The organism is Planococcus maritimus, from assembly GCF_001687625.2.
Lineage (GTDB): Bacteria > Bacillota > Bacilli > Bacillales_A > Planococcaceae > Planococcus > Planococcus maritimus.
Genome location: NZ_CP016538.2, coordinates 2,230,842 through 2,461,527 on the forward strand (window position 1 = coordinate 2,230,842; position 230,686 = coordinate 2,461,527).

At 45.4% G+C, this 230,686-nt stretch carries 226 protein-coding genes, 1 pseudogene and 1 riboswitch (2 of these 228 only partly in view); of the genes and pseudogenes, 56 read left to right on the forward strand and 171 right to left on the reverse strand.

Annotation, left to right across the window (positions count from 1 at the left end):
- From BBI11_RS11190 to BBI11_RS11210, 5 genes are all read right to left on the reverse strand, one after another.
- Positions 1–872: the 5' portion of an aminotransferase class I/II-fold pyridoxal phosphate-dependent enzyme gene (locus BBI11_RS11190; protein WP_068463336.1), read on the reverse strand. Its footprint begins 292 nt before the window's first position; only the first 872 of its 1,164 coding nucleotides appear in the window; it begins with the start codon at positions 870–872; its stop codon lies beyond the left edge, outside the window.
- A 34-nt stretch (positions 873–906) separates the two neighbouring features.
- A complete protein-coding gene (locus tag BBI11_RS11195) occupies positions 907–2,196 on the reverse strand; it encodes a TRAP transporter large permease (protein ID WP_068463338.1) in 1,290 nt (429 codons plus the stop codon).
- Entirely contained in the window at positions 2,193–2,687 is a 495-nt protein-coding gene (locus BBI11_RS11200) for a TRAP transporter small permease (RefSeq protein WP_068463340.1), read from the reverse strand. Before BBI11_RS11200 ends, BBI11_RS11195 begins: the two co-directional genes overlap by 4 nt.
- Before the next feature lie 65 nt (positions 2,688–2,752).
- Positions 2,753–3,778 (reverse strand): TRAP transporter substrate-binding protein, encoded by a 1,026-nt coding sequence (locus BBI11_RS11205; RefSeq protein ID WP_068463342.1) that lies wholly within the window; start codon positions 3,776–3,778, stop codon positions 2,753–2,755.
- Positions 3,775–4,440, reverse strand: coding sequence for a GntR family transcriptional regulator (locus tag BBI11_RS11210; RefSeq protein WP_068463343.1), 666 nt, complete (start codon positions 4,438–4,440; stop codon positions 3,775–3,777). The genes BBI11_RS11205 and BBI11_RS11210 overlap by 4 nt, the downstream gene beginning before the upstream one ends.
- Positions 4,441–4,654: 214 nt before the next feature.
- On the opposite strand from BBI11_RS11210, the gene BBI11_RS11215 reads away from it, so the two are divergent.
- Positions 4,655–6,031: an FAD-binding oxidoreductase gene (locus BBI11_RS11215; RefSeq protein ID WP_068463345.1), complete on the forward strand. Its 1,377-nt coding sequence runs from the start codon at positions 4,655–4,657 to the stop codon at positions 6,029–6,031.
- Positions 6,032–6,356: 325 nt separating this feature from the next.
- Positions 6,357–7,319 carry a TRM11 family SAM-dependent methyltransferase gene (locus tag BBI11_RS11220; RefSeq protein ID WP_068465742.1) on the forward strand — a complete coding sequence of 321 codons (963 nt, stop codon included), beginning with the start codon at positions 6,357–6,359 and terminating at the stop codon, positions 7,317–7,319.
- Between the two features lie 98 nt (positions 7,320–7,417).
- On the opposite strand, the gene BBI11_RS11225 is transcribed toward BBI11_RS11220, so the two are convergent.
- Entirely contained in the window at positions 7,418–8,263 is an 846-nt protein-coding gene (locus BBI11_RS11225) for a LysM peptidoglycan-binding domain-containing protein (RefSeq protein ID WP_068463347.1), read from the reverse strand.
- Between the two features lie 461 nt (positions 8,264–8,724).
- Between BBI11_RS11225 and BBI11_RS11230 the strand changes: the two genes are divergently transcribed.
- Positions 8,725–9,291 (forward strand): hypothetical protein, encoded by a 567-nt coding sequence (locus BBI11_RS11230; protein ID WP_068463350.1) that lies wholly within the window; start codon positions 8,725–8,727, stop codon positions 9,289–9,291.
- 58 nt (positions 9,292–9,349) lie between these two features.
- Here BBI11_RS11230 and BBI11_RS11235 read toward each other — a convergent pair whose 3' ends face one another.
- Both BBI11_RS11235 and BBI11_RS11240 read right to left on the reverse strand, forming a co-directional pair.
- The gene (locus BBI11_RS11235) at positions 9,350–9,655 is read right to left on the reverse strand and encodes a hypothetical protein (RefSeq protein ID WP_071348627.1); all 306 of its coding nucleotides are present in this window, start codon (positions 9,653–9,655) and stop codon (positions 9,350–9,352) included.
- Between the two features lie 90 nt (positions 9,656–9,745).
- Positions 9,746–10,396, reverse strand: a complete 651-nt coding sequence (locus BBI11_RS11240; RefSeq protein ID WP_068463354.1) for a LytTR family DNA-binding domain-containing protein — start codon at positions 10,394–10,396, stop codon at positions 9,746–9,748.
- A gap of 179 nt (positions 10,397–10,575) precedes the next feature.
- Here BBI11_RS11240 and aceA point away from each other — a divergent pair, with 179 nt between their 5' ends.
- From aceA to BBI11_RS16555, 3 genes are read left to right on the forward strand one after another with little or no spacing between them, the layout of a single operon-like run.
- Positions 10,576–11,868, forward strand: a complete 1,293-nt coding sequence (aceA, locus tag BBI11_RS11245; RefSeq protein WP_068463355.1) for an isocitrate lyase — start codon at positions 10,576–10,578, stop codon at positions 11,866–11,868.
- Positions 11,865–13,466 (forward strand): malate synthase A, encoded by a 1,602-nt coding sequence (gene aceB / locus BBI11_RS11250; RefSeq protein WP_418312503.1) that lies wholly within the window; start codon positions 11,865–11,867, stop codon positions 13,464–13,466. Before aceA ends, aceB begins: the two co-directional genes overlap by 4 nt.
- An 18-nt stretch (positions 13,467–13,484) precedes the next feature.
- Positions 13,485–13,613 (forward strand): YhfH family protein, encoded by a 129-nt coding sequence (locus BBI11_RS16555; RefSeq protein ID WP_208597135.1) that lies wholly within the window; start codon positions 13,485–13,487, stop codon positions 13,611–13,613.
- Positions 13,614–13,654: 41 nt separating this feature from the next.
- Here the strand turns inward: BBI11_RS16555 and BBI11_RS11255 are convergent, their stop codons facing one another.
- Positions 13,655–13,948, reverse strand: a complete 294-nt coding sequence (locus tag BBI11_RS11255) for a hypothetical protein (RefSeq protein ID WP_068463359.1) — start codon at positions 13,946–13,948, stop codon at positions 13,655–13,657.
- 126 nt (positions 13,949–14,074) lie between these two features.
- On the opposite strand from BBI11_RS11255, the gene BBI11_RS11260 reads away from it, so the two are divergent.
- Entirely contained in the window at positions 14,075–14,734 is a 660-nt protein-coding gene (locus BBI11_RS11260; protein ID WP_068463361.1) for an HAD family hydrolase, read from the forward strand.
- Positions 14,735–14,761: 27 nt separating this feature from the next.
- Here BBI11_RS11260 and BBI11_RS11265 read toward each other — a convergent pair whose 3' ends face one another.
- The 4 genes from BBI11_RS11265 to pcp form a co-directional block, all read right to left on the reverse strand.
- A complete protein-coding gene (locus BBI11_RS11265) occupies positions 14,762–15,850 on the reverse strand; it encodes an ABC transporter permease (protein WP_068463364.1) in 1,089 nt (362 codons plus the stop codon).
- Complete coding sequence (locus BBI11_RS11270) at positions 15,847–17,106, reverse strand: ABC transporter permease (RefSeq protein WP_068463366.1); 1,260 nt, start codon at positions 17,104–17,106, stop codon at positions 15,847–15,849. Before BBI11_RS11270 ends, BBI11_RS11265 begins: the two co-directional genes overlap by 4 nt.
- Positions 17,107–17,118: 12 nt before the next feature.
- On the reverse strand, positions 17,119–18,051 hold the full coding sequence (locus tag BBI11_RS11275) for an ABC transporter ATP-binding protein (RefSeq protein WP_068463368.1): 933 nt from the start codon (positions 18,049–18,051) through the stop codon (positions 17,119–17,121).
- A gap of 143 nt (positions 18,052–18,194) precedes the next feature.
- Positions 18,195–18,821 carry a pyroglutamyl-peptidase I gene (gene pcp, locus BBI11_RS11280; protein ID WP_068463370.1) on the reverse strand — a complete coding sequence of 209 codons (627 nt, stop codon included), beginning with the start codon at positions 18,819–18,821 and terminating at the stop codon, positions 18,195–18,197.
- Between the two features lie 133 nt (positions 18,822–18,954).
- On the opposite strand from pcp, the gene BBI11_RS11285 reads away from it, so the two are divergent.
- From BBI11_RS11285 to BBI11_RS11305, 5 genes are all read left to right on the forward strand, one after another.
- Positions 18,955–19,725: an ABC transporter substrate-binding protein gene (locus BBI11_RS11285; RefSeq protein ID WP_068463372.1), complete on the forward strand. Its 771-nt coding sequence runs from the start codon at positions 18,955–18,957 to the stop codon at positions 19,723–19,725.
- A 31-nt stretch (positions 19,726–19,756) separates the two neighbouring features.
- Entirely contained in the window at positions 19,757–20,416 is a 660-nt protein-coding gene (locus tag BBI11_RS11290; RefSeq protein ID WP_068463374.1) for an amino acid ABC transporter permease, read from the forward strand.
- Entirely contained in the window at positions 20,409–21,131 is a 723-nt protein-coding gene (locus BBI11_RS11295) for an amino acid ABC transporter ATP-binding protein (protein WP_068463376.1), read from the forward strand. The genes BBI11_RS11290 and BBI11_RS11295 overlap by 8 nt, the downstream gene beginning before the upstream one ends.
- Positions 21,132–21,253: 122 nt before the next feature.
- The gene (locus BBI11_RS11300; protein ID WP_237150265.1) at positions 21,254–22,102 is read left to right on the forward strand and encodes a hypothetical protein; all 849 of its coding nucleotides are present in this window, start codon (positions 21,254–21,256) and stop codon (positions 22,100–22,102) included.
- A 200-nt stretch (positions 22,103–22,302) separates the two neighbouring features.
- Positions 22,303–22,575: a hypothetical protein gene (locus tag BBI11_RS11305; RefSeq protein WP_083389069.1), complete on the forward strand. Its 273-nt coding sequence runs from the start codon at positions 22,303–22,305 to the stop codon at positions 22,573–22,575.
- 74 nt (positions 22,576–22,649) lie between these two features.
- On the opposite strand, the gene BBI11_RS11310 is transcribed toward BBI11_RS11305, so the two are convergent.
- The 20 genes from BBI11_RS11310 to BBI11_RS11405 form a co-directional block, all read right to left on the reverse strand.
- Entirely contained in the window at positions 22,650–23,657 is a 1,008-nt protein-coding gene (locus BBI11_RS11310; protein ID WP_156889063.1) for an LLM class flavin-dependent oxidoreductase, read from the reverse strand.
- A gap of 111 nt (positions 23,658–23,768) precedes the next feature.
- Positions 23,769–24,962: a chromate efflux transporter gene (gene chrA, locus BBI11_RS11315; protein WP_068463383.1), complete on the reverse strand. Its 1,194-nt coding sequence runs from the start codon at positions 24,960–24,962 to the stop codon at positions 23,769–23,771.
- A gap of 17 nt (positions 24,963–24,979) precedes the next feature.
- Positions 24,980–25,288, reverse strand: a complete 309-nt coding sequence (locus BBI11_RS11320; protein WP_068463384.1) for a PadR family transcriptional regulator — start codon at positions 25,286–25,288, stop codon at positions 24,980–24,982.
- A gap of 164 nt (positions 25,289–25,452) precedes the next feature.
- Complete coding sequence (locus BBI11_RS11325; protein ID WP_068463386.1) at positions 25,453–26,121, reverse strand: HAD family hydrolase; 669 nt, start codon at positions 26,119–26,121, stop codon at positions 25,453–25,455.
- Positions 26,114–26,668, reverse strand: a complete 555-nt coding sequence (locus tag BBI11_RS11330; protein ID WP_068463388.1) for a histidine phosphatase family protein — start codon at positions 26,666–26,668, stop codon at positions 26,114–26,116. Before BBI11_RS11330 ends, BBI11_RS11325 begins: the two co-directional genes overlap by 8 nt.
- Before the next feature lie 6 nt (positions 26,669–26,674).
- Positions 26,675–26,881, reverse strand: coding sequence for a hypothetical protein (locus BBI11_RS11335; protein ID WP_068463390.1), 207 nt, complete (start codon positions 26,879–26,881; stop codon positions 26,675–26,677).
- A gap of 226 nt (positions 26,882–27,107) precedes the next feature.
- On the reverse strand, positions 27,108–27,863 hold the full coding sequence (locus BBI11_RS11340) for an amidohydrolase family protein (protein WP_068463392.1): 756 nt from the start codon (positions 27,861–27,863) through the stop codon (positions 27,108–27,110).
- Positions 27,860–28,345, reverse strand: a complete 486-nt coding sequence (locus BBI11_RS11345) for an HIT family protein (protein ID WP_068463394.1) — start codon at positions 28,343–28,345, stop codon at positions 27,860–27,862. The genes BBI11_RS11340 and BBI11_RS11345 overlap by 4 nt, the downstream gene beginning before the upstream one ends.
- Positions 28,346–28,383: 38 nt before the next feature.
- Positions 28,384–28,920, reverse strand: a complete 537-nt coding sequence (locus BBI11_RS11350) for an NUDIX hydrolase (RefSeq protein WP_068463396.1) — start codon at positions 28,918–28,920, stop codon at positions 28,384–28,386.
- Between the two features lie 327 nt (positions 28,921–29,247).
- Positions 29,248–29,526 (reverse strand): HesB/IscA family protein, encoded by a 279-nt coding sequence (locus BBI11_RS11355; RefSeq protein ID WP_068463399.1) that lies wholly within the window; start codon positions 29,524–29,526, stop codon positions 29,248–29,250.
- Positions 29,527–29,575: 49 nt separating this feature from the next.
- A complete protein-coding gene (locus tag BBI11_RS11360; protein WP_068465745.1) occupies positions 29,576–30,004 on the reverse strand; it encodes a protein-tyrosine phosphatase family protein in 429 nt (142 codons plus the stop codon).
- 39 nt (positions 30,005–30,043) lie between these two features.
- Entirely contained in the window at positions 30,044–31,813 is a 1,770-nt protein-coding gene (gene arsA, locus BBI11_RS11365) for an arsenical pump-driving ATPase (protein ID WP_068463400.1), read from the reverse strand.
- A gap of 12 nt (positions 31,814–31,825) precedes the next feature.
- On the reverse strand, positions 31,826–32,185 hold the full coding sequence (gene arsD / locus BBI11_RS11370) for an arsenite efflux transporter metallochaperone ArsD (protein ID WP_068463402.1): 360 nt from the start codon (positions 32,183–32,185) through the stop codon (positions 31,826–31,828).
- 265 nt (positions 32,186–32,450) lie between these two features.
- Entirely contained in the window at positions 32,451–32,870 is a 420-nt protein-coding gene (gene arsC, locus BBI11_RS11375) for an arsenate reductase (thioredoxin) (protein ID WP_068463404.1), read from the reverse strand.
- 80 nt (positions 32,871–32,950) lie between these two features.
- A complete protein-coding gene (locus BBI11_RS11380) occupies positions 32,951–33,295 on the reverse strand; it encodes an ArsR/SmtB family transcription factor (protein ID WP_416383659.1) in 345 nt (114 codons plus the stop codon).
- A gap of 186 nt (positions 33,296–33,481) precedes the next feature.
- A complete protein-coding gene (locus BBI11_RS11385) occupies positions 33,482–34,423 on the reverse strand; it encodes a cation diffusion facilitator family transporter (RefSeq protein ID WP_068463408.1) in 942 nt (313 codons plus the stop codon).
- 121 nt (positions 34,424–34,544) lie between these two features.
- On the reverse strand, positions 34,545–35,309 hold the full coding sequence (locus tag BBI11_RS11390; RefSeq protein ID WP_068463410.1) for an STAS domain-containing protein: 765 nt from the start codon (positions 35,307–35,309) through the stop codon (positions 34,545–34,547).
- Complete coding sequence (locus BBI11_RS11395; protein ID WP_068463413.1) at positions 35,287–35,937, reverse strand: cobalamin B12-binding domain-containing protein; 651 nt, start codon at positions 35,935–35,937, stop codon at positions 35,287–35,289. Before BBI11_RS11395 ends, BBI11_RS11390 begins: the two co-directional genes overlap by 23 nt.
- A gap of 4 nt (positions 35,938–35,941) precedes the next feature.
- Entirely contained in the window at positions 35,942–36,310 is a 369-nt protein-coding gene (locus BBI11_RS16490; RefSeq protein ID WP_068463415.1) for a hypothetical protein, read from the reverse strand.
- Positions 36,307–36,612: an antibiotic biosynthesis monooxygenase family protein gene (locus tag BBI11_RS11405; RefSeq protein ID WP_068463416.1), complete on the reverse strand. Its 306-nt coding sequence runs from the start codon at positions 36,610–36,612 to the stop codon at positions 36,307–36,309. Before BBI11_RS11405 ends, BBI11_RS16490 begins: the two co-directional genes overlap by 4 nt.
- Before the next feature lie 192 nt (positions 36,613–36,804).
- Positions 36,805–36,905, forward strand: a riboswitch (SAM riboswitch).
- A 79-nt stretch (positions 36,906–36,984) separates the two neighbouring features.
- Between BBI11_RS11405 and BBI11_RS11410 the strand changes: the two genes are divergently transcribed.
- Positions 36,985–38,109 (forward strand): methionine biosynthesis PLP-dependent protein, encoded by a 1,125-nt coding sequence (locus tag BBI11_RS11410; RefSeq protein WP_068463418.1) that lies wholly within the window; start codon positions 36,985–36,987, stop codon positions 38,107–38,109.
- A complete protein-coding gene (locus tag BBI11_RS11415; RefSeq protein WP_068463420.1) occupies positions 38,102–39,274 on the forward strand; it encodes an aminotransferase class I/II-fold pyridoxal phosphate-dependent enzyme in 1,173 nt (390 codons plus the stop codon). The genes BBI11_RS11410 and BBI11_RS11415 overlap by 8 nt, the downstream gene beginning before the upstream one ends.
- A gap of 131 nt (positions 39,275–39,405) precedes the next feature.
- On the opposite strand, the gene ystJ is transcribed toward BBI11_RS11415, so the two are convergent.
- From ystJ to BBI11_RS11465, 10 genes are all read right to left on the reverse strand, one after another.
- Positions 39,406–40,617, reverse strand: a complete 1,212-nt coding sequence (ystJ, locus tag BBI11_RS11420; protein ID WP_068463422.1) for an NADP-dependent malic enzyme — start codon at positions 40,615–40,617, stop codon at positions 39,406–39,408.
- A 499-nt stretch (positions 40,618–41,116) separates the two neighbouring features.
- Positions 41,117–41,446 (reverse strand): hypothetical protein, encoded by a 330-nt coding sequence (locus BBI11_RS11425; RefSeq protein WP_068463424.1) that lies wholly within the window; start codon positions 41,444–41,446, stop codon positions 41,117–41,119.
- Between the two features lie 169 nt (positions 41,447–41,615).
- Positions 41,616–42,728, reverse strand: a complete 1,113-nt coding sequence (locus tag BBI11_RS11430; protein WP_068465747.1) for an aminotransferase class I/II-fold pyridoxal phosphate-dependent enzyme — start codon at positions 42,726–42,728, stop codon at positions 41,616–41,618.
- Positions 42,729–42,857: 129 nt separating this feature from the next.
- The gene (locus tag BBI11_RS11435; protein ID WP_068463426.1) at positions 42,858–44,246 is read right to left on the reverse strand and encodes a phenylacetate--CoA ligase family protein; all 1,389 of its coding nucleotides are present in this window, start codon (positions 44,244–44,246) and stop codon (positions 42,858–42,860) included.
- A gap of 37 nt (positions 44,247–44,283) precedes the next feature.
- Positions 44,284–46,143 carry a polysaccharide biosynthesis protein gene (locus BBI11_RS11440; protein WP_068463429.1) on the reverse strand — a complete coding sequence of 620 codons (1,860 nt, stop codon included), beginning with the start codon at positions 46,141–46,143 and terminating at the stop codon, positions 44,284–44,286.
- Positions 46,144–46,176: 33 nt separating this feature from the next.
- On the reverse strand, positions 46,177–46,872 hold the full coding sequence (locus BBI11_RS11445; protein WP_334223366.1) for a CpsD/CapB family tyrosine-protein kinase: 696 nt from the start codon (positions 46,870–46,872) through the stop codon (positions 46,177–46,179).
- Complete coding sequence (locus tag BBI11_RS11450) at positions 46,814–47,602, reverse strand: YveK family protein (protein WP_068463433.1); 789 nt, start codon at positions 47,600–47,602, stop codon at positions 46,814–46,816. The genes BBI11_RS11445 and BBI11_RS11450 overlap by 59 nt, the downstream gene beginning before the upstream one ends.
- Before the next feature lie 42 nt (positions 47,603–47,644).
- Entirely contained in the window at positions 47,645–48,067 is a 423-nt protein-coding gene (locus BBI11_RS11455; RefSeq protein WP_068486461.1) for a DUF4870 domain-containing protein, read from the reverse strand.
- A 218-nt stretch (positions 48,068–48,285) separates the two neighbouring features.
- Positions 48,286–48,978 (reverse strand): response regulator transcription factor, encoded by a 693-nt coding sequence (locus BBI11_RS11460; RefSeq protein ID WP_068463435.1) that lies wholly within the window; start codon positions 48,976–48,978, stop codon positions 48,286–48,288.
- A gap of 17 nt (positions 48,979–48,995) precedes the next feature.
- Entirely contained in the window at positions 48,996–52,253 is a 3,258-nt protein-coding gene (locus BBI11_RS11465) for an ATP-binding protein (RefSeq protein ID WP_068463437.1), read from the reverse strand.
- Positions 52,254–52,667: 414 nt separating this feature from the next.
- Here BBI11_RS11465 and BBI11_RS11470 point away from each other — a divergent pair, with 414 nt between their 5' ends.
- Complete coding sequence (locus tag BBI11_RS11470) at positions 52,668–53,426, forward strand: NRDE family protein (RefSeq protein ID WP_068463438.1); 759 nt, start codon at positions 52,668–52,670, stop codon at positions 53,424–53,426.
- 136 nt (positions 53,427–53,562) lie between these two features.
- On the opposite strand, the gene BBI11_RS11475 is transcribed toward BBI11_RS11470, so the two are convergent.
- A complete protein-coding gene (locus BBI11_RS11475) occupies positions 53,563–54,048 on the reverse strand; it encodes an SRPBCC domain-containing protein (protein WP_068463440.1) in 486 nt (161 codons plus the stop codon).
- Positions 54,049–54,145: 97 nt separating this feature from the next.
- Here BBI11_RS11475 and uvsE point away from each other — a divergent pair, with 97 nt between their 5' ends.
- Entirely contained in the window at positions 54,146–55,018 is an 873-nt protein-coding gene (gene uvsE / locus BBI11_RS11480) for a UV DNA damage repair endonuclease UvsE (RefSeq protein ID WP_068463442.1), read from the forward strand.
- Positions 55,019–55,061: 43 nt separating this feature from the next.
- Here the strand turns inward: uvsE and BBI11_RS11485 are convergent, their stop codons facing one another.
- The gene (locus BBI11_RS11485; RefSeq protein WP_237150266.1) at positions 55,062–56,348 is read right to left on the reverse strand and encodes a sensor histidine kinase; all 1,287 of its coding nucleotides are present in this window, start codon (positions 56,346–56,348) and stop codon (positions 55,062–55,064) included.
- A gap of 47 nt (positions 56,349–56,395) precedes the next feature.
- Positions 56,396–56,884 carry a sigma-70 family RNA polymerase sigma factor gene (locus tag BBI11_RS11490; RefSeq protein WP_068463444.1) on the reverse strand — a complete coding sequence of 163 codons (489 nt, stop codon included), beginning with the start codon at positions 56,882–56,884 and terminating at the stop codon, positions 56,396–56,398.
- Between the two features lie 239 nt (positions 56,885–57,123).
- Here BBI11_RS11490 and BBI11_RS11495 point away from each other — a divergent pair, with 239 nt between their 5' ends.
- On the forward strand, positions 57,124–57,561 hold the full coding sequence (locus BBI11_RS11495; RefSeq protein ID WP_068463445.1) for a competence protein ComK: 438 nt from the start codon (positions 57,124–57,126) through the stop codon (positions 57,559–57,561).
- Between the two features lie 90 nt (positions 57,562–57,651).
- Here BBI11_RS11495 and BBI11_RS11500 read toward each other — a convergent pair whose 3' ends face one another.
- A complete protein-coding gene (locus BBI11_RS11500) occupies positions 57,652–58,161 on the reverse strand; it encodes a GyrI-like domain-containing protein (protein ID WP_068463447.1) in 510 nt (169 codons plus the stop codon).
- A gap of 308 nt (positions 58,162–58,469) precedes the next feature.
- Between BBI11_RS11500 and BBI11_RS11505 the strand changes: the two genes are divergently transcribed.
- Positions 58,470–59,663, forward strand: a complete 1,194-nt coding sequence (locus BBI11_RS11505; protein WP_068463448.1) for a LysM peptidoglycan-binding domain-containing protein — start codon at positions 58,470–58,472, stop codon at positions 59,661–59,663.
- 338 nt (positions 59,664–60,001) lie between these two features.
- Here the strand turns inward: BBI11_RS11505 and BBI11_RS11510 are convergent, their stop codons facing one another.
- The 12 genes from BBI11_RS11510 to BBI11_RS11565 all read right to left on the reverse strand — a co-directional run bounded on the left by BBI11_RS11510 (position 60,002) and on the right by BBI11_RS11565 (position 73,490).
- Positions 60,002–60,559: a DUF4126 domain-containing protein gene (locus BBI11_RS11510; RefSeq protein WP_068463451.1), complete on the reverse strand. Its 558-nt coding sequence runs from the start codon at positions 60,557–60,559 to the stop codon at positions 60,002–60,004.
- A gap of 147 nt (positions 60,560–60,706) precedes the next feature.
- Positions 60,707–61,609 carry a hypothetical protein gene (locus BBI11_RS11515; protein WP_068463453.1) on the reverse strand — a complete coding sequence of 301 codons (903 nt, stop codon included), beginning with the start codon at positions 61,607–61,609 and terminating at the stop codon, positions 60,707–60,709.
- Between the two features lie 68 nt (positions 61,610–61,677).
- Entirely contained in the window at positions 61,678–62,448 is a 771-nt protein-coding gene (locus BBI11_RS11520) for a hypothetical protein (protein ID WP_156889065.1), read from the reverse strand.
- Positions 62,449–62,530: 82 nt separating this feature from the next.
- Positions 62,531–64,213 carry a DUF2334 domain-containing protein gene (locus tag BBI11_RS11525; RefSeq protein WP_068463457.1) on the reverse strand — a complete coding sequence of 561 codons (1,683 nt, stop codon included), beginning with the start codon at positions 64,211–64,213 and terminating at the stop codon, positions 62,531–62,533.
- Positions 64,214–64,230: 17 nt separating this feature from the next.
- Complete coding sequence (locus tag BBI11_RS11530) at positions 64,231–65,256, reverse strand: hypothetical protein (RefSeq protein WP_068463459.1); 1,026 nt, start codon at positions 65,254–65,256, stop codon at positions 64,231–64,233.
- Entirely contained in the window at positions 65,253–66,485 is a 1,233-nt protein-coding gene (locus BBI11_RS11535) for a glycosyltransferase family 2 protein (protein WP_068463460.1), read from the reverse strand. Before BBI11_RS11535 ends, BBI11_RS11530 begins: the two co-directional genes overlap by 4 nt.
- On the reverse strand, positions 66,482–67,243 hold the full coding sequence (locus BBI11_RS11540) for a hypothetical protein (RefSeq protein ID WP_068463462.1): 762 nt from the start codon (positions 67,241–67,243) through the stop codon (positions 66,482–66,484). Before BBI11_RS11540 ends, BBI11_RS11535 begins: the two co-directional genes overlap by 4 nt.
- Positions 67,244–67,881: 638 nt before the next feature.
- A complete protein-coding gene (locus tag BBI11_RS11545) occupies positions 67,882–68,397 on the reverse strand; it encodes a hypothetical protein (protein ID WP_068463464.1) in 516 nt (171 codons plus the stop codon).
- Positions 68,398–68,482: 85 nt separating this feature from the next.
- A complete protein-coding gene (gene galU, locus BBI11_RS11550) occupies positions 68,483–69,361 on the reverse strand; it encodes a UTP--glucose-1-phosphate uridylyltransferase GalU (protein ID WP_068463466.1) in 879 nt (292 codons plus the stop codon).
- A 95-nt stretch (positions 69,362–69,456) separates the two neighbouring features.
- Positions 69,457–70,821, reverse strand: a complete 1,365-nt coding sequence (locus BBI11_RS11555; RefSeq protein ID WP_068463468.1) for a YjiH family protein — start codon at positions 70,819–70,821, stop codon at positions 69,457–69,459.
- Between the two features lie 36 nt (positions 70,822–70,857).
- Positions 70,858–72,168 (reverse strand): aspartate aminotransferase family protein, encoded by a 1,311-nt coding sequence (locus tag BBI11_RS11560; RefSeq protein ID WP_068463469.1) that lies wholly within the window; start codon positions 72,166–72,168, stop codon positions 70,858–70,860.
- The gene (locus tag BBI11_RS11565) at positions 72,165–73,490 is read right to left on the reverse strand and encodes a sigma 54-interacting transcriptional regulator (protein WP_068463471.1); all 1,326 of its coding nucleotides are present in this window, start codon (positions 73,488–73,490) and stop codon (positions 72,165–72,167) included. The genes BBI11_RS11560 and BBI11_RS11565 overlap by 4 nt, the downstream gene beginning before the upstream one ends.
- Before the next feature lie 219 nt (positions 73,491–73,709).
- Here BBI11_RS11565 and BBI11_RS11570 point away from each other — a divergent pair, with 219 nt between their 5' ends.
- Both BBI11_RS11570 and BBI11_RS11575 read left to right on the forward strand, forming a co-directional pair.
- A complete protein-coding gene (locus BBI11_RS11570; RefSeq protein WP_068463473.1) occupies positions 73,710–74,888 on the forward strand; it encodes a processed acidic surface protein in 1,179 nt (392 codons plus the stop codon).
- Positions 74,885–75,592, forward strand: a complete 708-nt coding sequence (locus BBI11_RS11575) for a class D sortase (RefSeq protein WP_068463474.1) — start codon at positions 74,885–74,887, stop codon at positions 75,590–75,592. The genes BBI11_RS11570 and BBI11_RS11575 overlap by 4 nt, the downstream gene beginning before the upstream one ends.
- Positions 75,593–75,967: 375 nt before the next feature.
- On the opposite strand, the gene BBI11_RS11580 is transcribed toward BBI11_RS11575, so the two are convergent.
- Both BBI11_RS11580 and BBI11_RS11585 read right to left on the reverse strand, forming a co-directional pair.
- On the reverse strand, positions 75,968–77,419 hold the full coding sequence (locus BBI11_RS11580; protein WP_068463476.1) for a trypsin-like peptidase domain-containing protein: 1,452 nt from the start codon (positions 77,417–77,419) through the stop codon (positions 75,968–75,970).
- Between the two features lie 233 nt (positions 77,420–77,652).
- Positions 77,653–77,988, reverse strand: coding sequence for a winged helix-turn-helix transcriptional regulator (locus BBI11_RS11585; protein WP_068463479.1), 336 nt, complete (start codon positions 77,986–77,988; stop codon positions 77,653–77,655).
- Positions 77,989–78,104: 116 nt separating this feature from the next.
- On the opposite strand from BBI11_RS11585, the gene BBI11_RS11590 reads away from it, so the two are divergent.
- Positions 78,105–78,596 (forward strand): lactoylglutathione lyase family protein, encoded by a 492-nt coding sequence (locus tag BBI11_RS11590; protein ID WP_068465753.1) that lies wholly within the window; start codon positions 78,105–78,107, stop codon positions 78,594–78,596.
- 174 nt (positions 78,597–78,770) lie between these two features.
- On the opposite strand, the gene BBI11_RS11595 is transcribed toward BBI11_RS11590, so the two are convergent.
- The 7 genes from BBI11_RS11595 to BBI11_RS11625 form a co-directional block, all read right to left on the reverse strand.
- Positions 78,771–79,139, reverse strand: coding sequence for a hypothetical protein (locus BBI11_RS11595; protein ID WP_068463481.1), 369 nt, complete (start codon positions 79,137–79,139; stop codon positions 78,771–78,773).
- Positions 79,140–79,294: 155 nt separating this feature from the next.
- A complete protein-coding gene (locus BBI11_RS11600) occupies positions 79,295–79,828 on the reverse strand; it encodes a divergent PAP2 family protein (RefSeq protein WP_068463483.1) in 534 nt (177 codons plus the stop codon).
- Positions 79,829–79,963: 135 nt separating this feature from the next.
- Positions 79,964–82,024 carry a cell wall-binding repeat-containing protein gene (locus BBI11_RS11605; RefSeq protein ID WP_208597140.1) on the reverse strand — a complete coding sequence of 687 codons (2,061 nt, stop codon included), beginning with the start codon at positions 82,022–82,024 and terminating at the stop codon, positions 79,964–79,966.
- Positions 82,025–82,251: 227 nt separating this feature from the next.
- Entirely contained in the window at positions 82,252–83,925 is a 1,674-nt protein-coding gene (locus BBI11_RS11610) for a glycerol-3-phosphate dehydrogenase/oxidase (protein WP_068463488.1), read from the reverse strand.
- Positions 83,926–84,062: 137 nt separating this feature from the next.
- Complete coding sequence (gene glpK, locus BBI11_RS11615; protein WP_068463490.1) at positions 84,063–85,565, reverse strand: glycerol kinase GlpK; 1,503 nt, start codon at positions 85,563–85,565, stop codon at positions 84,063–84,065.
- A gap of 19 nt (positions 85,566–85,584) precedes the next feature.
- Complete coding sequence (locus BBI11_RS11620) at positions 85,585–86,418, reverse strand: MIP/aquaporin family protein (protein ID WP_068463492.1); 834 nt, start codon at positions 86,416–86,418, stop codon at positions 85,585–85,587.
- Between the two features lie 305 nt (positions 86,419–86,723).
- Positions 86,724–87,269 (reverse strand): glycerol-3-phosphate responsive antiterminator, encoded by a 546-nt coding sequence (locus BBI11_RS11625; RefSeq protein ID WP_068463495.1) that lies wholly within the window; start codon positions 87,267–87,269, stop codon positions 86,724–86,726.
- A 141-nt stretch (positions 87,270–87,410) separates the two neighbouring features.
- On the opposite strand from BBI11_RS11625, the gene BBI11_RS11630 reads away from it, so the two are divergent.
- Positions 87,411–88,121 (forward strand): MBL fold metallo-hydrolase, encoded by a 711-nt coding sequence (locus tag BBI11_RS11630; RefSeq protein WP_068463497.1) that lies wholly within the window; start codon positions 87,411–87,413, stop codon positions 88,119–88,121.
- A 9-nt stretch (positions 88,122–88,130) separates the two neighbouring features.
- On the opposite strand, the gene BBI11_RS11635 is transcribed toward BBI11_RS11630, so the two are convergent.
- Genes BBI11_RS11635 through BBI11_RS11645 form a run of 3 tightly spaced genes read right to left on the reverse strand, consistent with a single transcriptional unit; the run spans position 88,131 to position 89,660 of the window.
- Positions 88,131–88,688 carry a GNAT family N-acetyltransferase gene (locus tag BBI11_RS11635; protein ID WP_068463499.1) on the reverse strand — a complete coding sequence of 186 codons (558 nt, stop codon included), beginning with the start codon at positions 88,686–88,688 and terminating at the stop codon, positions 88,131–88,133.
- Between the two features lie 25 nt (positions 88,689–88,713).
- Positions 88,714–89,355, reverse strand: a complete 642-nt coding sequence (locus BBI11_RS11640; protein WP_068463500.1) for a flavin reductase family protein — start codon at positions 89,353–89,355, stop codon at positions 88,714–88,716.
- 17 nt (positions 89,356–89,372) lie between these two features.
- Complete coding sequence (locus BBI11_RS11645; RefSeq protein WP_068463502.1) at positions 89,373–89,660, reverse strand: hypothetical protein; 288 nt, start codon at positions 89,658–89,660, stop codon at positions 89,373–89,375.
- Positions 89,661–89,953: 293 nt separating this feature from the next.
- Between BBI11_RS11645 and BBI11_RS11650 the strand changes: the two genes are divergently transcribed.
- Positions 89,954–91,126 (forward strand): DUF2157 domain-containing protein, encoded by a 1,173-nt coding sequence (locus tag BBI11_RS11650; RefSeq protein WP_068463505.1) that lies wholly within the window; start codon positions 89,954–89,956, stop codon positions 91,124–91,126.
- Complete coding sequence (locus BBI11_RS11655) at positions 91,123–91,569, forward strand: GDYXXLXY domain-containing protein (RefSeq protein ID WP_068463507.1); 447 nt, start codon at positions 91,123–91,125, stop codon at positions 91,567–91,569. The genes BBI11_RS11650 and BBI11_RS11655 overlap by 4 nt, the downstream gene beginning before the upstream one ends.
- Positions 91,570–91,639: 70 nt before the next feature.
- On the opposite strand, the gene BBI11_RS11660 is transcribed toward BBI11_RS11655, so the two are convergent.
- The 9 genes from BBI11_RS11660 to BBI11_RS11700 all read right to left on the reverse strand — a co-directional run bounded on the left by BBI11_RS11660 (position 91,640) and on the right by BBI11_RS11700 (position 102,715).
- Complete coding sequence (locus tag BBI11_RS11660; RefSeq protein ID WP_068463509.1) at positions 91,640–92,818, reverse strand: glycosyltransferase family 4 protein; 1,179 nt, start codon at positions 92,816–92,818, stop codon at positions 91,640–91,642.
- 16 nt (positions 92,819–92,834) lie between these two features.
- Positions 92,835–93,917 (reverse strand): hypothetical protein, encoded by a 1,083-nt coding sequence (locus tag BBI11_RS11665; protein WP_068463511.1) that lies wholly within the window; start codon positions 93,915–93,917, stop codon positions 92,835–92,837.
- Positions 93,918–93,963: 46 nt separating this feature from the next.
- Complete coding sequence (locus BBI11_RS11670) at positions 93,964–95,142, reverse strand: glycosyltransferase family 4 protein (RefSeq protein ID WP_068463513.1); 1,179 nt, start codon at positions 95,140–95,142, stop codon at positions 93,964–93,966.
- A 15-nt stretch (positions 95,143–95,157) separates the two neighbouring features.
- On the reverse strand, positions 95,158–95,778 hold the full coding sequence (locus BBI11_RS11675; RefSeq protein ID WP_068463516.1) for a sugar transferase: 621 nt from the start codon (positions 95,776–95,778) through the stop codon (positions 95,158–95,160).
- 13 nt (positions 95,779–95,791) lie between these two features.
- Positions 95,792–96,973: a UDP binding domain-containing protein gene (locus BBI11_RS11680; protein ID WP_167358159.1), complete on the reverse strand. Its 1,182-nt coding sequence runs from the start codon at positions 96,971–96,973 to the stop codon at positions 95,792–95,794.
- Positions 96,970–98,253: a phospholipid carrier-dependent glycosyltransferase gene (locus tag BBI11_RS11685; RefSeq protein WP_068463520.1), complete on the reverse strand. Its 1,284-nt coding sequence runs from the start codon at positions 98,251–98,253 to the stop codon at positions 96,970–96,972. Before BBI11_RS11685 ends, BBI11_RS11680 begins: the two co-directional genes overlap by 4 nt.
- Positions 98,254–98,272: 19 nt before the next feature.
- Positions 98,273–99,787, reverse strand: coding sequence for a murein biosynthesis integral membrane protein MurJ (gene murJ / locus BBI11_RS11690; protein ID WP_068463522.1), 1,515 nt, complete (start codon positions 99,785–99,787; stop codon positions 98,273–98,275).
- A gap of 807 nt (positions 99,788–100,594) precedes the next feature.
- Positions 100,595–101,611: a GNAT family N-acetyltransferase gene (locus BBI11_RS11695; protein ID WP_167358160.1), complete on the reverse strand. Its 1,017-nt coding sequence runs from the start codon at positions 101,609–101,611 to the stop codon at positions 100,595–100,597.
- Between the two features lie 96 nt (positions 101,612–101,707).
- Positions 101,708–102,715, reverse strand: coding sequence for a GNAT family N-acetyltransferase (locus BBI11_RS11700; RefSeq protein WP_068463527.1), 1,008 nt, complete (start codon positions 102,713–102,715; stop codon positions 101,708–101,710).
- A gap of 271 nt (positions 102,716–102,986) precedes the next feature.
- On the opposite strand from BBI11_RS11700, the gene BBI11_RS11705 reads away from it, so the two are divergent.
- A complete protein-coding gene (locus BBI11_RS11705; protein ID WP_068463529.1) occupies positions 102,987–103,469 on the forward strand; it encodes an antibiotic biosynthesis monooxygenase family protein in 483 nt (160 codons plus the stop codon).
- 130 nt (positions 103,470–103,599) lie between these two features.
- Here BBI11_RS11705 and BBI11_RS11710 read toward each other — a convergent pair whose 3' ends face one another.
- The gene (locus BBI11_RS11710) at positions 103,600–104,853 is read right to left on the reverse strand and encodes an ATP-binding protein (RefSeq protein ID WP_068463531.1); all 1,254 of its coding nucleotides are present in this window, start codon (positions 104,851–104,853) and stop codon (positions 103,600–103,602) included.
- A gap of 243 nt (positions 104,854–105,096) precedes the next feature.
- Here BBI11_RS11710 and BBI11_RS11715 point away from each other — a divergent pair, with 243 nt between their 5' ends.
- Positions 105,097–106,086 (forward strand): peptidoglycan bridge formation glycyltransferase FemA/FemB family protein, encoded by a 990-nt coding sequence (locus BBI11_RS11715; RefSeq protein WP_068463533.1) that lies wholly within the window; start codon positions 105,097–105,099, stop codon positions 106,084–106,086.
- Positions 106,087–106,178: 92 nt separating this feature from the next.
- On the opposite strand, the gene BBI11_RS11720 is transcribed toward BBI11_RS11715, so the two are convergent.
- The 8 genes from BBI11_RS11720 to BBI11_RS11755 all read right to left on the reverse strand — a co-directional run bounded on the left by BBI11_RS11720 (position 106,179) and on the right by BBI11_RS11755 (position 115,529).
- The gene (locus BBI11_RS11720; protein WP_068463536.1) at positions 106,179–107,447 is read right to left on the reverse strand and encodes an ATP-binding protein; all 1,269 of its coding nucleotides are present in this window, start codon (positions 107,445–107,447) and stop codon (positions 106,179–106,181) included.
- Positions 107,448–107,593: 146 nt separating this feature from the next.
- On the reverse strand, positions 107,594–109,117 hold the full coding sequence (locus BBI11_RS11725) for a right-handed parallel beta-helix repeat-containing protein (protein ID WP_068463538.1): 1,524 nt from the start codon (positions 109,115–109,117) through the stop codon (positions 107,594–107,596).
- Positions 109,118–109,332: 215 nt separating this feature from the next.
- Positions 109,333–110,106 (reverse strand): SDR family NAD(P)-dependent oxidoreductase, encoded by a 774-nt coding sequence (locus BBI11_RS11730; protein ID WP_068463540.1) that lies wholly within the window; start codon positions 110,104–110,106, stop codon positions 109,333–109,335.
- Between the two features lie 26 nt (positions 110,107–110,132).
- Positions 110,133–110,624, reverse strand: a complete 492-nt coding sequence (locus BBI11_RS11735; protein ID WP_335645554.1) for a GNAT family N-acetyltransferase — start codon at positions 110,622–110,624, stop codon at positions 110,133–110,135.
- 137 nt (positions 110,625–110,761) lie between these two features.
- Entirely contained in the window at positions 110,762–111,019 is a 258-nt protein-coding gene (locus BBI11_RS11740) for a hypothetical protein (protein ID WP_068463542.1), read from the reverse strand.
- 2 nt (positions 111,020–111,021) lie between these two features.
- Positions 111,022–111,813, reverse strand: coding sequence for a hypothetical protein (locus BBI11_RS11745; protein WP_068463544.1), 792 nt, complete (start codon positions 111,811–111,813; stop codon positions 111,022–111,024).
- A gap of 973 nt (positions 111,814–112,786) precedes the next feature.
- The gene (locus BBI11_RS11750) at positions 112,787–114,742 is read right to left on the reverse strand and encodes a putative bifunctional diguanylate cyclase/phosphodiesterase (RefSeq protein ID WP_208597141.1); all 1,956 of its coding nucleotides are present in this window, start codon (positions 114,740–114,742) and stop codon (positions 112,787–112,789) included.
- Positions 114,743–115,193: 451 nt separating this feature from the next.
- Positions 115,194–115,529, reverse strand: a complete 336-nt coding sequence (locus tag BBI11_RS11755) for a hypothetical protein (RefSeq protein ID WP_068463550.1) — start codon at positions 115,527–115,529, stop codon at positions 115,194–115,196.
- 132 nt (positions 115,530–115,661) lie between these two features.
- Between BBI11_RS11755 and BBI11_RS11760 the strand changes: the two genes are divergently transcribed.
- Positions 115,662–117,062 carry an LA2681 family HEPN domain-containing protein gene (locus tag BBI11_RS11760; protein ID WP_068463552.1) on the forward strand — a complete coding sequence of 467 codons (1,401 nt, stop codon included), beginning with the start codon at positions 115,662–115,664 and terminating at the stop codon, positions 117,060–117,062.
- A gap of 112 nt (positions 117,063–117,174) precedes the next feature.
- Here the strand turns inward: BBI11_RS11760 and BBI11_RS11765 are convergent, their stop codons facing one another.
- From BBI11_RS11765 to BBI11_RS11785, 5 genes are all read right to left on the reverse strand, one after another.
- On the reverse strand, positions 117,175–119,262 hold the full coding sequence (locus BBI11_RS11765; protein ID WP_068463554.1) for a GAF domain-containing sensor histidine kinase: 2,088 nt from the start codon (positions 119,260–119,262) through the stop codon (positions 117,175–117,177).
- A gap of 211 nt (positions 119,263–119,473) precedes the next feature.
- On the reverse strand, positions 119,474–119,755 hold the full coding sequence (locus tag BBI11_RS11770; protein ID WP_068463555.1) for a hypothetical protein: 282 nt from the start codon (positions 119,753–119,755) through the stop codon (positions 119,474–119,476).
- Positions 119,756–119,822: 67 nt separating this feature from the next.
- Complete coding sequence (locus BBI11_RS11775) at positions 119,823–120,440, reverse strand: flavodoxin family protein (protein ID WP_068463558.1); 618 nt, start codon at positions 120,438–120,440, stop codon at positions 119,823–119,825.
- Between the two features lie 63 nt (positions 120,441–120,503).
- A complete protein-coding gene (locus BBI11_RS11780; RefSeq protein ID WP_068463560.1) occupies positions 120,504–121,694 on the reverse strand; it encodes a MalY/PatB family protein in 1,191 nt (396 codons plus the stop codon).
- 82 nt (positions 121,695–121,776) lie between these two features.
- Complete coding sequence (locus tag BBI11_RS11785) at positions 121,777–123,732, reverse strand: LTA synthase family protein (RefSeq protein WP_237150351.1); 1,956 nt, start codon at positions 123,730–123,732, stop codon at positions 121,777–121,779.
- Between the two features lie 190 nt (positions 123,733–123,922).
- Here BBI11_RS11785 and BBI11_RS11790 point away from each other — a divergent pair, with 190 nt between their 5' ends.
- Positions 123,923–124,324 (forward strand): DUF2512 family protein, encoded by a 402-nt coding sequence (locus tag BBI11_RS11790; protein ID WP_068463565.1) that lies wholly within the window; start codon positions 123,923–123,925, stop codon positions 124,322–124,324.
- Between the two features lie 74 nt (positions 124,325–124,398).
- Here the strand turns inward: BBI11_RS11790 and BBI11_RS11795 are convergent, their stop codons facing one another.
- The 5 genes from BBI11_RS11795 to BBI11_RS11815 form a co-directional block, all read right to left on the reverse strand.
- Entirely contained in the window at positions 124,399–125,496 is a 1,098-nt protein-coding gene (locus BBI11_RS11795) for a GGDEF domain-containing protein (protein WP_167358162.1), read from the reverse strand.
- 191 nt (positions 125,497–125,687) lie between these two features.
- Complete coding sequence (locus BBI11_RS11800) at positions 125,688–125,918, reverse strand: hypothetical protein (protein WP_068463570.1); 231 nt, start codon at positions 125,916–125,918, stop codon at positions 125,688–125,690.
- Between the two features lie 75 nt (positions 125,919–125,993).
- Complete coding sequence (locus BBI11_RS11805) at positions 125,994–126,455, reverse strand: VanZ family protein (protein WP_068463572.1); 462 nt, start codon at positions 126,453–126,455, stop codon at positions 125,994–125,996.
- A 51-nt stretch (positions 126,456–126,506) separates the two neighbouring features.
- Entirely contained in the window at positions 126,507–128,561 is a 2,055-nt protein-coding gene (locus tag BBI11_RS11810; RefSeq protein WP_068463574.1) for a cell wall-binding repeat-containing protein, read from the reverse strand.
- Positions 128,562–129,072: 511 nt separating this feature from the next.
- A complete protein-coding gene (locus BBI11_RS11815; RefSeq protein ID WP_068463576.1) occupies positions 129,073–129,255 on the reverse strand; it encodes a hypothetical protein in 183 nt (60 codons plus the stop codon).
- A 115-nt stretch (positions 129,256–129,370) separates the two neighbouring features.
- Between BBI11_RS11815 and BBI11_RS11820 the strand changes: the two genes are divergently transcribed.
- Positions 129,371–129,844 (forward strand): PH domain-containing protein, encoded by a 474-nt coding sequence (locus tag BBI11_RS11820; protein ID WP_068463578.1) that lies wholly within the window; start codon positions 129,371–129,373, stop codon positions 129,842–129,844.
- 46 nt (positions 129,845–129,890) lie between these two features.
- Positions 129,891–130,187: a TIGR04104 family putative zinc finger protein gene (locus tag BBI11_RS16755; RefSeq protein ID WP_068463581.1), complete on the forward strand. Its 297-nt coding sequence runs from the start codon at positions 129,891–129,893 to the stop codon at positions 130,185–130,187.
- Positions 130,188–130,474: 287 nt separating this feature from the next.
- On the opposite strand, the gene lexA is transcribed toward BBI11_RS16755, so the two are convergent.
- Entirely contained in the window at positions 130,475–132,901 is a 2,427-nt protein-coding gene (gene lexA / locus BBI11_RS11830; RefSeq protein ID WP_068463583.1) for a transcriptional repressor LexA, read from the reverse strand.
- 256 nt (positions 132,902–133,157) lie between these two features.
- Here lexA and BBI11_RS16760 point away from each other — a divergent pair, with 256 nt between their 5' ends.
- The gene (locus tag BBI11_RS16760) at positions 133,158–133,484 is read left to right on the forward strand and encodes a TIGR04104 family putative zinc finger protein (protein ID WP_068463586.1); all 327 of its coding nucleotides are present in this window, start codon (positions 133,158–133,160) and stop codon (positions 133,482–133,484) included.
- Here BBI11_RS16760 and BBI11_RS16625 read toward each other — a convergent pair.
- Positions 133,420–133,638, reverse strand: coding sequence for a hypothetical protein (locus BBI11_RS16625; RefSeq protein WP_237150267.1), 219 nt, complete (start codon positions 133,636–133,638; stop codon positions 133,420–133,422). The two genes, BBI11_RS16760 and BBI11_RS16625, sit on opposite strands and share 65 nt — an antisense overlap.
- Between BBI11_RS16625 and BBI11_RS16765 the strand changes: the two genes are divergently transcribed.
- Both BBI11_RS16765 and BBI11_RS16770 read left to right on the forward strand, forming a co-directional pair.
- Positions 133,538–133,801, forward strand: a complete 264-nt coding sequence (locus tag BBI11_RS16765; protein WP_416383651.1) for a hypothetical protein — start codon at positions 133,538–133,540, stop codon at positions 133,799–133,801. The genes BBI11_RS16625 and BBI11_RS16765 overlap by 101 nt on opposite strands.
- Positions 133,802–133,862: 61 nt before the next feature.
- Entirely contained in the window at positions 133,863–134,171 is a 309-nt protein-coding gene (locus BBI11_RS16770) for a TIGR04104 family putative zinc finger protein (protein ID WP_068463590.1), read from the forward strand.
- 46 nt (positions 134,172–134,217) lie between these two features.
- Here BBI11_RS16770 and BBI11_RS11845 read toward each other — a convergent pair whose 3' ends face one another.
- The 3 genes from BBI11_RS11845 to BBI11_RS11855 form a co-directional block, all read right to left on the reverse strand.
- On the reverse strand, positions 134,218–134,847 hold the full coding sequence (locus tag BBI11_RS11845) for a hypothetical protein (RefSeq protein ID WP_068463592.1): 630 nt from the start codon (positions 134,845–134,847) through the stop codon (positions 134,218–134,220).
- 306 nt (positions 134,848–135,153) lie between these two features.
- On the reverse strand, positions 135,154–135,837 hold the full coding sequence (locus tag BBI11_RS11850; protein ID WP_068463593.1) for a DUF554 domain-containing protein: 684 nt from the start codon (positions 135,835–135,837) through the stop codon (positions 135,154–135,156).
- 62 nt (positions 135,838–135,899) lie between these two features.
- The gene (locus tag BBI11_RS11855; protein ID WP_068463596.1) at positions 135,900–136,718 is read right to left on the reverse strand and encodes a MerR family transcriptional regulator; all 819 of its coding nucleotides are present in this window, start codon (positions 136,716–136,718) and stop codon (positions 135,900–135,902) included.
- 354 nt (positions 136,719–137,072) lie between these two features.
- Between BBI11_RS11855 and BBI11_RS11860 the strand changes: the two genes are divergently transcribed.
- The gene (locus BBI11_RS11860) at positions 137,073–137,633 is read left to right on the forward strand and encodes a sigma-70 family RNA polymerase sigma factor (RefSeq protein WP_083389088.1); all 561 of its coding nucleotides are present in this window, start codon (positions 137,073–137,075) and stop codon (positions 137,631–137,633) included.
- A complete protein-coding gene (locus tag BBI11_RS11865) occupies positions 137,620–138,720 on the forward strand; it encodes a hypothetical protein (protein WP_068463599.1) in 1,101 nt (366 codons plus the stop codon). The genes BBI11_RS11860 and BBI11_RS11865 overlap by 14 nt, the downstream gene beginning before the upstream one ends.
- 235 nt (positions 138,721–138,955) lie before the next feature.
- On the opposite strand, the gene BBI11_RS11870 is transcribed toward BBI11_RS11865, so the two are convergent.
- Both BBI11_RS11870 and BBI11_RS11875 read right to left on the reverse strand, forming a co-directional pair.
- Positions 138,956–139,444, reverse strand: a complete 489-nt coding sequence (locus BBI11_RS11870; RefSeq protein WP_068463600.1) for a GNAT family N-acetyltransferase — start codon at positions 139,442–139,444, stop codon at positions 138,956–138,958.
- 272 nt (positions 139,445–139,716) lie between these two features.
- Complete coding sequence (locus tag BBI11_RS11875) at positions 139,717–140,235, reverse strand: helix-turn-helix domain-containing protein (RefSeq protein ID WP_068463602.1); 519 nt, start codon at positions 140,233–140,235, stop codon at positions 139,717–139,719.
- A gap of 201 nt (positions 140,236–140,436) precedes the next feature.
- Here BBI11_RS11875 and BBI11_RS11880 point away from each other — a divergent pair, with 201 nt between their 5' ends.
- The 4 genes from BBI11_RS11880 to BBI11_RS11895 all read left to right on the forward strand — a co-directional run bounded on the left by BBI11_RS11880 (position 140,437) and on the right by BBI11_RS11895 (position 143,061).
- The gene (locus tag BBI11_RS11880) at positions 140,437–140,685 is read left to right on the forward strand and encodes a PLDc N-terminal domain-containing protein (protein ID WP_068463604.1); all 249 of its coding nucleotides are present in this window, start codon (positions 140,437–140,439) and stop codon (positions 140,683–140,685) included.
- On the forward strand, positions 140,663–141,553 hold the full coding sequence (locus tag BBI11_RS11885) for an ABC transporter ATP-binding protein (protein WP_068463606.1): 891 nt from the start codon (positions 140,663–140,665) through the stop codon (positions 141,551–141,553). The genes BBI11_RS11880 and BBI11_RS11885 overlap by 23 nt, the downstream gene beginning before the upstream one ends.
- Positions 141,550–142,317 carry an ABC transporter permease gene (locus BBI11_RS11890; protein ID WP_068463608.1) on the forward strand — a complete coding sequence of 256 codons (768 nt, stop codon included), beginning with the start codon at positions 141,550–141,552 and terminating at the stop codon, positions 142,315–142,317. The genes BBI11_RS11885 and BBI11_RS11890 overlap by 4 nt, the downstream gene beginning before the upstream one ends.
- A gap of 384 nt (positions 142,318–142,701) precedes the next feature.
- Positions 142,702–143,061, forward strand: coding sequence for a hypothetical protein (locus tag BBI11_RS11895; RefSeq protein ID WP_068463610.1), 360 nt, complete (start codon positions 142,702–142,704; stop codon positions 143,059–143,061).
- Between the two features lie 186 nt (positions 143,062–143,247).
- On the opposite strand, the gene BBI11_RS11900 is transcribed toward BBI11_RS11895, so the two are convergent.
- Positions 143,248–143,493 carry a hypothetical protein gene (locus BBI11_RS11900; protein WP_068463612.1) on the reverse strand — a complete coding sequence of 82 codons (246 nt, stop codon included), beginning with the start codon at positions 143,491–143,493 and terminating at the stop codon, positions 143,248–143,250.
- A gap of 286 nt (positions 143,494–143,779) precedes the next feature.
- Here BBI11_RS11900 and BBI11_RS16680 point away from each other — a divergent pair, with 286 nt between their 5' ends.
- On the forward strand, positions 143,780–143,914 hold the full coding sequence (locus tag BBI11_RS16680) for a hypothetical protein (RefSeq protein WP_257785550.1): 135 nt from the start codon (positions 143,780–143,782) through the stop codon (positions 143,912–143,914).
- A gap of 400 nt (positions 143,915–144,314) precedes the next feature.
- On the opposite strand, the gene BBI11_RS11910 is transcribed toward BBI11_RS16680, so the two are convergent.
- From BBI11_RS11910 to BBI11_RS11940, 7 genes are all read right to left on the reverse strand, one after another.
- Entirely contained in the window at positions 144,315–144,566 is a 252-nt protein-coding gene (locus tag BBI11_RS11910; protein WP_068463615.1) for a hypothetical protein, read from the reverse strand.
- A 245-nt stretch (positions 144,567–144,811) separates the two neighbouring features.
- Entirely contained in the window at positions 144,812–145,012 is a 201-nt protein-coding gene (locus BBI11_RS11915; RefSeq protein WP_068463616.1) for a hypothetical protein, read from the reverse strand.
- A gap of 369 nt (positions 145,013–145,381) precedes the next feature.
- A complete protein-coding gene (locus BBI11_RS11920; protein WP_083389090.1) occupies positions 145,382–145,741 on the reverse strand; it encodes a rhodanese-like domain-containing protein in 360 nt (119 codons plus the stop codon).
- A 68-nt stretch (positions 145,742–145,809) separates the two neighbouring features.
- Complete coding sequence (locus BBI11_RS11925; RefSeq protein WP_068463618.1) at positions 145,810–146,052, reverse strand: hypothetical protein; 243 nt, start codon at positions 146,050–146,052, stop codon at positions 145,810–145,812.
- A 108-nt stretch (positions 146,053–146,160) separates the two neighbouring features.
- Positions 146,161–150,291 carry a tetratricopeptide repeat protein gene (locus BBI11_RS11930; protein ID WP_083389092.1) on the reverse strand — a complete coding sequence of 1,377 codons (4,131 nt, stop codon included), beginning with the start codon at positions 150,289–150,291 and terminating at the stop codon, positions 146,161–146,163.
- A gap of 60 nt (positions 150,292–150,351) precedes the next feature.
- Complete coding sequence (locus BBI11_RS11935) at positions 150,352–150,558, reverse strand: hypothetical protein (protein WP_068463620.1); 207 nt, start codon at positions 150,556–150,558, stop codon at positions 150,352–150,354.
- A gap of 198 nt (positions 150,559–150,756) precedes the next feature.
- Positions 150,757–151,722 carry a N(5)-(carboxyethyl)ornithine synthase gene (locus tag BBI11_RS11940; RefSeq protein WP_083389150.1) on the reverse strand — a complete coding sequence of 322 codons (966 nt, stop codon included), beginning with the start codon at positions 151,720–151,722 and terminating at the stop codon, positions 150,757–150,759.
- 385 nt (positions 151,723–152,107) lie between these two features.
- Between BBI11_RS11940 and BBI11_RS11945 the strand changes: the two genes are divergently transcribed.
- Complete coding sequence (locus BBI11_RS11945) at positions 152,108–152,725, forward strand: REP-associated tyrosine transposase (protein ID WP_068463622.1); 618 nt, start codon at positions 152,108–152,110, stop codon at positions 152,723–152,725.
- Between the two features lie 230 nt (positions 152,726–152,955).
- Here the strand turns inward: BBI11_RS11945 and BBI11_RS11950 are convergent, their stop codons facing one another.
- Positions 152,956–153,573, reverse strand: coding sequence for a GntR family transcriptional regulator (locus BBI11_RS11950; RefSeq protein ID WP_068463624.1), 618 nt, complete (start codon positions 153,571–153,573; stop codon positions 152,956–152,958).
- Between the two features lie 203 nt (positions 153,574–153,776).
- Here BBI11_RS11950 and garR point away from each other — a divergent pair, with 203 nt between their 5' ends.
- The 4 genes from garR to BBI11_RS11970 all read left to right on the forward strand — a co-directional run bounded on the left by garR (position 153,777) and on the right by BBI11_RS11970 (position 158,491).
- On the forward strand, positions 153,777–154,667 hold the full coding sequence (gene garR / locus BBI11_RS11955; RefSeq protein WP_068463626.1) for a 2-hydroxy-3-oxopropionate reductase: 891 nt from the start codon (positions 153,777–153,779) through the stop codon (positions 154,665–154,667).
- A 3-nt stretch (positions 154,668–154,670) separates the two neighbouring features.
- Positions 154,671–156,110: a four-carbon acid sugar kinase family protein gene (locus BBI11_RS11960; RefSeq protein WP_068463628.1), complete on the forward strand. Its 1,440-nt coding sequence runs from the start codon at positions 154,671–154,673 to the stop codon at positions 156,108–156,110.
- Positions 156,111–156,171: 61 nt separating this feature from the next.
- Positions 156,172–157,011, forward strand: a complete 840-nt coding sequence (locus BBI11_RS11965) for a class II fructose-bisphosphate aldolase (protein WP_068463629.1) — start codon at positions 156,172–156,174, stop codon at positions 157,009–157,011.
- A 136-nt stretch (positions 157,012–157,147) separates the two neighbouring features.
- Complete coding sequence (locus BBI11_RS11970) at positions 157,148–158,491, forward strand: GntP family permease (RefSeq protein WP_068463632.1); 1,344 nt, start codon at positions 157,148–157,150, stop codon at positions 158,489–158,491.
- A gap of 144 nt (positions 158,492–158,635) precedes the next feature.
- On the opposite strand, the gene BBI11_RS11975 is transcribed toward BBI11_RS11970, so the two are convergent.
- The 4 genes from BBI11_RS11975 to BBI11_RS11990 form a co-directional block, all read right to left on the reverse strand.
- Entirely contained in the window at positions 158,636–160,897 is a 2,262-nt protein-coding gene (locus tag BBI11_RS11975) for a cell wall-binding repeat-containing protein (protein WP_068463634.1), read from the reverse strand.
- A 277-nt stretch (positions 160,898–161,174) separates the two neighbouring features.
- Positions 161,175–161,492, reverse strand: a complete 318-nt coding sequence (locus tag BBI11_RS11980; protein WP_068463636.1) for a hypothetical protein — start codon at positions 161,490–161,492, stop codon at positions 161,175–161,177.
- Positions 161,493–161,603: 111 nt separating this feature from the next.
- Positions 161,604–161,828 carry a hypothetical protein gene (locus tag BBI11_RS11985; protein WP_068463638.1) on the reverse strand — a complete coding sequence of 75 codons (225 nt, stop codon included), beginning with the start codon at positions 161,826–161,828 and terminating at the stop codon, positions 161,604–161,606.
- A 198-nt stretch (positions 161,829–162,026) separates the two neighbouring features.
- Entirely contained in the window at positions 162,027–165,059 is a 3,033-nt protein-coding gene (locus tag BBI11_RS11990) for an Ig-like domain-containing protein (protein WP_068463639.1), read from the reverse strand.
- A 568-nt stretch (positions 165,060–165,627) separates the two neighbouring features.
- On the opposite strand from BBI11_RS11990, the gene BBI11_RS11995 reads away from it, so the two are divergent.
- Entirely contained in the window at positions 165,628–166,452 is an 825-nt protein-coding gene (locus BBI11_RS11995) for an aldo/keto reductase (RefSeq protein WP_068463642.1), read from the forward strand.
- A 307-nt stretch (positions 166,453–166,759) separates the two neighbouring features.
- Here the strand turns inward: BBI11_RS11995 and BBI11_RS12000 are convergent, their stop codons facing one another.
- From BBI11_RS12000 to BBI11_RS12025, 6 genes are all read right to left on the reverse strand, one after another.
- Positions 166,760–167,092, reverse strand: coding sequence for a winged helix-turn-helix transcriptional regulator (locus BBI11_RS12000; protein WP_068463644.1), 333 nt, complete (start codon positions 167,090–167,092; stop codon positions 166,760–166,762).
- Positions 167,093–167,148: 56 nt separating this feature from the next.
- On the reverse strand, positions 167,149–167,973 hold the full coding sequence (locus BBI11_RS12005) for a Cof-type HAD-IIB family hydrolase (protein WP_068463646.1): 825 nt from the start codon (positions 167,971–167,973) through the stop codon (positions 167,149–167,151).
- Between the two features lie 206 nt (positions 167,974–168,179).
- A complete protein-coding gene (gene hxlB / locus BBI11_RS12010; protein ID WP_068465761.1) occupies positions 168,180–168,716 on the reverse strand; it encodes a 6-phospho-3-hexuloisomerase in 537 nt (178 codons plus the stop codon).
- Between the two features lie 19 nt (positions 168,717–168,735).
- Complete coding sequence (hxlA, locus tag BBI11_RS12015) at positions 168,736–169,377, reverse strand: 3-hexulose-6-phosphate synthase (protein ID WP_068463648.1); 642 nt, start codon at positions 169,375–169,377, stop codon at positions 168,736–168,738.
- A 332-nt stretch (positions 169,378–169,709) separates the two neighbouring features.
- Positions 169,710–170,921: a mannitol-1-phosphate 5-dehydrogenase gene (locus BBI11_RS12020; protein WP_068463650.1), complete on the reverse strand. Its 1,212-nt coding sequence runs from the start codon at positions 170,919–170,921 to the stop codon at positions 169,710–169,712.
- A gap of 5 nt (positions 170,922–170,926) precedes the next feature.
- Entirely contained in the window at positions 170,927–172,999 is a 2,073-nt protein-coding gene (locus tag BBI11_RS12025; RefSeq protein WP_068463653.1) for a BglG family transcription antiterminator, read from the reverse strand.
- A gap of 316 nt (positions 173,000–173,315) precedes the next feature.
- Here BBI11_RS12025 and BBI11_RS16380 point away from each other — a divergent pair, with 316 nt between their 5' ends.
- Positions 173,316–173,468, forward strand: coding sequence for a hypothetical protein (locus tag BBI11_RS16380; RefSeq protein WP_156889066.1), 153 nt, complete (start codon positions 173,316–173,318; stop codon positions 173,466–173,468).
- Positions 173,469–173,597: 129 nt separating this feature from the next.
- On the opposite strand, the gene BBI11_RS12030 is transcribed toward BBI11_RS16380, so the two are convergent.
- Positions 173,598–175,541, reverse strand: coding sequence for a PTS mannitol transporter subunit IICBA (locus BBI11_RS12030; protein WP_068463654.1), 1,944 nt, complete (start codon positions 175,539–175,541; stop codon positions 173,598–173,600).
- A gap of 340 nt (positions 175,542–175,881) precedes the next feature.
- On the opposite strand from BBI11_RS12030, the gene BBI11_RS12035 reads away from it, so the two are divergent.
- The 4 genes from BBI11_RS12035 to BBI11_RS12050 all read left to right on the forward strand — a co-directional run bounded on the left by BBI11_RS12035 (position 175,882) and on the right by BBI11_RS12050 (position 179,152).
- Entirely contained in the window at positions 175,882–176,151 is a 270-nt protein-coding gene (locus tag BBI11_RS12035; protein ID WP_068463656.1) for a phosphocarrier protein HPr, read from the forward strand.
- On the forward strand, positions 176,148–177,854 hold the full coding sequence (gene ptsP / locus BBI11_RS12040) for a phosphoenolpyruvate--protein phosphotransferase (RefSeq protein ID WP_068463658.1): 1,707 nt from the start codon (positions 176,148–176,150) through the stop codon (positions 177,852–177,854). Before BBI11_RS12035 ends, ptsP begins: the two co-directional genes overlap by 4 nt.
- 214 nt (positions 177,855–178,068) lie before the next feature.
- Positions 178,069–178,722, forward strand: a complete 654-nt coding sequence (locus tag BBI11_RS12045; RefSeq protein WP_068463660.1) for a helix-turn-helix domain-containing protein — start codon at positions 178,069–178,071, stop codon at positions 178,720–178,722.
- On the forward strand, positions 178,706–179,152 hold the full coding sequence (locus tag BBI11_RS12050; RefSeq protein WP_237150268.1) for a PIN domain-containing protein: 447 nt from the start codon (positions 178,706–178,708) through the stop codon (positions 179,150–179,152). Before BBI11_RS12045 ends, BBI11_RS12050 begins: the two co-directional genes overlap by 17 nt.
- 290 nt (positions 179,153–179,442) lie before the next feature.
- On the opposite strand, the gene BBI11_RS16385 is transcribed toward BBI11_RS12050, so the two are convergent.
- The 5 genes from BBI11_RS16385 to BBI11_RS12070 all read right to left on the reverse strand — a co-directional run bounded on the left by BBI11_RS16385 (position 179,443) and on the right by BBI11_RS12070 (position 183,580).
- Positions 179,443–179,601 carry a hypothetical protein gene (locus BBI11_RS16385; protein ID WP_156889067.1) on the reverse strand — a complete coding sequence of 53 codons (159 nt, stop codon included), beginning with the start codon at positions 179,599–179,601 and terminating at the stop codon, positions 179,443–179,445.
- A gap of 136 nt (positions 179,602–179,737) precedes the next feature.
- Positions 179,738–180,145 carry a hypothetical protein gene (locus BBI11_RS12055; protein WP_068463662.1) on the reverse strand — a complete coding sequence of 136 codons (408 nt, stop codon included), beginning with the start codon at positions 180,143–180,145 and terminating at the stop codon, positions 179,738–179,740.
- Positions 180,146–180,901: 756 nt separating this feature from the next.
- A complete protein-coding gene (locus BBI11_RS12060) occupies positions 180,902–182,311 on the reverse strand; it encodes an alanine/glycine:cation symporter family protein (protein ID WP_068463664.1) in 1,410 nt (469 codons plus the stop codon).
- 228 nt (positions 182,312–182,539) lie between these two features.
- Positions 182,540–183,022, reverse strand: coding sequence for a DUF6241 domain-containing protein (locus BBI11_RS12065; RefSeq protein ID WP_068463666.1), 483 nt, complete (start codon positions 183,020–183,022; stop codon positions 182,540–182,542).
- 42 nt (positions 183,023–183,064) lie between these two features.
- Positions 183,065–183,580 (reverse strand): DUF6241 domain-containing protein, encoded by a 516-nt coding sequence (locus BBI11_RS12070; RefSeq protein ID WP_068463671.1) that lies wholly within the window; start codon positions 183,578–183,580, stop codon positions 183,065–183,067.
- 283 nt (positions 183,581–183,863) lie between these two features.
- Here BBI11_RS12070 and BBI11_RS12075 point away from each other — a divergent pair, with 283 nt between their 5' ends.
- From BBI11_RS12075 to BBI11_RS12085, 3 genes are read left to right on the forward strand one after another with little or no spacing between them, the layout of a single operon-like run.
- Positions 183,864–184,649 (forward strand): hypothetical protein, encoded by a 786-nt coding sequence (locus BBI11_RS12075; protein ID WP_068463674.1) that lies wholly within the window; start codon positions 183,864–183,866, stop codon positions 184,647–184,649.
- 30 nt (positions 184,650–184,679) lie between these two features.
- Complete coding sequence (locus BBI11_RS12080) at positions 184,680–185,465, forward strand: hypothetical protein (protein WP_068463677.1); 786 nt, start codon at positions 184,680–184,682, stop codon at positions 185,463–185,465.
- 22 nt (positions 185,466–185,487) lie between these two features.
- Entirely contained in the window at positions 185,488–185,961 is a 474-nt protein-coding gene (locus tag BBI11_RS12085) for a VanZ family protein (RefSeq protein ID WP_068463680.1), read from the forward strand.
- 38 nt (positions 185,962–185,999) lie between these two features.
- Here BBI11_RS12085 and BBI11_RS16500 read toward each other — a convergent pair whose 3' ends face one another.
- Positions 186,000–186,158 carry a hypothetical protein gene (locus tag BBI11_RS16500; RefSeq protein ID WP_167358163.1) on the reverse strand — a complete coding sequence of 53 codons (159 nt, stop codon included), beginning with the start codon at positions 186,156–186,158 and terminating at the stop codon, positions 186,000–186,002.
- Between the two features lie 106 nt (positions 186,159–186,264).
- On the opposite strand from BBI11_RS16500, the gene BBI11_RS12090 reads away from it, so the two are divergent.
- The gene (locus BBI11_RS12090; RefSeq protein ID WP_068463682.1) at positions 186,265–186,501 is read left to right on the forward strand and encodes a hypothetical protein; all 237 of its coding nucleotides are present in this window, start codon (positions 186,265–186,267) and stop codon (positions 186,499–186,501) included.
- Positions 186,502–186,559: 58 nt separating this feature from the next.
- Positions 186,560–187,234, forward strand: a complete 675-nt coding sequence (locus BBI11_RS12095; RefSeq protein WP_208597144.1) for a hypothetical protein — start codon at positions 186,560–186,562, stop codon at positions 187,232–187,234.
- A 57-nt stretch (positions 187,235–187,291) separates the two neighbouring features.
- On the opposite strand, the gene BBI11_RS12100 is transcribed toward BBI11_RS12095, so the two are convergent.
- The 39 genes and pseudogenes from BBI11_RS12100 to BBI11_RS12255 all read right to left on the reverse strand — a co-directional run.
- The gene (locus BBI11_RS12100; RefSeq protein WP_068463690.1) at positions 187,292–187,909 is read right to left on the reverse strand and encodes an HAD family hydrolase; all 618 of its coding nucleotides are present in this window, start codon (positions 187,907–187,909) and stop codon (positions 187,292–187,294) included.
- Positions 187,910–188,092: 183 nt separating this feature from the next.
- Positions 188,093–188,644, reverse strand: coding sequence for a competence protein ComK (locus BBI11_RS12105; RefSeq protein ID WP_208597146.1), 552 nt, complete (start codon positions 188,642–188,644; stop codon positions 188,093–188,095).
- Between the two features lie 482 nt (positions 188,645–189,126).
- On the reverse strand, positions 189,127–189,279 hold the full coding sequence (locus BBI11_RS16505) for a hypothetical protein (RefSeq protein WP_167358165.1): 153 nt from the start codon (positions 189,277–189,279) through the stop codon (positions 189,127–189,129).
- Between the two features lie 37 nt (positions 189,280–189,316).
- Positions 189,317–189,898: a DUF7686 domain-containing protein gene (locus BBI11_RS12110; RefSeq protein WP_418312504.1), complete on the reverse strand. Its 582-nt coding sequence runs from the start codon at positions 189,896–189,898 to the stop codon at positions 189,317–189,319.
- Between the two features lie 255 nt (positions 189,899–190,153).
- Positions 190,154–192,031: a TcaA NTF2-like domain-containing protein gene (locus BBI11_RS12115; protein WP_156889068.1), complete on the reverse strand. Its 1,878-nt coding sequence runs from the start codon at positions 192,029–192,031 to the stop codon at positions 190,154–190,156.
- Between the two features lie 28 nt (positions 192,032–192,059).
- Positions 192,060–192,893, reverse strand: a complete 834-nt coding sequence (locus BBI11_RS12120; RefSeq protein ID WP_068463702.1) for a zinc ribbon domain-containing protein — start codon at positions 192,891–192,893, stop codon at positions 192,060–192,062.
- A 401-nt stretch (positions 192,894–193,294) separates the two neighbouring features.
- Positions 193,295–194,785: a TcaA NTF2-like domain-containing protein gene (locus BBI11_RS12125; protein ID WP_068463705.1), complete on the reverse strand. Its 1,491-nt coding sequence runs from the start codon at positions 194,783–194,785 to the stop codon at positions 193,295–193,297.
- 10 nt (positions 194,786–194,795) lie between these two features.
- A complete protein-coding gene (locus BBI11_RS12130) occupies positions 194,796–196,475 on the reverse strand; it encodes a TcaA NTF2-like domain-containing protein (protein WP_208597147.1) in 1,680 nt (559 codons plus the stop codon).
- Between the two features lie 90 nt (positions 196,476–196,565).
- Positions 196,566–196,637: pseudogene (locus BBI11_RS16775) on the reverse strand (zinc-ribbon domain-containing protein); the annotation flags it as partial.
- Positions 196,638–196,659: 22 nt separating this feature from the next.
- Positions 196,660–197,499 carry a zinc ribbon domain-containing protein gene (locus tag BBI11_RS12135; RefSeq protein ID WP_068463710.1) on the reverse strand — a complete coding sequence of 280 codons (840 nt, stop codon included), beginning with the start codon at positions 197,497–197,499 and terminating at the stop codon, positions 196,660–196,662.
- A gap of 388 nt (positions 197,500–197,887) precedes the next feature.
- On the reverse strand, positions 197,888–198,343 hold the full coding sequence (locus tag BBI11_RS12140) for a hypothetical protein (RefSeq protein ID WP_068463713.1): 456 nt from the start codon (positions 198,341–198,343) through the stop codon (positions 197,888–197,890).
- A gap of 92 nt (positions 198,344–198,435) precedes the next feature.
- Entirely contained in the window at positions 198,436–199,581 is a 1,146-nt protein-coding gene (locus tag BBI11_RS12145; RefSeq protein WP_237150270.1) for an AAA family ATPase, read from the reverse strand.
- The gene (locus BBI11_RS16630) at positions 199,566–199,994 is read right to left on the reverse strand and encodes a hypothetical protein (protein WP_237150271.1); all 429 of its coding nucleotides are present in this window, start codon (positions 199,992–199,994) and stop codon (positions 199,566–199,568) included. The genes BBI11_RS12145 and BBI11_RS16630 overlap by 16 nt, the downstream gene beginning before the upstream one ends.
- Positions 199,991–200,551, reverse strand: a complete 561-nt coding sequence (locus BBI11_RS12150) for a hypothetical protein (RefSeq protein ID WP_068463715.1) — start codon at positions 200,549–200,551, stop codon at positions 199,991–199,993. The genes BBI11_RS16630 and BBI11_RS12150 overlap by 4 nt, the downstream gene beginning before the upstream one ends.
- Positions 200,548–200,739 carry a hypothetical protein gene (locus tag BBI11_RS12155; protein ID WP_068463717.1) on the reverse strand — a complete coding sequence of 64 codons (192 nt, stop codon included), beginning with the start codon at positions 200,737–200,739 and terminating at the stop codon, positions 200,548–200,550. Before BBI11_RS12155 ends, BBI11_RS12150 begins: the two co-directional genes overlap by 4 nt.
- Positions 200,740–200,751: 12 nt before the next feature.
- Entirely contained in the window at positions 200,752–202,449 is a 1,698-nt protein-coding gene (locus BBI11_RS12160) for a hypothetical protein (RefSeq protein ID WP_068463719.1), read from the reverse strand.
- A gap of 4 nt (positions 202,450–202,453) precedes the next feature.
- Positions 202,454–202,936: a hypothetical protein gene (locus BBI11_RS12165; protein WP_068463721.1), complete on the reverse strand. Its 483-nt coding sequence runs from the start codon at positions 202,934–202,936 to the stop codon at positions 202,454–202,456.
- 527 nt (positions 202,937–203,463) lie between these two features.
- Positions 203,464–207,738, reverse strand: a complete 4,275-nt coding sequence (locus BBI11_RS12170) for a cell wall-binding repeat-containing protein (RefSeq protein WP_068463723.1) — start codon at positions 207,736–207,738, stop codon at positions 203,464–203,466.
- Between the two features lie 872 nt (positions 207,739–208,610).
- The gene (locus BBI11_RS16730; protein ID WP_335645555.1) at positions 208,611–208,832 is read right to left on the reverse strand and encodes a glycerophosphodiester phosphodiesterase family protein; all 222 of its coding nucleotides are present in this window, start codon (positions 208,830–208,832) and stop codon (positions 208,611–208,613) included.
- Complete coding sequence (locus BBI11_RS12175) at positions 208,819–209,475, reverse strand: glycerophosphodiester phosphodiesterase family protein (protein ID WP_237150272.1); 657 nt, start codon at positions 209,473–209,475, stop codon at positions 208,819–208,821. Before BBI11_RS12175 ends, BBI11_RS16730 begins: the two co-directional genes overlap by 14 nt.
- Positions 209,476–210,261: 786 nt before the next feature.
- On the reverse strand, positions 210,262–210,849 hold the full coding sequence (locus BBI11_RS12180) for a hypothetical protein (protein ID WP_068463724.1): 588 nt from the start codon (positions 210,847–210,849) through the stop codon (positions 210,262–210,264).
- Between the two features lie 43 nt (positions 210,850–210,892).
- The gene (locus BBI11_RS12185) at positions 210,893–211,261 is read right to left on the reverse strand and encodes a YbjN domain-containing protein (RefSeq protein ID WP_167358167.1); all 369 of its coding nucleotides are present in this window, start codon (positions 211,259–211,261) and stop codon (positions 210,893–210,895) included.
- 608 nt (positions 211,262–211,869) lie between these two features.
- Positions 211,870–212,079: a hypothetical protein gene (locus BBI11_RS16560; protein WP_208597148.1), complete on the reverse strand. Its 210-nt coding sequence runs from the start codon at positions 212,077–212,079 to the stop codon at positions 211,870–211,872.
- 287 nt (positions 212,080–212,366) lie between these two features.
- The gene (locus BBI11_RS16565) at positions 212,367–212,534 is read right to left on the reverse strand and encodes a hypothetical protein (protein ID WP_208597149.1); all 168 of its coding nucleotides are present in this window, start codon (positions 212,532–212,534) and stop codon (positions 212,367–212,369) included.
- Positions 212,535–212,563: 29 nt separating this feature from the next.
- The gene (locus tag BBI11_RS16685; RefSeq protein WP_257785551.1) at positions 212,564–212,692 is read right to left on the reverse strand and encodes a hypothetical protein; all 129 of its coding nucleotides are present in this window, start codon (positions 212,690–212,692) and stop codon (positions 212,564–212,566) included.
- A gap of 92 nt (positions 212,693–212,784) precedes the next feature.
- Positions 212,785–213,096, reverse strand: coding sequence for a GntR family transcriptional regulator (locus BBI11_RS12190; protein WP_068463728.1), 312 nt, complete (start codon positions 213,094–213,096; stop codon positions 212,785–212,787).
- Positions 213,097–213,776: 680 nt separating this feature from the next.
- On the reverse strand, positions 213,777–218,048 hold the full coding sequence (locus BBI11_RS12195) for an Ig-like domain-containing protein (RefSeq protein ID WP_068463730.1): 4,272 nt from the start codon (positions 218,046–218,048) through the stop codon (positions 213,777–213,779).
- 382 nt (positions 218,049–218,430) lie between these two features.
- A complete protein-coding gene (gene galU / locus BBI11_RS12200) occupies positions 218,431–219,312 on the reverse strand; it encodes a UTP--glucose-1-phosphate uridylyltransferase GalU (RefSeq protein WP_068463733.1) in 882 nt (293 codons plus the stop codon).
- Positions 219,313–219,499: 187 nt separating this feature from the next.
- The gene (locus BBI11_RS12205) at positions 219,500–220,543 is read right to left on the reverse strand and encodes a GDP-mannose 4,6-dehydratase (RefSeq protein ID WP_068463737.1); all 1,044 of its coding nucleotides are present in this window, start codon (positions 220,541–220,543) and stop codon (positions 219,500–219,502) included.
- Complete coding sequence (locus BBI11_RS12210; protein WP_068463739.1) at positions 220,515–221,894, reverse strand: UDP-glucose dehydrogenase family protein; 1,380 nt, start codon at positions 221,892–221,894, stop codon at positions 220,515–220,517. Before BBI11_RS12210 ends, BBI11_RS12205 begins: the two co-directional genes overlap by 29 nt.
- A 14-nt stretch (positions 221,895–221,908) precedes the next feature.
- A complete protein-coding gene (locus tag BBI11_RS12215; RefSeq protein ID WP_208597150.1) occupies positions 221,909–223,138 on the reverse strand; it encodes a flippase in 1,230 nt (409 codons plus the stop codon).
- Positions 223,139–223,300: 162 nt separating this feature from the next.
- Positions 223,301–224,440 carry a glycosyltransferase gene (locus tag BBI11_RS12220; RefSeq protein WP_068463745.1) on the reverse strand — a complete coding sequence of 380 codons (1,140 nt, stop codon included), beginning with the start codon at positions 224,438–224,440 and terminating at the stop codon, positions 223,301–223,303.
- Between the two features lie 88 nt (positions 224,441–224,528).
- Positions 224,529–225,614, reverse strand: a complete 1,086-nt coding sequence (locus tag BBI11_RS12225; RefSeq protein ID WP_068463748.1) for an EpsG family protein — start codon at positions 225,612–225,614, stop codon at positions 224,529–224,531.
- Between the two features lie 33 nt (positions 225,615–225,647).
- Entirely contained in the window at positions 225,648–226,538 is an 891-nt protein-coding gene (locus tag BBI11_RS12230; RefSeq protein WP_068463751.1) for a glycosyltransferase family 2 protein, read from the reverse strand.
- Between the two features lie 11 nt (positions 226,539–226,549).
- On the reverse strand, positions 226,550–227,548 hold the full coding sequence (locus BBI11_RS12235) for a glycosyltransferase family 2 protein (protein WP_208597151.1): 999 nt from the start codon (positions 227,546–227,548) through the stop codon (positions 226,550–226,552).
- A gap of 46 nt (positions 227,549–227,594) precedes the next feature.
- Positions 227,595–228,485 (reverse strand): ATP-grasp fold amidoligase family protein, encoded by an 891-nt coding sequence (locus BBI11_RS12240; protein WP_068463757.1) that lies wholly within the window; start codon positions 228,483–228,485, stop codon positions 227,595–227,597.
- Positions 228,460–229,596, reverse strand: a complete 1,137-nt coding sequence (locus BBI11_RS12245; RefSeq protein ID WP_068463759.1) for a glycosyltransferase family 4 protein — start codon at positions 229,594–229,596, stop codon at positions 228,460–228,462. The genes BBI11_RS12240 and BBI11_RS12245 overlap by 26 nt, the downstream gene beginning before the upstream one ends.
- A 19-nt stretch (positions 229,597–229,615) precedes the next feature.
- Positions 229,616–230,476 (reverse strand): NAD-dependent epimerase/dehydratase family protein, encoded by an 861-nt coding sequence (locus BBI11_RS12250; protein WP_068463761.1) that lies wholly within the window; start codon positions 230,474–230,476, stop codon positions 229,616–229,618.
- An 18-nt stretch (positions 230,477–230,494) separates the two neighbouring features.
- Positions 230,495–230,686: the final stretch of a sugar transferase gene (locus BBI11_RS12255; RefSeq protein WP_068463764.1), read on the reverse strand. Its footprint extends 411 nt past the window's final position; 192 of the gene's 603 nt are visible here — the last part of the coding sequence; its start codon lies off the right edge, out of view; its stop codon occupies positions 230,495–230,497.

Below are 230,686 nucleotides of genomic sequence, written 5' to 3' on the forward strand. Positions count from 1 at the left end.
GCCTTGTTCATCTCTGCAGGTACGTGACGCTGATTTGTCAACGCTTCAATCGCAGCATATTGCGCTGGGGCTGAAGCACAGATGGCATTATATTGATGCACTTTCAGGACATGCTCCATCAACTTCGCTGGACCTAAAATATAGCCAATGCGCCACCCTGTCATCGAATGGGATTTCGACAAGCCGTGAATGAGCACCGTTTGATCACGCAGGCTATCGAAGCAGGCAAATGTGCAATGGGCGCCGCCGAATGTATTTTCGCTGTAGATCTCATCTGTCACGATGTACAATTCGTGGCGTTCAAAGACTTCCTTTAAAACGGACAATTCTTCCATCGTCATCGTAATGCCTGTCGGGTTCGACGGAAAATTCATCAATACCGCTTTGGTACGATCGTTGATCAAGCGTTCAAGCGCTTCAGGATCCGGCTTAAAATCACTTTCCGATGTATCCAAGTAGACGACTTTGCCGCCGCATAGTTCCACTAAAGGCGCATAGCCCGAGTAGGTCGGGGCCGGCAGGATGACTTCATCGCCTTCTTCAAGAATCGTACGGAACACCGAGTCCAAGCCCTCACTCGCGCCATTCGTCACAATGATCTCGTCTTCAGTCCGGTACGACAAGCCGTAGCTATCTTTGAAAAAAGATTGGATGGCCTGACGCAACTCCAAGACGCCGGCGTTATGCGTGTAATTGGTTTGGTTATTGCGGATGGCATCGATGCCCGCTTGCTTAACCGCCTCAGGAGTCGGGAAATCTGGCTGTCCGACCGTCAAGTTAACGGCATCCGGGTAATCTATCATTTGATTGGCGAATTGACGGATCCCCGAGAAGACAATCGATTCCGCCCGTTTATTAATTTTCATGCTCATAGGAAAACAACCTTTCTGAAATTAGGAATAGCTCTTATTCATAAAGCCCTGGCAACCACAAGGAAAGCTGCGGGACGAAAGTGATGACCAATAGGCACACAATCATCGTGAACAAGAACGGCAGGACCGCATAAGCGATTCGCTCGAACTTGACTCCCCCAACACTCGAAGCGACAAACAAATTGACGCCGAGCGGAGGGGTGACAAAACCGATAGCCAAGTTCGCGACGAGCACTACACCGAAATGGACAGGATCTACGCCCACTTCCGTGACGATCGGCAGCAGGATTGGCGTCAATACAACGAGTGCTGAAATCGTATCGATAAACATGCCCACTACGAGCAATAATACATTAATTGCGAGCAAAATAACGAATGGATTGGTTGATAACGCCGTTAAATAATCGGAAATCTCTCCCGGAATTTGCTGGATGGTCATAAAATAAGCGAAAGACACTGATAAGCCGATAATGATCATCGTCGTGGCATTGATGACGATCGTTTCGCGGAAACTTTCGTATAGTCCTTTCCAAGTCAGTTCCTTGTAAACGAATTTCCCGATAATAATGGCATAAACTACAGCGACGACTGCCGCTTCTGTCGGAGAGAAGACCCCTCCGTAAATGCCGCCAAGGATGATGACTGGAATGAGCAGCGCCCATTTAGCGTCCCAAAATGCCGTTCCGACATCCTTCAAATGGAATTCCGATTCTTTGCCGGGTTCCGGTCTATAGCCGCGTTTTTTCGAGATCACATAAGCTGTCAGCATGAGTGCTGCACCGACTAATAACCCTGGCAAGATTCCGGCCAGGAACATGCTGCCGACGGACACGCTGCCGATGACGCCATACAAAACGAACGGAATACTTGGCGGAATCATGACGCCAATCGAACCAGCAGAGGCCGCTATGGCAGAAGCAAACCCGCCGCTATATTTGCGCGCAACCATCGCCGGAATCATGAAGCCGCCAATTGCCGCAACTGTTGCTGGGCCAGAACCGGATATCGCGGCGAAGAACATGCAGGCAACAATGGTTACCATACTAAGCCCGCCGGTCATCCAGCCGACCATCGCAGAAGCGAGGTTTAGTAAGCGTTTCGAAACGCCGCCCTTGCCCATTAATACGCCCGCAAGCATGAAAAACGGAATCGCAAGCAGCGGGAAGGAATCAAGCGAAGTGAACGCTTTTTGCGTAATAATGCTCAGCGGCATCGTCGTACCAAAATAAATGGCCGTCAGTGCAGATACTCCGAGCGAGATGGCAATTGGCACACCGATCAATAAACAAATAAATAAGGTACCGAATAACAGGGCAATCGTCATGCCTGGACACCCCCGTCTTTATGCATTTCGTAATCGCCTTTCCAAATTTGGCGCAATTGCACGATCAAGCGGATGCACATGCCGATGCCGCCGATTGGAATCGCCAGGAACGGGATCCACATCGGCAATTGCATAGCCGGCGTGACTTGGCCGTTTGATAAGCTTTGCATGACCAACATGGTCCCGAAATAAGCTAGGAATAACGCCATCGCAAACCAAATCAATAATGAAATGGTTTCCAAGATTTTTCTGGCAAGTCCATGAAAGCGGGTTATGAACGCTTCCACACGGATATGCTCGCGCAGTTTCACTGCGTAACTTGCACCGATCCACACTTGGAAAATGTGGATGTAGCGTGCCATTTCCTCTGTCCAGCTCGGTGCATTGGAAAATACGTAGCGGCCGACCACTTGGCCAAATATCAAGGCGACCATCGCAACCAGCGTCAGCACCAATAATGCTTCTTCTGCTTTCGCGAATTTCTTTATCATCGGAATCTTCCTTTCTAAAAAGAAAAATCAAGGAGCCTGGTCCTTGATTTTTCATCTGTCATTGCTTAGTTATTTGCCTCAAGCGCACGGTCGATCAAGTCCGCGCCGATTTGGCCTTCGTATTTTTCGTAAACCGGTGCTGCTGCTTCGCGGAATGCGTCGCGCTGTTCATCAGTCAAGTCGTTGATCTGCATGCCCTCTGCTTCTAATTGGTCCATGAACTCAGTGTCCTGCTGCTGGGCAAGTTCCCGCTGTTGAGTCCGGAAGTCTTCAGACGCCTCCATCAACAATTCTTGCAGATCTTCCGGCAAGTCATTGTAGAAATCATCGTTCATGAGAAGAGAAGTCGCTGCATAAACATGGCCTGTCAATGTCAGATAATCCTGAACTTCATAAAATTTATTCGTGTAATAAAGCGAAATCGGGCAATCCATTGCATCGTATGTCCCTTGCTGCAAGGCTGTGTATAATTCGCCGAATGCAAATGGCGAGGCGTTGGCACCGAATGCATTGAATGTATCGGTGTGGAGTGGGCTTTCAAGTGTGCGCATCTTCAACCCTTCCATATCTTCCGGTTTTTCAATCGGCCCTTCGTTATTGGACACGTGGCGGAAGCCGTTTTCCCCGAACACTAGCCCTTTCAAGCCATTGCTTTCCAAATCAGCCATCAATTCCTGGCCCAAATCCCCATCAAGCGCTTTATACGCCGCTTCGTTGTTATTGAACAAGAAAGGCAAATCGAAAACTTGGAATTTTTCGTTGAACGACGCCATCGCCGCTACTGCCGGAATGGTCATTTCAATATTGCCGAGCTGTACGGCTTCGATCGCTTCACGATCTGAACCATAAAGCTGACCATTCGGGTATAGTTCCACTTTCAAGCGGCCATCCGATTCGGCTTCTAGCTTTTCTTTGAAATCGACTGCTGCTACGTGTGATGACTGCTCTTCCGGTACTAAATGGGCGAGACGGATTGTATACGTTTCGCCTTCTCCCCCTTCGCCGTCTGACGAACTGCCACTATCCGGGCGTCCGCAAGCGGCAAGGATTAATACAAGCATCAGTAAAATAAGTCCAGTAAGTTTTTTCATAGTTCCTCCTGTGAAATGTATTTCAGCAGCCTGTCCTCGATATTGTCGAGATGGGCAGCCAAGTGTTTTTTCGTCTTCTCTAAATCTCCTTGCTCTAATGCTTCAATGATGGCACCGTGTTCCCCGTGAGCAATCACGGCACTATCGAATACTTTCTTGGATAGCAGTAAAAAGGCGCGGCTGCCTCCTGTATTGACGGTGTGGATCAATTCCCGTAAACGCTGGTTTGGGTGGTTTTCATAAAATTGATCGTGGAACCATTGATCCCAATCCATGAATTCCGCAAAATCATGCGCTTGAATCGCTTCCCATTGACGCTCATGGGCATAGCGTAATTCTTTTAAGACATGCTGTTGATCTGCTTTCGATAACCCTTCAATTCCGTAAATCTCAAGCAATCTCCTGAGCTCCATGATTTCCTTGACGTCCTGGTGGGTAAATCTGGCGACAAGCGCCGGTTTTGTTTTTCTTAACTCGATAAGCGCATCAACAGCGAGTCTTTTCAGTGCCTCCCGCAGTGGCGTTCGGCTGATCCCTAGCTCTGCTGCGAGCTTTTCTTCCGGTAGTTCGTCTCCTGGCTTCAATTCTCCAGTGATGATCATTTTTTTGATAGCTTCATATGCCTGTTCCGCTAATGTCGGCTGCTTGACGATTTTTCTCATGATTCCTCCCTTCCCATCCCAAATTTCCACAGTGTATACTGTATACAGAAAGTATAGAATACTCATTTTTGTTTGTAAACATAAATTTCAGAATAAATTCACATTTTAGACATATCCTTTTTTCGTTAAAGAATCTATACTTTTAAGCTACGGTTCTACCGACCAAACTAACTCGTATGCATATTCTTGTATAAAATAAAAAGGAGTTGTTCACATGCCCATCACCGAAACCACTAAATGGGTCGAAATTCTTTCTGGCCGCTTGAATCCTGGCCAAGTATCCACAAGCGAAGGCGAATGCTATCGCCATAGCCACGATGAATCTGATCACGCACCTGTAGAACCAGACCTGGTATGCTTTCCTGAAAGCACAAAAGATGTCCAGGTAGTGCTTGCCTTTGCAAAAGAGCAACAAATCCCAGTTACCGCTTTCGGTGCAGGATCGGGGCTCGAAGGATCCGCCATCCCGGTTCAAAAAGGCATCTCGCTTAATTTCGAACGGATGAACCAAGTGTTTCATTTTGCTCCGGAAGATTTGCTCGTTACTGTTCAGCCGGGTATCACGCGCCTTGCCCTGAACCGGCGCATCAATCGGCAAGGTTTGCAGTTTCCCATTGATCCCGGAGCCGATGCATCGATCGGCGGCATGGCTGCGACCAACGCAAGCGGCACGACCGCTGTCCGATACGGCGTCATGCGCGACCAAATACTGGACATGGAAGTGGTGCTGGCAAACGGCAGCATCATCCACACCGGCACAAAAGCCAAGAAATCTTCTTCTGGCTATTCGATTGGCGGGTTGTTTGTCGGCTCTGAAGGAACGCTTGGCATCATCACCGAAATCACGTTAAAGCTCCACGCCATCCCGGAGCACGTTATCGCTGCCTCGTGCACCTTCGACACTCCACGTGAATGTGCCGAAGCGGCAAACAATGTGTTATTGATGGGCATTCCGGTTCAACGCATGGAATTCGTCGACGCCCAGAGCATCAAGAAAGTCAACGAATACGGCGGCTACGGCTTGCCCGAAAAGCATTCACTGTTTTTCGAGTTTGCTGGACTGACACAGTCGGCCAGTGAAGACGCGCGAATTGCAGAAGAGTTGATGACCGATCTTGGCGCACAGAATTGGCATGTCGCAGTCGATGCTGAAGAACGCGCGACTATTTGGAAAGCGCGTCACGAAATGGCCTACGCTTACCGCCACCAGCCTGGCGTATCCGTCACGGGCGGTGATGTCTGCGTGCCAATTTCCAAATTGCCGGATCTATTGGAGCACGGGCGCAAACTGATTGAGGCAAGCGGATTAGAAGGCGGTTTGCTCGGCCATATTGGCGATGGCAATTTTCATACATGCATCGTTTACGATCCTGAATCCCTAGAGCAAAAACGAGTGGCTTTTGGCATCAATGACCAACTGGCGTTTCGTGCCATCGAACTCGGTGGCACATGCACCGGTGAACACGGCGTTGGCCTCGGCAAGCAACAGTTTCAAAAAAGTGAACATGGCGAAGCCTTAACTCTTTTCAAAAACGTCAAGCAGATGCTCGACCCGGACAACATCTTGAACCCCGGCAAGATATTCGCTTAACTTTGTTTTTAAAAAGCTTCGTCCATGTAGTTGTGTCGCCTGATACTTGCTCGGGCTTGTGTAAATAAAAAATATCCACGCTCACTTAAACCACAAATAGAACCCCCAGCCAGTTTGCTTACGCATGATGGCTGGGGGTTCTTCGGTCAAAATCACGCCCTTTCATAAGCAAGCGCGACTATTCCAGGTCTTAGAGGCTGGGTACTGTATTTGCACAAAAATCTTCCTTTTGCAGCTCTATTCACTGCTTGGCCTGCAGTTATTGGTATACTTAATAAAAGAAGAACCATTTAAAGGACGGGATGAATTGAAACCATTATCGCCAATGGGCGGATTTTTATACACCTATGCTTATCATCAAGACGAAAAAGATTTATGCCAATTGGAAATGCGCGCATTTTTTGGACAGGATACGGATAGCAAAGTCATCAAAAGCCATCGTGCCATCGCGCCAGGCAGAAGTCCGTTCATCAAAGAGCGAGTCGAGCTATTGTTTGAAGGACCTGATTTTGCCGCTATCGTAAAACAAGCCGCACAACTGGATATGGAACAAGCAACATTCAAAGTGATTTTCCCAAAAATCAACGGTCTGGACGCAACTGAGCAAGTAAGCTTTGAAGACAAGCGCGACATGGAACGCCAAATCGGTTTTGTCATTAAAGGGAAAGCCAATGTCCACAATCCAGATATGATATTTGGCTTGATCCCCTTTGAGGGCTGCTGGCATTTTGGCATCTACCAATTGAGTGAATCGGTATGGTTTAAACACCAGCAAAAACCGCGTGAATATTCAACAGCGCTCAGCACAAAAACCGCACGGGCGATTGCCAATATTGCCGTTCCAGAACCGCTAGGCATCAAAGCAATTGACCCCTGCTGCGGCATCGGAACCGTACTGGTCGAAGCGCTATCTATGGGCATCGATATTGTCGGACGTGACATCAATCCGCTTGTTGTCGACGGCTCGCGGGAAAACATCGCCCATTTTGGCTTGTCCGGTTCGGTCGATTTAGGTGCCATCGCCGACATTCAAGAGCAATACGATGTCGCGATTATCGATATGCCTTATAACCTATACACACATGCCACTCCCGATGAACAACAAGAGATTCTTCGCCATGCCTTGCCGGTCACAGAAAAACTGCTGGTGGTCACCATCGAGCCGATCGACCACATGATAGAAAAAGCGGGATTCACAATTATCGACCGCTGCATTGCCAAAAAATCGCTGTTCTTACGTGAAATTCTCGTTTGCGAGAAAACTAAGCTGCAGCATGCAACTGCATGAGAAGATCAAACCGCATGTAAGAAAAGCCACATAAAAAATCACCCAGGCCACGTTGGTCCGGGTGATTTTTTCTAGCCAGTTAAGCTTCGACTATGGGTCTATTCCAACTCTTGCACGGCGTAAGAAACCATTTCATAGCGCTCTCCAACACGGACTACCGTAAATGTCATCCGCAAATCGTTGCGATCCGCCAAATGCTGAATCGGGCCATTCCCTTGGTAGAGATTGACCGCGTAATAATCGCTGCCCACTTTCACTTCGATGACGCGGCCGTCTGCTAGTCCGAAAGGTTCTTCTGTCGTGAGTTCGAGCACTTTCCCGGTGATTTTAAGTGGCTGAAGTACCTGCAATTCACCACTTGGCAAGGTGACCGTGCTGCCGAATTGGTTTCGGAGCGTGTATTTCGTATCACCGGACTTTACGTAGTAAGTGGCTGAAGTTCGATGAATCACACCAACATCGGGGTATAGCGTCAAAACTTGTCCAATCATGATCAAATCGGATGTTAAATTGTTCATTTTCTTGATACTGTCAATGGAAACGCCGGTCCGTTTAGAAATGGAGTACAAGGTATCCCCTTTGACCACTTGGTAATTGCGGTTGTCCAGATTCTCCTGGTTTCCGGACCACGATTGGTTTTTGTGCGGAATGGCGATTTTTTGACCCGCAATAATTCTGGTGCTTGTGGTAAAGTTCGCCGCCATTAGTTGTTCTACGACCAAACCGTATTTTTTTGCGATGCTGTAATAGGTATCCCCTTTTTGCACCGTGTAATAACTGGCCACTTCAGTTGCTGCACTCGGGGCCAAGCTTGGTCCGGCTGCTGCGGCTGACGATACGAGCGCCAATGATAAGAGAATTTTGGAGATCCGTTTCTTCCGTGTCTGCGATTGCGTCTTTATCTCTTGGGCTGGAGAGACAGGCTTCAAATGAAATTCAGTCATTTTTTCCTCCCCGCTTTCCTGTTTATTTATTCACTACTTAAGTACCCTTAATCGCATTAAAACAACCATTATTTTGTTATTTTAATGATATTTTAACCTAGATAGAATTCGGCGAATTAATGACTCTATCATTTTCTTCATTAAATCGGACGTGAAAACCAGCTATCCTTCACCGGTCTTTTAACCATCAAACTCTGGAATGCACTAGCACTGTCTTTTCTGATACAAGATGGCATGTAGTATTTTTGACTTTAGACATTTCACTAGCTATCATAAAAACATGAGTTGTTCGAAATTAGCAGCAAGCAGCTGGTGTAACTAAATATTCGGGTAGAGTGAGTCAGACAATTGAGCTGGCGTAACGCCAAGAGAGCTCCAGCTTCTTTTTGGCGTTTTTATTTTGCACAATTATTCTTCAATGAACTTATTGTTTTTATCCCAAAGATAGAAAGGAGAGTTTGATGTTCGGCTTATCCGACTTTCTACCACTCGTTATTTCTGCCTTTATTATATTGCCCCTGACGATTTTACTAAGGGAAACCGGCTATTTGATAGCTAGCGCATTGGTCGGGGTTAAAAACCCACGGCTAACGATTGGTTCAGGACCTAGAGCTTTTAAAATCGGCATTGTGGATGTGCGCAGATATTATCAATTGTATAGCTGGTTTTCGTATGATTCCTTAAAACGAGATGGCAAAATCGCCTATATTTTTCTTTATGCCAGCCCAATCTTGATGACGCTTTCGCTCGCCTTGACCATTAATGCCGCTCTTGCGAATGACGTCTTCGATACTTTCATCACTTTCTGGGAACGTTTCGTGTTCTATGCCCTTTTTTATCTATTGTTTGATGTAGTTCCCATGAAGATTCAGGGCGGGATGCCCAATAATGGCATGATAATTTATGAGATGCTTCGTTATGGGAAACGGACAGATTACAACAAAACCCCCTTTCTTCCTGCAACTTCTGACGTTGATAAAGAACAGGAAGAAATGCTTGAGAAAATTAAGCAATATCAAAAGAAATGAAGTAAATCAACAAAAGCCGTTGAGATAATTCTCAACGGCTTTTCTGTATAGAAGAATCTTATATCCACCTACTCCAAGAAACGACGAGCGCTATGACGGAGACCATAATAGAAGCAATAACTGCCATGGAACGTTCCCTGCGGATCAGCATCGAACTGATGCCAGAAACGAGTGCCACGACAAAGGAGGCTAGGGACATTAGGAGAAAAAATGTCAAAAGCCAGTTATCGGACATCTCCCCATCAAACGTCAGCGACAACTCCTGAAATGCGCCGGCAAGGGTTATGATCAACGCCAGCAATAAAGGGACAGCCGTAAAGACTACAGAAATATTGCCAAGCTTGGATTTAGGCCAGATGGTCATATCAGCCTCCACCTTTCTTCTCGTTTTGCATTCTGCGTAAAGTATTCCACTTGCCCACCCCATTTCCTGCCGCCACGATTGTAAAGATTGTTAAAATCCAAGGCGACTGCGCACCTCGGCGGTATGGTTTTGACTGACTGGGATGGTGGAGCCATCACGCAAGGTCAGCACGTAATTTGACGTGACGTCTTTTGCAATTTCTTCTATATAGTGTACGTTGACGATGAACGAACGATGGACGGTTAAGAAATAATCAGGCAATTGCTCTTTCAAGTTCTTCAATGTATGGCTTGAGCAATAGGGCTCTTCGTCTGCATAGAACCAGGTTTTCTTTTGACTGCTCTCAATATGGGAAACTTTGTCGACTGGAATTGGCCGCCAACAGTCCTCTTGCTTACCTGTCAAAAATGCTAGGGGCTTTTTTCTCCCTACCACGTAATCTGGTGGCAAAGTAATTACTAGCACAGCGTTCTGGTCATCGAGGATGATCGGATAGCCAATCCCATAATAAGCGGAACCGAGAACAGCTTCTTCAACATACATTTCCACTTTGCTGCCTTCTTTTGCGACGCGCGCCGCTATGGTACCGGATGACACCGGTTGCCCTTCTCTTATGGAGAGATCATGAACACCAGCTTTATAGTAGATATACTGATTTTCCACCGCCACAGCGATAGATGCCTCTTTTGGAATCCAGTCTCCGATGATGAATCCTACCTGTTCCAGTACAATGTTTGCCATAGCCATTTCCCCTTCCAAGTCCTTTCATCGGAATATTTGGGCTTTCGTCCTTCAATAACAGCTTTTGTCACTTTTTCAGGACAGACCGAATATTCTGTTATATATTAATATACATCAAAAAAACTGTATTAATACAGTTGAAATGAAAAATATTTCTACTCTGGAAAGGGATGGTTGGAATGGTCAATAAACAACAGCAAATCGAGGAATTGAACCGATCATGGCAAGACGATAAACGTTGGGAGAACATCGAACGTCCCTATACAGCAGAAGATGTCGTCAAACTTCGCGGGTCGGTATTGATCGAGCAAACACTCGCACAACGCGGAGCTGAGCGCCTCTATCGTCAAATTAACGAGATGCCATTTGTGAACGCTTTAGGCGCATTAACTGGCAACCAGGCCGTACAACAAGTGAAAGCCGGGCTTCAGGCCATTTACTTGAGCGGATGGCAAGTTGCAGCGGACGCCAACTCTGCAGGCCAAATGTATCCGGACCAAAGCTTGTACCCGGTCAACTCGGTTCCAGATGTGGTACGTAAAATCAACCGCGCCTTGCAGCGCGCAGACCAAATCGACAGCGTCGAAAACACAGAAGGCTTTGACTGGTTCGCACCGATCGTCGCGGATGCAGAAGCCGGATTTGGCGGACCGCTCAATGTATACGAATTGATGAAATCGATGATCGAAGCTGGTGCAGCTGGCGTACACTTTGAAGATCAGCTCGCGTCAGAGAAAAAATGTGGACACCTCGGCGGTAAAGTATTGCTGCCGACTCAAAACGCAGTGAAAAATCTAGTCTCGGCTAGATTGGCAGCTGATGTAATGGGTGTTCCGACACTCATCATCGCCCGTACGGATGCAGATGCAGCGGACTTGATCACGAGCGATATCGATAAGCGCGACCATCCGTTCATCACCGGCGAACGGACACCGGAAGGCTTCTACCGCACAAACCCTGGCATTGACCAAGCCATCGCCCGAGGACTTGCTTACGCACCATATGCTGACTTGATCTGGTGTGAAACGTCCCACCCGAATTTGGAAGAAGCACAGCAATTCGCCGATGCCATTCATGCACAATTCCCAGGCAAAATGCTCGCTTATAACTGCTCTCCTTCATTTAACTGGGCTGCGAAATTGGACGAGGAAACCATCGCGAAATACCAAGTCGAACTTGGCAAGATGGGCTATAAATTCCAATTCGTTACTCTTGCAGGTTTCCATGCACTCAACCACAGCATGTTCGAACTGGCTTACGATTACCGGGACAACGGCATGGCTGCTTACTCAAAATTGCAGCAAGCTGAATTCGCTTCAGAATCGAAAGGCTACACAGCAACTCGCCACCAGCGTGAAGTCGGAACTAGCTATTTCGATGAAATCTCACAAATCGTCTCGGGCGGCACCAGCTCCACAACGGCGATGAAAGGCTCAACTGAAACCGAGCAATTCCAGACAGCGAAAGGGTGATCCGTGTGCTGACAAAATCGAATGTACAGATTACAGGTGAAGCGGTTCCAGGCATAAAGGAGATTTTGACTCCTGAATCGCTGGTATTCATTGAAAAGCTGCATGATCGTTTTGATAGGCGGCGGATCGAATTGCTCGAGAGACGACAAGTGCGCCAACAAGAACTCGATAGCGGCAAGAAGCTCGATTTCCTTCCTGAAACGAAAAATATTCGTGAAGAGGATTGGAAAATCACTCCCCTCCCTGAAGATATGAAAGACCGCCGAGTGGAAATCACCGGTCCGACCAACCGCAAAATGCTCATCAACGCCCTGAACTCCGGGGCGAAGATGTTCATGGCGGATCTTGAAGATGCGACAGCGCCTAACTGGTTTAACGTCATCGATGGCCAAATCAATTTGCGCGACGCAGTACGCCGCCAAATCGATTTTGAAATTCCTGAAACCGGCAAGAAATATGCACTGAATGAACAAACAGCGGTTTTGATGGTCCGCCCCCGCGGTTGGCATTTGCCGGAGAAAAATATTCAAATCAATGGCCAACCGGCTTCCGGCAGCCTCGTTGATTTTGGCCTTTACTTTTTCCATAACGCCAAAGAGTTAATCAAACACGGTACTGGCCCTTACTTCTATTTACCGAAACTCGAAAGCCACCAGGAAGCCCGACTTTGGAACGATGTGTTCATTTTTGCACAAGACGAACTCGGCATTCCGCAAGGCACGATCCGGGCAACGGTATTAATCGAAACCATCATGGCCGCATTCGAAATGGACGAAATCCTCTACGAACTGCGTGATCATTCAGCCGGCCTCAACTGCGGCCGCTGGGATTACATCTTCTCGGTCATCAAGCGGTTGCGCAACAATCCGGAGTACATTTTCCCAGACCGCTCCCAAGTGACAATGACCGTGCCATTCATGAAAGCCTATACCTCACTGTGTATTAAAACCTGCCACCGAAGAGGAGCTCCGGCAATGGGTGGCATGGCTGCACAAATTCCGGTCAAAGGCGATGACGAAGCGAATACAGCTGCTTTCAACAAAGTTGCTGAAGACAAGCGTCGTGAAGTGACAAATGGCCATGACGGCACGTGGGTCGCGCATCCTGGAATGGTCCAGACCGCGATGGAACAATTCGACAAGTATATGCCAACACCGAATCAAATCGACAAACCGCGCGATGAAGTTCACGTGACAGCAGAGCAATTAGTGGAAGTTCCAGAAGGCTCGATCACCGAAGAAGGCCTTCGCTCCAATATCTCGGTCGGCATCCAATACATCGCCTCTTGGCTTTCCGGAAACGGCGCTGCCCCCATCAACAACTTAATGGAAGATGCAGCGACAGCAGAAATTTCCCGCTCCCAAGTGTGGCAATGGATTCGCCATCCAAAAGGCGTCTTAGAAGACGGCCGCAAAGTCGATGTCAGTTTGTTCCACGAAGTCATCGACCAAGAAGATGCTTCGATCAAAAGAGCCGTCGGTGAACAGCGCTATAATACCGGACACTACGCGGAAGCCCGCGAGTTGTTTACAAGTCTCACGTTGCAAAGTGATTTTGCTGAATTCTTGACGCTGCCAGGGTATGAAAAACTAAACTAATAACTGGAGGAGATCACTATGAAAAACATGCAAACATTTGAGACGCGTACACGTAAGGAATGCCGGGAATGCGGTTGTGAAATCAAGGAACGCCGCGAGTCGATTATCTACGAATGCGAACGCTGCATCGGAAACAAAGACGAATAGAGAAAAGGGAGATCCAAAATCGGATCTCCCTTTTTTATCAACTATTCTTGGTTTGACGCTTCGATGCGGTAGCTTTCATCAGCTTCGATGGCGTTGAAGATATTGATATAACGCAAGCCTTGCTGCGCCGGTTCTTCTGGAGCTTCCTCTTCGTCGAGGACTTCCTTGAGCGGCTGTTTGACCGGTTCTTCAACAGTCGAATCGTAGTCTTCCATTAAACTTTGGAGTTCACCGTAAGAGTCGATCCCTCTCGATTTTTTCACTTCTTCAAATAGGCGGTCCGATTCGTCTTGTGTCAATTCTACGTAACCGACCGTGATTCGTTGTTTTGCCATGACTACCCCTCCAACTTCGTTGTTTCCTTTCCATACCCTTGTCAAGAAAACCATTAAACATGCTTGGTGAAGGTTGGGGATTTCCGCTATGATGGAAACAGCAGGAAAATAGAGTGGAGGGATTTTATGCGCGTCGCCATATTTGATTTCGATGGCACTTTATATTCAAAAGAAACGTTTCAGTTAATGATGAACCACCTAAAAAACCATCCCGTCCATAACCGACGGTATCGTAAATTTTATCGAGCGATCATGCCACCGTATATTGGACATAAACTGAAAATCTACCCGGAAGCAAAAATGCGGGCACGTTCTGTCCAGGCATACCTTGCAGCACTCGAGACTTTTTCAAAACAAGAGCTGGAAGAATACTTTGGGGAAATCGCTAATCTCATGCACGATGATTTCAATCAGGAAGTTATCGAGCGTCTGAAGCAGCACGTCTCAAACGAAGATTATTGCATGCTGGTGTCCGGTGCGTTTACTCCGCTCTTGCACGCAGTGACCAAAGAGCTGCCCATCGAAAAAATCATCGGTACGGAAGTGCCCTATGAGGCCAATGTTCTGGCGCACAAGACAGCCGTTATCCATATCCAAGGTTCACTTAAAACCGAGAAAATTTTAGAAGCGCTTGGCGACCAAGCCATCGATTGGAAAAATAGCTTTGCTTATGGCGACAGCTTGTCAGACGTCCCTGTTCTCGAACTGGTTGGCAATCCGGTCGCTGTGCGGCCAGAAGCACGTCTCCGCACACTCGCCACTGAACGCAATTGGGAAATCATTTAAAAAGAACCGCAGTGGCGGTTCTTTTTTTCATGAGATGCTGCGCCATTCCAGTAAGCGGATGCCAATCGCCATGCAAATTCCGCCAAAACCTAGGAGCATTACGAGTGGCATGGCAACCGACGGCAATCCGTTTCCATAAACCGCGACACTCGTTAAAGCTTCGAGACCGTATGTGATGGGCAATACTTTCGATACCGTAAGCAAGACCTCATTGGTCACCAACTCAATCGGCCAGAACGCACCGCCCACCATCGCCATTCCAGTCGCAACGATTGGAATGACGGCACTTAACTGCTGGGGCTTGGAAATAAGCGAGATGATCAATAGCCCCAGCGCTACGATGGCAAAAGTATAGCAAGCCGCAATCACAATCAAAAGCCAGAAACGATCGCCCATCTCAAAATCGAAAGCATACCAGAATAACAGAAAAATAAGGGCGATTTGCGAAAAACCGATTAGAAAACTAAAGCCCAAATGCCCAAAGTACATCTGCCATTTGCGAACCGGCGACATGATCATCCGATTCCAAGTGCCAGTCCGTTTCTCGTCCACAATCCGCACCAGGCTGAACATGATCGTATAGATGACGAAAAACAAAGTCATTCCGAATAATAACTGGAGTTTGTCGCCATCCCCATTCGCTTGAAGTGAGACCGCCGATAATTGCAGCGCTGGGTCTGATAGCGCCGAGTCCATAAGCTCCCGGATTTCCGGCACCTCTTGCGCTGCATTCTCGAGGCGTAATTCCACTGAGTAGACGCGGCGAAGCATTGAGTCCAGCGCTAAGCGTGCAGGATCTTCCCTGCCGACCAACAGGCGGTAATCCGCCTCCATCAACTCGACCGCTTGCGGAACATCACCTTCCGCTACGTAGGAACGTGCTTCAGACGGCTGCATCCACTTAAACGCAAATTGCTTTTCGGCGTTCAAGCGTTCCACCCATTCCAGCGCTTGCTCTTGCTTCAACGATTCAGTATAAACAGGGACGAGAACTGGCTCATCTTCCCCACCCGCAGCTGAAACTGAGACAAAAATAACCGTCAGGCCAAACATCGCCAACACAAGTAGCGGCTGGCGGTAAAATCTTCGCCACTGCAGTAAAAAGACAGCTTTCATGCAGCTCCCCCCTTTCTTGGGAATAGGGCAAGCGCTGCCGCTAAGAACAGTACGCCTACTGCACAGATGCGAGCGAGCGGTCCTGACAATTGGTGAACATCAGGATCCAGCATCCAGGAAAAATAAGCTGACAGCGCTGCCCCGTTCGGTGTCCAGCTGCCGATTGTTCGAATCGACTCAGGCATGCCATCAAGCGGCACAAAACTGCCTCCGACAAATGCCATGAGTGAAATGACGCCGGCAGAGAAAATTGCCGGAACGGCATCGCTTTCAACCCGCAAAGTCAAGGCGACCATAAATGCAGCCAGACAGCCGACCGAAACTGCCAGCACTACCGAAATCAAGGCAATTCCCAGCCAGAAATCCCAAGAGTCTACAGCAAATGTCTGGAACAGCAATGTCGATAATCCAAACAGCAACATCAGCTGTACCGATACGATCGCTGCTGCCGCGATGGCTTTACTGCTTAAATATAATAACGGCGGCCGGTTCGATAGACGGATGCGCTCAAACACCATTTGCCTTTGCTCAAGATTTGCTTGTCTAGCCACGGCCGATCCGACAAATAGTACGAACATGACCGCCATACTGATCGTATAGTATTGAAACGAAGTCATGGATTTTTGTGCAGTAATCGTTTCAATACCACCCGCAACCGCCACCGTCTCAGTATCGCCTGCCAGCCGGGAAATCGATGACTCGAAGTTCACGGTGCGAACAAACTCCTCAAGGACGGAGACAAGGACATCAGATTTTGGTGAAGCCACATCGGCAGCAAGCAATTCCAGCTGCGCCCCGCCACTTGCGCCGAACAGCATATTGTTTAACGCGCTTTGGGTAAATCCATCGGGCACAATGAGGACCGCATCTATCGATTGCGCCTCCAGGTTTTCTTCTGCCTGATCTCGCCCCATTCGTTCGATTCTCACTAAGCCACTAATCTCTTCATTATCCAAAAGCGACGTGAGCATTGTTTGCGGGCGGGCTGATTCGGCTGCCTGCTTGAGCGTTTGTTCAGACTCTTGCGGCAGGCCCATTCCGTCGATGCTGTTTTGTACCATTTCAATTCCCTGTGCTTCATCGTCTTCTACAATAAGCGCTACGTCCATTTCCAACGCTTCCAAATCGCCGGAAAAGATTCCCCGCAACGAAAACCCGAGAATCGCGATCAATAAAAAAGGCATCGCCAGCAATATGATCAATTCGTATCGATCGCGCAATAGCAACATAATGTCCTTAATCAGAAAAGCTCCCATAATGCCCCCTCCTCAATCCCGCAAAGTGCGCCCGGTCAGTCTTAAAAACACATCTTCAAGTGTCGGCGTTTGGACATGGACATTGGTGACTTGCGCCCCGTGCCGCTCGGCCTCATGGAACAACGAGGCAAGCAAGCGCATGCCTTTCGGGATCATCAACTTCAGGCTCCGCTCTTCAATATCCGCATGCTGGACGCCCTCGATTTCGCTGAGCTTCTTGAACAATTCCGGATAACTTTGGTCGAATTCAATCCATACGGTTTCCTGATCCGATAAAATAGCCTTCAGCTCTTCTTTTGTGCCTTCTGCTATGACCTTGCCATGGTCCATGATATACACTCGGTCGCATAACTTCTCCACTTCCTCCATATAATGGCTCGTGTAAAGCACGGTCATGCCCTCTTCGCGGTTCAGCCTGCGAATCGTCTCGAGCAAATGATTGCGCGATTGCGGGTCGATGCCCACGGTCGGTTCGTCCATAATCAGCACTTCCGGTTCGTGCATCATCGCCGCCGCCAAATTAACCCTGCGCTGCATGCCTCCGGAATAATGCTTGACCAGCTCTTTTTTGCGGTCTGCCAAGCCGACAAGATCCAGCACATAGCCAATCCGCTGTTCGAGCTTTTTGCCCGACAAACCATACAGGCGGCCAAAAAACTTCAAGTTCTCATAAGCGCTCAACTCTTCATATAAGGCAATTTTCTGCGGAACTACGCCAAGCACACGACGCATGTCTCCTGGATCTTTTAATACGCTTTTGCCATGTAGCCTGACATCTCCTGAACTTGGTTTCAACAAAGTCGAAATCATGGCGATGGCAGTTGACTTCCCCGCGCCATTCGGTCCAAGAAGGCCAACCGATTCGCCTTTTCTAAGCTCCAGGCTTACATCATCCACTGCTAGGGTATCTTTAAATTTTTTGGTCAGCTTGTCCGTTTCAAGCATAAGGCACCTCCCTAAACTATTCTTTATCCCTATCCTACTGGAATTCAACCGAAGTTCCATCAGAAATTCCAAGAAAATTCACGCTTTATGCGATAAATAATGAAAAATCAAAAAGGCAGAGCTATGATGCCCTGCCTTTTGCCTTATGCTTTGTTTTCACGCCCGTCTTGCCCCATCGTTTCCAGACAAATGCGCACGCCCCTTGCTAAGTCTTCGTGGGACCAGCTCGGTAGCTTCCCGTGCTCGATCGCCAGCTGGTGGTCTGCTGGGATGTGGATAAAGCCTGACAGCATGTCCGGCTTGTTCATTGCTGCATAATGCAGCCCTTCGTACATGATGTTATTGCATAGATATGCACCCGCTGTATTGGAGATTTCTGCCGGAAGTCCTGCCTCTATGAGCGCTTGCGTCATCTCTCGCACCGGCAAAGTCGACAAATAAGCATCCGGTCCTGCTGTTGAAATCGGTTCATCGACCGGTTGGTAGCCTTCATTATCCTGATCGCCATCTTTGACGTTCAATGCGACCCGCTCCGGTGTTATTTTATAGCGTCCAGCCGCAAGTCCTAACGAAACAACTGCATCCGGCTCTAATGCTTCGATCCACTCCAGTATGCGCTGCCCTGACCGGTTGAAATCGACTGGCAAGATCCGGCTGATGATCCGGTATCCCCCTATTTCCTCTCCGTCTAGCCGTTCTACGACTCTCATTGTCGGGTTGATGGTGTAATCCAAAAACGGTTCAAATCCCGTCAAAAGCAAAGTTTTCATTTCTTCACACTCCCATTTCCTGAATTATTAGAATTAATAATTATTCATAAATACGCATAAAAAATCTTTTATTCACCCTGATAACGTGTTAAGATTCATTTTATCGAATAAACATACACAGGAGGAACTTATAATGAAAAAATTATTATTACTTGCAGGCGGTGCTTCCGCATTGCTATTGGCAGCTTGCGGCCAAGAAGATACAGCAACTGGAACTACGGAACAAAAAGAGGTATTGGAAATGGGCACGTCCGCTGAGTTCGCACCATTTGAATCGCGCAACCCACAAGGCGACATCGTTGGTTTTGATATCGACCTTGCCAATTATATCGCAGATGAGCTTGGCGTTGAACTGAAAATCACCGACATGAAATTCGACGGTTTGATCGGTGCTTTGCAAAATGACCGCGTCGATCTCGTCTTGGCTGGCATGTCTGCGACGGATGCCCGTAAAGAAAATGTCGATTTCTCCACGGAATACAACCATTCAGGCGAAATGTTCGTTTCGGCAAAAGACTCAGGACTTGAAACACTGGAAGACTTGGAAGGATTGACGGTCGGCGTTCAGCTCGGCACGATTCAAGAAGAAGGCGCGAAAGGCATTATTGAAGAAGAAGACATCGATTTCGAATTAAAGGCACTCGACGATTCTGGGGCTTTAGTTCAGGAAATTCTTTCCGGCCGTATCGACGCCGCTTATATGGATAAGCAAGTGGCACTTGGCTATATCGAAGCGCAAGGATTGGACGCTTTTGATGACCCGACCACTGCTTCACCGGGTATGGCCGTAGCCTTCCCGAAAGACAGCGATTTAGTCGATGAGGTCAACACCGTGCTCGCTGAAATGGAAGAAAGCGGCAAGTTGGATGAACTGAAAGACAAATGGCTCACAGACGAGCAGTAAAATTCGCCACTAGAAAAGAGTTGGAACTGTTATGAATCTTGATTTTTCGCAAATTATTCCATATATTCCCTTCATGCTTGAAGGCATTTGGGTCACTTTAAAATTCGTCTTTTTCGCGATCATTCTCGGCTCCCTTTTGGGGACTGGGCTGGCATTATTCAAAATTGGTTCAGCCAAGCCGTTAAAATGGTTCGCGGACGCCTATACATCGATTTTCCGGGGGACGCCGCTGATCTTGCAGCTGATGATCATTTATTATTCGATCCCTCAATTGACCGGCTATGATATCTCGCCGTTTCTATCCGCCATTCTGGCATTCGGCTTGAACTCATCCGCTTATATTTCTGAAATCATCCGCGCCGGCATCCAAGCGGTCGATAAAGGCCAACTAGAAGCGGCACAGGCTCTCGGCGTTCCGTACGGCGCGATGATGAAGGACATCATCCTGCCACAAGCCCTTAAGAACATCTTGCCTGCCTTGATGAATGAATTTATCACTTTAACGAAAGAATCCGCCATCGTTTCGACCATCGGCTATTTGGACTTGATGCGTCGTGCCCAAGTGGTCGGAGCAGACTTGTTCCGCAATTTTGAGCCGCTATTATTTGTCGGTGTGATTTACTGGTGTCTCGTTATGGGCTTGACAGTCATCGGGCGCATGATTGAAAGGAGATTGAAGCTTAGTGATTGACGTACAAGCTTTATCGAAAAAGTTCGGGGACAACCTCGTATTGAGCGATATTACAACTAGTATTCAAAAAGGCGAAGTCGTCGCAATCATCGGCCCATCCGGTTCCGGTAAATCGACATTCCTGCGCTGCCTCAACTTACTCGAGACACCCAGCTCGGGAAACATTGAAGTCAACGGCAAGAACTTGACCGCCTCCAAAAAAGACATCCATAAAATCCGCCAGCAAATCGGTATGGTGTTCCAACATTTTCATCTATTTCCGCATATGACTGTACAGGATAATTTGATGTATGCGCCGATGAAAGCGAAAGGCGTCAAAAAACACGAAGCCGAAGAAAAGGCACGGCAATTGCTGGAGCGTGTCGGCTTAGGGCAAAAAGCCAAAGCCTACCCGAATAGCTTGTCCGGCGGCCAGAAACAACGCGTCGCCATTGCCCGTGCACTGGCGATGGAACCCGAACTGATGCTATTTGATGAACCTACTTCAGCACTTGACCCGGAAATGGTCAAAGAAGTGCTCGAAGTGATGAAGGATCTTGCGAAATCCGGCATGACGATGGTCGTCGTTACTCACGAAATGGGCTTCGCCCGCGAAGTCGCCGACCGCGTATTGTTTTTAGATCACGGCGTTCTTGTCGAAGAAGGCGAACCCGAAAGCTTTTTCCAGCAACCGAAAAGTGACCGGGCGCGTGACTTCCTGGATAAAGTACTTTGACGAAAACGTTCATGCGATGCTCAAAACTCCCACCTTCTTTCGGCCTGTCCCCGTGCTATAATCGGGAGTGCAGGAAATAGCCGAAATTTGAGGTGGGAATTTTGTTCAGAAAGATTATCATATTGACCCTTACATTATTTTTCATGGCGCTGATCATCTTTACAGCAGTCATGTTCTTGAAAAATGAAGAAACGCTTTATACCTATGAAGATGTCACGTTAAGTATCGACAAGCCAACCTTCATCACACTCGGTGACGCACAAGAGAAAACAGATGGAAATGTCACAACCAATACTTACCCATTGACTTTCCTTAGTCTATCTATCGGCTCGTTAGCTATTATCGAAGAAACCCTGCCAAACGGGGATGTTCTGTTGTTCGATAAAGCTAAAAACACCAGCTGGATGCCGTTTACGTTTTCGCTGAACCGCGGCAGCTTAGAGGATGCTGCGATTCAGCGCTGGAACGAAGACCCGATGCTGCAGCGAGAGGAAGAAATTTACGGCACCGACGCGACGCGCAACCCATATGGGGTAATCCGAAGTGCAGATACCGAAACGCTGCAAGGCAATGTTTACGTATCCCGCGACCTGCCTCTTGGAAACGGGGAACGCGTACAGGAATTGCGTCATGAGATTTACGATTTCCCTGTTGAAGAAGGCGAGATGACAAAGAGCTTATGGCTTCCGCCAAAGCATCAAAGCGAAAGCTGGATGCTCATTTCTACTGAGGACTTATTCGACTCGCCCGAGACCGAAAGCGAGTGGTTTGAATTTGCCAATGACAACCGCCGAGCTCAGTTCAATTGGCTTACAGCCGATGGACCGCGCCAGAAAATGGAACTGACAAATGATTTGCGAACCGAGCTCGCCTATACGATTCCGGAACAGCCGGATTCGGTTTATCCCGAATGGTTCGAAAAAACTTCTTCTCGCTTTTTTGAATCGATGGAGCAATATTTAAACGAATAAGCCACCCCCCCTCGCCTGAAAATGGCTGAGGGGGTTTTATCTCCTATTGTCACAACGCTATACAAATAAGCCTGTCCTCCATTTAACACCCTAATTCTTAAAGCCAAATAAATACCAAAAAGACAGAATATTTTGTATAATAAGAAGTGAATATAACACATCTGTCATTCTTGCGATTTTAACAGAAGGAGGATACCATCATGGAACGGAAATGGGTAGAACGGAAAGAAGTTGAATCGCGGCTCGACGAAGAGTTCAATGCAATTTTGAACATGATTGGCGAAGGCGGCCCAGATTACGCAAGAACTGACGAAGATAGCGAACCGAAGGAATTGAAGGATTGGCTAGCTGAAGAATTCGATTCAATCTTGAACATGATCGGCGAAGGCGGCCCGGATTATCCAAGAAATGATGAGGATATCGAAATGCAAATCATGAAGCATGATGAAGCCAAATCCAAAGACCTTCACTGACCCCACTCATCATCCAGGGTCTATTGAAAAAGCATCAGCCAAAGGGGAAGTTTCCCCTCAAGCTGATGCTTTTTTTATTCCATCATATCTGAAAGCAATGAATAGGAACGCAGCCGGTCTTCCTGGTGGAAGATCGGGGAACTGACAATCACTTCATTGGCACGGGTTTTTTCGATAAAAGCAGCAAGCTTCTCGCGAACAACTTCCGGTGTGCCAACGATCATCGATTCGGATTTGAGTTTATCGCGGAACATGACAATTTCACGCGGCGTCCAGACCGACCCAAGATCCTCGATCGGCGGTTGGAAGGTTGTCGGTTCGCCTTTCATCAACGCAAACATTTGCTGTTGCGAAGAGGTGGCGAGCCATTCCGCCCGTTCTTGCGTATCGGCGACAATAAGAGAAACACCGACCATCGCATAAGGGCTGTCAAGAGACGCAGACGGCTTAAAGTTCTGATGGTACAATTGCAACGCCTGCATCGTGAAATCCGGTGCGAAATGGCTGGCGAAAGAAAACGGCAAGCCTTTTTGTGCGGCAAGCTGTGCACTGAAGCCACTTGATCCGAGCAGCCATAGCGGGATATCCATGCCTGTTCCCGGATACGCCTTGACCCGTCCGACTGGCTTATCGGAGAAATAATTCTCCAATTCCATTACTTGTTGCGGAAACTCATCTCCTGAGCTGTTAAGCGTACGGCGCAAAGCGTAAGCCGTCGCCTGATCGCTTCCTGGCGCACGGCCAAGCCCTAAGTCGATGCGATCCGGATACAATGACGCAAGTGTCCCGAATTGCTCTGCAATGACGAGCGGCGCATGGTTCGGCAGCATGACGCCACCTGAGCCGACACGGATCGACTCGGTCTTGCCGGCGATATGCCCAATCAATACGGACGTCGCTGAACTGCCGATGCCCGGCATATTATGGTGTTCCGCCAACCAGTAGCGGTTAAAGCCTAGTTTTTCCACGTGCTGCGCAAGTTCTACGCTATTGGCAAATGATTCCGTTGCATTGCTGCCTTCATTGACTGGCGCCAAATCGAGCACAGCTAGAGGAATCTGTTGAAATGTTTTTTGTGTCATATTGATTAGCACTCCTTTACCTCACCTATTGTAACGCTTCAGTTTCAGAAGGCGTACGAAAATGCTCACGCAGACAGAAAAAAACCGCCATCCTATGACAGCGGTTTTCCTTTAGATCCATGCGATTAATGTTCCACCGAGCGCGCCGCACAAAACGATGATCCAAGGCGGAAGTTTCCAGTAGACGAGCAAGCTGAAAAGAATGGCCGCCAATGCAAAATCGGCTGGCTGTGTGATTGAGCTCGTCCAGATAGGTGTGTAAAACGCTGAAATCAAAATGCCGAGCACTGCCGCATTGACTCCCATAATAGCGCCTTTGACTTTTTGGTTCGTCCGCAGCGCATCCCAAAACGGCAATACTCCGACGATCAATAGAAACGCAGGCAAAAAGATGGCCGCTGTCGCGAATAATCCTCCAGTCCAACCGTTCATTACGGTCCCAAGATACGCAGCAAACGTAAACAAGGGACCTGGAACGGCTTGTGTCGCCCCGTACCCGGCAAGAAAGGCTTCTTCCGTTAACCAGCCGGTCGGCACAAATTCTCGTTCTAGAAGCGGCAAGACGACATGCCCTCCTCCAAACACTAAGGAGCCGGCACGGTAGAAACTGTCGAACATCGCCACCCAGTAAGAACCGGTCACTTCACGCAAAATCGGCAGCGAGATAAGAAAGGCAAAGAACAACATCAGGCTCAATGCCCCTATTTTTTTCGTGACGGGAAATTTTATGCGGCCTTCTGTCGTTTCGGCACTGTTTTTATAAAGCATATAGCCGATCAACGCCGCTATTAAAATGACCCCGATCTGCGATAACGATGAGGGCCACAACAAGGTACCGATCAACGCCAATAGCGCCAGCGCCTTGCGCTTGAGGTCCGGCGCCAAATTTTTCGCCATCCCCAAAATGGCGTGGGCGACAACCGCCACTGCGACAATTTTCAATCCCTTGATCCAGCCCGCATCCGAGACATCAAAACTTTGTAAAAGCAACGCGAACAAGATGAGCGCGATCACAGAAGGCAACGTAAAACCGATAAAAGAAACGATTCCCCCGATAAGCCCTCCGCGCATGACCCCGATTCCGATTCCGACTTGGCTGCTGGCGGGACCCGGTAAAAACTGGGCAAGCGCCACTAAATCGGCATAGCTTTTTTCATCCATCCATTTTCTTCTGCGGACATATTCGTTATGAAAATAACCTAAATGTGCAATGGGCCCGCCGAATGAAGTCAGTCCGAGACGTGTCGAGACGAACAAAATTTCCAATAAGAGTTTCAGTCTACTTTCTTTTTGTGGTTGAGCCATAATTCTCTCCTATCCCGTTAATCTTTGATTTCCTTGAACAATTCATACGCTTTCTCTTGCGCATCCTTTAGCACATAACTTCCCTTTTCGGTAATGCTGTAATATTTGCGAATATGGCCTTCTACTTTTCGCTCTTCTCGCAGCAACAAGCCATCTGATTCCATGCCGTGAAGAATCGGATATAAGGTGCCAGGACCGATGGAATAGCCATGTTCGCGCAGCTCCTCAAGCATCCACGTCCCGTAGATGGGGCTTTGTTTCGCATGATGCAGCACATGAATGTGAATAAAACCGAGAAATAACTTCCGCAGCACTTTGTCTTCCATGGACATGCTCCTTTATAAATTTGCTGATTACGAAATCTGATATCGATTTTCGATATCATTACTTTACACGACGAAAAAAACACATTCAACGAAATAAGCGATTCTTTACAAACCTTTAATATACCTGCCAGTTCCCACCAAAAAACCGGCCCTCTGTGGACCGGCTACGCATTTAATATCTCGATGATACGGTTCAATTCGTCCAATTCTTCAATTTGAGCATTGGCTAATGGTGCTTTGTCCAACGTGCTTGAAGGCTTCCATACGCCAAACATTCCAACAGCTTGTGCCGCGTCAATATCATTCACGGGATGATCCCCGACGAATATGCTTTCCGCTGCTTCCACACTCAATCGTCCTAGTGCCCTGTAGAAAATTTCCGGGTCCGGCTTTCTTAGGTTTTCACTTTCAGAGATCAATATCACATCCATATGATGTGCGATACCTAAGGCGTCGATATTGCCCATTTGAAACGGATGTTTGCCGTTTGAAATGATGCCCAGTTTCAAGTCTTGTGCCTTTAAACTCTCCAGCATGCTCTCGAGCCCATCGAACGGGACACAGTGAAAGCGAAAATTGGCGACATAATCTTCCAGTAGAAATTCCATGGCCACCCGTTCAATTTGAAACTCTTGGATCAATTGCGCATAGACTTTATCTTTCCAGACATAGCCCCTCTGGTCCAATTCGATAAACCGTTCCTTATAGAGCGCTTTTGGAATATGCCCCAATGACGGCCGTAAGCGCTCATATTGTTCAGCGATGAAAGAGGCGACTGACGCATCTCTATTGAGTAAGGTCCCATCCAAATCAAAGAGCACCGCTTTAATCATTGATAGAGCCTTCCCACAAAGCTTTGCAGCTCGTTCTGCCGGGTTCAGTCATTAACACGAACACATCCGGATTGCTCAACCCGCGCCACCCTTCAAAACCGAAGCCATCGATATAACGCGACAATAACAACGCCATAATATTGCCGTGAGTTACGATGGCAGTTCGTTCGCAATCACCGTTTTCCAGCTCTCGTACTACTTGATAAATTCGTTCTAGTGCTTGCCGGCTCGACTCTCCGCCTTCTAGAGCGAGCTCGTGATCATCGAATGTGCTTTTCAATTGTTCGAACCAATCCGGGAGATTTCCAGAACTCAGTACCCGTTCTTTCAAGCGTTCGTCAGTTTCCACTTCTACAGCCAAAGCCTCAGCTAATACCTCGATCGATTGAACAGCCCGTGAATAAGGGCTTGAGACAATCCGTTCAATTCCGGCGTCACTCAAAAATCCACCCAGCCTTACTGCTTGTTCTCTTCCCTTTTCTGTCAACTGCGCATCCGGTTCCTGGCCGCTTGCGGCACAATGCCGGATGATGTATATCGTCGCCACTACCTATCACTCCGTTTCCGGTCCCCAGCCAAGCAGCTCCGCTATGATTTCCGCACTGCCAGGCGAGAACATGAACAATGAAAACCCAATGCACGCTGCGCCGCCTACTAACAATCCGATTTTCACACCGGCTGAAAACCCTCTTTTTGGCAAGATCCCTGCAAATAATAAACAAATTCCAATGAATAACAACAGCATATACCAGAAGCCCATGCGCCCACCCCTTTTTCCTTATTACTCTTTGGACGCCTGCTAGATGGAAAGGTTCGGGTATTATCTTCGGGGATTCACCTGTTTTCTCACTTATTCTATAGTCGTAAAATCACACGCTATAAATTTTTCAGCAGCGCATATTGCTAAGACAACTTTGATCTAATTCGCTGCTACCGTTCAAGTTTACTTTTAGCGACTCACCTCAGCTACTTGGCTCCAATAAAAATTATTCAATTCCATACCACGCTAACGCATTGCGATAGAGAACTTTTTCTGCTTCTTGTTCTCCTAACGCTTCTTGGATCATTGTTACATCACTTGCCTGAAATGCCCTTTTGGCGCGGGTTGATGGCAAATCGGTTCCGAATAGCAGCGCTTCGGGGTTGAGCTTATAAATAGTCTTGATCGCTTCAGACGGATCGAGATCAACTCGCCCAAACCCAGTGGCTTTTACCTTCACGCCTTCGTCTACTAGCTTTAAGAGTTCAGGAAAGCCTCGCTTCGATAATCCGAGATGATCGATTGAAACTGCAGGCAACTGGCTGATGGTTTGTTTCAGTTCCCCTAAATCTTGCGAATCGACGTACAACTCAGCGTGCCATCCGGCGAGTTCGTGGATGCGTCTGGCAAAACGGTCAAGTTGAGCAATCGTTTCAGAACCACCGCGCGCTACATTAAAGCGTACGGCACGTACACCTTTGTCGTGTAACCGAAGGATTTCTTCATCAAGCGTATCCGCCGGCAATTGCGTCACCCCAGCAAACCGGCTGCCTAGTGTGTCGAGTGCATCCAATAAATACGATTGGTCAAACCCCTGAAAGGAGCCCGAGACGATGGCGCCGCCGGTTACTTCGAAGTTTTCCACTGACTGGGCATAATCCGCAGCGGTGAAGGCAGGCGGCAAATAGCCTTGATTTGGGGTTACTGGAAATCGCGGGTCGATAATATGTAAATGGGCATCGAAGATTTTTACTTTCTTCATCGTTTCAGTTCTTCCGTCAATGCCGCAATCGCTTGCCTCACATTCCTTACATTCGCTTCATCATTCATCTCGTTTCGCGCATGCAAAAGCACCGGCCTTACCGACTCGACAGAACGCCCAAACTCGTACATCCAGTCATAGCGCGGCACCATCCATGTATGGAAATGATGCGTGGTGTCTTCATTATAGAAATAATAGACCGACTCGATGCCAAGGACATCGCGCTGTGCTTTTCGGATTTCTGACAAGATCGTGATGTAATCGAGCCGTTCCGCTTCCGTCAATTCGTCCAGACTTTTCAAGTGGCGCTTTGATGCAAGAATGATCAACCCAGGAATGGGATAAGCCACATCCTGATGGGCATGAAAATACTCTGTCTCTACAACGACTCCGCCTTCTGGTTCGATCAAGCCGTTTACGAGTGCGCAGCTCAAACATTCCACTTCGACAGTCTCTCCGTTTGCCATGGTGATGGTTCTCATTTCAATCGCCCTCCTCGGTTGTTTTTATTCAATATTTTTTATGACCGGAACGACCCGTCCCACGCATAAGTCGAAAAAGAAGCCAGCTTCTCAAAATAGAATTCCATGCGCTGATATACCGAAGGAACGATCAACCGCTCCCGATTCATTTGCTGGAACTCGATCCAGTTGACCAACTGTGCTGCATGCACTTCACCGGCCTGCAGCTGCAGAGCGTCCATGTCGATGCGCTCTTTGCATCTCCAGACATAGCTATCCAGAAAATAATTCCCGCCTTTCGTTTGCCCTAAAAAGCGCAGCTCTTCGGGCCTTGCGAGCAAGCCGGTTTCTTCTTCCAACTCACGCAGCGCCCCCGTCAAGCTGCTTTCTCCCGCAATGACAGAACCGCCTGTCGTTTCCCATAGCATCGGAAGCGGTTTTACTGGATCTCTTTGCGTCATGAAAATGCGGCCGTCTGCATTGAGTGTAATGACTTCGACGACAATGTGAAATTCGCCCGGCTGCATTTTATTGCCTCTTATGTGTTTTTTCCCGAGCGGATTGCGCTCACTATCGTATAATTCCCAAACTTCCATTCCCACTTGCTCCTATCCCGAATTCGTTAGTTTTGATGCGTTTTTCTACGCTAATTAGCCCTGTATATACTTTAAAGAATATTCCCATTAATTAACAGACTTTTTTCTCATTTCCATAATTAATTTTCACATAAAATACCTCCCTCTGAACGAATACCGAATAGGGGCATATCTATATGAAGATATTAGTTTACCGAACAGAAGCTCTTGGCAAACTTTATTCAAACTTCGGGACTCAGTCTAATAAGAAATACTCTTCTTAAAGCACATTACAAAGGTCAGCGGAGCCAATAAAAAAAGAGCTCACGGATGAGCTCTTTTTTCTATTTAACAGCCAGTCGGCGCGCCGATCATGACCAGTCCGCCCTGCTCGCCTTGCGTGTCGAAATCCAACGCGAGTTCATCTGCCATTTGTTTTGCATCCGGTGCGACCGCAACGCGAATGCCGTTCACATCGATCAGTTCATCCGTTTGTTCCGGTGCATCGAGCGATAAGCCGATTTGCGGCCCGCAGCAGCCAGCGACTGCATACAAGCGCAAGTTTTCCATTTGTTGCTCTTCTAGAATGGACTGGATATAGTTTTTTGCTTCGTCAGTGATTGTCATAAAAATCCATCTCCCCTGCTCGTTTATTCATACTTTACTCTATCACGAGTTAAGCATTCGGAAAAAGACGCTGCAGTGATTCTTTTAATTCCGGTTTGACACTGATGATTGGTCTTATGTTCTTCGCCATCTGTTCGGCTTCTTCTACAGTTTTTGCTTCGCCTAATGCGAGCAAGGTACCGATTGCGACGGTGCCAGCGCGATTACTGCCGCCTGCGCAATGGAAAAAGACTTTCTTGCCTTCCTCGTATGCAGTGACGACTCCGTCTACTGCCTCTTGTATCGACTCATCTTGTTGTTCTTTGGAATCGTCGACAATCGGTGCATGTACGCGTGTATAGCTTTCATCGCTGTCCCCCGCTTCTGCGCGCAAATCAAAGACAAGGTCAATGCCTTCATTCTCCACTGCTGTTTTCGCATCTGCTGCGCCGCCGATGAAAATGCGGCCTTGCACTAATTCTTGGTATGCTTCACTCATCGTTTGCCCCATCCCTTCCATACTGTGATGTCTCCGTTATCATGAAATGAATTCTTTCAATTGGTCATAGCCAATTTTCTCTTCTTCTAACCAAGGAATGATGGCGCATTTCTCGGCCAATTCCCCTTCTACTTTGTGAATCCACTTTTTCTCAGAAATCGCGCGGCCCTTCAGCACGGCATCCGCCGTATCGGTTGCGTAAAGGCTTTGGTTGATAACCCACCATTTCGCCTCAATGCCCGCGCGCTTCAAGTCCTGTTCGAGTCTCGATGCCTCTAATACCGGCGTCGCTTCCGCCAACGTGACAATGACAACACCTGTTTCCTTTGGATTGCGTAGGCGTGGCAATAGCTTTTTGACACTGTCTGGCACATCCCCGGTCGAACGGCTCATTTCCTTATGATAGGCTTCTGTCGAATCAAGCAGCAATAAAGTATGCCCGGTCGGCGCGGTATCGATAACGACGATTTCTTCTTCGGACTTCTCCACCACCTTGGCAAAAGCTTGGAACAAGGCAATTTCTTCGGTGCACGGCGATTCCAGGTCTTCTTTCAAATAAGCGAGTTCTTCTTCAGTCATCCCGCTTCCCGCTTGTTCGATGACGTTTTCTTTATAACGCGCCACTTCGACTTCTGGATTGATGCTGCTGATGGATAAATTATCGCGCAAGTCGCTTATTCCAAAAGTATATGCTAAATGCGCGGCAGGATCGGTTGTCGTCAAGTGGACTTTATGGCCTTTCTCGGATAAGCCGACTGCGATGGCCGATGCGACAGAAGTTTTGCCGACGCCGCCTTTGCCCATCGTGAAAATGACGCGCGTATTGTGTTCAGAAAAATCATCGATGACGCCGTTTAGCCCCGGCAAGTCGAGCGGCTCTCCTGTTTCTTCCGCTTCAGAAGAATGAATCGCGTACGAACTGAATAGATGGCGCAAGTTCTCAACGCCCGTGAGTGAATAAGAAACATATGGCAAGGAATAAGCCATCACTTGCTTCAAGGCTTCAGGTGTCTGTTCAATCGCCGCACGTTGCCGCTCATAAAATGCCACCGAGACTGCGTCTTCCGGCTGATGACTTTGAAGCAGGCCATTGACGATGAGTAATTGATTCTTGATGCCGATTTCTTTTAATTCGAACGAAGCCCGGTCCGCCTCGAGCAAGGAGGAGTTGTCCGGGCGCGCCACCAAGACCAAGGTCGTTTTGTCTCCGTCGGATAGCGAATCCACCGCTTTTTTGTACAACGCCTTTTTGCCTTCCAACCCAGCAAGCGGGCCTAGGCATGATGCGCCGTGCGTGCTATCTTCCAAAAAGCCGCTCCACGCCGTCGGCAATTGCAACAGGCGCAGCGTATGGCCGGTCGGTGCCGTATCGAACAGCACATGGTCATATTGCGCTAAAATCTCTTCATCTGCCAGCAAATGCGAAAACTCATCGAATGCGGCGATTTCTACAGTGCAGGCTCCAGACAATTGCTCTTCCATCGTTGCGAGCACCGCCTCTGGCAATTTGCCGCGGTAAGGGCCGACGACACTTTCTTTATAAGCTTTGGCCGCTTGTTCTGGGTCGATATTGCAGGCGGACAAATTTGCCACAGACGGAATGGATTTCGGATCGTTCGTCAGTTCCACTTCCAGCACGTCTTGCAAATTGGACGCCGGGTCCGTGCTGACGAGCAAAACTTTCTTGCCTTGGTCAGCTAAAGCGACAGCTGTTGCACACGCAGTCGAAGTTTTTCCGACACCACCTTTACCGGTGAAAAACAGAAACGGAGTGACGGCCATTTGATTCGGATTGAACAATGAATACATAGGAACGCTCCTTTAGTTGTTGATGTTCAGTGACACGCGCACGCGCGGCTTTTCCTGTAATTCGGACGGTGTGGCCTCGAACCACTCTGCCAATTCTTCTGTGGTCGGGTATTCGGCAATCTTTACGACTTCTCCGTTGAGCAGCACAACCGGCAACGCGTCCGGCCCTTTTTCGACCAATACTTGATTGACCTTCTTGTTTTCCACAAAAGCTCCAGGATCATCCGTCAAATTATGGCGTGAAATGGCAAAGCCTTTTTTCTCGAGTGAATACACAGCCGACGCAATGCGCGTCAGTTCCGGGTCCACAGTTGGTCCACAAACACCCGTCGAACAGCACATCGCCGGATCGAAAATTTCTACCTTTTTCATATTCAGCTCTCCTTCAACCTGTGTAGTTTGGTTCTATCAAATAACACTAACGGAATTGCACATATGCTTACTCTATTCAAAACTTCGAACAGCTAGGTTTGAAAAATTTAACATTCTAATATTGGAGATGAAGCGGAAGGCCTTGACTCCTGGGGGACCCCGGGCAGCCGATATCGCGACATCCTGTCGCATCGCCTGCATGACCCACATCCTGTGGCCCTAAAGCAAGGCCTGGAGCGCAATCTTCCCCCTCCCTAAACTTCACTTACTCACCAGTTGCAGCAAAATGGCGGATGCGCACTTCGATGTCATCGCGTACCGATTGGAACACTTTCCATTTCTCTTCTTCCGTACCTTGCGCTTTCGCTGGATCCGTAAAGCCCCAGTGATCGCGTTTTACATGAGGCGGCGTCATCGGGCATTTATCTGCTGCATCGCCGCACAGCGTTACGACGAAATCGGCATTGTTCAGAATGTCCGTATCGATGACATCGGAAGTTTGCTGTGAGATGTCGATGTCCACTTCATTCATCGCCTTTACCGCGTTCGGGTTCAAGCCATGCGCTTCGATTCCGGCACTCAATACTTGCCAGTCATCGCCCAGAATTTCTTTCCCCCAGCCTTCCGCCATCTGGCTTCGGCATGAATTGCCTGTGCATAAAAAGTACAATGTTTTTTTCGTCATATGAATTAGCTCCCTTTTTCTATGAATGGTATTTGTTCTAACTATATTTATTTATTATAATACCTTTTCTTTATCGAAAATTATTCGCAACGAATGCGCAGCCCTTGCTTCTCCAATTTCTCGATGCGCTCGTCCTGACTCGGTATGAACGTCAAGATTTGCATAAGCATGTCATACAATTCGCTGTCTGAGTTCAATGAATAAAAAATCCATTGACCCTGTCTTCTTTCCTTCACCAATCCGAGATCTCTCAATTTACGCAAGTGCTGGCTGATCGCCGACTGGCTGATATTAAAGATTTCAACGAATTCACAAACGCAGCAATCATTTTTTTCGAGTAATTTGACCATCGATAACCGCGTCTTATCCCCTACTAGCTTTAACAGCATGCTCGCTTTGTCGATTGCTATTTCTTGCGATGTCATCTTCATCGGATAACTCCCTCCGCTTCGTCGCATATCTAAATATATTCCCTTAATTCCAAATACAGCATATCAGCATATACTTATATATTCAAGAGGATATTGGATAGACAATGTATTTCAAATCGGTATCAAGACAAACGAAAAAGGCATGGAAATATCCCGTGCCTTTTCAATCGTTTTGCATATCTAATGGTGATGACCAACCGTCTCGTGATGTTCCTGACCTTGGCAGCGAATCGAGTCATCGTGTGGATGGTCTTCTGTTTCGAGCTGAACGGTAACATGTCCGATGTGCAGCCTTTCCATCGCCTCTTCAATTTCCCTCAGCACCTGTTGGCTATCCTTGAACGAAATTTCCTTTTGAATAACTACATGGCCAGACATGGCATTTTTTCCGCTCGTAATGCTCCATACATGCAAGTCGTGTATGCTTTTTACCTTAGGAAGCGCTTCGATCGTTTGTGCTACTTGCTCCAAATCGACATTCTTCGGCGTGCCTTCCATCAAGACATGGACCGCATCTTTTGTTACGCGCCACCCGCTAATGAGTACAAGTATAGCGACAATGACGCTTGCCAATGGATCCGCCCATGCCCATCCAAAGAAGATGATTAACAGAGCAGCGGCAATTGCGCCGACCGACCCGAGCAAATCGCTCAAGACATGCAAAAAAGCGGCACGCAAGTTCAAATTATCTTTCGTGTCACCTCCGCGCATTAACAACCAGGCGACGAGTATGTTAACTAGCAAGCCGATGACGGCAATAGCGAGCATACCCGAAGTCGCAATGTCTTGTGGCTCGGAAAACCGGTGATACGCTTCATAGAAAATATAAATAGAAATCAAGACCAGCGTGACGCCATTGAAGACTGCGGCTAAGATTTCAAAGCGTTTATAGCCATAGGTCTTCATTTGATCAGCCGCTTTTTCGCCGATGGAAAAGGCCAAATAGCCAACGCCGAGTGAAATAGAGTCGCTGAGCATGTGGCCGGCATCGGCAAGCAAGGCCAGGCTGTTTGTTAAGTATCCCCCGACTGCTTCTACCACCATATAAATAGTGACAATTGTGAAGGCAATCAATAAGGTTTTCTTGTTCTGATTATGAGAATGGTTGTGTGATTCTGCCATATTCACAGCCTCCTATCCAAAAACCTCTCTGTTTATTTATTCCCCCAATTTCCGAAAAATATTCGAGCCTTCAAAAATCACTACATTTCCCACATATAAAAAACCGGCTCAGATGGCCGGTTTATGATTGATTTGAGGAAGCCTCGCTTAGCACAGCCTCCAATGATGCCGCAAAGCGTAAGTTCAGCTCGCTTTTCAATACGTGCAATTTTTGGGCATGCTCCGGTTTCACACCGGTAATGACAGCATCGATTCCCATGACCCGCAAAGTTTTTACAAGGGACTCTAGGTAGCTGGCGCCTTCTTGCGTCACCGTTCCCATTGCAGTTAAATCGACAATAACAATCTCAGCATCAAATTCATATATGCGGTTGACGATATGAGGGCGGATTGCTTCAACTTTTTGACTGTTTAAATTGCCGAATAACGGAATGAGCACGTAGCCGTTACCGATGGCAATACACGGGGCAGAAAGTTCACGGACTTTTCCCAACAACGCATCCGAACGTTCTTTTTCTTTCAGTAATTCATAATCCGTTTCTTTCAAGCGGCTGCGTAACCGAACCAATTGCGCAGTAATAGCAGCCATTTGACCATCTTTCGGCACCAGCACCAGATTTAGCGAAAAATCGCTGTTCCAGCGATGATACACGTCCGCCAAGAAAAAGCCAGCCGCTGTGATGAAGTTCAATTCGATCGGTTTACGAGTGGCTTGGGTGTTAAGCATTCGCTGTGCTTTTTCCCGGCTGCCTTCATCGAGCAACTCCAGAAATTCTACTGATTTTCCGAAAAGCTGTTCCGCTTCAAAGGAATAATCAATCACCTCGAAGCTATTGTTCAGTTGAAAAGCCGGAAGCGGCCATTCAGCCAGTGGAGAGCGTGCCATCGTTCGACCCCTTTCCTGTGCGGATCCATTCCCGGAGCGCTCCGAGTTCACGAACGATCACGGCACCTTTCACCTGCAGGTCGGCAAAGCTCGACAAAGTAACGGCTCTGCCGCCGATCAAAATGGCAGGCTTGGGGACTACTTGTGAAAATGCTTCCGCGTAAGTTTTTAAAACCGGCAAACGATGTGCCAAAGCACCAGATACAGCCACAACATCCGGCTTCCAGTCTTCAGCTAATTGAAGTGCTGAATCGAGCGGTAAATTCGGCCCCATATAGCGCACCTCATATCCTTCTTCGCGGAACATCGCCGCGACCATCTTGAGTCCGATATAATGTTCTTCGCCTTCTGGGCCGAAAATCATCGCTTTTTGTCGTCCCTCTTTATTTTTATTGCGCAGTTCCGTAGCAGACAAGACAAAATCACACACGGCGGTTGCCAAATGCTCTTCTGCTACCGAAATTTCATTTTGTTCCCATAATTCGCCGATGCGGTACATCGCCGGCGTTAACAGCTCCCCATAAAGCTGTTCATGCGAATGGTTTTCCAGAAAATCCTGGACGTATTTCAAAGCTTCCTCTTCCTGCCCTTGCAAAAAAAGATCCGAAAGCTGTGTTGAGTCGTTCATGTGATCAGCTCCTTTTATGTTGAGGGAGCTCCAATAACCGGACTGCGCGATCGAGGCAGTCCAGCATGAAATCTCCTTGCATCGTTTCTGTATAGCGCGGAACAATTTCGATGAGCCGCTTAAAATTATCAATGATGAGTGCCGTTTCGACATTGCGGCTGACGAGCACCGTCTCGAGCCAGATGGCATAGTCTAGAAAGGATTGTTCGCTTTGCAGCTCCCACGCGGTTTCAAGGCAATCCAAGTGATGATGATTGTCTTTGACGGTATGTTCATATCCCTTATCGCCAAAACGCTCCCATAAATTCGGGTACGCTTCATATATACCGTCTGCTGTGTCGGTTGCGATTTGCTGTTTTTGCTCCTGGTTCATTCGGCCACCACCTCGTATTGGTGGACTTTCGGGACGATGCCCGCAAGCTCCTGATCCGGATAGTTCTTCTCCAAATCGTGGATTTCCTTGAACTCCTGACTCTTGACCCAGTTCATATATGCCTGTTTCGTTTGCCATTCCAGATGAACAGTCAATTCATGACGTTTCTTTGTGTTTTGGATCAACCGAAACGATGTGAAACCGTCCGCTTGATCTACACGGCGTGAACGTTTTTGATAAATTTCGATGACGTCTTGCACTTTGTCTTCCGGTACAATGACCGTTGATGTGACGATGTACATAATTCAGGACCCCCTTGCAACTAGCTTTGTATAAGCTGGGTATGATAAAAGTATACCTCAGCATACCATTTCAACTTCCGGAATAACAGCGAGCGCCATTTATCCGGAATAGTTTTTTCAATATTCTGCTTGTATTTCCTAACAAATTGCCGTATGATGAACAACATTAACCAACGACAACTACATAAATGATTCTTATCTAGAGAGATGGAGGGATTTGGCCCTTTGAAGTCTCAGCAACCGGACATAGTCACGGTGCTAATTCCAATAGGCACAAGCCTAAAAGATGAGGAGATGGCATACATGACAGGGGCTTTCTTCTTGATTAAGAGAAGAAAGCCCCTGCTTTTTTTAGTTGAAAGGATGAGGATCATGAAAGAGCATAGCTTAGAAACACGCTTAGTACAGCTTGGCAACCGCAGCGATCCACGGACTGGGGCGGTCAATCCCCCGATATATCTGTCGACCGCCTACGAGCATGAAGGCATCGGCAAATCCACAGGCTATGATTATACACGGACAAAAAACCCGACGCGCCAGCTGCTTGAAGAAGGCATCGCAAATTTAGAAGGTGGCGATGCGGGCTTTGCCTGCAGCTCCGGCATGGCCGCGATTCAATTGGTCTTATCCTTGTTCCGCCCGAACGACGAAATTTTGCTGCCTGAAGATATTTACGGCGGCACTTATCGCCTGCTCGAACAGTACAACGAAAAATACCACATTCGTCCAGTGTATGACCCTTTTGTCGATCCCCAAACTGCAGAAGCGAAGATCACCGCCAATACCAAAGCCATTTTCATTGAAACACCGACCAATCCTCTCATGCAGGAAATCGACTTGGAAACGTATGCGGAAATCGCCAAACGCCATGACCTGCTACTGATTGTCGACAACACATTCTTGACGCCTTTTTTGCAGCAGCCCCTTTCGCTAGGTGCTGATATCGTGCTTCACAGCGCTACCAAATACATTGGCGGCCATAACGATGTGCTCGCAGGCCTGGTGGCAGCAAAAGGCGATGCGTTATGCGAACAGCTTTTCACTGCCCATAACTCAGCCGGCGCTGTGCTGTCGCCGCTCGATTCCTGGCTGTTGATTCGCGGCTTGAAAACTTTGCCGCTGCGCATGCGCCAGCACGAAGCAAACGCCAAAGAACTTGCCCGCTTCCTTGAAACTCAACAAACCGTGACAGAGGTGCTATACCCCGGCAAAGGCGGCATGTTGTCGTTTCGTCTTCGAAAAGAACAATGGATCGGGGAATTTCTTGAAAGCCTGTCGCTTATCACATTCGCCGAAAGCCTTGGCGGGGTTGAAAGTTTTATCACCTATCCGGCCACACAGACCCACGCCGATATGCCGGTTGCAGAACGCACGGCACGCGGCGTCTGTAACCGCCTGCTCCGCTTCTCGGTTGGCGTTGAGCAGGCTGAAGATTTGATCGCAGATTTGTCACAAGCCCTGGCCAAACTGGAAAAGGAGGTCGTTTCCTATGAGTGAACGACGCGAAACCAAATTGATCCATACAGCAGGCATCGATCCATTAACAGGCGCCGTCAATGTGCCGATTTATTTATCCTCGACTTTTCATCAGGAAAGCATCGATTCGTTCGGCCCTTTTGACTATAGCCGATCCGGCAATCCGACCCGCAAGTCACTCGAGGAAACCATCGCCAAACTCGAAGGCGGCACGCGCGGACTGGCTTTTTCTTCTGGCATGGCGGCTATCTCGTCTGCTTTCATGCTGTTGAAAGCCGGCGACCATGTATTGGTCTCGGAAGACGTTTATGGCGGCACCTACCGTTTCATCACGGAAGTGCTAGAAAAGTTTAAAATCGATTATACTTTCGTCGACATGACCGACCTTGGCGAAGTGGCCGCAGCTTTTTTGCCGAATACAAAAGTCGTTTACATTGAAACGCCGTCCAACCCCGTGATGAAAATTACTGATATCGAAATGGCCGCGAAATTGGCGAAAGCAAACGACGCCCTGACATTTGTCGATAATACCTTCATGACCCCGCTTTACCAGAATCCGCTTGAACTCGGCGCGGACATCGTGCTCCACAGTGCGACAAAGTTCCTCTCCGGCCATAGCGACATCACCGCCGGGCTTGCCGTGACGAAAGACGCGGGACTCGGCGAACAATTAGCGTTTATCCAAAACACGTTCGGCTCGGTGCTCGGGGCGCAGGATTCCTATACATTGATTCAAGGCATCAAGACGCTCGGCGCCCGCACAAAGCAATCCGGCGAAACAACGGCACGTCTTGCAGCGTATTTGCATAAGCACCCGTTAGTCGAAGAAGTCTATTATCCAGGGTTTTCGTTCCATGACGGGAATCCCATCCATAGTCGACAAGCGAGCCACGCAGGCTGCATCTTGTCGTTCCGTTTAGCCGATAAAGACGCTGCACGCATTTTCGTGGAAGCTTTGGAGATTCCAATGTTTGCTGTCAGCCTTGGTGCCGTAGAGTCGATCTTGTCTTATCCGGCTACGATGTCCCATGCCGCTATGCCACCCGCTGAACGCGAGAAACGCGGCATCACCGAAGGGCTCCTGCGCTTTTCTGCAGGGCTTGAGCATCCCGATGATTTGATCGATGACTTCAGCCAGGCCCTCGAAAAAATCGCTAGCGCCAAAGGGCTCAGCGTCGCTGATTGAGGAGACGAATAAAAGAGTGGCCGCTTCGTCAGTTCGCTGACAAGGCGGCCACTCTTTTCGTGATCATGTAACTAATACATTAAGAAAGCCTGAATTCCAGGGGGAGGGGAATTCAGGCTTTCTTCTATTTATCAGAAGACAATCTGCTGGGCAGGCTCTTTGAGCGATACTTTGGCAACGCCCGTTTCTTCGGCAGCCCTAGCGACTGCTTCGGCGACCGCCTGTGCAACGCGCGGGTCGAACGGCTTCGGTATCACATAATCTTCGTGCAGTTCATGGGTCGCGATCAAGGAAGCGATCGCTTCGACTGCGGCAATTTTCATCGCATCGTTGATGTCGCTCGCCTGCACATCGAGCGCACCACGGAACAGTCCTGGAAAGGCCAGTACATTATTGACTTGATTGGCAAAATCAGAACGCCCTGTCCCAATGACCCGTGCACCGGCTGACTTTGCAGCGTGCGGCAAAATTTCCGGATTCGGGTTTGCCATCGCGAAAATGACAGGATCGTCATTCATCGTACGCACCATACTTTCTGTCAATGCGCCTTCCGCCGAAACGCCGACGAACACGTCTGCTCCGGCGATAACGTCCGCCAACTGACCTTGCTCCATTTGGTAATTGCTCATTTCTGCGACTTCTGCTTTAAAAGGATTCATGCCACTCGGGCGTCCTTTGTATATCGCGCCTTTCGTATCGCACATGACGATATGGCTGAACCCGAACTTCGCAAGCAATTTGACGATGGCGATGCCTGCTGCCCCTGCACCATTGACCACTACTTTGACATCTTCAATTTCTTTTTCGACCAGCTTTAGAGAATTAATCAGCCCGGCAAGCGTGACGATCGCGGTGCCGTGCTGGTCATCATGGAACACCGGGATATTCATTTCCTGTTTCAGGCGTTGCTCCACAATAAAGCAAGTCGGGGCAGCAATGTCTTCTAAGTTGACGCCGCCAAAGCCCGGTTCGAGCAATTTGACGGTTCGGATGATTTCTTCGGCATCTGTTGTGTCCAGGCAGATGGGAAATGCATCCACACCGGCAAATTCCTTAAACAATAATGCTTTTCCTTCCATGACTGGCAGTGCTGCTTGAGGGCCGATGTTGCCGAGTCCAAGCACTGCCGTTCCATCTGTAATGACCGCGACCGTATTGCCTTTCATCGTGTAGTCATGCACCTTGCTCGGATCGGCATGGATTTCACGGCATGGTGCTGCAACGCCAGGAGAATAGGCGAGGCTCAAATCCCTCTCATTTTTCACAGCCACTTTTGAACGAATCTCCAATTTCCCTTGATGCCTTTTATGCAAGCTCAGCGAATCGTTTTTCAGATCGGTCATTTGCCTCATCTCCCTTTTGATTATAATTGTTTATTATATCCCCTCTTCGTCAAATTGAAAGACTTTTCTTATAATTCTGATTAATTTCAGACTTTAGGCTGATAGAGAAATGGTGAGTCCTTTTTACTTATGTCTTCATTTTCTGCCTGATAAACCGAATCGATTCTCTCCCTGTTTTCCTTTATACAGGATCTTTTCACGACATGCTGCATACAGTCGCTAAAGTCGTATCGTTTCCTGTCGCTTTTCCCTATTGATTAGATACCTTGTTGCCTTTGCGCGTTACACATAAAAAAACCCGCTCAATTGGCGGGTTTTTCAGCAAATTCTATTTCGTAATTTCGCCAAGTTCGATTGAGGCGAGTGTTGAAGTAATCGCCATGTCTTTGGAGTCGTAGGGATTAGCCAAAAACTCACGTTTCACTTCGCCAAAGCCTTTGACAAAATAATTCCGGCTAATCGAACCGCTTTCTGCTGCCAGGGATTCGCAGAACCGCTTCTACAAATGAAACGAATCGTGGTATATCGGCTTCAAATGAATGTCGTATGTTTTGCGTACTTCTTCTAAATCGTAAATATGGCCAGGAAAATCCGGATCTTCCAACTTTTCGATTTGTTCATGCACCAAGTCAGCGAAATAAACACCCACCGCAACACCTTTAGGATATTTGCGCTTCACTTTCGCTACAAATTCATCCGTCAGCACTTGATTGAATGCATGATAAAGCGCTGCGTTAACAACAGTCAAGGATTCTTTTGTTGCATAGGAAACAACGTAATAATTGCCATATTCATCTTTTAACAGATCTCGTTCAGCCTGAATATCCATTCTCTTCTCCTCCTTATAACGCTATTACTTTTCCATACCCTGAGCCTGCTTTATGAAAACAGTGGCCTTTCCATAAAAAATCACCTGTAAGCTTCGGGAGAGCTCGCAGGCGATGGCTAATGATAGAGCCAGTTGCAACAACTTAACAACTGGTACCTTGTATCAAAATCTAGCTCAATATTTCTTCAAGTAGTTTGATGATGCGTTGCTGCCGTTCAGGTTGCAAGTCAGACCCTGAAGGTAAACAAAGTCCCTCTGCAAACAACTTTTCACTGACCGCGGTCTTGCCGTGAGGATTATGCGAATAGAATTTACACCCGGCAAACAAGGGCTGCAGATGAAGTGGTTTCCAAACGCGGCGTGTTTCAATATTTTCCGATTCCAGCGATTCACGGATGTCATCAGGCGACCGGTCGGTTTTAGCCGGATCGAGCAACATGACGGTCAGCCAACGGTTCGAACGTGTCCCTTCTAGTTCGGGCTGGAATTTCACTGCTTCGTGTTTGCTGAGAACAGCAGAATAGCGCCCAAAAACAGCGCGACGAGCAGAAACGCGCAGTTCAATTGCCTCAAGCTGCGCACGCCCGATCCCTGCCAGCACATTGCTCATTCGGTAATTATAGCCGACACGGCTATGTTCATAAAACGCCGCTTCATCTTTTGCTTGAGAAGCAAGAAATCTCGCTTGTGCGACTCCTTTGCGATCATTTGACACCAGCATGCCGCCACCGGAAGTTGTAATGATTTTATTGCCATTGAATGAATAAATGCCGTATGCCCCAAGACTCCCCGTCTTTTTCCCTTTATAGGTCGACCCAAGTGATTCCGCTGCATCCTCAACTACAGGCACTCCGTAATGATTGCAAAGGGCCAGCAGCTCGTCCATGCGCGCGCTTTGTCCGTAAATATGTACAATGACCACCGCTTTGGGAAGCTTGCCCTCTTGTTCAGCTGCGGCAAATGCTTTTTGCAGCGCCCACGGAGACATATTCCATGTTTCTTCTTCCGAATCTATGAAGACAGGTTCCGCTCCTGCGTAAAGGATAGGATTAGCACTCGCCACGAACGTCAAACTGGAGCAAAACACACGGTCCCCTTTTCCAACTCCTAATAACTGCAATGCCAAATGAATTGCAGCTGTCCCTGAAGACAAAGCAGCCGCCGCTTGGGTCGTGGCATACGCCGCCATTTCTGATTCGAACTGGTTGACGTTTTCCCCCATTGGCGCAATCCAGTTGGACTCGAATGCCTCACGAATATACTTTTGTTCATTGCCTGTCATATGTGGGGCAGAAAGAAAAATCCTGTTTTTCGCTATTTCTTTTACCGGAACCGGAAACGGCACTACCGATGCTCCTGCATTTTGTCGAATGTTCATGTACAACAGCCTCCTCTTCTTTCATCAGTACGTTTATTCTGTACCTCGATCACTTTGCCAAATTCTTGGGAATTGCAGATTATTGATGATCAAACCGGCTGGCCCCGTTTCATGCGGGGGCTTAGCTGAGCGTCCCTTGACAGTAAAACGCATGTCTTCGCCGAATATGCCGACCATTTCCTGAATAATGGCTTGTTCGAGGTGCACAGGGACAATAATGATTCCGCTGATCCAGACTTCGATGGCCTCGATGGAGTTTTGGACAAATTGCATGGAAGGTGCGACTTGCTGGAATTTTTCTTGGATAGTCGCTAAATACAAACTGGTCACCCTGCCCCTGCTTTTCGATTGCAAAAAAGCAGATATAGGTTTCGATGGTTTGCGAACCAATGGATGTACACTGCCGCATGGACATGGGCGATTTACCGGCATCCACTGCTCGTCAATTTTTAAACGGATCAAGGGAGTTCCTTTCGTGTGGAAACGAGTCAACAGAACTTCGCCGTCATCCGTAAACTCCATCACCCCCGTCCGCATATTGAAATGCAGATTTCCTGCTACGCATTCAGAAAGAAAGGGTGAGCGTTCAGTTTTCATGCTCCACTGACGGACAAAACAGCCGAATGCGTTTTCGATTTCCGCACGCTCGCTTTCTACTAAAAACTCCGTTTCCACAAAAATGGTGATCACTTGAAAATTCAATAGAATCCGCTGTTCATTGATATAACGTGCAAGTGCAAGTATTGCTTGAGGCAATCCATCGATGAAGTCAGGGCGAAAACTGTTTAAATTGTTTACTATCTCTGAAAAATATTGATTCGTACAATGGTCGACTGAATACAGGCGCTGATTGAGATAATAAATATCACGCCAGAAGGCCCCTTGTTTTTGGGCAGCAGGAACAAAATTCCCGGAATCGAAAGTCGCGCGCTTCATCTCCAGATTGATGGCACCATGCTGTTTTTTGAAATGGTCTACAGTCGCTGTTTGTTTTTGCCAATCCGCATTAGCCAACCTTAAATGAGGCGGTTGCCCAGTTCTTGCAGTTGCATAGGCGTCTTTTTTCCTGCCGATAGCTTGTGTATAGATGTCGTCGATCCGATTATTGAACAAAGTTTCTTCAAGAATTGGCAACTGCTGCAAATCGCTGGCACATTGAATATCCGCTAAATCACTCCCATACATCCCTTTGTAAAATGAACTATTCTCTGCCGCATGGTGGAGCAGCAAGCGAAGTTCGAAATCCTGGTGTTTTTGCTCGGACTGGCGGTCTGTTTCATCCATACCGGAAAGTTGATGAAGATATCGGTAGTAGCCCATGCCATACCGTTTTCGTGAGTGGGCATATTCCCGGAAACTGAGCAATAAATTTTGGAGGTAAATGGGAGAATTCCCATACAGTTCCGTTGATAGCAGCTTCACTTTGCATCCCCCCTGCGCTTATAGGCAGATACTGTAATCAGGCCAATCCCCCTTCGATTTTCCATTGTTCCTGCCACGCTGTTTCTTTTGCCTTGTCTTCTTTTGGGCGATTCGCGAGCTTCAATAAAGTATCGCGAATTTCCTGTTCTTCCATAACGGGAAGCTTTTTCAAAATCCGGCTGATTTCCACTTGGCTGATTGGCGTCGCTTTTCCAATATGGATTTTCGCAAATACTTTTTCTGATTGAATTTCACTCGGATCAAGCAATTCTTCATATAGTTTTTCACCAGGACGCATGCCTGTATATTTGATTTGAATTTCATCTTCTTCAAAACCAGACAAACGAATCATATTGCGTGCCAAGTCGACGATTTTTACCGGTTCTCCCATATCCAGCACGAACACTTCCCCGCCCGTTGCAAGCATGCCCGCCTGGATGACCAAGCGCGAAGCTTCCGGAATCGTCATAAAATAACGCGTCATTTTAGGATCTGTAATGGTTACAGGCCCACCTTTTTCAATTTGTTCGCGGAACAAGGGCACGACACTTCCTCTAGAGCCGAGGACATTGCCGAAACGAACTGCCGCGAATGTCGTCTTGGATGAAACCGCTAAATTTTGGACGACCATTTCTGCAAAGCGCTTGGAGGCACCCATGATGTTCGGCGGATTGACGGCTTTGTCAGTGGAAATCATGACAAAATTTCCGACTCCATGGCGGTCAGCCGCTTCCGCGACATTTTTCGTGCCAAAAATATTGTTCTTCACGGCTTCGAGCGGATTTGCTTCCATTAATGGAACATGTTTATGGGCTGCCGCATGATAGATGATATCCGGTTTGAATTTTCCGACCATCTCGAATATCCGGTCGCGATCCTGGATATCTGCGATAATCGGCACGATGTCGATTTCTTTCGGCACTTTTGCGCGCAGTTCACGGTCGATTGTGTAAATCGAATTTTCGCCGTGGCCTAGCAATAACAGGCGTGCGGGTTTAAAAGCGCTGATTTGCCTGCAAATTTCCGATCCGATTGACCCACCGGCACCTGTCACCATAATGCTCTTGCCGGCAATTTTTTCCGTTAAGGCTTCCATATCCAAACGAACTTCTTCGCGGCCGAGAAGATCCTCGATTTTCACATCGCGAATATCGCTAACTTTGACTTTCCCTACCATCAAATCTTCAATTCGTGGAATGGTTTGCACTTTAAGACCTGTATCGATGCACAGTTTCGTCACTTCCGCCATTTCTCTTTTCGACAGCGATGGAATCGCGATGACGATCTGGTCGATTTCATTATGTGCAGCCAGTCTCGGAATTTCCGAGATCGGTCCAGCCACTTCTATCCCAAAAATCTCCAATCCCCATTTCGTGCGGTTATCATCGATAAAGAGAATCGGCTTTCGTCCCCATTGCGGATTTTGCTTCATTTGGCGAACAATCATACGCCCAGCTTCCCCGGCCCCGACCACAAGCGTCCGGCTTAATTGTCCTTCACTTCTGCGTGGTTCGCGTTCATGAAAAACGCGGAAAGAAAAACGCGAAGCCCCAAGGAACAAGATGAGGAACATCCAGGTTAGTGCTAAAATCCGAACAAATACCCCGCCTGTCTGGATATACTGCATAACCGTTGCCACGAACATCGTTAAAGTGACCGCTTTGACAATCGATTTCAACTCATGGACTGAGGCGAAAGCCCACACTTTCCGGTAAAGCCCATAATGCCAGGCAAAAGAATGATGGGCGATAAATAAAGTGACCGTCATGAGCAATAGCAGCCGGTTCGACAAAATATTGTCAAAGGGCAATAAAAACAAATAACAGAGATACGTTGCTGAGAGGATGATCAGCGAATCGATCAAGAATAATGAAGTATAGCGTCTAGTTATCGTCATGTCGTCAGCTCCTTCACCTCGCGCAAGTACCGCTTAGTAATTGTATTCATAGCTATAATAGTGGTCTTTGCTGAGTTTGTAGTTATTCATCACGACCCCGACGATATAGGCTTTGGAAGTCGTTAAACTGTCGCGTGCTTTGATGGCGCTTTGCTTTTCCGTCTTGCCTGTATTAACGACAAGCACCGTTCCATCACATTTATTCGCCATGATTTTGGAATCCGATACCGACAAGATTGGCGGCGAGTCGAAAATGATTAAATCGTAACGTTCCTTCATCTTTTCGATTAATCGATCGAGCATCGGTGAATCCAGCAGTTCTGCCGGATTGTGGGGAATCTGCCCAGAAGTCAGCAATTCTAAGCCTTGGATGCCGCTGTCGCGGACACTTTGCTCAAGTTCACCTTTGCCAATTAGCAAATTCGACAACCCCATATGGTTATTCAAGTGGAAGGTATGATGCAAAGTGGGCTTACGCATATCCGCATCGACAAGCAGCACCTTTTTTCCAGATTCGGCGAAGACAATCGCCATATTGGCTGAAGTCGTCGATTTCCCTTCTTCTTTTGAAGCAGAAGTGAACAAAAGCGTCTTCATTTCATTCCCGGGTAAAGAGAAATTAATGGTTGTGCGGATAGTCCGGTACTGTTCGCTGATTACCGAGTTAGGTTTAATACGTGCTACCAACTTTCGGGCGAGCGGCCGTTTTGACGCTGTCTGATTCAACATTCTCATCCAACTCCATTCTGTCAGTGTGTTTCGAAGATTTATCAGTTTTGCCTAAGTCGCCGACCGGGCTCACGATGCCAAGCACTTGCAGGCCAAGCAATTCATCGATATCTTCTTCCGTGCGCACCGTCGTATTCAATTGGTCCAGGACAATCGCAAGGCCGGTCCCAAGCATGAAGCCAATAATCGCACCTACTGCCATATTGAACAGTGGATCCGGCTTGACTGGTTCAGGGCTCGCTGTCATCATCGCTGGCGCCAAAATACTGACATTATCAACACGCATCAGATTGCGGATTTCCTGTTCGAATACTTTAGCGGTCGTATTGGCAATCAGGACAGCCTGCTGCATCGATTCGTCTTCGACTTCTAAAGTCACGACTTGTGAATCCTCTATGCTGGAAACTTCGATTCGTTCGTTCAGTGACTGCACTGTCTCATTCAAGCCGAGTTCATTGATGACTTCTGTCAAAATTGCCGGGCTTTTGATGATTACGTTATAGGTACTAATCAATTGCAGGTTTGTGTCAATATCCTGCATGCTGAATTCCTGTGCATTTGCTGGTGCTTTATTGACGAGAATTTGTGTGGAAGCTTCATAAACTGGCTTCATCCACAAATAGCTGACAGCGGCTGCGAGGGCGACGAAAGCGACAGTCATCGCAATGATGAGTGGAAGGCGCTTTTTCATGTTCTTAAAAAACTCTTTCATATTGAATGTACTTTCCATGTCTTCACCTCATATCCCCATGTACGGGGTGATTTTACTTGTTTAATGAAGCTGTTTTTCTGCAAAGCGGCCGATTATCCACAAACGCATCGATTTTCCGTTATGCGCATTTAACATCAGGATGATCCAGACTACTAACCCGATGGGCATCAGCAACACTTCAGTAACCCATCCTGTCATCGGTATCATGCCAGCTGCTGTAAACAATGTGAAAAAAAGAATCGACACATATACGGACTGGAATGCATGGTAACGGACAAATCGATTTTCCCGCTCGACCATCAGCAGAATAAAACCCGAGAAAAATCCCAGCAAATACGCAAGCGAACCTGCCACATTTTCCGACAAGCCGAGCCCAGTAATGGAAGGCTGTGCACTCGGCGCTTCCCGGCTCTGCTTAAAGATGGTTTGCTGCTCGAAATTGACAGGCGGTTCATTCGTCATTTTGATTTTGTTTTCAATCATCTTCTATTCCTCCTTGAGATCTGTCTTTCTATCACTTACCTTTCATACTAGAGAGAGCAGGTTAAAACAAAGTTAAATAGTTTCAATAGTTTGATTTATCTAAAAAAATATTTCCACTCAGCTCTTTTGTCATACTCGAGTGCACAAAGACCCAGGATTTTTCAATAAAAAAAGCCGATCGTTTTTGCCTTTTGGCAAAAACGATCGACTTTCTATTTTCAATTTGTAAACTTGTAACCAAATCCTCGGACGGTTTGGATATAGCAAGGAGCTGTCGGATCGTTCTCTACTTTCCGGCGAAGATTGCTGATGTGGACCTTGACGGTTTGGACATCTCCTTCTGAATAATAGCCCCACACTTGGTCATATAATTGTTCAGCAGTCCAGACACGATTCGGCGTTTGTGCCATCAACAGCAATAACTGAAATTCTTTGTGATAAAGTTTCACCGGCTTGCCTTTCACGTACAGTTCTCGCGAATCGACATGGATGTGGAGATCTCCAAATTTCAGGATCGACAATTTGTCCTCTTCCCCGCTCTTCCATCCATTGCGGCGTAAAATCGCTTTGACGCGCGCTTCGAGCTCTGTGAAGTCGAATGGTTTGGTGATATAATCGTCTCCCCCGACTTCCAAGCCTTGAATTTTATAAGCGAGTTCTTTCCGGTAACTGACGAACAGGATTGGTGTCTTCGTGCGCACACGGATTTTTTCACACAATTCCAAGCCGCTCATGCCAGGCATTTCAATATCCAGCAAGATCAGGTCCGGATTTTCTTTCGACAGCACGTCCAAGGCTTCAAAGCCATCTTCAGCCTCGAGGATTTCATAACCTTTCTTCACCAAGAACAAGCGCATTAGCTCGCGGATGCCGTCTTCGTCTTCGACAATCAGTACGGTCGCATGGTTCATGAAGATCCCTCCCTATATTAATATCTCAAAGGCAGGGCAATGATGAATGTGCTGCCCTCGCCTTCTTCGCTTTCCGCCCAAATTTCCCCTTTATGCGATTGAATAATTTCTTTGGCAATCGCCAGGCCAAGCCCGCTTCCTTTATAATGAATCGACTCATCGATTTTGAAGAATCGATCGAAAATATGAGGCAAAGCTTCTTTTTGGATGCCGCATCCATTATCTGCGACACGAATGATCAGTTCCCCGTCCGCTTCCGTTTCATCTAATATGTTTGCACTTGAACGGATACTCGCCGACAGGGTGATATGGCCGTCTTCAGGAGATGTGTGCTTAACCGCATTCCATAAAACGTTCGAGAATACTTGGTCGACACGGTCCACATCAACCAACAAGCGCCAATCCCCAGCATGTTCTTTGCCGCTTGGCCCCATAAAACGGAAGCGTCTGCCGCTTTGCGCAAGATCCGCTTCCATAGAAGCAGCGATTCGCTCTAGCCACTCATCCAGCTGTAGTTCTCCAAAACGCAAAGTCATATTCCCCGATTTGTATTTCGACAACTCAACCAGATCCTCTGTCAAACGCTCCAGCAATAGCAACTTTTTATGAATCATATCTAAATAGCGCGGGTTATTCTCTTCGATCAAGCTTTCTTTGACTGCTTGAATATAGCTATGAATCAAAGTAATTGGTGTTCCGAGCTCATGTGAAATTGCTGACAGCATTTCATTGCGGGATTTCTCAACTTCCTGAATTTCGTCGTTCACCGTCAACAAGTTCATATTGGTGATTTCCAACGCCATCGTCCGCTCTTTGACATTGCGCTCAAGGAAGAAATTCAAATTGGTAATTTCCTGCGTCATACTGCGAAGTGTGGCGAGCGTTTCCACCCTCATGAGAAATTCCTCAACATCACATGGCTTTATTAAATAATCGTTAGCTCCTGCACTGAAAGCATTCGTTTTTTCCCTCACACTTTCTTTATCGGATAACATCAAGATCGGCAATTCCGTCAAGGTCGCATTGACACGGATGCGGCGGCATAGTTCATCACCGGCCATATCTGGAAGTTCTGCGTCAAGAATGACCAAGTCGGCAGGCCGGTTCTCCAAATGCACGAGCGCTTCTTCTCCACAGCTAACGCTTTCCGCTTTATATCCTTCCCCTTTCAACTGGTGCACAAGCATCAAGCGATTGACCTCTTCTGCTTCCACGACGAGAATCCGCAAGCCTTTCTTGATGTTTTTTTCTTTAATTAGCGAGTCTGCCAGCTGCGAAGCCGACAGTTCCTTGATTTCAGTGGAAGGGGAAGCTTTCTCCTCCTGCTCTTCTTCAGTAAGCGGCAGCGTAAAAGTGAAAGAAGACCCTTTCCCATAGACAGATTCTGCTTTCAGCCAGCCACCCTGCATTTCGACAAGCCTTTTAGTGATCTTCAGCCCCATCCCGATGCCCAGATGTGGGGCTGCAGAAGTTCCCATTTGTTCGAACAAGCTATCCAATTGCTGTTCTTCCATACCTTTGCCCGTGTCCTTGATCGTGATAGCGACTTGCTTTTTGATAATTTTTGCAGAAATGGTGATCATGCCATTCTCCGTATGCTCCACTGCGTTACCGACGAGATTGTAAAGCACTTGGCGCACTCGTTCCGGATCGGCAACGGCCTCCGGAAAATCAGCAGGAATCGTATGCTTCAAGATGACTTCACCCGATTTCAGTAATGGGGTGCATAAACGGACAACTGAATCCGCAATGACTGGCAGTTTTACCTGCTCCAAATGCAAGGACAGCACATGATTTTTGGAACCTGAAAAATCCAGTGTTTCATTGATCATCCTCGCAAGTTTTTTGCCACTTTCAGAAATAGTTTCCAATTGTTGAATGACAGAATGCGGCATTTTGCTGTGAGCTGATTCTCGAAGAGATTCTGCAATCCCCACCATTCCATAAAGCGGCGTTCGCAAGCCATGGGAAGTAATAGCGAGCAGTTCGTCTTTGCGTTCATTTACTTGGCGGAGCCTTTCAATTTCAATGCGCTGCCGTTCAGCGGAGTTTCGTTCACGCTGGATCCTTTCTTGCTCTCGGATTTTCTCTTTATCCCGAAGCGCTAGTGAAGCAAGCAGAACAGCCAGTATCCCAAGGAAGAAAATCAATCCTCTTACTGGCCAGACAATTGGCAAAACACCTGAAACATATAAGCCATTCAATGTGGCGGCCGCCGAGAAAAAAATCAACGATACCGCATAATAGCGGGCATGCACTAATCCCCTCTTCATGCTATAAGCTGACAATAGTAAACTGACAAGCACCGTAGAACCGAGCGCCAGTACGAGCAATAGCCTGGCCCATTCGAACGATATGAACAAGGTGGTCAGTACTGCTGTGTTTAACACCAAAAGCCCTTTCATCATCCGGTCAGCTTCAGGCACATGGCGCTTTGTATGAAGCAAGCCTTCCGTCAATAGCGTCACCGATATCGCCGCGAGCCCTACCATGAAAAACATGCTATAGCCATTCCACAAATCCAGCTCAGGCCAGATAACATCCAAACTCATTCCGGTGGTAGAAGAAAAAAGAAAAAACGCCGTAATGGCATAAATCGCGAAATATAAATAAGCACGTTGCCGGATGACGATGAAACGATGAACATAATAGATTAAAAGCAGTAAACCAAGCCCGCCGAGCACACCGACAAATGCGATCTCTTGCCTCGTTTGGCTCTCAAAGGCTGATCGGTCCCAGATTGTAACCGGCAATTGAATCGGCGCTGATGACTCAACGCGCATCCAGTAAGCGGTTGTCTTGCCTAAAGGCGGCGTTAAGGCAAAAACAGGAGTTCGGTGAATGATTTCAGTCTCTACAGCTTTACCAGCCTGCGCAACTTTAAATCCTCCCTCTCCATCCATTGTGTACAAGCTCGCTTGATTGATACTTGATGATCCCAGTTCAAGAAGCCATTCTTTTTCTGCTTGTGCTTGATTGTCCACTTCTACCTTCAACCAATAAACTGATGAGCTGAACCCAATATTCGCAGGAGTACTGCCGGCAGGCATGAAATTCCATGCCTGAGGGGGTTGTTGAATGTCCTCAATTCGCAAATTACCCAATTTATCTTCAAAAATAGAAAGCCGGCTGCCTGCAGCGATTCTTTCTTTTCCATTGTCTAAGACAAGCGAATTGCCGGAATCCGCACTGGTTAATCCAACTCCATAAAATGCTATACAGCATATGAGAAGAAAGAACAAAAGCCAAACTGTTTTTTTGCCCGGAACCCTCATAGCACCTCACCTCTTTTTATCCGAATTATCAGATATTTAAAGATTGAATTCTCCTATACTGTGCCTTTCTTACGTTCGAAAACCAATTGTCCTAAGTAAAAAGATTTATTTTTTTATTTATAAATACATATAATGTATATTAACTAGGTTTATAGATTTAACAAAATCATATCATTTCTCACAGGAAAAGAAAACCATTTTAATTTCTGAATCTTCAAATAAATAATTCGCACTATGTTATTTATCTTTCTTTTTGGAGATAGTCCAAAAGAACCGAGATAACTAAACCACTCTTCCTTTCAGCAATTGCCATTCAATGCCTCACGCCTCAATATCCGTTATAATTAAATCAACTCAATGATTTATACGGATTTCTGTGTCTATCACTATCCAAGCGCAGGAGGAGGATATACTATGTGTTTAATCAATTTGCAATTCCAACAGCATCCACGCTATAAATTGATTGTGGCCGCAAATCGTGATGAATTCTATGGCCGCCCCGCAGCACCCGCCCAGTTCTGGGAAGATTCTCCGAGTATTCTTGCGGGCCGTGATTTAAGCCAGATGGGCACTTGGCTCGGAGTCAACAAGTCCGGCCGCTTCGCTGCGCTGACCAATTATAGAGATCCTGAGCACATGGCAGCTAGTGCCAAATCCCGCGGTGAACTGGTCACACTTTTTTTAGCCGGCCAGCTGTCTCCAGAAGACTACTTGCGAGCGATTGATGACCAGGAATACGCCGGATTTAATTTAATTGCAGGCGATGCCAACGGGCTGTATTATTACAATAATATTCAAGGCGAACCGGTAAAAGTTCCACCTGGCACACACGGATTGAGCAACCATTTCCTGAATACTCCGTGGCCGAAAGTAGAGCGCGGAAAAGAAAAACTCGATGCTTATGTATCGGTGAACGAACAAGTGGAACTGGACCGCCTGTTCGAAATTCTCGCAGACGCTGAACAAGCGCCTGATGAGCTTTTGCCCAAAACCGGTGTCGGCCTAGATTTGGAGCGCGCTTTGTCGCCGATGTTCATCAAAATGCCCGATTATGGCACACGTTCAGCCACGGTTTTACTAATCGATAACACAGGACTGGTCACTTTCGCTGAACGAAGCTACGATAATGGTGAATTCCGCGAAGACCGTAAATACGAATTCCAAATTTCCTGATTCCAAAATTCCCAAGATGGCCCATGCTGCTTCTAAGCATTCCAGAAGCGCAGGTCGACTCTCGCTCTAAAAATAGCGCTTTAAAGCGTATCATAAACCCCCAAGCAGCTGGACTGCTTGGGGGTTTATCGTCCTTTTATGCAAAATCGACGCCCATGCTTTCGAACAAGCGCTTATACTCTGGATACCAACGTTCCCATTCAGAGCTGCGTTCAATTCCATGGCCATCTAAAATGGCTTCCATAATATCCAGCGCGACGTGCCAGCCCGCAACGTCTTTGGGCGTCTCGCTGGTAATGTCGGGCAATGTCTCAGCCATCTTTACCCTTGTGCCCTGGCCATCCCGGCTCAGTTCAAAACGCACATGGTCTTCTCCCCATTCATAAGCTAGGATTTCACCTTGCTTATAGTCAGTAATTGGCAACTCTTTCTTTTTGCCATGACCCATATCCAAGGTCAAATGGCCCGACTCCCCTTCCTCTTCCATCTGAAGACCTGAAAACCAGCGATGAATTTTGTGGTTGTCTGTTAGCAACTGCCAAACCTTGTCACGGGAATGCTCAAAATACCTGTCGAATGTCGCAGTATAGCCAGTAGGATTTTTGGTGATTTCTGCCGTCATTCAAATTCCTCCTCGATTCGTCTTTACTGATACTATACCCAATTTTAGTGTGTTTTCTACGTAAATCGGGTATATTGTGCGGGAGGAGCTGAAAATAATGAAATTAGGATACGCTTGCATGAACACAGAGTTAAAAACAATTTTTCGCACATTGCGATTAGCGACAGCTGAAAAAGAAGGCGTCGGCAAGATTAAGGAATTAACGATCAAGAATATGGAAACTACCTTAGAAGTCATTCGTTGGAATATAGAGCAAGGGATCCTGTTTTACCGTGCTTCTAGCTCTATTGTCCCGCTGTCCACCCATCCAATTAACGATTGGCGCTGGTGGGAAGATACAGATTTCCTCGAAATCGCCAGTGAAATTCGACGATTAGTTGCTGAACACGGCATCCGGGTATCAGTCCATCCGGGACAGTACACGGTCTTGAATTCTCCAAAACCAGAAGTAGTCCGTAAATCGATTGAAGACCTTGAATACCACGATAAATTAATTCAATTGCTTGGCGGCACAGATATGATCTTACATACAGGTGGGGCCTATGGCGATAAAGAAACTGCCAAGAAACGGTTCGCAAAAAATTACTTAGAGCTATCGGCTAGCATCCGGCAACGACTGAGGCTGGAAAATGACGACAAAACCTTCACTCTACGCGATGTACTCGATGTCCACGCCATGTGTAAAGTGCCAATTTGCTTCGATATCCACCATCATAATTGCAATAACGAAGGCGAGCCGGTCGACTTCTCGGAAATCCTGACGACTTGGGAAGGGTATGGGCGCCCTAAAGTCCACATCAGCACAGGGCGAGAAGGGTTCACGGACCTTCGCCATCATGACCTCATTTCAGAAGAGGATTTTTATGAGTTGCTAAGGCTCGTAAAAGGCTATGAAGTTGATGTCATGTTTGAAGCAAAACTGAAGGAACAAGCCGTTCTACCATTTCTTCATAAACTTCAAAACCAATAGCAAAACCGCCTGGCGTGCCATCAATTGGCTGCCTAGGCGGTTTTTATTTTGTCAGCTTTGGAAATTCCAATGTAAATCGAGTACCTTTGCCAAGCTCTGATTGGACGCTGATTTCTCCATCCATTTGATTGACGATACTGTAAGTGACCATCAAGCCAAGCCCTGTCCCTTTTGACTTATTCGAAAAATAAGGTTCCCCGAGGCGATTGACCTGCTCTTTTGTCATGCCGACCCCTTCGTCTCGGATATGTACACAAATCGAAGAGCTAGATGCTTCGAGCTCGATTTCTAGTTTGCCCCCATCCGGCATTGCCTCCACACCATTACGGATAATGTTCACGAGGGCTTGGCGAAATTTTTGCGAATCCCCTAAAATCAGGCTCAAGGAACTGCCGTTTTGTACCGAGAGCTCTACATTTCTGGCATTGGCATAAGGAGACATAATTTTGATGACATGAGATAGTTCAGATTCCACTTCGAGCTGTTTCATTTCACCGTAAGCCGGCTTCGCGTAAATTAAATAATCATCTATTAAATCTTCAGCTACTTTAATTTCTTCCAGGATGGTTTGCTGAAACTCCAGCTGTTTGGCCCGGGGATATTCGTACACTTGCAGCAATTGCACAAATCCTTTTACACTTTGCAGCGGATTACGCAATTCGTGAGACACAGCAGCCGCAAAATGGCTAACCGTCTCCAATTTTTCATGACGCATAAGCGAATTGTATAGATACTCTTGTTTTTGCAGATGTTCAATGAGCAAAGCGGTCAGGATAATGATGCCGCCTTGGTTGAGCATCAGCATGAGCCATATGCCAATCAAGTTGTGAATCGGATTCCCAAAGATGAAATAGCCCGCAAGCATATTAAACAATAATGACGCAATTGAAATCGAAAATACGAGCACCGCTTTCCACCAGCGATTGATTTTGCTATAAAGTGGGGCAAGAAAAGGCACGCCCACAGCTACTATCAATTGATTCAAAATGGCGATATACATGCCATTCCCGCCGATTGCTATTCGCCCAACGGCTGATACAACGAATAGCACTGCACTAACTATGGGGCCACCGTATAAAGCGCCGACAATCATCGGCACTTGCCGGAGATCGAATATATAATCTTCTGTGAAAAATTGATACGGAAACACCATGCAAAGAATGATGGAAATGGAAAACAGGATTGTCATGGTCATCCGGTGGCTGACGAAGAAATTACGCTGTCCAGCTGTTGCGAACATCTGGTAGAGGATGATCGGGAAAATGATGAAGAAAATATTATTGATCATGCCAGTCATCATCGCTTCCATGAATGCACCTACCTTTCCCATTTAGATTCCTATTATACCGATAACTTCCTCTTGCATTCCAGCTATTTTTAGCAACTTTTATATGGGTGTAAAATTGCCGCACGGACTTTTGATAAAATACGCTCCCTGCGCTTTTTCATGCCGGATAATGTGACGCCGTAATATTTTTGCAGTTCCACGAGGCTGTAGCCATCTATATACATCTGTTGGAGCAGACGCCGTTCTTTCGGGCTCAGGGAAACTGCGTCCAACCATTCAGGTAAGGTTTCCGCAGACCATTCTACGGCCTCCTCTTCTTCTAGAAACAACTCAGAATTCTTAACCTTCTTGCCACCTTTTTGGCGCCTCGTTAATTCATCTTTCATGGCACCGTTGATGCTGCGATAGGCAAACGGCGCGAAATGGCCAATTTCCGGATCATGCTTTTCCCATGCCTGCCAAAGTGCGATAAACCCCAGTTGGCGAAATGCATCATAATCTGCGTAAATATTCAACTTGCGGATAATCGATGAAATCATCGGTGCGTACTGTTCTGCCACTTCCGTAAAATCTTCCATGTTCTTTTCCTTCTGGACGTCCTTGTTATTCCCGGGTAAATTCAGCTTACGAAAGCCTACAATTAGCGTCCAGCACGGTTAATAAGCACTAATACTTTTAAAAGTGTATAAAAAATCCATTTATAAGTACATTAGAAGTTACTAATTGCCATAATAATTACAATAAACTATGCATGACTATTGATTCAAAAAAAATTAAGTGATACGATTTTCGTGTGTTTAAAAAGGAGAGATAGTGGATGAAGAATTGCGGCGAGTTTGGAATCGATCGGGAGCTTGTGCTTCTTGAATCTTGGTACGAGACAGATAAGCGTTCGCGCGTAACGACTACGAACGGCGTGTATTATTCAACCGAGCCGCCCTTGGCCTTAATCGATAAAGCACGCTTGACGGTTGCTTGCCCACACAATCTGCGTCTGAAAGCTACCCGACATAACCTCAAACGTTTCGAGAAACATATCGTCTTGTATTCAAAAGATGGCATTTCCGCCTATCCCACTCAATCTCCGTCCAAATTAACTTGCGTTTGGATTTTCAACTACCAATACACTATGGAGTTCGTGTCTCCAACCAGAACGCGTATTATTTATAAACAATTCGGCATCTCGAAAGAAATTGACGCCTCGATTCACCATTTATCCAGACAACGAAAGCGGCAGCACGAGTTATTTTTTTAACAACTGCCCGCCCCGCCCTTCACTTCAGCCTACAGGAAAAGACGCCTGGCCCATCGCCGGATACCAACGGCAATAAGCAAGGCGTCTTTTCTATGCAGCATGGTCCGCGAGCAGCAGAATAAACAGCTCAATCACCCAAGCATCTTGGGTGTTCTTATGAATGGGATCAGTTACAAAAAAAGCGATATGGCCGTCCCAAATTTTCGTTTCACCTTCGTAGCGCAATGCCGGAGACAATCCTTCTCGTCCCAACCAATCGGTTAGTTCCTCTACAGAAGACCAACAACAATCTGGCGGGCCATTATGAGTTGTATGGGCAAAATCTCCTCCAGGTAAATATCCGGAAACGACGCGGTGATCTTCTGGCATAAGTTTCTTTGTCGGAATGCCCACTTCAATCAGCCTGCGCCCATCGTCATCAAGGCACCAAAAGCGGATAAACGGCTGCCCAGCAGGTGACTCATTACGCGCACGTAACCAAGCTAACACTTCAGCCGCCAGCTCGGGTGCTGTTTCGATGTGCTCCGAAACCTTAGCTGCAATGCCTACATACGGTTGTTCACAACGCTCTATAATCGTTGGCTCTTTCATATAACGCATGCAAATTTCCCTCCCGTTCCCCTCATTTGCTATTCCATACCCGCCCTCAGGAATTTTCAGCCATCGGTATTGATCAAACAGAGTCTAGACTACTTTGTAAGCAGAAAACGTCTGAGCTTAGGATTTCTTAAGTTAATTTTATTTTACTGAATTTTCAAACAAATTGATAGTTTTTGTCGAATAAAATGATATAATAAGACTACCCAAACTGTTGAATATTGAATATTCGTCAGAAATCCGGACCCTTTCTCATATTTTTCCGTATACATAAGCCAATTTATGGCTTAATCAAATAAGGGGTGAGCCGAATGTTATTCAGATGGAGCAAGTTGCTCGCAATTGCAGGATTATTGCTCTTTTCACTACTGTCATTCACAGGCCAAGCCGATGCCGCAACTTCCACTTACATCACGAAAGGCAATACGACGAGCAAAGTGGTCGCTTTGACCTTTGATGATGGAGCCGATGGAACCAATATCAATAAAATTCTCGATACGCTAAAAACCAATAACATCAAAGCCACTTTTTTCCTTACGGGTTCTGGTATTAATCATCATCCGGGCTGGATTCGCAATATCGCCGCTGCAGGGCATCAAGTCGGCAACCATTCGTATTCACATCCAGATTTCACTAAAATCAGCTCAACTACTATAAAAAGTGAACTGTCACGGACGGAAAGCGCTTATAAAAATGCCACAGGGAAGTCGACGAAACCTATTTTCCGTGCACCATTCGGCGCTTCCAATGCGACTGTGTTAAAAACTGTAGGCGATGCCGGGTATACGCATACCATTCAATGGAATATTGACACCATCGACTGGAGAGGCTTATCTTCTACTGAAATCACCAATAAAGTCGTCAATAACATCGTGCCAGGATCCATTGTTTTAATGCATACAGGCGCTGGAGCTTCAGGAACCCCTGGCGCACTCCCTGGCATGATCAGCAAGTTGAAAGCAAAAGGCTATAAATTCGTTACCGTTTCCGAACTATTGAAGTTGCCAGCAGCTGACGGGACCACCTATACAGTCAAAGCCGGCGACACACTTTACAGCATCGCTAAAAAATACAATCTGACTGTAGCCGCTTTGGCAAAAGCCAATAACATTACCAATTACAATTTAATTCGCGTTGGCCAAGTGTTGACGATTCCTGGCACAAGCAGCCCAACACCGCCGCCGGCATCTTCTGTGAAATACACCGTGAAAGCGGGAGATACACTTTATAGCATCGCAAGCAAATACAAAACGACCGTTTCAGCCATTGCATCCGCCAATAATCTCACCAATATCAATCTCATCAGCGTCGGCCAAGTCTTGACGATCCCAGTCAAACAAACGCCGCCCCCTGTCGTCACGGTTAAGTATACGGTAAAAGCTGGCGATACTTTGTACAGCATCGCCAGAACGTACAATACGACTGTCACGGCCATCGCCAAAGCGAACAATATCACAAACGTCAATTCTATTCGCGTCGGCCAAGTTCTGACCATCCCCCGTTGACCTTAAAGACACAAAAAAAGCCATCCAAGGATGGCTTTTTTCCAGAGTATTGAAGAAGTCCATAGTTCGCTCTCACTTATAAAAGAGAGAACCTTTTTTATACCCAACAATTATTGATCTCTCTAAGTATTTGGAGAAGCGTTCGCTCGACTCCGGTGGATCAGCGAGACGACCGAGACCCCGCAAGGAGCACAGCGACTGAGGAGGCTTGGGCGCGAGCCCACGGAAAGCGAGCGGAAAGCTTCGGAAAATACGACTTCTCACCTTTCTCGACAACTTGAAAAAAAGCCATCCAAGGATGGCTTTTTTCTATTTCCTCATTCAGATGCTAAAGCGAGTCAAGCCGGGCTTTTCCTGTATAAAATACGTTTATACAAACGGAACATCACAATCGCCATCCCCAACAAAAACACGATCGCCAGTACCGGCACCAAAAAAATCAATATCGGTGCGAGAGTAGCGGTGGCATCTTCTGCAACCGAGACAGCCGGACCCATCAACGCTGTATCGCTGACCCCTTTCACTGCTGTCAAAGTAGCATGAGAAGCTGTAGCTACACCGCCCCCACCGACAATTGCGATGGTCCATTCCAGAAACGGGTTCATGTCTCCGATAAATGATGCCGTTAACAATATTCCCGCAAGTGCTGCGACCGGCGTGGAAATCAATTTCATAAATGAACCGACTGCCGGAATATAATTGACTATAATTTCGAATATCGTAGCTGCCCCGAACGCAATAAGCGCAGGCGTGCTGCCGACCCAACTGAACCCTTCAGACAAAGTGACCCAATCAACACGTTCGAAAATTCCTGTGATCAACAACGGGGTAAAAATACGGAAGCCGACCGTCGCACTCAACGCGAGACCAATCAGTACCGCTAAGACCATTTCCATTCGACCACCTCCAGAAATTTACACCTCATCATTTCCATACCCTGCTGGAAAATAAACTAACTAGGTGAGTCGAACACAAGTTAGTCTAAATTACTTAAAAAGGCGAAAAGGATTTCTCCTTTTCGCCCTCTTGTTGAAACAGCCCGATTATTGTTCGTGCATCATCATTTGGTAATGGATGAAGTCAAAAAAATGAAGTTCCCCGGGCAATTCTTCTCCCGCCAATGACTCTGCACGCTGTACTGCTTGTTCCGATAATTCCACATGACCGACACGCTCGAAATACTGCCACAAATAATAATATACTGCTAGCGATTCATAATCGACAGCCGCCTCTCCAGTGTCTCGGTCGTAACGCCCAGCCAGTCTCTCTCGGCTGTCCCACTCTTCCATCAACCACTTCTTAAATTCAGGCGAATCCAAACCTCGGTCAAAACGATTGATTGCAATCAATAATTGGTCAATCATATGGACTTCTTTACTTTTGACATATTGCTTTTTTTCAAAATCATAGTATTCCGGAAAAAAAATACCCGTTTCTTCCAAATTCAGCATAGTGTAAGATTCGGGAAGCACCGTCATGTCGTCAATCAAATAACTGAGTGTCAGTCGGTTGCCTGCCAATTGAAAAGACCAGTCGTAAAAGTCAACGGCAATGCCTTGCTGATGCTGACGATCTTCAATTGCAGACAGGATTTGCTTGGAAAGTTCTGAGTAAGCAGGTTCTGAAAATTGTTCAGCTGCCGCTTCCAACGCCGCTGAAATGCGCACATCGTCGATCAACGCATTTACATTCGCTTCTTCATAAAGCCGCCAAGGGACAAATACTTGCCCCCCAGTCTCGACTAAAAACCTGTCTTTCAAAATGGCTGCCTGCTCTGCAAAATGCTGTTTATCTCCAACTTGCAACAAATATTCCATATACAAACCAAGGCTCTCTGACAGATATTCAGATTCCGGTTTGTCTGGATAGGCATGAATGACCCCTTCGTCATTAACATAATGGGAGTCGACTGTCTCCTGAACTGAACTTTCTTGCCCATTGACCATTCCACATCCCCCTATCGCCAAGCTTCCCAAAACTGCCATGATTACTGATTTCCTTGCATGTAATTTCTTCAACTGAATAAACTCCCCATTTCGCCGACTGAAGTAATCGCCGTTTTGGTTATTTTAAATCTTGCAGGTTCATGCTCTGTCTCCATCGCTTGTTCAATCCGCTTCACCAAAGGCTGAACAGAATCTTCCCCAGTTTCTTTGACTAGCAGATAAACTGCTCCTTTTCTGCTAGTTACGAGATCGCGTTCCCGAACTATCGATAGCAGCGCTGCCCGCTCCAATTCTTGGGTTTGCAAAGGGCAGCTGGCAAACGGTGCCACTTCCATTAGCCACGTTCGATCTTGTTGTTTATTAGTCTTTAACATCCATAAAGCCTGTTCCACAAATTCCTGCAAATTCAGCGCACGAAGCTCTTCGTCTTTTTGAAGCAAAAGTTCCCGCTCATCTTTCAGAAGTTTTGTTTCTTCTGCCACTAATTTTAATTGTTCGGAAACTGTCCAAAGTGAAAAGTGAAAAACTGACAGAAGGAAATAATTTCCTATAGACTTCATGGCTGCAGCAGGTTCTTGAACCGCCATCCAAAGTGATGCAATTAGCACCACAAATAAAAAGACCGGCAGCTGTTTCCTAGGCAGCCACAGGAGAAACGGAACTGATACAAAAGCTGCCATCAAGGCGTATTCGTAAAATGGCCACCGGAAAAAAAGCAAGGCTATCCCGGCAAAGAAGGCTAAGCAGATGAAAAACGGTAAATTTTTAAAGTTATTCATTATATTATCTTCCTCGTAAAATAATTGGCAAAAAATCAAAAAGATATTGAATTTCTCCACCCAAATTATCTTACACTAGCTTATCGAAAAAAACTATGGGACAGAGAAATTCTCTGCCCCACTTTGTTATACACGATCGGTTTTATTGGCTCTCCCAGAATTCACTATCCGTTTTTTGCTTACGGAATTTCCGAGCAATGGTCGCTATTGCTATGATGACAAAAATAATGAGCGGAATGGCTACCCACCAAAGATCTCTCGTCGTTTGCGTTACAAGAACACTCATCGGGCGTGAAACGTTGATATCGCCATTCGCAGTTTCTACCACCATTCCATCCACTTCCGTCTTATGTTCCATCTCTTTCAAATCGACCCATTCGTACTGATCGTATTTCTCCAATTGGGTCATCAACTCATCAAACTTCTCGATACCCAAATAGGGATGATAGAAAAATGCTAAATAACTATCGCTGAATTGAGACGCATAATCCGCTTTTTGCATCATCCTATCAATCGATTCGTTTCTTTTTGGATTCACATAACCCATTGTTTCAGGAATTACTTTCATCCCATGCAGACCAGCTGGAGTCGATTCATACAAGGGCACAAAAGTTCCATCATAGGTCCGGTCGGAAATTTGAATTTGTCCGACATAAGTAGTGAAATACTTAGATAGCTCTTTATAGCCAGTTTGCGACATGGAGTAATGGGGCGCCTCAAACGCAATTGGGTATAATCCCTCCGCTGTCATTTCGTAAACTCCATTGACGATGGAATCGTATATATACGTTTGCTCATAGGGCAAGCCGACATTTTGGACGAAATCTTGATAGGCTTCATCAGAAGGGAAATCTTCTCTCAGTTTCACTTCTGATGTGTTCGATTGATAAATCGGACGGTCATAATCGACATCCCAATATTCGAAGCCTTCCCCTGTCTCATCTTCCCGGTATTGATGGAAGTAGCCATGCTGGATGAGGCTTGCGCCATTTTTTTGCATTTCTTGCAACACCTCAACCAATTCGAGTGCTTGAGATAAGTGGATGTCTTCTCCAGTTTCTGGATTCTTATAAACCGGCACGACCGTCACCGCATACGGGATGTCCCGCTCCGCTAAATAATCACCGACTTGCTTGACGAGCACCGGGTCGCTCCTCGGATGAATGTCTTCCAGGCGAATCAGTTTCTTCGGCTGGGACTTCTCCCGGTCGAAGAAATCGAAGAGCGATTCCCCGATAATATCGCTAAGTCTCCCAGTGATCGAGTTGGCTGCCACGTAATACAAATTGTCATTCTTAAAGATGAGCGGATACGATCCATCAGCCGCTTGCCCTTCATATAAGACCTCCATTTGATCGATCCCATTGATGAGCATCATGTCTTTCTTTCCCCTTAAATCAAACGACTTGCCCTCACCACTTACGCCATCAATGTGGCGGTAATCGCGGATGCTAAGGCTAGGCGCCTCCTTGAAGTATTCAAAATAGTTCCCGATGAACATTTTTTTCACATCATCGTATTGGTCGACCACAAATAATTCTTCCTCAGTCAATTGCCTTTTCCCAAGCCCCAAGTAAATAACATGCGTATAGTCGCCTTTAACATATTCAGCCGCGGCGTCTTCAATAGACTGTACCGTTATATCGGAACTGAAATGCCCAACCAGCATGTCGAGCAGCGGTACTTCTTCTTCTTGCGTTTTTTCTTCCGCGTGGTATAACAGCAGCACTTTTGGCTGGTCGCCAGGCTCCTCATCCGCAGCTGCTTGCCAAGGGCTGGCGGTTAAAATAACCAACAGCATAAGGAGGGAAATAATCTTTTTCATCAACGGAGCCCCCTTTCCTACTTCGTCTCATCTTCCATCATGAGATGGTAATGGATAAAATCGAAGAAATGCGTTTCGCCTTCCCCGTTCTCTTCGATCATCTCTGTCGCGCGGGTTTTCACTTCTTCCGCTGCTTGATCTTCTCCAATAATCAGGAAATATTCATTCATGAAAAAGTACATCGCCAGTGATTCATACGTTACCGCCGGCTGAAGTGTCTCGCGGTCGTACCTTCCGAACAATCGTCCTTCTTCCGCCCATTCGGTTTTAAGCCATTCCTCAAAAAGGTCCGAGGATAAACCAATTCGTTCTCGGTTAATGGCAATCAGCAATTGATCAATCGGATGGACAACTTCGCTTTTCACATAAACTTCATTTACCACATCGAAATACTCCGGAAAGAATACTTCACTGGCATCGACGTTCTCCAACACACGATCTGCGTTCATATCTTTTGGCACGTCGTCGATCAAATAACTCAAGGTCACTCGCTGGGCCGGAAATTCCACTTGCCAATCGTAATAATCGACCGTGTACCCATTATTCGTCTGGATCCGAGAAATCGTTTCAATAATCCGGTCTGCGGTATCGGAATATTCGCTCTGTCCGAACAAATCAGCCGCTTCCCTTAGCACTGCAGCTATCCGGATATCATCGATCAGCGCATTAACGCTTGCATCTTCATAAATCAGCCATTTGATAAAAAAATCTTCCCCTTCTTCTACCACAAACTCATTCATCAGGTTGTTGTACTGAAGTTCAAATTGTTCCGCGTCTTCCATCATCACTAAATATTCCATATACAGTCCGATACTTTCGGATAAATATTGTGAGTCCGGGGCAGAGGGATAGGCATGGATAAACCGCTTTTCATCGAAATAATTTTCTGCGAAGCCTTCAGGCACCGCTTTTTCGTCCACTCCCTCTTCGCTATCATCCGGCAACTGCTGCTCTTCACTCGGAGGTGTAGGTTCACTTGTTTCCTCACTGCATGCGCCAAGGACCACCGCAGGAACCAACACCAACAAGAGCCATTTCCTCATGAATCCACTCTCCCTTTGAAACGCTGGGTTTTGTCCCAGGCGATTGTTTTTTTGCGCAATTTGCTCCATGTATAAGTAGAGACACTGCGGATCAATAGCAGGATGAACAATTGGGCATAAGTGAAATACATGACCAAAATGTACAGCACATTGGTCAGTGATACATTGCGATCAATGACCAGCGCACTTAGAAGCTGTGCAGTGTAAACTATATAAGTCATGAACCATAACATCATGAGCGGCGCCCCGATATTCGGGATATCCACCCCAGCAACGCTCAAGATGAAGAAAACATCCGATATCAGCAACATCAATACGAAAATCAGGTATGTGAAGAGATGCTGTAAACTGAGCACGAAAGTTTTTCCTCTCCAATGCGACCGATCCTTTATCGATTTCTCCAGTAAATAGAGATTCCCCGTTAACCAGCGTGTTCGCTGTTTGATGAAGGCTTTCAAGGTCTCGGGCTCCTGCTCCCACGTACGCGAAGTCGGGATCACCGGCAATACATAACCTGCTGCAGTCAAGCGGACCGTGAGCTCGGCATCTTCTGCCAGCGCGTATACGTCATAGCCTCCCAGCTTTTCAATGACCGAACGGCGCAAAAGCATATTGGTCCCTGCGAGAGACCCAAGTCTGAAAAGTGCCCAACGCCCGCATTGCATAAGCAGCTGGAACACTTGGAATTCGAGCGCGATCATTCGGGTCAATATATTCGTATCCACATTCTTGGTTTTGACGTACCCGACAGCACCTGCCGCATTCGGCACCGCTTCTGCCGCCTGGACCAATTTCTCCAAAGCATCTGGTTCTGGTTCATTATCAGCATCATAAACCACGAAATAATCCGACTCCGTCACGCTCAACCCATAGTTCAAGACCCGTGATTTGCCTTTTGGATTGCCGGGCGGCACGGGAATATAATGGATGCGCGAAAAGACTTCCGCGAATTCCTGGACGATGGCAGCCGTCCCATCCTTCGAACTATCATCCAATAAGTAAACATCAAGCTTTCCTTCATATCTCAGCCGCGCCATGGCACGCAATGTATTTTCGATGACGATTTCTTCATTATGCGCTGGAATCAACACGGCCACGCTCGGATAATGCTTGGCCTTCGGCGGATTGCGGAACCGCAGCCGGTACCAAACGCCTCCGATTGTCACCGCGGAATAGAACAGCAGCAAAATCCAAAACAGGACGACAGTGGCGGTGATGATTATATTCATATGGCCTTACCTAAAGCACGCGACAATTCATTTAAATTGGATACCTGCTCCTTTCTGACTTCATAAGGTGAATCTAGTAAATTCAATTCCTGCTTCACCTTGTCCCGGTAGCGTTCCATCATGAGTCGGACGCCTTCCTCATCGATATCTTTCAGCAGCAGGTAAATCGATTGCCCGGTCGAGGTCGCCAAGTCGAATTTCTGGCGGATCGTTGACAAAGTCGCCCGTTCAAGAGACTCCTTGATGTTTTGCTGCGTGCGCTTGTTTTTTATATTGATCGAGATTTCCACAAACCAGGCTTCTTCCTGGCGGCGTTCTGTCGTCTTCAGCACCCATTGGGCCTGCTCTGTGAACTCATTCACCGTCAGGATATCGGTCTCTCCGTGATATTTCTGGAGAAGCTGCACTTGCCTGCGCAATTCGCTTGCTTCGTAGCCAATTTGCTTGATCTGGTTGAGCAACAGCCAGAACGACAGGATAAAACCGGTAAACAGCAGATGGCTATAGACATACATGATTTCCAATTCCGGCCGTTGCGTGAAGAAAAAGGCAAAGATCGTCAAGAAAATCCCATAGCTTAAAATGATGCTTATGCCATACAGGAATACATAGCGTTCATGAATTAAAGTCATGAACAAGATTGAGAGCCCCGCTACGAGCAGCATCTCGGTAGAAAACGGCAGAACCAGAGAAAATAATGCCCACCCGAATCCAAGCATCGTTAAAATCAGAATTCCAAGTTTCAAATTGTTTTTCATTCTGCCCACCCCATCGCATAGGTTAAAATACCTGTTATTTATTTCAATATTATAAATATTGAAATATCATAAACCTATACTACTACACAAAAACAATTTAAACTAGTATAAAAAGTATTGTCAGTAATAATATCCTGTGATTTTTTGAGTGTTTTAGGTATTAAGTATTATTTAATCTTAATTTTCAGATATTATTTTCGCCATGTAGAAAGATTCATCCTCCACTCCCTGAAGCAATTGAAAGCGGATACAATAATTCCCATCAAAATCCAGGGTTTTTCTGAAAAAAATTCCGGTTCCATCGCTTGCCGTTTCAACCAAGCAGAAAAAACGCAACAAAAAAAGCTGCCGAACCGGCAGCTTTTCCAGAGTGTTGAAGAAGTCTATGGTTTGCTCTCAACTACGAAAAAAGAGTGTCTTTTGCTTTCTTCAACAGTCAATGACCTCTCTGAGTATTTGGAGATGTGTTCGCTCGACTCCGGTGGATCAGCGAGACGACCGAGACCCCGCAAGACGCGAAGCGGCTGAGGAGGCTTGGGCGCGAGCCCACGGAAAGCGAGCGATAAGCTTCGGAAAATGCGACTTCCTGAGTTTCTCGACAACCTGAAATGCTGCCGAACCGACAGCTTTCCTTTGTTTTATAAATACGTATACATGACTGGATTATCCATGTTTTTCTTTAAGCGCTTGAATCCATTCTTTTTGTAATAAGCCCTGATTTTCTTATTATAGGCCTCGTCTTGTTTACTTGTATTCGTATAATAGCCAGGAATGACAACCAGCAGCTCAACATCTAGGAAACGCAACTCCTCCAGCATCTTCTGGCCAAAGGATTCCCCGATGCCTTTATTGCGCTCATCTTCTGCCACTTTCAAATCATCAAATACAGCAACCAGCCCAAAGACATCATCGATATCTGGAATATGCTTCAGGTCGCGATACACTTCCCCCAAACCCTCAGAGATGTGTTCCGCATACATGGCTAAAGATTCAAGCGAACTGCGCTGTGGATTAAACAAATAGAAACGGGCATCTCCTACTTGTACCTGCTCGTCTTGCCCTTTCAGTGTACAGTCTGCTTCACAAGCAAAGATTTCAGTTCCCGGCCGCATCTGGATCCGGTAGTCGACGTGGATATCATCTTCTGTAATCATCGAATCTCCTCCTCACAGTGTCCATTCGGTTGAACTTATATTTAGTATGTCATTCATTATCAGAAAATTCAATCGATAAATGAAACTATTGTCCCGTCTTTTCTTCGGCTAATTTCTGTTCGAATAACTCCAATAGCCGAGCTTTCAATTCAGGGCGTTGAAGGGCAAACTCGATCGTCGTTTCGATAAACCCGTATTTCTCGCCTACATCGTAGCGCTTGCCGTCAAAAGCAAACCCCAGGACTGGACGAATTGCGTTCAATTTTCCGATGGCGTCTGTCAATTGGATCTCCCCACCCGCACCGGGTTGCTGTTCAGCCAGCAATTGAAAAATTTCCGGCGTCAGCACATACCTGCCCATGATGGCAAAATTGGAAGGCGCATGTCCCGGCGCCGGCTTTTCAACAAAATGGTCGACTTTCATAACGGAGCCCTCGATTTCAGACGGGGCAATGATGCCGTAACGATGCGTTTCGCTATCGCTGACCTCCTTGACGCCAATGACCGGGCTCCCTGTTTTTTCAAATTGCTCCACCAATTGAAGAAGCGCTGGTGGATCGTTTTGGACAATATCATCCCCAAGCAACACCGCAAACGGCTCATCTCCAATAAAGTGGCGCGCTGACCAAATGGCATGGCCGAGGCCGAGCGGCTGTTTTTGGCGGATGTAATGGATTTCCACTTCAGATGTCGCCAAGACCGAGTCCAGCATGTCGAGCTTTCCTTGTTCTTTTAGTAAGTGTTCAAGTTCAAAGGCATGGTCGAAATGATCTTCAATGGCCCGCTTACCCTTACCCGTGACGATGATAATGCTCGTGATGCCAGAGGCGATTGCTTCTTCTACAATGTATTGGATCGTCGGCTTGTCGACAATCGGCAGCATTTCTTTGGGCATCGCTTTGGTTGCCGGCAAAAAACGGGTACCAAGGCCCGCCGCCGGAATGATTGCTTTAGTAATCTTCATGGACCTTCTCACCTTTCCTCATGCAGTCGTTTACTTGAGAGTATAGCATTGTTTCCAATAAGCAAAAAAGCCTCCGCTAGGGCGGAGGCTTTTGCTTAAGCGAACAGGTGAGCGAACAGGACGATGACCGGCAAGGTAATCACTGTGCGCAATAGGAAAATCACCAATAGCTCCCAGAACTTCACCGGGATATTTGATTTCAAAATCAAGATGCCAATTTCAGACATATAAATCAATTGCGTGAGCGACATACCAGCGATGACGAATTTCGTCAGGTCGCTCTCGATGCCACTGCCAAGAACAGCAGGCAAGAACATGTCCGCAAATCCAACCAGTAAGGTCGGTGCAGCTTGAGCTGCTTCTGGCAAGCCTAGCACTGTCAGTAGTGGGATGAGCGGATATGCGATAATCCGGAAAATTGGCGTATATTCCGCAACGATTAAGGCGGCCGTCCCCAGCGCCATCACCAACGGTATCAACCCTAGCCAAATGTCCATGACCGTCCCGATGCCAGACTGCGCCAGCTTCTTGCCGCTAGCAGCACGACTCGCTTTCAGACGGGCTGCTTCAAAGCCCCATTTGACCAAAGACACATTTTCTGGAACCGTGTCGTCAATTTGTTTGCCGACACCTTCGCGGTATGTATCAGTTTTACGAGACAAAGGCGGAATGCGCGGCATGATGACTGCTGCAACGAGGCAGGCAACTGAAACTGCCAGATAAAACGGCAGGAATAAATGACCGATGCCAATGACGTTTGCGACTACTAAACTAAAGGCGACCGAAGCGATTGAAAACGTTGTTGCAATGACAGCCGCTTCCCGTTTTGTGTAGTAGCCTTCGTCATACTGTTTCATCGTTACAAGTACTCCTACTGGTGCCGCGCCCATCCAGGAGGCCATGGCATCGATCGACGAACGGCCTGGAAGTGTGAACACCGGACGCATCACTTTATTGAGCAAAGTTCCAACGAATTCCATCAAGCCGAATTCAACGAGCAGCGGCAACAAGATGCCGGCAAACAAGAACCAAGTCAAGAGCACCGGCGCCAGGTCATAAAGCACAACGCCGCCTGTATTGCGCGAAGCGATCGCTTCAGGGCCGACTTCATAGAATGCCATGACGCCAACCGCAAACCCGATAAAACGAATGGCCAAGCTGACAGGGCCGATAATGAAAATTGGGCGCAGCATCTCGGAATTACGGATAAAGGCAGGCTTTGCGATTGTCGCTGCCAGGCCTGAGAACGCTGAGAAACCAAGAAGAATTAGAATGAAGCCAGGAATCCACTCGCCGAATGTGCTGAGCAAGAAAGAAGCCAAAATGCCGACTCCTATTGTAATTTGACCCTCATACGAAACAGGTACCAAAAATAAGAGCGCACCGATTAGTGATGGGATGATGAATTTCCATGTGGCAGATGGCGATAAAGCCTGTTTCTCTTTTGGAATGCTAGTCATGAACGTTTCCCCCTTTTGTATAATCCCCTTCAATTGTTACCGTAAATTCGTTAACGCCTGGTCGAGCACGCGAATGCCTTCATCGATCTGCTCTTGCGTGACAACGAGCGGCGGAATCATCCGGATGACTTCTCCTGAATTGCCGCATAAATAGAACAGCACCCCTTGCTTCAGGCAATCATCCAAAACTTCCATGACCGCTTTCCCGTCCGGTCGTTTCGTTTTAGGATCCATCAATTCGATGCCAATCATAAGCCCAACGCCACGCACTTCACGGATGACTGGATGCTTTTGCTTTAGCTTATCCAGCTCTTTGAGGGCATAGGCGCCCAGTGTTTGGGCATTTTCCAATAGCCGTTCTTCTTTTAATACTTCTATAGAAGCAAGTGCTGCTGAACAGGCGAGTGGATTGCCGCCGAATGTCGTCCCATGCGTACCAAGCGGCCATTGATCCATCAACTCTTTCGAGGCCACCGTCGCGCTGAGCGGAAGTCCGGCTGCGATGCCTTTTGCAACTGCCATAATGTCCGGCGTGACGCCAAAAGTCTGCGCCGCAAACCAATTGCCGGTACGGCCAAAGCCTGTTTGCACTTCATCAAAAATAAGCAGGATGCCATGTCGGTCACAAATTTCGCGTACTTTTTCCAACCATTCTTTCGGCGGAATGATATAGCCGCCTTCACCTAGTACCGGTTCTAAGATGATGCAAGCAACTTCTTCCGGTGTCACTTGATGATTGAAAAGCTTTTCGATATCGCGTTCGAGTTTCTCCGGGAAAAAGACAGCTGGGTCTGCTCCTTCCGGCAAATCATCCGGATGTGCATACGGCAATTGATACGTCAGCCAAGACGGTTGCATATGCTTACGGTATTTGCTTTTCGAGGTCGATACGCTGAGCGCGCCCATCGAACGGCCATGGAAACAGCCTGTGAAAGACACAACATACGGGCGTTTCGTTACATATTTCGCCAGTTTGATGCCGCCTTCGATCGCTTCGGTGCCGCTATTGGCGAAAAAGAAGTTATCGAGTTTCCCTGGCATGATTTGCTGCAGTTCGTACGCCAATTTCAAGATCGATTCGTAAATGATGACCCCCGAAGGCCCATGGATTAGATGGTCAGCCCCGTCTTTGATAGCCTGAACGACTTTCGGGTGGCGATGTCCAACATTCTCCACCGCAATGCCGGACGTGAAATCCAGATAAGTGCGTCCATCCGCCCCGTAGTAATAACAGCCTTCCGCTTTTACGACCGGAAGATTCGGATGGTCTTTTGCCATACTCGGCGCAAGTAAATTGCCGATCGAATTCGTCATGTCCATCCAACCTGGTGTTTGTTTCGTTGTCATAAGTCTTCATCCCTTCCTGTTGCGATAGCGTGTTTTTTTAATTTGCGGACAACTGATGGCTGGCTGATACCCAGCCGTTCCGCTATTTCAGTCGTTGTCCGGTAGCGTTTCTTGGCATTCTCGAGTACTTTCTTTTCGACTACATCGAGTAGATGCGGCAAGGTCCGGCCTTCGAGTTCGATGCCCACTTGTTCGTCTTGCGCCGGGCGGTAACTCGCCGGCAAGTCTTCGAGACGAATGTCAGCGTACTCACTTTCCAGATAACTGCGTTCCAGCACATTGCGGACTTCCCGGAAATTGCCTTTCCACTCCAATTGCAGTAGATGCACGTACGCCGCATCGGCCAGTTTTTTTCGTGTGCCGTATTTCCGGCCGAGTTCTTCAAGTACTTGTGACAAGAATGCTTCCAAGTCTTCCGGACGTCCACGGAGACCGGCCAGTTCGATATGCGAAATGTTCAATAAGTAAAACAAGGCTTCACGGAATGCACCTGCTTGCATATGTGCCTCTAAAGACGTTTCGCTAATCGCGATGAGCCGGATGTCGCGTTTTTCTGCCAGCAGCTTCTCGAGCATCGACTGGGCCCGGCATGATAGTCGGTCGATTTCGTTGAGCACCAATGTCCCACCTGCAGCGAGACTAAAATAGCCACCTGTTTCATTAAAGGATTCCACGAATATGGTATCGGGGATCGCCCCGCAATCTACTTCGATAAACGCTTCCTCCCGCCGTGTACTATGTTGATGGATCAGCTTTGCGATTAAGCTTTTGCCGGTCCCCCTTGGCCCTTCAATAACGAGTGGCGCATCGTATTCCGCCATTTTCAATGCGCTGCGCAAGGCACGTTCGGACTGCGCGCTTTGCGCAATGAATCCTTCAACCGGTACGTCCCTGCCACGCAAATATGCAAGCTCTCCTTTAACACGGTCCATTTCGGTTTCGAGCGACTCCAGGTATTCTTTCATGATCATTAGTTCTGACACTTCGTAGGAATAACTGATGACATATTCGACTTCCCGCTGTTCATCAAACACCGGCATGCCCGTAATGAGCATCTTCTTACCGGTCGCAGTTTCTTGAACAAGCACCAGTTTTTTCTTCCGTTCGATGACTTGCGGAGTGACTGCTGGTGTAAAAACACCTTCTCTCTCCAACTCATAGATCGATCGGCCGAGCAAGGCAGCCGGTTCCACTCCGTAATGTAGGCCACTCATTTCTGTGACTTTGATAATGCGCCCTTCCCTATTTGTGACGATAATATCTTCGTCGTGCATGGCCATAACTTCTTCTTTAGAATCTGGCACAAGCAAATGTCGGTGCATCTATTCACCTCATTTATTCATTATTGTATAGACTATACGATAATGAATAACTAAAATGCAAGACAATTCGAATAATTAATTATTTTTTATTAGATATTCTAGTCAGTGACCCTGAAAATAATTTCACTACTTATAATTCTATTGACCCATTCTAAAAGTAACGATTCACGACTATACTATTCTAGATATTCCATTTATTTCACATATAGGAGGATTCAAATGAAAGGTATTTTCACTATTATCACGTCTCTGTTATTGGCAATCGCGATCGGCATAGCCCCGGCCTCTGCCATTTCAGAAGATGACCGCGGGTTTAACCGCTTATTGGCTGAAATCGGCTGGGAAAAAGCGGATTACATCGACTATTTAGATACAAAAGGATGGACTTTGGATGATTTTTATTCTTCCATCGAACTCGGCACGCCGCTGACAGAAGACAGCATTTTGCAAATCATGGATACATACGAATTGACGCGGGCTGAACTAAACAGCCTGTTGGAAGAATTCGGAGACTTGGATACAGGTGTCGACGTATTGGATGGGGATTTCATCATTTTTGCGGAAGAGCTGGAACAATCGCTCGATTTTTACCTGAATTTCGATTTAGAACTGACACCGATTACAGATGAAAACCTAGCCTCTTTACTAGAGGATTTCGGATTTGCTTCTAAAGAAGAACTGGAACAATTCCTTAATTTGTTCGACGAATCCCTTGCAGACTATGAGTTTATCGAAGACTTGGAAAGCTCCATTATGTTCTACCAAGAAGATTGGCTGTTCGATTTGGATATGGAAAGTGTATTTAGTGAATTCGGCTTGACTGAGCAAGAACTTGAGCGGTTGGCACAGCATTTTGAAACACTCGATTACACAAATCCACAATTCGAAGAACGCTTGATGGCAGTTAGCGAACGCATGATAGCGATCGAGGAATTTTCGACTGTAACCGAATTATCCGCAGAACAAATCGCGGAACTTTTGTCGATCTACGATGAGTTTATGGAAATCTTTGAAATGGAAGCCAAGTATTATTTTGTTAAAGGCGACGAGAAAAAAGAGATGAACGTTCAATCGCTCATTTCTCTCGAGTCGACAGATGGTTACGACCTGTTGATCGAGCTATACAATACACAAGGTGAATTCCTGGCAGATATCCTGTTGACTGCTGACATGTTCGGTTCGGACCTCATCATTGATACCGGAAAAGAATTGGAAGACAGCACACCGGCCATTACACCGATTCCGACACAACCTGTCGACAACACGAACCAAACCGTCAAAGGCGGCAAATTGCCGAAAACAGCAAGTGATTTTGCGGCAAATATGGCATTTGGCCTTGCTATTCTCGCATTCGGCGCTTTGTTGTTCAGACGTTCCCGAGTGAAGCGCACAGCATGAGTAAAAAAACCATTTCCTGGTTGATGACGATTGCCGCAGCCGGAATGATTATTTTCGGCATCTGGTTCAGCGGCACCCAGGCAGCGACTTTCGCAAAAGGCTACCTTTTGTACAAAGCTGATGCTGTCTCTGCGGAAGATTTCGCGCCAAAATTGCAGACTACAAACGCTGAAGTTTCCTTGCCAGATGCGGAACCTGCAGAAAGCCTTGAGGATTCGGAAGAACCGGAAAAACCGGAAAAACCGGCAGAACCGGCAGAAACAGGGCAACTTCCAAAAGACATCAGCTATCCATCTGACCCCCAAATCGGCGACTTGATGGGCGAACTCATTATTCCTAAATTAGGGGCAAGCCTGCCAATTATTCACGGTACCGATGAGGACGAACTGGAAAAAGGCGTCGGCCATTATGCAGGGAGCGTTATGCCAGGGCAATCCGACAACTCGGTCTTGTCCGGGCACCGCGATACTGTATTTCGTGAGCTTGGACAAGTTGGCAAAGGCGATGAGTTCATCGTTCAGACAGCTGATGGCACCTTCACATACCGCGTACGCCAAGTGCGAATTGTCGATGAAGACGACCGCACCGTCATTGTCCCAAAACCAAGGGCCACGCTGACTGTCTCGACGTGCTATCCTTTCGATTTCGTCGGCTACGCTCCTGAACGCTATATTCTCGTAGCCGACCTCGTCTCGAGCAGCTAAACGACAAGAACGCAGCCTCCCAAAAGGAAGCTGCGTTCTTTATTTCATCCATCAAAAGGGGCTGTCCCAAAAGGTCATGAAAAGTGACTTTTAGGGGCAGTCTCTTTTCTTCTAAAGAAATGGCTGATGTCCATTTCGACGGACGCTTTCCACGGGCACGGCCTTAGCCGCTTCCCTCGCTTCGCTCAGTCCAGGGTCTTCGGCTCGCGTCGCTCCTTCGCTTCGCTCAGTCACTGTTCCCGCTGGAGTCGCCGTCTCCATTCCCATCAGCCGGCTACTCTCAGGTGCCTCACCGATAAATCAAAAACAGACAGAGAAAAAGAATTTTTTCTCCGTCTGTTTTATTTTAGGGACTTATGAGACAGCCCCTTTTCATTATTCTACATTGACGATATCGGAAATATAGAAGAATCCATAATCGTCCATGACCACCGTATAGACTTTCGTGCGTTCTTGCACCGACCAATTGCCTTCCGCGTCTTTAAACTCAAACGCTTCTTCTGTATAGACAAGGGCATGATCTTCCTTGACTTCCATATTGGTAATATCCAGTTTATTGAATATATGCTCCATGTTTTTACCAGCAATCTGGTCAATATACTCGATCATGCTATTGTAAATATTGCTTTGGTAAACCAGTAAGTTCTGGACATAGTAGAAATCTTCTTCTTGCAATGCCAATTCGTAAAATTCCTGATAGCTTACGATAAACTCGGTCAATGATTCTTCAGTGAATTCATGTGTGGTGCTGTAATCGAATTCATAATCTTCGTCTTCGTAGTTACTGTCAAAATCATCGTAGGCTGGGAAGATTTTGGCGACCGCTTCACGGCTCATCGGGTTTTTTACCCATGCATCCAATTGGTCATACATCGAATACAGCGGGATAGAGAATCCAATTGAATCCCCTTCAGGGAACAATAGCGAGTTGATGCCGATGACTTTCCCAGTTCCAGCATCGAGTAGCGGTCCGCCGCTTGAACCCGGCGCCAGCGCTGCGTCGATCTGGTAAATGTTTTCGTAAGTGAACTCCTGGTAGAAATCACGGTCGATGCCTGTCAGGTAGCCCATAGATGCCGTATTTTCAAAACCAGATGGGCTGCCGAGTGCGATAACTTCCGTTCCAACATCGGTCGCTGCCATTTCCACATCTAAGGGTGCGATTCCTGTCAAAGCATCCACTTGAATCAAGGCGATATCGGATTCAGCTGAAATTCCGACAACCGTTCCTTCATGGTCCTGGCCATTAATATTGCGTACAATGACATCCGTATACCCTGACACGACGTGTGCATTGGTTACAACCATGCCGGTTTCTGAGAACAAGAACCCAGACCCTTGCCCGCCTTCAGTCAAGATGGTATAGACGCGAGACTGCGCATCTTTAATGACAGCCGCTTTGTCTTTTTTCTTCGGCTCGACTTTTTCTTCTTGGTCGGATGGATGGGTGATATTTTCGGCTTTGGTTACCGTGCCTTCCACCGATTCTTCAGATGATACTTGTGTTTCCGGTTCTTCCACCGGCATTTCTTCTTCAATTGGCTCTTCCGCTGGTTCTTCTTCCACCGGTTCTTCCTGTGGTTCTTCTACTGGCTCTTCCTCAGAAGCTTCGGTGTCTTCTTGCGGCAATGCCACTTCCGGTTCTTCCTCGCCCAATAGTTGTCCCAATCCAAATCCAAGCCCTAATAACATAGCTAATAATACGAGCGCATACATGAATTTATTGCGCTTCGGTTTGCGTTGTGTTCTTGTAGCGAGCGGCGCGCCGCAATTATCACAGAACTTTGCAGACTTATCATTCGTCGTGCCGCACTTTGTGCATTTCATAGCTGTACCTCCTGCCGGACATAATTTATCCCCGAATTTTCTTCATTATAAACCTTAGAACGTCAAACCTCCACCTTAGGTTGCCTTTGTAATATTTTGTCCTCAATTGGTAATAAATTTCAAAATTCAGAACAACAAAATGAATAATAAAACGTGACTTACGGCTTATAAAAATAGCCTTTTTAAGTAATTGGAGCTAGCTTGAGGAAAACCAATTTCGCTAAGAGGCACAGCTATTCGTCTTGCCGGCTGCCCCAATTATGCATTTCTTTTAACAATGGCTTTAAAGAAGTGCCTTTATCAGAAATGGAGTATTCCACTTTCAAAGGCATTTCGTTGAATTGCTTCCGAACAATCAGCTGATCCTGTTCCAATTCCTTTAATTGCTGGCTTAACATTTTATGGGTGATGCCCGGCATCAACTTCTTAAGCTCTCCATAACGATGTATGCCGTCATACGCTAAATGCCACAAAATGACTGGCTTCCATTTCCCGCCGATTTTTTGAAGTGTATACTCGATCGAACACTTCAGTTTGCCATGCTCGTCCACATTCAGCAATTTGTCCATTTTGCTTCCCTACTTCCCTTTTGGGTAGCACCTCTCAAAAAAGTGCATACTGTTCACTAGCAGAATAATCCCCCATACTGTAACTGTCAACCAAACAAAGGAGGAATCATCAAATGATGCCATACCCAAGAAGTTTTTCACATATCGGTTTATCTGTCCCGGACCTCGACAAAGCAGTAGAATTTTACACCGAAGTACTCGGATGGTACACAATCATGGAGCCAGCACCCGTTTACAATGACGATACCGCCATCGGCCAAATGTGCCGTGACGTCTTCGGAAATGACTGGAAGGAATTCCGGATTGCCCATCTTGCCACAGGAGACAAAGTTGGCGTCGAACTGTTTGAATTCCCGCAGAATGAAAAACCTGAGAATAATTTTGAGTATTGGAAAACAGGCATTTTCCACTTCTGCATTCAGGATCCAAATATTGAAGAATTGGTAGAAAAAATCAAACAGCATGGCGGCAAACAGCGGATGCCAATTCGTGAATATTATCCCGACGATAAACCTTATAAAATGGTTTACGTCGAAGATCCTTTTGGCAACATTTTCGAAATCTACACACACAGCTATGAACTTACCTACTCACAAGGCGCTTATTAAACGTCAAAAACAGGGATCCGCTACATAAACGGGTCCCTGTTTTTTTGCTGTTCATTTTTTATGCGTTTCACTGAATAGCAGATTGAATCGCGCTTGTCTATTTGTTTCTCTATCAAAAAAGCAATGCCTGAGCATCGCTTCCTGTATCCATCTCTATAGCAAACCTTTAGCCATTTAGCGGACATCGATTCCAGTGATTGTTTCCTGCAATTCGAGTACTTCGCCAAATAGTTGTACGTTCGGTTGTCCGCTCACTTTCGCCTGATTGTTCATCCGCTGCAATAACTCGTCCAATTGCCCTTGGATTTCTTGATACTCCTCAATGGTCAATTTGTCTTTACTGTCTACACGCTGTTCCAATTGGGCCAATTCTTCTTCCACATCATTTTGAGGACCCAGCCGTTCGATCACTCCGCGTCCTGGCTCGTACTGATTGTTCCCTGTTACAGCCCCGCTGGCAAATGTCGCTGGCTCGGAATGCGCCATGAATACCAGTCCAAAAGCGAGTGATGAAAGTGAAATGTTCAGAGCAGAAATCTTCAAATGATTTTCCTCCTTCGAATGGGTCTGCTTTCACTTTTAGGCTAACCGATTTCTCTCCTCCCGTAACCCCTTTAGGGACACTCTTCACCAACACTTAACAAACTTTACACAGCATTTTCAACGCAAACAAAAAAACCGCCATTACGGCGATTTTCTTATCTGTAATCTGAACGGCTCATGCGCCCGTTGTGGGGCAGTTGTTTTTGTTGTTCCAAGTCTCGTTCGCGGTTCTCGATTTTTGCGGCCACGATGCCGAGCAAGGTGCCGAATGCTGCACCCGCGAATACTTCAATCGGCTGATGCCCAAGCAATTCCTTCAGCTCTTTCTCGCGCTCCACAAATTCAAAGCTCGGGAACTCCCCGGAAATTTGCATGAAGCTATCCTCGAGATCATTGACCAGCCGTGCGATTTCTCCTGTGTGTCGACGGATGCCTTGTGCATCGTACATAACGATGGCCCCGAATACAACGGCGAGTGCCGTTTCCGTATGACGTGCGCCTTTATTGGAAGCAACATATGCGGCGAGTGCTGATACGCCTGCTGAGTGGGAGCTTGGCATGCCGCCTGTCGTGAAGGCTTGCTGCCAATCCCATTTTCCTGCCACCACTTTGTGTGTGACGATTTTCAACCCTTGCGCGATGCCAATCGCCCCGAGTGACGTAATCATTCCGCGATTCATCTTTCTCATCTTTTCATCCTCCAATACAGTAGCTGCTGCAGCTGATGCTGCCTGATACTCTCCTTTACCCTGAAATCCTCAAAGATATGTAAAGGCAGGAAATCTTTTTTGGAGGAGCCTCTTTGGCAAAAGCCATAATTTCGCTTACTTTAATTGCAAATCGACTTCGAACTTCACATCAGGCGAGACGGCCCCTTTGCTGCCGAAGATGGAAAAAGCCGGATACGCCGGAAGCAAACTCTTGGTAGAGGAAGGGACCGAGTTCGCTGCAGTCAATAAAATCGGCGCGTCTTTTTTGGCCGCGAGCACCGAACCTGCTAAGGCGTCAGGAAAATTTGTGCCAGTCGCAATAAAGGCTTTAGGTTTTCCCATCGGCAAGCCTTGATTGATCAGTTTACCGGTGTCGTAGCGATTTGCTCCGCCGTAGCGTGTAGCATCCGGTAATTGCACCATGACGGCATTGCTGATTGCACCGGTTCCGCCAGTAACGATTGTCGAACTTTTGCCGGTGAGTGCTGTTTTCGTTTCTGCCGGCAACGTGCCGGTGCGCGTCAGCAAAATCGGAATGCCATGCTTCGCTGCATATGGCGAAACGGAAAGCACATCGGGGAAGTTTTGGCCGTTTGAGACGACCGCACGTTCACTCGACAGTTCATTCGCGATCTGGGCGGCTGTGTCGTAGCGTGTTTTGCCGCCGATACGCCGAACACTTTCGACCAGCTCGCTTACTTGCGTTTTAGTGTTTTCAGAAAGTGCACCGGTACTGCCCAAAAGAATTGCATGTTCCGGCTTCAAACGACGAATTTCAGCTGCTGCAGCCGGATGCAAACTATCTCCTTTGGTCAGCAAAATCGGCGCATTTTCCTGGTAGGCTAGCGGCCCTCCAGCTAAGGCATCGGGAAAATCGCTGCCAGTTGCGATGATGACGGTTGAAGCGGAGCTCCATCCAGCTTTGGAAATGGCTGCTGCCGTTTCGTAGCGCGTCGCACCGGATAGACGGTTCGACCAATGGCTGGCATCCAAACTCAGCGCGCGGTCGACATCCAATCGCCCATGTCCATAATAATCATCTTTCCCAGTTTTCCCGAGGTCTTTCGCTGTTAGCATCAAGCGTCCTGCGATATCGGTATGGCTGAGTTTCGGTTCGTTTGCTTTCAATAATGCTGCTGCACCGGAGACAATTGGGGTAGACATGGAAGTTCCGTCCAGTCCACCGAATAAACCATCTGGAAAGATTGAAAAGACACCTGTCCCTGGCGCAGCGATATCGATTGTTTTGCCATAATTCGAAAAGTCAGAGTGCAAATCCGCAGCATCGGTCGAAGCGACAGAAACCACTTCTTTGTAAGCAGCCGGATAGTAAGGAGAACTGATGCCGTCGTTGCCAGCAGCAGCCACCACTAGTACATTGTTGGCATGAGCATATTGCACAGCGTCTCTCAAGACGTTCGTGTCTGCATAAGCAACCAAGCTCATATTAATGATGTCTGCTCCATTATCCACTGCACGGTAAACCCCTGCAGCCACATCTGAGATAAAACCATCTTCTCCATCAAATACATCAATCGGCATAATGCTTGTTCCCGGAGCTACACCGACTCCGCCTTCATTATTGTTCATATTGCCTGCAATAAGGCCGGCCACATGCGTGCCGTGAAGCTCGACACTGACACTGCCAGGTTTTCCCGTGATGATGTTGAATGGCGAGACAACGCGGCCCTTTAAATCGGGATGTGCCAAATCAAATCCATCATCAATCACCGCTACCAACACATCATCACGTCCAATCGTCCGGTCCCAGGCAGATTCTGAACCGATAAGCCGGTGATGGTATTGATAGCCCGCGTAAAACGGATCGCTCGGGATAGCAGCGAGCTCAACGGGCACATCCGGTTCCACGTAGTCGATATCGCTTTGTTTGGATAGTTCAGCCATGAAAGATTCCAGGCTTTGCCCTTTTGGCACTTCGAGCGTGACGATTTGCCCTTCTTCGTTGTTCGCAGTTGTGACTTTCCGTGCAGCCTCATTTTCTATGGCCTGCCCTGTCATTTTCACCACGACGCGCTCCACCGGTTTTTCAGTTGAAGCCTGTGCATATTCGGTCGTGCTTAAACTTATCAGAGAAAGGGCTAATGTCATAGCCGCCATTGCAGTAGTTGTCTGTTTCTTGATCATTCTCCTCACCGTCCCCCATAAACTTTCCACTCTATATTTTCTGATAATTCAAATAGATTGTTACAAAAATTATACGATCTTTCCGAACAAATGCCTAGACAATGTAAAAATATTTTTGAATTTAGATAAATAATGGATATTATTCTCTACCCTTTAAAACTACTCTTTTAGCACTAATGACATAATTATTATTAATTTCATCAAAAAAATAACCCCTCATCAAATGAATGACAAGGGGCTAGAACGCCAATTAGCACTTATTTACTTAATTCAGATTGGTCGGTTGGAATGACCGCTTCGTGAAGAAGGATTTCCAATTCCTCCATGTAGCGCGCTTTCTGCTCAGCCGTCCAATTGAATACGGCTGTCATATAATCTGCACCGGCTTGTTTATGAGCATGAACCCAGTGGATATCGAAATACAAAGCGCCTGTACGGCGGATGAAGAAATCAACCGGTTTGCAGACCGCTTCGGATTCGATGCCATATTGCAACATCGCATAGACAAGCGGATCGAGATTATGATCAGCTGCCTCAGCCAACCCATCTGTATAATGGCGCAATACTTGATCGACATTCGCGCCGTAGCGGTTGACGAGCATTTCCATTGCGTCTTCTGTGAGGCCGAATTCAGCCGCACGGTTTAAACGGTCTGCTTTAAATGCTTTAAAGCCTTTTGAACCGCCGACTTCCCCACCGGAAAGCGCCATTTTTTTCGTCGATACTTTTTTGTAAGAAGTACCGTATTCATCCTGTAGCTGCTTAGTGACTAAGTCCATGATGCTCTCGCCCATTTTGCGATAGCCCGTGAGCTTGCCTCCTGCAATTGAAATCAACCCAGAATCAGATACGAAAATTTCATCTTTACGGGAAATTTCGGATGGGTCTTTGCCTTCTTCGTGAATCAACGGACGCAATCCTGCCCAGCTAGATTCGATATCTGCAGTCGTGATTCTTACGTCTGGGAACATGAAGTTGACAGCTTCTATGACGTAATCACGGTCTTCAGTCGTCATCGTTGGATGAGCAATGTCCTGTTTGTAAACAGTGTCTGTCGTACCCACATACACTTTGCCTTGGCGCGGAATGGCAAATGCCATGCGGCCGTCCGGCATATCAAAATAGATGGCTTGCTTCAGCGGGAAACGGGATTGATCGAATACCAAATGGATCCCTTTTGTCAGCTGCAAAGTTTTGCCTTTTTTCGATTTGTCTTCTTCGCGCAATGTATCGACCCATGGGCCTGCCGCATTGACGATTCTTTTCGCAAAGATTTCGTGAATCGTGCCGTCAAGCTGATCTTCCGCTACAACGCCGACCACTTTTCCGTTATCGTACAAGAAACCTTTTACTTTCACATAGTTCAGTGCATGTGCGCCTTTTTCGACAGCTTTTTTCATGACTTCCATCGTCAAACGTGCATCGTCCGTTTTGTATTCAACGTAATATCCTGCACCTTTTAATCCTTCTTGCTTCACAAGCGGCTCCCGGCGAATCGCTTCTTCGCGGGAGAACATTTTGCGGCGTTCGCTTCTTTTCACGCCCGCTAAAAAGTCGTAGACGCGCAGTCCTACATTTGTGCTGAGCGGTCCGAATGTGCCGCCTTTATGGAACGGCAACATCATCCATTCCGGCGTTGTCACGTGAGGCCCGTTTTCATAAACGATTTCGCGTTCTTTGCCGACTTCTGCAACCATTTTCACTTCAAATTGCTTGAGGTAGCGCAATCCGCCGTGCACGAGTTTTGTCGAACGGCTCGAAGTGCCTGCTGCAAAATCCTGCATTTCCAAAACGCCTGCGCGAACGCCGCGTGCCGTAGCATCAAGCGCAATCCCCGCTCCTGTAATTCCGCCTCCGATGATTAATACATCGAGTGGCGCTTGTTTCATTTGACCATAAGTTTTTGTCCGTTCTAGGCTTGAGAATTTCATTCTTAACCGACTCCTTTTCCAATATATTCCACATTAAAAAGAGAGACCCGTACACAGCCGCAGATTTGCATCTGCTGTACTGGCATGGTCTCTCTATGTCTCCGGCCATTTATCTCTCGTTTGATTAACTTGTAAGTTTAGTTAACGGGCTTGAATGTACGAGTTGCGGCTACTGCATTTTGCCAGCCAGTGTACAAGCGTTCGCTTGTTTCCTCTGACATTTCCGGCTCGTAAGTTTTGTCGTGTTGCCATTGAGCGGCAATTTCGTCTTTGTCTTTCCAGAATCCTGTAGCAAGGCCCGCCAAGTAAGCAGCACCTAACGCCGTCGTTTCCTGGATGCGTGGCCGTTCAACAGGTACATGAAGCAAATCCGACTGGAACTGCATCAACATATCGTTGCCGACTGCCCCGCCATCGACGCGCAAAGTTTTCAATTCAATCCCTGCATCTTCTATCATAACATCTACAACGTCTTTTGTCTGATATGCGAGCGCTTCGAGTGTCGCGCGAATAAAATGCGCTTTCGTCGTACCGCGCGTTAAGCCGAATACAGCGCCTCTCGCATCGGTATCCCAGTACGGTGTGCCAAGCCCGACAAATGCCGGCACCATGTAGACACCGTCCGTCGAATCCACTTGTTTGGCGAATTGTTCGCTCTCAGGCGCCGTATTGATGACCTGCAACCCATCACGTAGCCATTGGATAGCGGATCCTGCCACGAATATACTGCCTTCGAGCGCATATTCGACTTTGCCATCAACACCCCAAGCGAGTGTGGTGAGCAAGCCGTGTTCGGATTCCACTGCTTTTTCGCCAGTATTCATCAACATGAAGCAGCCGGTACCGTAAGTGTTTTTTGCCATGCCTTTTTCAAAACACGCTTGGCCGAATAGGGCTGCCTGTTGGTCACCGGCAATTCCCGCAATCGGCACTTCGTGGCCAAAGAAATGATAATTAACCGTATGCGCATAAATTTCAGATGACTGGCGCACTTCCGGCAGCATGCTCTTTGGCACTGTCAAAATATCAAGCAATTCCTCGTCCCATTCCAGGTCGTGGATATTGTACATGAGCGTACGGGATGCGTTGCTGTAATCCGTGATATGCGTTGACCCGCCAGACAAACGATACACAAGCCATGTGTCGATCGTACCGAACATTAAATCGCCATTATCCGCTTTTTCTCTTGCCCCTTCGACATTGTCGAGGATCCATTTCACTTTCGTGCCAGAAAAATAAGCATCGATCAAGAGACCGGTTTTTTTGCGGAAGGTGTCATTCAATCCCTGTTCCTTCAATTCATTGCAAATGCCGTCCGTTTGGCGTGATTGCCAGACGATTGCCTTATAAATCGGCTTGCCTGTGTTGCGGTCCCAGACGACTGTCGTTTCCCGCTGATTGGTGATGCCGATGCCTGAAATCTCTGATGGATCGATATCTGTTTTGCGCAGCACCTCTGCGATACAGGCTAGGACGGACGTCCAAATCTCATTGGCGTCATGCTCGACCCAACCCGGTTTCGGGAAAAATTGCTGGAATTCCTGCTGGCCCGTGCCGACGATTTCGCCGTTATGGTTCAATAGCACAGCACGTGAACTCGTTGTTCCTTGGTCAATCGATAAAATATATTTTTTACTCACTGGAATCTCCTCCGCTACCTTATGAAATAGTTCTTTCTCGTAATTGTTTAGCCTTTACTCGGCCTTTTTTCAATTCTACACTGGCTGCCCCGATAAATACCAGGACGAGCACTAAACTTAATGCGAAGAAGGACAAACCGTACTCTCCAGTAAATAAGGCTTTATAGAAAACGGCTCCGTAAATACCGCCGAAGACCGGCCCGACAATCGGCACCCAAGCATAGCTCCAGTCAGACGGCCCTTTTCCGGGAATTGGCAGCAAAGCGTGGGCAATGCGCGGACCTAAATCACGCGCAGGGTTGATCGCATAACCTGTTGTGCCGCCAAGCGACATGCCAATCGCGATGATAAGCGCACCAACGATTAATGGGTTCAAACCTTCCGTAAAGTCATTGGCGCCGATGAACAACAAGCCCATGACCAAGACAAAAGTTCCGATGATTTCACTAATCAGATTGGAGAATGGACGACGGATTGCTGGAATGGTGGCGAACACAGCAAGTTTGGATTCCGCTTCTTTCGTTCTGTCCCAATGAGGAAGATAGTTGAAGAAAACAATAACGGCACCGATAATGGCACCCAAAATCTGTGCTGCGATATAAGTTGGCACTTGTGACCAAGGAAATTCACCGACAAATGCAAAACCTAATGTGACCGCTGGGTTCAAATGCGCTCCCGAGAAATTTCCGACCGCGTAGACACCCATCGTTACAGCGAGTCCCCAAGCGATTGTGATGACGATCCAGCCTGAGTTTTCCGCTTTTGAATCTTTTAATACTACACCTGCTACAACACCCGCACCAAAAATGATGAGAATCATCGTACCGATCAATTCTGCTAAAAACATAGTCATTTTCCCTACACCCCTTTTTTAATACCCTGCTTTACCCAAAACATTCACTCTATAAGGCAAACAAGATTTCCATGTTGAATCAAGTCCCATAGACAAAAAAATCCGCATCGAACGAAGGCCCATTGGCTTGGGCCTTGTCCGATGCGGATCTCCTATTCTCCTGCACGGTCCTTAACTTGTAAAATCAATTTAGCAGTTTTTGAAAACGCTGTCAACATTTTTTCGAGCATCTTTAAGGGACTGAAATCTGACAAAAAAATGAAGCCCCGCGTTAACAAGGGCGTCGGTGAAGGGGCTTTAGTGAATTACGTATCCCATAATTCTGCCTGAGACGTCGAAACGGCTTGCGCTCCGCCTTGATAGGCTAGTTCTATATCTTCCCTTGTACGGATTAAACCGCCCGCAATAATCGGAATGCCGGTCCGTTCGTGAACTTCTTTAATGATTGAAGGAATAAGACCTGGCAAAAGCTCAATATAATCGGGTTTGACTTGATCGATCAAACTCAAATTATGTTCGAGCGCATGGCTGTCGAGCAAAAACAGGCGCTGGATTGTCGTCAATTTATTTTTTTTCGCGAGTGCGATGACATTGCTTCTGGTCGAAACGATGCCGTCCGGTTTGACTTCACGCACTAAATACTCAATGCCATAAGCGTCCGTTTTCAAGCCTTGGATCAAATCGGCATGCAAGATGACTTTCTTGCCTGCTTTTTTCGCAGCAGCGACGAGCGGCTTGAGCTGTGCGAGCCGGACCTCCAGAAAAATGATCGTCTCCTGGTCGCTGGCAAGCAGTCGTTCGAATTCTTTTAAATTACGCATGGCAGGCACTACGCCCTTTAACTTCACCAACTGGATTTCCTCCTCCGTTAAAATCGATATAGGGTCATTATGCGCCAGCTTCGTCCCCTGCACAACTATTTGCCCCGTATCTTCAATTCCGCTGCCAATTGCGTTAAAATGGCAGTAATCAACCAAAAGGAGTTGGCGGTTATGCGGGTCAAAAAAGTGCAGAATGTTTACCAACTAGCTTTTATGCCAAAACTATTTCCGGTGAATTGTTATTTGGTCGAAGAACAAGAAGGCTTAACTCTTGTCGATTGCGCCTTGGGATTTGCGGCTAGGGACATCGCTTTGGCGGCAAAAACCATCGGCAAGCCAATCACTGAAATTGCACTGACACATGCTCATGTCGATCATGTCGGCGCACTTGATGCATTAAAAAAACAATTTCCGGCGGCACAAGTATCCATCTCCGCCAGAGAAGCCAAAATCCTTCGCGGCGATAGCAGTGCTTCGCCGGAAGATGAAGGCAAACCGGTCAAAGGCGGCACCCCCAAAAACATCCAAACTCCGCCTGACCGCCTACTGAAAGAAGGCGACCGGGTCGGTTCGCTCGAAGTCGTCTCTTCTCCAGGGCATTCTCCGGGATCCATTTCCTTTTTCGACAGACGCACAGGCATGCTCATTGCAGGAGATGCTTTCCAGACGCGTGGTGGAACAGCCGTTTCCGGAACGTTCAAGCCTTTGTTTCCGTTTCCAGCCATGGCGACATGGGACAAACGCATAGCACTTCAAAGCGCCAAGAAATTAACCTTATTGCAGCCTGCTTTTCTCGCTGTCGGCCATGGGCGTATGCTCGAACAACCCGTACGCTTCATGGAACAAGCAATCCGTGATGCCGAACAAAAAGTGAAACCCTAGTCCGTTCGGCTAGGGTTTCTTTCGTTCCAGCTGCTGTCGTCCGATTCGCATGAACCACACCGGGCGTGTAATTTCTGAAACTTCTTCTACGCGCCGGACGATTTCAAATCCCACTTTTTCATAAGCACGGATGGCCGGCTTATTTCGGATATCGGGGTCGGTAATACAGCAGGTCACAAATCCGTCGCGAAACACCACTTCTACTAAAAAACGCTGGATGATAACTTGCCCAAATCCTTTTCCGCGGTATGCGGGAGCCCCGATAAGAATATCCAGCCCGGCTGCATGCTGCAATTCCTGAAACTGTTCACTGCCAGGATAGTCGCTCCAGCGGAAGGTTTGGATATAGCCAATCGGCTGATCCAGATAATAGATAAGAAACGGTTCAGTCGGGTCACGGCCTTTGATGCTGCCAACAAACTCACGCACAAATTCCCCGTAAGTACCGTTATAGCTATATCCCCAAAACCGATTGATTTGGGGCTCTTTCGTGATCCATCCATAAAGCTCAGGCAAATGTTCTCTCCGCAAGCGTTCGAACCTAATGTTTTTAGCCAGTAAGACCATGAATCATCCCTCCCCGTGGGTACGGCTACTCCCGGTCTTTATCTACCGGTGGCCGCAAATAGCTTTCCAAATGCTCGTTAGGCAACGTAAACATCGATTCCACAGGCGAATAAGTTCCGGCAAGCCGCCCGATCGGCGCAAGTTTTGTTGTATCGATCCTGCCTTTGTCATATAAGTCATCTTGGACATGGAAGCGCAGCACTTTGCCGATGACAAGATGATCGTCGCCGAGCGGAATGACCTGCACCAGCTCACATTCCATGCTGACGGGCGCTTCTTTCACGCGCGGTACGGAAACCACTTCAGATGATATCGGCGTCAATCCTACGTAATCGAATTCATCGATCTCCGGCGCGACATGCTCGCCGGTTTTTGCCATTTCATTCGCGAGGGATGCCGAAACGATATTGACGACAAACTCCCCCCGCTCCCGGATATTTGTGAGGGTGTCTTTTACTGTCCCGGTCCTTGCCCCAACTCCTTCGCCAATCGAAAATATCAGCATCGGTGGATTGCGCGAAGCAACAGTGAAAAAACTGAAAGGCGCCAAATTCAACTCGCCGCCTGACGACACAGACGATACCCAGGCAATCGGCCGCGGCAACACACTGCCGATCAGCAGCTTGTAATTTTCCTTACTGCTTTGTTGCGTTGGATCGATAATCATTCATATCACTCCCTCTACTAGTCCTTAAAACCTTTATGCTTCCGATAGTCGATCAACTTTTGAAATAAATAGCCGAGCAGCGATAATCCTGCCAAATAAGGTAAAGTCATTGCGCTAAATCCGCTCGAGACTTCTGCCGTCTTTCCCATAGCTTGAAGATAAATCCTCCAAGTTATGTACAAGATATACCCTATTGTCACTAAACCGAGCCAAAAATATCGCTTTAACCACCACGGAATCAATAACGCCGCTAGTAGAAAAATTGCCATTTGAAGGCGCCCCATCCACTCATATAATAATTCCACTGTCTTCACACTCCAGCCTTTACGGCTCCAGCAAGCCCAATTTTCAGTGGCCACAACACTTATTTCTCACCCTTTTGTAATAAAGTGAAGCTTTCGCCATATGGAAGCTGAAACCCTCTTTATACAAATGTCTATTGCAAAATAAACACAAAACTCACTATGCGTTATGCTAAACTTCACCCAACTATGATGATGGTTAAATCACTAAATTCGACCTAGAAGCCAGTCTAGTTTTCTATCATTTCTGACAATTTAGGATTATAATATAGTTAATAATTAGGGAGGTGCCCGCTATGGAATGGGAACGCAAAATCGCCCAATGGCGCTCAGAAGGAGTCATCGATATCGAAACGGCCGAACGCATCCAGGCGTTTGAGACCCGTCAGCCGGAAAAACGCAAACTGCCTCTTTTGCTCATTATCGGCTTAATCTTTTTTGCGCTTGCCGTCTTCAGTTTTATCGCCGCCAATTGGCAAGCCATCCCGGCCATCGCAAAAGTCGGCATGGTTGTAGTACTCATGTGGATTTTCTATATACTTGCTCATTTTTCCGAGAAAAAACGGTTCGGCCACCCCATCATTTTCCGCATACTCGGTTACGTGATGTTCTGGGCAAGTTTAATTGTGACCGGCCAAACCTTTCATCTCGGAACCGGCTCCAGCATCGTCCCGTGGGCTTTGTTTATTGCGGCCATCGCACACTTCTTTATCTGGCGCCATTCTGCATTTACCGTATTGGCGTTTATTAGCGGAATCACCATCCTGAGCTCGGCAGCTCCCGGCATCGGCTTAGTCGAATGGCTGCTCTTCATCGCCGTCACGCTCGTTTGGTTCTTCCTGAGCAAAGACGGGCTGGCCATGATCTTCAGCTGGCTCTTGCTATTCGGTTCCGGTTTGCTCGTTTGGAGCATATGGGATATTGAGAGCCCGCTCGTGCCGATCTGGACCTTGTTCGCGCTTACTTTGCTCTTGTTGCTGATTCCGCAAGACAAGCAGAAGTTGTTGAGCCCGCTCTACTTATTAGTTGGCGGCATTCAGTTGATTGTTTTCTTGGCAATCCGCGGAGAAAGCGATATGGCTTTTGCCGAATTGACGATGCTTGAAGCGATTGCACTCGCAATTGCTGGAGCTGCCGTTTTAGCACTTGCCTATTTCCGTGAACGTCATGTGATGTGGCTTGGCGTACTGGGGCTTGTCGGCTTTATGCTTTACGATGAAACTGCCATCGTTTTGGCCATTGCCGCTGAATTAACGGCGCTCGCCTATTTGATTATCGCTCAGCGCCAAGACCAGCCACTCGCTTTAGGTTTTGTTTATTTTATCGTCGTCCAATTCGTCATTTATGTCATTTATGCGTGGGAGCGGCTTGACATGTCGCTGTTCTTCTTGATTGGTGCGCTCCTGCTATTCGCTCTATCGGGCATTGCCTGGTGGCTTAATCGCAAGAAAGAAGGTGCAGTGACATGAAGAAATGGCTAATGCCTGCCTTACAGACTGCCTTCGTCGCATTGCTCGTCGTCAGCTTCTACGCCACTTCATGGTTTGGCGAACATTATGTTTTGCGCGCCGAGCCATTTGACCCCTTCGATCCGTTTTATGGAGAATATGTCATGCTTCAATATCCGGACCTCGAAGCACCTGCTGGAATTTCCGACGGGGCAATCTATTTCACATTGACCGAAGGCGAAGATGGATACGCTGTTATTGGCCGGATAGAGGAGAACCCGTTTTTCGGTGCCATCAATGGCAGTAAATACGATCGCCGCATTGTCGCCCCACAACTGGAAAACTTTTATGTCGAGCAAGGCCGCGGCCCTGAACTTGAAGAAGCAGTTGATCTCGAAGTCACGATTGATGTCGCGCCATGGGGCTCCATTCGCCCGGTCAGTATCGCTCCAAGAAAAGAATGATGTCAGCACAAAACCCGGCAGATGAGTTGCCGGGTTTTTCGTTTTGGTTGAATCCTGACGATAAACTTGTTTACTGCGCTTCACCGAGCACGCTCGCTCGCTCCAACAAACAGCTTCGGTAATAATGATCCATCTCTTCCCATATGGTCTCGTTGCTGAAATTCTGGCGCACCCATTCCTGTCCCGCTGCGCCCAGCGCTTTGCGCAGCACCGGATCATTAATCAATGTATTCAATTTGTCCATGACATCCTCATGGCTGTCAGGATCGACCAAATAGCCGGTCTCCCCGTCTACCAAAGTATCACGCGCACCCGTCACGTTCGCTGCGATGACTGGAATTCCTGTCAGCGCCGCTTCTGCCGAAACATTTCCGAACCCTTCCCGCTTTGTTAAGAACAAAAACAGATCCATCAAATGATAAAACGGCAAAGGGTCCAGTTGGTAATCTTCGTGAACGATGTGCGGATGATCGGTGATGGTCTGTCGCGTCCAATCCGACACCGCATCCGCCGACTCATAATCGCCGATGATCAGCAGCCGCAATTTCGGATGGCGTTCGTGCAGCTCGCTGAACGCACGCACCGTCTCATCGATGCCCTTATCTTTCGTGATTCTTCCCATCGAGCCAAGCACAAGTTCTTCGCCGGTCCATCCATACGCCAAACGTTTTTCTTCCACACGCTTTTTCATCTCTTCATCCAGTTCAAAACGCTGCAGATTGAAACCATTGACGCTGCCATGACCGAGAATCTTGATTTTATCAGCCGGGGCGATGCCGAGTTCAACAATTTGCTGTTTTAAACTCGGCGATACAGCAAGCAGATGGGTCGACGAGGCAGCAGCGATTTTTTCTGCCCTCAGCAGGATTTGCCGTTTGATGCCACTCGTCGTTTCCAAGCGCAGCCCTAACACATTATAGATGCGCACAGGCACGCGGCAGAAATAAGCCGCGAGTGATACGATCAATCCCGCTTTTGGCGTTCCCGCGTTGACGATATCCGGCTTTTCGGAGCGGATAACCCGAATGCAGGCAACCAGCGACTCCAAATCTTGTTTTAAGGCAATTTCGCGCTCCATATTGACGTGCAGCACCTTTACCCCTTCCTCTTGTTCAAAGATTTCGGCGTAATTCCCTTCTGAACTTAACGCTTTCACTTCATAGCCGCGGGTTTCCAATGTTTTCAGTTGGCCCTTTACCAACTGCAGGCTTTGGGCAATGGTCATGGCGTGCAATACTTTCGCTGACATGGTGGACCGCTCCCTTTCAGGCCCCTTGCACCACAGCTGCAGGTACAATCGGGCTCCCGATTTGTTCCAATAATTCTTTCGCATAATGGGTGGCATTGTTCTTTTTCACGGAGAATACTTTGTCGCTGCCCCGGATCAATTGCGTCAAAATTTCACGTTCATTGGCGAGCGCCTGGTCGATTTTCAATTCCGGATTAAAAAACTCATAAGCGGTCAAAAGTGGCGACCGCAGGTAGTTAAAAATATAGCGATTTAAATTCATAATTTTTTGCAAAGACTCTACTTCAGTGGTTTCTCTAACAAGATTGCCCCCTCTCTCAAGAATTGCAATATGAGTAACTGTATTTTTTGTAGAAAGTGAAGTATCGCTAAAATATTCAGTAAAATCACTTTGCTTACCTTCTCTCTTATTTAAGTATCCAGATAACGTAACTAGCGCGTTAATTATATTTGAATGGCTTGACCGTTCTGTATTATCGTTTGCAGAATAGTCTCTAAAAGTATTTGTCCACGGAACTGAGTATATTTTTTCTCCGTCTGTAATTGCTAAATCTTCCGCAATAAATTCCGCACCATAATCTATACATGCAGTCATACAGCTAATAGTTTTACCCGTGTTGGAAGGCGCAAAGACTGTTAGGGTAGACCCATTTTTTTTGAACGCTGAACAGTGAATAGGTGCATAGCCTTTTTTCAACAATAGTAAAGTTGCTAAGTCAGTCATGATGTAGGGGATAGAATGAAGGTTCATAATTCGGTGGATGATAAGTTTGTAATAAGCACGATTCACTGTGATTTTCGGTTCATCTGTCAAAAACCCCTCCGCCCGGATGCGCATCCGGCCTTTGCCAGCATAATTACGTGTGTAATAGATTTTGTCAGCGCCAGGCGTCCCACTGAAATAATGGTATTTCCCCATCGCTTCATGTTCAGCATCGTCGTTAAATTCCTTTAACTCAACCTGCATGCGCACTTCGCAACGCTCGTATTGTTCGCTCGTGCCTTCTGGGACATTATGGCCGTACGACCAACCGAAATTTTTAATATTTGTTTTTATACCCAGCACTCCAGCAGACGCAATATAATAATAAGTTTTCAAATGAAACTCCCCTTTGTTTTTAATTTTCCCCGTATGACCCGAACCCTTAGTTCAATTCGCTCGCTGGCACCAGCGATTCAGCGAGGCAGTTTTTGTAGAAACTGTCCAGCTCTTTCCAAAGCACCTCATTGCTGAAATGAGCACTCGCCCATTCTCGCCCGGCTTCCCCAAACCGTGCGCGCAAACTCTCCGAGGCGATTAAGTCGCGAAGTGTTCTCGTAATATCCTGCAAATTTCCAGGATCCACCAAACAGCCAGTTTCTCCATCAACAATCGTATTTCTTGCACCTGTGACATCCGTAGCGACGACCGGAAGCCCACACAATGCAGCTTCAATCGAGACATTGCCAAAACCCTCACGTTTGGTCAGGAACACAAAAATGTCCATCAAATAGTAATAAGCGACCGGATCTGGAAGAAAGCCGGTCTTAATAATTCTCGGATTGTTTTCGATTTCCCATTTCACTTGATCATCCACCGGGTCATCATCTTCATAATCACCCACGATGAGCAAGCGCAGCTGATGGTTTTCTTGGCTTAACAGCTTAAAAGCAGCTACCAGTTCGTTAATGCCTTTATCTTTTGTCAATCGGCCAACGAACCCGAGAACTATATGTTTTTTGCTAAGTTGATAGCGCTCACGCAATTCCATTGCGGTTTTTTCAACTTCAGCGCTTTGCTGGAACCTTGCTATATCAAAGCCATCACCGCTGCCTTTACCAAGAACATTAATTTTTTGTTCATCGGCAATGCCGAACTCAATTGCCTGCTCCCTCAAACTTTCCGATACGGCCAGGCAATGTGTGGCAGAAGAGGCAGCGACTTTCTCCATATTCAATAACAAGCTGCGTTTCCATCCTATAGTCGTTTCCATCCTTAATCCCCGCATTGTATAAATCCTGATAGGCACCCGGCACATTTTTGCGGCAAGCGTGACGATAAGGCCAGCTTTCGGCGTACTGGCATTGACGATCAATGGGCGCTCCCGACGAAACAGCGCGACGCACCGGACAAGTGATTGTGCATCGCGCAGCGGCGAGATGCCCCTATCCATTGACAATTCAAGCATTTCTACTTGTTCACTGGACTGAAATTCTTCGAAACCCTGCCCCCTAGAACTTAAGGCTTTCGGATCGAAACCTTGGCTCTTTAAATAGCGTAATTGTCCATTCATAAAGCTCAAACTTCCCGAAACAGTTACGGCGTGAATCAATTTTGTGGTCATTGCAGTCTCCTCCGCTCAGCTTCTTTCGTAAATTTCCTCTGTCCGAAACACTTTTACTACCGTCTGCAGCAAGATATATAGGTTAAGACGCAAGCTTTTGCGGTTGATGTAATCAATGTCGATATCGATTTTTTCATCCCAGCTCAAACTATTTCGGCCACTCACTTGTGCAAGTCCTGTGACCCCAGGCTTCACCATCAGCCGCTGCTTTTGGTAATCATTATAATTATCTGTCTGGTCGATGACGGTCGGGCGCGGGCCGATGAATGACATATCCCCTTTGACAATGTTGATCAGCTGAGGCAATTCATCGATACTTGTTTTGCGGAGGATGTTGCCAATTTTCGTAATGCTCGGATCGCCGTCAAACGGGTTAAGGCATTGACGCTTTCTATCCCGTCCATCTTCCATCGTCCGGAATTTATAGATGGTGAAATGACGTCCGTATAGTCCACCTCGCTGCTGCTTGAACATTGCTGGACCTGTTGACTCGATACGAATCAAGATGGCGACTGCTAGTAGTAGTGGCGATAAGACCAATAACATCAATGTGGCAAGAATAGCTTCAAACCATCTTGCTGCTGGGTTCGAGCGCTTTGGCCTCTTTTTTTCTTCACTGAAATCTTCAACTATCATGGGCTGCCCCTCCTTACATTCTCCATAAGGTCACTTTTTCCGGTTTCTCATTCCGTTCGAGTATGCTCTTGACATCAAATACATATGCTTCTTCATCAGTTAATAAGCGCTCAAATAATTTCCACCCCGCTTTTCGGTACGCTTCGTGAGGCACTGCGAGTATGACCGCAACCGCTGGAAGCAGCTCCTCTTGTCTCGTCAGCAACAGTCCCCCTACGCACTCTGCCTGCCTGAGCTCTAGCTGGGCATCCGACACTTGAACTTCTACGCCATATTCCTGAAGCTCTAAGACAAGTTCAAGCACTCCGGATTCTGGGGAGTCGCCGACACCATCTTGTTTCACAAGCCCAAGTACGGTGATGCGTGCTTCATGAATGACAACTTCGCTTTGGATAAGCTTCTTGATAATCCGTTGCGCCACCAGCCGTCCCTTCATTTGTCTCTTACACCAAAAATCAGCTGCTGCTTGCCAGGACATTGGAGCGTCGCCGAGGAGATCCGGTTCAAATTTGATAAACCCGCGCTTCGTATTGGCCGTCTCCAGTACATCCTGCGTATCAATACCTTGCTGATCCAAGGTCAACGCTACTTCGTTCATTAAGGCGATGTTTACTTCTTTTTGAGCGATTTCGAGCAATTGAGCAGCCTCTGCAACCCGGATCGACTTTGCTTTGTGGATTCCAGCATCATGAACCGGCGTGAACAAATCAGCCAGATAATCCACGACCGGACCGCTTTGTCCTGCGATCACTTTGCGCATCTTCACCACTGCTCCTTGCGCTTCTTTGTGTTGCCATCTACTCGGCGCAAACCCGACAAAAAATTCTTTGCCGGCGGTAAAACCAGAATGCTGTTCGAGCAATGGGATGCAAACTTCTTCTGTCGTCCCCGGATAGACAGGGGCTTCGAAAATGAGCACGGAACCTTTTTTCATATGCTGTCCGACCATTTTGCATTGCATCGCAAGTGCATCTAATGTATAGGCCGGGCGCTTCGGACCAGTCATCAAGAGGATGCCAGCATCGGCGAGTTCACTCACTTGATCGGTAAAAGCGATGCCGTGCTGATCAAATCGGGCTTTTTTAGAGCTGTCCGGATCGAATACGATGACCGGGTAAACGGCGCCAAACTTTGTTGCTGCAAGCAAGCTGGTTTCACTGACACCGACAATTGCGATTTTTACATTTTCCATCATGAGCCCACCTTCTCCCCCTTTTTGCCTGTCCATTTCAATTTGATGAATTCCAGCAATTGCTTGCTATTAGCTGCTGCATACGACAGCAATAACAGCGGAATGATTTTATTGCGGTGGCGCATTGCAGTACCCGCACTTTGCGTCCCGTATGAATAAATGAATACGGTCATGCCGAGCACCAGCAGGATAAATAGTTTCGCTCGGATCGGCATTTCACTCCGGTACAGCCCGTACAGCGTCGCGCCAATCAAGAATAAGTAAACACTTGAATCGAATAGAAAGCTGATGATATCTGCAGTTCCTCGCCAATCGAGCGGAAGCGGAGAAAACAGGAAGTAGAACATTTTAAGTGGTGCCACGAGCAGCGCCGCTATGCCGGACAAACCACTGAAGCTGGCCAAGTAGACCGATCCGCCTTCAGCAAAAATCTCGTACTCGACCGTGCTGCCTTCTTCCGTGACAAACTTACTTAAGAAGACATCGGTATTTTGCAAGACGAGAAAAGCGATGCCACCGACAAACAGTAAATAAATGAGCGGTGTGGAAATCTTGCTGCCCATCTTCCCACGCTCCAGCCAGACAAACGAGGCCATATAGACGAGCAGCAAGCCGATCATGCCGGTGTGGAACATCATCGCCAAAATCGATAAGACGACCGCCCAGCCAAACTGGAAAAACGACCGCTCCCCCATCCAGCGCAGGAAGTAATAAAGTGACACGGTCGTGAAGAAAATGATGAGCGCTTCCCGGAGCAAGATGCTCGACATGAAAATACTGTTCGGCATCAAGGTGAAGATTAGCAAAGCAATAAAGCTCAATTTCTTCTCAATCTGCAAATAGTTCAATGACTTGAAAAGGAAGACCGCTGAAAACACCCAGCAGGCGATATTGAGAAATTGTGAATACGCCCGCTGATCGCCAACCATATAGTAGAGCCCTGACAAAAATGGCACGTACACCGTATGGGTCTGGTCAAGTGGATATTGGCCATTGGCAACCAAGACGGATACTTCATGGAAATATTCTGTATCCGTGCCGCTCGAGAAGATTCCAATTGAGGGAACATATAAATCAATGAATAAAATGACCACCCGTACGGCGAACCCTGCAAAAATGACGAACAGCCACTCATTTTTCAAATTGCGGTATAAATACAATGAAATGGCAACTATTCCAGTAAAGACGAGAAGCATCGCATACCCATCACCCGGCGGGAGAAAATCTTTAATCAAAAATGTGGCAAGAATCTGTATGACAAAAAATCCAATTACATAAATCACGAACCTCCACCCCCTTCTTTCAACGTCTGGCTAAGGCCAACACACGAGCTTTGTAATAAGCAATGTCACTTAATTGCAGCACCCACAACATTGCTGCATATACGACAACACCTATACATACGCCGATGAACAATGCTGCAATATCCCCGACTGCAAGCAGCGAAACCGAATATGCCGTTCGTGCTGCGACACCCATGATGATCGCTGCGAGAATACCTTTACTTAAATCAATCATTAATCTGCGACTGTCAAGCGAGCCTACTTTGCGAACCAGTGATGCGTACAAAAGAACCGTACTGACGATTGCAGCGATACTAGTCGCAAGGGCCAAGCCGTTCAAGCCGATAATGCGAGACAACACCAAATTCAATCCAACATTTAAAAACATGGCGCCAAACGCGTTGATCATCGGCGTTCGTGAATCCTCTAAGGAATAAAACACTTTCGACAGCACTTCACGCAAGCCAAACCCGAGCAACCCGAGTGCGTAAAAAAATATTAAACCGGTGGTCATTTCAATTTCGTATTCATCAAATTCCCCTCTCCCAAACATTAGTTCAGTAATTTGTCTCGAAAAAATCATCATGCCTACTGCTGCAGGGATAACGATAATTGATATTGCTGCAATAACTTTTCCTACAACGTCTTTAAGCTCTTTTATTTCTTTTCTCGCTGCTAATTTGGAGATTTTAGGAAACATCACTTTAACTATGGCAAGTACAAATATCGCTTGAACAAAGAAGACCAGTCTGTGGGCATAAGTTAAGGCTGAAATTCCGCCTTCCGTAATTTGTGAAGCGATAGTTCTATCTACCAATACATTTATTTGATCAGCGGATACTCCAATGATCACTGGAATGGCAAGAACAATCATTCTCTTCAAGTCTTGATCTTTAAAATCCAATACAAATCGATGGCGATAACCACTTTTTTTAATAGCTGGAATCATACTTAAAAACTGAACGATAACTGCTAATACAGTTCCTATTGCTAAGATGTAAAGTCCCAACCATGAACTAATGGCAATAGTGGCAATCAAAATGATATTTAAGGGTAAACCACTTAATTCTGTTATAAGAAAACGATTTTTCACTTCCAGATAGCTAGTGAAAATAAATATCAATGCAGTGAAATATAATGTCACTGAAATAATGCGAGTGAATATTACAGCAATTCGTAAAGTTTCACCTTCAAAACCAAACGCGAACAATTTAACGATTGGTGTAGTAAAGCAAATAATCATTAAGACTAATATTGTCGTTAACAACATGACTGTATTAGTAACATTTACAGTGAACTTCTCTGCTGGTTCTCTTCCACGCTCCTTAAAAATTTTTGTATAAACAGGAATATAACTGGCTGCGATACCCATACCAATAAATGCGAAGATAACAGTAGAGATATTAGTAGAAATCAGATAGGCGTCTGTAAGACCATTAGCCCCATAAAAGTAGGCAAGAAATATATCTCGTGAAAATCCCATGATTTTAGTGATAATTACAATGAGCATAATGGAAATAACTGTTTTTTCCATAGTTTCAACCTCTTTTGCGTTCATTCTGGAAGCAAGATTTCACTCCCGAAGCGGTGATCGAGCGAACCATTTAACTTGGCCGTCTATTTTCAGCAGCTTCCCTCCTTAGAGTGTGGCGCGGATGGAGTCCTGTTGTTATTCATCCTATGTCGCAGAGGTTAAGAGATGGTTAAACTCATTAAACGTTTCATAAATTTTTGTTTAATTCAGAAATTTAAAAGGTAATAAGATGGTGTTTTACAAGCTGTACATTCCTTTGCCTGCAAGATGAAACCAAATGATGGGTTAACAGCGGTTCGGGATATTACAAATAACAACCAACGTGTCCATCCCATAGCCATAATCAATCCTCTCCACTTAGCTGATCGAAAACATCCTATACTTCACCGGTAGAGCCTCCAGTAAAATTTATCAACCATCCGGCTGCACTAAGAAAATGAATTGCCCCAAGCGGGAAGCGGCTATCTAACGCTGAAGCATCCAGCAAGCAACCCATCTCGCTCACTCGCCAACTTTCAAGACCAGCTACCCAACCACAAGCAGCGGATGAAAAAGAGAGATGAAGACATTCCATCGCATAAAATTCCATCGAAATCTAAAAGCTGAACCGCGCACACGGGCGAGCCGACGACATCAGACAAGTGCTCTTCTTGTCTGATGTCAAAAGGCCTGCCCCAAGCGGGAAGCGGTTATCTAACGCTGAAGCATTCAACAAGCAGTCCATCTCGCTCACTCGTCCATCTCTCTAAAAAACCATAAAAAGCGTCCGCCAAAACCTCGGCGGACGCTCAGTGATTTGATAAAGTTTTATACGCTGCTCAATAGCTTGCCAATATTGGCACGGTACGCCGGAAAAAAGGGCTCATCCACACGAGCGCTGGACCTTTTGCACAACTCTTCGTAAACTTCAGCATTCCAAATTTTACGGCCGGTATAAAAATGGTAGCCAGTGTGTTGGCCAAACTTCTTCTTGAACTTATACAACGGATCTTCCTTATCATTCGTCCGGCCACCTCCAGCATGGATCAGCTTAACGCCATTCTCTTTGCCCCAGCGCACAGCGCCGTATTGCAAAACGTAGATAGGCGACAACTGATGGAAGTCGTGGATTGTGCCAGAAAGGTGCGTGTGCAGGACGCCATCATAAAGAAAATGCAATTCCGCCGCAATTACTTCCCCTTCATAGAGGGCTTCGGCCAAAATGATGTTATCGGCAAACTTCAACAGGCAGCTGTCAAAATACACATCATCAAAGAAGTAATAGGAATCCGCATGCACCCGGCTCATCGTTTCGCGATAAATCTCCTTGAAACGGCTAAGGTCTCTCGGTGCAACGGTGATGCGGCAGGTGACACCTGCATTCAGCGAGCGGCGTAATGTTTTTCTGGCGGACTTTGAAAACTCGGAAGCAACCGGATCATCGAAACCATCGATTGTCGTCCCGACAGTTTCGCGTTGGTATGTGATATCGTAGCAATTGGAAAAATCGCGGGCATTGTCGAAAATTGGATGAAATCTAACAAATTCACTGACAATCCGTTGCTCTTCGCAATATTTACGAAACGCGTTCTCGAAAGCATGGACTAGATCAGAATGGCAGCCCGTAGCACAACGCAAAATTCTGGGACCTCCGTAACCGTAAGGAGTGATGGCGTCATACCATGTGTCCCCTTGGATTGGCATCGGAATTTCACGTTTGATGAACAGGTGCTTAATTTCGCCGTAAGCGCTTTGAAAAACGAATTCCTCACACACACCTCGCTCCATCCTCTCATAGAGCTTGCCGTATGCTTCTTCGAAAAACAAATCCTTCAATACGTCCACTTCCTTTCATATACGCCGCTTCACACGGCTGGCCTTCACATGCTAAACCTCATTTCTGTTGTGGTTTGTTCATGCTCCCCCTTTGGATTCTCTCTACTACACTTCACTGGCTTCTTTTGCCGGATGTTTCCGGTAGGCTGGGAAAAAGTCATCTGTCACAGCGGCATTTACGGCTTCACAAAGCTTTGTGTAAATTTCTTCGTTCCATACTTTTTGCCCGCTATAAAATACAAAACTCGTTTGGCGCGCAAATTGCTGTTTGAAACGAAGCAAATTATCCGTAGCGCTATTCGTCCGTCCGCCGCCTCCATGAATCAGTTTGATGCCGTGTTCTTTCGCCCACATCACCGCTGCATACTGCATGATGTAAACCGGCGAAAGATGATGGAATTCTTCATACGTTCCAGACAAATGGGTATGAATCAAATCGTTGTAGACAAATTGCAACTCCATGCCAATTACTTCACCTTCATACAATGCTTCAACCAACAATAAACACTGTTTGAATGATTCGAGCAATTGCACGAAATAGTTTTCGTTGAAATAATAAAACGGATCTGCCTGATTGCGGTCCATCGTCGCAAAGTAAACCTGTTGGAATGCTTTCAAGTTATCCGGCCCAAGCGTTACCCGGTATTCAACGCCCTTGCGCAATGCCTTCCGGATATTCTTCCTTGCTGATGCACTGAACTCGGCTTCGACCGGATCGTCATAAACCGCAATCGACGTGCCAACCGTATCGCGCAAATAGCGGACCTCGTAGCTACACTCAAAATCCTTGGCATTGCCGAGCACTGGATGGAATCGAATAAATTCAGCCACCACTCGTTCGTCTCTACAGTAAACCGCGAAGGCTGATGCAAAGGCCGCTGCCAGCTCTTCCTTGTGTTCCGGCGCACAGCCCGTCATTAAAGGGCCGCCATAGCCATATGGCGTGACAATATCAAAGTAGCGTTCGGATCCAAGCAGAATCGGAATTTCTCGTTTGATGAACACATGCCGAACGTGTCCAAGCGGATGAGCGAATTCAAATACTTGGAGCACGCCTTTCTCAATTTCTTCATACAACTTCCCGTATCGTTCATCGAAATAAAGATCCCCCATCTTGTTTTCCTTCTTTCTCGTTGTAGGTTGAGAATCATCCCCACCATGCCTGGTCGAGTTCTTGCCATTGCATGCACTCCTTTCCAAATGAAAGCCTTTAGTAGCTCCTATCCTAAAAGACCCAGGTTAAAGACAGGTTAAACAAGGCGCATTTTTTACGTACTTATATATAGATATAATTGCTTGAAAAGGAGACACGATTCTTTGCGAAAATGAAAACATTTACTTACTATAAGAAATGAAGAACTATAGAAAAAAGAGGTGCATACCGATGAAGCTCTATAAATGGCTCGGCAATGAAGACGAAGCTCCTGCATTGAAAAATAAGGGCTGGTTCGTTTTAACAAATGGCGGCGAGGCAGTGGCCATCCATGATCAAGAAGCTTTGGCTGACGACCAGACCGAAGCTTATGAAATTCTTGACCAAAAAGGCCGTCTTGAAGATGGCGGATTTGCTGTATTCAACAATATTCCCGTAACGGATGAAGGCCGCGACCTGTTTGAATCGCGCTTTCAAAACCGGGCAGGGCTTGTTGAAAAAGAACCGGGTTTTGCGGCGATTCGCATCTTGCGCCCGATTCATTCTGATACGTACGTCATTCTGACAATATGGGAAGACGAATCTGCGTTCACCAATTGGCAAGCGTCTCAGGCCTATTCGCACGCTCATAAAAAACGCGGCACATCAGAAGGCATCGACAAGCGGCCCAACATCTTTCCGCGCCCATCATTTGTTACGACTTATTCGAAATAGCAAAGAGGCTTCCAAATGGGAAGCCTCTTTTTGCGTGGGAACCAATGATATATCGACAAATTAGTTTTCAGTTTTTTAAGGATGCTTTTTTTCGCAGTCCATAATAAAAAGCCGCAGCTGCTGCTGTGGCTTATGTTACTTTTTCTTCTGCAAGATAACGGGCAAGCACCATGTCCTCGCCGTTCTCAGAAATGACTTCAAGCAGCTGGTTGATTTCACGGATAGTTCCGTTCAGCTCCTCTACCGTCTGGCACACAATATTGAAACGGCCAAGCATCTGAGCGTACGAGCCCGTCACTGAGATCTCATCACCCACTTCTCGTGTAGGTACCCAGGAAATGATGGATGGCAGCTCCAGAATTTCTTTCAAGCCTTTGATCTCATGGATAATTCCCGGACCCAAAAGTACCGATAGATTGCAGGACGGATAGCGCATAAATCCATCGTCAAAATTACTCAGGTCGTATCGGGAAATGTCTTCTCCGATGGCAAAATCAATCATCATCTCCAATAAGTTGACGTCTGTCTGGCGTTTGACGACTTGGTAATGTTGCTCCCCGCTCAGGCGGTAGCCCATCTCGTAAATATAGAAATTCCCACCCTCGTATAGAGACTGGATCAGCACAAGGCCATTTTGGAGACCCATGCCTTTCAACATTTTTCGGATATTGCCATCGTGCTTTAAAACGAACTCAGCAAGATGGCTTGAAGGATAAATCGTTGCGACCGGCAGCGGCGGGCTTTGGTGGCCTTGATTGTGTACAAATCGGTCTGTAACAGCGGATAAAATAACGTCGCCGTTTTGCAAGGTGTAATACATCTCCACGCCGTGGTTCGTATCGATAAAACGTTCAACGAGTACTCGGCCTTGTCGTGAAAAGCGCCGAGCTTTTTCCACCGCCTCAACTAGTTCTGCTTCACCTTGGCAGACCGTGATACCTTTGCTGGCATAGCTATCGACCGGTTTAACGATTACCGGATAGTCCACCGGCACACCATCGTTTTTTTCGTATTGCTCGATGACCGGCACATCAAAGTGCTGGCAAAATTCCTTGAATCGATCTTTGCTCGCACTGATTTCGAGGTGCTCTTTTGTGGCATAAAACGGCAGCCCAAGCCGTTCTGTTAACAATTGCGCATTCCATGTATTAATGTCATCGAAAGCTGTCAACACGCCATCGATTTGTTCCTGCCGCGCCATCTCTTCTAAAGCATCGATATCTGCCGTGCTAATGTCGAAAGCTTGATCCGCATGCCGTTTTGCTGGCGAAGTTTCGTTATTATCCGTGACGATGGTGTACAAACCCATGCTTTTAGCCGTTTCGACCACATCGATCATGTGCGTAATGCCTCCAAGGATCAGCAGCTTTTTTTGTTTTTCCACAGAAAACACCCCCTTCAAATTAATGAGCATTATGTGCTATCTTTTCTTCCTCATCTCCGGATACTGGTCAATTCTCTTCTTCATTTGTAGACCAAATTTACCAATCAGCAGGTTGTTTTGTCAATCTTAAAATCTGAAAAAAACGAAATTTCTTCCTATTTAATATACTTTACCTCTTTTTAACCCCAAAACCTTATCGTGAAAGCAGCAAGAATACCACTTAATTGAAGGAGGAAGAGAACCATGTCAGTACCTACTAAACTAGCGGTTCCGGACATCTTCTTTACACCTGAATGGAATGAGGCTTACGCCGCACACGAAGGAGGGGAATTTCAACAGTTTGAATGGAAAAGTGATATCGGCCATATTATTTACCCTTTTATTAAACGTCCGGTTCCCCTTTTAGATGGCTGGTTTGATACAATCACTGCATTCGGGCAAAGCGGGCCGGTTATCATTGAAGCCACAGAAGGGCAGCGCCGGGCATTGGTTGAAGAATTCGATGCAGCGTTCCAAGAATATTGCGACCAGCAGCACATTGTTTCTGAATACATTCGATTCAGCTCCTGGGTTAAAAATGCCGAAGACTTCTTCCCCCTTTATGGCTTGGATATGCGTGGCATTGTCATGTATATTGACTTAACCGTTGAAGATCCTTTCCGCTACGAGTTTTCATCGGCCGCGCGCCAGCAAGTGCGCCGCGCCTTGAAAAATGGCGTGACGGTCGAATACGATTTCACCGGAGAAACACTCGATGATTTTTACCGGCTGTATGGACTTACCGCCGACCGTAACGAGTTTCCAGATCATTATTTATTCGAACACGGGATGTTGAAAAATTCTTTCCAAGGTCTCAAAGGCAAGCAATTTTTGCTCAATGCGAAATTTGAAGGCAAGATTGTTTCTTCTGCGTTAATTGTCCATCACGGCGATTATATGCATTATCACCTGGTCGCCAATGACCCCGAATATTTCCGCTGTGCCGGTAATTCACTGATTATGGCAGAAGCATGCAATTACGGGAAAGCACATGGTTTTTCCCAGCTTCATCTGGGCGGTGCCACAAACGATGCTCTCTACCGGTTCAAACGGCGATTCACCAAAACAGAGCCGCTTGAGATTTTGACCGGCAAGCGGATTCGCAATACAGAGGTGTATGGCAAACTGACAGAACTGAAACGCCTCCAATTTGGCATTAAAAATCCCGGCCACTTCCCTTTATACAGAGCTTAAAAAAGCGCTGGACCCTCAAAAGGTCCAGCGCTTTGCTATTTTTCAGCATACAAAAACAGCGTGGCACGAGTCCCGCTGCTTCGTAGTTAATATTAAGAAGCATTCATTTTCGCTTGTTGAAAGCGAGCCATAATCATATCGCTGCCATCCTCTGAACGAATATCAAGCGTAGAATAGATGTTTTCAATCGTTTCTAGCAGATGTTGTTGGGACGAGGCAAGCACGTTAAATCGGCCAAACATTTGAGAGTAGGAGCCTGTGCGCTCGATCACTTGGCCTAGAGAACGATTGATGACGCAGGAAATCACTTCCGGCATTGCTTTTACTGCATCTAATCCGTGAATTTCCGTAATCGTTCCAGGCATAAGTAAGATCGGCAAATTGGCAGCAGGATATAGCATTGGAGCATGGTCAAAATATTCGATGGGATGCTTGGCGGTATCTTCGCCAATAGAGAAATCAAGCATCATTTCCAATAAATGGACGCCCGTCTGCTTGTGGATAATATGATAATGCTGTTCGCCACTAAACCGAAAGCCCATCTCGTATACATATATCTTGCCATCTTCATAAAGTGTCTGGATGAACACCAAGCCGTTTTTGATGCCCATGCTGCGGATCATGGCGCGCACCTTTGAATCGACTTCCTCTATATATTGCTGTTGATGCTGTGAGGGAAACAACATCGCCACAGGCAAAGGTGGGTATTCTTTAGATTGCTGATGGGTGAAGCGGTCCGTGACGGCAGTCAGGACGAGATGGCCGTCCCTGGCAGTGTAGAATGCCTGGACGCCGATGTCTGAATCAACAAAACGCTCGAGCATGACCTTGCCCGATTTGGATTCCCCGACTGCCTTCTGGACCCCCTTTGCGAGTTCCTCCTCACCGTAACACACCGTGATTCCTTTGCTTGCGTAACTATCGACGGGTTTGACGATAACCGGAAACTCTACAATTGGAAGTGCTATATCTCTAGCTGGATCGCATTTATATTCTTCAACGACCGGCACGCCAAATGTCCGGCAATAGTCCTTGAAACGGTCTTTATGCGAAGTGACATCAAGTTGTGCCGGCGTAGCGTAAAACGGCAATTGAAGCGTTTTGCACAATGCTACGGCATGCCAAGTGTTCACATCGTCAAATGCGGTAAAGACGCCGTCAATTTGCTCTTTTCTGCCAATTTCAGCAAGCTTCTGGATATCTGCAGTGCTAACATCATACGATTGATCCGCTATTTTCTTTGCTGGGGACCCGGCCATATTGTCGGTGACGATTGTATAATAGCCAATGCGTTTGGCTGTTTCTACTACATTCACCATATGAAACGTACCACCAAGAATTAAAATTTTCTTTTTCCCCATCCATACCCCTCCGCTTCGCATGAATCATGCACCTATAGTATAAAAATTAATTCAAAATATCTAATTTTATTGATGATGATAATACAAAAATACCAATTAAAAACCATCGAGTCAATAATAATCTGAAAATTCAGGTATAAAATCCCTTATTCTAACGGCAATGTATGTGAAACCATCCAGCTCTTGTCATTTCGATTATAAAAGGCTGTAATTTTGTAGCCGATTCCTGCAGGCGCAAGTACTCCTTCACCGCCGGGTTTGTTGTTGACTTTGGCGTTGTCACAAATGAGCCGGACTTCCTGGCCGCCGCTATGCTCGACAAAGATTTCGACTTCTTCATTAAATTTATGCGTCGGCGCTGGCGGCAGTTTAACAATCTCTGTCTGCGACGTGCCATTTTTCCGATTGACCGTAATGCGCGGGGCGTCTTCCATATCTATGGGCGAACGTCCCGATTCTACAACGTATTGATGCAAGCGACCGTTATACAGGATGCTCGTTGTATTGTATTGATAATCTTGATTATATAAAGACGTGATCGAAGCCAGCCCGTCTCCCATGCCGTCTCGTGGTTTCGCGAGAAGCGGTTCGATGATGCTAAGCCCCGATGCATAATCGAGCAGGACATTTGCATAGCCATTATTCTCAAAATAGCTATGGTTGATGCTGCCGGAGTAGGCAGGGGTCGTATTGATTGCGCCGCTGCCGATATGGATGCCTGCAATGCCGTTAGAGTCAAAATTCCCCCCTTGAATATGGTGGCCGTAAAGTCCGCGTACCATAAGGCCAGTCGCTGCGTTGCCGACAAAATGGCAATCGTAAATCCCGTAGACATTATTATCACTGCCCCTGTCGGTCTGCAATCCGCAGCCGAGATGGATTTTATAAGAGCTTCCCGGAGCAATCGGTTTTTTCAAAGGTGGCGACACAGTGATGCTGCGCGAGCCGACTTGATCAATATGGTAAACAGACCCTTCCCCCGTGCCCACTTTGAAATAAGCGCCGACATGGACGTCACGCGCTGCCGGATCTAGTTGCAGGAATGAAATTTCCGTTCCTTGTCCTGAAGCACCGCTGCCTTCAATGACCGAGCCATTTTGCGAAAACTGGCACAAGCGGTCAAACACGCATAAATTATTATTGCCCTCCTCTAAAATCTGTAAGCCGTGAACAGACCCCCACATGAACGCAGCACCCGAGAATAATTTATCGCGAATTTCACTTGCGACCATGCAAACTTTCACGAGCTGCGTATAGCCGTTTTTCGGGTCACTCCCCATAAATTGGATTCCTTTTACAGAACCGCTTCCGCCACGCATGCGCACCAAATAATCCATTGGTTCAGACGGGGCGATTTGAGTTGTTTCTGCACTATGCCCAATCCATGAAACAACCGATCCCACACCCCATTCCGGCACTTCAATCGGTCCACTGATGCGATATAAGCCAGGCGGGAAGAACAAATTCCCGCCTTTTGGCGTGCCATAAGCTGCATTAATTGCTTGCTGCAACGCTTTCCGGTCATCAGCTTTGCCATCTCCGATTGCGCCATAAGATTTCACATTGAATAATTGATCTGCTGTCTTTTTCGGACTCCACATTTCGCGGACAATATCTTCTTTATTGCGTGGAGGCAATTCTTTATCCCTCGCTTTTTTCCAAAATGCCATGATTGGCCGCCCCTTTGCTGATGGAATGTCGTAAGCAAATCTTACCTGCTGAATGTTAAAAATCGGTTAAATCTGGGCAAAGAAAAACAGCTCCCAAAACCAGATGCCTTCGGCGAGAGCTGTCCATGAAGCTATTTATTTCTCGAGCATCGGCGCATGCCCTTTCATTAATTCCATCGATTCGATGAGCGCAGCGGCCTGCAGCACTTTTTCTCTTACCGTGCCCCCATGCCGCCATCTATTCTATACTGGCTGCCTGTAATGAAGCTTGAGTCATCACTGGCTAAAAACTCTACAAGCTTAGCGACCTCTTCTGCTTGCCCGTAACGCCCTAGTGGAATTCGCGAAGAGATGGTTTGCCTTACCCGCGCAGGATCATTCTTATTTATCGATTGCTCAATGGTTTCCATCATGCTCGATGCGAGGGGAGCCGGGTGGATCGAATTCACCCTGACGGAATCTTTTGCCACTTCCAAGGCAGCTGTTTTGGTCAAACCGACGACCGCATGCTTCGCAGCCGAATAAAGGGAATTGCCGCTGCTGCCCATAAGGCCTGACACCGATGAAGTATTGATGACGCTGCCGGATTGCTGGGCAATCATCACCGGCAAAACATATTTTAGCCCCAGAAAAACCCCGCGCACATTCAAATTCATCATTGCGTCGAAATCTGCTGTCGTTTGCTCCGTGAGAAGGGCGGTCTTCCCGATAATTCCTGCATTGTTCACGAAAACATCGATCTTCCCCCACCGCTCCACCACTTGCTTCACATAATGCTGGACAGCTTGTTCTTTGCTGACATCAGCCACCAAACCCATTATATTTTCGCTGTCGCCGAAACTGCTCACCAATTTATCCAATGCTTGTTGATTGAAATCGACAAGCGCGACTTTAGCGCCTTCACTTGCCAATTGCTCTGCTATGGCAGTGCCCAAGACACCAGCCGCTCCAGTGATTACCGCCACTTTCCCCTCCAGCTTTCGGTTCATGGATGCCCTCCTCCCTTAGTTTCGCTTTAAAAACTGTTCAGTGTTTCAGCAGATTTACGGTTCCAATAATCCTGTTGCTCGCACAGTTCTTCATATTCTTTCTTTAATATGCCGACGATGATTCGGTCGTAATAGCGATTATTGCGATAGGCATGCTCGCGAAGCCTGCCCTCTTCTTTCCATCCGCATTTTTGGATAAAGAGATTATAGGACGGGATATTATGCTCCACGATATCCCCGTCCAACCGGTGCAATTGAAGCTCTTCAAACGCATATTTCATAGTAGTCATGACAGTATCACGGCCGTAGCCATGCCCCTGCATATTCTTTTTGCCGATAATGATGCCATGATAAGCCGAACGGTTTTTCAAATCGATGTCCGTGATCGTTGAAATGCCGATAAAACCGTCTTCTTGTGTATCGATCGCAAAGCGCAAATTGCGCGTATCCTGCGCTTGCCGATGAAACCATTCATTTTGCTGCTCTGATGAGATCGGATGTGACCACCCCCCAACAATTGGCCGATAGACGGATCGTTATGAAAACTTCTCAAACTCTCCATATCGGATTTTTCTAACGCACGCAAAATGACTTTTTTGCCATGGATATTCATTGAAACCCCTCCTTTTTTATATGAAGCATTTGTATTCGCTTGTTAAGGCTTGCGATAGATAGGGAAGAACCCTTCGCCCTCATTCGCCTTGCCTTTTAGCTGCGCAAGTTTCTCATATACATCAGGTTGGTAAATATTGGTCCCTAAATAATAATCATAGTGGTTCTGATTAGTAAACGACGATTTATACTTGAATAAAGAATCGCCCTCTTGATAGCCCCCTCCCAAATGGAGCGTTTTGCAGCCTTTGCCTTTTGCAAAAGCGACCATGAAATCGAACAACAAATTATTCGGCCTCATACTCAAATACCTTTTGTCAGAGGCCCCAAGTGATAATGCGCAAAACGCTTGGCCGTGAGCACGATCGCCGCCGCAATGACTTGCTCTTCGTGGAAAACAAATAGCAAATGTGACTTTGAAATGGCTGTATCCGCCAATTGCTGTTTAAGCTGCGCTTCACTGAAATAGTAATAATAAGCAGCCGATTTTCGCTGCATCGTTTCATTGTAAAGTTTGAGAAATATACCTATATTCTTGTCGCTTTTTTCAACTGCCCGGCAATAAAGCTGATGCGAACGCGCCTTTTTGATATTACGCTTGGCCATATGGCTATAATGCTGTTGAATTGCCGAAAGTTCTCCTGCCAGGTTGACGGCCGTCGTTTTCCGGATGTATTGCAATGTACAATAGCCTTGCAAATAATGGGCATTCTCCAGCAGTGGATGCATGCGCACAATCTCTGAAACGATATTGGAGTTTTGGCAATACGCTTGGAACAATTCGCGGAATTCCTCGAGAACTCCGGGATCTCCTGAAATCAGAGGCCCTCCATAACCATAAGCCGATGTTATGTCATAGAGCGGCGGCCCAGCGATATCCGCATCGATTTTCCTGATGATGAAGGGATAAATCACGCTTCCCAGGCTGTTTTGAAAATGAACCAATTTAGCTTGCCCTTGTTCTTTTTTGGCATTCCATTCATTGTACTCATAGGTATAGTAGACATCCTGTAGGGCGAAATCATTTACTGCCCGGTTCCACTGCTCTTTCGTATCGATAATGGCCATGCTCGGCACCCGAATGTCCAGCGTCATCTCTTCACCCCCCATTGATTATTGATCGGCATCGTTGTTCTATATCTAAATGCATTATCAATCTTCAAGGTTAAAGACTAGTTAAATTTTCGATGCTAGTTAAATTTTTTTATTGGAAAATGTTGAAAAATAAATAGCGGTAACTAGTCAAAGCAAACTCAAACAGAACGCTGAAACGATTCCATACGCCCCCACGCACAAACTTATCCCGGGAAGCGATTCCCCCGCTAGCCGGCAACTGACTACTGACGCAGGCCCATCGCAACAAACTTCATGCAACGAAATCTCCCAGCCGCCCGGCGTAAAAGGGTGAGCCGATGCTGTAAGACAAGTGCTCTTCTTGGCTTACGGCAAGAGGCCAACCCCAAGCACGGCGGCAACTAGCCAGGTGATACTCAAAGAGAACGCTGAAACGACTCCGCACGCAAACTCTCACAAACTTGTCTCGGGAAGCGATTCCCCCGCTAGCCGGCAACTGACTACTGACGCAGGCCCATCGCAACAAACTTCATGCAACGAAATCTCCCAGCCGCCCGGCGTAAAAGGGTGAGCCGATGCAATAAGACAGGTGCTCTCCCTGACTTATTGCGGGAGGCCAACCCAAAGCACGGCGGCGACTAGCCAGGTGATACTCAAAGAGAACGCTGAAACGACTCCGCACGCAAACTCTCACAAACTTGTCCCGGGAAGCGATTCCCCCGCTAGCCGGCAACTGACTACTGACGCAGGCCCATCGAAACAAACTTCATGCAACGAAATCTCCCAGCCGCCCGGCGTAAAAGGGTGAGCCGATGCCGTAAGACAAGTGCTCTTCTTGGCTTACGGCAAGAGGCCAACCCAAAGCACGGCGGCGACTAGCCAGGTGATACTCAAACAGAACGCTGAAACGATTCCCCAAGCAAACCCTCACTATCTCCGCTCACTCTTCATTCCACACAAAAAAAGGCCCAGCTGAACGCTGCGCCTTTTAAACTCAATATAAAATCGGTGCATGAAACAATCCATCCGGCTGCTCCAAATACTTATCCCACACCCTCACAGCTTTATCCGCAGGAAGCGGCCGGCTGAAATAATACCCTTGCCCGATAATTTCGTATTGCTTCATCAAATTCACTTGCTCGAGCGTTTCAAGCCCCTCCACCACCACATCTGCCCCGAGATTCTTTCCGAGTTCGATGATCGTCGCCAAGATGGCCATGCTACGGTCGCTTCCAAGCACCTCATCGACTAGTGATTTATCGATTTTCAAAGTGTCGATTTGGATATTCTTCACTGCATTGAGCGACGAATAGCCGGTCCCGAAATCATCAATTGCCAGCTTGACGCCGATGTCCTGTAATTCCTCCACCAAGCCCGCTGCCGTATCAAGGTCGATCATGACACTTTCCGTAATTTCGATTTCCACGCATCCGGCAGGTACGTCGGTAGCGATTAAAATGCTCGACACTTTTTCAGCAAACTTCGGGTCGAGGAACTGTTTAGCGGACACATTGACCGACACGTGGACATCCGGCCGACCTTCTTTTCTCCATGCTTTCAATTGCTGGCACGCTTCACGCAGCACCCATTCTCCGATTGAGTGGATGGCCCCGCATTCTTCCGCAACCGGAATGAATTCAGAAGGCGGCACAGCGCCCAGCGTAGAATTCCAGCGCAGCAATGCCTCAAAGCCGATAACCCGACCGCTCACCAACTCAATTTGAGGCTGATAATGAACCGAAAATTCACCATTCACCAATGCCTGTTGCAGCGCAGAGGTTATTTCCTGCTTCCGGATCGAGCTGTCCAGCAGTTCTGGCGAAAAGAATCGATAGCTTTCTTTGCCGGCACTTTTCGCCATAAACAGCGCGAGATCCGCCTGCTTAATCAAATTCTCCTCATTTAACTCCCGGACTTCTTGGCAACTGATACCAAGACTGACCCCTGAAGATACCGAGCGCTCGCCGATATGTACCGGCTCCTCAGCGACTAGTAAAATATTTTGGCAAAGCTGTTCGAGGTTAGCCTTTTTCGCATTTGCCACCGCAAAGATAAATTCATCCCCACTGAGCCTTGCGAGCGTGATAGATTCCGGCAACACGGTTTTCAAGCGCTCGACAATTTTCTTCAGGAACTGGTCACCGCCATCTTGGCCGATCAATTCATTGATTGATTTAAAATCATCAAAATCGAGAAGCACAACGCCGATCGTCTCCAAGTTTCCATCTGCTGAATCCAACACTTCTCGCAAATGGGCAAAAAACCAATGGCGGTTCGGAACGCCCGTCAATTGATCGGTGTACGCTAATGTCCGGAATCGGTTTTCGCTGGCTTTCACTTGCTGCAACAAACCCGTCTCTGTTTCGAGTGCATGCAGGTCAACCAAAGCCAAATTCGCAGCAAATACGAGCAGCAAACTAACAATCAACGCCACAAAAACAGCTGTACTAATAACCCATAAACCATCCCCTACTACTGGCGGAAGAGCCATATTAGAATAGAATGTATTCGTTGATGTGTAGTGAAGCAGAGTTAACACTGCTCCCATGATAGCCGCATTTATGAGTCGCTGTCTTTCCGTTACTTGCTTAGCATTGGACTGCTGGACAAAACGGAAACCAAAATAAGTAACTCCGAGCACCATGATGGCTGACAATAGGTAATAGCTTGCTGAAATGGCTGAAAAACGGACAGACAAAATACCCGATAAGCCCAAAAAATGAACGGCCTTCACAAGAAATGCCGAGAGGATTATGCGCTTCGTCATCTCGCTTCGGCTGCCGATGCCTTTTGGGATGATCTTTACGATATAAGCTGCTAAGAGACAAGCAGTAACTAGCCCGAGAGCGAGTAGTTCAAAGCGCGGTGTGAAGCGATACTCCGCTGCAAAAGTCAAGATACCTATCACTTGCATGCCAAAAAATCCGCTGCCTAAAGCTAGGATTGCCAACACTTTCGAGCGCGAGTGGATGGCCTTTTTTCGTCTGCTTATGTACTCGATAAGGATCAATACAGTGTAGCTAGTTGCTATGGAAACGATACTTGATAAAAAGATTAAACTTATGTGGGGGAACATAGCCATGGCAAACCTCCTGACTTAGCGAACAAAAAACTATCGTTAAGCTAACTTTTTTGATGCTTATGGAATAAATCTCAATCAAAAAAGGACTTTATAACCCCTTATTTATTTCACAATGATTCTTAAAGCTCTTTTTTGTTGAATATATTAAGTATTATACCCTCAATGATACCCATTTCACATAGATCATAATACTCTGTAATATCCCATTAAATTACTAATAAAACAAAATACCATGTCTCTTCTCTTACTAAATACACTCGTTAGCGGTTGTACAGACATAAAAAAGCGCCGCCCTCGCAGCGTCGCTTTTTCGTATCCATCAGTTTTTCGGTTTTTCGCCGCTCCCTTTCTTTTTCAAGGTCACGGTCATCCCTGCTTCAGCTTTGCCCGCCACGATAAATTGCAGCAATCCGCCAGTTTCGACAGCCCCGACCACATTCAATTCAATCGTCTCGACTTCATAGTCTTTAAAACCTTTCAACAGCTCTTCCAGTTTATCCCGTGAGATCGGCGCGTGCTTGCTGTTCTCCTGATCCGAGGCTACCTTGAATTGTTTGCCTGTCATGCCGCTTTGGAGTTGAATCTCTTCCACACGATTTCCATCAATCACCGGCAACCAAATGAATGGATCGTTTGGCTTGTTTGGTTCATTCATGACCTCTCCTCCTTTCGGAATGTCTTCTATATTCCATATTTTCTGCCAATTTCCTGCCGGCGGGGTGACCAATGGACATTTTTCCCTTAGAATGGAGAGAGACACATTAAAACGCATCAAGGAGGAAATGGGATGGCAACTTTAAGCGATATCGCTTTATCGGATGATTTAGGGCAATTTGAGATAAAAGAAATTTACGGGGCAACCCATCAGCTTCTTCAGGAAATGCAACAAGCAAAAGCCGAAGCTTTCCCTGGCCGTATCAATTCAATGATCAATCATTTAAAAGAGCGCCTGCAAGGCAAAGCGGCCTATCCACTCGCCGTACTGCTTGAGACGAGCTACCTGTCGATCCAGCATCAGCTGAAAAAAGACTGGAATTCGGATTTGAAACAGCGGCAATTGTCTCTTTACGACAACACAATCGAAACCTACCGAGGGCGCATTCCATCGAATGTCTGGAATCAAGTATGCCTGAACTATGCAGAAACGCTCGTTCATACTGGGCGTTCGATCGACGCGCAAGCAGTGCTGAAAGAAATGGTCAAAGATGAAAACGATCCGTCCTATCAGCGCTTGAACGGGGAATTCGGCTGGACCTTGATTTTCTACTCGACTTTCCTTCCGGTCAAAGCCGAACGCCTCAGCGCACTCGAAAAAGCACTGGATTTATTCAAGACCGCTAAAAACGATATCAAAGACGAAAAAGGCCAAGCTCTATACGACGAACGCATCAAACTGGCCGGGAACATGATCGACCAGCTTGGCGAAGTCGATCCAGTGAAACTCTCCCAACTGCCGGAACCGACTGCAGAAGAGCAGCGTTACCTCGACTGGTGCGCAGAGCAGCAATTATTCCTCAACAGCGGCAATGACATCGAGCCGGATACAATGGCACAGCGCGATTTGCCGTTGCGCATTCAAAACAATGCCTTTCTCGGCAGCTTCCTAGACTCGCTGACGCATGAATTCGCGTCGATGCGCCGTTCACTTTACTTGGCAACAACTGGCGAAGATGTTGCAGACGACCATAAGCTCGATGGCGACAATACGCGTTACACGAAGCGCTATGAAGATTTGAAGCAAGTCTATCGCCAAGCTTACGGCTTATTCGATAAGATGGCGCTGTTGTTGAACCAGACAATGCAATTGGGCGTTGAAGAACCGCGCGTGAATTTCCAACGCATCTGGTTCGAGGAAGAAGACTTGAAAAAGCCGCTCAAGCCGTTTGTCCAAAACACGAAAAATGATGCATTGAAAGCTCTGTACTGGCTGTCGAAAGAAGTGTACGGCTATGAATTGGCCGATGAGCAAAGCATGTTCGTGAAAAAAGCCTTGCACATCCGCAACCGCATCGACAACAGCTATCTGCAAGTGGTCGAAAAAGCGGAGCCATTCGATAAAGAAAACGCCCGCGCCCAAAGCCACCATATTACCGAAGCAGAGCTTGAACGCATGACGCTCGCCATAAGCCAAAAAGCGCGCAATGGCATGATGTACCTGCAATTCGCCTTGGCAATCGGCAAGAAATAATAGAATAAAAAAAGGCGTGCAGCTATGGCTGCACGTCTTTTTTTATTCAGCGTTTGCTCTTAGTTATAGCAATGAATATTCTGTCGCATATTGTTGTTTCGCGCATATTTATCTACCCATCAAGAGAGGCACCTTCACCGCCAGGCCCCGATTCGATCGGAAACTTTGTGAAAAAGATAGTGCCCTCGGGTCCAGTTTCAATGCTGATTGTTGCGTTGTGGCGTGCAGCCACTGCATAACAAATGCCAAGGCCAAGGCCAGTGCCTTCGTCTTTTGTCGTATAGAATGGCGTGCCAATTTTCTCGATGATGTCGGAATCGATGCCACTGCCTTGATCTTGCACAGCCAGCACTACGTATTTTTCATTTTCCAAATAAGTACCGATGGTCAATGTCTGGCCGACAGTCATCGCTTCAAGCCCATTGCGGTACAAATTGATGATCAGTTGCCGGATTTCATTATGGTTCAACCATAGATCCGGCACTTCCTGCGTATAGATGCGGATGCGCTTGTTCTGATTGGACGTATCGACTTTAATCAAAGGGGAAATATCATCGAGAATCGTATTCAGGCTCATCATTTTCATATCGGAAGTCCGTGTATTGCCGACCGACAAAAATTCTGTGATAATGGCATTCGCCCGGTCCAACTCATCGATCATCAAATTAAGATGTGCCGCATGCGGCGCCAATTGCTTATCCGTCACCATCAATTGCAAAAATCCGCGCACGGTCGTCATCGGATTACGGACTTCGTGGCTGATGCCCGCCGCCATCTGTCCGATCAAGTCCAGATTCGACAGCCTTTTCAGTTCTCTTTCATACTTTTTCTGTTCTTTGATATTTTTCAAAATACAGCAAATACCGTCATCGAACGGATAAGCAGTAATGTCGTACCAATAATCGTCGACATCGGATTGGGCTTCAAAGCGAACCGTCACCCGCTCGTTCATGGCGCGGTGGAACTCAGTATACGTGAGCGTCCCTATAATGTCCGGATACATCTCCCAAATGTTCTTGCCGAGCATTTCCTCCGCTGTTCTTCCTCTCGCAAATGACACATGCTGGTTGATATAGCTATATTCCCAATCTTTATTGAGCACCAAAAAACCATCTGTGATACTTTCGATGACACTATTGACCCGCTTGTTCGCCGCATATAATGCACTCGTTCTTTCTTCGACGATGCCTTCCAGTTGATCCATATACAATACATTCGAAAACACCGGCGCAGTAGCATCGATAATGGATTTGGCGAATAAAAGCGGCAAATTGGCAGTCTGTTTCGCTGCAATTCCACCGCAGACCACAGAAATGACGCCGTGTACTTTCCCGATTGAAATCATGGGCAGCAAGAGCAATAGTCGATGATCTCCAAGGCCGTTATAAATCGTCTCTTTCTCAGAAACGGCGCGTTGAACCAATTTCTCGTAATCATCTGTCAATCCTAAATGATGGAGACGTTCATTCCAATCGGTTTGGGACAAGTCATCAGCTGCGTGAAACGCAATCGGTGTAACGCTTTTCGCACTTGGCGGGATGATGATATGTGCGGCAAAGTCCCCTTCGCCAAACGCTTGTTTCAAATAGGAAAAGCAGACGTTCAAACTTTCCCGTGTAGTGGAACAAAAAGACAGTTCACGGCTCAGATCGAGCAATGATTGCTTTTCCGCCAGTAACTTCTCTTTCTGATTGAGCGTTTTGGCATTTTGAATGGCAACTGCCGCCATGTTCACATACGCTTCTACGCTTTCAATTTCAGATTGTGTCAAATGCATCGGCGTGCCGTAATCGAACAAAAACACCATGCCGATAAAGTCCTGTTCAAAAGAAATCGGCAGCGCCAATAAGGAATTGATCCGGAAGGCCCCCACCGGCACCAAGTCCGGCCGGTCGTCTATCGAAGTGTCCGCTATATAAATGGTCTTTCGTTTCTCGATTAATTCTGCTGCCAAAGGATCTGTTTGTGGGTCGATAATTTGCGATTGCAGCGTTATTCCATCGATCATTTCGGGCTTTCCCGCAAACCCGCGGTAAGTTCCATCGCCTTCGGGCAAAAAGATCCCGACAGAATCGCACCGGACGATTTCCTCGGAAATCGCCGTTGTGACCTGCTGCAATACTTCATGCAAATCCAGCTTCGTATTAACAATGCGTGTTATATTCGCGAGTCTCGAATACCGCGATTGATCATCTACCATGAAACAACTCTCCATTCCCGCCAATTGACCTTCAATGCAAGTCTTCAAGCACTTAAATAAGATCTTTCCGAATCATTTTCTTTACTTGTCTACAATCTTACTATATCTACCTAGGATTAAGCCTGTTATTTGCCGATAAATATTCATCAAATGTTTTTTTCAAGCCACAAAAAAGCCAGGAATTCGGTTCCCTGGCTCTGTCCTGTTCCATTTAAGCGATCGACGCCGCTCGTTTTTCCTTGCTGCAGCGCCTGCAACGATACCAGCGCATCGCGGGCATTTCCGCCACTCGTTCCTGTCGCTCGAAATCATGAAATCCGAGGCGGCACCGCCAATTCTTTCCACGATTCACCAAAAGCTGCGTCAGGATCAATAACAGCAACCCGCCTCCCACAAAATAAAGCGCAAAATCTCTCAAAGGGGAAAATAATTCATCATCGGTCAATAGCAGCAAAACCCCTGCCAACATCACAAATCCTGAAAAAGTCTTCATCTGGCCCTCCTTCCCACTGCCGGTTCCAATGCAAAAACCCTTTCTCCAATAGAGAAAGGGCTTCGGTTTATAAAGTATTGCCTTCTGCCGGAATCGGCTGTTCTTTAAGTATTTTCGCTAAATGATGCGTATTATACGCTAAGCGCTGAATGGCTGCTTTAGAGAAATCGTTGCCATGGCCCGCTTCCAAATAAGATGGGCCAGGGCCTGCTTCACCGACCCAATACGCATCGACATTCGGCGGGATGACAAAGCCGATATGCGACAAGCCGTACAATAAGGAGGCAGCTGCGTGCTTCGCGCCGTCTTCGTTGCCGGTAATGACTGCACCGCCGACTTTATTATAGAAAATCGACTGGCCTTTATCATTGGTCACGCTGCTCGATCCGTACAAGCGTTCAATCGCTTGTGTCGCGAGCGAGCTTTTCTCGCCGAGCCAAAGCGGAGTTCCGATGACCAAGATATCAGCCTCTTTCACTTTCTCTAAGATTTCCGGCCATTCGTCACCGTCTTCCATGTCTTCTGCGACACCGTAAGCGACGTAATAATCTGCCAAGCGGACAATCTCGGACTCTACGCCGAGCGTTTCGTAATGTTTTTGAACGTCTTTTATGAAGCCTTCGGTGTTGGATTCTTCTTCTGAACTTTTGAGTGAACAATTAAGAAATAATGCTTTCAAAGCCATGCAGGCACGTCCTTTCGTTTTCCGTCTCCTTCTTGCTTTCCCTGAAACGGCACGAAAAAAACATTAATTCAAATCATCGAATTCACGTGCGATTCGCTCCATCGCTTCTTGGATGAGCGGGCGCGGGGACGGGATGCAGATGCGCTGGAATCCTGCGCCTTCTTCCCCGAACATCGTGCCGTCTTCTAAAATGACGTTCGCTTTGTTATAGATGCGTTCATGGATTTCCTTATCGTCAAGCCCGTATCCGCGGAAATCGAGCCACATAACGTACGTGCCTTCTGGAATGCGCACCTTCACTTTCGGCATGCGCTCCTCGAGGAAATTCTTCATCCATTCAAGCGTGCCGTCGAGATAGGCATTCACTTGCTCGAGCCAGTCATCGCCTTCTGTATAAGCCGCAATAAGGGCTGCGACGGTGAACGGCGTCGGCAATTGCATGCCAAGCTCTGCCGTGAACTTCTCGCGCAACGCTTCATTTTCAATGATGACATTAGTGCAATGAAGCCCGGCGACGTTAAAGGTTTTATTGATAGCCGTGCACGTAACGATGTGGTCGGTTTCTTCTGCTGCCAGCACCATCGGCGTAAAGGTTTCGCCGCTGCGCACCAAGTCGCCATGGATTTCATCGGTAATGATCGTCACATCATGGCGCTTGCAGATGGCTGCGAGCTGGTTCGACTCTTCCGGCGTGAACACGCGCCCCGTCGGATTATGCGGGTGGCAATGGATGAACAAATGGGTGTTTTCGTCTTTTGCGAGTTCTTCGAATTCCTCGAAATTGATCGAATAACGTCCCTCTTCGTCCTCGACCAGCGCGTTGTTTTTCACGACGCGGCCATTGCCCTCAACAGCGGAAGTGAAAGGCGGATAGACCGGCCGTTGGATGATCACGCCGTCGCCCGGCTCGGTAAATGCTTTCACGGCAATATTCAAAGCGTGCACCGTGCCGGGGCTAAAGACGATTTGCTCTTTCTTGATGGCCCAGTCATAGCGTTTATTGAAATAATGCTGGATGGCTTCAAAATACGCATCCGGCAAAATCGTATAACCAAAAATGCGGTGGTCGACCGTTTTATGCAAGGCGTCGACAATCGGCTGTGCGACCGGGAGATCCATATCCGCCGTAAATAGCGGAATCGTCTCCTCGTCGTAACGGTCCGTAATGCCGAATTGCTTGATCAACTCTGCCCCGTCCCATTTCAGCGAATAGGTTCCACGGCGTTCGACCGCTTCGTCAAAATTATAGTTCATGCAAAATACTCCCTTTCTCGAATGGATTCAACACCACTAGTGTACCGCTCCTATCGAGTGAGTTGGTGAATTTTGCTTGCCCTTAAGGTTCGAACTTCTCGAGCAAGTCGCCGCGCAGGACGTCATCCGAGATTTTCAATTCTTTTGAGCCTTCCTTGAACGGCTCGGCGCAAGCTTCGACATCCATTTCTTCGCCGGTCATGCGCCAGTAGCAGCTGCCGTTATCATAGATCCCGTCGGAAGCCGCGATGAAACTCAGTTCGTTCGTGATGAATGAACCGTCACGGAAAGTTGCACGCCCGCCTTCCGCTTTCCACATATTGCGCCCGATGAAATAATGTTCAGACGGGTCGCCGCCGAGTACATCTACTAAACTCGGGGCGAGATCGAGCTGGCTCGCCACTTGGGTGAAGGTTTTCGGCTCTGCCCCCGGAATATGGAGGATGAGCGGCACGTTTTTATTCGTCTCGAGATAAGCAAGCGGATCTTTCGCATCGGTGAACTCGACGAATTTTTTCGTATTCGCCGTCATCCCTGTACTATGGTCGCCAAAAATGACCAGCATCGTATCATCGAGCATCCCTTTTTGTTCGAGCCCGTCGATAAACTTCCCGATTGCCCGGTCGACGTAATGAATCGATTGCAAATAATTTTTGAAATGCCGGTCCTGATAGCCGTCATAGCCTTCAGTGTTGAGCAACTGCAAGTCTTCCGGCATCTCGAACGGATGATGGCTCGTCAAGGTAACGATTTGTGAATGGAAAGGCTGCTCAAACCCAGCCATTTCCTCAAGCGCCTGATCGAGCATCGCTTCGTCGTTGATGGACCAGCCAATCACTTCCGCTTCATCGAAATCCCCTTCCGAATAAAAGCGGTCGATTCCAAGCTGTGGATAAATGATATAGCGGTTCCAGAAACTTGGCTTATACGGATGGAATACATTCGTTCCATAACCTTGTTCTTTTAAAATTCCCGGCAGTGCATCGAATGTATTTTCCGCATAAAGCATATAAGCGGAACCTTCAGCGGTCGGATATAGGGACGTATTCAACAGAAACTCCGCATCCGAGGTCCGGCCGAGCGCCGTTTGTTCATAGAAGTTCTGGAAATAGAGGTTTTCTCGCGCTAAGCGGTTCAAGTTCGGCGTAATCTCCTCGCCGTTCACTTCGCGGTTCATGACAAAATTCTGCAAGGCTTCCACTTGCAGGACGATGACGTTCTTGCCTTCCGCCATGCCGGAATAAGGCCCCGGCACACGCTCTGCATTGCGTGCATCAAACCAATCCTGCGTCTCGGAAATTTCATCTTCGCTATACACTTTGCGGTTAATGAAATTGTCGTCGATATAACGCGTGATATTGGCACTGTGGAATCCGAGCAAACCGGTGAAATTATACACCCGCATATTCGAGATCAGTTTATTGAACTGCCACGCTCCGCCATCCTCCATCGACTTATTGAACGGCACTGTCGTCAATTGCCAGCCGAGCACAAGCACCAATAGCGCAGTTCCGACTTTCGCCCAGCGCGATGGCGTAGGGACAGCGGTTTTTTTGCGGCTGATGACTACCCACAAAATCGCCATTAACAATACATCTGCCAATAATAAGGCGTCGCTTAGGCGGAACAAGGCGAAAATGCTTTCCCCAACGTCCCCTACTTGGCGCATTTGCATCAATACCGTCACGGAGATGATGTCCTCAAAATAACGGAAGTATAAGGTATCCGCCAAAATGATGAAGCTCAATACCAGATTGGTGATGGCCATCCAAAACAAGCGCTTTCGGCCGTGCAACAGCAATAACCAACACGTCCCGAGCAGAATCGTCCCGATACTAATCAACAAGACCCCTTCGAAAATTCCTTCGCTGTCGCCACCGAACGGCCAAGCCGCCAATTTTCCAAGGAATGCGAAAGGCCCAAGCGTCGTAAACAGCGTATCGCTGACATTCGAGAAATAATAGACTTTCCCGAGCAATAATAAGACAAACAATGCGTAATCCCATTGGCCAAGCAGGAACTTTCCAGCCGTTTTCATTTTTTCCAATTCCAAAACGCCCTTTTCTCTTTTTCTCATAATATTACCATAATTAGGATTCACTGATCTCTTTATTTGAATATTTCTTTATTTTCAGCACTTCTCTTCTTTTGCCGGCAAAAAACGCATATCCTATTATGGAAACGGGTAAAGGTGTCTATAGTTCATTTCATTTAAAAGGAGGGATCCCGTGAAACATCTTATTGCACTTGCAATCAAATTCGTTATTATTACGCTTGTTTTGCTCGTTATCCTGACGTGGGCATTTGATGTCAGCTTCTTGAACACCTTGATGATCAGCTTGGCGCTAACGGCTCTGTCTTATGCAATCGGCGACTTGCTTGTCTTCTTGAATGCCGGAAAACCGGGCAATCAAGTGTCCCGCAATACGGTTGCGACTTTCACCGATTTCATTATGGCATTAGCCATCATTCTGGTGATTGGCTGGCTATTGACCGGCGAATTCGCTGCCATGGTCGCGCCGGCACTCGTCAGCGCATTGGTACTATCGGCAGGCGAATGGTTTTTCCATCAATACGTCGACCGCAGCGTTGTGCCTTGGTATAACGATTACACACCGGCTAAAAGATAAAGAAAAATGCTATCCCATGTATAGTGGGGTAGCATTTTTCTATGGCCTGGCCTATTCGAATTCATGCACTACAACTAAGTATGTACTTGATATTCCGCAGTCGGCTCGATAGTCGCTTTTACTTTGACGACTGTCACTTGGTTGCGCCCCGAGTCTTTCGAGTGATAGAGGGCACGGTCTGCCTTTTCGATCAGTTCATCCACCGGCTGTTCCGCGCTTGAAATGGCGGCACCCAGCGAGACAGTTAAACGTCCGCCCGGCTGTTGTTCCCTGCCATAAAACGCATAGTCCTCGATCCGTTCCCGCAAAGCATCTGCCCGCTCAAACACCTGCTGTTCGGTCGATACTGCCGTAAAGCACAAAATGAATTCTTCCCCGCCGTAGCGTGCGATGACATCCCCAGAGTGCATCGCTTCTTCCATCAGCCTGCCAATCGATTGAAGCACGACGTCCCCTGCTGGATGGCCGTGCGTATCGTTGTAATTCTTAAAATGATCGACGTCCATCATGACGATAGCCATCGGGACGCCTCTGTATTTCAATTCACGCACTTGTTCATGGAAAAACCGAAGATTCGGCAAACCCGTCAACGAGTCATGTGTTGAATCATGTTCAAGTGCTTTCGAGCGAATGATGTTGCGGTGCGTATCATTGAGAATCAAGCCCATCGCCATGACACCGATTGAAGCCATGACTGCCATGATGACAGCCATTTCAATAGATGCAGGCGTTGATATTACCATCCACACCGATTTGATCACTTCAAATACCGCAAAGCCAATCATCATCCGTTTGATATTGACCAGCGCATACGCTTGGCCTTGATTTTTCCACCCGTGAAACAAACTGCCAATGACGACCGGCAACAAAATGGCTAACGAGATGCCGTGCCATACCATTGGCCCTTCCATAATTATCCGGTAGATGACCGGGATGATCATGGCGATTATACCTGGCAACCAACCGCCTACAAATGCGATGAAAAACAATGGTACCTCGCGCAAATCAATGCGCATCCCTTCTTGAAGCAGCGGGTTGTACATAATCGCAAACGCTAAAAACCCGGTCAGCCATCCTGTGAACAATGGGGCTATTCTCGATTCTGCCAACTTCGGAGCAAGATACTCCCGTGCTTTCAAGCCAATGTACATCATTGCTATGATTAACGCCATATTTTCCAGGAAATAAAAAAAGTACCTTTCCATCTATACACCCCACTCTAGTCAGTCTCTTAAGTTTAGCAGGGAATGGAATTTCTTCCATACTATTTGGAAATTAATTATAAAAAAACAGTCCTTTACGCGTGAATTTCCTCGTAAAAAAAAATCGCATCGCTTATAAATGAGCGTCGCGGCTTTAGTCCTTATTCTCCTAGCAATAAGCTCGATAAACGATGTGACTGCTCGTCCAATTCCTCATGTTTTGTCACAAGGTCATGAAGTTTAGCTTTCATCGCTTCCAGGTCTTGATCGTTTTCAAATTGCTCAGTAATCTGCACTTGTTCTTGCAACACCTGAATCGTCTTCTTTAAGGTCTCGCGGTATTCTGTGCTTACTGCAAATTTTTCTTCTTTGTCTTTCAACTTATCTTTCATCAATCTCCACCTCCTGCATGTTCTATTCCCCATATCTGCCACCAAAAACACGCAGCGGCAAAGCAAAAAGGCCGTTCACCAAATGGTTTCAGCCTTTTTGTTGCCTTGCCATTTGGACTTTGTGAAGAACCAATAGCACATCAGGCCAATTGCCGCCCCTGAGCTATCGATTAAGACGTCGCGAAATTCGCCACTGCGCCCAGGGATGAATAATTGATGAAACTCATCAGACATCGCATATACCGCGCTAATGCCGAATGCCCAAAAAACAGCACGCTTCAAGCCCGCGCCAGTTTTTCTGAACGCCCGAACGATAAGCAAGCCCAGCACGAGATATGCGAAGAAATGGGCGCTTTTCCGAAATAAGGTATGAAGTGTTTCAAATTCCAAAGGAGTGAATGAAGCGACGCCTTCGAACACCCATCGAACAATTTCCGAACTGATGCCGCCGGATACCCCGGCCGGCTGATGCGATAAACTAAAAATAAGAATCATCCATAAGGCCGGCCATAGCCAGGCCAGCAATTGCTTTTTCATCCTGCCAAATCCTTTTCATTATTGTGATGCTTCCATTATAACCTAGCCGCTTCAATCGACAAGCGCTTCGAGTGAACGGGCCATCCCGGCATCGAAAAGGTTTTCCGAGTCGACGATCAAAAACGACTCATACTGCGCCAATTGCTTTTTCAGTTCTTTCGTTAAACCACCCGTGCCGATCAAATACAGCGAGCCGTTGCGTCTTGCGGCTGCATTGGCCGCCGATAAGGCGTCAGTGAAATTCGAAGCCGGCGCCAATACGGCCACGCGGCGCTTGGCATCTTCCTCTTTGGTCCGCGCTTCGATCGACAAGCGGTCAGCGGCCAATACAATCTCGCTGCGCCCGCTCATGGCGGCGGTCGTCTCGCGCGGCATGCGATTGCCTTGCGACAGCAAGATCGGATATTGGTTTTGCGCCGCAAAGACAGAAGCGAGCGACACATCCTTAAATGTCGAACCATCCGCCACGACCGCGCCTTCTGACGCGATGCGCTCAGAGACAAGTGCCGCCGTCTCGTAGCGATTGGCGCCGCCGATTCGTTCCGATTCGACGCCCATCAAGGACAGCGCGTCTAATTGCGCATCCGAGATGAGCGGCTCACTGCCGAGGATGATGGCCTTGGTTGCGCCAAGGCGTTCAATTTCCGCTCGCGTCGAAGCGTTTAGGCGGCCTTTTTCAGTGAACAGTATCGGCCCGCCTACTTGATAGGCAAGCGGCACCCCGGATAACGCGTCCGCAAATTTTTCACCTGTCGCAAGCACGACCGTCTCTGCCGAATCCCACACTGCTTCCGATAATAAAGCCGCCGTCTCATAGCCATCCGCACCGCTAATGGTGGTTACGGCTGGCTCTTTCGCTTCGGGTTCGCCGCTGTATGCCGCAATGCCACTGCCGCCATAGACATACATCGTATCGTTCACGGAAGCGAGAAGTTCACTGCCTGGCGGGACTTTTTCCTGCGCCACTTGATTGCCCCGTACATCATAGAATTTTAGGCTCCCGGCACCAAGCACTGCCGCCCCGCCTGATGGCGACAGTTCAGCCGCCGAGATGGAATGCTCGAGTACTTTAGTGAAGCCGCCGGACGGGGACATTACGTTCAAGGCGCCCAGATGATAAGGATTGCCGAACGCACTGGTTCCTTGTTCCTGAAGCAATAGCAAACGGTGATCGCTTTGCTGCTGGTGGCTCAATGCGGATTCTGTCACCACCGGGCGGTAACGGTTTTCAAGCGCACGGAACGAAGCCGAGCGCACCGGCTCGCGCAAGCGTTCGCCTCCTCTGGAATTTAAAAATGCCCATTCACCGGAATCCACATATTCGACGATCACGCCGTCTTCATCGGTCCCGGCCAGCCGCACTTCTTCAGAAGCCGGCAAGGCTCTTTCGTACAAGACCTTTTCAGCATTCAGTGAACGCGCAATCAAGGTCGGCACTTCAACTTCTGCGTTCGGTGCTTTGATATAGTAGATGATACTGCCCGATACCGCATACGGTTCCAGCACACTCGGCGATTGCCATTCTTTTCCTCCTGACAATGCGCGGCCATGGAGCGACGATCCGTCGAAATACATCAAGTGACCGCTCGAAATGGCCACCTGGCGTAAATCGCCACCTGCTATATCTGCAACTGGTGTGCCGTCGAGTTTGTAGACGAGTAAACGCGCGCCGAGATTGCCAGTGATCAGCACATGCCCTGACTCGAGCGCAATGTCTATACCGGAAGCACTCATTCGAAAACCGTCCGCAAGTGCAAACGATGCTTTTTCTTTGCCATTTGACAGATTGTGCACCGAAACTTGTTGCCCGGAAACCACGACAAATTCCCGGTCTCCAATTGCATACTGGGCCGACGCTAGCTCCTTGCGCCATAATTCCTTGCCTTCCGCGTTATAACTGACAATCGCCTGCGCTTGTAACTGGCTTTCGAGCACCGCTATGATTTGTTTATTCACAATGGAAAGTTCGCTCGCTTTGACGCCTTCCGTAAACTGGACCAATTCACGGTATTCCGTTTCCGCTGCGAGCGCTTCATGCGAGAAGATGCTTGCTCCGCCTATAGTTGTGAGCAAGACGATCCCTATCCCGATTTTGACGTGTTTCATATGCCTCTCCCTCTTTTCCTGGCTGTCTTCTTTCAGCCTAATGATAGAAGGTTAAGGAAATGTTAAAAAAATGAGGAAATGCCCCGTGTGGATTGTGGGAATCCAGACAGGGCGTAAGGGAGATTGTCGTTTTGTTGTGCCAGTTTCGTGGGACTGGTTGCAGTTGTGGTGTTTGGTAGTGGATTGGTGTATGTGGAATTGTTTGTGTAATTGTTTCGGTATTCTTTTGAGGTTTCGAATGAGGAATCGCTGCCCAGCTTTGGGTTGGCCTTTAGCAAAAAGCCAGGAAGGACGCCTGTCTTTCTGCGTCGGCTCACCCTTGACGCTTGGGCAGCTTAGAAAATTCATTCATACAATTGTGTTACACTAGCTCAGCTTTTTAAGTTGTTGCCGGCTAGTGGGGGGAATCGCTTCCTGCTAGAGGGTTGAAATTTTATCTTGTAGGAGATATCTGAGTTGAGATGGACAGGATTCGGGACTTCGAATCGAACAGGAGGAGGTGTACAATTGCTTAGCGTTTGTGCTTACTCCAGTCATAGGGCTCTTTCGTCCAGTCCATAATTAAATAAACCACAAATACGATAACAGCATAGAGCAAGCTATCTCCCCACAGGATTTCACCTTGTGAGAGATAGTCTTTGAACGAAATGACGACAAAAATTGCCAAGGCAATTTTCAAATTTTTCTTCAGCATTTCCTCTCCCCTTTCTTCTTTCTAAGCTAAGCTTGAGGTTTCATCTTTAGAAAAAGAGCACAAACATGAAGCTTCTGGCGTTTTTAACCGTATAAATAAGTAGAGGTGAAGAACTATGATTTTTCGTTCGAAAATCGATTCATTTTATATCCGTTGTACTTTAGTGGCTATCCTGTTCATCGCTGCAGTTTCATTCGTTCCCTTATTACTCGAGGGCGTGCCGCTTTTGGATTTGGTTATTGTTACGCTAACTTTTGCCGTGACGACCGCGCTCATCCTGTGGGTCACATTTTCTATCCGGTACGTCTTCTTGGAGAGTCATCTGCTGGTAAAGGCCGGTCCTTTCAGAAGCCGAATCCCATATCACAGCATTTTGAAAGTTTCTCCGACACGCAATGTATTAACAGGCTATCGCCTATTGGCTTCACGCGATGCACTGGAATTGATTAATAATAAGACCATGTTCGGGACGGTGAAGATTTCGCCTGAGGAGCAGCCCGTTTTTATCGAAGAGCTGAAAAAACGATGTCCCGAATTAAAACTGGATAAAAAATTTTTGGAACAGGCATCCAATCATCCAAAACCATAGTATGATGAGAAGAAAATAAGGTTCCTCACTTGAAAGGAGTGCCTTCATGCCTCATTGCCAAAATTGCGGAGTTAAATGGCGTTGGAATGAAATGATCAAAATTGCCTTCAAAGGACAGATGCCTTGCGCAAATTGCGGGAAAGGCCAATACGTCAAAAGCGGCCGGAATCTCTTCTGGGCATTTTTACTTGTCGTACCTTATGTACTCCTGTTTTCCTACCTTACTTCCACTTTCGGTTTTAGCTGGCCTCTGGCAATAACTGCATTCGCCTTTATTATGACGCTTAGTACACTTATGGGGCCATTCTTTTATAGATTATCGAATACGAAAAAACGAATTTAAAATAGCTCGCGGGCTATTTTTTAGGTTGTCGAAAAAGTTATGCAATCGTATTTTCCGAAGCTTACCGCACGACTCCGTGGGCTCGCGCCCAAGCCTCCTCAGCCGCTTTGCGTCTTCCGGGGTCTCGGTCGTCTCGCTGATCCACCGGAGTCGAGCGAACGCTTCTCCAAATACTAAGATAGGTCGCTGATTTTCGAATGTCGAAAAGAGGTGCCCTATTATAATTTACAACTGATTCCCCCTCAACACTCTAAAAAAACAGCCCGCGGGCTGTTTTTTTATGGCTGCTATTTCTTCATTACCCCAATGACCCGGCCGTTGATGTACACATCTTCGCTGCGCATCATGATCGGTTCGAATTCGGGATTTTCCGCGACGAGCAAGATTTCACTGCCCATCGGCATGTATTTTTTCATCGTCGCTTCACCATCGATGACTGCGATGACGATGTCGCCGTTTGACGCTGTATTTTGCTGGTGAACGACGACCATATCGCCTTTATCGATGCCCGCATTGATCATGCTGTCGCCGGTTACTGTCAGCAAAAAGCTGTCCTTCGGCGACACGAGCCAGTCGCGCGGCAAGCTGTGCGCCGTCTCGTAATTCTCGGCAGCAAGTGCCGGAATGCCCGCCGCTACATTGCCGATCAACGGCACTTCCGCCAATTCGTGCATTAGGATTAACGCCTCTTCTCCGGCTTCTCTCACTTCGATGTCCGCTCCAGGTTCTTGGGCGTATTCGTAATCGCGCCCATTTTTCAAGTTTTTATAAAGGCTGCGCTGCTTCGTATCCGGCAAAAAACGCGCTTGGCATTTTGGCAGGTCTTGTACTTCTTCGCCGCGGCGGTCGATGATCTTGACCGACAAGCCGTCCGTTGCAATGCCGTAAAACGCCCGGCCGTCTGCTTCTAAATAACTCTTCAATTGGATCACCGCATCATCGATCCCCGTTCCAAACCGTTTTACTTCGGCGATGATATACGGCCGCACTTCTCCGTCAGCATGGATTTCAACAGCGATGTCACAATAGCCTTTTTTCGAAAACTGCTGGACCGGGTATTCGAGCTGCATCAGTTCGTACGGATAGCCATAAGTTTCGTGGAGTTCGCGGAGAAGCCACTGGCGGGTCAACTCTTCTTTTGAATGCAAGTCAACCAATTGATCGGCCAATCGGTAATGGGTCATGCTGATCGACTCGAACGGTCGCAGCGAGGCATCTTTTCGCATGCGCAAATGCTTGCGGTCGATTTCCTTAATGAATTTCGACGGCTTTTTCACCGACGACATGTACAATAATTCGTTCGCCCGTGTCATGCCGACATACAATAGCTTGCGTTCATCCGAATCGATGGTCTTCTGGTCTTCGGCATCCTCATAAAGCTCCATCGGAATGACGCCTTGATTCAAATCAATGAGGAAAATGACTTTAAATTCCAGCCCTTTGATCGAATGCATCGTCACGAGCTTTACTTTATCTGATTCGAAATCCGGCTCATTGGTCTGCAAGATTTCACACGGAATGCCTTGTGCGGCCAGATCCGCAGCTGCGCTTTCGACTGAGCGCTTGCTGCGCGCGACGATGCACATTTCGGACAAACGGTAATCGCCTTTGAGTCTATCGATTTCTTGTGCCAGAAAGGCCACTTGCTGTTCAGGCTGCATGAAGAAATGGTAAATCGGTGGATGACCATGGCGATCGATCAATGCCGGTTTGACGAAATCGACGTTCGATTGAATCGTTTCATCCGCTTTTATCAAATCGAACGCGGCTTGCGAAATCTCTGTCGTCGTCCGGTAGTTTTTACTCAAGGTACGCGATTTCCCGCTCATATCATAGCCAATCGTCGTGTACGGACGGCCTTTGCCAAGCCAGGAATCCGGATAGATGCTTTGTGTATTGTCCGCCACGAACATCAAGGACGAATGGTCTTTTTCTTTGTACAATTCCTTCAAGAATTCCAGCTGAACACGTGTCAGGTCCTGGCTTTCATCGATGATGATATGGGTATACTTGCCGCCATTTGAACGCCTGACTTCCGACAGCGCCAGTTCGTTCATTTGCTTGAATGAAACCAGTCCTTCTTGTTCCAAAAACTCGCGGTACAATCTGGCCACTTCAAAAACGGCTTCACGGGTTGGCGAATTTTTCAATAGTTTTTGAGGCGTTCCGCTATTTCCAGAAGCGCGCCCGACGCGGTCCACTGATTGATAAGTCTCGATATCGGTCATCGCACACGAAGTAATCCACTCCGCCTCGTCTTTCAGGAACTTTTGGTTTTTCGGCGTCAGCAACTTCACGTCTGGATAGGACTTCTTTACTTCATGGATCGCCTTTGTCAGCACTTGCCATTCCTTGTCAGCCGGCGCAATGGACAGCTTGCGTTTCGCGCGCTGCAAGTACTTCATAAACTGCCCGTACATCAGCGAATCGATCGTCGAGATTTTCACTTCCGCATTCGCCGCAAACAATCGCTCTGCCTCGCCAGCTGCCGCATCCGCCAAACGCTCGTATTGAAATTTTATGTAATTGAGCAAGGTCTTATTGTAGGTCACCAGTAAAATCTGGTCGTCTTCCTCGTGGCAATAATGATCCATCAAAAAATGAATGCGCCGAATTGCCACCGTCGTCTTGCCCGATCCAGCTACCCCTTTAACCAACATCGGCCCGCTCGGCTCGAGTTCGACTATGCGCCGCTGTTCCATGTTCAACTTCATCCCCCGCACCCTCTCCATTTACAACTTATACCTTTATTCTAAGAATATTGTCATACAATAGCAAGGACTTGCTACACATAAAGGGAGGAATATCTGTTTATGGATGGAACAGAACGGACGATTTTGATTTTACAGCTGCCGATATTCACCCACAGGGCATATTCCTTATATGATTCCCATAAATTTGGATTACTTCTGAAATCCAGGGTATACAATACTTAACAAAGAACAATTTGGAATGGAAAGGAGCAAATCAATGCCTTATTGCGAAAATTGCGGGACAAAATGGAGTTGGATAAACCTCTTGAAAATCGGATTTCAAAAGAAACGAAAATGCGCAACGTGCAATACAATGCAGTACGCTCCACCTGGTTTAAACCGTAAACTATACATCCCTTTGCTTATCATCATGTTTATCGCGCCTCTTCCGTGGGCTTATCTAGAGGTTCCTGATTTGGCTTATGTCTTGTTTTTTATCATCTTGGGCTTACTGGTGATAATTTTCTTGCCCTATACCATCAAGCTGCACAACCGGCCGAAACAAACCAAAGCTGCCAATACCCCATCGGATGAGAAAGGATGAATGCTATGCCTCGTTGCCAACACTGCGGATACCAATGGAGTTGGAAAGATGTAATGAAGCTTAGTTTAAAATCGAAAAGGGAATGCCAGAACTGCCACAAAATCCAGTACATATCGGCCAAATCGAATTTTTGGACCACTTTTTTGACTTCCATGGCTTTTCTCCTTCCTATGAACTTCCTGCGTGCTTATTACGAAATCAGCTGGCCATGGATCTTCCTTGCCATACCAATTTACATACCGCTTGTTTCACTACTGATGCCTTTCTTTTACAAACTATCGAACACTCAAAAACGTTTTGGCAAAACGGTCGAATAATTGACTACTTCCATCTATCTTAAAATCAATGCATTTATGCTTGCCAGAAAGGATGAACCTTATGCCTCACTGCCAAAATTGCGGATATCAGTGGAACTGGAAAGACATGTTCCAACTCAGCCTTAAATCAAAGCAACCATGTCGAAATTGCGATAAACTCCAATATCCAACATACCAATCGCATTTCTGGAGCTATATGTTATTCCTTATTCCTTTTGTTCTCGTGTTCACTTTCGTCCGTATTTACCTGGAAGCGGGATGGCTGATTCTTCTCCTTATCTTTATGGTTCATCTAACGCTTGCTTTATTATTGATTCCATTTTTGCTCAAGTTATCGAATACGAAACACGAGTTTCAAAAATTAATTTAAACGCAAAAAACGCAGCGGGCGAGTGGCTGCGTTTTAAAATTTTTTGCTATCTGATATCTTCGATTAGCTGATCTTTATCATTAAAATCAATTTTACCGATTTTGCCTTCTTCCGGCACAATCGCCCTGCCTTCAAAATCATATTCATTCGCTTCGCCATCTGCTGGTTCATATAATACGTTAAATGTAAAACTGTAAAGCGTCTCTCCATTATCGCTTTGCACGATATCCATGTCCGACGTGCTCAGTTGATAGTCGCTATCACTAAAACTATAGTAAAAAGCCCCGTTTCTGGAAAAGTTCTCATAGCCATTGTCGGTAAAATAAGCTGCGTAACTTTCTTCCATATAATCCATCAAGTCTCTATACTCAGCAGACTCTAGGAAAGCGTTATATTCTTCCTCGCTCGGATCCACCGGTTGCTTGTCAGCCATAACGTCCCACAAATTCCTATACGTTTCGTCCGGCCCATTGAATTCTTGTTCAATCACCGCACGGATCGCTTCTTCGCTTTTATCCATTTCATCCTCATCTGGCTCCACGTTTTCAGCCGTTTCAGCGACTTTTTCATCCCCCGTGCCACCTTCAGTCGAACATCCAGCCACTATCGCGCTAAGCAAAAGCCCCAACACTCCGTATAATAATAAAATCCTGCAAAGACCTAGTCTGTCTGCCATCACCATTCCTCCATTTCTTTGAAATGAACCCAAGTATAAAAATCTGATAGCTATTATACGGTCTCACTCTTGAAACGATTCACTTTTATTACAATTAAATGGAATGACAGCTTACCCTTCACAAACTGTCGGGGCAGTAAAATTTGTCACTTTAAGTGTTACTTTGCAGATAATAGACGAACCCCCAAACACCCTGTTAAGACAAGGTTATTGGGGGTTCTTATAAAAAGCTGTGCCAACTACCGATAATCCGGCAATATGTAAACCAACTATCCACCATCAAAGTCCACTTGGAAAACCTGCTACTCACAAATGAAATAGATGAATAAATCCAAACACAATTACTGGAACCAACAAAGACGGAAGCAGGTTTAACGTGTTGAATTTCTTGATTCCTAAGATACTAAAGCCCGATGCCATAATCAGCATGCCCCCGATAATCGTAATTTCGTTCAGAAGATCTGTATTAAGAGAATTCCCGATCAAAGTAGCCATTGCGTAAATGGAGCCTTGCCAGGCAAATAAAATAACTCCCGAAATGGCAATTCCAAATCCAAACGTGGATGCTAGAACAATGGAGGTGATGCCGTCCAACATACCGTTTGCGAGGAGGTACGTATAGTCTCCATTCAAAGCTGCGTTGATAGGGCCTAGAATCGACAAGGTTCCAATACAGAATAATAAGATAGCCGTAGCCAGTCCTTCAGCTAAATTTCCTGTTGAGTATTTATTGACCAACCTGTTGAATCTCGACTCCAGTCCAAATCTTTGCCCAATCACGCCTCCCGCAGCTAAACTCACTATAAAAAGCACAGGATATTTGCTATCTGGCAAATGTTGAACGAGCGCATCAATTCCTAACGCAAGTGCCACAAGGCCCATAGCCTGCATGAGAATTTGATGGTACTCGTCCTTTAATCCCTTCTTCAATATACTTCCGATCAGACAGCCTGCCAGAATCATTCCTGCATTAAACACTGTTCCAAACATAATCTCTTCTCCTTTAAATTAGCTTTCTAACTAAAAATATAGACCCTCCTGTAAGAGGAGGGTCAACTGTTTATAGGTATTTGAATTTCCGTCAGATAATCTTCTTCCCGAGAGGAGATATACTGATTGATGATGGTTCTTTCCAAGGAGTCTCCCATGATTTCAAAATTGTTTTCGTGAATGTAATTTAGCAACTGCGAATAGGGCTGATGGGATTCGCTGTGTTTGCCATTATAGTAAATACAAGCGTATGCGCCTTCCGGTAAACTATCAGCTAAAGGAACATTGACACTGTTATCTTCATCCAAAATAAAGATAGAGTTGTATTCATGAAATTTACGATTAACCATATCGTACATACTTACCGTAAGCCCCACACCCCCGATAAAAAGCGAAGAACTTAATTTTGCTTGGTTTTCCAGCTGCCGCAAACTGATTTCTAAGTCCGGTTCTGAACTGATTTTTTCAGCAAGCCGAATAATTCGTCTCTTTTCTAGGTTCTTGGTAAATGGAGTCATCAGCTCTTTGTGTTCTCTCGCCAATTTGATATCCGAAATTCGATTTTGAAATCTTTGGGTGATACGTTCAAGATCCTTTATTTTTTGTTCGGTAAATTGCTTTTGTTCTTCTAACAAAAGCAGAAAGCCATCGATATCTCTATGTTCTAAGTGCTTCTTAATCTCAACTAATGAAAAACCTAAGTCTTTCAAATAATTGATGGTATTCAGCTGTTCAAATTGATCCGTTGAATAATAGCGGTATCCATTGCTCGGGTCCGTATGAACAGGGTTCAATAGGTCAATCTTATGATAGTGATGAAGCGTCTTAATGGTTGTATTATGAAGTTTCGCCATTTCGCCAATTGAAAATTTATTTTCCATAAAACCTATCCTTTCCCTCCACTTGCTTTGGGCTCTATTATAAATCATCCCTTGCTAATTGGTTTAAAAAACTATTCGCAAACATACACTTTGCAGAATAAAAAAAGAAGAAGCTCACTTTTAAGCTTCTTCCGATAAGGGGTCATATGTAAACTAACTCTTGATGAAATTCTATTTTAACAAACCTTATAAGCTAACCAGTAGCTGGAAGTACTTTAATTTTTATGTACTTTCTCTTTTTAATTTCTAAATTTAGCTTACTTCGATCGCCTAATTGACTGCCTCTGTTAAAATTAATTGTCAAAACAGGGGTCACCGGACTGTTGGAATTCGTCTAATCTTTGAAAGGAGGGAATGCAGCTGATGGAACTGCCCAATGAAGAAATCTCATTTTCCGCCTCTGAACCCCACCAGCTCTTAAATGAGTTGATGACTGCATACGGCAATGAACTGAAGCGGATTGCATTTCTGTATGTAAACGATGTATCGGAGTGCGAAGACATTATTCAGGAAGTATTTGTAAGCTGTTTCCAGAACATACATAACTTTCAGCATAGTTCCTCTTATAAGACATGGCTGACTCGTATCACCATTAACAAATGCAAAGACCACTTGAAGAAGTGGAGCTTTCGGAATTTGCTGTACCACCCGTTTGTAAACGTCCAAAAGACAGATCCTTCCGCTGAAGTTTCCGCACTGTCAGAAATGGCTGCAGAAGAAATGGCTGCATACCTTTCACATCTTTCCCCCAAATATAAAGATGTATTGATTTTGTTTTATTACCAGGAACTGACGATGAATGAAATCAGCGACGTGCTTGATGTTGGAAGCAACACGGTGAAGTCCCGGCTTCTTCGAGGCAAAAAGGCGCTGCAAGTTGAACTGGAAAGGAGCGGATTTGATGGATCACTTTGATAAAAATATAAAGTCGAAATTGAAGGAACACGCAGATAAGCACGTCAGTTTCACAGCTGCCGACCGAAACCGGATCATTCAGCAAGTTAGCAGGAAACAAAAAGAGCGCCGACGCTTCCAGCCCGTCTATCTTTCAGTGCTTACCTTGACAGCTCTTTTCACTATTCTACTGACTTTATCACTCATCGATACGGGTAAACAGCAAGTTCAGGAAGTGCAGAATGCGCTGCACGAAGTTGCGCTTGCAGATCGATATGAAGGACGAGAGCTGATAATCGGCGCAATCGGTGAGTTGCCAGATTTCTCCTTTGACCATGTTATATTCCGGGAAGCGAAACCTGCGGATCTTCGTGAAAACAGCGGAGAATATAACGCATTTTTCATTACAGAAGAATACTTTAAAGAACTGTCAACAGATGAATGGACGGCCGTATTCCAATCGATTTCTACGCCGGTTTTCTTTCTGAACAACAACTATAACGCCGTTGTTTTTCAATCCGACGGCATTGATTACCGAGAAGGCGCGTGGGAATCCACCAAGAATACGGAAGGCTTTGTCGGAGAAGCTTTCGGTGAAACTGACATTATGAGTTGGGGATATGGTAGCCCCACGCCCTCAGAAGCGCCCGCGGATGTGCCTGCTCACTATTTTCATTTGATGTTCAAAGACATCGAAAAATACTGGGCTTCGGTTAATGTGGATACAATAGCTGCTCAACTGGAAAACCTTCAACCCGATTTCACAAAAATTATCAGTGAAACAGAAACGCAATATGGAAAGCTCGTTTTCTACGGCCTGACTAATGAAGAACACACAGCGGAAGGAGTCGGTCTTGCGCTTTTCCAACAAGTTCAGGAAGACTGGCTCTATCTGGATGGAACCGCAAGCACTGTCACGAGCGTGCAAGGTATTACTGGTTCGTCCGATTGGATTGAATTGCCCAACGGAGATAGCATCCAATACAGTTACCGGTACAATAACAGCAAACCGCTGAACCATATCGAACAGATCGATGCACTTCCCTCTCCTTCGGACGGAGAGCTCGGCGCCATTTACTATACTTTGCCAGAAAAAAACGCACAGTAATATCGCCTTCCGATCCCAACGATCGGAGGGTTTTTTCCTGTCATATTACAAAGGACTAGTAGTGTGTTTCACTTATAGGAAATTTGTTTTAAAAATCGAAAGACGAAAAAATAGTCAACAAACAGGAAAGGGGAAATGACGTGCTACAAACAGCCTCTTCTCTCCCTTTCTATTTATACAGCTTCCGATAATCTGATGATATGTAAACCTATTCTTCCCTGTTATTTCATTAAGTTTATTTTAACGATTTAATAGAATAAATAGCTTGCTCGGCTCCGAACCTAAAAGTTGTTTGTTCTAATTTCATACCTAGTCTCTCTAGGAGTCTGCAAGAAGCTTCGTTTGCGGTTTGGGTTTCGGCAAGTATTGTTGAAAGATGTAACTCATTTAAAGCAAAGTTAATTATTAAAGTAATTACTTCTCTAGCATAACCTTTCCCCCACCAATACGGTAAAAATTGATATGAAACCTCTTGATAAACTTCATCGTGGTGAAGGTCAAGAGAAACTAAACCAATAAAACTCTCTGTATATTTTTCTCTCACAACCCAATAGTAAGAGTCTTGGCTGGAGTTAAGCATTTCTTCGACTATTACTCGAATTGAATCTTTCTGACGGATTCCGCCTAGAAATTTTCTAACTTCCTGATTTCCATATATTTTTTCAACATCGATAAAATCCGATTCTTGAAGAGAATTAACTGTACACCTATCTGTCTCAAACAAGCTATGACCTCTCCCTTCTTACCTCTTCATATTCAATACTCCATAAATATTGTTCCAGCTCTTTTGGAAAATTTTAGTATATAAAAGTATCTAGTTACAATAATATCAGAATTCAAAATCTATAAGGATTTATATTTTTAAAGCGTTCGTAAAAGTCCACTTTCCCAGACATAAAGAAAGAGAAAAAGCTTTTTGCAGCTTCTTCTCTCTCGTTAAAGTGCCAGATGTTTTATAAATTAAAATAAGGAAATTTATCTTTTTCCAATAGAGACTTATGGAATGATTACCATCGAAATCGTACGTTCTGTGCCTTCATTTAAACTTTTCATATTGTAGTACTTTTCCATTAATGTACTTAATTCCGATTGAAACTCGCTCAATGAATCATCCGTTAAATTCATTTTCACTAGTGAAAATGTTGATTGATCCTGAGATTGATTTATGCCGAGACTTTCGTGGTAGTTTTTATAACCTTGCAAAATGTACATGAAGAAGTAAGTAACAAATCTTATTTTTTCATTGTATGTGGCAGACTGCCATTCTTCTTCACTAATTTTATATGCTTGCGTATTTAAGGCATATAATTTCTCTTCAACTTTACCGCTGCGATTTAGGCCAACATTTTTTAACAAGTCGTCCTCTACCATTGAATTTACGTGCCGATATAACGTCGCTTGTGATACTTCTTTCAGCAATTTATTGAGTTCCAAAATGGATAAACCTTCATCTCTATCTATTAATTCCAAAGCGATTTTAAACCTAACTTGATTTTTAAATAAATCGAATTCCATATAATCTCATCCCCTATTTTCTACGTACTTAGTTAGCTAGTATATATTCTTTTGAGTCATTTACCAACTGACTAAATGCGTCTGCTTTATCCCAAAGAGCTTTTGCGTTAATACGATTGTTAGGATACAAGGTGATTTATCAGTTGACTTATATATTATCATTATTGATAATGATAATATATAAGTAGGAAGGAGATAGATATGAATACGGATATTACAGCATTACTTGAAATTGAATGGTCTACAATACTTCCTTTTTTAATGCCTGTTGTCATTTTAAATATATCGCTTATTGGAGTTGCTTTATACGATTGGGTCAAAAGGAAGGATTTGATCGCCACACCCTATAGTTGGTTGATGGCCATTCTATTGGTCCAATCGTTGGGACCAATTTTGTATTTAGTCATTGGAAGGAAGGTCATTCGAAATGATTACAGTCAAAAATCTTGATAAGACCATTAATAAACGAAAAATTTTAAGCGATATCTCCTTTTCAATTTCTAGGGGGGAATGCGTAGGTTTGTTAGGGCCGAATGGGGCAGGCAAAACGATACTTATTAAATGCATGACTGGAATTTTGCGGTACGAAAAAGGAGACATTCAGTTCAATTCGGTCCCCATTGCACAACATAAGAAGAACATTGGCTATCTGTCACAACATACAGATTTCAAGTCGTGGATGACCTGCGAGGAATCACTGCAGTTCTTTGGAAAGTTATCAGGGCTCGACGATGATTTTTTAAAAGAGCATATTTCGGTCGTTTTAGAAGAAGTCGGGCTAAAAAACAAAAGAAATTATAAAGTGGAACAATTATCCGGTGGAATGAAACAGCGTCTTGGGATTGCACAAGCCATTTTGCACCAACCCCAGTTATTAATCTTGGATGAACCGGTTTCTGCTTTAGACCCCATCGGTAGAAATGAAATGAAAAAGTTAATCACCCGATTAAAGAAGCGCACAACCATTATCATTTCGACGCATATTTTGGATGATGCCAGTGAATTTTGCGATCGATACCTCATTTTAAAAAACGGACTGATTGTTGGAAACATAAACGCTGAATCTTCGAAATCAGACCGGAAAAGAATACTGGTGACAGTTGACAATTCACCCCTACCAATCGCGAATTTTTTCAGTCCAGGTTTTAAGAAAGTTGAATGGATATCAAAGAACACTCTTCTGTTAACGGGAGTTGAAGAACTGGACTTGCAGAACGTAGTCAACGATTTTGCCCATACAGATCTTAAGATTACTTCCATCGCGTTTTATGAAAAAGGGTTAGAAGAAATTTTTCTAGAGATGGTGTCGGACACATGACAAAATTTTATACATTAGCGCGCACGGAACTCGTAGAAGCCATGAAAGAATTTAAGTTCATCTGGTTAACGCTGTTTTTCGTCATTCTCGGTATAACTCAACCTTTGATTAATAAATACATGGAAGTCATTCTCAAAAATGTAGGTGGAACCGATGGCATCACAATCGATCCAAACAGACCGGTTCCCTCCTCTGCCGAAGTGCTTCTGTCCACAATTTCCGGTCAGTTCAATCAAATCGGTCTTATCATTTTAATTATTAGTTTTATGGGGCTGATTGCAGCTGACCGCAACAGTGGCATGCAAGATTTTATTTTAACCCGGCCCGTTTCACTTCAGTCCTACCTCTTATCCAAACTGGCAAGCCATTGGATGATTAGTATGTTTAGTATCTCCATCGGTGCGGTGGTTTCTTATCTCTACACCGTGCTATTATTCGGGACTTTCTCTTTTTCAAGCTTTCTTTTCTTCCTGATTTTATACAGCTTTTGGATTCTATATGTGGTGAGTTTAGCCATTTTGATTAGTACGTTCGTTAAGAGCCCCATACTCATTACAGTCGCAACCATTCTCGTATCCATGGCTTGTATCCTACTTAAAGGATTCAATCACCTTGTATTTCAGCTTTCACCAGGTGGCATTTTAAACTTGGCTGAGCAACAATTACTGTCGATTCAAGACTTGAATTACTTCAGTATCGGAACTTGTTTCTTTTTTATTTCATGCAATATTTCCTTGGCCTACCTGAAAATAAAAAACTCATAAGAAGTAAGTTCAAATGAATAGAGGGAGGGGATGCGATTTGACCAATTTCCTCTCTCTTTTTATTTACGTAGCTTCCGATAAGCTGCGATATGTAAAGCTACATCTTTTGAAATTCAGGTTTTAAAACCTTACAGAACTGCATTCTGAATGTATCATTTTTCCTGATGAAATTAGTTCGGAATAATTCTCTGGTGAAACCAGTAGAATCAAGGTTTTGAGTGTAACTTAATTACCATTAAGTTACATTCAAATCCCCTCAAATAAAATTATTTCAAATGACTGTTCTGGCTTCAACCTTATTTGAAAATTTTACCACTTATGTTATTTTAAATAGATAATAGCTTAAAACACATCAAACTATTGAACCCAGAGGAGATCAAAACTATGAAAGTTTTTAAAACCGCAACACTAATAACCGCGTTATCCTCCTTAATTTTGAATAATGTATCTGCGGAATCAGTTAGCCTGGAAAAAGAGCGAGAGGCTATCGAAATTGATGTTTTAACCGAAGGTAGCGCAGCAGAAGCTGAGAAACTTGCACAGCAAGTTTCGGAAGACATGAAGAATCAACCGGACAGAGTACAATTCGCCTTGCCACTTGAAGAAGAACAAAAGGTTATCGAAATTGATATCTTGACTGAAGGTAGTAAAGAGGAATCTGAGAAACTCGCACAGCAAGTTTCAGAGGACATGAAGGAAAATCCGGAAAAAGTTCAATTTGCCTTGCCACTTGACGAAAAGTAAATAAATTAAAATCAGAAAAAGTCGTATCAATTTGATACGGCTTTTTTTCTGATTTTTGCTAATGAATCGATATTTTTTTGATCTAATGCCCCAGGGATAGACAGCATCTGAATAATCAAAGAAGCACCTATCGTCATTAGTGTATCGACGATAAGTGCTCAGAATACGGAACTTACCTAAAGGAATTTAAGAAGTTTGTTGTTTATTCTTCTTTTGAATCCAGTTAATTAAGTAAAATGCTAATACAACAACCAAGGTGATCACTAAAGAATAACTAACTGTTTTTAAAAAGTAGTCAGAATCGCTCAATAGTGCTGGTGAACTCATTCCATTCACATCAGTGGTCATTATTGTTCGATCTCCTAGCCAAAAGAGTAGGATAAATGTGATTAAAAAAGAACCTCCAGCAACTTTCCATACTTTTTCTTTCATCGTAAAACTCCTAACAATACAGACGTATATCCAAATTGTACCATATTAGAAAAGTAGATAAATGGCTAATCGGTTTCAGTCAAGCTAACAAAAGAACTGCCCTTTTATGTGGAGTTCTTTTTCCTGTATAAACAACAATTTGAATGTAACTTAATTCACAATAAGTTACATTCACAACCAATTATAAATACTAAATGATTTAGAGATCCTGTTTGATAATTACCCCCCAAAGGTGTACCCATAATAAGTAATTAAAAAAATTATAATGTAAAGCCCACTAAACAGAATGGTAAACAAAGGAACTATTTTTGTTCCTTTTTTTTCGCTGACGACTCCGGCTATTCCAAAAATCAACCCCAAAGGCGCAACAAAAGGGCTCATATACAACAAAATAATTATCGACCAAAGACCATTTATATAAAGCATCACCACAATTAAAAGGGATAGAATGACGAAGATTAACAACATAACTAAAGAAATTTTGCCTAGTAGAGTTCGAGGCATCAAACCACCCCTTTTTATTTACTTCCTAACGATTCTGAATGTAACTTAACTGCACTTAAGATACATTCACTTCCTTAAGAAATTTCCATATTTCTTTTGGATTTTAACGAGTTTATTGAGCCAGTATAAAGCAATCCACGGCAGAATAAATTTAGTGATCCATGCAACTATATTTGGAAAAAAACCGATCGAATTAATGCAGATTACTGGTCATAGCACCCATAATGGAGCAATTACTGATATCAAGTACTCCAATTGGTTCATCCTTTCTAAGCAACTTCTAGCATCTGAATGTAACTTAATTCATAATATGTTAGCTACTTATGAATGGCGTGCTGAGCTTTGTGATTATCTTCTTCTTTTACATAAATCTCGTATTGTGCATTCTCACTTTGATTAAGGTTGCTATTGTTTAGATTACTAATCGCATTTTGGCTTCTCTTAATTACCGTTTCATAGGATATTCCATTCTCTTTAAGTTTATAGACTGCTTCATAATAATTTTTACTTCCAAAAGTAGTATGCACTAAATATTTATATTTTGAAAAAAGTATTCTAAACAGACCCAATGCTTAATACCTCCTTGTAAAATTTCCTGTTTTCATTTTGAGAGTGAATGTAACTTAACTGGACTTGAGTTACATTCACTCTTAAACGCTCTCTACATTTAGATTAACATTAATTCCCATAACATGCAGATGGAATAATCCCTTTTACGTAAATGGATAAAACCGTTCGTAAAAGTACACTTTTATACATGAAGAAGTGAGAGAAGGTAGGTTTAATTTGCTTCTTCTCTCACTTTGAGTACTCTTTATTTTTTAGTATATATATGATAAACGGTGCTAAATCCACTTCCTCCTCCATATCCCCCACCAAAATTTAAACCCTTTGTTTTAAAATCAATTCCACTGTCTCTAAGTTCTTCTAACATAGAGAAATGTTGATCTACATTAGCCGTTGTGTGATACAATTCCCATCTCGTAAAGAAGACTCTCTTTAAGAATTTAAGCATCGCTTACTCCTCCTTTGGAGTTCTATAAAAACAATCATTTTGTTTTATGAAATGGAACTACCATAAAATTCCTTAACTTAAGTTTAACAAAAATTCTTACTATTTAACATCGTAAACAAACTTAGGTGAAGTACAACCGTTCGTAAAAGTACACATTCACGAACGCTTTGGAAATAACTAAAACCAGTTGAAAAGAACGTTCGTAAACGTGTCAAAACACTTTACGAACGTTCACTAATTTACATATACTTTTATGAACGATTTTCAGGTATTAATGAGAGGAAATGATCATATATAGGAGTGAATGAATAAGGTGTTTTCTGTGAGATAAACCTAAGATCTAATAAAAGGGCCGCCTATTGGCAGCTCTTACTCCACTTCGCCTTCCCAGGACGACATGCCTTCCGATACATTCACTAGCTCATATCCGGCGTCCTGTAAAATCGCGCTCGCTTCTTTGGAACGGTTGCCTGATTGGCAAATGATTACATATGGTTGGTCTTTCGACAAGCCGGAAAATTCCTCTTCTCGAAGCGTGCTGAGCGGTTTGTTTTCCGCTCCGATAATATGCGCCTCTTCGTACTCATATGGCTCTCGTACATCAAGCACCATGTAGCCCGCTTCTTGCTTCGCTGCCACTTCTTCAATGGCGATCGTTTCGTATTCGCCATTGCCGCACGCTGCAAGTACCAGCATAGCCAGCATCAATAAGCTTATTAGTCTTTTCATGGCACGTCTTCCTTTCCTGTCTTATTGCTCTTCATTAGCTCAAAAAAACACCTGAACAATACTACTGTTCAGGCGTTGACTTTAGGTGTCTCTGGGTGCAAATAGCTGTCTATGAACTGCGTCGCTTCGTCGAGCGTCGTGTACTCCCAGCTCATGCCTATGGCCATATCGCGAATGATCAATCCCCCGCTGTTTGGCTCACACTGAACGATAAGCGTTTTGCCGTCATCGGAATTGAAGGTCTGGGTGATGCGCACACCGCGGTATTCGAGAAGCGTAGATAAAAATGTGCGGATACTCTCTAACTTCATACGGAACGCCCCCTTCAGGTTTGTGGTCCGTGGCTTGTAATCCGTGCAGCTTTATTCTACTTCACATTATCATATTCAGAATAGTTGCACGAGAGACTTTTCTCCTCTTTATGGACTAGTCAGCTCCACAATAAATGTAGCGAATAGGTCCTCTTCCACTGCCATCTCCCAAATCGCGGAAGCCTCTTCTGTTTCGAGTAGTTCCTTTAGAATTGCCTTTGCGGCAAAAGGCTGATGCCGTGCAGCTTGTGCGCGCGCCATCTCATACTGTGCCGGCGCAAAGCCCGGCATGTCCTCGAGCAAGGGTTGAAGCAACTCTTTCGCCCGCTGTCCGTGGCGTTTTGTCGAATAGCTCGCTGCCCGTGTGAGGATCAACCATTCCGCGTAATGCATTTCTTCGGGTAAACTGTCTTCGAGTTCGATGCGTTTGTCGCAATCCAACGATTCTAAGGCATTCCATTTACGAATATAAAGGTCTGGATTGAACGGCTCCAGTACAATGGCAGCATCCAATTTTTCGAGTGCTCCCGGAATATCCTCTGTAATTTCCAAAGCTTCACTCCACCACGCTAATAGTTCTGCGTCCAGCGGCATCGTTTCCTCGTATGCCCTAAAGCGCTTCATGAGCTTTTCGTATTGTTTCGGGCTGCCGTTCGCTTCTGCCAATTGAAGTTCCGCAAACATCAGCATGCGCTGCGCTTCTCCTGGCGTCCTTGTTTTGGCGTAAGGTTTTAATTCCTCGACTGCTTCTTTCGCCATATCGCGGTTCAAATAAAATTGCGCCAGCTGGATGGCTGCGTCTTCGCTATCCGGCGCTAGCTTGGCTGCGGTTTCGCACAGCGTGATGATGGCGCTCGCGAACATCATGCGCTTGCTGTGGTGGCGTATGCGCTTGATAATGCCGCTTGGCGGTTCTTCTTCCAGCTGTTCGAGCCGGTTCATCAATTGCTCTGCCGCCAGTACATATGCATCAGCCTGGGCGTCCGGAGAGAGCCACTTCTGCAAATTTCGTTTAAGGAATGGGATTTTCCCGAGCGCTTCGAGTGTCAGCACGTACTCGCTGTATAATTCTTCCTCTTCTGGCGTCAGTATAAGCAATTCTTTGAGATGATCCAAGGCCCGTTTATGCTGGCCTTGTCGATTCAAAAATTGCATGTATTGGAAACGCGACGGGAACGCGTTCGGTTCTTGACTTGCTTGCAAAAACAAAGTCTCTGCTTGATCGAAGTCGCCCGCAGCTTCACAGACATGGGCCCGTGCAGCATACGACCACTCAGCTGGCACTTGGTCTTCGATCCGGTCGAGCAAGCGGCTCAATTTTTCAATATCGGACGGGCTTGCGGCAAACTGTACCAAGTCCGGCAGTACAGCAGACAAAGGTTCCGCAGCGATAAAATCGAGTGCCGCAGCAAAAGCTTTCGGCACATTTCCAGATTCTCGGTAGCTGCGCACCAAGCCACCAAGCGCCGGTGCATAGCCCGCTTCCTGATCAGCCGCTCGCTCGTATAATACCGCAGCGCGTTCTGTGTCCCCAACCGCTTCGGCAAGTTGCCCTTGCTTGACGAGTGCCAGCGGAAAATTCCCGGCGGCCTCATACAGATGCTTGGCAAACCGTGAATTGCCCGCCAGTTCGTGGAGTTCTGCTTCCAAACAAAGAATATATGGATTTCCGCTCTTGCGCAACTCTTTCAATCCGCCAATAACGCGGTGACGCAAACTTGGCACCTCCCCTAACTCACTATAACGTTCAGCGAGCATAAACAGGTCTTCCCCCTCAACAAGCTCAAAGCCGTCTTCAATGATTGTCATCGCTTCACCGGCAGATATAGGATCTTCTGATTGTTCCAGAATCAAATCAGCGGAACGCAAGCGATAGCCGGCATCCGCTTGTGCCAATCTCTGTTTCAATAAAGCCAGCGCTTCTGCATTCCGCTGTTGGCCGTATAAGGCGTGTGCAATGTGAACGGGAGTGAACAGATCTTTAGGATCAAGTTCATACGCCCGCCGGTAAGCTGATTCCGCCGTTTTGAAATCTTGCTGCTCGATGGCGATATGGCCCAGGTAAACGTGAAAAATGTCTTGATCCTGCTCATTTTCCAAGCCTTTCTCGATAATCTTTTGCGCTTCTTGCCAGTTCTCGTTCTCCATGAACAGCTCCGCCATGCGCAAATACGCAAATGGCTGCTGCGCGTCCAAGGCGAGTGCACGACGGTAATCTTCCAGTGCTTTCTCTGTTTGATCGAGCGCTTGCTGACAGCGGCCCATTTCGTAGAAGAAATAGCCATCGTCTGGATGCTGCTCGCTTAATTTTGCAAAACGGCGGTAGGCCTGTTCGACCGCTCCGTATTCGTATTGGATAAGGGCGTGCGTAATTTGGGCGTACAGATCTTCCGGCAATTGCCCGGTCGCGATTTGCGACCATTTATAGGCCTGGAAAATGCGCCCGCCTTCTAAATAACAGCGAGCCAAATGGCTATAAGCGAGTGGCTGGTAATGATCGAGTTCAATCGAGCGTTTCAGTAACGGCATCGCTTGTTCGACTTTGCCTTCATTCATGAAAATGGCCGCTCGCAAAAACAAGGCATACGGGCTTTTCGCATGGGCAGGCTCTTTTAAGGCAGCTAGCGCTTTACGGCCTTGGTCTTTTTGGAAATACAGATGAGCTTCCAGTAATTCCAGCTCAGCGTCATGTGCCCCAAAGTCTGCCCGCAGCTCGGCTAGCCAGCGTTCGTGCCATTCGAGGGACTGGCCGGCAAGTGCCATCGTCAAACCGATGACTGCTGCGTAGCGCTGGTCTTTATGGCGCTCCAAAAATTCCACAAACGGCGTTTCGTTAATTGGTTCGACATCCAGCAGTTCGTAGATTTTCGTGAAAAAGCGATGGTCTGCCTCATTCAAGCTCTCAAGCAAATCGAGTCGGTCATCATCCACAAACGCTAGGCTCAACGAATCGGTCATGCGGAACTCTTTTTGCACTTCATTATACGCCACCAAATACGGCCCTAAATCATTCGGATCTTGAATGACGAGCGCTTGTAGACGGTCGTCATATCCAATCACCACTTGCACATGCGCGCTGTTTTCGATCATCATGCTGAGCAAAATCGGGATGCCTGCATCGATGAAGGTTTTATACTGGTCGATTGTGCCTTTAAAATAACGCGCCGAAAAGCCGAGCGATTCCATATACGTCACTGTTGTCTGTAATTTCGAACCGGTCACATCAAAGACGTGCGCCGCGATATCGTCTTGCGTCTGTGATTGCCCGAACGCTTGCAAAATGAGCGCTAACGAAGCCGGGACGCAATAATTGAGCTTCTGCACTTCAGGCGTCAACGACAGTTTTTTATGCACTCCATTCGGGTTGATTTCCGTTTTTGTGTACAAGCTGTCTTTCAAATCGCGCGGATGCTGGGCAATCCAGACGGTTAACTCATCGAAACGTTCCAATTCATACAAGCAATGAGCCGATAGATGGATGAATAGCTTTTTGCGTGAATGGTATGGATTCCGTTTGATCGCCGCTTCCATTTCTGTCAGGCTTTGTTCGTAACGCCCCAGCTGATGCAGCCTGCTGACCTGTTCTGTGCGAAACGCATGGACGTTCGGAAATTCATCGGCAGCACGCATCAATAATTCAAGCGAACGCTCCGGTGCCCCGCGCATCGCCAAGAGATCTGCATAAAGCAAGCGGATGCTCGTGCTCCACCGGCTCTTTGTGTCCGGCAACGCCTCGACAAGTATGTTTTCCGCGCCGTCCCAGTCTCCGCTGTGAATCGCAAAAAACGCTTGCTGGTCCGGGCGTGCCCCGCCGAGCTCTTCGATGCGTGCCAATTGCTCAGCCGCTTCCGGGATGCGGTTCAACTGGCAATAGACTTTCATCAATAAATGATGCGCATGGACCAATTCCATGTCTTCATAAGCATCCGCATGTATACCTTGCAATCGCGCCAATATCTTTTCTTCCGCTTCCAAGCTGCGGCCATTTTCCATAAAGCGCACGCAATGCCATGCATAAGAACGCAAAGTGCCAAAACGTTTGTAACTCGCTGTTGCTAGCAAGTTGCTATAGCCATACAAATCCGACTCATCGGCCATGCGGATCAAGCGGTAAAATTCCTCTTCATTTGGAATGGCCGCCAAAAATTCCTTTGCCGCCCGCAACGATTTCTTTTCCCATAACTCTCCAATGACCCGGACCAAATCATCCGCCGTCTCGATGTGAACAGTCGCCATCATGTCTCTCTATCCCCTTTGAATTTCTTCTATATAAAATAGTCGAATCTATTAGCCATATTGTTAAATCACATCACGAGATCGCGGCGTTTGCTTGTTGACGATTTCGGCTTTCGCGATTTTCTCATGGAGTGTGCTCAATAAATACAAGCCCCTGAACAGGCAGCCGAATAAAATCCCAAAAGCCAGGATGCCCCCGACTAGCGGCCCCAACACGAATAAAAAGTATCCCAATAGGCAACTGAAAAGTATAGACCAAAGTAACTTCATGCCATTCCTCCCTAAGCTCTATGCCACGAACTGGACATTTTCCACGACTCGTCAGAAATCTATTTCTCGGTCAGCGATAGATCAATTAACTTATTATATAGCGGCTGTAATTAGGTCGCAATAACTATTTTATGAGCTCTGGATATAATAAAATCCGCCCTGGTCGATGAGACCGGAGCGGATGCTGAAATTCTTCTATTAGGAGACCGTCAATCCTCGCGCTTGGCGGAATTCGGTGATGCGCTGGTCTTTGATGATGCCTTTTTCGATGACGATGGCGTTTTGGACCATTTCGGAAATATGGCCATCAAGCAACTCATCCAGCATCGGCGCAAAACCGGTGCTAAGCACTTTGGTGATGGTGTGCGGGAACATCGCCGGCGTGTTGTCTACGGCATAATGGACAACGCCGTCTATTGTATAGACCGGGTTGTCGATCGTCGTCGGTGTCGACGTCTCGATCTCAAGTTCCGGGTCGCAGCTGACGTCGATAATCATCGCGCCTTTTTTCAAGCGCTTCAAATCTTCGCGATAGATGATGCGGTCAGTACGTGTCGTGTCCCACATGATGCAATTGACGAGCACATCATAATCGACCATCTTCTCGCGGAACAAAGCCTCAGAGCGGCGGCCGTAAACGTCCACTTCTGCACCGAGTCCATGAAGGATGCGCATCGCGCCTTTCGCCGTATGGCCGTTTCCGAGAATCGCGACACGCGTCTCATACGGCATCTTGCCACAATGCTGATACGCCTGAAGCACTGCCGCTTCCCCGGCCACTTCGCGGTTGCGATAGAAAATATAACGCCCGCCTTCGAATAACTCTTCCCAAGCAACGACCGTATGCTTGCCAGCGATGGCGCCATCCGTGAACTTCACATCCTGGATCGCATGCGCCCAACCGATCAACAACTTGCCTTCTTCCAATTGATCGAAATAATCCGCAAAGCCCAATTTCACATCGACAATCGCATCACAAGACAAGACCTCATCACGCGTGGAAATGTTAACGCCCATCGCACGATAATCCTCATCCGGCAAGCCGAGCACATCGCCGTAGCCCTGCTCAAAATACAAACGCTCCGGATGTGCCACCTGCTTCAAATCTGCCGGCAAAATCGCCCGCCGCTTCTCGTTATTCTTACGGCTAATTACAAAACCCATCGTCTTCAAAATTCATTCCTCCATTTTCTCTCGGCACAGCCGTTAAATCCATAGTAGCATGAAACCCCTTTCAACGGTGAGTTTATTATGTCCCTGTGCACCACACAATTCGCGCAGCAAGATACGCGGTCTGGCGGCATTTCACTGCTTTTACGTCCCTGTGCATCACACAATTCTGTCGGCCGAATAATCCGCTATACTATTGTTCGGCCGTCGATTATACTAAACGAGATCACATCTTTTAAAAGAAAGAAGGGATTTTTATACGCAATATCCTTAGTTTCATGCAGCCACATTTTGCACGCCCCGTTAGTTCTTCTATCGCCCGACTGTCTCAACCACCACACAAGAATTTCCGCATGATTCGATCGGACGGTGAACCCTTATGACCCGCAGACGCCAGTTCAATCCAGATTCTTATTACCACGTCATCATGCGCGGCAACAACCGGCAACCGATTTTCGGCACACCAGAAGACATGAACGAATTGAAGCGAGCTTTTTTCTACACACATAAGCGCTACCCGTTCACCATTCTCGCCTGGTGTTTCATGACCAACCATTATCACATTTTGATTAAACCGAAAGAAGATTCGCTCAGCAAAATCATGGCCATGATCAACCGTCGCTATAGCCACTCGTACAGCAAACGCTACAATCACGTCGGACGCATTTACCAAAAACGTTACTTCGCGAAGGAAATCGCATCGGCGTATGGCTTGTTGGTCGTCAGCAGCTACATCCACCGCAACCCCATTCAAACTTCTACCCCGCTGGTGAAACGGCTCGCGCAGTATCCGTACAGCTCGTTTCCGTATTACTGGGACGAACATGTTCCAGCTCCGCCCTATTTGGACCGCCACTTTCTTTCTTCCATCATGCCTTATCCCCACGACAAAACGAATGCCGCTTATTGCCAATACTGCTTGAAGTATAAGCAGGAAGTGGAAGAAGATAATGACGTGTCCCTGTGCACCACACAATTCCGCAATCCCTATTCTTAGAACGCCCATGTGCTGCAAGGGTTCGCAGGAATTTCGTTCCGAATGCGCCCCTGTGCATCACACAATTTAAAGAAGCATCCATCCGTCAACACGGATGGATGCTTCTTTTTCGGTTGAATTGTGTCTTGCACAGGGACAACAGAGCGACAAAACTCCGCCAAACCAACGTTCTCCCTCTGCAAATTGTGTCTTGCACAGGGGCACAGACGAACACGGACAGAAAGAATCCCCTACCCTTTCATCCGCTGCAAGCAGAACTCCAGGTCGAGCTGGAGATGGGCTTTCATGAGCTGCTCCGCTTTGTCTGCGTCGTGGGCAGAGATGGCGTCGTAGATGTCTTGATGTTCGTCGATCAATAGCGGGCGTTTGTGGTATACGACGGTTTTGCGGAACAGGTAGATGATCGATTGCATGCGTTCGAAGATGTCGATCATGACTGGGTTGTTCGTCGCGCCGATGATGATTTCGTGGAATTCTTTGTTGGCTGTCATGACTTGTTCCATGGTGCCGCTACGGCCGACTTTGACGCATTCCTGCAATTTGTCCAGATCGCCTTCGCTCATATACATCGCGCAGTGGCGGACGGCGAAGCCTTCGAGCAGCGTGCGCACCTGGAAGATGTCTCGCAGGTCGCTGTCGCTCGGGTTGACGACGCGTTTGTCTTTGATGAGCCCTTCTTGCTCGAGCTTGCGGATGGAATCGCGCACCGGCGTCCGGCTGATGCCCATTTCTTCGGCGAGCCGTTCTTCAACTAATTTCGTGCCGCGCTCGAGTTCTCCGTTCAAAATTTGATCCCGTATGTATTCATAAGCTTGGATATACGCAAGCTGTGTGGATTTTTTGGTCATGCGAATCGACTCCTGGCTAATTTATTTCTCCTTCCAAAGTATAAGTTCTATTGGAAGAATTTAAAAGCCACTATATTTTTTGTATACATTTTAAAATATTTTGTATACAAAATTAGAAATAATGTGTACTATATTGATTAACAAGAAATGAAAGCGCTCTATTTTCATCGAGGGCTTGGCTAATTTGAAAGGAGCAATCATCCATGAACAAAACCATAGGATTTATCGGGCTTGGCATTATGGGCAAGCCGATGTCATTGAATTTGCTGAAAGCGGGTTACCAGGTGCACGTCAATGACCTCAATACAGAAACTGTCGATACACTCGTCGAGGCTGGTGCACAATTCGCGACACCTGCAGAGATGGGAGAACATTGCGACGTCGTCATCACGATGCTGCCTGCGTCTCATCACGTGAAACAAGTCGTGCTCGGAGACAACGGAATTTTGACGAACGCGACACCAGGAACGGTCATCATCGATATGAGCTCGATCTCCCCTGTCGCTTCGGTTGAAATTGCCAATGAAGCGGCGAAGCGCGGCGTCGACATGATTGATGCCCCGGTTAGCGGCGGAGAGCCAAAAGCAATCGACGGTACGTTAGCTATTATGGCGGGCGGAAAAGAAAGCGTTTTCGAATCCGTGAAAGATGTCTTGGAATGTGTTGGATCTGACATCGTCCTCGTCGGCGACAACGGCAGCGGCGTCACCGCAAAACTTGCCAACCAGATCATCGTCAACTTGAACATCGCCGCCATGTCCGAAGCGCTCGTGCTTGCAGCGAAAGCCGGTATCGACGTCGAGAAAATGTATCAAGCGATTCGCGGCGGATTAGCCGGCAGCGCCGTGCTCGACGCCAAAGTGCCATTGATCCTCGACCGCAATTTCGTCGCAGGCGGCCGCATCGATATTAATTTAAAAGACATGACCAACGTCATGGAAACGGCACACGAAATTGGCGTACCGCTTCCGCTATCGAGCCAACTCGTCGAGATTTTCCACGCCTTGAAAGTCGATGGCAAAGCAGCGGACGACCACGGCGGCATCGTTCAGTATTACGAAAAGCTGGCAAATGTCGAAGTTAGGAAGGTGTAAATAATGACACATTCTAACCTGTTGAATGCACAGCAAACGCTCGTTTCCCTCCCGGCTATCCCGGACGAAACACAAGTCGACGCCTTGCTCGAACGCGAGCTGCTCGATTTCAATAAAAAAATCATCGTGCTCGACGACGATCCGACCGGTGTCCAAACGGTCCACGGTGTTTCCGTCTATACCGATTGGACAGCGGAAAGCATCGACGCCGGTTTTGCGGAAAAGCAGTCGATGTTCTTCATTCTCACCAATTCCCGGGGCTTTACGGCAGCGGAAACAAAGCATGCGCATGAAGAAATCGCGCGAGTTATCCAACAAACCGCCGCGAAGCACGGTAAAGAGTTCATCATCATCAGCCGCGGCGACTCGACCTTGCGCGGGCATTACCCGCTCGAGACCGAGGTGATGAAAAATACGGTCGAAGTCGAATCCGATATTTCATTCGACGGCGAAGTCATCATGCCGTTCTTCCAGGAAGGCGGCCGCTTGACGATCGACAATATCCACTACGTCCAGGAAGGCGAGCAATTGGTGCCGGCCGGTGAAACCGAATTCGCCAAAGACCGCACATTCGGCTACACCGAATCGCATCTCGGCAAATGGGCTGAAGAAAAGTCGAACGGTGCTTTCAAAGCTGAAAACGCAGTCTACTTGTCCCTTGAGGACATTCGCGCTTTGCGCATCGACCATCTCGCTGAGCAATTGACGTCCGTTACGGATTTCAATAAAGTGATCGTCAACGCGGTCCAGTACGTCGATGCCAAAGTCGTTGTCATCGCCTTGATTCGCGCGATGAAATCCGGCAAGCAATTCGTGTTCCGCAGCGCTGCGGCTTTAACGAAAATCATCGGTGGCATTAGCGACAAAGATTTGCTAACGAAAGCGGAATTAATTACCGAACCGAGCGAAAATGGCGGGTTGATCATGATCGGCTCCCATGTGAAAAAGACGACTGAGCAATTCGAAGTGCTGAAAACCGCTGACTTTATTGAATTTATCGAGTTCGACGTTCATCTGGTCTTGCATCCCGACCAATTCGAAGCGGAAATAAAGCGCATTATCGACACAAGCGAGCGTTTGATCCGACAAGGCCAAACGGTTGCGGTCTACACGAAACGTGAGCGGCTGGACCTTGGGGATAACCGCCAGGAAGAAGAATTGATGCTGTCGGTGAAAATTTCAGACGCCGTCACACGCATCGTCAAAAACTTAAACGTCCGTCCGAGTTTCATTATCGCAAAAGGCGGCATCACTTCGAGTGACATCGGGACAAACGGCCTGAGCGTCAAGCGCGCCACGGTCGCCGGCCAGATTCAACCGGGCATTCCCGTGTGGCTGACGGGCAGCGAAAGCAAATTCCCAGGAATCGCTTACGTCATTTTCCCGGGCAATGTCGGTTCGAAAACGAGCTTGAAAGACGTAGCGGAAATCCTGCACGGATAAAGCAGGCGGCGTTTGCCGCTTGCCATCTATGTAAGCGAATACAAAAATAGGCGGTGTGAAGATGTTCATTCAAACAAAAGAAATCTTGCAAGCGGCTCATGCCGGACACTATGCGGTCGCCGCGTTCAATGTGTATAGCCTTGAAACTTTGCAAGGCGCAATCCAAGCGGCAGAACAAGAAAACCAGCCGGTCATTATCGCACTCGGCGAACGGTATTTTGGTACGGTCGATGTCGAAGGCTTTGCGGCTTTAGCGAAAACTTTGGCGGAAAAAGCGAGTGTCCCGGTGTCCCTACACCTTGACCATGCGTACGAGAAAGAATCGATCGTCCGTGCGATTGCTTGCGGATTCACATCTGTCATGTACGACGGATCAAAACACGAGCTCCGAGAAAACATCGCCTTCACAAAAGAAATCGTCGAACTCGCGCATCAAGCTGGCGTCAGTGTCGAAGCGGAAATCGGCTCGACTGCCCGCGGTGCGTTCTCGGACGAAGAAGAAGGCACCGGCGCTTTGACGGACCCTGCGTCCGCTAAAAAATTCGTCGACCAAACCGGCGCCGATTTTCTCGCAGCATCAATCGGCACAGTCCACGGCATGTACACCGGCAAACCCGACATCAAGCTCGGGCTCCTCGATGATATCCGCCAAGCGGTCGGCATTCCACTCGTCCTCCACGGCGGCTCCGGCACACCGGACGGCACGATGACCCAAGCGGTCGCTAAAGGCATCTGCAAAGTTAACGTCAATACGGAAGTGTCCCTCGCCGCGGCAAGCTATTTGAAAGAAACCGCTGGCGAGCCGATGCACTTGTCCGATCGAATGGCCGGCATGCAACAAGCGATCGTCCCGGTTATGGCACGGTTTATCCGCCTATTGAAAAATTCGGATGCCGGATGAAAGTTTTTTTGTAGATTCAGGGGTTTATTCCAGGGAAATTTTTGCATTCTTGAAAATAATAAGTCATATCTAGTCAACACTTTGGCTAGTGCATCCAATAGCCCCACCAAACTTGACCACAAAGGGAGATGTTCACATGGTTACAGGTAATTTGTTAATTGTGATTTTTATTCTGTCGCTCGCTGCTTTGTTTTTCGCTATTCTTAAATTAAAAATCGAGCCTTTTCTCGCCTTGATTACCATTGCCGTGCTCACTGCACTCGCAATCGGCATGCCGCTGCAAGACGTTGCATCAACCGTCACGACCGGGTTCGGCAATACGCTTGCCGGCGTCGGCATCTTGATTGGCCTCGGCGTCATTTTCGGCCAATTCCTTGGCGCGTCTGGCGCAGTTGAAAAAATCGCTCAAGCGGTATTGAAAGTGTTTGGCATCAAACGTTCGCCAGCTGGCCTTGCTTTAACCGGTACAGCCGTTTCAATTCCGGTGTTCTTTGACGCAGCATTCGTTATCTTGAGCGGCTTGATCCGCTCGCTGTCCACGAAGACCGGCATTTCCGTCGTCAGTTTTGTCACGGCACTAGGCGTCGGTTTGATCGTTTCGCATAATATGATTGCACCAACACCCGGACCGCTCGTCGTGGCAGAAAACACGGGTGCTGAACTCGGGCTGTTCATTCTTTACGGCATCATCGTCGCCATTCCAGCGACATTGGTCGGTGGCTATTTATACGGCATGTTCATCGGGAAACGCGTGAAGCATTCCGGTGAAATTGAAGAAGTCATCGTCGAAAAAGCCGATCTTCCGAAAAAGGAAATCAGCACCGCTTTGAGTTTCTTCATGCTGGCATTGCCGATTGTCTTGATCCTGGCAAATACCGTCTCGAAACTATTGCTTCCTGAAACCGCCGCTTCTAGCTTTTTCGGTTTCGTCGGCGAGAAAAACGTCGCCCTGTTAATCAGTGTGTTCGCAGCCGTTATCTTCTTGCGTCCTTATATTTCCATCCCGAACAATCGCCTATACAGCGAAGCCATCAATTCTGCCGGCATGATCATCCTCATCACGGGAGCCGGCGGTGCATTTGGAGCGGTCATCAACAATAGCGGCATCGGCGATCATTTGATCACGACGATGCAAAGCTGGAGTATTCCGGTGCTGTTGCTGGCGTTTATCTTCTCGCAGATTTTGCGCGCTTCACTCGGTTCGGCAACGGTTGCGCTCGTTACCACTTCGAGCATCCTCGGGCCAATGGTTACGGCACTCGGCGTCTCTCCGATTCTTTTAGGCCTCGCGATCTGTGCTGGCGGAATCGGCTTGTCCTTGCCGAACGACTCAGGCTTCTGGGTCGTCAACCGCTTCGGGAAACTCACAGTCCCGCAAACGCTTCTCGCTTGGACAGGCGGCGGCTTTATCGCCGGCGTCACCGCGCTCATCACCGTCTTTATCCTGAACTTGTTCTCCGGAATTTTGCCTGGGCTGTAAGAAAATCAAATGCAGAAAAAACCGCATCCACGTCCGGATGCGGTTTTTTTGTCTGGAATTGTGTGGTGCACAGGGACGTTCATGTATCCAAATGCCGCTGCAACAGCATTTCTATCTGGCGAATTGTGTGGCGCACAGGGACAGCTACTGCTGCAAGCGCGCGTTCACATGTTCCGACACTGCCCCGGTTCCCCCGAAGATCGAGAAGCCGCGGTAAGAAGGCAGCTGCTGTTCGGTCGCGGTCGGAATGTTGTCCGGTCGCACGAGCAAAATCGGTGCGTCGTTTTTCGCGGCGAGCACAGATCCTGTCAGTGCATCCGGGAAATTCAGCCCGGTGGCGATAAAGGCTTGGCTAGTGCCAAGTGGCAACCGCGTCGCCACTTCATAGCCTGTGGCGTAGCGGTCTTTGCCGCCGAAGCGTTGAGGGTCCGGCAATGTACCGAAGACTTCATCGCTGACGACGCCCGTGCCGCCGATGACGAGGCTTGATGCATAATGTTCAAGCGCGGATGCTGTTTCTTCCGGCACAGAATCGCTGCGCGTCAACAGGATCGGGATGCCGTTTTTCGCAGCATACGGCGAAACCGATAGGACGTCTGGGAAATTCGAGCCGCTTGCGACGACTGCCTGTGTGGACTCCAATTTCTCTGCAATCAACGCCGCGGTCTCGTAGCGTGTTTTACCGCCGATGCGTTCGGTCTCGAGATTCATGTTAGCGAGTTCAGCTTCCACCGCATCCGACACGGCTCCACTGCCGCCTAGAATAATGGCCTTGCCAGCACCCAAGCGTTCGATTTCCTTGCGCGTTCCCCCGTGAAGTTCACCGGAGCGCGTCAATAAAATCGGTGCCTCTTCCTTATACGCCAGCGGTCCACCGGCCAGTGCGTCCGGGAAGTTGCCGGCCGTAGCGATGACCACCGTATCGGCTGACGCCCAGCCGGTTTGTGAAATGGCAATCGCCGTCTCGTAGCGGTTGATGCCAGAGATGCGCCCTGGCAGTTCTTGCGGTTCTGTTGCTTTCACGACCATATCGAGCGCTTCGCTTTGATTGCCGTAACGATCACGAATCGTTAGTGTTAACTCGTTGCCTGCTGTTTGCTGCGGAATGTCCAAGCTGAACGAGCCCGCTCCCGCATAGCCTTCTTGACGCGCGATTTCACCGCTTTCATCTTTCACCGTAATGACGGCGTCTTCCACTGCTTGCTCCAAGGTGCCGGAGATTTCCACTGAACTTTCATAAACATCGTTGACGGCTGGCTGCGCAATATCCAAGATCATCAACGCCGCTTCCGCATTGATTCGGCCGTGGCCAAAATACGGATCTTTTCCGGGCGCGCCAAGATCATCTGACGTGTCGTATAAGCGCTGTTCGAGTTCTTCATTCGTCAACTCCGGCTCGTTCGCTTTCACAAGCGCCGCAACTCCCGCCACCACAGGGCCAGCCATCGACGTCCCGCTCAAGGAACCAAAGCTACCACCAGCGACGGTTGACCAAATGCCCGTGCCAGGTGCCGTGATGTCCTGATCCACTCCATAATTCGAGAAGCCCGAAAACCAGTCTTCGCGGTCCGTTGATCCGACTGCCACCACGTTTTCATAGCCCGATGGATAATGGGTATCGTCCGTCGATTCATTGCCAGAAGACGCAATAACCAAAACGCCGCGCTCGTGCGCATAATCAATTGCTACTTGATACGCTTCGCTATAGAAATAATTGCCGAGACTCATATTGATAATATCCGCCCCCGCATCCGCGGCGTAATAAATCCCTTCAATAACATCGGACGAATAAGCATCTTCCCCTTCAAACACGTCGATTGCCAGCAAACCCGTTTGCGGTGCCACGCCCGTACCGAACGTCCGGTTATTGTGCGCAGCGCCGATAATGCCCGCCACATGGGTCCCGTGATCGTCTTCACTGATGCTCGAAGCTGTCGCATACGAGCTCGTGAACTGCCCCGCTAAATCCGGATGATCCAAATCAAAGCCGTTATCCAGCACGGCGACCAATACGTCTTGCGCACCCATCGTTCTGGTCCACGCCCGTTCCGACTCGATCAATTCGTGATGGTACTGGAAGGAATAATACGGATCGTTCGGTACCGTTGTCGTCTTCAGCAAATGGTCCGGTTCGACTTTGGCCACACCTGGCGCTTTGCCAAGTTCTTCTATGTACTCGTTTATGCTTTTTCCTGTTGGCACTTCAACCGTCACCAATGAATTGGCCGCATTGACGTCTAACGCTTCCGTCTTTTCTCCTGACAGTGCATGACTGCCTGCCCCTTTTTCTAATGTAACAATGACGCGGTCTGTCTTGTCAGTTTCGTCCGCTGACGCTGTTCCTGCCGTATGCAACACCGCCACTCCCGTAAGCAAGGTGATTCCGATTTTCTTAGATGTCTTCAAAATGTTGACCCCTTTCAGCTGTTCTCCGTGGCTTGTAAATTCTTGGTTATTGTAACATCATTATTTTCCAGTTAATAGTAATTCGATTTTCTTTATGGCAATCATTTCATCCGAATTGTATAGCGCATCGGGAAGCAAACCCATTCCGCAACATGAAAAACCGCATCCCTTCCGCTTATTGAATTGTGTGGTGCACAGGGACACCCAAGCAGAAAAACCCCGCCACAGAAGCATTTTCATCCAGAAAGTTGTGTGGCGCACAGGGACGAGCACCCACTCAAGCTATCCGTTCTTCTTTTTTCCAACGGTAATAATTGTATCCCGCATCCCCTAAAACCATGAACACAAATGCCACTGCGATAACCTGCAGTTGCGTCTCACTAAAGACATTCAGCTGATAAATGATGACATACATCACCGCCATAAACGGGATGCCCCATAACGCGCGAATCAATCTTCTTCTATAAGATAGACTTTGATAGAACAACACAAATCCTTTATCTTTTTTCGCATTGCCTTTTAAAATGAATTTCATCACAAGGTTGACCGCCAATACAGCGACCAGTGAAACAATCAAATAACCGTATATCTCCATATTCCCGCCTCTTTTCATATAAATTGTGTGGTGCACAGGGACACCCAAGCAGTAAAACCCCGCCACAGAAGCATTTCTATCCAGCAAATTGTGTGGCGCACAGGGACACAATCACTTCCCTGCCCGGCGAACTCCGAACACCAGTCCAGCTACCCCACCGACTACTGCTCCAATATACGCTGTCAGCTCATAGCCTTCCATGCCTGTCTGTTCATAAATGTCGAATCCGCCCAAAAATGTGCCACCGATGACCAGCCCCAGAAAACCACCCGCAAAAACCCCAGCGATCAACCCAATGACCCCGGCTGCCAGTTTCCACATGCCTCGATTTTTCATGAACGATTCCTCCCTTATTCACTTTCCCCTAAGTTCTGCATCCACTCCTCAATTCCTTTTAATTGTGTGGTGCACAGGGAGTCGAAATTGTGTGGCGCACAGGGACGTAAACACACCCCCCAATACGAAAAAAAGCATCCCCCCGCCTTTTGGGCGGCGAGGATGCGGTTTGAATTGTGCCGTGCACAGGGACATCAATTAATTATCCAATTCTTCATCCAATGCGTCTTTGACTTCATCAGACACTGCGCCCGTTCCGCCGAAGATCGTGAAGTCGGCGTAATTCGACAAGAGCTTGTTCGTCGCATTCGGAATTTTATTCGGACGGACGAGCAAGATTGGTGAATCGTCTTTCGCTGCCAGGACAGAACCGGTCAAGGCATCCGGGAAGTCTCTGCCGGTCGCGATATAGGCAAGGTCCGTACCCATCATAAGTTTGGTCGCGATTTCTGCGCCAGTTTCATAGCGAGTTTCGCCGCCGTAACGCGTTGGATCTGGCAATTCGTCGTAAACGTCTTCGCTGACTACGCCGGTTTCACCGATGACAAGCGATGAGGAGTAATCGTCTAATGCTTGTTCCGTTTCATTCGGCAAACGATCGGTGCGCGTCAAGAGAATCGGCACGCCGTTTTTCGCAGCGTATGGAGAGATAGAAAGTACATCTGGAAAGTTCAAGCCGTTTGCGACGACTACTTCATCAGAAGACAACTCATCCGCAATCAACGCCGCTGTGTCAAAACGCGTTTCGCCGCCGATACGTTCGATATCCAAGTCCATGTCTTCCAGCTCTGCTTCCACCGAAGCGGAGATCGCACCTGTGCTACCGAGAATGATAACGCGGCTTGCACCTAATCGTTCAATTTCCTCTTTCGTCTCGCTCTTCAAGCTATTAGTGCGTGTCAATAGGATCGGTGCATCTTCTTGGAAGGCTAGCGGCCCACCAGCCAAGGCATCTGGGAAATTAGCGGAAGTTGCCAGTACGACTGTGTCCGACGAATCCCAGCCTTCTTGAGAAATCGCGATGGCTGTCAAGAACCGGTCTTTCCCTGAAATACGATCTGTCGTTTCCGAATCTACTTTAACGACTGTGGTTTTCGTTCGATCACTCTTATTGCCTGCCGCATCTATTGCCACAGCCGTCAAGACCGTACCGGCTGCTTGCGGTTCAATATCTAACTTAAAGCGTCCATCCGTACCCGCTTTTCCTCTAGCAATCTCTGTCGATCCGTTTTTGATGACGACTGTGCTGCCTGCCTCAGCTTTACCGCTGATGCTCGTAGACTTATTCGTCACTTGTTTCAAGCTTGGCGCATCCGGAGCAGTTGTATCGTCGACAGTCACCACCGTCTCGTCACTGACATTGCCATCATCATCTTCCAAAGTCACCGTGATTTCCGTTCCAGCTTCTTGCTCTGGAATGTCAACGGAGAAATCGCCGTCCTCATCAACAGTTCCAGTATACGTACCATCTGGTGTCTCAACGACAACTTCCGCTCCCGGTTCACCAGTTCCGGTTACTTCCGTATCGCTATCGCCGACATCATCTACTTCTGGCGCGTCTGGTGCTGTCGCGTCACCGACCGTGACAACCGTCTCGTCACTGACATTGCCATCGTCATCTTCCAAGGTCACTGTAATTTCCGTTCCAGCTTCTTGCTCTGAAATGTCAACAGAGAAATTGCCGTCTTCATCAACAGTTCCAGTATACGTACCATCTGGTGTCTCAACGACAACTTCCGCTCCCGGTTCACCCGTTCCCGTGACTTCCGTATCGCTATCGCCGACATCATCCACTTCTGGGGCGTCTGGTGCCGTTCCATCTCCTACCGTTATGACAACTTCTTCACTTGTATTGCCGTCTTCATCTTCCAATTCGACCGTAATTTCTGTTCCTTCTTCTTGTTCTGGAATGTCAACAGAGAAATCACCGTCTTCATCGACAGTCCCGGTATACGTACCTCCTGGAGTTGTTACAATTACTTCCGCTCCCGGTTCACCCGTTCCGGTTACTTCCGTATCGCTATCGTCAACATCATCGACAACCGGCGCTTCCGGTGCAGTGATATCTTCAACAGAAATGACAACAACCTCACTGGTTAATCCTGCATCATCTGTCAAAAAGACGCCAAGTTCCGTTCCACCTGGCTGCGCCGGGATGTCGACTTCAAAATTCCCGTCTCCGTCGACCGTGCCAGTGCCCAGCACTTCATCGTCTTTTGTCACCGTCACTTCCGTTCCTGCTTCACCGGTCCCGGTAACTGACATATCCTGGTCGGTCACGCCATCGACAATCGGCGTTTCAGGTGCAGTTACATCACTCACCGTCACTTCAAGCGCTTCACCTACTGGATTCCCTGAAGAAGAGTAAGCTTGTACCGTCAATACCGTACCTGCTTGTTGCTGCGGGATGTCGACTGCGTATGGGCTATTCGCGTCGCTATCGACCGTTCCTCTGCCGATTTCGTCCTCCCCGTCAAATACTCGAATTTGCGTTGCGGAACCTCGTTTTTTAATTCCTTCGACGACCGTATCCTGGTCCGTCACCGTACCTACCGACAAATCAGCATTTTCCAAATTGTACAAGGACGCTTGAGCGCCTTCATCCGTCAGCACGAACACGTCCAATAAAGGCTCAGAAGTCGCAGCCCCGAAGAACTCCAGTTCACCTGAATCACTCACCGGCAAATCTTGGGCTAGCGCGTTCAAATCAATCGTCAGCTCTGCACTCATGGTAGACAAAGCGCTCAAATTGAGCACATCAAAACTTGCACCTCTGACTAGACCCGTAGTTGAATCGACCACCAAATCATCCCCGCTGATCGTGCCGCTATTCACGGGAATCACTCCCAGCAAGAGCCGCTGCTCATACTCGATCTGCGCAGCATCCTGGAAGTTCGGCAACGCCAGAATCTCTTTGAAGGCTTCCGGAAGCTGGAAATTATAATATTGCTCGTTGACCACGCTGAGATCCAACAGCACCGTGCCGTCCAGATCCAACGTTAAAATGCCGGTCGTCGAATTATAATCCGCCCGCAAATTCTGGTTTTCCAGCAAGGCGACATCCGCCAGCCCAGCTGCTTCCGCTGAGTTTTGCTGAAGCGAAACGCCATTTTTCCCCGTACTTAGTTCGGCCGAAAGCGGAGACATCGCCAATACCCCCGCCATCAATGCCGCCGAAAATAGTTTTGTCTTGCCATTAAACGCTAACCTCTTCCCAGAATAACTTTTCATTCATCTTCCTCCTCTTTTTTGATGGGTCAAAAAATCAAGATTATATGAAATGAGTAAATTATTTCCTTTTTAATTTCACGCCCCCCTTATTTGACTATATTTAACACAACTCGATAATATCTGAATATTAACACATCTATTTCTTTGCGCAATTAATACGATAAGCTCCAAAATGAGATTAAACTGCCAAAAAACACATGAAAACGATATAAAACAGAAATTTCAGTTAATAATCATTAACATAAGCTCAAATAAACATTAAATTCAGATTATTTACAGTCCATAAGTTTGTAGGAATTGAAATTTTTGTCACCCGTTAGTAAAATTAATCATTTTTCCTTGTCTATTTGTAATATATCCCAGTATTAGCAGGGTCAAAAGTATCGAGGGTCATCGAAAATTGTGTGGCGCACAGGGACAGCTAACCACCAAAATCCCGCTATATCAAGGTTCCAATGCTAGAAATTGTGTGGTGCACAGGGACATTTCAAAAAAACAGCTTACGCTTACTAAATTCAGGGTATTCTATAGAGGGTTATGATAAAAACACGAAAAGGAGAAATGTCCCGTGAATCATGTAACACTTAATAACAAGCTAGAGATGCCTCAACTAGGTTTTGGCGTTTGGCAAGTCGACAACGACCAAGCAGCTGAAGCCGTATCAACAGCACTCCAAACTGGCTATACATCGATCGATACAGCCATGATCTATAAAAACGAAGAAGGCGTCGGAAAAGCGTTGAAAGAAACTTCTGTCCCGCGCGAAAACTTGTTCATCACTACGAAAGTCTGGAACTCCGACCAAGGTTACGACAACACCTTGCGCGCATTCGACGAAAGCCTCGAGCGTCTCGGCTTGGATTATGTGGACCTCTACCTCATTCACTGGCCGACACCTGAGTTTGATAATTACGTCGAGACGTATAAAGCGATGGAAAAACTATACAAAGACGGCCGCGTCAAAGCGATCGGCGTCTGCAATTTCCAACCTGAACATTTGCAGCGCCTACTGGATGAGTGCGACGTGCCGCCAGTCCTCAACCAAATCGAATGCCATCCGTACTTGGCACAAAACGACGTCAAAGAATTCTGCGCGCAGCACGATATTTTCGTTGAAGCATGGAGCCCGCTCGACCAAGGCGGCGAAGTGCTGAAAGACGAAGTGATTCAAAAAATCGCCGAAGCGCACAAGAAATCCCCAGCCCAAATCGTCTTGCGCTGGCACTTGCAAAACAACACAATCGTTATTCCGAAATCCGTCACCCCGTCGCGCATCGAAGAAAACTTCAATGTCTTCGATTTCGAATTAAGCGAAGAAGACATGAACCAAATCAACGGACTCGACAAAAACCGCCGCAAAGGCGCACACCCGAACGAAATGAACGTCCGTTAAACTGTTGGACATCAAAAAAGCCCGTTCCTTCCCTGGAACGGGCTTTTTTCTGCTCAAATTGTGTGGCGCACAGGGACGCGAGGACAGTCGAATGCCGCAGTGACGGGCATTCACCCTGCCGAATTGTGTGATGCACAGGGACAAGCCGCTTTTCTCTCAGAATGCCGCGGACAAGCCCCTATTCTCCCAGAATTGTGTGGCGCACAGGGACGCAAACACTTCTCTCCAACACAAAAACCGCATCCCCCCGCCTTTTCGGCTCTTGGGATGCGGTTCGAATTGTGTGGTGCACAGGGACATCAACCAGCTACAAATTCCGCTCCATGTATTCTTTTCCCCAATCATACATCGAGTCAAGAATCGGCATGAGGCTTTCGCCTTGTTCCGTCAGCGAATACTCCACTTTTGGCGGCACGACTGGATACACTTCGCGGTGGACGATCAAATGATCTTCCAGCTCGCGCAATTGGTTGACGAGCATGCGTTGTGTGATGCCCGGGATCAGCCGTTGTAATTCGCTGAAGCGCTTGGTGCCGGATTTTCCTAAATGCCACAATACGAGCATCTTCCACTTTCCGCCGATGATGGAAAGGGTTAATTCTTTTTCACAATTGAACGTCTTTTCTCCCAAATTGGGCATGTGCCACTCCTCCAACTTCGTTGCGTTTCTCCCTAAAAGTTCCGCAGTTCTAACGATTAGTTCGCCGAATCTGCTGCTGCCGCACGAGGTTCCAAAATGAATTTATTGAGTACATGCAGCACGCCTTCTTCGTTATTCGACAGGCTGGTGTAGTCCGCAAGCTCTTTTAATTCATCGACGGCGTTGCCCATCGCGACGCCGAAGCCGGCCGCTTTGACCAAATCCATATCATTGAAATTATCACCAATGCCGATCACTTCTGAACGGTCGATGCCGAGCTTGTCGGCTAAAAATTTCAAGGCACTGCCTTTATTAGCGTCTGGATGCGTCACTTCGAGGTAGCGCTTTTTCGATTTCTCGATGCACGCCGTGTCACCCAAGATAGTCTGCAATTCTTCCTGTACCGGTGCGAGGGCTTCAGGTTCGTCGATAAACAGCAATTTGGTAAAGCCCTTTTTCGCGAGTCCGAGGAGATCCGGTTCCACCGTGTACCCTATGCCGACTTCTTTAGAGTAGGCTTTCACTTGCTCGTTATCCACTGCGCTATAAAGCACATTGTCCTGATAGACTTGGATGTGCATTTGCTTTTCCGCTGCTAAGTGAATGCATTTTTGCGCGATCTCGTAAGACACCATGCGCTCGCGCAGCACTTCTTCGCTCGTTGCTGATCTGATGACCGCTCCTTGGTACGTAATCATCGGCGCCTCAAGTCCCAGTTCCAATGCGATGCGCTGTGCAGACGGGTACATTCTTCCCGTCGCGATCGTCACGACCACTCCGAGCTCTGCCGCTTTTCGAATCGCTGTCGCCGTATCTTTTGTGACAACCAGCTCGTCTGTCAATAACGTTCCATCCAAATCAATCGCAATCATTTTATACATATCGTTGCTCCTTCACATCATCCTATTTTCCGTGGCAAGCTTTTCATTATAAGGAAGACCCGTATTCTGTGCCATCCAATCTGCCTGTCACGGCAAATCTATTCCACTAATTTTGAACCTCTGTGTGCGGATTGTCCAATAAGGACGCTTGGCAATTAAAATAAGCTTGAGACGGAATCGTTCCCAGTCCCAAGCTTATGTCCCTGCTATTCCAAATTGGCGTGCGTGCCGAACATCGCATCGGCCGCAATATCGTTCTCTTCCATATAGGCCAACACGAGCGCGTCATACACCACCAACAGCGATTGCTCGAACAACGAACCCATCGGCTGGATGGATTTGCCGCTCGCACCGTCCGCTTTGGCTTGCGCCGGAATAGTGAGATGAAGGCTGGCGATTTGGCCGATCGAGGACGCGGGATTGGTCGTGATTGCTGCGACCGTGGCACCGATTTTGTCCGCTTTCTCCGTCATCGCAAGTAAGCTCGCCGTTTCCCCGGAACCTGAACCGACGATAAACAAATCGTTTTCCAATAAACTCGGAGTCACTGTTTCGCCCACTACATAAGCATTCAGGCCCATGTGCATCATGCGCATGACGAACGCTTTAGCCATGAAACCGGAGCGCCCGCCGCCCGCGACAAAAATCTTGTCCGCTTGCGCCATAACGGCGACCAAACGATTTGCTTCCGCCTCGCTCACTTGTCCAACCGTTTGCGACAATTCGGCTGAGATTTCATTCATAAATCCTGAAGCGTTCACGTTATACCGTCACGCTTTCGTTCATCAGCGCCTTGATTTTCGCCGCTTCTGATTGCTTATCGTCTTTAGATGTGATGCCGCCCCCAACAATGATCAAGTCCGGCTGCGCTTTGATGACTTCCGGCAAAGTATCGAGTTTGATGCCGCCAGCGATCGCCGTTTTCGCATTTTTCACGACACTTTTGATCGTGCGCAAGTCTGCGAATGAATCTTTGCCTTCTGCCTGCAAATCATAGCCCGTGTGGACGCAAATATAATCCGCACCCAGCACGTCCAGTTCAGCGGCGCGTGTTTCGATGTCTTTGACAGCGATCATATCGACCAGGATTTTCTTGCCGAGTTTCTTCGCTTCTTCGACTGCCCCTTTAATCGAGGAATCTTCTGCTTGCGCGAGAATCGTAACAATGTCCGCTCCTGCCTCTGCCGCGTTGCCGACTTCATAAGCCGCCGCGTCCATAATTTTCACATCTGCCAATACCTCCAGATGCGGAAACGCCGCTTTCACTTCACGAACCGCTTTCAATCCTTCTTTATTGATGACCGGCGTACCCAGTTCAACAATATCGATCGAACCCTCAACTTCTTTGATCAATTCAATGGCTTGTGGAATATCGACTAAATCTAATGCTAGTTGTAATTTCATCTATAGGTCTCTCCTCGTATGCGTATTTTGATGCTTTCCCAGTGTACGGCCTGGCATCTCCCATGGGAAGTACGCACTTTATTTTCACATACTGACAAAAAGTATACTGTCACGCAAATTGTGTGGCGCACAGGGACATTCCAGCCAGCAAATGCTGCTGCAGCGGGAATCCTCTCCGGCAAATTGTGTGCTGCACAGGGACACCGCATTTTCTCCCGCCGAAATTGTGTGGCGCACAGGGACGAAAACTCCCTCCGACAACGCAAAAACCGCATCCCGGCGCCTTTTCGGCTGCTGGGATGCGGTTGGAATTGTGTGGTGCACAGGGACAGTTACTGCCCCGACTTCATCGCCTCGTACTGACGCACGACTTCCTGCGCCAGTTCGCTATCAGCTTCTAGTCCGCTGATTTCTGTCAACACGAGCTCTGGCCCGCCTTGTGCGATCATGTCTTGGATTTTCACCGCTTCTTCGTCTTCAGCGAAGTCGAAGAGTAAAGCTGAAGCGATCGCTTGCGCGAGGTGCGCATATGATAGTCCCGCTTTTTGCGCTTGCACGGCCGGGCGCACGAGGCGGTCTTCCGGTCCGAGCTTGCGGATTGGCGCGCGGCCGACGCGTGTGACGCCGTCGTTCAAATAGCTGTTTTTGAAGCGTTTGATGTTTTTGTCGATATAGCTGAGATGCTCTTGTTCGTCCAAGCCGTATTGCTTCACGAGGTAAGCGCCTGTTTCTTTCAAGGTTTCACGCACTTGCTGTTCGATTGCCGGGTCCGCCAAAGTTTCGTCAATCGTCGTTTTGCCGGCGCGGTAGCCGAGATAGGCGATGACCGCGTGCCCCGTGTTGACTGTAAACAGCTTGCGCTCGATAAACGGCGCCAAGTCTTCGACAATGGTCATGCCGGAAACGTCTGGAATGTCTTCTGTCGTTTCCACGACCCATTCGTAATACGGTTCGACTAGTACGTCGAGCGACTGGCCTTCTTGAATCGGCACGATGCGATCGACCGCCGAATTAAAGAAATACACCTTGCCAGCGAGCTCCGCTTTCGCTTCGTCGCTCAAATGGCTTAAAATATGCCCTTTCAAAATATCGGTCGCGCCGATTTGGTTTTCACAGGCAATGATGTATAATTTTTCCGATTCCGAACTCATATCAGACGCCACGTCCAAATCAGATACTGGCTCCAAATCCGCCCCCATTCCGAAATTGCCCTTAACCCGCGCTTCGATTCCGCGCGCAATGAGCGGTGCGATGCGCGGCAGGATATTCGGCCCGATCGCTGTCGTCAAATACGTCGCTTGCTGGATCTTCGCAATGACCGCTTCTTCGTCTTTCATATTATTGATGCCGGACACGTTTTCCACCAAAACGCTTTCTTCTGTTTCCTGCGCCAAGTTCACGTGGTAGTTGCCTTGTTCGTTTAATTGATTGATGACTTGTTCGGCCACATCCACAAAACTGACGTGATAGCCGGATTCCGAGAACAACGCCCCGATAAACCCTCTGCCGATATTGCCTGCTCCAAAATGGATTGCTTGTTTCATTCAAATCATTCCTTCATCAAATTATTTTGTAAGTATTCGTAAAACAACTCTTCTAACTTATTGCGGATGACGTCTTCATTCGACGACGAAAAAATCATCATCGAGGCTTCGCTTTCGATCAAGCTCAAACTGATCAAACTCATGATTTCCTGTTGGCGTTCGCTCAATTCCACTGGCGTCAGCATCAACAATAAATTCGTCATCTGCATTTCTTTGTCATCCATTCCCTTTACGGCAATCTGTGAATCCAAATGCACCACTTGGAACATCAAATCACGGACCGATTCGTCCCGGCAATGAAACAGCGCCATATTGGTCCCCGGAATGCCGAGCCCGCCTTTGGTTTCGCGGTCTTGCAATTGCCGCAAAGTGCTCGCAGCCTCCAATAACCCGTCCGATTCCAAACCCTCCAATACTTCCGCGAGCACTTGCCAATAATCCGTGCCGTTCATTTTCAACAAACGGAAATGCTTGAGTATCGCTTCCATGCCCATCTGCACATTTTTAATGTCTCTAAGCAAATTACGCAGCTCCGGCCGGTGTTTGGGCATAGCCGGTTTCACATCATCTGCATGCAAATACTGTTTATTGCGCGTCACTTTCTGGATATTATGCTGCAAATAATTTTCGATGTGGCTAATGTCCTGCTCGCTTAACAACGGGCTCACCATCAAATAATCCACATCGGTTACCGGCAGCCGGATCGTTGAAATGACCAAATCGTAGTCCTGAAAATTTGCCGTTTGGAAATCATGAATCGCCAAAATCTTCACGGTATCGATTTCCGGCAGCTCTTTTTGAATGCGGCTCGCCAGCATTTTCGACGTGCCGATGCCGGTTGGGCACACGACGACTGCGTCGATCTGCACGCGTTCTTCATTCATCAATAAAGCCGAGCCGAAATGAAGAACGATAAACGCCACTTCATCCGCCGAGAACTCGAGGTCGTCAAACTCCGTCTCCAAGGTCTGCTTGACTGCGAGAAACAGCATCGGGTATTTCTTCTTGATCTCGTCGGTCAACGGATTGAACGATTCGAGCTTTTGCTTAAGCCGGAAAATGAGCGGCTCCATATGCGCAAGCAAGCCTTGGTACAAGGAAAAATCCTTCGTCAAATCGACGCCGAGCTGCCCCGACACATCGCGAATCATGTTTTTGACGAGTTTCCCGAGCAGCACACTATCGTAATAAAGCACGTTCGACGCCTGGATTTTCGAGCCCTTCAACACCACCGCGAGAAACTCGATATCGCGCTCCGCAAGCTCGACGCCGAACTGTTCACGCAAAGCCTTACCAATCCCAGCGAGCATGTCGTATTCCGCGTTTCGCTCCGTTTGTTCCGGAGACTCCAGCAATAAGCCGCTTTCTACCCGCTGCAGCGCCAACGCCAAATGCACGACGAGGCCCGTATAGTCGCTGTCGGCCAAGCGGATCTGTTCGTCGCTAATCTGCTCGCCGACCAAGCGATTCGCCGAGGCGAGGTAATCGGGATTGAAATAACCGAGCACCCGGCCGTCCGGCGCCTTGCCCCGCTGCAAATCATACAAACTTTCGATAAGCTCTTCGTAGAAATGAATAAGGAAATACGCCGCCAATGCATGGCGTTTATGCGCTTCCTCCCCCGCCACTTCCACGCCAACACCGCGTTGTCTCGACAGCGTGACCGAAAACTTGCGCAGCCAATTGCCGAGCTCATCCAAATAAGACGTTAAAGTTGTCGTGCTGATGCCAAGCTGATTCGACAGCACCTGCTTTTTAAAGAACGCGCCTTCTTCCATTAAAATGATCAGCAAGCGCAGCTTTTTCTCCTCAGGCGTCGCTTCCGGCGCACTCGAAGCGGCAAGCTTCTGAATCAGCCGGTAAATTTTTTCGTTATTGCCTTCAATAAACAGCGCATCCGCTGCATTGCGCTTCATCATCAGCCCAAACGGCTCCAGCAATTTATCCACCGACTTCAAATCCCGCTGAATCGTCCGCGCACTGACATCGAGATACGCCGCCAAAGAATTGACCGTATGCCTCTCGGACATCCGCGTCACCAACTCAATAATCGATTTTTCCCTAACCGTGACAATCATCCACTCACCTGCTCCCTTGTCACCTTTCGTTGATGAAGACTTTGTTGAATCAAATATTTATTTTCTCATAAACCGTGTTTCCCGAAGCTTATCACTCGCTTTCCATAGTCAGGGATCGAGCTGACGCTTCTTCAAACACCTGATTACTTCACTGGTCATTCTTCCTATTGTTAGAAAAACTTATTAACGTACTATCTTCATTTTCTCACTACCATCCAAATTCCGCAAAACAGCTCGCTTTCCTCTTTTTCTAAATAAAGTTAGAAACACTACCTCAGTGCCCACCTTAAATTTAAAGAGCGGAAGGCGGCGACTAATGAATAAGCGAAAGGTACTTGAGCTTGTTCATTTGCGACGCATTTGCCTGCAAATGTGGGAGCAGCAGCGTTTTAAACTGATCCACTGGCAAATATCAGGCCTTGTCCGCGGGCAGCTGAAAACGCGACGTCCTGTCGCATCAGCTGCATGACCCGCATCCTGTGGGCCTAAAGCGTCCGCCCGAAGCGAGTTCCCCACTATCATTTCCTAACTCTCCCTGGAATAAACCAAAGAAATAGCACAAAAAGGCAGGATTTCCCCTGCCTTTTTGCCGTGCTATTTACTTGCTGTTCAAGATGTCGAGCAATTCTTTAGCAGACTTAGCAGCGACGAGTTCGTCAACATTCGACTGCTCGGCGCAGATGACTGCGATGCCTGACAAGATTTCCAGGTGCGTGCCGTCTTTACCAGCGATGGCGAAGATCAACTTCGCTTTCTCGCCGTCAAAGTCTACCCCGTCCGGAACTTGGACAACCGTGAAGCCGGATTTGATAACCGCTTTTTTCGCTTCTTCGGTGCCATGCGGAATCGCGACATCATTGCCCATATAAGTGGTCGTGATTTCTTCGCGCTTCAGCATTTCGTCGACGTATGATGGCTCGACGTATCCAGCCTTCACGAGTGCGTCCCCTGCAAAGCGAATCGCTTCTTCTTTATTGCGGAAGCGTTTATTCATGAAAATATTATCTTCCGTCAACAGTGGCGCATCGCCTTGATCGCCAGTCGCTGCGTTCGCTTCGCTATCGTCGACCAGTTCACTTTGCTCTTCTGTCACGCCATGTTTCATGCGATCGATCAAGCGGTCGTATTCCGGGCTTGATAGGAAGTTATCGACTGAGATGTGATACGCATCCGGGCGTTTGTCTTTCGCACGCGGCGTCAATTTATCCTGCGTGATGATGATTTGCGAATCGGCAGGGATAGAAGAAATCGCGCTGTTTGTCACTTTGATGTGCATGCCCGCCTCTTTTACTTTCTTACTCAAGAGCGAAGCACCCATCGCGCTCGACCCCATCCCAGCGTCACACGCAAAGACGATTTTTTGGACATCGTCCGGGAACGTACCTGATGCAGAAGTCGTGCCTGCAGCTCCAGCGCTAGCGCCAAGTGCACCGGCAACCGAACTTTTCTTGCCTTTCATTTCTTCCATGCGTCTTGTTGCTGCTTCGACGTCTCCATCTTCTTCTGTATCTTTGCTGCGCTTCAAGATGACAGCTGATACCAAGAACGACACAGTCGCTGCGACCAAGATCGCCGTGAAGTTCGCTACATAGGCCATGCCTTCAGGCGGTGTAACCGCTGCGATGGCGAAGATACTGCCTGGTGATGCAGGGGCCATCAAGCCGCCGCCCATCAAGACGAGTGTGAAGACACCGCTCATGCCGCCAAGGATGACAGACAATAGAAGCATCGGTTTCATTAACACGTACGGGAAGTAAATCTCGTGGATCCCGCCGAAGAAGTGGATAATAACAGCCCCTGGTGCCGATTGCTTCGCGATTCCTTTTCCGAAGAACATGAATGCGAGCAAGACACCAAGACCAGGTCCTGGGTTCGCTTCTAATAAGAAGAGAACGGAACGGCCAGCCTGCTGAACTTGTTCAAGCCCAAGCGGCGTCAGGATGCCGTGGTTGATTGCGTTGTTCAGGAATAAAATCTTACCCGGTTCGATCAAGATACTTGTTAATGGAAGCAATCCTGTTTCAAGCAACCAGTCAACACCTGCGACCAATACTTGCGTCAATGCGCTGACGGCTGGCCCGATGCTAAGGTAAGCAAAGATCGCCAATGCCCCGCCGAGAATACCTGCTGAGAAGTTGTTGACCAACATCTCGAATCCAGAGCGGATCTTGCCTTCGATCAAACGGTCAAACTGTTTGATGACCCAGGCACTGAGTGGCCCCATGATCATCGCGCCGAGGAACATCGGCGTATCCGGTGCCCCGACGATAACCCCCATCGTGGCAATCGCGCCAATGACGCCGCCTCGCTGGTCGTGCACGAGCTTACCACCCGTATAACCAATCAAGAGTGGAAGCAAATATGTGATCATCGGCCCGACAAGTGACGCGAAATTCTCATTCGGGAAAAATCCTGTTGGAATAAACAATGCTGTTATAAGTCCCCAAGCAATAAACGCGCCGATGTTCGGCATAACCATCGAACTGAGGAAGTTACCAAACTTCTGGACTTTCACTTTAACGCTCGAACGTTCTTGTGCCATTCCTTTCATCTCCTTTTATTGGGCCCTTGCCCATATACTTTATTTGTTAATTCTGATTATACGCTCTTCTTGTAAGCGCATTCAATCTAATGAAAGATTAACTTTGTCGCCGCTGTCCGGACAAAGCTGTCGTTACTGCGAATTGTGCCGTGCACAGGGGCGCGCGGACACCTAAACCGAGCTGCAGCGCTTTTTTCACTCGCCGAATTGTGTGTCGCACAGGGACAGGTCGCTTTTGATCCCACCTAAAACAGGGACGCCGCTATGCAATTGGGCCAGATAATGTCATAATGAAGGGTGAATTCGCTTACACAACAAGCATCCTAAGGAGGAATTATTCATGGTAGAAAAAACATTCACAATCACAGACCCGGCTGGCATGCATGCACGCCCAGCTTCAGCACTTGTAGGTTCGTTATCAAAATTCCAATCGGACATCACGATGGAATTCAAAGACAAAAAAGTTAACTTAAAATCAATCCTCGGCGTTATGTCACTTGGTGTTCCTTCTGGATCAACTGTACAAATCGCTGCTGATGGTGCGGACGAAGCAGAAGCGATGGAAACGATCGAGCGCGTACTGAACGAGCAAGGAATCTCGAACGAATGAATCGCCTCTCCGGAATCGCAGCTTCTAATGGCATCGCCATCGCCAAGGCCTTCCGCCTCGAAAATCCGGAACTGACAGTCGACAAGAAAAACGTGACGGACACCCAGGCGGAAATCGAGCGCTTCGGACAGGCAGTGAAAGAATCCATTGCCGAACTCGAAGTGATCAAAAAACGCACCGCAGAAGAAATCAGCGAAAAAGAAGCCGATATTTTCGGCGCCCACTTGCTCGTTTTAGAAGACCCGGAATTGATCGGGCCGATCACCGACAAGATCAAAACCGATAGCGTCAATGCAGAATTCGCGCTGAACGAAACCTCGACAATGTTTGTCGACATGTTCGAAGCGATGGACAATGAATACATGAAAGAACGCGCTGCCGATGTGCGTGATGTCACGAAACGCGTGCTCGCCCATCTCCTCGGCGTCAAGATTCAAAACCCAAGCATGATCACCGATGAAGTCGTCGTCATTGCAGAAGATCTGACTCCTTCCGATACGGTTCAATTAAACCCGAAATTCATTAAGGGCTTCATTACCGATATCGGCGGGCGCACATCCCACTCCGCGATCCTCGCACGCACATTGGAAATCCCGGCAGTTGTCGGCGCAAAATCAGCGATGAGCACGATCGATAACGGCACCATCGTCATCATCGATGGACTCGAAGGCAACATCCTGCTCGACCCAGACGAAGCAACACTCGCTGAGTACAAAGAAAAGCAAAGCGCATTCGCCAGCCAAAAAGCCGAATGGGCCAAGCTGAAAAACGAAGCGACCGTCACAAAAGACGGCGTGGAAGTTGAACTCGGCGCCAATATCGGCACACCGAAAGACCTTACCGGCGTTCTTGAAAATGGCGGCGAAGCAATCGGCTTGTACCGTACCGAGTTCTTGTACATGGGCCGCGACAACTTCCCAACCGAAGACGAACAATTCGATGCCTACTCCGCTGTCCTAAAAGGCATGGAAGGCAAACCGACCGTCGTTCGTACGCTCGACATCGGCGGCGACAAAGAATTGTCGTATCTGACACTGCCAAAAGAACTGAACCCGTTCCTAGGCCTTCGTGCGATCCGTCTATGCCTCGAGATGCCGGACATGTTCCGCACGCAGCTTCGCGCATTGCTTCGCGCGAGTGTCCACGGCAATTTGAAGGTTATGTTCCCGATGATCGCCACACTCGATGAGTTCCGCCAAGCGAAAGCGCTTCTAATGGAAGAAAAAGCGAAACTCGAAGCAGAAGGCATCGACGTGAGCGATTCCATCGAAGTCGGCATCATGGTCGAGATTCCGTCGACTGCCGTCATGGCAGATACGTTCGCAAAAGAAGTCGACTTCTTCTCTATCGGCACGAACGACCTGATCCAGTACACGATGGCCGCTGACCGTATGAACGAATCGGTCTCTTATCTATACCAGCCATACAACCCAGCCATCCTGCGCCTTGTGAAGAACGTCATTGACGCGTCTCACAAAGAAGGCAAATGGACCGGCATGTGCGGCGAAATGGCCGGCGACGAAATCGCCATCCCGATTCTCCTCGGCCTCGGCCTGGACGAATTCTCGATGAGCGCTTCGTCCATCCTAAAAGCCCGCTCCCAGCTAAGCCGCCTATCAAAAGCGGACATGGAAGGGCACGTCGACCACATCCTAGCTCTTGCGACTTCACAGGAAGTAGAAGACTACGTGAACAACCTATAATGCAAAAAAAGCCGAGAACTCCGTTGAGTTCTCGGCTTTTTTGAATGGAATTGTGTGGCGCACAGGGACATCCAAGCACCAGAATCCCGCTACGACGCGAATTTCGCCCTGCGAATTGTGTGGTGCACAGGGATCCCTCTCAAATCCACTGTCAGTTTTGTTGATTTTGTTGATTTTTAATTTTATAATAGGTATTAAACAGGAGGTGGAGAAAATGATCCCTACCGTTGACCAAGAACAAGAAAAGCTCTGGGCCAGTGTTGAGACATTGTCTACAATTAATACTGAACAAGCCGAAGCTGTCTTAAAAACGACAGTTGAACGGTCTTTGAGACAAATGGGCTTTACCACTCCAGCAATTTCGAGTCTTTCCTTAAAGATTACCGATGCCCAATCGGTTATAGACTTGCATCAAATCGAACGTAAAGTAAAGCATCATTTAAAGAATAAGGATCGCGAAATGGCATATGAACTGCTGATCGATTATCTTTTACAGTTAAGTGAAATGACCGATAAAGAACCGTCACTTATCCATAAAAAATTAATTGCTTCACTTATGGCGAACAGCGAAAGAAACTCGCTGAGTGCATCCCTTGTTAAACGCACAACCAGGCATCGGAAAATCGAAAATTCGTTTTACTCCCCCAGTGAAGCAGCTGAAAAACTTGGCTTAAGTGATCAGACGATTAGAAGAATGTGCGAGAAGGGAAAATTTGTCGAGGCCTACAAAACAGATGGCGGCCATTGGAGAATTCCAAAAGAAAACTTCATAACGACAGATGAACAAGACAAGCGTGCAAAAGCGTTCTTCGATCGAATCGACACCAAAAACCATGAAGCGGGAAATGTAGATGAATTCGATCTATGATTCTCCTACCCGACCTATAGTTTTTATTGATACCACGGTATTGTGCGGAGCATTGCGAAGCGACGGAATCAACCGAAAAATTCTGCAAGCAGCTAGATTCCCACACCTCTTTCAACCTGTTTTCTCTAAAGTTTGCTTGTTTGAATTTGTACGCAACGCATCTGAAGGATTAGGTAAAGGAAAAAAGAAAGTGATTTATTCTGCAGATGATATCGAGGGGTTTTTCCAAGCATTTCTCAATCCCCTCTTCGAGCATTATGAGGGGCTTCCAGTTAATAGTATATTAGGTAGGTATAGCGTGGAAACGATTCTTCGAGAACATCTGGCTATAGGTGACGTCTTGATAGAATTAAGTAAGTGTGACCCTGACACTGCACAAAGTATTGTGGAAACACAGGAAATGTCAGAACCACTTTCAAAATTTGATTAAGATGACTTTCACGTATGGGTAACTGCCATACGTGAAAATTGCAACTTCATATTGACTTCCACTCATCGTCGCTTCCCTGCTGAAATAGGAAAAATCAAAAGGATTCACCCAATACATTTTTATGAAGAGCTATCGAATGTGACCGATTAATAGCCGAAAAGCCATGAACTCAACTGAGTTCATGGCTTTTCCCTGTTAAATTTTTGTGGCGCACAGGGACATCCAAGCACCAGAATCCTGCTATGACGCGAATCTTATCGCGTGAATTGTGTGGTGCACAGGGACAAGCTCTACACTCTCTTCAGCTTGCTGCCGACCGGCACGTGCCACTGAGGAGCCAATTTCTCTAGCTTATATTCCTTATAGCCCTCGAGATAGTCCTTATAAGCTTGCAAATAATTTTTAGTCGGGGTCTCCAGTGTTAATTCTTTTTTTACAGTTGCAGTCATCCGGTTCATCCTCCTCGATTTTGGTCCTTACAAGTATTAAGTACGCGGCCACTAACTTGGTTCTTTAAACCTTGCTGGTCATGCTAAATTAAACGCATTCCTTCCCGCTCAAAAAATAAAGGAAGGTCTGCCATAATCACGTTGTTCGCGCTAACACGTCAAGCGCATCCGTCAGCCGTTCTACAAAATCTGCCAAAGCTTCCTTCGAAGCAATCCGCAGTATGTGCTGCCCGTCATTTACTTGAGAGCTTTGCGCATAACTCGTTGGCAACAAGAGCGGATGTTCAATAAGGGCTTGTGTCAAACGGGCCACTTGCTCAAGCGGGATCAAGATCTCTGCCTCGTTCACACCCTTTGGCTCATCCCGATGTAATTGAACGGAAACACCCCGTTCCATCGGCAAGCCAATATACAATTGAGGAGCTTTGTACTCTCCCGTTTCAGGAATGCCACTCTCTCCAATTTGCAAGGACGCTGTCGCTGCTGCATCTGTCTTCTTTTTTATCTTGTCGCTTGGTGAAATCACCTGTTGCATGTTCATCATGCCAACCATACCCCCGCTCGATTTGATCAATCGCCAGTACTGGCTTTTTCCAATCATCCCATGAGCCTAAAATCTTAAAACTGCTTTAGATATCATCAATTAATACTTAAATATCAGTTAATTATCTTTAAGGCAATTTCGTATAATCTTTAACACTACAATAAGACTACATTAAGCGCCAAAATATGTAAAGTAAGCCATGAAAATTCTCATAATTCAGATTTTATTTTGTTTTTCTTGTATACTTTTAATGGAAAATTTCCAGCCTGCGAATTGAACGAGAAACAAACAAGATTGCGGGGACTCCACTGTTTTCAAGGTTTCCTTTCCCCTTCTTTTCAGATATTCTTCGGTACATACCCTGCCCGGTTTACAGGAAAAGGGAAATCGCTATAATGTTTTTTTGAAACTTTTTTCTTCCCTTCTGCTCTTTTACACAGGATTTTCACGCTTATAGCTATTCAATCAATTTTATAAATATTCAGAACAGCTATCTCTCAAATTGTGTGACGCACAGGGACACACAATCACCAGACCCCTGAACTGACGTAAATCTCGCACTGAGAATTGTGTCATGCACAGGGACATCAAACCACAGATCCGAAAAATCAGAATGCATAAAAACCCCTTGAACTCATTTGAGTTCAAGGGGTTTTTGACGATTGAATTGTGTGGCGCACAGGGACAGCGAAGCATCGAAATCCCTCCATGCCAGCTATCTTTCTTTCCGAATTGTGTGGTGCACAGGGACAAACCCTATTCTTCCCGAATCGCTTTCTGGCGTTTCGCCCGTTTCTTCACTTTCCGATCCTTATGATAGTACTCATCCGAAGAAAAGAACTCGTTTTTCAACTCTTTTACTTTGTTGCTCAGCAGCAAAATCGCGATGATGTTCGGGATAAGAATCGCCGCAAGCATGATATCGAGGAAGCCCCAAATCACTTCTGCTGCACCGACAGCGCCTAAGATGACAGCGAGTATGTAAACCACTTGCATGCCGTGCGCGGCTTTCAAGCCAAACAAGAACTCGGCTTGCTTCGCGCCGTAAAATACCACAACCAAAATCGTCGACAGCACGAAGAAAATCAAAGCGATCGTTACGAGAATGGCGCCGAAGTCACCGAAATACTCTTCAAAGGCCAAGCTCGTCAAAGCCGATGAGTTTTCCATGGCGCCTTCTTCTGTCCAGACGCCAGAAGACAAGATGACAAATGCCGTCGCCGTACAAACGATCAAAGTATCCACGACGACGCCAATAACGGCCCAGAAGCCTTGTCGCACCGGATGGTCGGTAGTCGCCGCAGCGTGTGCAATCGGCGCTGTCCCGAGTCCTGCTTCGTTGGAATACAACCCGCGGGCAAAGCCCCAACGGATGACTTCCACAATCGCCGCACCGGCAAATCCGCCCATGACAGGTGCCGGTGAAAAGGCGTTACTGAAAATCAACATGAAGAATTCCGGTACCGCTTGGACGTTCATCAGTAAAATAACGACAGCCCCGCCGACATAGACCAAGGCCATAAATGGCACGAAAATCTCCGTCACTTTGCCGATGCGCTTGATGCCACCAAAGACGACGATCGACACGAGAATAGCGGTCGCAATTCCCGTCCATAGGGCGGGAATGCTGAATGTTGCTTCCACAGTGCTCGCAATCGAATTTCCTTGCACCATGATGCTTGGAATCAATTCAATCATCAACGCAAATGAGAACCAGACGCCGAGCCATTTCATGTTCAAGCCCTTCGTCATGTAATACATCGGCCCGCCGACAAATTCGCCGTTGCCGTTTTTCTCGCGGTACTCTACCGCCAGTACGCTTTCCGCGAATTTCAACGCCATGCCGATCAATGCGATGACCCACATCCAAAAAATCGCGCCAGGCCCGCCGAACATGATCGCCGCCGGAACCCCGACGATGTTCGCCGCTCCGATTGTTGAAGACAAAGCAGACGTCAATGCCTGGAACGGGGTAACCGTCCCTTCGCCTTTTGGCCTTCTAAAAATGCTGCCGAACGTTTGCCCTACTATGTATCCAAAATACCGAAACTGAAAAAACCCTAATTTAAACGTCATATAAAGTCCAGAAACCAACAACAATGTAATGAGCGGAATGCCCCATATCCATGCTGAAAAATCAGCAATTCCCTTCATAAACCCTTCCAACTGTTTTCCCCCTATAACATTTCAAGATATGAAATATTTCCCTCACTCCATAAGGTTTAAACAATTTTCAGGAAATTAATTTGCAAATTTAGAAAAACTCGTCAATTACGCTTATTGCGAAACAGCTAACCTAATTCCATTTTCCTTCCCGAACACAGAAAAACCCCAGACTCCATAAAGGAATCCAGGGTTTTCATAAGGCAGGCTAGGAAATTTTGAGCGATTCGACTAGCGAAAATGCGTCTTCACAAAACGTGCTTCCTGCTCTTCTGTCATCAAGCCTGTCGCTTCTCCGTCTACACCATTTTGCAACTTCCATATAACATTATGGAACTCGGCGGCATTGCTGAAGTCGCCATTCTGCCAAGCGTTCAATTCTAATTCATAGAAAAAGGCACGGTCGTAAACGTCTTGATTGGCCGTAACAACTTCGAGCATGTTCTCAATCGTCTCCGGTGTCATTTCCACCGCTCCACGCTTTTCGTCCGCAACGACTTTCTGATGCGTCATCTGATGCAAGCGGAACTGGAATTGCTGTTCCGACATGCCGATCGTTTGGCCATCTTCCGGACTCTGCCCGTTCGCCTTTTTAGCAGCCAGCGCAATATGGGCATCTGCTGAGAACAAGGGCAGCGCCACATAATAACCCGCAGCGCCGATCATACCGATTAAGACAACTGAAAGAATCGTCGTTTTAATAAGTTCACTCATGGGCCACCCATCCTTTAGCAGTTGAATCAACTAACTTTTCAATTAAAATTGGCTCTCTACATACTCCGCTTCTTCTTCTGCCGACAACAATCCGGTCGCGCGTCCGACAGTGCCGTTATGCCATTCCCAGATGGTATTGTGGACGTTGACGGCATTGGAGAAATCGCCATCTTTCCAGGCGGCTAGACTCTGTTCGTAGAAGTCATAGTTCTTGTATGCGCCTTTATTGGCATAGAGAATCTTTTGCATTTCCTCAATCCGCGCTTCGGTCATCTGGATGGCCCCGCGCTTTTCGGTTGCCTTGATTTTCTGGTGGGTCATTTGGTGAAGCTTAATTTGAAATTCCCCTTCGCTCAACCCGACCGTTTCGACTTCCTCATCAGATGTCGGCGCTACCGTATCTTCTCCCTGCTCGAGCTTGTCATCCGCTTCTTCTGCCGCTTGAGAGATTTGTTGTTCGTCTGTTGACGTCAAGCTCTTGTATCCCCAGAATCCCGCTCCTGCGAGTATACCGAGCCCGACGAGCATAATAATGATCGTTCGTATGACCGTTTTCAAATTGACACGTCCTTCCTTTCGACAGGGTATGCCCCCGTTAAAAGCGTTATAAAATCAGCAAGGACTATTATACAATAAAAATCTGTGAAATACTGTATTTTTCGTATCTTTGTTCCTACCCTTTTCAATTAGAGTCGTTACTACAGCACTTCTATTCTTCCACTTATTAAGAGATAAGCCATCTTCTATCCAATTAATCAGCTGCTAAGACAGAGAAACCTGTTATAATTAGTTATAGGCATTTATACATAGCTTCATTATTCGCCCCGAGAGGATTCTTTCTATGAGACGCTTAAAACCGATCTTGTTCATTACCGGCTTGGTGCTCCTTGGTTTCTCCATGCTCTACACAGCACCCGAGATGCTCGAGCGGAAATACCAGCAAGAAATGGCGGACACTTATGCCATTACTGAAATCAACGAATTGGCTACGGATGCGCCGACGGATTATTATTCCCGGGGAAATACGATTCGTACAGAACATACGCTGACTGGCGAAGAGCCTTACCTCGATGGCTGGGACCGCCTCGTTCACCCGGCGGACTTGACCATTTTCATTAACGGCGAAGCGGCTGAAGTTCTGAGCAATTATCCCGTTCTCCAAAAGCAAGATTTCGACCGATTTGATGGTCTCAATCAATACAGCGACTTCTTGAGCTATTGGCTCATCGAAGATAAGACAACTGATAGCGAGTTTTTCGCTATTACATACCGGTTAAACGGCTACCGCACCAAGCAGATCGTCGACGGCTATATGGAAGGCGAGCTCCCGCGCGAAGAACTCCGCTATAAGCTCCTCACGATCCAGCCAGACGGTACGATCGATAAAGAACAATTCAGCTACAGCGACAAATCCAAGCTGCAAACCCAGTTCATTTCAACAAACTATAACGAAACTGTAGGCTATTATACCGATAGCTCCTACCCGAACTTCCTCGTGCCGCTCGTCTATCCGTGGCTGATGAGCGTCATCGGAATCTTATTCCTATTGATTGGCTTTCCGTATCGCTGGCTGGTCAACACGCTGCAGCGGGCCACTCACAAAGAATCGGCAAACTCATCAACTTAGACCTACTTTACGAATGAAAGGATTTTCCTAATGCCCCAAAAGAAACACAAACGCCTAATCATCGGCATCTTCCTAGTCGCGCTATCGCTTCCCTCGATCACGCCGATGCTGATGGAAATCGCTTATAAGCTGGAAATGAACATTCGCTACAACATCAAAGACTTCGACGACAACCGGACCGATTATGCTGGGCCACCAGACGACACCAATTACAACGGGAACATTATCCGCGCCTCGCACGTCGAAACAGGCGAGCCCTATTTAGATGGCTGGGACGATCTCGTTCACCCGAGCGATATCCGCCTCACCGTTAACGGCGAAACCGTTGAGACACTTGAAAACTATCCGGTTCAATTGCTCCAGTATGAAGACCTCGCCGTCGAAGGGCTTGACCGCTATAACAGTGCTATTACGTACTGGACCGTGGAGGACAAGTTCACTGACCAGGATTTCTTTGCCATCACGATCTTGCAAAACGGTTACGATACGAGAGCTCACAGCGACGGTGAAGTCATGCCAGGCTATGTTTCCATAGAAGATCGGGAGTTCAAGATCATCAAAATCGCTAAAGACGGAAATGTTTCAGAAGAACTGTTCACCTTCGAAAACAAATCCAAATTGCAGACGCAATTGATCACCGAAGACTTTAGCGGCCCCATCAATTATTACTTGCCGCCGGGCTATTACTATCCATCACCTCTATATCCTTTGCTTTACCCGTGGGTCACCACAATCGTCGGTATCGTCTTGATTGCCATCAACTTCCCATATGGCGCCATCAACAGACGCCGGACACAAGCCATTCCAACTAACTAGCATCACTGCGGAGGAACCTATTATGAAAGCCAAATACATCCCCGTCCTCCTGTGGGCGCTGTGCATCCTCGTCGCCACCAATAATTACAATTTCACAGCGCTATTCGCACACGACGTCAACTTCAACATCCGGCTATTCCCGAACCTGTCCGATCTGTTCATCACAAGCGACATCCATCTCGACAGCAGGCTCTACGTGTTCCAAAAAACCGGCCACGCCCTGTCATTTGGCGTATTGTATCTAGTAATGAACCAAGCCATCAAAGACCACCGCGCCGCCATCGTCCTGTGCAGCTTGTTCGCTTTGTTCACCGAGTTCCTGCAATTGTTCTTTGAACGGAGCGGGAGGCTCGTCGATGTCGTTATCGATATCGCAGGAGTTTACGCGGCTTACCGCTTGAGTATGTACGTTCGACAGCAAGGCGGTGTGATTCCCGCTTTTTCAGATGCCATGCGGAAGCTGTCCCATGTTTTAAAAGACGATAAAACGCATTAAAAGCCGGAAATCTCGAGACACGAGACTTCCGGCTTTTTTCAATCGAACAGCTCCAATAAATCTTCGAAGCGCTTGATCACATAATCATACTCATCCACTTCCCCGAATCCATACGTCGGGATGTTCTCGCCTTTTATATACGGGTCATTCAGCGATATTGTTGAGAGTGCTATTTCTATAGTAAATATTATTTGCACAATTGATTACAGTTAACAAAAAAATCTAAAATGTATAAAAATAATATATTTTAAATCAAAAAAATAGTAAAATAGATTCAACTAAAAAATTTAAGGAGGCATTCAGGTGGATAAATCCAAAGAGCTTTTATCCAAATTAAATAGAGGAGAAAATGAATTAACTGTAAATGAAATTGAACTTGTAAAAACATTATTAAAAGAAGTTAAATTAAGTAACGGCAAATTTGTGATTGACAATGAACATCAACAAGGCGGTCTTGGAGATAGCATAGCACCATCTTCAGATTCATGCTTTTCTTGTGGCCGTCCCTTTCAAAATGGGGACACAAAAGAATTTTTTTAGTCGAATAACTGAAAATCCAAACGAAGAATTTGATATTTGTTTTGAAATATCCCCCCATATGAGTTCAAAAGGAATGAGTTTGATAGAGGAGACTTTATACAAAGATATTGAGTATACAACTACAATCATAAAAAGCCTTAAGCATTCAAAAAAAGAAACCAAAAGAATATACTTTAATAAACTACTATCATTAGCTAGAGTAGGGTTTCTAGGTGTCTCACCTCAGCCCAAACTATCACAAAATTCGATTGATTTACTGAAACATGAAATATTGCTAGTAGAGGGACATAGAATTAAAAATCGTTACATGAAAATATTAGGTTGGAGTGCAATTGTTTCCATCGTAGTTTGTTGGGCAGTTTATGCCATACTTACATCAATTACTAATATCACGCCGTTAGTTGGTTATTTTATTGTCTGGTCAGGTGCAATGGTAGGGACTTGGATATCTTTTGGAGCGAGAAAAACAACTTTTCAATTAGATGATTTAAGTGTTTTAGAAAAAGATAATATGGATATTTATATTCGACTTCCCTATGTTGGTATCTGCGCATTAATTTTTTTGCTATTATTAAACAGCAATATTTTCAGCTTCAGTATTGGTGATACATCGTCTGAGTCAATTGCGGAAAGAGCTGAATTTCAACTTTTGGTCGGTGTTATTGCCGGACTATTGGAAAGCAAGCTCGGTTCTAGAATCTATGAAAAAATTCAAGGACTAACAATTAAATAATTGTTATCTTGAAGATCAAAAGCCGGAAATCTCGAGACACGAGACTTCCGGCTTTTTTCAATCGAACAGCTCCAATAAATCTTCGAAGCGCTCAATCACATAATCATACTCATCTACTTCTCCGAATCCATACGCCGCATAAACAAACGGCGTCCCAGCCGATTTCGCTGCCTTCTGATCGCCTGCCGTATCGCCAACATACACGGCTTTTTCCACATTGTTGCGCTCCATGACCAACTGGATATTCTCGCCCTTCGATAAGCCCGTTCTCCCCGGGTTCTCGAAATCACGGAAATACTTATCCAGCTTGTGGTACGCATAGAAGCTTTCGATATAGCCTTCCTGGCAATTGCTGACGATGTATAAAGTGTATTTCTGTGATAATCGCTCCAGCACATGCTCCAAATCTTCGTACAGTTGGCCGCCTTGTTTGCGTATATACTCACTTTCCAACTCCGAGGCCTTCTCGGTATAGATGCGGTGCTGTTCATCCGATAGATGAGGGAACAGCTTCTCCCTCGTTTCATGCGCTTGCAGCCCCATGACGCCGCGGATATCTTCTTTCGTCAAATTCCCCTCTGCGCCGCTTTCCTCTAGCGCCTCGTTCCATGCCTTCACTACGACATCGAGCGAATTCCATAATGTCCCGTCCAAATCAAAGATGATGCTGTCCATATGTATGACTTCCTTTCTCGTGCGTTTTCTCCAGTTTACCGCACGGGGAGAATTGTGTCGTGCACAGGGACGTAAAGCGAGTGAAATACCGCTATCACTAGCTTGTCCATACGCGAATTGTGTGGTGCACAGGGACACCAACAAAAAAAGAGCAGGCAAATGCCCACTCTCTCCCTCCCTACTCTATTCCAAAGTCCGATGTTCGTAATTCATCCCTCCAGCTTGTTTCACTAAATGATACGTCGTTTCCGGAATCACCCGTCCGCTTTCGAAAAAACGCTTTTGCGCTTCCATCTTAAACTGCAGCTCATATGCTTTTTCCATCCGGCGCTGGAGTGACTTCTTGCTGCCATCGAGGATGATCGAACTGCCAGTACTCAGATTGACTTTCGTCGTACGCGCGTCCAAGCTGATGCATTCCATAATGTGTTGCAACGACAGCCAGACGCAGCCATCCAAGATAGCCGATTTGCTCGGCAACAGGATAATTCCTTTATCGCGGTCAAAAATGATCGGGTTTTTATTGAGTTTCCCAAGAATCGCCGCAGATCCTTCCACCGCACCACGCATACTCGAGCCGCGGAAACGTAAATTCGTATCGATTAAGTCAAAAGGCTTTGAAGCGATTTTGATCATGCCATCCGTATGATACATCACTGAATTCAAGCAACCATGTTCATCATAGTCCGGCAAAATCAATACGGTATCTTGCCCGATTTCCTTTTCAATATTCATTTCCAACTTGAAATTCTTTCGCTTTCTCATTTCCGTATCCCCTTTTTTGAGTTTATGCTTATCTCTTCCATCAAAAAGGAGTATACTAACTAATAGTTGGTACACTCCAACTGAGTGCCTCCGGATGTCTGTCTCCCAAGACCATTACATCCGGAGGTTTCTTTTTGCCTTAATCCCCCTAAGCGTGAACATAGCCCACCTCCCCATATTCGATTTCATCGTCAGTGTCGAGAACAGCTATCCGATTCAACGACATCCCGCGCACTCGCGGCATCTCATCTGCTTCCACGTTTTAGATAAACCCCATCAGCCAAATACCCCTGACTCTCCGTCGATCCAAGCGGGCTCTCACAGCCGCCAAGCTCCAGCGCATTAGGTTGGAACTCTTACGGCCGCTAAAGCGGAATGAATTTGTCACTCTATTCTAACTTTATTCATTATATAGTTTTTTAGGTCTACTTGTATAGATATTTTTCCCTTTTTTAAGCGAATATGGTCATTAGCCAACTTAAGTCAATAAGACTCACCAAATCCACCATTTTGCCGCTTAATTTTGTCATTTCTCCGCTTATTTCGGTTAAAAATAAGCTTATTTTCTGCGCTGCGACAAGCCCCAACTTTTCAAATCCGATCAAAAAAAGCCTGCTTTTCAGCAGACTTCCTTCTACACAACTACTCCCGTTGCTCTTTTTTCCATTCAATCTCTTCTGAAATGTCCACCATTTCCACTTTGACCTGAAATCCTTCATAATGCATCAATATCTGGCCGACTTCTTCCCATGTATAATACTTGCCATCCACCGAAAGCAAGGGAGTGTCTCGATCTGCTCGACTTGGCTCCACTCGCCCTACGAAACGGTCATTTGGCAACAAGTGATATTTTTGACCATTTGGAAACTCACTTTCTTCGATATACACTTCTAACATACCTTTTTTCACTTTGTCCAACAAACGTAACAGCAATTCCCCTTGATCTTCATGTAACTCTCCGTACTCTCGGAATTGATAGCCGCCATCGTGCTCCTCCTCTGCATCCATGATAATGCCTATAGGATCCAGGCGCTTCCGCAAACGGAACTGATGCGCTCCTCCTTGACCGTCTTTTATCATCACGCCTTCTGGATAATTCGTCGCTGATACGCCTAAATGTTTCGCCATGACCTCGTTGTAACAGTCTAAACAAAGATATTCCTCTCCGAACCGAACATAACTCTCACTTTGTGTGCACACTTGGCATATCGTCAAATCCTCCACCCCTTCATTTCGTTGGTCTATATTTCTACAATATGTGATAAAGGAGATATACGCAATTAGGTAAAATTAGAATTACCTGGAGTTTCGAGCAAAATACGAAAAACCAGCACCCGGTTAAACCGATTGCTGGCTTTTTCACTTGAATTGTGTGATGCACAGGGACAAAAACGGCCAAAAAATCCACCAAATCCACACGCTACAATATCTCTGTTGTCAGAATCGTTCCGTGCACAGGGACACCGAACACCACCGCCATCACTCCCGTGTAGTATCCATAATATCGATACCCGCGATCTTAAGGTCACCACTCTCCACTCCATGAACCTCGTACTTCTTGTTTCGCTTATAATTGGTCACCTCGTCCAGATGATTGGTGAAATCGAATTCTTCGTTGGTTTCAACAAAGGCCTTGTCCTCAAGAATTTCCACGCCGACTACTTCGTCTACCAAAAACTCATATAGGTAGTCTTCACTTCCCGTGTCGGCGATAAAATCGACCAGTTCCTGGCGCGCGATGCTATCGGCTTTGAGGAAAGCATCGATACGCAAAAAGTCTTTTTCATTCAATGCTGTTTCGTAAGCCGCGCGAAAATCTGCAATGAATTGTTCCAATTGTTCTTCCGTCACGGCCCCTTCTGTCTCAGCCGCAGCTACTTCCTCTTCTGTCGCTTCTTCGGTTTCTTCCTCTTTGCTTTCCTCTTCTTTCTCGGTTTCTTCTTCCGCTGCAGAACTATCGGATTGATGCACAGTTCCACTGCCTTCGAACGTGTCGGTCGGTACAACATCTAACATCCATACATCTTCATTGTAGGTGCTAACCATCCACTTCTCCTCGGCTTGATCGTAGACAAACTCCAGAGACACTTCCTTTTTAAATTCTTCTGCACTTGGTTTTTCAGTCTGGTAATAATAAACGCCATCAATCGAAAATTCGGCATTCAGTGTGACCGCCTTGCCATCTCTCTTAATGGCAATAGACTCTTTATCCACGCCTACTTGTGTGAGTGCTCCCATGAAATAATCTCCCATGGTATCCATCCAATCGATATCTTGTTGAAATCTTTCCAGCTGCTCACTACTCACACTCGTAAAAATAGCAGCGTCCCGCTTCGCATAGGCCTCAACATATTCTTCAGCGAATACCATCACCTGGTCTGTCAAAGCCTGCTGGTGTTCTTCGTCCATCCCCACGAAATCGATTGAATGGTAGTTCGTCGTAATATTCACCGGTTCCGAGGTTTCTGTGCCCCACGGGAAATCCACTTGCGCATATGCACTGGTACTGCCGTCGAGGAGAAGCGGTCCGATCTCGTCGGTTTGTTGCGTGTCATTGACCGGAATCTCTTGCTCGCCAATCATCACTTTATGGGCATCCGGTGCATCCGCCAGAAATGTATTCAATGTGAAAATCACCGAGCTGACAGGTAAGTTTTCGCGGATAGCGATCGGCTGTGAATATTCTGGGCTCAAAGGAACGGACAAGTCAAACGGATGGGTAAATTCCACAAACTCGCCCTTATAAGCAAATTCTGCTTGGTGAGCGCCCGGCGTGATGCCGCTGAATACATAATCACCGGTTGAATCTTGAGTTCCTTCTGCCGCATCGCCGTTCAAACTTAATGACAATCCCTCATGAGGAAAATAAAACGCCAGCTCCTGCACGGGGATTATGACGCGATGAGCGTTAAAGATCCCCATCACTTTGCCGTTTTGTTCAATACTCGCCACCCCATCCAGTTGAGCAGGCGTGAGGCCTTGATACTCCGCAATAAACACTTCTGCCTGTTTCACCGTCATTGCTTCACCGTTGGATAAGCTCGCCTTTTTGGCCAAAGCTTCTGCATCTTCATTTTGCAAGGCCTCAAAAAACGTGGAAACCGCTGTGTCCGCAGAGGCTGCATTCGTTCCCCAAGAATAAATTCCTATTAGCGACGCAATAAGCAAGAGACTGGCCACTCCGATAATTTTTGTCTTCAGGCTAAGTGGCTGTTTCTCTTTTCTCGGCTTCGGTGCCCGAGCGGCTTCGCTTGGTGCAGATTCCTGCGGTTTGCCTGAGAACGACTGGCCACATTCCACACACACCTGGTTCTCCTGGTCATTTTCTTGTCCGCAATTCGTACAGAACTTCTTCATGTTTTCACCCTACTTTCAAAATTTCAAGTTAAAGTAGACTGTCAAATCCATCAAGATACCGTCCGATCGTCGAATCGAAAAAGACGGTCATGACGATGATGGAACCAATGGAGAATAGGACAATATAAGAAAGATAGGCGTAGAACGAATCAAATGGCTTCGCGGCCTTTCTCACCAGCGCCGTGATCAAATACAGCGGCATAATCGAAATCGCCAAGCCAAAGCTGACAAACAGCAGGAAGTTCCCAAAAGTCATCGAGCTGATCAACAGCAGCACATACGCCACCAACACAAGCGCCGTCGAAGGAAGCATCAAGGTCCCGAAACTTGTCACAATGCTTTTGAATGATTCATTCGGTCCAGCAAATTTGTTCACCACATAAATACAGCCAGCTGCTAAAGCAAACACGATTCCCAATATGAGCACCGTATTGAATAGCACCGAAAACACAGACGGCGTCAGACTTTGCGTACTGCCAAACGCGCTTCCCAGCTCTCCCACAGGACTCAGCACCATGCTCAAATTCCGGTAGACGGCTAAAGAGAAGAAAATCACAAAAATGCCCAACGTAATGAGCGCATTAACAAACTGTCCGGCAGGCTGATCCACAATCGTTCCCGGTTTTTTTAAATACTGTAAACTGTAGTTCCAATATTGCTTGGATTGCACTTTCACTTTCTCCACGTGCTGATTATCAGCTAGCGGCGGTTTTGCTGTTCGCGCTTCACTATAGCCAGCAGCAGCTTCCGTCGGTGCGACGACACTTTCACCCTCCCCTCCAGAACTCGCTAAGAGATTCGCTCCACACTTCCCGCAAAACTTCCCGGCAGCTTGTTCATGTTGGCAATTCGGACACATCATTTCTGTTCCCTCCCATTTAGTATTAGTCCATCATAACCAAAAATAATTTGGGGGAATCCAGAATAAGCAAATTTTTAACAAAAAATTACCTTTTCCATCATTATAATAGAATTATCCTATAAGTAAAGAGAAAATCATAAAAAAATAATATTTTATCAGTTATTTATAACTAACTGCATAAATCAATGTACTCACACTTTTAAGCATTAAAGTTATACAAGGCCGCTATTTAAGTATTTCGCCCATAAGAAAAGCAAGCCGCCAGAGCGTGAACTCTGGTGGCTTGCTTATAAATTGTGTCTTGCACAGGGACAAAATCACGAAAAACGAACAACAAATCCTCAAACTTCAGCATCATTATTGTCAAAATTGTTCCCTGCACAGGGACACTACTTACTCACTCAGTCCCGTACAGTATCGATAATATCAATTCTCGAGATTTTCAGATCCCCGCTATCCAATCCTTGAACTTCATACTTTTTACTGCGTTTGTAATTCGTGACTTCGCCCAAATGATTGGTGAAGTCGAATTCTTCGTAAGTCGTAACGAATGCTTTGTCCTTTAGAATTTCCACACCGACCGCTTCGTCGACCCAGAATTCATATAAGTAACCGTCATTCCCGATATTTCCGATAAAGTCGACCAGTTCTTTGCGGGCGATGCTGCCTTCTTTCAGGTAGTTATCGACAACGGAGAAGTCTTTTGCGTTCAGTGAAATTTCGTAAGCAGAGCGGAAATCTGCGATAAAGGTTTGCAGCTGCTCTTCATTCACCGCTACTGTCTCCTCTTCTACTTCCTCTTCTTCCGTGGCATCTTCACTCTCTTCGTCTTTCTGTTCTTCATCTTTCAGTTCTTCCGTCTTTTCTTCATCTTCGGCTACAGCTGCGTAAATCGGTAGTTGAATAAAGCTGCCAATTCCAGCTTCTATAACTTCCGACTGTTCAACTTCACCTTTGTCGTTCTTTCTTTCCGCAAATAGCTTAATGGTTTCGTCTTCAGCAAGAGGACCGACGAAAGGCAAATCTTTTACCGTTTTTCCAGTCGATTTCTCGTTGATGTAAACTATAGCCTCTTCATCGTTCGACCAGATTTCAACTCCCATGTCCTTCAAGTTAAAATCAAGCAGCACTTCATCGCCTTCTGTAATCCCACACTCCGACTCCACCATTTTTTCAACTTCGCCGTTTTTCATCGACAAGGTACAGTCGTAGACGCCAGGCAAGTATTTTCCAAGTGGCAGCTCTCCATCTACAGTAGCTACGGACTCGTCACCTAGGATGAACTCCATGCCATCCACGTCTGAAGCAAGCTCCACATTCATCGGAATCGCTTCGATCTCAATACCTGGATACATGCCGATGAATTTGCTTTCCTTCACCTTGAACAGTTCCGTGCCATTTTCGTGAAGGACGACTCTTGTAATGCCATCTTCTACAACTCCACTACCAGCTTCATAGAACCGAGACTTAAACTCTGTTAAATCTTGTTCCACTAAATACTCTTGAAAAGCAGCGGGATCTGAGACCGTATCTTTGGGCACAATGATTTCGCCCATTGCACTGTCCATGTCCCCTTCGTATAAGCCCTGGAGAAATGCATCCACTTTTTGTTGAGGTTCTGTATTCGCTTTGATGATTTGGTGTCCAGCGACTCCGCCTGCCGCAAGCAAGACGACAAGCGACAAGCCCACTTTTTTCTTTAATGTCATTGGCTTTCGTGGTGGCTTTGGAGCTTGATCCTGGATAGGTGCTTGCGGTTGAACTGGTGCTTGAGGTTGGACCGGTGCCTGCTGCTGTTCAAGCTTTTCTGTTTTTTGCTGGGTCCCGCATTCCGGACAAAAAACCTGATCCGCTTCTAGTTTGTGGCCACATTCACTACAAAAACGATTCATCTTTTCCCTCCTATATTTCTTTTGTTGATATTAGTTCATAGACATAAAGTGCCCCATGTTCCTTATAGATTTTCGTAACTGTACGATACGTTTTTTCACTACTTTTTTCTGTACCATGTACGATAAATGTTTCGATTGTGGTTACTTGATAATCTTTTCCACCCAGCGATTCGATACTTTCTACATCAGTGTTCAAATGTTCTTCAGTAATGCCTTTCTCGTATAGGGAATTGATGAATTTGGATTGTTCTCCAGCTCTTGGACTGTTATCAACAATGAACTGCGACACTATGGAGTAATCCCCATTATTGATAGCTGATACACTAGCATCATTGTAATCATTCATAAAGGAATCAATGACTTCACCCGCTATTGCTGTATTTCCGGAAGTGTCATCAGCGATTTCGGTCTCACTTTCGTCCTTGCTTTCTTCTTCACTTTCTTCTTCCACTACCTCTTTTGAAGCCCCAGCTGATTTGTGCATCTTCTTGCTGCCTTCAACTGTTTTAGTCGGTGCAATGTCGTACATCCAAATATCATCATTGTACGAACTAACCATCCATTTTTCGTTTTCTTCGTCATAGACAAAATTCATGGCCACGTCTTTTGTGATTTCTTCCGCTTCAGGGGTATCCGACACGTAATACTCGTCCCCATCAATCAGGAGTTCTGCACCGAGCTCTACGGTTTTGCCGTCATCTAAAATCGCAATCGAATCTTCATCGATGCCGACTTCAGTTAGCGCTCCCATAAAGTGATTTTCGTATTCTTTCATCCATTTAAAATCATCCTTGAATACAGCAAGCTGCTCTTTTCCTACGCTTGTAAATACCCCTTCATCGTGCTTAGCAAAGGCTTCCACGTACTCTTCAGCGAAGACTTTTACCTGCTCGATCAAAGCTGGCTGGTGTTTTTCGTCCAAACCAGTAAAGTCCAAGGTCTCATATCCAGAAGTAATTTCTACCGGTTCGGATAATTGTGTGCCCCACGGGAAATCTACTTGAGCCTGCGCCGTCACGCTGCCGTCAAATAAAAGCGGACCGACTTCATCAGTTTCGCCCATTTCATTCACTGGGATTTCTGTCTCCCCAATCATTACTTTATTCGCTTCTGGTGTATCCACCACAAAAGTATCCAGAGCAAATACTACCGAAGTGAGCGGTAGCTCTTCGTAAATTTCCTCTGGCTCTGATGATGCTGGGTTCAATCCTACATATAAATCAAATGGATAAGTGAATTCGGCAAACTCACCTTTATAGATGAACTCAGCTTTATGGGAGCCAGGAGTAATCCCACTAAATACATATTCATCATCTTTAGTCTTACTTTCTTCTACTAGTTCACCATTCAAGCTCAGTGATAGTCCTTCATCGCTAAAATAAAACGACACTTTCTGAACCGGGATGACGACGCGGTGGGCATTGAAAACACCCATTACCTTTCCGTTTTTCTCAACGTTCGCGACATCTTCTAGCTCATAAGGCGTAATATCGCCATACTCTTCGATAAATGCTGCTGCCTCTTTAGTCGTCATTTTCTTGCCATTGGATAACTGGATCTGTTTGGCCAAACCTTCTGCATCTTCATTTTGTAATGCTTCGAAAAATTTGGACACCGCTGTCTCCGCCGACGCTGTCTTTGTTCCCCACGAATAGACGCCCACTAAAGATGCGATGAGTAAAATTCCCACTGCACCTAGTATTTTCGTTTTTAAACTCAGAGGTTTTTTATCTTTTCTCGGCGTAGGAGGGTTCGCTTTCAACTTGTCTTTAGAAAGCGGCTTCCCGCACTCCACACATACTTGGTTGCCTTGATCATTTTCATGCCCACAATTCGTACAAAACGTCTTCATATTTTCACCATGCTTTCAGAGTTTAAAAAAAGTAGAAGAGCTCGTTTAAATCATCCATATATTGTCCAACCGTTGCATCGAAGAATACGGTCATAATGATGAAAGTACCTATCGTGAACAACACGATGTAAGAAAGGTACGCATAGTACGAATCGACTGTTTTGGATGCTTTCTTCAATAAAACGGTAACCAAGTACAATGGCATAACCGAAACAGCTAAGCTCAAGCTGATAATCAGCACCAAATTTCCATAAGTCATCGAGCTGATCAACAATAGAGCGTACGCCAGCACGACAAGTGCCACCGAAGGGACCATTAAAGTACCAAAGCTAGTCACAATACTCTTAAACGATTCATCCGGTCCGGCAAACTTACTGACGACATAGATGCAAGCTGCAGACAGGACGAAAAGCAAGCCCAAAGTCAGCACAGTACCGAAAAGAACTGAGAAAAAGGAAGGCATGAGGCTTTGAGAACCGCCGAAGAAACCACCAAACTCGTCCATCGGGCTAAGCGCAACACTCAAGTTTTTGTAAATGGCTAACGAGAAGAATAGCGCAAAAATCCCCATCGTAATAAGGGCATTAACAAACTGATCAGCCGACTGGTCGATAATCGATCCCGGTTGCTTGAAATAACGCAAGAAATAATTCCAGTATTGCTTTGACTGCACTTTCACTTTTTCTACGTGCTGGTTAGGTTCCGTGTGCGCAGGATTAACTGCAGTAGCTGCCTGATACGCGGCTGGTTCTGGCGTTACGGTTGCTTGGGACCCCATGTTCGGATTTGCGACCAGGCCCGCTCCACATTTTCCGCAGAATTTCCCCGTATCTTGTTCATGTTGACAATTTGGACATTTCATTTCTGTTCCCTCCTGTTAATAAGTAGTAGATAAAAATAGGTACAATTGCAGGAATTCAAAAGGTACACGTTTTTTAATATCAGCAGTACCTTTTTACCATTATAATAGAATCCACCTGTAAGTAAAGGCAATATCAGTAAAAAATTAGATAGTACTACATGTTCTCTGAATTTATGTTCATTCGACTAAATGCCCAACAATCCGGTCGCTTATTTTCACGTTATATTACACTCATCGGAAAGAATGGACATACTCAGCCATAAAAAAATGCAAGTCTATAGAACATAGTAGTTCTAAGCTTGCTTGAATCTGCGTACTTTAATATTTATTACATCACTATAATTTAGCAATCTCATGAATAAGTCTCGGATAATCTTGTCGAAGGTTTTCACTTTATATCAGTTATGTACCACAGACGATCTTTTTTCTCTAAATAGAAAACTAAATTTTCTTCTTCACTAACTCCCTCATATTCAGTCTTAACCTTCGCATGTACTACTGCTTCTGTCCTTAATAAATCTGATTCACTAGATTGCACATCAATGTACATTCGAGAACCGGTATATCCTAGTAACTCTTCTGATAAAGGCATAAAATTGATTAGAAGTTCTGCCACATCAACTCCTAAAAGAGCATTGCTTATGGCTCCTGCAAAATTGAATGTGTTATTGATTTGATCTACCTCTGGGTGGCGAATCATGCTGATCATTTTCTTTATATCTTGCCTGTTATAAGCTTCCGAAAATTCTTGTACTCGGTCTTCAGGTTTTTCAAAGTACCCCATATACGATAGAAATACTCCAGCACAAATAAGAATGATTACTAATTGACCTAATCTTCTCATCAATTCACCCCAATTTTTATTATTTTTGATACGAAGACATATTTAAAGAGTTATAAAAAACAGGCAACGGATACGGCTGCCTGTCCTTTATATTAGACCAGTACCGTCCGGCCACTTCTTTTCTTCGGCTGTTTTGAATCGACTCCGACATGTTCATGCTGTCTACCAGCAGGAACCGCACGTTCCTTGCCCCAAGCCCGTATGCTTTCGATTTGTTCTGGGCTTGTTTGCGAAAGGGGGACGACGTTTTGGAAATAATCGATAAACGTCTGTTCGTCGATGGAATCATCTCCTTTTACCACAGCTTGTTTGACCACTTCACGTACAGCAGCTTCCAAATCAGAACCGGCAAAGCCATCCGAGATAATTACGAGACGCTGAATTAATTCTTCTGACAAATTCATTTTTAATCCTTTTTCGACATAGATACGAATAATTTGTTCACGTTCTTCTGGAGTCGGTAAGTCGACAAAGAACAACTCATCGAATCGTCCTCTTCTTAATAGTTCTGGTGGCAATTGAGAAACATCATTGGCAGTGGCGACAATAAAAACGCGCGCCAAACTTTCCTGTAGCCAATATAAAAACTGACCTACAAGGCGCGTAGACGTTCCGCCGTCTCCTCCCCCTGTAGCTCCTGCTAAACCTTTTTCAATTTCATCAATCCATAGTACACAAGGCGCTACATGATCTGCCGTCGATAATGCTTCTTTAAGCCGCGATTCACTCTGCCCTAAATACTGGCCATGGATAGTCGATAAATCCAAGCGATATAATGGCAAATTCCAACTCGACGCAATGGCTTTTGCAGAGAGCGATTTCCCACATCCCGGCACGCCTACCAACAAAATCCCTCTTGGCGGGCGAATCCCCCGTTCTCGCAAATCGGCGGTCAAAAGCTTTTCATTCGCCTCTAACCACTTTTTCATGCCTTCTAAACCGCCTATTGCATAATCCGCCTTTACCGGTACACGCTCAATGCCGGAAATATCAGAAAAAATACGGTCTTTGGCATGCATCAATTCTTTCAAATCCCCATGAGTGATTGAACCGTTGGCCAAAAGTGTAGCGATAACATTTTCTGCCTCTATTTGGCTGATCCCTGCCAAGATCGCTGCCGCTTGTTTTTCTTCTTCATCGCCCCATTCAATGTGCATTTCTCCACGGTAACCGGTAATCTGATCCCGAATAATTTCGAGCATCTCATCTTCATTCGGCGGATTTAAGGCAATCGACATGCCCGACCGCTGCAACGGAGCCCAGACCGGTTTATTGGTAATGACGATAATACTGCCCCTGTTTCAATCGCCATCATGGCTAGATCTTGAAATTGTCGGGCAATAGGGGTATCATCTTCCAAATCCTGAACCTCGGTATAGATGAAAGTTAAATTCTGCTGCTGGCTTATTTTCTGATTGGCAAAGTCCAACCCGCCCATCACCGAACGATCTTCATTTACGAGTCGATTGGTATGGATATCCCGCGTTCCTTGGGAAATGGTATGGCTGAAAACCGGCAAAGCCATCTTCTGAGCGATTTCGGCTGCAATTTCAAGCGCTCGCTTATGTTCGGAAGTCCGAATTGTAATAAAGGGAATCCGCGCTTTTAAATATCTTTCAAGAGTGTCATAACAACTCGCAGCATCGTTCATTTCCAAATCACCCTTCTCTTTTTAGTAGAACTCTTCACGGCAGTTTCTTGCCCTGTACTTTGTGGTGTATGCCCAAATTTGCTGAAAGAAAGCGGGACTTGTCTTTCTGCTTCAAAACCAGTGATAGGATTATTTTTTATTAACAACCGCAAATGTCCAGTGCGATCTGTCTTTGCGCTTTCAATCAGTGACCCCTGTGCACTCTCGGCAAATTCTTTCACCACTTTACTAAGAGCTTCTTGTACCTCATCTGGAAAAATCGGTAATTTAGCAAGCCGCAGGCAAAAGACCAACCGCTTGCGAAGAGTTAAAATGGCCCCAATCATTAGTGTCTCCTCACTACCACTGCGGTTCAATGCCAGCTGAAATTGAGATGAGGCATTTTTCAACCTAAGGTCCATCACATCGTAAACTTTCTGAATAAAGCGTTCCGCTACTCCAGGCGTCCATTCGAGATCCCCTTGCTCCATTCCTCCAATTGTTTTTTCATCCATTTCCTCAAATTTTAATACCTCTAAAAAGTCTAACCATTCAGTATAAGTTGCCGGCGGTTTCATAATTTCGTACGCTTTCGTCTAACTAGATTTGCTGGTGGTTTTAGATCCCATTCAGGGAACTGTGTAGCAAGAGCGTCATTAACGGTTTGCTGCCCCACTGATTTTAATAATGGTTCAACCGTATCAGATTGAATCATCTTCGATTTATTGCGGTTGACTACTTCTGTAGCTTGATCATTGACTGGCATCTTTTTCACCCCTTAGCTTATAATGGCACGGCCATTGTCATGGCTTGAGAATGCATATTGCTCCGGATTAATGGAATCCAAGAGTTCAGAAACAGTAGGCGCATGGGCATCTTCCGCTGCATACTCCCGGCGCCAATCGGCCACTTCAGCTAGCGAAGCGCGCAATATGCCTTTACAGTTCTCGAAATATGCTTGGAAATCTTCTGCAATTTTTTCTTTCTTCTTTTGGATCCCTTTATATCCCATATAGATATAACCACCGCAAACCAATGCAATGAGAAATAGAAACGGCATATTAAATCCCCCATAAACGAGTACAGCAGCTAGGCCCATCGCGATATAATGATTTTTTTCGAATTTTATTTTCGAAAGATGTTCATTTTTTCTTTTTTCAATATGGGCAGAGAGCGAATCGACCAATTCGGTTTCATTCCCACCGTCCTGAGTGACTCCCTGCCATCCTTCGATTTGAAGCGTAATATCCATCGGTACGAGAGAACGCACTTTAGCGGTAATATCGTCATGGGCGTTTTTAATCCAGTCTTTTGACCAGGCAATCGAGAATTTTTGGGTAGCCAGTGAAGCATTAGAGGTTTCTGGATGCATTGCGAAGTTCGTCAGCAATTGCGTAAAAGAAACGCGTTCTTCCAATGATTTTTCGTTGTCGAAAAGGTGTCGTGCCTGCTGTTCATCGCCATTTTGTTGAATAATTAATGACAATAACCGTTCTTCTTTACGCAATGGCAATTCTTCTTCATCAAACTTAGTGACCAATGTGTCCAACATTTCATCGACCGCAAAAGCCACAGTTTTAGAAGGTTTAACTTCTTGATTAAAAATATTTTCAAAATAGTCATGAATGATTCGATGAAGTTGAGCCCCCTGCATACTGCCGCTCATCTGGCCCCAAGTCGAGCTGTACTTCTGCAAATATGGATAATCATCCGATGCCAAATCTTGCATTTTCGAAATTAACGCCTCTTCCCACTGAGCATTTTGCTCTTCGACAAAGCCTTCCTTTTCAGCCAATTCCGAAACCCAGGCCTCTACTTGATGAGCACATTTCACGCGGGCATCCGGTCCGAATACTCCATTGGTGAAACCATCAATCATAATGACAATTTCCCGTTCAAGTTCTTCGGGGTTCTGTAATCCGAAATAATGACTGACCCACTGGCTGCTCGCTTGATAACGTGCCCCTCTTCTAGTGACTAGAGCGAAAAATAAAGCCGTTTTTTCATTATCACGGCGCATCGCTTCCTTCATGGCTTTATCAGCTAGTTCTTTGTTGTCATTCAACCAAGCCGCTAAAGCGATCAAAGCAGGAGCTAGCCAATAACGGGGAGAGGCAAGCATATGCTCTTCAGTAGAATTCTCAATTTTTTCTTTCTTTACAAGTCCGACATCCACCGCCTGTAAAATACCGCTCACTCGCCGTCTTACTTCGCCATAATGTCCAAACTCCGATTCCAATTCCTGACGAACTTTTACAATTCGGGTTTCGGCTAACTGAAGGTTTTTGCCCAATAAATCACGCTGGACATAATCCTGGAATTCTTGGATCAACTGATTCAAATTGTTATGCACTTCATATAAATCCATATTGACAGCGTCCACTTGGCTAGTTAAGTGACCGATATTCTGATCTAAAGAATTTAAACTGTTTTCTATATAATTTAAATCCGCATGTGAAATTATTTGTTCTGCCATACAATCACCCCTTAATGACAGCTACAGTGCCATTTGCAGATACAGCCCGTAGCTCATCAGTATAAACTTCCACAAACTCATATCCCGGATGTTGCGCTAAGCTCCTTGCCCGCTCTAAAGATCCAGGCAGGGGCGCCCCTTTTTGAAAATGCTCCACGACGTCTAAATCTAAATCAAGTGTATGTACCACATATGGGTTTCCTAAAAAACATTTGGCCACTATCCCCACCAATAACTGGCTTGGGCTTAGCTCTGGAAATTCGTTTTGAATTGTTTGTTTCAATTCATCAATTTTCGTTTGGCTTGAAGTCATCCCCCCTGCATCAAGTTGGGTCATAGCGCTGATAAAAGCTGCAGATCGCTTCTGTCTCAATCGTTTATCAAGTGCAACTCCTGTCAATTGCTGTGTCCGCGTGACCGTTTTCTCTACCGATAAACTGTGTGGAGCTTTCGGTTTTACGCTCGGATGAATGATAGACCTTTTCATCTTTCTCCCCCTTGTTTGTATAAATTTCAACTCTTTCTGCGCTCTTGCATGCAGTTATCTAAAATATCGGTGAAGATTTTTGCTAGTTATCACCACCAGAATCTTTTTTATTTTCCAATAACATAACATATAAGTAGTTAATTGTGATTAAAAAAATAAAATTTTTATAGGATTTAGTATTCACTAAAAACACAACGTACCAGGCATGTATTCTTATCAATTCACAATTTTTAAAACCAAATAAAAAAACCGCTAAGTATTTATACTTAACGGTCATGCGTAATTCAGAAACCTTTGAAATCGGGATTCTTCAAAAAGAGCTTCGCTTTTCAAAAGTTCGTACCTTATAGAGGATCTTGAATTTTTTTTAAAAAAATCATTTCGTGAATCCTTTTTTGGTCTTCTTGCTTTGTTCGTACAGAGAAATCCTCCCATCCGCCGTTTTTAATACACACGGCGGATGGGAGGTGATTTTTTCTTATCTCATTTAAAAGCGTGTCACTCTTATGCCAGTGTTCTTGCGTCTATCAATTCTTCAATGCGTCATCCAAAGATTTTTTAACATCCTCAGAAACAGCGCCAGTCCCACCAAAGATTGAGAAACCATCATATGTTGCCAATTGCTTGTTGGTCGCTTCTGGAATTTGCTGTGGGCGCACCAATAGGATTGGCGCATTGTTCTTCGCAGCTAAGACAGACCCAGCTAACGCATCCGGGAAGTTCGAGCCGGTTGCGATATACGCTTTGTCAGTACCCAGCTTAAGTTTTGTCGCCACTTCGTAGCCTGTCTCGTAGCGGTCTTTGCCGCCGAAACGGGTAGGCTTTGGCAAACTGTCAGAGACAGACTTGCTGACGACACCCGTGCTGCCGATAACATAAGTAGAAGAAATGCCGTCTAGTGCGGATTTTGTTTCATCCGGCAGACGATCGGTGCGCGTCAATAGGATCGGCACACCATTTTTCGCTGCGTACGAGGAAACGGAAAGAACATCTGGGAAGTTCAAGCCATTCGCAACAATTGCCTGATCAGAATCCATTTTCCCAGCAATCAATGCCGCTGTCTCGAAACGGGTCTTGCCGCCGAGACGCTCGGTAACGAGGCCCATTTTCTTCAGTTCCGTTTCCACTTCCGCCGAAACTGCACCCTTGCTGCCAAGGATGATGACCTTTTTCGCCCCGAGGCGTTCAATTTCTTCTTTCGTTTCCACATTCAATGCTTTGGTACGTGTCAAAAGAATCGGAGCGTTTTCCTGATACGCAAGCGGTCCTCCCGCTAATGCATCTGGGAAATCGCCAGCTGTTGCCAAAACAACCGTATCTGCTGTTTTCCATCCTTCTTTTGAAATGGCGATGGCAGTTGTATAACGGTCTGTTCCAGAAATACGATTTGCTGGTGCCGGCGTAGATTTTTCGACTGTCACTTTCGTTTCAGCACTCTGGTTTCCTGAGCCATCAATTGCCACTACTGTTAAAACAGTACCGGCAACTTGCGGTTCAATTGATAGGAAAAACTTACCTTCTAAAGAAGCTTTTCCTTTGACGAGTTCACTTGTACCCACTTTGACTAAGATGGTACTGCCAACTTCCGCTAGCCCGCTGATTTCTGTACTTTTTTCAGTCAATTTATTAACAGCAGGCGTAGCCGGTGGAGTCCCATCCTTCACAGTAATACTTACAGCATCACTAATGTTTCCGGCTTTATCTGTTGCTGTGATTGATAGTTTCGTTCCTGCTTTTTGTTTTTCTATTTCCACTGCGAACTTTCCTGCAACATCAGTTGTTGCCTTTCCGAGACTTTTTGCATCTGCTTGGACATTTATCGTTGAACCTGCTTCTGCAGTCCCGGTCACTTTTGTGGAAGCATCTGTTACTTTATCTATCCTCGGGCTGCCTGGTGGTACAGTATCTACTGGAGTCGTATCAGTTACAGTCACTTTTACTGTTTGAGGCGACCCCGCATTAAATTTAAAGACAAGCTTAAACTCACCTAGAGGTTTTTTATTCAAATACTCCTCTTTCAGTTCAACAGTATCGTTTACTAACAAATAATCTTTGCCTTCTACTAGTTGTGTTTCATCATCGGTTACCGACAACAATTTATTCCCATTTAAGGAGAGCGAGAAATTCGCTTTTGATCGTGTAAACCAATCAAACGTTACATTAGCCGGTGAAACTATTGAGTTCTGCAATAATCTTCCGATTTCAAATTGCCGGTCTCCATTTAGCACAACTTCATATGCCTCGTCCTTTGAAAAGAGAGAAGTGCCTACCTCCAATACATATTTACCTGGCGTTAATGTATCCAAAAACTCCGTCATATTTTTTCTTGAACTTTGGTCGTAATGAATGGTTCGATTGGTACTTGAACCTTCTACAGAATAAACCATCTCTCCATTTGTATCTTTGAGCACCCAATTGATATCCGGCAAATTGGTTGGGGATGTCTCCAATGAAATGGCGTTCGCCAAAGTTAAATTAGAGGATCCGTTTTGATGGGAATTGAAATACATTTCCTTAATTTTTAAAGCTGCCTGTGTTTTAAATGACCATTCCTTTTTCAGCGGCTCTTCATTTCCTTGTGTATCTATTTTGTTTGCTTTTACAGAAACGTGATACGTGCTTCCTGGTTTCAACTTTTCTTTTGGAATGATAAACATACTTTTCTGTGAGTTAGAGGGATCGTTTCTATTGTCAATCAAATAAAACTCTACTTCCTGCTTGTCGCTATCCCACAGGTGAACTTCTTCAATCATTAATTTAGCTGTTGCCTGATCATGCACACTTAAGCTGATTGGGAACCCCGAATAGGTTCTTCTTTTATCAAAAAGAGATAATGGACTTGGTGATTCGTCATCAAACCAAATAGGAGAAACATCAGTTTGTCCATCGTATGGATAAGCTACTGCAGTGCCATTATCAAAGCTCCCCTTAGTAGCATAATTCAATACACTGACCCCCAGATGGTTGTAGCCGATTCCAATGTCCTGATAATTGGGATCTACGATGCTCATTCTATGGTAAGGTGCGTTCAATAAACCTTCTGCCGCTCCTTTGGCCACAGTTAATCGGGCAATTCCTTCATCAACCGACCCTTCGTACCCGAAATAGTTCGCCCGTTCCGTTGGATCATGGCCTGTAAAGCCCAGTCCATCCGCTTCCTGATAGTGGGCCCCTGAAAAACCATCACCGTTTTGTAGTTTGTAATTGCTATGGGATTGAGCTGCTTTTCTAAGTTTTTCATCATGACGAAACTCTACTAAGCCTAGGTTTCTTCTCATTTCGTTCAAGTAAGCTAAAGCTTCATCAGTTTGATCATCCAGCAATACTTTATCTTTTCCATAATAAGGATCGCTGCTATCAGCAAGCATGCCCTTCACCGTAACTTTGATCACTTGTTCAAAGCCTTTGTATTTCACTTTAACGCTTGCCGTACCTTCTTTTCCGGCCATCAAAACGCCCTTACCGGAAATCGACACGACCGACAAGTCACTCGATTCCCATGAACTCAAATCCGTTACGTTTTTTCTCGACAGGTTGTCAAAAACAGCTGCCGCTTTCAAAATTCCTTTTTCACCTTTCTTCAATGCCATTTCCTGGCTGGAAGGCAAAATTCCTTTCAGCACTTTCTCTTGTTTGTCTGGTGCACCTATAGCATAGAGTTTCCCTTGACTTGTGGAAACATAAATGGTGCCGTCAGCATTGATCGCTGGAGTATTCCCTGCCACTCCCGCTAAGTTCATCTGCCACTTTTTCGCACCTTTATCACTAACCGCGTAAAGTACTCCATTTTCTGTGTCACCAGCAGTGAAATATGCAACCCCATTCTTATCGATAACAGTTCTGCTTATTTGATTTGCGTTGATAGCGTACTTGCTGTCAAACTTCCATTTTTCAGTGCCATCGGAGTTCAAGGCCATCAACTGATTATCATAAGCGAAATAAATCACGCCATCTTCATCTACTGACGGCACACTGTTTCCAACAGTATTAGGCAGTTCCTTTTTCCATTTCAACTTTCCTACGGGATCAATAGCATATATTGCTCCCCGCGCTGTGACATAGATTGTTCCGTCCTTCGATACAACCGGAATGGAATTGGAAACATCGTGTGCCAGCTTGTATGCCCACTTAAGCTTTCCGTTAGCATCGAGGGCTGTCAATTGTTCCTGCCGCCCGCTTCCTGACAGAACATAAAGCGTGCCATCATTCCCTAATACAGGAGTTTTGTTATCACCGTAGTCTGTGTATGTCCATTTTTCTTTTAGATCTGCATCGAAGGCATGGACTACGCCACTCCCTCCTAAATATGCCGTGCCACCCTTCCCGACAGCCATACTGCCCCAGTAAGGAGTCCCTATATCCGAAACTGCTCTTTTCAATCCATCAAGTCTATATTCATATGCATTCAACGTTTTTATATATAAGTTCCCCGCAGAATTGAGCACAGGAAACAGATAATTTGCATCTCCATTAAATAACAGTGGTTTAGACCATTCTTTCGTTCCAGCTGAGTTGACAGAATATAATTTACGGTCGTCTCCCCCACTTATCACATATACACTGCCGTCCACCCCAATAATTGGGGATGACATCTCTGTCCCACCTTCTGCCTCATCAGTTTCGAAAATCCATTTCACTCTAGCATCATTAGTTCCGCTAAAGGATGATTCCCCTGTGGTATTTAATACCGTTGGCTTTATAGCATTGTTCTGATAGCCTATTCCATTTGCTTCTGTTGCAGTAGCTTGGATATTTAGTGTGCTGATAAATAACAATAATATAACACCAAGTTTCATTTTCATTTGATTGCGGCCTCTTTCTGTTTCGTTAGTTTTTACTAGTTAATTGCTCAAGACAAATCCTGTTCTTAATGGAGAACTTACCGGCAGGATTTGTCAATTGTATTTACAGGAATTCAGTGTATGAAAAGTATGAAACTAGCCTTGTAATGTACTTATAGGAAATAAATTGTCGCCCTCATTTCATCATTGAATTTCTAAAATAGTAATTTAATTACTTTTAAACATTACTATTTAATCACTAAATATTTACTAAGTCAATAACCTTAAGTAGTCTACATAGACTATCTTTAAAATTTTATTTTAAAAAATTTGTCTTATTGTTTTGAACCCTCAAACGAATACCACATAGTGAATGGACCGCCTATTCGCAAAATGAAACCAACAAGTGCTCAAGATAAAGTTGCAGTTTGCAGAGTAGCTAGTCGCAAATACGCAAGGTCATTTACTAGAACCGCTTGAGACATACGAAAATCACTTTCATAACACAAATAGAGCCGCCAGCGGATTTCCAGCTGACGACTCTATTCTTTTGAGGTATTGACTCTGATGTATATCTGACACATCGACACTATCGAAACCCTCGCTGTTGGGGGAGTCACTGTCGAAGTATAAGCGCTAAACTAGATTAAACAGTTTTCCATGCAAACAGCCACTTAACAGAACCACTTCGGATAAAAAACAGGACCACCTATGACGCGGTAGAACCACTCCAATATAATTAGTTTGTGGAATGCTCAATACTGTCGAGCGAAATCAATTAGTAAACCTCTTCTTTTGCAAATTGTGTCACGCACAGGGACGACACTAAAACGAAACCCCCGTCTAACATTCTTTTCTTCTCTCGAATTGTGTTGTACACAGGGACGCGATCATCACTTCAACCTGCTCACAGCGTCAATATCATTGGTAAAGATCCCGTTTGCTCCCCAAGATTTCAGCTTCTCCCCTTCTGCCAGCTTGTCGACAACAAAAGGGTGGACCAATAAGCCAGCCTCTCTTGCAGCAGCGATATATGCTTCATCCGCTTTCCTATGACTAACGCCAATACCAACTGCATATTCTTCATATAACTCAAACGTTTCAGGTGAAGGGATGGCCTGTGTCTATCAATTGGATGAGTGGTATATCCTCATCCAATTGATGAATCGCCTTTAAACTGTCTGCACTAAACGACTGGACAATCACTTTACCTTTTGGTTGAGACTCTTCCAACAACTCAAACTGATTAAGCAACTCCAGCAGCTTCTCTTCCATTCCTTCACTTTGATCCGGCTGCTTGGTTTCAATGTAATAATTGGCACTGTCACCGAAAGCTTTAAAGATTTCCTCAAGGGTCGGAACTTGAATGCCGACGTACTCCTCTTTCGCTCTGTCCGGATTCTCGGCATTAAACCAAGAACCCGCGTCCAGTTTTTTAATATCTGCCAAGTCCATGTCCGCTACCCTTCCACTGCCATCGGTCGTGCGGTCCACAGTATCATCATGGAAGGCAACCAAAACACCATCTTTAGTGGTCTGTAAATCAATTTCGATATAATCTGCATTCATATCCATTGCCAGCTGATAAGAAGCCAATGTATGCTCAGGAGCAATTGCGCTTGCCCCACGATGAGCAATCAACAGAAAGGCATCTTCATCCAATAAAGCAGACAGCTGATTCTTTTTACCAGCATCCCATAAGATATAAACAGCCGCACAAAACAACCCTACCACTAGAACAATCAATATTTTTTTCAATAGTATCACCGTCATTCACATTACAGACATGAAACTTGGAAAGCAATAAGAGATGAATTTTAAAGTGATTGAAAGTCTAGCGCGTGCGCAGATTGTGGCGGAAGACAGGAACGCGGAGGATTCAGTCATAAGAACAAGAAGGCTGCCTGTGGGCGGCTTCTTATTCTCATAACTGGTTCTCAGATGTACGAGGTGTTTCTATTATATGGTACGAGTGGTTCTTGAGCTTGTCTTTCTTCAATAACCCGATCTAAATGGTTTCTGCAACAGTTTCATTACTCGAATTCAAATGCTGCCACTCGGCTCGAGTTGAGAACAGTAAATCGCAGAAACCATTTTATGACGGCATTCGGTGATTTCGAGTAAGATTTCTACTTCACTATTCAGTAATCTTTATAACAATCGCATAAAAGAATAGAAAAAAGCCGGAATTTATCCGGCTACTCCACCTACAAAGTAACTCAAGTGGGGAACTTTACTCCGGTTATATTGAGGAAAATTAAACCGGCATTGATATAAACAATGGATTCTTTAATAAAGAGGACTCCGGTAAAAACCAAAGTCCTCTAATCGCAGCCTAGTTGCCGGGTACTTTTGTTTAATTGTTCATTAAATGGGTCTCAGTTCATTCATTCAACTCGTGGCTTTTTTATTAGCTGTTCTGAATTGTAAGCTCAAGGGTAATAAACACAAATTAAAACCTATATAATATTTTCCACTTCAAAATTGTGTCATTTTCTTCAACACACAATACACCTTAGAAAACTGCATTTGTTTCAAAAGCTTTTACATATACATCGCTTTATTTTCTTTCCAGTAACCTATTGCAAGGTCAATATATGTTGGAATAGCATCTTGATTATATAAGTTAGAACTCCCCATTAATGATTTCTTATATTCTGGAATTAGCAATTTAAACTCATTTGGTAAGTTTGTATGGAAATCTGCGAGAGCATGTCCCAAGTGGTGATACAAATTTCCTCCTAGGACCTTAAAGTGTTCTTCAGTAGTCCAATTAATTGCTGAACCTATCGAAATCATATAATTTTCGACCGATTCATCTTGTTTATTAAGTAAATAACAAATTTTCCCCAGTGCGTTATGTACTTCTGTTAAATTCTCTCCACTACTTGCAAATTCAGAAGCCTTCTTATACATAATGTAGGCCGTTTCAAGGTCATTTATTCTTTTATAATTTACTCCTGAAAAGAGATAAACTTGAAATATTTGTTCTTTGGCATCAAGAGGTAACTCCGCCAATGCCTTTTCTAAAAAACTAATAGCTTTTAAGGCATCTTTGTCTTTGTGAGCTTGTAAACCTTCCATTAGATAATTTTCAGCTCTATTTTTTCTTTTTCCATTAAAGATACCCATTTTATTCTCCTTTAGAATAAATTTTTATATCACGTTATTAGTATTAAGCCCACTGGATTTTCATGAATTTAGGATAACTCTCTTCAGAAGTTTCCACTAGCATAATTAAATTATTAATAGCCTCACTTGGCTCAAAATTTTCTGCATTAATTGCATATGAATATTGTACTGTTACTTTCCCTTCGTATTCGTAGAACTTTGAAAATCTATAATCAGTATTTAAGTTATTAATCAATTGATGTATAGCTTCTTTTTTTAATGGGTTGGCTATATTCGCTACGTTAAACACTTGCAAATCCAGTATATTTTCAGTGTCATTAAAAGCAGCAACTACTACAACTGATCCTCCATTTTCAAAACTTTGCCTAGTTCTAAAAAAAACTCCTCCATTTTCATTTTTAATCTCTTCCATATAGAGATCAATTTGTTGTAAATGATTCCGGAACTTATTTACATTTGTCAATTTTATAACCCCTTTTCAAATTTTTTATGTTGATCCTTTAACTTATAATGTTTTTACCTTCTCAGGAATTAATATTTCAAATTGTTTGAAGCCTGTTTTAGTTCTTCAAAAGTAAATATCTAGCTCGTAACTTAGATGAATATATTATCACTCCTTTAAATCTTTATTATAGTGACTATATGTTCAGTTGATTAATAAATAGTCCTAATTTAATTTTACACAAAATCAATCAATAGTAAATATATTATTACTATTTTTTACTATTTAATATTTTTCATAGTATTTTTTGATAATCATATATAAAAAAACATTCTCTTTTTATCACCTAGCCTATATATCTACTTAGTTTGATAATTCTAGCTCAAAGTATAAACTTGATTCAATTTCATTGAATTAGTAAAGTCTCAATAGTAAAGCCCCAGTTGAATCTTCAACTAGGGCTTTTATATTTTAAAGGGCTTATTTAAATTTCAGTTCCTGTTCGCCAATTTCTACTAATTCAAAATTCTATTTTTCATATAGACTATTCCCCACTTTCTTGATATATCTCATCGTCACTAATGAGGCACTGTCCGATAAAACCGAAACGCTTTTGAATCAACAATACGGCTCGCATTAAAGACGGCGATTGGTACGTGAACGACAACATTCGTATTATTGAATGAAGTCTCGAAAATGTTCTTCGGTGGAATGAGTTGAGGGAATAAGCGCCAAAACGTCAATGGCAATTCCTGTTGCCCCCGAGAAGCCGACAGCGTAATGACCAATACATTGCTTTTAATCTTTCAAATCACTACGCCTCCAGCATCGTCAGCGTTGCTAATGAACGGCTGGGTACTCGTTTCAGCGATGGTGATGTTTTTTGCTTCAATTTCACCACCAAGCAATTGCTTGGACTCGATTGCCCCCCAGTAGTCTGGGATAAAAACAATAGTCTAGTTGGGCTGTAGATATGGCTGTATTTCTCTGATCACCGGCTTATGTCCGTCCGCCGTCGTAGAGACAATGATGGTTTCTGCACCAAACAACACTTGCTCCATCGAAGTCGAAGCCTTCAATTGAACGTATCCAGAATAAATGCCGGCCACATACAAACCCTCACGTGAAATCCGCGCCCCCGTTTATCACCTCTTACGTACAACTTCACCTGTTCCTCGTTCAATGTCAGACAGCCAGCAATTGCCTGGCCCGTATTGCCTCCACCGATTACTGCATACGTCACGGCCCCCCTAAATTTAGTTTATGGCTAGGTTACTTCCCCTCGCTCGCTGCTTTGTTCGCGTTCTCATATTGTTCAACTACTTTGACTGCGACTCTCATCGCTTCAATAATGTGTTTTTTAATCTCTAGCTCTGCCCGGTCCTTATCTCGATTGACCATCGCATCCAAAATGATTTCGTGCTCATCTGAGGAAATTATGATTTCCAGTAAATGCTGGTGAGCCAAATGGTGCTAACGGGTCAGTCGATCATTTAATTGGAAAATTTTTTTACAACCGTGGTGTTATTGCTGATGGTGTAAATGGCGTTGTGGAATTTGCCGCCAAAATCATCGATGTCTTTGTAATTCTCCAAACGTGAAGTAAATTGAACCATCTTTGTCAAATAAGATAAATACTCAATCGACTCATCCGTCAAATTGTTAATGGCATCCCGGATTAAGATCCCTTCGAGCTTGCTTCGCATAATACATAGCTCTTTAACTTCTTTGATCGAAATTGGCGTTACATTAAAGGTGCCATTGGAATTACGCACCACCAGCTCTACTACTTCCAAGCGCTGCAAAGCTTACCGAAGCGGTGTGCGACTGATCTCCAATTCTTTCCCGAGCTTCTCATTAACAATCGCTTGACCAGATTCCAACACACACTCTAAGATCTTTTCTTTAATTTGTTCATACGCAATATCTTTAGCGGATATTCTACCTAAATTGCTTTCCGCCTGTGTAATGCAAAATAACAGTACATAGTAATGCAACAAAATAGTGCAGAGAGTTGCAACAAAAAATACGTACTAATCTAGTCAATATTTTATATGGAGAGGCGGGCATGATAACCTGCTTGGGACGAGCCAGATCCTTTAAGTGACTGGCTTCTCGGCTCGTGACTCCTGCCCGCAGAGGCTTCATGTCAAATCAACTTTGAGTCTGTATTATTCATTGCAACACTATGTACTTTCTCTTTGCAACTCTCTGTATTCTTGTATTGCAAAATACACCGTCGTTTCAAACAAGACGGTCACCGCCTTGAACATTTTAATATCTGAATAATTGTATACAGTTTTTATAACTGTAATTATTCAGATACAATGACTATTTTAAGTTTTTTAATGATTTACTGAGTTAAGATATTATACAAAAAAACCGTCGATTTAAATTATCGACGGTTCAATATAAAAATGAATGATTAACTTTCCAACCTGACTTTTCCATTTCTTTTAAAAAACGCTGTAAATAAGTTATTCCTTTAGTTGTTCTTCAATGTTACATCCAACAAATCCTTCACACCGTCAGAGACAGCGCCAGTCCCGCCAAAGATTGAGAAACCATCATATGTTGCCAATTGCTTGTTAGTCGCTTCCGGAATTTGCTGCGGGCGCACCAACAGGATTGGCGCATCGTTCTTCGCAGCCAAGACAGACCCAGCTAAAGCATCCGGGAAGTTTGAGCCCGTTGCGATATACGCTTTGTCAGTACCCAACTTAAGTTTTGTCGCTACTTCATAGCCTGTCTCGTAACGGTCTTTGCCGCCGAAACGGGTAGGCTTCGGCAAACTGTCAGAGACAGACTTGCTGACAACACCCGTGCTGCCGATAACATAAGTCGAAGAAATGCCGTCTAATGCGAATTTTGTTTCATCTGGCAGACGATCTGTTCGCGTTAGGAGGATCGGCACGCCATTTTTTGCTGCGTACGAGGAAACGGAAAGAACATCTGGGAAGTTCAAACCATTCGCAACAATTGCCTGATCAGAGTTCATTTTCCCAGCAATCAATGCCGCTGTTTCAAAACGGGTCTTGCCGCCAAGACGCTCGGTAACGAGGCCCATTTTCTTCAGTTCCGTTTCCACTTCCGCTGAAACTGCACCCTTACTGCCAAGGATGATGACCTTTTTCGCCCCGAGGCGTTCAATTTCTTCTTTAGTTTCAACATTCAACGCTTTAGTACGTGTCAAAAGAATCGGAGCATCTTCCTGATACGCAAGCGGTCCGCCCGCTAGTGCATCCGGAAAATCGCCGGCTGTTGCCAGAACAACCGTATCTGCTGTTTTCCATCCTTCTTTTGAAATGGCGATGGCCGTTGTATAGCGATCAGATCCTGAAATGCGTTCGGTTGTTTCCGGTGCCGCTTTCGCAACCGTGATTTTAGTTTCCGCACTGATATTACCAGCTGCGTCAATTGCAGTAATAATCAATTCTTGTCCAGATACTTGAGGTTCAATAGTTAAAGAAAACTTACCATTCAAATCAGCCTTGCCCTGAGCCAAGATGGTTGATTTGGCTTTCACAACAATCTCACTACCTGCTTCTGCAGTTCCAGTGACTTTAGTTGATTTTTCAACGACTTTGTCTACTATAGGTGATGCTGGAGCTGTAACGTCAATAACAGTGATATTAGTAGCTTCACTCATATTTCCAGCTTTATCCGTTGCTATAATAGATAATTTGGTTCCTGCTTTTTGTTTGTCAATTGCGATGGAGTATTTCCCATCTGATGCTGCCTTTGCTGTAGCGATTTCTTTTGAATCGGATTTCACAGTCACGATAGAGTTCGCTTCCGCAATTCCTATAATCGTAACCGATTGGTCTGTCACTTTTTCAACTGTAGGTTTAACAGGTGCGGTTACATCTGTAACAATTACTACAGTTTCTGCACCCTTGTTGCCGGCTGCATCCGTTGCAGTGACAGTCAACTTAGTCGCTGCTTTTTGCTTATCAATAGCAAGCGAGAACGTTCCATCTGTAGCCGTTTTAATAGAACCGAGTACAGTAGACCCAGCCTTCACTTCAACTTTAGAGCCAGCTTCCGCTTTACCTTTAATAACAGTAGATTGATCGGTAACTTGATCTACAACTGGAGCATCAGGAGCCGTTCTATCCACTACGGTAATCACAATCTCCGCACTGACAAGGTTTGCTTTATCTGTAGCGGTAATATGCAGCTCTGTTCCAGCTGTTTGCTTCTCTATTACAGCGGTAAATGTCCCATCTGCATTTGCAGTGGTGGAAGCAATTTCTTGAGTTCCAAATTTAACGCTTACTTTAGTACCCGCTTCAGCTTTACCCGATACACTAGTCGAAGCATCTGTTACTTCATTAACTTGTGGTTTTTCAGGTGGTGTTACATCTTTGACCGTAACTAGTTTTTCAGCTCCCAAGTTACCGGCTTTGTCTGTTGCGGTAATGGATAATTTGGTTCCAGCTGTTTGCTTCTCAATATCCAGTGAAAATGAACCGTCTGCTTTAGCAGTTGTTTTTCCTATTTCTGTTTGACCCTTTTTAACTTGAACTATAGAGTCAGCTTCTGCTTTACCCGTTAATTGAGTCGATTGATCCGTAACTTCATCCACAATTGGAGCTTTAGGTGCTGTGGCATCTGAAACAGTTAACGTTACAACTCCACTCTTGTTACCAGCTGCGTCCTCCGCTGTAACCGTCAATTTTGTGCCTACTTGTTGTTTAGCAATTTCGATGGAGAAAGTACGATCCGCTTTCGCTGTGGCAGAGCCCAGTTTTTGCGCCCCTGCCTTGACTGTTACTTGTGAATTTGCCTCAGCTTTCCCTGTTACGTTTGTTGAAGTATCTGTTACTTCATTAACCTGAGGTTTTTCGGGTGCAGTTCTATCTTTTACTATAATGAATTTTTCAATACTTTGATTACCTGCTTTATCTGTTGCGGTGATGGATAATTTTGTCCCAGCTATTTGTTTCTCAATACTCAGTGAAAATGTACCATCTGCTTTAGCAGCAATCTTTCCAATTTCTTTTTGGTCATTTTTAACTTGGACTATAGAATCAGCTTCTGCATTACCAGTTATTGTCTCAGATTGATCACTGACATCATCGACGTTTGGTATATCCGGAGCTGTAACATCTTTTACAATCACTTCTTTTTTGCTACTGCTATTACCCAAAGCATCTTCCGCGAAAATATATAAGATACTCTCTGCTTTTTGTTTATCAATAGCGATATAAAAGCTTCCATCAGACTGGGTTGAAGCATTATAAATTTTATCTTCAGCTTCATTTGCAATAAATACAGTAGTGTTGAAGTCTGCTTTTCCCTTAACTTCTACAGTTTGATCTGTAATAAGTTCAAAGCTTGGAATAGAAGGTAGTGTGGAATTTTGTACGATTACCACAGTTTCTTTACTTTCGTTCATCATGTAATCCAATGCGGTAACACTTATTTTAGCACCAACCTTTTGCTTTTCGATTGGTATAATAAAATCACCATACATATCAGCCCAAGCCTCTCCAATAAGCTTGGAATCCGACGTTCTAGCTTTGACATAAGAATGTGGCTCTGTTGTACCCACGACTTCAACTGACTTGTCTGTAATTTCCTTTACTATCGGTGCATCTGGGGGAGTACCATCCTCCACATATAATCCGTAAGGCTGACTCTCATTCCCAAATCTATCGATGACAACGACAGATAAATAACTTTCAGCTGATTGCTTAGGAATTGATACTTTGAAATTGCTCTCCCCATTATAATTCTCTTCAATACCTATTATTTCATCAGCCCAGTCCCTTACTATGATTTTCGCTTCCTCAATCTTAATAGGAATATATCCTTCAATCACAGTTGAATGATCGTATACAGTTGATAGGATAGGTTGCGGAATCTCCAAATAGGTGAATTGATGAGTATCCTTATGTGGTTCTTTTAAATAGGGTTGGTACTCAGTATACGATGCTGCTCTTAAGTCATCATTTTTGTCAAAAATTTTATCGTCAATTTCATTTTCATCAATTGTACCCCAGTAATTTTCTTTAGCGTCGATAGCGGTGTCACGATATCCTTCTGCTAATTTCACTGAATAACCGTCCGGTGAAAGAAAGCTATTATATCGCAAAATCACGTCAGGACTTCCTCCTGCATTCCAATTAACAATATCTGCATCATTATAATAAGTTCTACTTTTATTATTAAAAAAAACATTATTATTAACGTATACTTTTGTTCCACTAACACCAATATCCAACTTGCCCGCATTGTAGAAAGTATTTCTTTCAATGTATACATCTTTTGACGGGTACCATATGTGAGTATAATGATATTGATCAGTATCTTTAACTACACTATCTCTCAAAATAAGATTTCCTTTTGCAGAACCTCCTGAAGCTTTTAATAAACTCCCTCCTTTAATATGTGCAAATTGAATATCTATAGTGGGCGGCAGTTCTTGACTATTATAACTTTGACTCCCGGTACCTATGTGCAAATTATTTATTTTCACGACTTTATCATGTGTTCCTTTTATTTCTAGGTTCCCCCATGTAGTTAGAGAAAAGCCATTCCCATCGATTACGACTCCTTCTTCAATTGTTAATTTCTTTCCTTCTGCCAGTTGAAGATCCTTTGACAAATAATAAGGTGATTTATCAGTGGTTAGTACTGTATTAGTTTTAATAATTCCCCCTAAAGAGGTTCCAATCTCATCGGCTTGCACTTTTGGCAATAAAATATTCAAGAATAAAATAGCTACTATTAAAAATGACAGTTTCTTCATACTTACCTCCGACATTATATTTACTTTAAATTTTAGCTCTTTACGTTGATGATCATCAACGTAAGGAATATTATTCCATCGAAACTTTGAATTCTAACTTTCAACTTTATAATTGAATTTTACTAATTAACTTTAAACTGCTCCCCTTTCTACTGAATCTATTTTAATTCAATAAATAAAACTAAATTACTATATAAATGTAAAATACTTAGTTATTATATCATCATAAATTACATTATAGTACATTTTTAAACTTATTATTTACTATTATATTTTTAATAGATAAATCAAAGCAAACGAATAATCGTGTGCTTTTCCTTTAACGAATTATTAATAAAAAGAGTTGAAGACAACAAGGAGCTTGTTATCTTCAACTCTTAATTTAATTTACTTTTTGTTTAACTTCTTTTAATTTCTTCTCAAACAACTCCAGCAATTGATCTTTCAATTCTGGACGTTGCAATGCAAACTCAATCGTCGTTTCAATAAAGCCAAACTTCTCTCCAACATCAAAACGTCTACCTTCAAATTCGTAGGCATAGACTGCTTGTTTTTCGTTAAGCTGTTGGATAGCATCTGTTAACTGGATTTCTCCACCAGCCCCGAGTTCATGCTTCTCTAGGAATTGGAAGATTTCAGGAGTTAACACATAACGGCCCATGATAGCGTAGTTTGACGGTGCTGTACCAAGTGCTGGTTTCTCTACAAATTTGTTTACAGCAATTAGTTTATTATCCACTGAAATTGGATCAATAATGCCATAGCGATTCGTTTGATCTTCCGCTACTTGCTGAACACCGATGATGCTGTTTTGAGTTTGTTCATACTGGTTCATCAATTGAGCAAGGCATGGCTCAGAGTGCTCTACAATGTCATCGCCAAGCAATACTGCAAACGGCTCGTCACCGATGAACTTACGTGCCGACCAGATGGCATGGCCAAGGCCAAGCGGTTGTTTTTGACGGATGTAATGGATTTCTACATTTGATGTTTGCAACACAGAATCGAGCATATCCATTTTTCCTTTTTTCATCAAAGTGTCTTCCAGTTCGAATGCATGATCGAAGTGGTCTTCAATTGAGCGTTTATGTTTGCCGGTAACGATAATAATATCTTCTATTCCGGAAGCAATTGCTTCTTCAACTATATATTGAATTGTTGGTTTATCAACAATTGGTAGCATCTCTTTCGGCATAGCTTTTGTCGCTGGCAAGAAACGTGTTCCGAGACCTGCCGCTGGAATTATGGCCTTTTTCACTTTCATCTTTGCACCTTCTAAGCATTTATTTACAGATATAAGCTGTATACTCTTTATAAATAATTTCATAAGATGTAAAAATTATACCATTTCTCCAAGTATGATGTAACTAGAAAAGTTAAGAATATACCGAGGTATTTTTTACTATATAATTTCAAAATCCCTCACCTTTTTTAAAAAGATGAGGGATTTTTTATACTTTTGTCTTTTTCACATCATAGTATTGGCAGTACCAATCTACAAACTTTTGTAATCCTTCTTCAATCGATGTAGTCGGTTTAAATCCGACTGCTTTTTGCAATTGATCGGTGGATGCATACGTAGCAGGTACATCCCCAGGTTTAATCGGTTCGAATTTCTTTTTGAACTCAGCGCTTTCACCAAGTGTATTACTTAACGCCTTTTCTAACGCCCCGATAAACGTCATCAGTTTCTCAGGATTGTTGTTACCGATATTGAATACTTTGTGCGCTACTTGATCATCTGCAGATGGTGGGTTAGAAAGAAGGCGTTCAATCCCCTCTACAATATCATCAATGTAAGTGAAGTCACGGTACAAATCATTATCAAAATCACCGTTATTGTAGATTTTTATTTCTTCCCCATTAAAGAACTTATCGGTAAACCCGAAATATGCCATATCAGGTCTACCCATTGGTCCATAAACAGTAAAGAACCTTAGCCCAGTAGATGGGAATTTATAAAGGTGGCTATACGTGTGAGCCATGAGTTCATTTGATTTCTTAGTTGAAGCATACAGCGAAACCGGTTGATCAACAAAATCAGTTTCCTCGAAAGGCACCTTTTTATTAGCGCCATAAACGGAGCTTGAAGAAGCATATAGTAAATGTTCTACTGGGTAGTGCCTGCAAGCCTCAAGGATGTTATAAAAGCCAATAATATTACTTTGAATATAAGCATCAGGATTTTCAATGGAGTATCTTACACCTGCTTGAGCAGCTAAATTAATGACAATCTCCGGCTTGTATTCATCGAAAATCTGCATTAGTGCCTCTTTATTAGAAATGTCACTCTTTAAAAAAGTAAAATTCCTATAAGGAGCCAATATTTCAAGACGCTGTTCTTTCAATTTCACATCGTAATAATCATTCATATTATCCAGACCGATTACTTTGCAGCCTTTATCAAGTAACCGCTTGGATAAATAGTGGCCAATAAACCCAGCAGCACCTGTGATCAGATAAGTCTTATCCACGTTTAGAGGATTGTAGTTCACGTTCTCTCGCCTCCTCACGACTCACTCTCTTAGCTGATGGACGTCCAACTGAGTGATACTCAACACCTGCATCTACCATTTGTTCTACTTCATGTAAATTTCGTCCATCGTAAACTAACGGTGTCCGCATCAATAGCTTAAATGCCTCTGGTTGAACAGCCCTTATTTCGCCCCACTCAGTAAAGATAAAGCATACATTCGCATCTTGTAGCGCAGCTTCAGCGTTCGTTACATATGTGATATTTCCTTTGCCATTCGGCCCTTCTGGATATACCTTAGCAAAGTTATCCGCACCAATCGGATCGTACGCATAGATGTCTGCACCTTGTTCCAATAGCAATGGAACGTTTTCAAGAGAAGGAGCTTCTCTCAAATCGTCAGTTCCGGGTTTGAATGTCAATCCTAAAACTGCTACTTTCAAACCGTTCAAAGTGATAAGGCGTTTACTGGCTTTTTTATAAAGAAGTGTCTTTTGGTCTTTATTGACATCAATAGCTGCTTTAATCGTTTTTAAATCATAGCCATTTTGAGTAGCCAGATATTCAAGGGCTTTTGTGTCTTTAGGAAAACAAGATCCACCATAGCCAATTCCCGCGTTCAAGAACTTACTTCCGATACGGTCATCGAAGCTCATGCCTTCTGCAACATCTTGAATATCCGCCCCTACTAACTCACAAAGATTTGCAATATCATTCATATATGAGATTTTTAATGCCAGGAAGTCATTTGAAGCATATTTAATCATCTCTGCTGAACGTCTGTTTACAGCAACAACGGGCAAGTTAAATGGTTTATAGATGTCTTTAAGCAAGTTCTCTGCCCATTCGCTTTCAGTTCCAATAACAATTCGTTTAGCATACAGCGTGTCATGAACGGCGGATCCTTGAGCCAAAAACTCAGGATTTGATGCAACTTCAACACGTACATCGTTAACTAAGAAATCACTGATAAACTGCTCAACTTTATCATTTGTACCTACAGGAACAGTTGACTTAACAACTACTAAACAATCTTGCTCAACATTTTCAGCAATTTGTCTTGCTACTGTCGCTATGAAAGAAAGATTTGCAGAACCGTCTTTATTTTCTGGAGTGCCGACGCCAATAAATACTGCATCAGCAGCTTTATAAGCAGCTTTGAAGTCTGTAGTGTAATCGATTCTTCCAGCAGCGTAATTTTTTTGCATTAGTTCTTCTAAATTTTTCTCATAAATTGGTGATACACCAGATTGCATAAGTTTTACTTTTGTGTTATCTATATCTACGCAAGTCACTTTATGACCCATTTCCGCAAAACAGACTCCAGCGACTAATCCGACATAGCCTGTTCCAGCTACTGAGATATTAAACATAAAATCCCCCCCTATTAAAGTTTTAATGAATTATTTATCCTTATTTTTTTTATTATAAATACCAGAATAATTGTTAATGTCAATTCGGCTATAAAGTTGGCTACGGCGACTCCATACACCCCCCATAAAAGCCCAAAAATAATATTGAATAAAACTAAAGCAATAAGACTATATTTAAACGCCGTGCTATATTCTTTTTGATGTCCACTTGCTACTACTATTTGGATTCCAAGAAAGTTATTAAGTATACTCATGATCATCCAACTACTTAAAGGTATTAATAATAAAGCGTATGTCACATATTCGGTACCGAAAACTAAATTTGTCACTTCTTTAGAATAAAAAATCAAAACTATAGCAATTAAAGTTGCAAATGGAAGTGTGATTTTACCAATTCTTTCTACTACTTTAATGCCTTTGTCAAAAGATTCATCATATATTTTACTTACATATGGATATATAACAACACCAATTGGCGCAAATAACATAACTATAATTAAAGGTATTTTTTGCATTGCAGCGAAAATCCCTACATCACTATCGGTGCTAATAAAACCTAGTATAGTAATACTAAAAGTACTAAAGATCCGTGACATAGCAGAAGTTGTGAATATATGCCAACCTTCATTGAATTCATTTTTCACTTCAAAAAAATTTGGTATTTTATATTTTATTTTGAGTTTTTTTGCAATTATTATAGTACTTATTATTCCATTAATTAAAAAAGTTATAGAATATACTGCACAATATACATATAAATCGTTTGGATTTTTAACGAATAGGAATATGAAGATTAATGAGAAAGTTCTTGCAATCACATTAATAATAGTAATGTATTTCATATCTTGTATTCCTTGGAATAGCCAAGTTTGTTGCAATGAAGTACCTATCACTAGAATATATAAAATTATCATACTAATAAACTGAGTTTGGTTTATGTTAAATATAGACGAAATAATAATCATAAGCACAAAAGTAATAATACAAAGTATGATTTTGCTGGTTGTTATCGCACTATAAATTTTTTCTATCTCTTCCTTGTTTTTAGCAGTAGCTATTTTTCTAGATCCAGTAAGATTAAATCCATACTCAACAATAACTTGAAAATATCCTATGATATTTAACGAAAAAGAAAAACTGCCATATACACTTGCCCCTAAAATTCTAGTTAAGTAAGGTATAGTCAGTAAAGGTAATAATGTATTAAATAGCTGCAACAGATAGAGCCACATTCCATTTTTCATTAACGTAGAAGAAAAAAACTTTTTAAGTTTAAACATATTTAATTATACCTCACGCTCTTCATTACAAGAAATCCACTTATGATATATATGATTATTTATTTTTCCAAATTATCACTTTACAAAAAAATATACTAAAGATAATATCCTGTTTTTAAAGCAAAATTAAGAATCAACAATTTCATTAATTATTTTTTTTATTCGATTATTTACATTCGTATCGTTGTAAAATTTTTTCGAATTAAATGACATATCAGTATATTCATTTTCTATTTTTGCTATAGCATCAACAATAGAGTCTTCATCAAATTTTTCTACACAAACTCCGCTGTTAGTTGATCTAAAAATATTTGAAAGACCAGGAATATCATTGCCTATCATGGGTATGCCAAACATAGAATATTCATAAATTTTATTCGGCGCACAGTATAGAGCATTCAATTTGGAGTAACCATTTTTCACCGGCACGTATGACATAACACCTATAAATGCATGACTAGTTATTTCTAAGTGCAGTGGGGCAGAAACATATGGTATAAAGAAATAGTTATCGCTATTGATATGCTCATAGATATCTTCGCTGCCTGACATAACTACAAAAGCATATTCATTTCCTAGTCGATCAACAGCTTTTATTAAGTTTTCTAATGGGCGCTCTCCACCTAAATTCCCTTGATATAATATTATTTTTCTTCCTTTTATTTTCTCTATTGTCAAGTTTGCGGTCTTGTCAGTAATTGATGAATATTTTCGTATTTCTTTTTTTTGATATGGTTTATTGGGAAATACCACGGGCAATTTTTCTAAGTCCCACCAAATCTTAGAAATATGACTTCTATTGTATTCTGCTTGAATAACACACAAAGCACTTTGAGCATACTTTTTCATATTAACTGAAATAATAGGAATTTTATGATGATAGTATACTTCTTTACTCAACTCAAACATATGTAGCACATATTTTCTTTCTAATAATTTTCTGCCTAAATGTTTTAATGTAGCGTCTGAAAACACCCATAAAACAGAAGATTCATCATATATCAAATCAATTTCTTTCCATATTTCTTTTTTTAATTTGATAAGTTTTGATAATTTATCTAATTGATTTTTAGGGGTTTCAAAATTCGCTTTAATATTTATCACTTTAATTTTTCTCACATCACAAATATTTTTAACTTCTTCAGTGATATCGGTTGTACATAATACGACTTCATACCCAAAATCACTTAAAGTTTGTAATACCGCCATCGCAGGTGGATATTTATGAATCGGACCGACATGTACTAAAATAAATTTCAATCTCATCAACCTTTCACAATTTGAAAATATATGAACTCAGTTATCTCATATGACCATGTTTATTTGACCCATCTTCAATATTATTACACTATATTTACTTAAAAAGAATATTTTCATATAAAATATTCCAACTTTGCTGAATTCCAAAGATAAAAAATGCTAGAAGAAATACTAGAAGTAAAAAATACCTAATGCTACTCCTAAAAGAATAAATTATTCGAGGCAACATATAAATTAAAGCAAATATAAAAATTTCGTTAAACCTATAAATATATACGTAAACTCCAGAAGCAATATTGATTGTTAACAAAATAATAATCATGTTGGTGAAATATCGATCTGTGCTGGAGAAGTTTTTTATTTTTTTTGTGAAAGTTAAAATAAAAAAATAAACAGTAACAAAAGTTATTATTCGCAGAACATTTACACCTTGTATTTCTTCGCCATTAATTTGATATAAATAATGTGCGTAAGGCGTTTTAGGAAGAATAAAGTTTGCTATGCTATTAAATCCAAACATAAATAATATAGAAATCATTATCCATATTGGAGTACCTTTAGTAAAAAATTTTTTTGTTAATACAAAATATAGAGGTAACATCACCCATGCGCTGAAATGTATACCACTTGCAATAAACACTACAAATAGATATTTCCAAAATTTTCTTTCTATCGCAAATCGGAAACTTTGAAGTAATATAGCGCTTGCTAAAACAGTAGTTGTTCCATTCATTTGAAAAATAAAAACTCCAACTGTTATATATAAGAAAATCCCCACCCAAAAAGGTTTCACATACTTCCTTATTGCATATACATATAAAAAATTTGTTATAAAAGCATAAGTAAAAACCCAAATTTGAGAACTTTTAAAAACGTTTGCTAAAGTCCAATCTAGAACGTATCGCAACCACTCGAACGAATTTACATTTAACAAAGAAAAGCGAGTGCCTATCAACATGTCAAATGTTCTTCTATAAGTTAATTCATCACTCTGTCGATAGTGTTCGATAGATATAGTAGCAGTATCTCTTAACCCAGTAATAACTAAAAAAATTATTACTGTATAAATCATCACCATAGTGTATTCTTTACGTTTAGAGTTCTTACTTTTCATCATTAATTCGTGAATTACTAATATTGGCATAACTAATATTAAAGCTACTAAATAGGCTATTATCATAGAATCTCCTCTTATATTTTTACTATGAAACTTTTACCTATTATACTTTTTATCCCAATACTTATATAATAGGTATCCAAATGGGATATTTACTAAGAAAAATATTTTCATTGGGGATTCTTTGTACATTTCAAATACACTCATCTTTGCGAAAAAACCATAGCAAATAAATAACCACATTTTTTTTATCCTTATAAGCCAATTAAATTCTTTTGATAAAACAACCTTTGCTGCAAACATGCCTCCCAAAGGATTTCTTATCCTCATATTCTTACCTGATTTTGTAAGTCCATCTTCTTCATATTCAAAAATATATATAACCTTATTAACAAATAACATATTTTTTTCTTTTGCTATAGTACACCAAATAGAACCTTCCCCTACAAAAGTTTCACCTTTAAAAACTGGAAAAGGATATTTTCTCAATACAGATGTTACCCAAACTTCTGCTTTTTCGGTAAGATCCCTTCTATTAATCCTTACATCAATGAAGTTTCCTACGAATTTATCCTTTGGAAACCTACTTCCACTTATGTTCCCATTTTTATAACCTTTCAAAAAACTTACACCACATAAATCTAGATTTCTAAATGGCAACCAGTTTTCATGAACTAACTCAATTGCATCATTTGTTAATATATCATCGCTATCGACGATCATGGTAAGCTCTGATTTTATAAGTTTTATTCCTTCATTATGAGCGGTATGTTTACCGCCATTTTCTTTGTAAACATATGTAATTGAAAATTTATCAGTTTTAAAACTTTTTACAATTTCTTGTGTGTTATCATTACTTCCATCATCTATTATTAACCAATTAAAATCATAATTTCTTTGGTTTAACAAACTTTCAAACAGATCGGGCAACTTATGAGCCCTATTATAAGTAGGAGTTAAAACAGTTACCAATATTTCCCCTGACATTATTAACCACCTTAATTGATTTTTCTATTATGCAAGTAATAGTTCAATATTTTACATGTATTATTAAATCCAACCAACTTATTTAAAAATTTTATCATTTTACTACGCGGTTTTTTTCTATAATTCAAAATCCAAATAAGACTTTTAATTTCTGACAAATACTTGACTCGAACGCTTTTTTTATAATCAAAAAAAGTAGCGAGCAAAACTTCATATTCATATCCAATCATATTATAGAAGTAAAATTGTTCTTCTTTGTCTATTTCTTTATTAACAATTTCAACCCAAGTATTTAATATGTATAAATAGTCAATAATTCTCTTTTCACTAATACTTCTAGAAGCTGAATTTTCTAAAATTCTATAACAATAAAAATCTCCATTATAGGTCGTGAAACTATCTGCTACTCGCATCAAATTAAAAAACCAATCTATATCCTCTGCTAGAAGACCATTTTTAAAGTATATTTTTTTTTCTGAAAACATTTTTTTATTTATTACTTTTAAGCAGGCACTCACTGCCACTTTGTTTTGTAATGATATATATTTTAATAAATCTCTTCTTGTAAGATAATCAAATTTATACCCTTTAAATTCTGTTAAGCTTCCATCTTTTTTAACAATTGCATAATTTAAAAACATTACATCTATCTCTTCATGACTAGATAATTTCGCTGCAATTTCACTTAAGCATCCGTCGATCCAAAAATCGTCACTATCTAAAAACATAATGTATTCACCTTTAGATTTTTCTATACCAACATTTCTTGCTGTTGCTGCTCCCCCATTACTAAGATGAACGGTTTTTACTCTAGAATTTGTTCTTGAATATTCCTCACATATTACGCCGCTGCCATCAGATGATCCATCATTAACTAAAATTAGCTCAAAATCATCGTATTCTTGGTTTAAGACACTATTTATGCAAGTTTTTAAATATTTTTCTGTATTGAAAACCGGAATTATCACTGAAATTTTTGGAATGAGATTATTTTGCATTTTTTTCTCCAATCAACTTAAATATCATAAAATGAAATAACTGAAAAAATTTCTCTAGTTACTTAGGCAATATAAATTGTTCGCCTAACAAAAAATCAAATTCATCATTTTGGTACTTCTGATAGCCACCAGCTGTATAAAAAGTAAGTTCTCCAAAATAAATTTCTCCATCTACATTGTATAAATCAACTCTTACATGTGGAAAGTCTTTTGATAATACTTCTGCAATTTCAACCATTTTATCAAAATTCTTAGGTTTCGAAATATTAGAAGTTATGCCTTTTATATCTGCTCTTTTATATGGAAGTTTGTTGAATTTAGTATCGAAAATACCCAATTTTATTCCATCAGCTAAAAACCTTTCCACTATCACATACAATGAAAATGGTTTTCCATTAAAACAAAAAAACTTATAATCAATTAAATCTCCATTAGTATCTTTTTCTAAAAACTTTTCACAGATTATTTTTGGTTTTATGTCGTGATATGCCCATTCTCTTCCCATCTTACCGTTCCAAGTATTTAACCATTCATTAAGAGTTATTTTAGTTAAGTCAATATCTAGTTGTGATTTGTCTTCACATATTATATTGGTGTGACTCCCATTATTAGTTTTTAAAACAAATTTATCAGGTAAATTTTTAAAATCTATATCTTCGGCTCGATCATAAACACCATATAGTGGGACTAAGATATTCTCAAAACCTTTTGAAGTAATATATTCACGAACTTTATATTTATCAGAACACTGAACCATAAGTGGATCTCTATGATATAACTTATACCATTGTAGTTTTTCTGTAAATCTATGAGGATTTTTTAGGTTGAGCTTTCGATTTTGCGATATTCTGTATTGGAGATTAATCATCATCTTATCAGGTATAAAATCAATCAACTTTAAAATTTGTAATCTTAAATTTTGATTAGGAATTAGCTTTTTGTAGTTCACTTGTAATCTCCTTCGCATTTTCTATTTCTTTCATATATGCATTCACTACAACATCTCTACTGAATTTTTTTTCCATTTTCATCCTTGATTTATTACCCATCTCTTTTTTTTCTGCATAAGACAAGTTTATAAACTGCTCTATCTTATTCACCAAGCTCTGTGTATTTTTCTTCTTAAAAGTATATCCGTTTACCCCTTCTTCAATAGTCTCTCTGCAACCTGGTATATTTGAGGCAATCAAAGCTCTGCCGGTAGCAGCAGTCTCTAATAATACATTCGATAACCCTTCCCCACCATGAGAAGGTTGAATCAAACAACTTGATGCTTGAATATATGGTTTCACATCAGATTGATAACCCAAATAATTTATATAACCTTCTTCAACATATTTATCAATTAATTCATTATATTGCGACTGAGATTTTTCAATAAAACCAATTACATTAAAATTGACCTTAGGATACATTATTTTCACTTCTCTTGCTGCTTCTAAATACTGATCTATTCCTTTATCTTTCATTATTCGACCTATAAAAATAAAGTTTAAATTATCTTCTGGCGGGAATTCTATAAACTTATATTCATTTAAATTCACTCCTGAGCCAGGTATTAATTCATAAGGCCCTTTAACAATATTTTTCTGTACCAAGCTATTCATGTCTTCAATATTTTGGAAGAAAACACATTTTGATTTCTTTAATCCCACTTTATATAAACTTGATAATAAAAACTTTAAGGTCGGGTTACCGCTAAAGCCACTTCCTAAGCCTGTGATATTGTTTATGCAAGGAATATTTAACATTCTGCAGGCTATACCACCGTATAAATTAGGCTTTATAGTATATGTAAGTACTACATCTGGTTTTATGTCTCTTAATATTTTTACGTAATGACCAACTAACCTCAAATCTGTTGCTGGATTTGTTCCTCTCCTATCTACATTTGTTTCGACAAACTTACATCCCCAACTAATCATTAAATCAACTTTTTCGTCGTAAGGAAGAGAGATATACACTTCATAGTCATCTTTTAATAACCTTTGAATTAATTCTTTACGAAAATTATATATTACAAACCCATGATTCCCTAATAATAATACCTTTTTTTTCATAATACAATCGGCCACCTATTTATATACTTTTTCTCACAGAATCTTTTAAATCATTCATTTGATATTTCGTCTTATATTCACTTAATTTTTTCTCATAAACCAAATTCCCAAAAACCTTATTAACAAAATTAACTCTCGCAATCATAAGTCTCAAAACCGGATTGAATACTTTCAGAAGTATTATCCTATTATCATGAATCCCTGCAATAACTCTAACCATCTCACTAGTCTTCACATATTCCGCATTCTGTGGAAAAAACAACCCTCGTTCTCCATTTTCAACCATTAATCTCAAAAACTCACTTAAGTTATCTATATGAAGCATACTGCGCTCATTATCAAAATCAGGAAATACAGGAAGTATTTTGGCTACTTTAGCCAATTTCGGATAATTGCCTTTTGAATCTTTTCCGTAAATCATAGGCGGTCTAATAACAGCAACTTTAAAACCATCATTCTCCAAAAGTTTCAATTCTTCTTCTGCTTGAAGTTTGCTATCTCCATAGAAATTACTCGGACTCGGTACTGTTTTGCAATCTATAATTCTCTTTTCATTGCTGCTATCACCATATACTATGATACTACTCATGAATATAAACTGCTTCACACCTTGGATTTTCGCTTTTTTAGCCACCTCCACAGTAAGATCACGATTTATCTTATAATAATGTTCTTTCATTTTAAGATTTGTAGAGACATGGGCGATTCCAGCAACATGTAAAACGGAATCATATTTACTGAAGTCTTTTTTCTTCCATTCATCACCACGTACAGAAATTTCGTCGACATCATATTGATCTGGGCATTTCATTAACCAAGTAATCAAGTTAGTACCGACATAACTTCCTTTTCCTGTTATTAGAATCTTCTTTTTCCCCATGCTTCTAACATCCTTACTTCATAAGTTTTTATTACTAAGACCTGTACCCTCTTTTACACCGTCACTTCTTAATACACTAAAAACAGTTTTCACAAAGATTTCTGAATCAAGTTTCGGATTTTGCTTTTCAACATATTCACCATCAATTTTAGCCTTCAGTTCAATTGGAAGCTCATCCCGACCACTGATTTGTGCTAAACCTGTTAGTCC

Bases quoted from the DNA above. Each gene is read 5' to 3' on its own strand.
- BBI11_RS12160 (WP_068463719.1), bottom strand. From the start codon at position 202,449: ATGGCAGAACAAATAATTTCACATGCGGATTTAAATTATATAGAAAAC.
- BBI11_RS11310 (WP_156889063.1), bottom strand. From the start codon at position 23,657: ATGACACAAAAAACATTTCAACAGATTCCTCTAGCTGTGCTCGATTTG.
- BBI11_RS11455 (WP_068486461.1), bottom strand. From the start codon at position 48,067: ATGATTGAAAACAAAATCAAAATGACGAATGAACCGCCTGTCAATTTC.
- BBI11_RS12055 (WP_068463662.1), bottom strand. From the start codon at position 180,145: ATGATGAACATGCAACAGGTGATTTCACCAAGCGACAAGATAAAAAAG.
- BBI11_RS11880 (WP_068463604.1), top strand. From the start codon at position 140,437: ATGAATACGGATATTACAGCATTACTTGAAATTGAATGGTCTACAATA.
- BBI11_RS12030 (WP_068463654.1), bottom strand. From the start codon at position 175,541: ATGGCACAAGAACGTTCGAGCGTTAAAGTGAAAGTCCAGAAGTTTGGT.
- BBI11_RS12185 (WP_167358167.1), bottom strand. From the start codon at position 211,261: ATGGAAGAGATTAAAAATGAAAATGGAGGAGTTTTTTTTAGAACTAGG.
- BBI11_RS12095 (WP_208597144.1), top strand. From the start codon at position 186,560: ATGAGTTCAAAAGGAATGAGTTTGATAGAGGAGACTTTATACAAAGAT.
- BBI11_RS11755 (WP_068463550.1), bottom strand. From the start codon at position 115,529: ATGAATGAACCAAACAAGCCAAACGATCCATTCATTTGGTTGCCGGTG.
- BBI11_RS11340 (WP_068463392.1), bottom strand. From the start codon at position 27,863: ATGAAGAAAGTAAAAATCTTCGATGCCCATTTACATATTATCGACCCG.
- BBI11_RS11560 (WP_068463469.1), bottom strand. From the start codon at position 72,168: ATGACAACGAAACAAACACCAGGTTGGATGGACATGACGAATTCGATC.
- BBI11_RS11195 (WP_068463338.1), bottom strand. From the start codon at position 2,196: ATGACGATTGCCCTGTTATTCGGTACCTTATTTATTTGTTTATTGATC.
- BBI11_RS11990 (WP_068463639.1), bottom strand. From the start codon at position 165,059: ATGAAAAGTTATTCTGGGAAGAGGTTAGCGTTTAATGGCAAGACAAAA.
- BBI11_RS11945 (WP_068463622.1), top strand. From the start codon at position 152,108: ATGACCCGCAGACGCCAGTTCAATCCAGATTCTTATTACCACGTCATC.
- BBI11_RS11760 (WP_068463552.1), top strand. From the start codon at position 115,662: ATGGCAACTTTAAGCGATATCGCTTTATCGGATGATTTAGGGCAATTT.
- garR (WP_068463626.1), top strand. From the start codon at position 153,777: ATGAACAAAACCATAGGATTTATCGGGCTTGGCATTATGGGCAAGCCG.
- BBI11_RS11235 (WP_071348627.1), bottom strand. From the start codon at position 9,655: ATGACCATCTGGCCTAAATCCAAGCTTGGCAATATTTCTGTAGTCTTT.
- BBI11_RS11210 (WP_068463343.1), bottom strand. From the start codon at position 4,440: ATGAGAAAAATCGTCAAGCAGCCGACATTAGCGGAACAGGCATATGAA.
- BBI11_RS11770 (WP_068463555.1), bottom strand. From the start codon at position 119,755: ATGAAGACTTTTTCAGGATTTGTGATGTTGGCAGGGGTTTTGCTGCTA.
- BBI11_RS12225 (WP_068463748.1), bottom strand. From the start codon at position 225,614: ATGATAATAGCCTATTTAGTAGCTTTAATATTAGTTATGCCAATATTA.
- BBI11_RS12245 (WP_068463759.1), bottom strand. From the start codon at position 229,596: ATGAAAAAAAAGGTATTATTATTAGGGAATCATGGGTTTGTAATATAT.
- BBI11_RS11290 (WP_068463374.1), top strand. From the start codon at position 19,757: ATGAATCTTGATTTTTCGCAAATTATTCCATATATTCCCTTCATGCTT.
- BBI11_RS11960 (WP_068463628.1), top strand. From the start codon at position 154,671: ATGACACATTCTAACCTGTTGAATGCACAGCAAACGCTCGTTTCCCTC.
- arsA (WP_068463400.1), bottom strand. From the start codon at position 31,813: ATGTATTCATTGTTCAATCCGAATCAAATGGCCGTCACTCCGTTTCTG.
- BBI11_RS12180 (WP_068463724.1), bottom strand. From the start codon at position 210,849: ATGGGTATCTTTAATGGAAAAAGAAAAAATAGAGCTGAAAATTATCTA.
- BBI11_RS11635 (WP_068463499.1), bottom strand. From the start codon at position 88,688: ATGGTCTTACTGGCTAAAAACATTAGGTTCGAACGCTTGCGGAGAGAA.
- BBI11_RS11440 (WP_068463429.1), bottom strand. From the start codon at position 46,143: ATGACGATAACTAGACGCTATACTTCATTATTCTTGATCGATTCGCTG.
- BBI11_RS11680 (WP_167358159.1), bottom strand. From the start codon at position 96,973: ATGATGGAAAATGTAAAAATCGCAATTGTCGGTGTCAGTGAAACCAGC.
- BBI11_RS11620 (WP_068463492.1), bottom strand. From the start codon at position 86,418: ATGACTATGTTTTTAGCAGAATTGATCGGTACGATGATTCTCATCATT.
- BBI11_RS11950 (WP_068463624.1), bottom strand. From the start codon at position 153,573: ATGACCAAAAAATCCACACAGCTTGCGTATATCCAAGCTTATGAATAC.
- BBI11_RS16760 (WP_068463586.1), top strand. From the start codon at position 133,158: ATGCCTTATTGCGAAAATTGCGGGACAAAATGGAGTTGGATAAACCTC.
- BBI11_RS12195 (WP_068463730.1), bottom strand. From the start codon at position 218,048: ATGAAGAAACTGTCATTTTTAATAGTAGCTATTTTATTCTTGAATATT.
- BBI11_RS11260 (WP_068463361.1), top strand. From the start codon at position 14,075: ATGCGCGTCGCCATATTTGATTTCGATGGCACTTTATATTCAAAAGAA.
- BBI11_RS12115 (WP_156889068.1), bottom strand. From the start codon at position 192,031: ATGAAGAAGTTCTGTACGAATTGCGGACAAGAAAATGACCAGGAGAAC.
- BBI11_RS11390 (WP_068463410.1), bottom strand. From the start codon at position 35,309: ATGGCACGCTCTCCACTGGCTGAATGGCCGCTTCCGGCTTTTCAACTG.
- BBI11_RS11425 (WP_068463424.1), bottom strand. From the start codon at position 41,446: ATGGATATTCAGGCTGAACGAGATCTGTTAAAAGATGAATATGGCAAT.
- murJ (WP_068463522.1), bottom strand. From the start codon at position 99,787: ATGGAAAAAACAGTTATTTCCATTATGCTCATTGTAATTATCACTAAA.
- BBI11_RS11885 (WP_068463606.1), top strand. From the start codon at position 140,663: ATGATTACAGTCAAAAATCTTGATAAGACCATTAATAAACGAAAAATT.
- BBI11_RS11600 (WP_068463483.1), bottom strand. From the start codon at position 79,828: ATGAGAAAGATGAATCGCGGAATGATTACGTCACTCGGGGCGATTGGC.
- BBI11_RS11570 (WP_068463473.1), top strand. From the start codon at position 73,710: ATGAAAGGTATTTTCACTATTATCACGTCTCTGTTATTGGCAATCGCG.
- BBI11_RS16765 (WP_416383651.1), top strand. From the start codon at position 133,538: ATGAAGCTTAGTTTAAAATCGAAAAGGGAATGCCAGAACTGCCACAAA.
- BBI11_RS11920 (WP_083389090.1), bottom strand. From the start codon at position 145,741: ATGAAAAGACTAATAAGCTTATTGATGCTGGCTATGCTGGTACTTGCA.
- BBI11_RS12020 (WP_068463650.1), bottom strand. From the start codon at position 170,921: ATGAAACAAGCAATCCATTTTGGAGCAGGCAATATCGGCAGAGGGTTT.
- BBI11_RS12080 (WP_068463677.1), top strand. From the start codon at position 184,680: ATGCCCCAAAAGAAACACAAACGCCTAATCATCGGCATCTTCCTAGTC.
- BBI11_RS12210 (WP_068463739.1), bottom strand. From the start codon at position 221,894: ATGTTTAATATCTCAGTAGCTGGAACAGGCTATGTCGGATTAGTCGCT.
- BBI11_RS11430 (WP_068465747.1), bottom strand. From the start codon at position 42,728: ATGACAGGCAATGAACAAAAGTATATTCGTGAGGCATTCGAGTCCAAC.
- BBI11_RS12105 (WP_208597146.1), bottom strand. From the start codon at position 188,644: ATGAATATTGAAAAGGAAATCGGGCAAGATACCGTATTGATTTTGCCG.
- BBI11_RS11285 (WP_068463372.1), top strand. From the start codon at position 18,955: ATGAAAAAATTATTATTACTTGCAGGCGGTGCTTCCGCATTGCTATTG.
- BBI11_RS16385 (WP_156889067.1), bottom strand. From the start codon at position 179,601: ATGACTGCAACTGTAAAAAAAGAATTAACACTGGAGACCCCGACTAAA.
- BBI11_RS12220 (WP_068463745.1), bottom strand. From the start codon at position 224,440: ATGAGATTGAAATTTATTTTAGTACATGTCGGTCCGATTCATAAATAT.
- BBI11_RS11575 (WP_068463474.1), top strand. From the start codon at position 74,885: ATGAGTAAAAAAACCATTTCCTGGTTGATGACGATTGCCGCAGCCGGA.
- BBI11_RS11580 (WP_068463476.1), bottom strand. From the start codon at position 77,419: ATGAAATGCACAAAGTGCGGCACGACGAATGATAAGTCTGCAAAGTTC.
- BBI11_RS11395 (WP_068463413.1), bottom strand. From the start codon at position 35,937: ATGAACGACTCAACACAGCTTTCGGATCTTTTTTTGCAAGGGCAGGAA.
- BBI11_RS11530 (WP_068463459.1), bottom strand. From the start codon at position 65,256: ATGAGGAAATGGCTCTTGTTGGTGTTGGTTCCTGCGGTGGTCCTTGGC.
- BBI11_RS11940 (WP_083389150.1), bottom strand. From the start codon at position 151,722: ATGGGTTTTGTAATTAGCCGTAAGAATAACGAGAAGCGGCGGGCGATT.
- BBI11_RS11650 (WP_068463505.1), top strand. From the start codon at position 89,954: ATGGAATGGGAACGCAAAATCGCCCAATGGCGCTCAGAAGGAGTCATC.
- BBI11_RS11780 (WP_068463560.1), bottom strand. From the start codon at position 121,694: ATGAACTATAATTTTGACGAAGCGGTCGAACGCCGTGGAACCTATTCG.
- BBI11_RS16630 (WP_237150271.1), bottom strand. From the start codon at position 199,994: ATGAACGATGCTGCGAGTTGTTATGACACTCTTGAAAGATATTTAAAA.
- BBI11_RS11915 (WP_068463616.1), bottom strand. From the start codon at position 145,012: ATGCTTAAATTCTTAAAGAGAGTCTTCTTTACGAGATGGGAATTGTAT.
- BBI11_RS11490 (WP_068463444.1), bottom strand. From the start codon at position 56,884: ATGGAAGATTTTACGGAAGTGGCAGAACAGTACGCACCGATGATTTCA.
- BBI11_RS11930 (WP_083389092.1), bottom strand. From the start codon at position 150,291: ATGATGGCGACTGTTCACATCGAGACGGCGGATGATTTGGTCCGGGTC.
- BBI11_RS12120 (WP_068463702.1), bottom strand. From the start codon at position 192,893: ATGATGTGTCCGAATTGCCAACATGAACAAGCTGCCGGGAAGTTTTGC.
- BBI11_RS11415 (WP_068463420.1), top strand. From the start codon at position 38,102: ATGAGTGAACGACGCGAAACCAAATTGATCCATACAGCAGGCATCGAT.
- BBI11_RS12075 (WP_068463674.1), top strand. From the start codon at position 183,864: ATGAGACGCTTAAAACCGATCTTGTTCATTACCGGCTTGGTGCTCCTT.
- ystJ (WP_068463422.1), bottom strand. From the start codon at position 40,617: ATGACCGATCTGAAAAACGATTCGCTGAGCTTGCATAAAAGGCATCAA.
- BBI11_RS11500 (WP_068463447.1), bottom strand. From the start codon at position 58,161: ATGCGTTATATGAAAGAGCCAACGATTATAGAGCGTTGTGAACAACCG.
- BBI11_RS16755 (WP_068463581.1), top strand. From the start codon at position 129,891: ATGCCTCATTGCCAAAATTGCGGAGTTAAATGGCGTTGGAATGAAATG.
- BBI11_RS12005 (WP_068463646.1), bottom strand. From the start codon at position 167,973: ATGTATAAAATGATTGCGATTGATTTGGATGGAACGTTATTGACAGAC.
- BBI11_RS11350 (WP_068463396.1), bottom strand. From the start codon at position 28,920: ATGGAAGTTTGGGAATTATACGATAGTGAGCGCAATCCGCTCGGGAAA.
- BBI11_RS11540 (WP_068463462.1), bottom strand. From the start codon at position 67,243: ATGAAAAACAATTTGAAACTTGGAATTCTGATTTTAACGATGCTTGGA.
- BBI11_RS12125 (WP_068463705.1), bottom strand. From the start codon at position 194,785: ATGAATCGTTTTTGTAGTGAATGTGGCCACAAACTAGAAGCGGATCAG.
- BBI11_RS12250 (WP_068463761.1), bottom strand. From the start codon at position 230,476: ATGGGGAAAAAGAAGATTCTAATAACAGGAAAAGGAAGTTATGTCGGT.
- BBI11_RS11935 (WP_068463620.1), bottom strand. From the start codon at position 150,558: ATGAAGTTACTTTGGTCTATACTTTTCAGTTGCCTATTGGGATACTTT.
- BBI11_RS16555 (WP_208597135.1), top strand. From the start codon at position 13,485: ATGAAAAACATGCAAACATTTGAGACGCGTACACGTAAGGAATGCCGG.
- BBI11_RS11320 (WP_068463384.1), bottom strand. From the start codon at position 25,288: ATGGAAGACAAAGTGCTGCGGAAGTTATTTCTCGGTTTTATTCACATT.
- BBI11_RS11265 (WP_068463364.1), bottom strand. From the start codon at position 15,850: ATGAAAGCTGTCTTTTTACTGCAGTGGCGAAGATTTTACCGCCAGCCG.
- BBI11_RS11925 (WP_068463618.1), bottom strand. From the start codon at position 146,052: ATGAAGTTAGAGAGTATCCGCACATTTTTATCTACGCTTCTCGAATAC.
- hxlB (WP_068465761.1), bottom strand. From the start codon at position 168,716: ATGAATGAAATCTCAGCCGAATTGTCGCAAACGGTTGGACAAGTGAGC.
- BBI11_RS11845 (WP_068463592.1), bottom strand. From the start codon at position 134,847: ATGGCAGACAGACTAGGTCTTTGCAGGATTTTATTATTATACGGAGTG.
- BBI11_RS12065 (WP_068463666.1), bottom strand. From the start codon at position 183,022: ATGAGTGAACTTATTAAAACGACGATTCTTTCAGTTGTCTTAATCGGT.
- BBI11_RS16490 (WP_068463415.1), bottom strand. From the start codon at position 36,310: ATGAACCAGGAGCAAAAACAGCAAATCGCAACCGACACAGCAGACGGT.
- BBI11_RS11815 (WP_068463576.1), bottom strand. From the start codon at position 129,255: ATGCTGAAGAAAAATTTGAAAATTGCCTTGGCAATTTTTGTCGTCATT.
- BBI11_RS11670 (WP_068463513.1), bottom strand. From the start codon at position 95,142: ATGACCACAAAATTGATTCACGCCGTAACTGTTTCGGGAAGTTTGAGC.
- BBI11_RS11765 (WP_068463554.1), bottom strand. From the start codon at position 119,262: ATGGTAGATGATCAATCGCGGTATTCGAGACTCGCGAATATAACACGC.
- BBI11_RS11220 (WP_068465742.1), top strand. From the start codon at position 6,357: ATGGGCGGATTTTTATACACCTATGCTTATCATCAAGACGAAAAAGAT.
- uvsE (WP_068463442.1), top strand. From the start codon at position 54,146: ATGAAATTAGGATACGCTTGCATGAACACAGAGTTAAAAACAATTTTT.
- BBI11_RS11740 (WP_068463542.1), bottom strand. From the start codon at position 111,019: ATGAGGCCGAATAATTTGTTGTTCGATTTCATGGTCGCTTTTGCAAAA.
- BBI11_RS11705 (WP_068463529.1), top strand. From the start codon at position 102,987: ATGAAGCTCTATAAATGGCTCGGCAATGAAGACGAAGCTCCTGCATTG.
- BBI11_RS11985 (WP_068463638.1), bottom strand. From the start codon at position 161,828: ATGAAAAATCGAGGCATGTGGAAACTGGCAGCCGGGGTCATTGGGTTG.
- BBI11_RS11720 (WP_068463536.1), bottom strand. From the start codon at position 107,447: ATGGGGAAAAAGAAAATTTTAATTCTTGGTGGTACGTTTCATATGGTG.
- BBI11_RS11660 (WP_068463509.1), bottom strand. From the start codon at position 92,818: ATGTCAGCGAAAGTATTGCACGCCATGACCATTGCCCAAAGCCTGCAG.
- BBI11_RS11810 (WP_068463574.1), bottom strand. From the start codon at position 128,561: ATGAAACACGTCAAAATCGGGATAGGGATCGTCTTGCTCACAACTATA.
- BBI11_RS11325 (WP_068463386.1), bottom strand. From the start codon at position 26,121: ATGATTAAAGCGGTGCTCTTTGATTTGGATGGGACCTTACTCAATAGA.
- BBI11_RS11200 (WP_068463340.1), bottom strand. From the start codon at position 2,687: ATGATAAAGAAATTCGCGAAAGCAGAAGAAGCATTATTGGTGCTGACG.
- BBI11_RS12170 (WP_068463723.1), bottom strand. From the start codon at position 207,738: ATGAAAATGAAACTTGGTGTTATATTATTGTTATTTATCAGCACACTA.
- BBI11_RS11700 (WP_068463527.1), bottom strand. From the start codon at position 102,715: ATGGGGGATCTTTATTTCGATGAACGATACGGGAAGTTGTATGAAGAA.
- BBI11_RS11890 (WP_068463608.1), top strand. From the start codon at position 141,550: ATGACAAAATTTTATACATTAGCGCGCACGGAACTCGTAGAAGCCATG.
- BBI11_RS11445 (WP_334223366.1), bottom strand. From the start codon at position 46,872: ATGTTGAATCAGACAGCGTCAAAACGGCCGCTCGCCCGAAAGTTGGTA.
- aceA (WP_068463355.1), top strand. From the start codon at position 10,576: ATGGTCAATAAACAACAGCAAATCGAGGAATTGAACCGATCATGGCAA.
- BBI11_RS12215 (WP_208597150.1), bottom strand. From the start codon at position 223,138: ATGAAAAATGGAATGTGGCTCTATCTGTTGCAGCTATTTAATACATTA.
- BBI11_RS11475 (WP_068463440.1), bottom strand. From the start codon at position 54,048: ATGACGGCAGAAATCACCAAAAATCCTACTGGCTATACTGCGACATTC.
- BBI11_RS11410 (WP_068463418.1), top strand. From the start codon at position 36,985: ATGAAAGAGCATAGCTTAGAAACACGCTTAGTACAGCTTGGCAACCGC.
- BBI11_RS12140 (WP_068463713.1), bottom strand. From the start codon at position 198,343: ATGAGAAGATTAGGTCAATTAGTAATCATTCTTATTTGTGCTGGAGTA.
- BBI11_RS11900 (WP_068463612.1), bottom strand. From the start codon at position 143,493: ATGAAAGAAAAAGTATGGAAAGTTGCTGGAGGTTCTTTTTTAATCACA.
- BBI11_RS12100 (WP_068463690.1), bottom strand. From the start codon at position 187,909: ATGGACAGCATCATCTTTGATTTGGACGGGACATTATGGAATTCGCTC.
- BBI11_RS11495 (WP_068463445.1), top strand. From the start codon at position 57,124: ATGAAGAATTGCGGCGAGTTTGGAATCGATCGGGAGCTTGTGCTTCTT.
- BBI11_RS12165 (WP_068463721.1), bottom strand. From the start codon at position 202,936: ATGAAAAGGTCTATCATTCATCCGAGCGTAAAACCGAAAGCTCCACAC.
- BBI11_RS11850 (WP_068463593.1), bottom strand. From the start codon at position 135,837: ATGTTTGGAACAGTGTTTAATGCAGGAATGATTCTGGCAGGCTGTCTG.
- BBI11_RS11775 (WP_068463558.1), bottom strand. From the start codon at position 120,440: ATGGCTTTGAAAGCATTATTTCTTAATTGTTCACTCAAAAGTTCAGAA.
- BBI11_RS11820 (WP_068463578.1), top strand. From the start codon at position 129,371: ATGATTTTTCGTTCGAAAATCGATTCATTTTATATCCGTTGTACTTTA.
- BBI11_RS11405 (WP_068463416.1), bottom strand. From the start codon at position 36,612: ATGTACATCGTCACATCAACGGTCATTGTACCGGAAGACAAAGTGCAA.
- BBI11_RS11895 (WP_068463610.1), top strand. From the start codon at position 142,702: ATGAAAGTTTTTAAAACCGCAACACTAATAACCGCGTTATCCTCCTTA.
- BBI11_RS12135 (WP_068463710.1), bottom strand. From the start codon at position 197,499: ATGAAATGTCCAAATTGTCAACATGAACAAGATACGGGGAAATTCTGC.
- ptsP (WP_068463658.1), top strand. From the start codon at position 176,148: ATGAATCGCCTCTCCGGAATCGCAGCTTCTAATGGCATCGCCATCGCC.
- BBI11_RS11585 (WP_068463479.1), bottom strand. From the start codon at position 77,988: ATGGACAAATTGCTGAATGTGGACGAGCATGGCAAACTGAAGTGTTCG.
- BBI11_RS11970 (WP_068463632.1), top strand. From the start codon at position 157,148: ATGGTTACAGGTAATTTGTTAATTGTGATTTTTATTCTGTCGCTCGCT.
- BBI11_RS12045 (WP_068463660.1), top strand. From the start codon at position 178,069: ATGATCCCTACCGTTGACCAAGAACAAGAAAAGCTCTGGGCCAGTGTT.
- BBI11_RS11565 (WP_068463471.1), bottom strand. From the start codon at position 73,490: ATGCACCGACATTTGCTTGTGCCAGATTCTAAAGAAGAAGTTATGGCC.
- BBI11_RS11860 (WP_083389088.1), top strand. From the start codon at position 137,073: ATGCAGCTGATGGAACTGCCCAATGAAGAAATCTCATTTTCCGCCTCT.
- chrA (WP_068463383.1), bottom strand. From the start codon at position 24,962: ATGGCTCAACCACAAAAAGAAAGTAGACTGAAACTCTTATTGGAAATT.
- BBI11_RS11865 (WP_068463599.1), top strand. From the start codon at position 137,620: ATGGATCACTTTGATAAAAATATAAAGTCGAAATTGAAGGAACACGCA.
- BBI11_RS12050 (WP_237150268.1), top strand. From the start codon at position 178,706: ATGAATTCGATCTATGATTCTCCTACCCGACCTATAGTTTTTATTGAT.
- arsC (WP_068463404.1), bottom strand. From the start codon at position 32,870: ATGACGAAAAAAACATTGTACTTTTTATGCACAGGCAATTCATGCCGA.
- BBI11_RS11640 (WP_068463500.1), bottom strand. From the start codon at position 89,355: ATGATTATCGATCCAACGCAACAAAGCAGTAAGGAAAATTACAAGCTG.
- BBI11_RS12150 (WP_068463715.1), bottom strand. From the start codon at position 200,551: ATGAAACCGCCGGCAACTTATACTGAATGGTTAGACTTTTTAGAGGTA.
- BBI11_RS11270 (WP_068463366.1), bottom strand. From the start codon at position 17,106: ATGGGAGCTTTTCTGATTAAGGACATTATGTTGCTATTGCGCGATCGA.
- BBI11_RS11385 (WP_068463408.1), bottom strand. From the start codon at position 34,423: ATGGCAGAATCACACAACCATTCTCATAATCAGAACAAGAAAACCTTA.
- hxlA (WP_068463648.1), bottom strand. From the start codon at position 169,377: ATGAAATTACAACTAGCATTAGATTTAGTCGATATTCCACAAGCCATT.
- BBI11_RS11795 (WP_167358162.1), bottom strand. From the start codon at position 125,496: ATGGCGTTAATCATAGCAATGATGTACATTGGCTTGAAAGCACGGGAG.
- lexA (WP_068463583.1), bottom strand. From the start codon at position 132,901: ATGAAGTTGAACATGGAACAGCGGCGCATAGTCGAACTCGAGCCGAGC.
- BBI11_RS11525 (WP_068463457.1), bottom strand. From the start codon at position 64,213: ATGAAAAAGATTATTTCCCTCCTTATGCTGTTGGTTATTTTAACCGCC.
- BBI11_RS12085 (WP_068463680.1), top strand. From the start codon at position 185,488: ATGAAAGCCAAATACATCCCCGTCCTCCTGTGGGCGCTGTGCATCCTC.
- BBI11_RS12000 (WP_068463644.1), bottom strand. From the start codon at position 167,092: ATGCCCAATTTGGGAGAAAAGACGTTCAATTGTGAAAAAGAATTAACC.
- BBI11_RS11655 (WP_068463507.1), top strand. From the start codon at position 91,123: ATGAAGAAATGGCTAATGCCTGCCTTACAGACTGCCTTCGTCGCATTG.
- BBI11_RS11215 (WP_068463345.1), top strand. From the start codon at position 4,655: ATGCCCATCACCGAAACCACTAAATGGGTCGAAATTCTTTCTGGCCGC.
- BBI11_RS11305 (WP_083389069.1), top strand. From the start codon at position 22,303: ATGGAACGGAAATGGGTAGAACGGAAAGAAGTTGAATCGCGGCTCGAC.
- BBI11_RS11875 (WP_068463602.1), bottom strand. From the start codon at position 140,235: ATGGAATTCGATTTATTTAAAAATCAAGTTAGGTTTAAAATCGCTTTG.
- BBI11_RS11360 (WP_068465745.1), bottom strand. From the start codon at position 30,004: ATGAGTGAAGCATACCAAGAATTAGTGCAAGGCCGCATTTTCATCGGC.
- pcp (WP_068463370.1), bottom strand. From the start codon at position 18,821: ATGAAAACTTTGCTTTTGACGGGATTTGAACCGTTTTTGGATTACACC.
- BBI11_RS11230 (WP_068463350.1), top strand. From the start codon at position 8,725: ATGTTCGGCTTATCCGACTTTCTACCACTCGTTATTTCTGCCTTTATT.
- BBI11_RS11485 (WP_237150266.1), bottom strand. From the start codon at position 56,348: ATGGGAAAGGTAGGTGCATTCATGGAAGCGATGATGACTGGCATGATC.
- BBI11_RS16380 (WP_156889066.1), top strand. From the start codon at position 173,316: ATGAATAAGCGAAAGGTACTTGAGCTTGTTCATTTGCGACGCATTTGC.
- BBI11_RS11745 (WP_068463544.1), bottom strand. From the start codon at position 111,813: ATGACGCTGGACATTCGGGTGCCGAGCATGGCCATTATCGATACGAAA.
- BBI11_RS11785 (WP_237150351.1), bottom strand. From the start codon at position 123,732: ATGAAAACGGCTGGAAAGTTCCTGCTTGGCCAATGGGATTACGCATTG.
- BBI11_RS11450 (WP_068463433.1), bottom strand. From the start codon at position 47,602: ATGGAAAGTACATTCAATATGAAAGAGTTTTTTAAGAACATGAAAAAG.
- BBI11_RS12230 (WP_068463751.1), bottom strand. From the start codon at position 226,538: ATGTCAGGGGAAATATTGGTAACTGTTTTAACTCCTACTTATAATAGG.
- BBI11_RS11715 (WP_068463533.1), top strand. From the start codon at position 105,097: ATGTCAGTACCTACTAAACTAGCGGTTCCGGACATCTTCTTTACACCT.
- BBI11_RS11275 (WP_068463368.1), bottom strand. From the start codon at position 18,051: ATGCTTGAAACGGACAAGCTGACCAAAAAATTTAAAGATACCCTAGCA.
- arsD (WP_068463402.1), bottom strand. From the start codon at position 32,185: ATGAAAAAGGTAGAAATTTTCGATCCGGCGATGTGCTGTTCGACGGGT.
- BBI11_RS11225 (WP_068463347.1), bottom strand. From the start codon at position 8,263: ATGACTGAATTTCATTTGAAGCCTGTCTCTCCAGCCCAAGAGATAAAG.
- galU (WP_068463466.1), bottom strand. From the start codon at position 69,361: ATGAAGATTACTAAAGCAATCATTCCGGCGGCGGGCCTTGGTACCCGT.
- BBI11_RS11380 (WP_416383659.1), bottom strand. From the start codon at position 33,295: ATGACATCGCAAGAAATAGCAATCGACAAAGCGAGCATGCTGTTAAAG.
- BBI11_RS16770 (WP_068463590.1), top strand. From the start codon at position 133,863: ATGCCTCACTGCCAAAATTGCGGATATCAGTGGAACTGGAAAGACATG.
- BBI11_RS11675 (WP_068463516.1), bottom strand. From the start codon at position 95,778: ATGATAGTTGAAGATTTCAGTGAAGAAAAAAAGAGGCCAAAGCGCTCG.
- BBI11_RS12145 (WP_237150270.1), bottom strand. From the start codon at position 199,581: ATGTCGATTGCCTTAAATCCGCCGAATGAAGATGAGATGCTCGAAATT.
- BBI11_RS11855 (WP_068463596.1), bottom strand. From the start codon at position 136,718: ATGGAAAATAAATTTTCAATTGGCGAAATGGCGAAACTTCATAATACA.
- BBI11_RS12025 (WP_068463653.1), bottom strand. From the start codon at position 172,999: ATGATTGTCACGGTTAGGGAAAAATCGATTATTGAGTTGGTGACGCGG.
- BBI11_RS16625 (WP_237150267.1), bottom strand. From the start codon at position 133,638: ATGGAAGTCAAAAAAGTGGTCCAAAAATTCGATTTGGCCGATATGTAC.
- BBI11_RS11460 (WP_068463435.1), bottom strand. From the start codon at position 48,978: ATGAACCATGCGACCGTACTGATTGTCGAAGACGAAGACGGCATCCGC.
- BBI11_RS11800 (WP_068463570.1), bottom strand. From the start codon at position 125,918: ATGAAAGATAAGTTGAAAGACAAAGAAGAAAAATTTGCAGTAAGCACA.
- BBI11_RS11730 (WP_068463540.1), bottom strand. From the start codon at position 110,106: ATGAACCGAAAGCTGGAGGGGAAAGTGGCGGTAATCACTGGAGCGGCT.
- BBI11_RS16680 (WP_257785550.1), top strand. From the start codon at position 143,780: ATGGTAAACAAAGGAACTATTTTTGTTCCTTTTTTTTCGCTGACGACT.
- BBI11_RS11355 (WP_068463399.1), bottom strand. From the start codon at position 29,526: ATGACAATCACTGACGAAGCAAAAAACTATATCCAGTCCATTCTAGAA.
- BBI11_RS12035 (WP_068463656.1), top strand. From the start codon at position 175,882: ATGGTAGAAAAAACATTCACAATCACAGACCCGGCTGGCATGCATGCA.
- BBI11_RS11465 (WP_068463437.1), bottom strand. From the start codon at position 52,253: ATGAGGGTTCCGGGCAAAAAAACAGTTTGGCTTTTGTTCTTTCTTCTC.
- BBI11_RS11555 (WP_068463468.1), bottom strand. From the start codon at position 70,821: ATGACTAGCATTCCAAAAGAGAAACAGGCTTTATCGCCATCTGCCACA.
- BBI11_RS11725 (WP_068463538.1), bottom strand. From the start codon at position 109,117: ATGGCATTTTGGAAAAAAGCGAGGGATAAAGAATTGCCTCCACGCAAT.
- BBI11_RS12155 (WP_068463717.1), bottom strand. From the start codon at position 200,739: ATGCCAGTCAATGATCAAGCTACAGAAGTAGTCAACCGCAATAAATCG.
- BBI11_RS11470 (WP_068463438.1), top strand. From the start codon at position 52,668: ATGTGTTTAATCAATTTGCAATTCCAACAGCATCCACGCTATAAATTG.
- BBI11_RS11610 (WP_068463488.1), bottom strand. From the start codon at position 83,925: ATGAAATTCTCAAGCCTAGAACGGACAAAAACTTATGGTCAAATGAAA.
- BBI11_RS11505 (WP_068463448.1), top strand. From the start codon at position 58,470: ATGTTATTCAGATGGAGCAAGTTGCTCGCAATTGCAGGATTATTGCTC.
- BBI11_RS11335 (WP_068463390.1), bottom strand. From the start codon at position 26,881: ATGGGCTTCTGGTATATGCTGTTGTTATTCATTGGAATTTGTTTATTA.
- BBI11_RS11805 (WP_068463572.1), bottom strand. From the start codon at position 126,455: ATGAAAAAGCAATTGCTGGCCTGGCTATGGCCGGCCTTATGGATGATT.
- BBI11_RS11980 (WP_068463636.1), bottom strand. From the start codon at position 161,492: ATGGAGATATACGGTTATTTGATTGTTTCACTGGTCGCTGTATTGGCG.
- BBI11_RS11515 (WP_068463453.1), bottom strand. From the start codon at position 61,609: ATGGTCAATGGGCAAGAAAGTTCAGTTCAGGAGACAGTCGACTCCCAT.
- BBI11_RS11255 (WP_068463359.1), bottom strand. From the start codon at position 13,948: ATGGCAAAACAACGAATCACGGTCGGTTACGTAGAATTGACACAAGAC.
- BBI11_RS11545 (WP_068463464.1), bottom strand. From the start codon at position 68,397: ATGATTACAGAAGATGATATCCACGTCGACTACCGGATCCAGATGCGG.
- BBI11_RS11535 (WP_068463460.1), bottom strand. From the start codon at position 66,485: ATGAATATAATCATCACCGCCACTGTCGTCCTGTTTTGGATTTTGCTG.
- BBI11_RS11590 (WP_068465753.1), top strand. From the start codon at position 78,105: ATGCCATACCCAAGAAGTTTTTCACATATCGGTTTATCTGTCCCGGAC.
- BBI11_RS11205 (WP_068463342.1), bottom strand. From the start codon at position 3,778: ATGAAAAAACTTACTGGACTTATTTTACTGATGCTTGTATTAATCCTT.
- BBI11_RS11240 (WP_068463354.1), bottom strand. From the start codon at position 10,396: ATGGCAAACATTGTACTGGAACAGGTAGGATTCATCATCGGAGACTGG.
- BBI11_RS11630 (WP_068463497.1), top strand. From the start codon at position 87,411: ATGCGGGTCAAAAAAGTGCAGAATGTTTACCAACTAGCTTTTATGCCA.
- BBI11_RS11345 (WP_068463394.1), bottom strand. From the start codon at position 28,345: ATGAGAACCATCACCATGGCAAACGGAGAGACTGTCGAAGTGGAATGT.
- BBI11_RS11510 (WP_068463451.1), bottom strand. From the start codon at position 60,559: ATGGAAATGGTCTTAGCGGTACTGATTGGTCTCGCGTTGAGTGCGACG.
- galU (WP_068463733.1), bottom strand. From the start codon at position 219,312: ATGAAAGTGAAAAAGGCCATAATTCCAGCGGCAGGTCTCGGAACACGT.
- BBI11_RS11965 (WP_068463629.1), top strand. From the start codon at position 156,172: ATGTTCATTCAAACAAAAGAAATCTTGCAAGCGGCTCATGCCGGACAC.
- BBI11_RS16685 (WP_257785551.1), bottom strand. From the start codon at position 212,692: ATGGTCAATCGAGATAAGGACCGGGCAGAGCTAGAGATTAAAAAACAC.